The organism is Gammaproteobacteria bacterium (assembly GCA_041395725.1).
Classification (GTDB): Bacteria; Pseudomonadota; Gammaproteobacteria; order Pseudomonadales; family Pseudohongiellaceae; genus NORP240.
This window is the reverse complement of sequence record JAWKZW010000001.1, coordinates 1,785,829-2,016,514: the sequence shown is the minus strand read 5'-3', so window position 1 is coordinate 2,016,514 and position 230,686 is coordinate 1,785,829. Positions and strand designations below refer to the sequence as shown.

206 protein-coding genes, 4 tRNA genes, 4 pseudogenes and 1 other annotated feature (1 of these 215 cut by a window edge) are annotated in these 230,686 nt (G+C 54.9%); of the genes and pseudogenes, 76 read left to right on the top strand and 138 right to left on the bottom strand.

Annotated features, from left to right (window positions below):
- The first annotated feature begins 73 nt into the window (after window positions 1-73).
- Entirely contained in the window at window positions 74-325 is a 252-nt protein-coding gene (locus tag R3F50_08875) for a transposase (GenBank protein MEZ5490416.1), read from the top strand.
- A gap of 1,366 nt (window positions 326-1,691) precedes the next feature.
- Window positions 1,692-2,273: a fasciclin domain-containing protein gene (locus R3F50_08870; protein ID MEZ5490415.1), complete on the top strand. Its 582-nt coding sequence runs from the start codon at window positions 1,692-1,694 to the stop codon at window positions 2,271-2,273.
- Between the two features lie 419 nt (window positions 2,274-2,692).
- Here R3F50_08870 and R3F50_08865 read toward each other — a convergent pair whose 3' ends face one another.
- Both R3F50_08865 and R3F50_08860 read right to left on the bottom strand, forming a co-directional pair.
- Entirely contained in the window at window positions 2,693-2,875 is a 183-nt protein-coding gene (locus R3F50_08865) for a DUF885 family protein (GenBank protein MEZ5490414.1), read from the bottom strand.
- Window positions 2,802-3,167 (bottom strand): DUF885 family protein, encoded by a 366-nt coding sequence (locus R3F50_08860; GenBank protein MEZ5490413.1) that lies wholly within the window; start codon window positions 3,165-3,167, stop codon window positions 2,802-2,804. Before R3F50_08860 ends, R3F50_08865 begins: the two co-directional genes overlap by 74 nt.
- 105 nt (window positions 3,168-3,272) lie before the next feature.
- Here R3F50_08860 and R3F50_08855 point away from each other — a divergent pair, with 105 nt between their 5' ends.
- On the top strand, window positions 3,273-3,524 hold the full coding sequence (locus tag R3F50_08855; protein ID MEZ5490412.1) for a transposase: 252 nt from the start codon (window positions 3,273-3,275) through the stop codon (window positions 3,522-3,524).
- A gap of 777 nt (window positions 3,525-4,301) precedes the next feature.
- Here the strand turns inward: R3F50_08855 and R3F50_08850 are convergent.
- The 4 genes and pseudogenes from R3F50_08850 to R3F50_08835 form a co-directional block, all read right to left on the bottom strand.
- A pseudogene (locus R3F50_08850) lies at window positions 4,302-4,487 on the bottom strand (IS91 family transposase).
- Between the two features lie 189 nt (window positions 4,488-4,676).
- Window positions 4,677-7,244 carry a M1 family aminopeptidase gene (locus R3F50_08845; protein MEZ5490411.1) on the bottom strand — a complete coding sequence of 856 codons (2,568 nt, stop codon included), beginning with the start codon at window positions 7,242-7,244 and terminating at the stop codon, window positions 4,677-4,679.
- 636 nt (window positions 7,245-7,880) lie between these two features.
- Window positions 7,881-9,821, bottom strand: a complete 1,941-nt coding sequence (locus R3F50_08840) for a pyrroloquinoline quinone-dependent dehydrogenase (GenBank protein MEZ5490410.1) — start codon at window positions 9,819-9,821, stop codon at window positions 7,881-7,883.
- Window positions 9,822-10,126: 305 nt separating this feature from the next.
- Window positions 10,127-11,698 (bottom strand): amidase, encoded by a 1,572-nt coding sequence (locus R3F50_08835; GenBank protein MEZ5490409.1) that lies wholly within the window; start codon window positions 11,696-11,698, stop codon window positions 10,127-10,129.
- A gap of 268 nt (window positions 11,699-11,966) precedes the next feature.
- On the opposite strand from R3F50_08835, the gene R3F50_08830 reads away from it, so the two are divergent.
- On the top strand, window positions 11,967-12,329 hold the full coding sequence (locus tag R3F50_08830; GenBank protein MEZ5490408.1) for a hypothetical protein: 363 nt from the start codon (window positions 11,967-11,969) through the stop codon (window positions 12,327-12,329).
- Window positions 12,330-12,362: 33 nt separating this feature from the next.
- On the opposite strand, the gene R3F50_08825 is transcribed toward R3F50_08830, so the two are convergent.
- The 5 genes and pseudogenes from R3F50_08825 to R3F50_08805 form a co-directional block, all read right to left on the bottom strand.
- Entirely contained in the window at window positions 12,363-13,445 is a 1,083-nt protein-coding gene (locus R3F50_08825) for an AI-2E family transporter (protein MEZ5490407.1), read from the bottom strand.
- A gap of 64 nt (window positions 13,446-13,509) precedes the next feature.
- The gene (locus R3F50_08820; protein MEZ5490406.1) at window positions 13,510-14,838 is read right to left on the bottom strand and encodes a ribonuclease J; all 1,329 of its coding nucleotides are present in this window, start codon (window positions 14,836-14,838) and stop codon (window positions 13,510-13,512) included.
- A 256-nt stretch (window positions 14,839-15,094) separates the two neighbouring features.
- Window positions 15,095-18,241, bottom strand: coding sequence for an efflux RND transporter permease subunit (locus R3F50_08815; protein MEZ5490405.1), 3,147 nt, complete (start codon window positions 18,239-18,241; stop codon window positions 15,095-15,097).
- 4 nt (window positions 18,242-18,245) lie between these two features.
- Window positions 18,246-18,941: pseudogene (locus tag R3F50_08810) on the bottom strand (efflux RND transporter periplasmic adaptor subunit).
- A 15-nt stretch (window positions 18,942-18,956) separates the two neighbouring features.
- Window positions 18,957-19,388, bottom strand: coding sequence for a hypothetical protein (locus R3F50_08805; GenBank protein MEZ5490404.1), 432 nt, complete (start codon window positions 19,386-19,388; stop codon window positions 18,957-18,959).
- 281 nt (window positions 19,389-19,669) lie between these two features.
- Here R3F50_08805 and R3F50_08800 point away from each other — a divergent pair, with 281 nt between their 5' ends.
- Window positions 19,670-23,212 (top strand): mechanosensitive ion channel, encoded by a 3,543-nt coding sequence (locus R3F50_08800; protein MEZ5490403.1) that lies wholly within the window; start codon window positions 19,670-19,672, stop codon window positions 23,210-23,212.
- Between the two features lie 135 nt (window positions 23,213-23,347).
- Here the strand turns inward: R3F50_08800 and R3F50_08795 are convergent, their stop codons facing one another.
- The 5 genes from R3F50_08795 to R3F50_08775 all read right to left on the bottom strand — a co-directional run bounded on the left by R3F50_08795 (window position 23,348) and on the right by R3F50_08775 (window position 28,151).
- Entirely contained in the window at window positions 23,348-23,791 is a 444-nt protein-coding gene (locus R3F50_08795) for a hypothetical protein (protein MEZ5490402.1), read from the bottom strand.
- Between the two features lie 202 nt (window positions 23,792-23,993).
- Entirely contained in the window at window positions 23,994-24,560 is a 567-nt protein-coding gene (locus R3F50_08790; GenBank protein MEZ5490401.1) for a YkvA family protein, read from the bottom strand.
- A 41-nt stretch (window positions 24,561-24,601) separates the two neighbouring features.
- A complete protein-coding gene (locus tag R3F50_08785) occupies window positions 24,602-26,092 on the bottom strand; it encodes an amidase (protein MEZ5490400.1) in 1,491 nt (496 codons plus the stop codon).
- Window positions 26,093-26,199: 107 nt separating this feature from the next.
- Window positions 26,200-27,456: a dienelactone hydrolase gene (locus R3F50_08780; GenBank protein ID MEZ5490399.1), complete on the bottom strand. Its 1,257-nt coding sequence runs from the start codon at window positions 27,454-27,456 to the stop codon at window positions 26,200-26,202.
- A gap of 50 nt (window positions 27,457-27,506) precedes the next feature.
- The gene (locus R3F50_08775; protein ID MEZ5490398.1) at window positions 27,507-28,151 is read right to left on the bottom strand and encodes a hypothetical protein; all 645 of its coding nucleotides are present in this window, start codon (window positions 28,149-28,151) and stop codon (window positions 27,507-27,509) included.
- A gap of 250 nt (window positions 28,152-28,401) precedes the next feature.
- On the opposite strand from R3F50_08775, the gene R3F50_08770 reads away from it, so the two are divergent.
- The 3 genes from R3F50_08770 to R3F50_08760 all read left to right on the top strand — a co-directional run bounded on the left by R3F50_08770 (window position 28,402) and on the right by R3F50_08760 (window position 30,271).
- The gene (locus R3F50_08770) at window positions 28,402-28,830 is read left to right on the top strand and encodes a DUF6152 family protein (protein ID MEZ5490397.1); all 429 of its coding nucleotides are present in this window, start codon (window positions 28,402-28,404) and stop codon (window positions 28,828-28,830) included.
- 45 nt (window positions 28,831-28,875) lie between these two features.
- Window positions 28,876-29,625: a hypothetical protein gene (locus tag R3F50_08765; GenBank protein ID MEZ5490396.1), complete on the top strand. Its 750-nt coding sequence runs from the start codon at window positions 28,876-28,878 to the stop codon at window positions 29,623-29,625.
- A gap of 79 nt (window positions 29,626-29,704) precedes the next feature.
- The gene (locus R3F50_08760) at window positions 29,705-30,271 is read left to right on the top strand and encodes a cytochrome b/b6 domain-containing protein (protein MEZ5490395.1); all 567 of its coding nucleotides are present in this window, start codon (window positions 29,705-29,707) and stop codon (window positions 30,269-30,271) included.
- A 197-nt stretch (window positions 30,272-30,468) separates the two neighbouring features.
- Here the strand turns inward: R3F50_08760 and R3F50_08755 are convergent, their stop codons facing one another.
- The 7 genes from R3F50_08755 to R3F50_08725 form a co-directional block, all read right to left on the bottom strand.
- Window positions 30,469-30,957, bottom strand: coding sequence for a hypothetical protein (locus R3F50_08755; protein ID MEZ5490394.1), 489 nt, complete (start codon window positions 30,955-30,957; stop codon window positions 30,469-30,471).
- 12 nt (window positions 30,958-30,969) lie between these two features.
- Entirely contained in the window at window positions 30,970-31,440 is a 471-nt protein-coding gene (locus tag R3F50_08750) for a hypothetical protein (protein MEZ5490393.1), read from the bottom strand.
- Window positions 31,441-31,574: 134 nt separating this feature from the next.
- Window positions 31,575-32,252 carry a thioredoxin domain-containing protein gene (locus R3F50_08745; protein MEZ5490392.1) on the bottom strand — a complete coding sequence of 226 codons (678 nt, stop codon included), beginning with the start codon at window positions 32,250-32,252 and terminating at the stop codon, window positions 31,575-31,577.
- 14 nt (window positions 32,253-32,266) lie between these two features.
- The gene (locus R3F50_08740) at window positions 32,267-32,974 is read right to left on the bottom strand and encodes a hypothetical protein (GenBank protein ID MEZ5490391.1); all 708 of its coding nucleotides are present in this window, start codon (window positions 32,972-32,974) and stop codon (window positions 32,267-32,269) included.
- A gap of 27 nt (window positions 32,975-33,001) precedes the next feature.
- On the bottom strand, window positions 33,002-34,021 hold the full coding sequence (locus R3F50_08735) for a hypothetical protein (GenBank protein ID MEZ5490390.1): 1,020 nt from the start codon (window positions 34,019-34,021) through the stop codon (window positions 33,002-33,004).
- Window positions 34,022-34,051: 30 nt separating this feature from the next.
- Complete coding sequence (locus R3F50_08730) at window positions 34,052-34,834, bottom strand: hypothetical protein (GenBank protein ID MEZ5490389.1); 783 nt, start codon at window positions 34,832-34,834, stop codon at window positions 34,052-34,054.
- Window positions 34,835-35,153: 319 nt separating this feature from the next.
- On the bottom strand, window positions 35,154-35,909 hold the full coding sequence (locus R3F50_08725; protein MEZ5490388.1) for a peptidase: 756 nt from the start codon (window positions 35,907-35,909) through the stop codon (window positions 35,154-35,156).
- 364 nt (window positions 35,910-36,273) lie between these two features.
- Here R3F50_08725 and R3F50_08720 point away from each other — a divergent pair, with 364 nt between their 5' ends.
- Both R3F50_08720 and R3F50_08715 read left to right on the top strand, forming a co-directional pair.
- Window positions 36,274-38,052: an alpha/beta fold hydrolase gene (locus tag R3F50_08720; protein MEZ5490387.1), complete on the top strand. Its 1,779-nt coding sequence runs from the start codon at window positions 36,274-36,276 to the stop codon at window positions 38,050-38,052.
- Between the two features lie 68 nt (window positions 38,053-38,120).
- Entirely contained in the window at window positions 38,121-39,128 is a 1,008-nt protein-coding gene (locus R3F50_08715; GenBank protein ID MEZ5490386.1) for a cyclase family protein, read from the top strand.
- On the opposite strand, the gene R3F50_08710 is transcribed toward R3F50_08715, so the two are convergent.
- The 19 genes from R3F50_08710 to rlmE form a co-directional block, all read right to left on the bottom strand.
- Window positions 39,112-39,354, bottom strand: coding sequence for a hypothetical protein (locus tag R3F50_08710; GenBank protein ID MEZ5490385.1), 243 nt, complete (start codon window positions 39,352-39,354; stop codon window positions 39,112-39,114). The genes R3F50_08715 and R3F50_08710 overlap by 17 nt on opposite strands.
- Complete coding sequence (locus R3F50_08705; protein MEZ5490384.1) at window positions 39,344-40,762, bottom strand: putative sulfate exporter family transporter; 1,419 nt, start codon at window positions 40,760-40,762, stop codon at window positions 39,344-39,346. The genes R3F50_08710 and R3F50_08705 overlap by 11 nt, the downstream gene beginning before the upstream one ends.
- Window positions 40,763-40,858: 96 nt before the next feature.
- Window positions 40,859-41,893 (bottom strand): peptidyl-alpha-hydroxyglycine alpha-amidating lyase family protein, encoded by a 1,035-nt coding sequence (locus R3F50_08700; GenBank protein MEZ5490383.1) that lies wholly within the window; start codon window positions 41,891-41,893, stop codon window positions 40,859-40,861.
- 42 nt (window positions 41,894-41,935) lie between these two features.
- Window positions 41,936-44,053: a M13 family metallopeptidase gene (locus tag R3F50_08695; GenBank protein ID MEZ5490382.1), complete on the bottom strand. Its 2,118-nt coding sequence runs from the start codon at window positions 44,051-44,053 to the stop codon at window positions 41,936-41,938.
- Window positions 44,054-44,327: 274 nt separating this feature from the next.
- Window positions 44,328-46,451, bottom strand: a complete 2,124-nt coding sequence (pnp, locus tag R3F50_08690) for a polyribonucleotide nucleotidyltransferase (GenBank protein ID MEZ5490381.1) — start codon at window positions 46,449-46,451, stop codon at window positions 44,328-44,330.
- 69 nt (window positions 46,452-46,520) lie between these two features.
- The gene (gene rpsO, locus R3F50_08685; GenBank protein ID MEZ5490380.1) at window positions 46,521-46,790 is read right to left on the bottom strand and encodes a 30S ribosomal protein S15; all 270 of its coding nucleotides are present in this window, start codon (window positions 46,788-46,790) and stop codon (window positions 46,521-46,523) included.
- A 173-nt stretch (window positions 46,791-46,963) separates the two neighbouring features.
- On the bottom strand, window positions 46,964-47,917 hold the full coding sequence (gene truB / locus R3F50_08680) for a tRNA pseudouridine(55) synthase TruB (protein MEZ5490379.1): 954 nt from the start codon (window positions 47,915-47,917) through the stop codon (window positions 46,964-46,966).
- Window positions 47,918-47,972: 55 nt separating this feature from the next.
- On the bottom strand, window positions 47,973-48,395 hold the full coding sequence (gene rbfA, locus R3F50_08675) for a 30S ribosome-binding factor RbfA (protein MEZ5490378.1): 423 nt from the start codon (window positions 48,393-48,395) through the stop codon (window positions 47,973-47,975).
- Window positions 48,396-48,438: 43 nt separating this feature from the next.
- Entirely contained in the window at window positions 48,439-50,994 is a 2,556-nt protein-coding gene (gene infB, locus R3F50_08670; GenBank protein MEZ5490377.1) for a translation initiation factor IF-2, read from the bottom strand.
- Between the two features lie 40 nt (window positions 50,995-51,034).
- Window positions 51,035-52,519, bottom strand: a complete 1,485-nt coding sequence (nusA, locus tag R3F50_08665) for a transcription termination factor NusA (protein MEZ5490376.1) — start codon at window positions 52,517-52,519, stop codon at window positions 51,035-51,037.
- Window positions 52,520-52,584: 65 nt separating this feature from the next.
- Entirely contained in the window at window positions 52,585-53,034 is a 450-nt protein-coding gene (gene rimP, locus R3F50_08660) for a ribosome maturation factor RimP (protein MEZ5490375.1), read from the bottom strand.
- A 474-nt stretch (window positions 53,035-53,508) separates the two neighbouring features.
- A tRNA-Met gene (locus R3F50_08655) sits at window positions 53,509-53,585 on the bottom strand.
- A 189-nt stretch (window positions 53,586-53,774) separates the two neighbouring features.
- Window positions 53,775-53,860: transfer RNA gene (locus R3F50_08650), tRNA-Leu, on the bottom strand.
- A gap of 36 nt (window positions 53,861-53,896) precedes the next feature.
- Complete coding sequence (secG, locus tag R3F50_08645) at window positions 53,897-54,289, bottom strand: preprotein translocase subunit SecG (protein MEZ5490374.1); 393 nt, start codon at window positions 54,287-54,289, stop codon at window positions 53,897-53,899.
- A gap of 5 nt (window positions 54,290-54,294) precedes the next feature.
- Window positions 54,295-55,047, bottom strand: coding sequence for a triose-phosphate isomerase (gene tpiA / locus R3F50_08640; GenBank protein ID MEZ5490373.1), 753 nt, complete (start codon window positions 55,045-55,047; stop codon window positions 54,295-54,297).
- 208 nt (window positions 55,048-55,255) lie between these two features.
- The gene (gene glmM / locus R3F50_08635) at window positions 55,256-56,611 is read right to left on the bottom strand and encodes a phosphoglucosamine mutase (GenBank protein ID MEZ5490372.1); all 1,356 of its coding nucleotides are present in this window, start codon (window positions 56,609-56,611) and stop codon (window positions 55,256-55,258) included.
- Between the two features lie 15 nt (window positions 56,612-56,626).
- Window positions 56,627-57,490, bottom strand: coding sequence for a dihydropteroate synthase (gene folP / locus R3F50_08630; GenBank protein MEZ5490371.1), 864 nt, complete (start codon window positions 57,488-57,490; stop codon window positions 56,627-56,629).
- A gap of 16 nt (window positions 57,491-57,506) precedes the next feature.
- Entirely contained in the window at window positions 57,507-59,462 is a 1,956-nt protein-coding gene (gene ftsH / locus R3F50_08625) for an ATP-dependent zinc metalloprotease FtsH (protein ID MEZ5490370.1), read from the bottom strand.
- A gap of 133 nt (window positions 59,463-59,595) precedes the next feature.
- Entirely contained in the window at window positions 59,596-60,222 is a 627-nt protein-coding gene (gene rlmE, locus R3F50_08620; protein MEZ5490369.1) for a 23S rRNA (uridine(2552)-2'-O)-methyltransferase RlmE, read from the bottom strand.
- Between the two features lie 93 nt (window positions 60,223-60,315).
- Between rlmE and R3F50_08615 the strand changes: the two genes are divergently transcribed.
- Window positions 60,316-60,624 carry a YhbY family RNA-binding protein gene (locus R3F50_08615; protein MEZ5490368.1) on the top strand — a complete coding sequence of 103 codons (309 nt, stop codon included), beginning with the start codon at window positions 60,316-60,318 and terminating at the stop codon, window positions 60,622-60,624.
- An 89-nt stretch (window positions 60,625-60,713) separates the two neighbouring features.
- Here the strand turns inward: R3F50_08615 and greA are convergent, their stop codons facing one another.
- The 4 genes from greA to dapB form a co-directional block, all read right to left on the bottom strand.
- Window positions 60,714-61,190, bottom strand: a complete 477-nt coding sequence (greA, locus tag R3F50_08610) for a transcription elongation factor GreA (GenBank protein ID MEZ5490367.1) — start codon at window positions 61,188-61,190, stop codon at window positions 60,714-60,716.
- A gap of 274 nt (window positions 61,191-61,464) precedes the next feature.
- The gene (gene carB, locus R3F50_08605) at window positions 61,465-64,689 is read right to left on the bottom strand and encodes a carbamoyl-phosphate synthase large subunit (protein MEZ5490366.1); all 3,225 of its coding nucleotides are present in this window, start codon (window positions 64,687-64,689) and stop codon (window positions 61,465-61,467) included.
- A 74-nt stretch (window positions 64,690-64,763) separates the two neighbouring features.
- On the bottom strand, window positions 64,764-65,909 hold the full coding sequence (gene carA / locus R3F50_08600) for a glutamine-hydrolyzing carbamoyl-phosphate synthase small subunit (protein ID MEZ5490365.1): 1,146 nt from the start codon (window positions 65,907-65,909) through the stop codon (window positions 64,764-64,766).
- Between the two features lie 151 nt (window positions 65,910-66,060).
- Entirely contained in the window at window positions 66,061-66,873 is an 813-nt protein-coding gene (gene dapB, locus R3F50_08595; GenBank protein MEZ5490364.1) for a 4-hydroxy-tetrahydrodipicolinate reductase, read from the bottom strand.
- A gap of 276 nt (window positions 66,874-67,149) precedes the next feature.
- On the opposite strand from dapB, the gene R3F50_08590 reads away from it, so the two are divergent.
- Both R3F50_08590 and R3F50_08585 read left to right on the top strand, forming a co-directional pair.
- Window positions 67,150-67,707, top strand: coding sequence for a sigma-70 family RNA polymerase sigma factor (locus tag R3F50_08590; GenBank protein ID MEZ5490363.1), 558 nt, complete (start codon window positions 67,150-67,152; stop codon window positions 67,705-67,707).
- Window positions 67,700-68,476, top strand: a complete 777-nt coding sequence (locus R3F50_08585; protein MEZ5490362.1) for a DUF3379 family protein — start codon at window positions 67,700-67,702, stop codon at window positions 68,474-68,476. The genes R3F50_08590 and R3F50_08585 overlap by 8 nt, the downstream gene beginning before the upstream one ends.
- 37 nt (window positions 68,477-68,513) lie before the next feature.
- On the opposite strand, the gene R3F50_08580 is transcribed toward R3F50_08585, so the two are convergent.
- On the bottom strand, window positions 68,514-70,307 hold the full coding sequence (locus tag R3F50_08580; GenBank protein ID MEZ5490361.1) for an acyl-CoA dehydrogenase C-terminal domain-containing protein: 1,794 nt from the start codon (window positions 70,305-70,307) through the stop codon (window positions 68,514-68,516).
- A 327-nt stretch (window positions 70,308-70,634) separates the two neighbouring features.
- Between R3F50_08580 and R3F50_08575 the strand changes: the two genes are divergently transcribed.
- Window positions 70,635-71,234, top strand: coding sequence for a ComF family protein (locus R3F50_08575; protein ID MEZ5490360.1), 600 nt, complete (start codon window positions 70,635-70,637; stop codon window positions 71,232-71,234).
- Window positions 71,235-71,513: 279 nt separating this feature from the next.
- Here R3F50_08575 and R3F50_08570 read toward each other — a convergent pair whose 3' ends face one another.
- The 11 genes from R3F50_08570 to R3F50_08520 form a co-directional block, all read right to left on the bottom strand.
- Window positions 71,514-72,440 (bottom strand): hypothetical protein, encoded by a 927-nt coding sequence (locus R3F50_08570; GenBank protein ID MEZ5490359.1) that lies wholly within the window; start codon window positions 72,438-72,440, stop codon window positions 71,514-71,516.
- Window positions 72,441-72,632: 192 nt separating this feature from the next.
- Window positions 72,633-73,190, bottom strand: a complete 558-nt coding sequence (folK, locus tag R3F50_08565) for a 2-amino-4-hydroxy-6-hydroxymethyldihydropteridine diphosphokinase (GenBank protein ID MEZ5490358.1) — start codon at window positions 73,188-73,190, stop codon at window positions 72,633-72,635.
- The gene (gene hemE, locus R3F50_08560; protein ID MEZ5490357.1) at window positions 73,162-74,226 is read right to left on the bottom strand and encodes a uroporphyrinogen decarboxylase; all 1,065 of its coding nucleotides are present in this window, start codon (window positions 74,224-74,226) and stop codon (window positions 73,162-73,164) included. The genes folK and hemE overlap by 29 nt, the downstream gene beginning before the upstream one ends.
- A gap of 142 nt (window positions 74,227-74,368) precedes the next feature.
- Complete coding sequence (locus R3F50_08555; protein ID MEZ5490356.1) at window positions 74,369-75,886, bottom strand: AAA family ATPase; 1,518 nt, start codon at window positions 75,884-75,886, stop codon at window positions 74,369-74,371.
- 70 nt (window positions 75,887-75,956) lie between these two features.
- A complete protein-coding gene (gene aroB, locus R3F50_08550) occupies window positions 75,957-77,042 on the bottom strand; it encodes a 3-dehydroquinate synthase (protein ID MEZ5490355.1) in 1,086 nt (361 codons plus the stop codon).
- 2 nt (window positions 77,043-77,044) lie between these two features.
- Window positions 77,045-77,647 carry a shikimate kinase AroK gene (gene aroK, locus R3F50_08545; GenBank protein MEZ5490354.1) on the bottom strand — a complete coding sequence of 201 codons (603 nt, stop codon included), beginning with the start codon at window positions 77,645-77,647 and terminating at the stop codon, window positions 77,045-77,047.
- 170 nt (window positions 77,648-77,817) lie between these two features.
- Window positions 77,818-80,049, bottom strand: a complete 2,232-nt coding sequence (gene pilQ, locus R3F50_08540; protein MEZ5490353.1) for a type IV pilus secretin PilQ — start codon at window positions 80,047-80,049, stop codon at window positions 77,818-77,820.
- 117 nt (window positions 80,050-80,166) lie between these two features.
- Window positions 80,167-80,691, bottom strand: a complete 525-nt coding sequence (locus R3F50_08535) for a pilus assembly protein PilP (GenBank protein MEZ5490352.1) — start codon at window positions 80,689-80,691, stop codon at window positions 80,167-80,169.
- 13 nt (window positions 80,692-80,704) lie between these two features.
- Window positions 80,705-81,334, bottom strand: a complete 630-nt coding sequence (gene pilO, locus R3F50_08530; GenBank protein MEZ5490351.1) for a type 4a pilus biogenesis protein PilO — start codon at window positions 81,332-81,334, stop codon at window positions 80,705-80,707.
- A 10-nt stretch (window positions 81,335-81,344) separates the two neighbouring features.
- On the bottom strand, window positions 81,345-81,929 hold the full coding sequence (locus R3F50_08525) for a PilN domain-containing protein (GenBank protein MEZ5490350.1): 585 nt from the start codon (window positions 81,927-81,929) through the stop codon (window positions 81,345-81,347).
- Window positions 81,929-82,999 carry a pilus assembly protein PilM gene (locus tag R3F50_08520; protein MEZ5490349.1) on the bottom strand — a complete coding sequence of 357 codons (1,071 nt, stop codon included), beginning with the start codon at window positions 82,997-82,999 and terminating at the stop codon, window positions 81,929-81,931. Before R3F50_08520 ends, R3F50_08525 begins: the two co-directional genes overlap by 1 nt.
- A gap of 358 nt (window positions 83,000-83,357) precedes the next feature.
- On the opposite strand from R3F50_08520, the gene R3F50_08515 reads away from it, so the two are divergent.
- Complete coding sequence (locus R3F50_08515; protein ID MEZ5490348.1) at window positions 83,358-83,537, top strand: hypothetical protein; 180 nt, start codon at window positions 83,358-83,360, stop codon at window positions 83,535-83,537.
- A gap of 39 nt (window positions 83,538-83,576) precedes the next feature.
- Window positions 83,577-85,955 (top strand): transglycosylase domain-containing protein, encoded by a 2,379-nt coding sequence (locus R3F50_08510; GenBank protein ID MEZ5490347.1) that lies wholly within the window; start codon window positions 83,577-83,579, stop codon window positions 85,953-85,955.
- Between the two features lie 236 nt (window positions 85,956-86,191).
- Here R3F50_08510 and rpmE read toward each other — a convergent pair whose 3' ends face one another.
- Complete coding sequence (rpmE, locus tag R3F50_08505) at window positions 86,192-86,401, bottom strand: 50S ribosomal protein L31 (protein ID MEZ5490346.1); 210 nt, start codon at window positions 86,399-86,401, stop codon at window positions 86,192-86,194.
- A 215-nt stretch (window positions 86,402-86,616) separates the two neighbouring features.
- On the bottom strand, window positions 86,617-86,919 hold the full coding sequence (locus R3F50_08500; protein MEZ5490345.1) for a chorismate mutase: 303 nt from the start codon (window positions 86,917-86,919) through the stop codon (window positions 86,617-86,619).
- A gap of 272 nt (window positions 86,920-87,191) precedes the next feature.
- Here R3F50_08500 and R3F50_08495 point away from each other — a divergent pair, with 272 nt between their 5' ends.
- The 13 genes and pseudogenes from R3F50_08495 to tatC all read left to right on the top strand — a co-directional run bounded on the left by R3F50_08495 (window position 87,192) and on the right by tatC (window position 98,755).
- The gene (locus R3F50_08495; GenBank protein MEZ5490344.1) at window positions 87,192-89,450 is read left to right on the top strand and encodes a primosomal protein N'; all 2,259 of its coding nucleotides are present in this window, start codon (window positions 87,192-87,194) and stop codon (window positions 89,448-89,450) included.
- A gap of 314 nt (window positions 89,451-89,764) precedes the next feature.
- Window positions 89,765-90,406 carry an SPOR domain-containing protein gene (locus R3F50_08490; protein MEZ5490343.1) on the top strand — a complete coding sequence of 214 codons (642 nt, stop codon included), beginning with the start codon at window positions 89,765-89,767 and terminating at the stop codon, window positions 90,404-90,406.
- Window positions 90,407-90,553: 147 nt separating this feature from the next.
- A complete protein-coding gene (gene hslV, locus R3F50_08485) occupies window positions 90,554-91,096 on the top strand; it encodes an ATP-dependent protease subunit HslV (protein ID MEZ5490342.1) in 543 nt (180 codons plus the stop codon).
- A 31-nt stretch (window positions 91,097-91,127) separates the two neighbouring features.
- Window positions 91,128-92,462: an ATP-dependent protease ATPase subunit HslU gene (hslU, locus tag R3F50_08480; GenBank protein ID MEZ5490341.1), complete on the top strand. Its 1,335-nt coding sequence runs from the start codon at window positions 91,128-91,130 to the stop codon at window positions 92,460-92,462.
- A gap of 16 nt (window positions 92,463-92,478) precedes the next feature.
- Window positions 92,479-92,910: a DUF971 domain-containing protein gene (locus R3F50_08475; GenBank protein MEZ5490340.1), complete on the top strand. Its 432-nt coding sequence runs from the start codon at window positions 92,479-92,481 to the stop codon at window positions 92,908-92,910.
- 4 nt (window positions 92,911-92,914) lie between these two features.
- Window positions 92,915-93,700: a bifunctional demethylmenaquinone methyltransferase/2-methoxy-6-polyprenyl-1,4-benzoquinol methylase UbiE gene (ubiE, locus tag R3F50_08470; protein ID MEZ5490339.1), complete on the top strand. Its 786-nt coding sequence runs from the start codon at window positions 92,915-92,917 to the stop codon at window positions 93,698-93,700.
- Window positions 93,701-93,742: 42 nt separating this feature from the next.
- Complete coding sequence (locus R3F50_08465; protein ID MEZ5490338.1) at window positions 93,743-94,510, top strand: hypothetical protein; 768 nt, start codon at window positions 93,743-93,745, stop codon at window positions 94,508-94,510.
- 10 nt (window positions 94,511-94,520) lie between these two features.
- Complete coding sequence (gene ubiB, locus R3F50_08460; protein MEZ5490337.1) at window positions 94,521-96,158, top strand: ubiquinone biosynthesis regulatory protein kinase UbiB; 1,638 nt, start codon at window positions 94,521-94,523, stop codon at window positions 96,156-96,158.
- 110 nt (window positions 96,159-96,268) lie between these two features.
- The gene (hisI, locus tag R3F50_08455; protein MEZ5490336.1) at window positions 96,269-96,661 is read left to right on the top strand and encodes a phosphoribosyl-AMP cyclohydrolase; all 393 of its coding nucleotides are present in this window, start codon (window positions 96,269-96,271) and stop codon (window positions 96,659-96,661) included.
- 26 nt (window positions 96,662-96,687) lie between these two features.
- Window positions 96,688-97,029, top strand: a complete 342-nt coding sequence (locus R3F50_08450) for a phosphoribosyl-ATP diphosphatase (GenBank protein ID MEZ5490335.1) — start codon at window positions 96,688-96,690, stop codon at window positions 97,027-97,029.
- Window positions 97,030-97,103: 74 nt separating this feature from the next.
- The gene (gene tatA / locus R3F50_08445; protein ID MEZ5490334.1) at window positions 97,104-97,340 is read left to right on the top strand and encodes a Sec-independent protein translocase subunit TatA; all 237 of its coding nucleotides are present in this window, start codon (window positions 97,104-97,106) and stop codon (window positions 97,338-97,340) included.
- Between the two features lie 99 nt (window positions 97,341-97,439).
- Window positions 97,440-97,670 (top strand): annotated as a pseudogene (tatB, locus tag R3F50_08440) (Sec-independent protein translocase protein TatB).
- Window positions 97,671-97,981: 311 nt separating this feature from the next.
- Window positions 97,982-98,755, top strand: a complete 774-nt coding sequence (tatC, locus tag R3F50_08435) for a twin-arginine translocase subunit TatC (protein ID MEZ5490333.1) — start codon at window positions 97,982-97,984, stop codon at window positions 98,753-98,755.
- 69 nt (window positions 98,756-98,824) lie between these two features.
- Here tatC and dtd read toward each other — a convergent pair whose 3' ends face one another.
- The 5 genes from dtd to thiI all read right to left on the bottom strand — a co-directional run bounded on the left by dtd (window position 98,825) and on the right by thiI (window position 105,187).
- Window positions 98,825-99,256, bottom strand: a complete 432-nt coding sequence (gene dtd / locus R3F50_08430; protein MEZ5490332.1) for a D-aminoacyl-tRNA deacylase — start codon at window positions 99,254-99,256, stop codon at window positions 98,825-98,827.
- Window positions 99,257-99,282: 26 nt separating this feature from the next.
- On the bottom strand, window positions 99,283-100,239 hold the full coding sequence (gene pip / locus R3F50_08425) for a prolyl aminopeptidase (protein MEZ5490331.1): 957 nt from the start codon (window positions 100,237-100,239) through the stop codon (window positions 99,283-99,285).
- 168 nt (window positions 100,240-100,407) lie between these two features.
- A complete protein-coding gene (gene typA / locus R3F50_08420; protein MEZ5490330.1) occupies window positions 100,408-102,234 on the bottom strand; it encodes a translational GTPase TypA in 1,827 nt (608 codons plus the stop codon).
- A complete protein-coding gene (locus tag R3F50_08415; GenBank protein MEZ5490329.1) occupies window positions 102,231-102,620 on the bottom strand; it encodes a hypothetical protein in 390 nt (129 codons plus the stop codon). Before R3F50_08415 ends, typA begins: the two co-directional genes overlap by 4 nt.
- Before the next feature lie 1,094 nt (window positions 102,621-103,714).
- The gene (thiI, locus tag R3F50_08410) at window positions 103,715-105,187 is read right to left on the bottom strand and encodes a tRNA uracil 4-sulfurtransferase ThiI (GenBank protein ID MEZ5490328.1); all 1,473 of its coding nucleotides are present in this window, start codon (window positions 105,185-105,187) and stop codon (window positions 103,715-103,717) included.
- Between the two features lie 415 nt (window positions 105,188-105,602).
- Here thiI and glnA point away from each other — a divergent pair, with 415 nt between their 5' ends.
- From glnA to trmL, 4 genes are all read left to right on the top strand, one after another.
- Window positions 105,603-107,012: a type I glutamate--ammonia ligase gene (glnA, locus tag R3F50_08405; protein MEZ5490327.1), complete on the top strand. Its 1,410-nt coding sequence runs from the start codon at window positions 105,603-105,605 to the stop codon at window positions 107,010-107,012.
- A gap of 426 nt (window positions 107,013-107,438) precedes the next feature.
- Complete coding sequence (gene glnL, locus R3F50_08400) at window positions 107,439-108,518, top strand: nitrogen regulation protein NR(II) (protein ID MEZ5490326.1); 1,080 nt, start codon at window positions 107,439-107,441, stop codon at window positions 108,516-108,518.
- A gap of 22 nt (window positions 108,519-108,540) precedes the next feature.
- Window positions 108,541-109,956 carry a nitrogen regulation protein NR(I) gene (gene ntrC, locus R3F50_08395; protein ID MEZ5490325.1) on the top strand — a complete coding sequence of 472 codons (1,416 nt, stop codon included), beginning with the start codon at window positions 108,541-108,543 and terminating at the stop codon, window positions 109,954-109,956.
- Between the two features lie 76 nt (window positions 109,957-110,032).
- Window positions 110,033-110,497 carry a tRNA (uridine(34)/cytosine(34)/5-carboxymethylaminomethyluridine(34)-2'-O)-methyltransferase TrmL gene (trmL, locus tag R3F50_08390; protein MEZ5490324.1) on the top strand — a complete coding sequence of 155 codons (465 nt, stop codon included), beginning with the start codon at window positions 110,033-110,035 and terminating at the stop codon, window positions 110,495-110,497.
- A gap of 6 nt (window positions 110,498-110,503) precedes the next feature.
- Here trmL and secB read toward each other — a convergent pair whose 3' ends face one another.
- Window positions 110,504-111,043, bottom strand: a complete 540-nt coding sequence (gene secB, locus R3F50_08385; protein MEZ5490323.1) for a protein-export chaperone SecB — start codon at window positions 111,041-111,043, stop codon at window positions 110,504-110,506.
- A 59-nt stretch (window positions 111,044-111,102) separates the two neighbouring features.
- Window positions 111,103-111,525, bottom strand: coding sequence for a rhodanese-like domain-containing protein (locus R3F50_08380; protein ID MEZ5490322.1), 423 nt, complete (start codon window positions 111,523-111,525; stop codon window positions 111,103-111,105).
- A gap of 333 nt (window positions 111,526-111,858) precedes the next feature.
- Between R3F50_08380 and gpmI the strand changes: the two genes are divergently transcribed.
- The 3 genes from gpmI to R3F50_08365 all read left to right on the top strand — a co-directional run bounded on the left by gpmI (window position 111,859) and on the right by R3F50_08365 (window position 116,127).
- Window positions 111,859-113,436, top strand: a complete 1,578-nt coding sequence (gene gpmI / locus R3F50_08375; protein ID MEZ5490321.1) for a 2,3-bisphosphoglycerate-independent phosphoglycerate mutase — start codon at window positions 111,859-111,861, stop codon at window positions 113,434-113,436.
- A gap of 14 nt (window positions 113,437-113,450) precedes the next feature.
- Window positions 113,451-114,620 (top strand): peptidoglycan DD-metalloendopeptidase family protein, encoded by a 1,170-nt coding sequence (locus tag R3F50_08370; GenBank protein ID MEZ5490320.1) that lies wholly within the window; start codon window positions 113,451-113,453, stop codon window positions 114,618-114,620.
- A gap of 166 nt (window positions 114,621-114,786) precedes the next feature.
- Complete coding sequence (locus R3F50_08365; GenBank protein MEZ5490319.1) at window positions 114,787-116,127, top strand: S41 family peptidase; 1,341 nt, start codon at window positions 114,787-114,789, stop codon at window positions 116,125-116,127.
- 62 nt (window positions 116,128-116,189) lie between these two features.
- Here R3F50_08365 and R3F50_08360 read toward each other — a convergent pair whose 3' ends face one another.
- Together R3F50_08360 and R3F50_08355 are read right to left on the bottom strand one after the other, a co-directional pair.
- A complete protein-coding gene (locus R3F50_08360) occupies window positions 116,190-116,630 on the bottom strand; it encodes a hydrogenase (GenBank protein ID MEZ5490318.1) in 441 nt (146 codons plus the stop codon).
- Window positions 116,631-116,695: 65 nt separating this feature from the next.
- Window positions 116,696-117,901: a PQQ-dependent sugar dehydrogenase gene (locus R3F50_08355; protein ID MEZ5490317.1), complete on the bottom strand. Its 1,206-nt coding sequence runs from the start codon at window positions 117,899-117,901 to the stop codon at window positions 116,696-116,698.
- Window positions 117,902-118,431: 530 nt separating this feature from the next.
- On the opposite strand from R3F50_08355, the gene R3F50_08350 reads away from it, so the two are divergent.
- From R3F50_08350 to R3F50_08315, 8 genes are all read left to right on the top strand, one after another.
- Window positions 118,432-118,635: a hypothetical protein gene (locus tag R3F50_08350; GenBank protein MEZ5490316.1), complete on the top strand. Its 204-nt coding sequence runs from the start codon at window positions 118,432-118,434 to the stop codon at window positions 118,633-118,635.
- A gap of 85 nt (window positions 118,636-118,720) precedes the next feature.
- Complete coding sequence (gene ectA / locus R3F50_08345; protein ID MEZ5490315.1) at window positions 118,721-119,221, top strand: diaminobutyrate acetyltransferase; 501 nt, start codon at window positions 118,721-118,723, stop codon at window positions 119,219-119,221.
- Between the two features lie 84 nt (window positions 119,222-119,305).
- Complete coding sequence (gene ectB / locus R3F50_08340) at window positions 119,306-120,646, top strand: diaminobutyrate--2-oxoglutarate transaminase (protein ID MEZ5490314.1); 1,341 nt, start codon at window positions 119,306-119,308, stop codon at window positions 120,644-120,646.
- Between the two features lie 46 nt (window positions 120,647-120,692).
- Window positions 120,693-121,097, top strand: a complete 405-nt coding sequence (locus R3F50_08335) for an ectoine synthase (GenBank protein MEZ5490313.1) — start codon at window positions 120,693-120,695, stop codon at window positions 121,095-121,097.
- A gap of 19 nt (window positions 121,098-121,116) precedes the next feature.
- Window positions 121,117-122,049 carry an ectoine hydroxylase gene (gene thpD, locus R3F50_08330; protein MEZ5490312.1) on the top strand — a complete coding sequence of 311 codons (933 nt, stop codon included), beginning with the start codon at window positions 121,117-121,119 and terminating at the stop codon, window positions 122,047-122,049.
- Window positions 122,036-122,374, top strand: a complete 339-nt coding sequence (locus tag R3F50_08325; protein MEZ5490311.1) for a TraR/DksA family transcriptional regulator — start codon at window positions 122,036-122,038, stop codon at window positions 122,372-122,374. Before thpD ends, R3F50_08325 begins: the two co-directional genes overlap by 14 nt.
- Window positions 122,375-122,392: 18 nt before the next feature.
- Window positions 122,393-123,859, top strand: a complete 1,467-nt coding sequence (locus R3F50_08320; protein MEZ5490310.1) for an aspartate kinase — start codon at window positions 122,393-122,395, stop codon at window positions 123,857-123,859.
- A 167-nt stretch (window positions 123,860-124,026) separates the two neighbouring features.
- The gene (locus R3F50_08315) at window positions 124,027-125,397 is read left to right on the top strand and encodes a sodium/proline symporter (GenBank protein MEZ5490309.1); all 1,371 of its coding nucleotides are present in this window, start codon (window positions 124,027-124,029) and stop codon (window positions 125,395-125,397) included.
- Window positions 125,398-125,496: 99 nt separating this feature from the next.
- Here R3F50_08315 and R3F50_08310 read toward each other — a convergent pair whose 3' ends face one another.
- Window positions 125,497-127,731 carry a heavy metal translocating P-type ATPase gene (locus R3F50_08310; GenBank protein MEZ5490308.1) on the bottom strand — a complete coding sequence of 745 codons (2,235 nt, stop codon included), beginning with the start codon at window positions 127,729-127,731 and terminating at the stop codon, window positions 125,497-125,499.
- A gap of 1,285 nt (window positions 127,732-129,016) precedes the next feature.
- Between R3F50_08310 and R3F50_08305 the strand changes: the two genes are divergently transcribed.
- The gene (locus R3F50_08305) at window positions 129,017-129,349 is read left to right on the top strand and encodes an antibiotic biosynthesis monooxygenase (GenBank protein MEZ5490307.1); all 333 of its coding nucleotides are present in this window, start codon (window positions 129,017-129,019) and stop codon (window positions 129,347-129,349) included.
- A gap of 12 nt (window positions 129,350-129,361) precedes the next feature.
- On the opposite strand, the gene ppa is transcribed toward R3F50_08305, so the two are convergent.
- Window positions 129,362-129,898 (bottom strand): inorganic diphosphatase, encoded by a 537-nt coding sequence (gene ppa / locus R3F50_08300; protein MEZ5490306.1) that lies wholly within the window; start codon window positions 129,896-129,898, stop codon window positions 129,362-129,364.
- A gap of 292 nt (window positions 129,899-130,190) precedes the next feature.
- Here ppa and R3F50_08295 point away from each other — a divergent pair, with 292 nt between their 5' ends.
- Window positions 130,191-131,414 (top strand): FAD-dependent oxidoreductase, encoded by a 1,224-nt coding sequence (locus R3F50_08295; GenBank protein ID MEZ5490305.1) that lies wholly within the window; start codon window positions 130,191-130,193, stop codon window positions 131,412-131,414.
- Here R3F50_08295 and R3F50_08290 read toward each other — a convergent pair.
- On the bottom strand, window positions 131,411-132,364 hold the full coding sequence (locus tag R3F50_08290; protein ID MEZ5490304.1) for an MBL fold metallo-hydrolase: 954 nt from the start codon (window positions 132,362-132,364) through the stop codon (window positions 131,411-131,413). The two genes, R3F50_08295 and R3F50_08290, sit on opposite strands and share 4 nt — an antisense overlap.
- Window positions 132,365-132,482: 118 nt before the next feature.
- Window positions 132,483-133,646 carry a fumarylacetoacetate hydrolase family protein gene (locus R3F50_08285; GenBank protein MEZ5490303.1) on the bottom strand — a complete coding sequence of 388 codons (1,164 nt, stop codon included), beginning with the start codon at window positions 133,644-133,646 and terminating at the stop codon, window positions 132,483-132,485.
- 992 nt (window positions 133,647-134,638) lie between these two features.
- Between R3F50_08285 and R3F50_08280 the strand changes: the two genes are divergently transcribed.
- From R3F50_08280 to R3F50_08245, 8 genes are all read left to right on the top strand, one after another.
- Complete coding sequence (locus R3F50_08280; protein ID MEZ5490302.1) at window positions 134,639-135,964, top strand: GAF domain-containing SpoIIE family protein phosphatase; 1,326 nt, start codon at window positions 134,639-134,641, stop codon at window positions 135,962-135,964.
- 152 nt (window positions 135,965-136,116) lie between these two features.
- Window positions 136,117-136,539, top strand: coding sequence for an ATP-binding protein (locus R3F50_08275; GenBank protein ID MEZ5490301.1), 423 nt, complete (start codon window positions 136,117-136,119; stop codon window positions 136,537-136,539).
- Window positions 136,536-136,871 (top strand): STAS domain-containing protein, encoded by a 336-nt coding sequence (locus R3F50_08270; GenBank protein MEZ5490300.1) that lies wholly within the window; start codon window positions 136,536-136,538, stop codon window positions 136,869-136,871. The genes R3F50_08275 and R3F50_08270 overlap by 4 nt, the downstream gene beginning before the upstream one ends.
- 25 nt (window positions 136,872-136,896) lie before the next feature.
- Window positions 136,897-137,694: an ABC transporter ATP-binding protein gene (locus R3F50_08265; protein MEZ5490299.1), complete on the top strand. Its 798-nt coding sequence runs from the start codon at window positions 136,897-136,899 to the stop codon at window positions 137,692-137,694.
- Window positions 137,694-138,476, top strand: coding sequence for an MlaE family lipid ABC transporter permease subunit (locus R3F50_08260; GenBank protein ID MEZ5490298.1), 783 nt, complete (start codon window positions 137,694-137,696; stop codon window positions 138,474-138,476). Before R3F50_08265 ends, R3F50_08260 begins: the two co-directional genes overlap by 1 nt.
- Window positions 138,477-138,550: 74 nt before the next feature.
- Entirely contained in the window at window positions 138,551-139,000 is a 450-nt protein-coding gene (mlaD, locus tag R3F50_08255) for an outer membrane lipid asymmetry maintenance protein MlaD (GenBank protein MEZ5490297.1), read from the top strand.
- 16 nt (window positions 139,001-139,016) lie between these two features.
- Window positions 139,017-139,751, top strand: a complete 735-nt coding sequence (locus R3F50_08250) for a VacJ family lipoprotein (protein MEZ5490296.1) — start codon at window positions 139,017-139,019, stop codon at window positions 139,749-139,751.
- 142 nt (window positions 139,752-139,893) lie between these two features.
- The gene (locus R3F50_08245) at window positions 139,894-140,529 is read left to right on the top strand and encodes an ABC transporter substrate-binding protein (protein ID MEZ5490295.1); all 636 of its coding nucleotides are present in this window, start codon (window positions 139,894-139,896) and stop codon (window positions 140,527-140,529) included.
- A 138-nt stretch (window positions 140,530-140,667) separates the two neighbouring features.
- On the opposite strand, the gene R3F50_08240 is transcribed toward R3F50_08245, so the two are convergent.
- From R3F50_08240 to R3F50_08230, 3 genes are all read right to left on the bottom strand, one after another.
- Window positions 140,668-141,267 carry an SRPBCC family protein gene (locus R3F50_08240; protein MEZ5490294.1) on the bottom strand — a complete coding sequence of 200 codons (600 nt, stop codon included), beginning with the start codon at window positions 141,265-141,267 and terminating at the stop codon, window positions 140,668-140,670.
- 70 nt (window positions 141,268-141,337) lie between these two features.
- Complete coding sequence (locus R3F50_08235; protein ID MEZ5490293.1) at window positions 141,338-141,748, bottom strand: VTT domain-containing protein; 411 nt, start codon at window positions 141,746-141,748, stop codon at window positions 141,338-141,340.
- Between the two features lie 349 nt (window positions 141,749-142,097).
- Window positions 142,098-142,577 (bottom strand): hypothetical protein, encoded by a 480-nt coding sequence (locus tag R3F50_08230; protein MEZ5490292.1) that lies wholly within the window; start codon window positions 142,575-142,577, stop codon window positions 142,098-142,100.
- 226 nt (window positions 142,578-142,803) lie between these two features.
- On the opposite strand from R3F50_08230, the gene R3F50_08225 reads away from it, so the two are divergent.
- Entirely contained in the window at window positions 142,804-143,268 is a 465-nt protein-coding gene (locus tag R3F50_08225) for a hypothetical protein (GenBank protein MEZ5490291.1), read from the top strand.
- A gap of 390 nt (window positions 143,269-143,658) precedes the next feature.
- Here the strand turns inward: R3F50_08225 and R3F50_08220 are convergent, their stop codons facing one another.
- The 23 genes from R3F50_08220 to R3F50_08110 form a co-directional block, all read right to left on the bottom strand.
- The gene (locus R3F50_08220; GenBank protein ID MEZ5490290.1) at window positions 143,659-143,976 is read right to left on the bottom strand and encodes a UrcA family protein; all 318 of its coding nucleotides are present in this window, start codon (window positions 143,974-143,976) and stop codon (window positions 143,659-143,661) included.
- A 553-nt stretch (window positions 143,977-144,529) separates the two neighbouring features.
- A complete protein-coding gene (locus R3F50_08215; GenBank protein ID MEZ5490289.1) occupies window positions 144,530-145,021 on the bottom strand; it encodes a terminase small subunit in 492 nt (163 codons plus the stop codon).
- 273 nt (window positions 145,022-145,294) lie between these two features.
- Complete coding sequence (locus R3F50_08210; protein MEZ5490288.1) at window positions 145,295-145,756, bottom strand: hypothetical protein; 462 nt, start codon at window positions 145,754-145,756, stop codon at window positions 145,295-145,297.
- A 48-nt stretch (window positions 145,757-145,804) separates the two neighbouring features.
- Entirely contained in the window at window positions 145,805-146,224 is a 420-nt protein-coding gene (locus R3F50_08205; protein ID MEZ5490287.1) for a hypothetical protein, read from the bottom strand.
- Between the two features lie 84 nt (window positions 146,225-146,308).
- Window positions 146,309-147,520 (bottom strand): IS256 family transposase, encoded by a 1,212-nt coding sequence (locus tag R3F50_08200; GenBank protein ID MEZ5490286.1) that lies wholly within the window; start codon window positions 147,518-147,520, stop codon window positions 146,309-146,311.
- A 781-nt stretch (window positions 147,521-148,301) separates the two neighbouring features.
- Window positions 148,302-148,724, bottom strand: coding sequence for an HIT domain-containing protein (locus R3F50_08195; protein MEZ5490285.1), 423 nt, complete (start codon window positions 148,722-148,724; stop codon window positions 148,302-148,304).
- Between the two features lie 109 nt (window positions 148,725-148,833).
- Window positions 148,834-149,253 (bottom strand): NUDIX domain-containing protein, encoded by a 420-nt coding sequence (locus R3F50_08190; GenBank protein MEZ5490284.1) that lies wholly within the window; start codon window positions 149,251-149,253, stop codon window positions 148,834-148,836.
- A 104-nt stretch (window positions 149,254-149,357) separates the two neighbouring features.
- Entirely contained in the window at window positions 149,358-150,017 is a 660-nt protein-coding gene (locus R3F50_08185) for an HAD family hydrolase (protein MEZ5490283.1), read from the bottom strand.
- A gap of 281 nt (window positions 150,018-150,298) precedes the next feature.
- Window positions 150,299-151,057, bottom strand: coding sequence for an alpha/beta family hydrolase (locus R3F50_08180; protein ID MEZ5490282.1), 759 nt, complete (start codon window positions 151,055-151,057; stop codon window positions 150,299-150,301).
- Window positions 151,058-151,494: 437 nt separating this feature from the next.
- Window positions 151,495-152,049 (bottom strand): hypothetical protein, encoded by a 555-nt coding sequence (locus tag R3F50_08175; protein ID MEZ5490281.1) that lies wholly within the window; start codon window positions 152,047-152,049, stop codon window positions 151,495-151,497.
- A 154-nt stretch (window positions 152,050-152,203) separates the two neighbouring features.
- Window positions 152,204-154,348, bottom strand: a complete 2,145-nt coding sequence (locus R3F50_08170) for a M56 family metallopeptidase (GenBank protein MEZ5490280.1) — start codon at window positions 154,346-154,348, stop codon at window positions 152,204-152,206.
- Window positions 154,349-154,366: 18 nt separating this feature from the next.
- Window positions 154,367-154,741 (bottom strand): BlaI/MecI/CopY family transcriptional regulator, encoded by a 375-nt coding sequence (locus R3F50_08165; protein MEZ5490279.1) that lies wholly within the window; start codon window positions 154,739-154,741, stop codon window positions 154,367-154,369.
- A gap of 402 nt (window positions 154,742-155,143) precedes the next feature.
- On the bottom strand, window positions 155,144-155,527 hold the full coding sequence (locus tag R3F50_08160) for a hypothetical protein (protein MEZ5490278.1): 384 nt from the start codon (window positions 155,525-155,527) through the stop codon (window positions 155,144-155,146).
- Between the two features lie 689 nt (window positions 155,528-156,216).
- Entirely contained in the window at window positions 156,217-157,011 is a 795-nt protein-coding gene (locus R3F50_08155; protein ID MEZ5490277.1) for a VOC family protein, read from the bottom strand.
- 119 nt (window positions 157,012-157,130) lie between these two features.
- Entirely contained in the window at window positions 157,131-157,544 is a 414-nt protein-coding gene (locus tag R3F50_08150; GenBank protein MEZ5490276.1) for an SRPBCC family protein, read from the bottom strand.
- 116 nt (window positions 157,545-157,660) lie between these two features.
- On the bottom strand, window positions 157,661-158,146 hold the full coding sequence (locus tag R3F50_08145; GenBank protein MEZ5490275.1) for a hypothetical protein: 486 nt from the start codon (window positions 158,144-158,146) through the stop codon (window positions 157,661-157,663).
- Window positions 158,147-158,681: 535 nt separating this feature from the next.
- On the bottom strand, window positions 158,682-159,014 hold the full coding sequence (locus R3F50_08140; protein ID MEZ5490274.1) for a YegP family protein: 333 nt from the start codon (window positions 159,012-159,014) through the stop codon (window positions 158,682-158,684).
- 374 nt (window positions 159,015-159,388) lie between these two features.
- On the bottom strand, window positions 159,389-159,883 hold the full coding sequence (locus R3F50_08135) for a hypothetical protein (GenBank protein MEZ5490273.1): 495 nt from the start codon (window positions 159,881-159,883) through the stop codon (window positions 159,389-159,391).
- The gene (locus R3F50_08130) at window positions 159,873-160,331 is read right to left on the bottom strand and encodes a hypothetical protein (protein ID MEZ5490272.1); all 459 of its coding nucleotides are present in this window, start codon (window positions 160,329-160,331) and stop codon (window positions 159,873-159,875) included. Before R3F50_08130 ends, R3F50_08135 begins: the two co-directional genes overlap by 11 nt.
- A gap of 73 nt (window positions 160,332-160,404) precedes the next feature.
- A complete protein-coding gene (locus tag R3F50_08125; protein MEZ5490271.1) occupies window positions 160,405-160,704 on the bottom strand; it encodes a DUF2059 domain-containing protein in 300 nt (99 codons plus the stop codon).
- Window positions 160,705-160,929: 225 nt separating this feature from the next.
- Entirely contained in the window at window positions 160,930-161,100 is a 171-nt protein-coding gene (locus R3F50_08120; protein ID MEZ5490270.1) for a hypothetical protein, read from the bottom strand.
- A 261-nt stretch (window positions 161,101-161,361) separates the two neighbouring features.
- Window positions 161,362-161,736 carry a DUF2513 domain-containing protein gene (locus R3F50_08115; GenBank protein MEZ5490269.1) on the bottom strand — a complete coding sequence of 125 codons (375 nt, stop codon included), beginning with the start codon at window positions 161,734-161,736 and terminating at the stop codon, window positions 161,362-161,364.
- A gap of 82 nt (window positions 161,737-161,818) precedes the next feature.
- The gene (locus tag R3F50_08110) at window positions 161,819-162,301 is read right to left on the bottom strand and encodes a cupin domain-containing protein (protein MEZ5490268.1); all 483 of its coding nucleotides are present in this window, start codon (window positions 162,299-162,301) and stop codon (window positions 161,819-161,821) included.
- A gap of 1,538 nt (window positions 162,302-163,839) precedes the next feature.
- On the opposite strand from R3F50_08110, the gene R3F50_08105 reads away from it, so the two are divergent.
- A protein-coding gene (locus R3F50_08105) for an IS3 family transposase (GenBank protein ID MEZ5490267.1) occupies window positions 163,840-165,068 on the top strand; the annotation gives its coding sequence in 2 pieces (ribosomal slippage) (window positions 163,840-164,128 and window positions 164,128-165,068; 1,230 coding nt in all).
- Window positions 164,118-164,232 (top strand) — a sequence feature (AL1L pseudoknot). It overlaps the preceding gene by 115 nt.
- 268 nt (window positions 165,069-165,336) lie before the next feature.
- On the opposite strand, the gene R3F50_08100 is transcribed toward R3F50_08105, so the two are convergent.
- The 3 genes from R3F50_08100 to R3F50_08090 all read right to left on the bottom strand — a co-directional run bounded on the left by R3F50_08100 (window position 165,337) and on the right by R3F50_08090 (window position 166,599).
- The gene (locus R3F50_08100; protein ID MEZ5490266.1) at window positions 165,337-165,648 is read right to left on the bottom strand and encodes a YdeI/OmpD-associated family protein; all 312 of its coding nucleotides are present in this window, start codon (window positions 165,646-165,648) and stop codon (window positions 165,337-165,339) included.
- 82 nt (window positions 165,649-165,730) lie between these two features.
- Complete coding sequence (locus R3F50_08095) at window positions 165,731-166,246, bottom strand: GrpB family protein (GenBank protein MEZ5490265.1); 516 nt, start codon at window positions 166,244-166,246, stop codon at window positions 165,731-165,733.
- Window positions 166,247-166,374: 128 nt separating this feature from the next.
- A complete protein-coding gene (locus R3F50_08090; GenBank protein MEZ5490264.1) occupies window positions 166,375-166,599 on the bottom strand; it encodes a hypothetical protein in 225 nt (74 codons plus the stop codon).
- A gap of 375 nt (window positions 166,600-166,974) precedes the next feature.
- Here R3F50_08090 and R3F50_08085 point away from each other — a divergent pair, with 375 nt between their 5' ends.
- From R3F50_08085 to R3F50_08060, 6 genes and pseudogenes are all read left to right on the top strand, one after another.
- A complete protein-coding gene (locus R3F50_08085) occupies window positions 166,975-167,559 on the top strand; it encodes a hypothetical protein (GenBank protein MEZ5490263.1) in 585 nt (194 codons plus the stop codon).
- Between the two features lie 707 nt (window positions 167,560-168,266).
- On the top strand, window positions 168,267-168,566 hold the full coding sequence (locus R3F50_08080) for a hypothetical protein (protein ID MEZ5490262.1): 300 nt from the start codon (window positions 168,267-168,269) through the stop codon (window positions 168,564-168,566).
- 540 nt (window positions 168,567-169,106) lie between these two features.
- The gene (locus R3F50_08075) at window positions 169,107-169,844 is read left to right on the top strand and encodes an IS110 family transposase (protein ID MEZ5490261.1); all 738 of its coding nucleotides are present in this window, start codon (window positions 169,107-169,109) and stop codon (window positions 169,842-169,844) included.
- Window positions 169,845-169,859: 15 nt separating this feature from the next.
- A protein-coding gene (locus tag R3F50_08070; protein ID MEZ5490260.1) for an IS3 family transposase occupies window positions 169,860-171,016 on the top strand; the annotation gives its coding sequence in 2 pieces (ribosomal slippage) (window positions 169,860-170,100 and window positions 170,100-171,016; 1,158 coding nt in all).
- Window positions 171,017-171,020: 4 nt separating this feature from the next.
- A pseudogene (locus R3F50_08065) lies at window positions 171,021-171,353 on the top strand (transposase).
- Window positions 171,354-171,611: 258 nt separating this feature from the next.
- Window positions 171,612-172,376, top strand: a complete 765-nt coding sequence (locus tag R3F50_08060; GenBank protein ID MEZ5490259.1) for a hypothetical protein — start codon at window positions 171,612-171,614, stop codon at window positions 172,374-172,376.
- A gap of 304 nt (window positions 172,377-172,680) precedes the next feature.
- On the opposite strand, the gene R3F50_08055 is transcribed toward R3F50_08060, so the two are convergent.
- Window positions 172,681-172,872: a hypothetical protein gene (locus tag R3F50_08055; protein MEZ5490258.1), complete on the bottom strand. Its 192-nt coding sequence runs from the start codon at window positions 172,870-172,872 to the stop codon at window positions 172,681-172,683.
- A 470-nt stretch (window positions 172,873-173,342) separates the two neighbouring features.
- Between R3F50_08055 and R3F50_08050 the strand changes: the two genes are divergently transcribed.
- Window positions 173,343-173,582, top strand: coding sequence for a hypothetical protein (locus R3F50_08050; GenBank protein ID MEZ5490257.1), 240 nt, complete (start codon window positions 173,343-173,345; stop codon window positions 173,580-173,582).
- A gap of 73 nt (window positions 173,583-173,655) precedes the next feature.
- Window positions 173,656-174,198, top strand: coding sequence for a hypothetical protein (locus R3F50_08045; protein MEZ5490256.1), 543 nt, complete (start codon window positions 173,656-173,658; stop codon window positions 174,196-174,198).
- Window positions 174,199-174,894: 696 nt separating this feature from the next.
- Here R3F50_08045 and R3F50_08040 read toward each other — a convergent pair.
- The 12 genes from R3F50_08040 to hisB form a co-directional block, all read right to left on the bottom strand.
- Entirely contained in the window at window positions 174,895-177,135 is a 2,241-nt protein-coding gene (locus R3F50_08040) for a PriCT-2 domain-containing protein (protein MEZ5490255.1), read from the bottom strand.
- Complete coding sequence (locus R3F50_08035) at window positions 177,132-177,509, bottom strand: hypothetical protein (protein MEZ5490254.1); 378 nt, start codon at window positions 177,507-177,509, stop codon at window positions 177,132-177,134. The genes R3F50_08040 and R3F50_08035 overlap by 4 nt, the downstream gene beginning before the upstream one ends.
- Window positions 177,510-177,518: 9 nt before the next feature.
- Window positions 177,519-177,773 carry an AlpA family phage regulatory protein gene (locus R3F50_08030; protein ID MEZ5490253.1) on the bottom strand — a complete coding sequence of 85 codons (255 nt, stop codon included), beginning with the start codon at window positions 177,771-177,773 and terminating at the stop codon, window positions 177,519-177,521.
- A gap of 107 nt (window positions 177,774-177,880) precedes the next feature.
- Window positions 177,881-178,579 carry a hypothetical protein gene (locus R3F50_08025; protein MEZ5490252.1) on the bottom strand — a complete coding sequence of 233 codons (699 nt, stop codon included), beginning with the start codon at window positions 178,577-178,579 and terminating at the stop codon, window positions 177,881-177,883.
- 25 nt (window positions 178,580-178,604) lie between these two features.
- The gene (locus R3F50_08020; GenBank protein MEZ5490251.1) at window positions 178,605-179,846 is read right to left on the bottom strand and encodes an integrase domain-containing protein; all 1,242 of its coding nucleotides are present in this window, start codon (window positions 179,844-179,846) and stop codon (window positions 178,605-178,607) included.
- Between the two features lie 166 nt (window positions 179,847-180,012).
- Window positions 180,013-180,102, bottom strand: a tRNA-Ser gene (locus tag R3F50_08015).
- A gap of 47 nt (window positions 180,103-180,149) precedes the next feature.
- A complete protein-coding gene (locus R3F50_08010; protein ID MEZ5490250.1) occupies window positions 180,150-180,857 on the bottom strand; it encodes a hypothetical protein in 708 nt (235 codons plus the stop codon).
- 207 nt (window positions 180,858-181,064) lie between these two features.
- Window positions 181,065-181,484 (bottom strand): GNAT family N-acetyltransferase, encoded by a 420-nt coding sequence (locus R3F50_08005; protein ID MEZ5490249.1) that lies wholly within the window; start codon window positions 181,482-181,484, stop codon window positions 181,065-181,067.
- Between the two features lie 157 nt (window positions 181,485-181,641).
- Complete coding sequence (hisF, locus tag R3F50_08000) at window positions 181,642-182,415, bottom strand: imidazole glycerol phosphate synthase subunit HisF (GenBank protein MEZ5490248.1); 774 nt, start codon at window positions 182,413-182,415, stop codon at window positions 181,642-181,644.
- Window positions 182,416-182,661: 246 nt separating this feature from the next.
- Window positions 182,662-183,405 (bottom strand): 1-(5-phosphoribosyl)-5-[(5-phosphoribosylamino)methylideneamino]imidazole-4-carboxamide isomerase, encoded by a 744-nt coding sequence (hisA, locus tag R3F50_07995; GenBank protein MEZ5490247.1) that lies wholly within the window; start codon window positions 183,403-183,405, stop codon window positions 182,662-182,664.
- Window positions 183,402-184,061 carry an imidazole glycerol phosphate synthase subunit HisH gene (hisH, locus tag R3F50_07990; protein MEZ5490246.1) on the bottom strand — a complete coding sequence of 220 codons (660 nt, stop codon included), beginning with the start codon at window positions 184,059-184,061 and terminating at the stop codon, window positions 183,402-183,404. Before hisH ends, hisA begins: the two co-directional genes overlap by 4 nt.
- Window positions 184,062-184,135: 74 nt before the next feature.
- On the bottom strand, window positions 184,136-184,726 hold the full coding sequence (gene hisB / locus R3F50_07985) for an imidazoleglycerol-phosphate dehydratase HisB (protein MEZ5490245.1): 591 nt from the start codon (window positions 184,724-184,726) through the stop codon (window positions 184,136-184,138).
- Window positions 184,727-184,987: 261 nt separating this feature from the next.
- Between hisB and R3F50_07980 the strand changes: the two genes are divergently transcribed.
- The 8 genes from R3F50_07980 to R3F50_07945 all read left to right on the top strand — a co-directional run bounded on the left by R3F50_07980 (window position 184,988) and on the right by R3F50_07945 (window position 192,990).
- On the top strand, window positions 184,988-187,210 hold the full coding sequence (locus R3F50_07980) for an AsmA family protein (GenBank protein MEZ5490244.1): 2,223 nt from the start codon (window positions 184,988-184,990) through the stop codon (window positions 187,208-187,210).
- A 28-nt stretch (window positions 187,211-187,238) separates the two neighbouring features.
- Entirely contained in the window at window positions 187,239-188,324 is a 1,086-nt protein-coding gene (mutY, locus tag R3F50_07975) for an A/G-specific adenine glycosylase (GenBank protein MEZ5490243.1), read from the top strand.
- Entirely contained in the window at window positions 188,321-188,593 is a 273-nt protein-coding gene (locus R3F50_07970) for an oxidative damage protection protein (protein ID MEZ5490242.1), read from the top strand. Before mutY ends, R3F50_07970 begins: the two co-directional genes overlap by 4 nt.
- A 62-nt stretch (window positions 188,594-188,655) precedes the next feature.
- Window positions 188,656-188,731: transfer RNA gene (locus R3F50_07965), tRNA-Phe, on the top strand.
- Between the two features lie 523 nt (window positions 188,732-189,254).
- Window positions 189,255-189,878 carry a TetR/AcrR family transcriptional regulator gene (locus tag R3F50_07960; protein MEZ5490241.1) on the top strand — a complete coding sequence of 208 codons (624 nt, stop codon included), beginning with the start codon at window positions 189,255-189,257 and terminating at the stop codon, window positions 189,876-189,878.
- Window positions 189,879-189,940: 62 nt separating this feature from the next.
- On the top strand, window positions 189,941-190,699 hold the full coding sequence (locus tag R3F50_07955) for an SDR family NAD(P)-dependent oxidoreductase (GenBank protein ID MEZ5490240.1): 759 nt from the start codon (window positions 189,941-189,943) through the stop codon (window positions 190,697-190,699).
- Window positions 190,700-191,048: 349 nt separating this feature from the next.
- Window positions 191,049-192,086 carry an aldo/keto reductase gene (locus R3F50_07950; GenBank protein ID MEZ5490239.1) on the top strand — a complete coding sequence of 346 codons (1,038 nt, stop codon included), beginning with the start codon at window positions 191,049-191,051 and terminating at the stop codon, window positions 192,084-192,086.
- 16 nt (window positions 192,087-192,102) lie between these two features.
- Window positions 192,103-192,990, top strand: coding sequence for an SDR family NAD(P)-dependent oxidoreductase (locus R3F50_07945; protein MEZ5490238.1), 888 nt, complete (start codon window positions 192,103-192,105; stop codon window positions 192,988-192,990).
- A gap of 689 nt (window positions 192,991-193,679) precedes the next feature.
- On the opposite strand, the gene R3F50_07940 is transcribed toward R3F50_07945, so the two are convergent.
- The 3 genes from R3F50_07940 to R3F50_07930 form a co-directional block, all read right to left on the bottom strand.
- On the bottom strand, window positions 193,680-194,219 hold the full coding sequence (locus tag R3F50_07940) for a DsrE family protein (GenBank protein ID MEZ5490237.1): 540 nt from the start codon (window positions 194,217-194,219) through the stop codon (window positions 193,680-193,682).
- A 544-nt stretch (window positions 194,220-194,763) separates the two neighbouring features.
- The gene (gene ptsP / locus R3F50_07935; protein MEZ5490236.1) at window positions 194,764-196,998 is read right to left on the bottom strand and encodes a phosphoenolpyruvate--protein phosphotransferase; all 2,235 of its coding nucleotides are present in this window, start codon (window positions 196,996-196,998) and stop codon (window positions 194,764-194,766) included.
- Between the two features lie 677 nt (window positions 196,999-197,675).
- Window positions 197,676-199,133, bottom strand: a complete 1,458-nt coding sequence (locus tag R3F50_07930; GenBank protein ID MEZ5490235.1) for an MFS transporter — start codon at window positions 199,131-199,133, stop codon at window positions 197,676-197,678.
- Between the two features lie 742 nt (window positions 199,134-199,875).
- On the opposite strand from R3F50_07930, the gene R3F50_07925 reads away from it, so the two are divergent.
- A complete protein-coding gene (locus R3F50_07925) occupies window positions 199,876-201,222 on the top strand; it encodes a CoA transferase (GenBank protein MEZ5490234.1) in 1,347 nt (448 codons plus the stop codon).
- 232 nt (window positions 201,223-201,454) lie between these two features.
- Here the strand turns inward: R3F50_07925 and R3F50_07920 are convergent, their stop codons facing one another.
- From R3F50_07920 to R3F50_07855, 14 genes are all read right to left on the bottom strand, one after another.
- Window positions 201,455-202,513, bottom strand: coding sequence for an LD-carboxypeptidase (locus R3F50_07920; GenBank protein MEZ5490233.1), 1,059 nt, complete (start codon window positions 202,511-202,513; stop codon window positions 201,455-201,457).
- 201 nt (window positions 202,514-202,714) lie between these two features.
- Window positions 202,715-204,388, bottom strand: a complete 1,674-nt coding sequence (locus tag R3F50_07915) for a D-aminoacylase (protein ID MEZ5490232.1) — start codon at window positions 204,386-204,388, stop codon at window positions 202,715-202,717.
- Between the two features lie 235 nt (window positions 204,389-204,623).
- Window positions 204,624-205,190, bottom strand: coding sequence for a class I SAM-dependent methyltransferase (locus R3F50_07910; protein MEZ5490231.1), 567 nt, complete (start codon window positions 205,188-205,190; stop codon window positions 204,624-204,626).
- Between the two features lie 325 nt (window positions 205,191-205,515).
- Window positions 205,516-206,445: a hypothetical protein gene (locus tag R3F50_07905; protein ID MEZ5490230.1), complete on the bottom strand. Its 930-nt coding sequence runs from the start codon at window positions 206,443-206,445 to the stop codon at window positions 205,516-205,518.
- The gene (locus tag R3F50_07900; protein ID MEZ5490229.1) at window positions 206,442-207,758 is read right to left on the bottom strand and encodes a hypothetical protein; all 1,317 of its coding nucleotides are present in this window, start codon (window positions 207,756-207,758) and stop codon (window positions 206,442-206,444) included. The genes R3F50_07905 and R3F50_07900 overlap by 4 nt, the downstream gene beginning before the upstream one ends.
- A 365-nt stretch (window positions 207,759-208,123) precedes the next feature.
- A complete protein-coding gene (locus R3F50_07895) occupies window positions 208,124-208,609 on the bottom strand; it encodes a hypothetical protein (GenBank protein MEZ5490228.1) in 486 nt (161 codons plus the stop codon).
- 343 nt (window positions 208,610-208,952) lie between these two features.
- Complete coding sequence (locus R3F50_07890; protein MEZ5490227.1) at window positions 208,953-210,299, bottom strand: M20/M25/M40 family metallo-hydrolase; 1,347 nt, start codon at window positions 210,297-210,299, stop codon at window positions 208,953-208,955.
- 279 nt (window positions 210,300-210,578) lie between these two features.
- A complete protein-coding gene (locus R3F50_07885) occupies window positions 210,579-211,508 on the bottom strand; it encodes a hypothetical protein (protein ID MEZ5490226.1) in 930 nt (309 codons plus the stop codon).
- A 21-nt stretch (window positions 211,509-211,529) separates the two neighbouring features.
- Window positions 211,530-212,843: a hypothetical protein gene (locus R3F50_07880; GenBank protein MEZ5490225.1), complete on the bottom strand. Its 1,314-nt coding sequence runs from the start codon at window positions 212,841-212,843 to the stop codon at window positions 211,530-211,532.
- Window positions 212,844-213,127: 284 nt separating this feature from the next.
- Window positions 213,128-213,931, bottom strand: coding sequence for a formyl transferase (locus R3F50_07875; protein ID MEZ5490224.1), 804 nt, complete (start codon window positions 213,929-213,931; stop codon window positions 213,128-213,130).
- 112 nt (window positions 213,932-214,043) lie between these two features.
- Window positions 214,044-216,290, bottom strand: a complete 2,247-nt coding sequence (locus R3F50_07870; protein MEZ5490223.1) for a dynamin family protein — start codon at window positions 216,288-216,290, stop codon at window positions 214,044-214,046.
- A gap of 563 nt (window positions 216,291-216,853) precedes the next feature.
- Complete coding sequence (locus R3F50_07865) at window positions 216,854-217,618, bottom strand: molybdopterin-dependent oxidoreductase (protein MEZ5490222.1); 765 nt, start codon at window positions 217,616-217,618, stop codon at window positions 216,854-216,856.
- Window positions 217,619-218,455, bottom strand: a complete 837-nt coding sequence (locus R3F50_07860) for a cytochrome b/b6 domain-containing protein (GenBank protein MEZ5490221.1) — start codon at window positions 218,453-218,455, stop codon at window positions 217,619-217,621. It abuts the gene before it with no gap.
- Window positions 218,456-218,815: 360 nt separating this feature from the next.
- Window positions 218,816-221,245, bottom strand: coding sequence for a zinc-dependent metalloprotease (locus R3F50_07855; protein ID MEZ5490220.1), 2,430 nt, complete (start codon window positions 221,243-221,245; stop codon window positions 218,816-218,818).
- A 212-nt stretch (window positions 221,246-221,457) separates the two neighbouring features.
- Here R3F50_07855 and R3F50_07850 point away from each other — a divergent pair, with 212 nt between their 5' ends.
- The gene (locus tag R3F50_07850) at window positions 221,458-222,354 is read left to right on the top strand and encodes a DMT family transporter (GenBank protein ID MEZ5490219.1); all 897 of its coding nucleotides are present in this window, start codon (window positions 221,458-221,460) and stop codon (window positions 222,352-222,354) included.
- A gap of 96 nt (window positions 222,355-222,450) precedes the next feature.
- Here the strand turns inward: R3F50_07850 and R3F50_07845 are convergent, their stop codons facing one another.
- The 6 genes from R3F50_07845 to R3F50_07820 all read right to left on the bottom strand — a co-directional run bounded on the left by R3F50_07845 (window position 222,451) and on the right by R3F50_07820 (window position 226,287).
- Complete coding sequence (locus tag R3F50_07845) at window positions 222,451-222,879, bottom strand: cytochrome c (GenBank protein MEZ5490218.1); 429 nt, start codon at window positions 222,877-222,879, stop codon at window positions 222,451-222,453.
- A gap of 98 nt (window positions 222,880-222,977) precedes the next feature.
- Complete coding sequence (locus R3F50_07840; protein MEZ5490217.1) at window positions 222,978-223,427, bottom strand: hypothetical protein; 450 nt, start codon at window positions 223,425-223,427, stop codon at window positions 222,978-222,980.
- Complete coding sequence (locus tag R3F50_07835) at window positions 223,411-223,974, bottom strand: methylamine dehydrogenase light chain (protein ID MEZ5490216.1); 564 nt, start codon at window positions 223,972-223,974, stop codon at window positions 223,411-223,413. Before R3F50_07835 ends, R3F50_07840 begins: the two co-directional genes overlap by 17 nt.
- Entirely contained in the window at window positions 223,971-224,576 is a 606-nt protein-coding gene (gene mauD, locus R3F50_07830; protein ID MEZ5490215.1) for a methylamine dehydrogenase accessory protein MauD, read from the bottom strand. The genes R3F50_07835 and mauD overlap by 4 nt, the downstream gene beginning before the upstream one ends.
- Window positions 224,569-225,105, bottom strand: coding sequence for a MauE/DoxX family redox-associated membrane protein (locus R3F50_07825; protein ID MEZ5490214.1), 537 nt, complete (start codon window positions 225,103-225,105; stop codon window positions 224,569-224,571). Before R3F50_07825 ends, mauD begins: the two co-directional genes overlap by 8 nt.
- A 30-nt stretch (window positions 225,106-225,135) precedes the next feature.
- Window positions 225,136-226,287, bottom strand: a complete 1,152-nt coding sequence (locus R3F50_07820; GenBank protein MEZ5490213.1) for an amine dehydrogenase large subunit — start codon at window positions 226,285-226,287, stop codon at window positions 225,136-225,138.
- A gap of 1,067 nt (window positions 226,288-227,354) precedes the next feature.
- Here R3F50_07820 and R3F50_07815 point away from each other — a divergent pair.
- Window positions 227,355-230,405: a TonB-dependent receptor gene (locus R3F50_07815; protein ID MEZ5490212.1), complete on the top strand. Its 3,051-nt coding sequence runs from the start codon at window positions 227,355-227,357 to the stop codon at window positions 230,403-230,405.
- 35 nt (window positions 230,406-230,440) lie between these two features.
- A protein-coding gene (locus R3F50_07810; protein MEZ5490211.1) for a sulfotransferase crosses the window boundary here: on the top strand, window positions 230,441-230,686 show its beginning. The gene runs 1,590 nt beyond the window's last position; only the first 246 of its 1,836 coding nucleotides appear in the window; its start codon is at window positions 230,441-230,443; its stop codon lies off the right edge, out of view.

Sequence of the window (230,686 nt, the reverse complement as noted above, 5' to 3'; positions counted from 1 at the left end):
ACAACTTAACAACTTAATTCGCCAGGTTCTGGCGGTATGCCCGGCTATTGTCTACATTGTAGCCATGCCAGGGATGGGACGATTACATATCCCGGGTGGCTGCTACGATCTGATTGGGCGTGGCCTGGAGCGCCGCACTATTTTTGAGTATGACGCTGATAAGCTGGAATTCCACGAGAGGCTTGGCAGCAACCTGGTCAAAACACAATGTCAGTATCTGGCCTGGGCTCTTATGTCCAATCACTGTCACTTATTGGTACGAGCCGGGCATCTTCCATTATCCAAGCTCATGGCGCCAGTTCTGGGCGGTTATGGGGGCTACTAAAACCACCGCCACAAGCGTTCTGGCTATGCCTTTCAAAATCGATTTAAATCTATACTCTGCCAGGAAGACAGCTACCTGCTTGAACTGGTTCGCTACATTCATCTCAACCCTTTCCGCGCTGTAATGGTGCCGGATCTTCCCTCGCTGAATCGATATCTCTGGACGGGTCACGCCGGCATGCTGGGGAGAAGGAAGCGGGCGTGGCATGACACAGATTCTGCACTGAGTTTATTCGAAACAACCAGCAGCACCGCAAGAAAGACGTATCTGGGATTCATGAGAGCAGGGATTAAGGAACCCAATCCCGGCAATCTCTCTGTTAGGGGATTGTTAAGAAGCACTGGCAGCTGGGAAGCACTAAAGCAGGGGACAGGGGACAGGGGACACAAATAGTTTAATAGCTTAAGAAATTGGCCCGCCGAATTCGCCTCGAATCGTTGAGCCAATTTCAGTCAATCTCAAGAGCTGGTCGTTAAGCTATTAAACTATTAGTGTCCCCTAGCCTCCGCGCTTCGAACAACACAATCTGGAACTTAGGGACACTCACAACTTAACAACTTAATAGGGTAAGCCATGTTGCGAGTGTCCCAAAATTCCGCAAACAAGAGCAGTAACCACTCACATCTGAAGACACGTTTAGGCAGGTTGTAGAGTTTTAAGCTCTAAGATTCATCGTTAAGTTGTTAAGTTGTGAGTGTCCCCAACATTTCCGAAGTTGTGAGTGTCCCCAACATTTCCGGCGGATTCTGGAACATTTGCGGAAGAAGGAGTCGGGAGATTCCCAGGCGCAGCCACCGCCGGAAAGGGCACCGCCGCAGATCGGGTTATTTGACGAAGTCTGACTCACTCAACAACAAAGATAAAAAGGGAAATCTACAGTCTGCCTGGGAGGGTGGCCGGATCACCCTCGGCCGGCTGGTGGAGAAGGAGGTACTAACGCGCGAGCGTTGGCCTGATTGCTGATGGAAAGCGGCTGATTTCTCAGAGACTCTGACTGATTTTGCGCAAATTGGGTCTCTTGGTGAGCCACCTGCTCACCAAGCTGGACAGCAGCCTACTTTGGAGATTCCTTTTGTTTTACTTATAAGCTGGGAGAGGGAGGTTGTGGGTTCTGGAAAGAGTTCTGGCCCACTGGTCCGGGGTCATTTCGAGCTCTCGGAATGTCTTCGTTCAAAGCGCTTGCGACTACTTTCTAGTTAATCGGACAAGCCCCGTCTCGTTTCTTGATGTCATCAGACCAGTTGATACATCGGGATTACGGTAGTAACACCTCGTAAAAAACAGACTAACTCACCAAACCATGGAAATGTTCTCAGCGTTATCTTCCTCGAACCATTCATCAGACTACTGTAAGAGGAAATAGAACATGGGTGTGATACGTAACCTCCGGGGATTTTTATTGGGTTCGCTTTTTGCGATCAGCGCAACTGCAGCAATGGCCGACGATTCTATCGTTGAGCGACTGAGCGCTGTGGATGGCACGCAGGCGCTGATTGCCGCGGTTCTGGTCGTCGACGAGTCCGGCGTGCTGGATGTGAGTATTGCTGAGGCCCTGGACAGCATTGACGATATTGTTTTATTTGCACCGGTCAACTCAGCTTTCGAGACATTACTCCAGCTTGAGCCTGGCTTCCTGGACGGTCTTAGTGTTGACGACGTTAAGGCGGCTCTGCCATCCGTGCTTGGTGGTCTTGATCTGACTGTCAACGACGTTTTAAGTATCCTGCTGCTTCACGTCGGTGTGGTTGATGATGACGATGCCGAAATCGAGGACCTGCTTGAAGATAGAAGTGTCTCCGTCGCGGCTGGGATGCTGCCGGTGAGTCTCGGCAGTAAGGGCGTGCGCATCAACTATGAGGCAAATGTAATCAAAGCAGATGTTGACGCGGACAACGGCATTATTCACTACATCGACACCGTCATAGTCGGTGACCTGCTGGGTGAGTAGCAGCTGGTTATTGCGCGCTAAAAAAACCCGGCTCAGGCCGGGTTTTTTATGTCCTTTTCCTGGGCGCAAGCTCGGAGGGCTCTACGCCCATGGAATAATGGATCCCGGAATCGACATTTCAGAGACCGAGATTATGGTCAGAACTCTGATTGGCAATGGAATAGATGCGTCATTCGTTCGCATTCCGGATGAGGACCATGGACGGAGAAGATTGTCGAATCAGCTATTCTATTGTCGAAGACAGGCAGAGTTTCTGGAAGGGCAGCTGTAAATCACCGAACCGTGGCTGTTACGTGCTTTCATATATCCAGCCGTAACCGAGTGCTGCGTAGTGAATAAACCAGGCCTGCTAAGATCACACAGATTGCGGAAGCCGTTTCGGCTATAGCGGTCATGGTCACGATTGATTATCGTTGTAATCAAAGTAGGGAAAAACACTGCAGCAGCGATTCCGCAATATACTGAACGACACTCTGCTCAAGGATTGCCAGGGGAACGATGCCGACGCTGAGCACAAGATTGTGGAAGTCACGCAATGAAAAGCCTTCGCCGAGAGCCTCCCGAGCGCGCTCGCGAAGCTCGGTTGTCTTGAGCTGGCCGATCGTGTAGGAACATGCCTGGCTGGCCAGGCATGACGACATAGCGTTCGACTTCACTGGCTTCGATTCCGAAGTCGATAGCCTGTTGCCGGGTCCAGCCCTTGGCGTGGAGGCCAGTGTCGACGACAAGCCTGCGCGCACGAAAAAGTTCGCTGCTAAGCTGTCCCAGTCGGCCCACCGGATCATCCTGGTGCCAGCCATCCTCGGCTGCGAAACGCTCGGCGTAAAATACCCGGCCTTCGGTGCCGGCAGACAGACCTTCCAGCCCGCGGATCAGCCTGAAGTCTGACCCCATACTTGTTGAGTTAATGGAACTTAGGGACACTCACAACTTTACAACTTAATTCGCCATTTTCTGGCGGTATGCCTGGCTATTGTCTACATTGTAGCCATGCCAGGGATGGGACGATTACATATCCCGGGTGGCTGCTACGATCTGATTGGGCGTGGCCTGGAGCGCCGCACTATTTTTGAGTATGACGCTGATAAGCTGGAATTCCACGAGAGGCTTGGCAGCAACCTGGTCAAAACACAATGTCAGTATCTGGCCTGGGCTCTTATGTCCAATCACTGTCACTTATTGGTACGAGCCGGGCATCTTCCATTATCCAAGCTCATGGCGCCAGTTCTGGGCGGTTATGGGGGCTACTAAAACCACCGCCACAAGCGTTCTGGCTATGCCTTTCAAAATCGATTTAAATCTATACTCTGCCAGGAAGACAGCTACCTGCTTGAACTGGTTCGCTACATTCATCTCAACCCTTTCCGCGCTGTAATGGTGCCGGATCTTCCCTCGCTGAATCGATATCTCTGGACGGGTCACGCCGGCATGCTGGGGAGAAGGAAGCGGGCGTGGCATGACACAGATTCTGCACTGAGTTTATTCGAAACAACCAGCAGCACCGCAAGAAAGACGTATCTGGGATTCATGAGAGCAGGGATTAAGGAACCCAATCCCGGCAATCTCTCTGTTAGGGGATTGTTAAGAAGCACTGGCAGCTGGGAAGCACTAAAGCAGGGGACAGGGGACAGGGGACACAAATAGTTTAATAGCTTAAGAAATTGGCCCGCCGAATTCGCCTCGAATCGTTGAGCCAATTTCAGTCAATCTCAAGAGCTGGTCGTTAAGCTATTAAACTATTAGTGTCCCCTAGCCTCCGCGCTTCGAACAACACAATCTGGGAATCGACGCTTAACGATTAAGTTGTTAATTTGTGAGTGTCCCCTTTTTACAAATACCTCTTCAATACTGGCTAAATCGTGCGCAAGTCGTTTCCAGGCCGAGAGCAGTCCGACCACCGTTCCAGCCCCCAATCACAGATTGGGGTCGTTCGGTTGCGCAGAAAGCTGGCGCTTTCAAATACGCTGACCTCACCCCTTGGCAGGCTGTAATTCTCCCTTTTACTCTTATTTACGTCTTGATGTTGAGTCAGGCCTCATCAAACAACCCGATCTGCGGCGGGGCACGCTCAGGCGGCAGCTGCGCCTGGAAATCTTCGGCCCCCTTCTTCCGCATATGTTCCAGAATCTGGCGGATCACCGCCGGGTCTTCCACGCAGGCGATGATCTTCACCGGGCCCTGGCACTTTTCGCAGGTTTCGATGTCGATGGGGAAATTGGGCACACTCACAACTTAACAACAAAGCTAACCTAGTCGTACCCTACTTATTTCTGAACTTTCTGTAGACAATGGATTTTTGGGGAAAAATTTATAATCATCAAACTTAGATCATCTCGCGTCGAACAACACAATCTGGGAATCGACGCTAAACGATTAAGTTGTTAAGTTGTGAGTGTCCCCTTTTTACGTACCTCGCGCGGCACGAAACAGACCATCGGCCGCCTGCAGCAACTTACCCCGCAGTTTGGGTTCCATGTCCTGATGCTCGGTGATGAACCGCTGCACAATGGCTGCTGCCTCTTGAGAATTGTGGCCATCCAGTGTGGCGTGCAGCCAGCTCAGGGGAAAGAAAATGTCTCCGGTGTCACGGATTGATTCCAGTTGCTCCAGCGCCGGCCGGATCAGACTCACTGAGTCGTCCGCGCGCAAGGGGTGATGGATGGCACGCATGGCCGCCAGCACCCAGGACTCCTGGCGGCGGTTGGCCGGATCGCTGAAGGTGTCAAACAGTGACTCCCGCACGGCCGGATCGGCGCTGAAGGCGGGGCGCACGAAGCGGAAGCGGGCCTGGCGGTCCGGGTTGTCGATGTGCTGCTGTTGTTGCTCCAGAACCGACTCTGTATCGGGTATCCCGCGCAATGCCAGAGCCTCGGCCAGGTCGATGTACTGGGGCTCCTGCAGCGGCAGGCCAGCGAGCTCTTCTTCCTGGGCCCAGAGTCGCCGCAGGCGCCGGATGCCAGGCTCTGACAGGGTGACATTGACCAGGGTATTGAAATAGGCACGCTTGCGCCCTGCCCCTTCCACACGGTCCAGGGCCTGCCAGAGGACAGACTCCAGTTCGTCCGCCTGCGCGCGGCGTTCAGCGGGGGACAGGTAGCGCCACCAGACCCCCTGCAGCAGACCAAGAAGCTGCTGGGCGATCAGCTCGTCCTGCTCGCGGCTAACGCCATCGAGCAGTGCCTCGAACAGTGGCAGGGCTTCCAGCCGCTCTTCCAGCAGGTCTTCGTACAGGTGCTGCCAGGTCACTGCGCGGTGCAGCGGCGTAGCGAGATCATGAACGTTCGCGAGCAGCGTGCGGCGACTGTCCTGATCCAGCTCAAAGCGCCCATAGCCGACACCGGCGGCGCCGGTCAGGATGAAGTCCGGTTCGGTCATACCGGCCAGTGGCAGGTGGGTGCTTTCGCCGCGCAGGGTGACAATGTGTTCCGTGACCGCGCCATCGTGTCCCACCGCCAGCACCAGAATCTGCGGCCAGTGCAGGCCGCGCTGGGGCCGGTCATCTGCCTGGGTCACCGTAATGCCATCACCGGTCCAGCGGGCACTCACCCGGGGCCGGCCCGGTGATTCCACCCACGCCTGGTTCCAGGCCGACAGGTCCTCCGCGGTCAGACTGTCCAGTATCCCGATCAGTTCAGGCCAGCCGGCGTTACCGAACCGGTAGTCCGACAGGTATCGACGCAGCCCCTCCTGCAGGGTCTGCTCCCCGATCAATCGTTCCAGTTGACGCATCACCACCGGAGCCTTCTGATAGATGATGGCACCATACAGAGAACCGGCCTCGCGCTGGTTCTCCAACTGCTGTCGAATGGCGTTGGTACCGACGGTACGGTCCACGGCATAGGCAGCCGGGTGATGGGCCTGAAAAAACCGGAGTTCCAGATCCAGTTCCGGAAAGGCGGGGCCGGCGATCTTCGCGGCCATGAAGTTGGCAAACACCTCCTTCATCCACACATCGTTGAACCAGCGCATGGTGACCAGATCACCGAACCACATATGGGCGGTCTCGTGGGCGATCAGACTCGCGCGCCCCAGTTCCCGGGCGCGGGTCGCTCCCTCGTCCAGGAACAGGCTGTCGGCGCGGTACCAGATAGCACCCGGGTGCTCCATACCGCCGAACTGGAACGAGGGCACGGCAAAGAAATCGAAAGGGCCGAAGGGATAGTCGATGCCGGTGTAATCCTCAAGCCAGCCCAATGCCGTGGCATGCAGGTCAAAAATGGCTTCGCGGTTGCGCGCTACCCGCTCGGCATCGGTCTCACGATGAAAGAGGCGGTAGGTACGGCCATCGCGCTCGGCGCTCTCCACGGCAAATTCCCCGGCGGCGAAGGCAAACAGGTAGGAACTGATAGGCAGTGTTTCTGCGAAGAGCAGCCGATCCCGTCCGCCGTCGTCCAGGTCTGGAGTTCGGGACAGCTGTTCGCCATTGGACAGCGCCTGCCAGCGCGCGGGAATGGTCAGTTGCAGTGTATAGCGTGCCTTGATATCCGGCTGCTCGAACAGCGGAAAGGCAGTAGAGGCGCGATCCGGCACGAACAGTGAGTAGAAAAAGCCATCCCGGCGATTCAGCGCTGCATCCGTGCTGCGGAAGCGGACGCTCACCGACTGCTCGCCAGTCTTCAATGCCCCGGCCGGTATCACAATGTGGTCGGTCGGTACGCTGTAAGCAACCGGCTCCCCATCCACCATGACACCCTGGACATGGTCAGCGGGTGCACGAAAATCCAGCACCAGCGGACCGGCCGCCACGTTCCGCTGGAATTTGAGGGTGACCAGGCCCGTCACCGGCTCCTGCACATCCTCAGGGATGTTCAGGTCGATCGCGTAGCGCACATCCGTCAGCGTCGCGCTCCGCTCGGCAGCGACGGCGCGGGAGACGCCAGGCTCGGGCAGCTGGCGGTTGTCGACAGTTCCGGTACAGGACATTAAAAAGGTGGTCAAAAGAATGATTGTGATGCTGTGCGGTGTCACCATGACGGGTATTCTCGCACGAGTACTGCGAGCGCGAAACCTCGGGCCTGAGGGATCATTACTTCGTAATGGGTCCCCTGCGACAGGGTCATCGGAAAAACAGGCTGGCTGTATGGCACTGTCTCGCTGCGGCACTCTTGCTGTGGCACTGCGCTGACCGCCCACGTACAAAGCCGACTCCTGCCGGCGGCAATGGGCCTTGCCTGTGCGAGTCTCCGAAGGCCGGACCACGGCGGCACTGAATTACAGCTACCTCAGTTCACAATGACGTAAGCTGCCAATATGCACACCAGCAGCAGTGGACCGCCAAATTTTCTGACCGACCTAGAGATTGGATACTGAAAATCTTCGTTTTTCATGGCTGCCAGGTTAGCCCACCCACAGGCAGGAAAATATGGGATAGCTGAACCATGTACTTTTATACAGCAGCCAACTCGGCTGTGCCTGAGGTTGGGGTTGGGGTTGGGGTCGGGGTTGGGGTTGGGGCTGGGCGGCTCAACCTTCGTCTACCCGGCCGCCCCGCGCGGGTTTCGACCCCGGTGCTTGAACCGTGAACCAGAATAAATGAAAGATTTTACTGAACGCCCCGGGCCAGCAGCTGGCCCGGGGCGACAGTCACAGTGTTGCGTTAGCTATGGATCAGGGCAGTGCATAAGCCACCAGCTCGGCCGGCTTACCACCGCCACCGACGAACATGGCCAGGTACTGCTTGCCATCATGCTCATAGGTGAACGGCAGGCCGGTCTGCGTGTCCGGCAATTCCAGCTCGGCGATAATTTCACCGCTTTGCTTGTCGACGGCGCGGAAAATCGGGCTTGCGCCGGCACCGCCGGTACCTTCACCGACAAACAGCAAAGACTTGGTCAGCAGAATGCCCGCACGGGTGGGAATTCCGGTCCGCGGAATATCGACGCCTTCCAGCAGCGGGTGGTTGGCGATTCGCTCCGGCGTATCGGCGTTGGCTATCCACCACAGATGATCGCCGGAGTTCATGTCAATTGCCGTGACACGACCATACGGGGGCTTGACGATTTCCAGCCCCTGGATACGCGGTGTACGGACACCGAAACCCTGACTGAGATCAAGGTCTGAATCCGGGTTCTTGGACAGGGCCAGAACCTGCAGCACTGTTCTGGAAGGAACGTACAATATACCGGTCTCAGGATCGATGGCAGAGCCTTCCCAGTTTGCCCCGCCTGTGGAAGAAGGCAGACCCAGCCGGCCTCTTGTCCCATCGGGCGCGTCTGCCAGCGAGGGGGGCGTGAACAGGCTGGGGCTGAGCCGGAATCCTTCAACAGACTCCAGAGCCATCGCACGCAGCTCCGGCGTAAAATCGATCATGTCGTCTTCAGTAAAGCCCTGGCGATCAAAAGGTGCCGGACGGGTCGGATAAGGCTGGGTGGGTGCGTACCATTCCCCGGGCACATCACCCGCTGGAACCGGTCGCTCCACAATTGGCCAGATGGGCTCGCCATTCAGCCGATCAAACGCGTAGATGAACGCCTGCTTGGTAACTGACATGACGACTTTCCGGCCATTGGGCAGATCGGCCAGCACTGGCGCAGCAGGCACATCCCAATCCCAGATGTCGTGATGGATGAACTGAAAGTGCCAGCGGCGCTCGCCGGTTTTCACGTCCAGGGCCACCAGACCACTGGAGAACAGATTGGCGCCGGGCCTGTCGCCGCCATAGTAGTCACCGGTTGGATCCTCGACCGGCAGGTAGACAATGCCCAGTTCCGGGTCTCCTGAAATAGGAGCCCACACACCGGAATTACCGGTAAACTCAACACCTTCGTCCAGCCAGGTTTCGTAGCCGATTTCACCCCGTTCCGGAATGGTATGAAATGTCCACAGCAGCTCACCGGTACGCACATCGAAACCGCGTATATCCCCTTTGACATTGGCTTTGGAACGCGGTCGGCCGCCGGTGCGGTGGGCAGCGCCGACCACGATGACATCATTCATGACAAACGGAGGTGCGGAAATACCGATATCCGGATAGGGGAACCTGGGGTCGTCGGCGTTCCTGAGGCCAACAAACAGGTCTACGATGCCGTTATCACCAAAGTTGGGATCTGGTATGCCGGTCTTGGCATCCAATGAAACCAGCTGGTAGCCGGGCGTGACGTCTATCACCCTGGTCGTATCGCCATCCCGCCAGAAAGACACCCCGCGACCGGCACCCTTTCGTGGGGCCTCGTCGAAACGGTCACCTTCCTGGGCCCGCCACAGCCACAGCACCTGACCGCTGGTAGCATCCAGAGCCACCACGTTGCGGGTGCTGGCTATGTTGGCATAAAGGACACCGTCCACTTCAAGCGGGGTCGAAGGGTTGACGTAGTCGGTGGTAGGGCCGAAGTTTTCTGTCGAAAAGCGCCAGGCTATTTCCAGCGAACCGACATTTTCGGCATTTATCTGGTCCAGCGGCGAGTAGCGCTGAGCAAATTCGCCGCCATGATATACAGGCCAATCTCCCTGGTAGACGCTGGTTCCTGACTGCCCCACGGCAAGAGGGCTCAGGCACAGACTGCCGAGGGCCAGGATAAATGGTGTGACTGACTTTCTTTTTATTAGCATTTAAGACTCTCCTGATATCTTATTGTTATTCCTGACAGGCGCCCCGACCAGTAGTGGTAGCGGCTGATGGTATCAGCCATCAGCAAACTCTGGGGCCCCGCCGGGCAAGACCTCATCCACATGCCCGCATAAAGGTCCGAATGCCTGCCCTGACGACAGTTGCATGGTATTGTCAGAGGTGTCCGCAAGTATCGCCTATTTTAGGCTGGTAGAGAAAGACCCTGGCCCAAAGCCCTGTTCCGGCCAGGCAGGACATCCTAACCCGTGGTTACCCTGCCAGGCATTACCGACTCAGGCCCCGGGCCTCAATCAGCGCTGCCAAGCGGCCCGAAACCGGCAGGTGGCCTGCGGTGCCGGGTACGCTGCTCATAGACGTAGGCCATTTCGATGAGGATACCCTCCGCATAGGGGCGTCCCACAAACTGCAGGCCTGCCGGCAAACGATCCTGCCAGAACCCCATCGGCACAGTGACAGCAGGCAGCCCCGCGGCAGGTACCAGACGCTGGTTGTTATCGCCTTTGTACTCCTCCCGGGCCCGATCAATAGGCGCGGGGGGATTGGCCCAGGACGGGAATATCAGCGCATCGACGTCGGCCGCATCCATGGCTGCCACGGTACTGTCCAGCAGCTGATTGCGCTGGGGGTTGTTGGGCCAGGTCGGGCACGGTGGGTCCCATTCGTCCGGCGCCACGTCCAGGGGGAACTGGGCGTAGTAAGTAAACGAGGTGCGGGTCGCCTCGGCAATCTCACCGGTTTCCAGCACCTCGTTCACATCCAGCAACGGTGGGTTTGCAAGGGTTCTGAAATACTGCCCGACGTCGTAACGGAATCTGCCGCAGGACGGAATGGCATCACTTAATACCTGGAACTGGTCGATCTCGAAAGGGTCGACAATGATCGCCCCGGCAGCCTGCAGGTCGGCAACGGCAGCGAAAAACAGGGCCTTGATCCCGGGATCCGCCTCTTCGCGGTCCACCAGAGCCCGGAATACGCCGATTCTTTTTCCGGCCAACCCGTCTGGATCGAGAAACTCCCGGTAGTCGGGTTCCCGTCGATCGGGCACCGTAAGCGGATCATTGGGATCGTAGCCGGCGACGACATTGAAAAGCCGCACGCCGTCCTCAACGGTGCGCGCCATCGGCCCGGCTATGTCCCGATCGAAGGCAAGCGGAATAACCCCGTCACGGCTGGTCAGCCCCAGGGTCGAACGGATACCGAACAGGGCCAGGTGCGACGACGGCCCACGGATCGAATTGCCCGTGTCACTGCCCATGCCGGCCACGCCGAAGTTAGCTGCCACACCGGAGGCCGTGCCCCCTGAGGAGCCGGCCGGCACGTAGTTGAGGTCGTAGGCGTTAGCCGTGCGCCCGTAGGAAGACGACACTGTCTCCCGGGGGCTGAAGGCCCATTCCGCCATGTTGGTCTTGGCCAGCACGATGGCCCCGGCCTCCCGCAGGCGGCGGATCATAAAGGCATCGTCAGGAGGAATCGAGTCCCGCAGAGCGATGGAGCCACCGGTGGTGACCATATCGAAGGTGTCAAAGTTGTCCTTGATCAGCAGCGGTGCGCAGAACAGCTCGGGCAGTGGATCGCCGGCAGCCAGCTTACTATCGAGCTCGGCGGCTGTAGCCAGGGCATTGGGGTTGATCTGGGTAATGGCATTCAGGCTGCTGGCCTGGTCGTAGGTCTCGATGCGCCGGATGTAGCCTGCCACGATATCCTCACAACTGCTGACGCCAGAGACAATCGCGGCCTGAATATCGGCGATAGTCGCCTCCATGAAGTCAAAGTCCTGCGGCGGCGGCCCACTGCACCCCGAAAGCCCAACGAGCAGTGGCCAGGAGAAATAAGAAAAGCGCTTACTGAGCCATTGCATCACGGAAGTCCTCGTTAATACGGGTTACACCTGGGATTCAGATCCGGCCAAAGACTGGCAGGGCTGGCCAGAATAATGCGTGTGTGGACAGCAGTTGGCAAGCAGAGAGCGGCTGGGTCCGGTGATCCGTTTCCGCACAATCTGCGTTTTAGTAGGATCGCCAGACCAAATCTGACGATCCTTTTTATACAACACTGATTTATTCCTGAATCGCTGGGACGGAGTCTGTCAGCGATTCATCAATTCCAGATAACAGAGAGTAATCCCCATGAAAGCAAAATTAATTACCGCTCTTCTGACCCTGCTGGCCTCCTCAAGCCTGTGGGCCCAGTCACCGGCTCAGGGCACCTGGGCCTTCACCATGAGCAGCCCTTTCGGCGTAGTCAACGCCACCGTGATAATGGAAACCGACGGCGATGTTCTGAGCGGCGAATTCGACCTTGGCGAAGGTCGAAAACTGGCTATTGAGAATGGCAGCATAGAGGGTGACACGCTCACTTTCAGCATCACCCGCGAAGGCATGATGACCATGACCTACGAGATGCGCGCCACGGTAGACGGTGATTCCATCAAGGGTATCGCCACGGCAATGGGAAGTGATGCGCCCTGGTCCATGACCCGCAGCAGCTAGCGGGCCAGGAGACCTGAGGTTTTCGACAACCTGCTAAGACTCATCGATACCGGCGAATTCATCGATAGCCATCTCCCACACGGTAAGAAAAAATGCCGCGATGATGGGACCGATTATAACGCCGGCCAGTCCGAATGCGGTCAGGCCTCCCAGGGTCGACAGCAGTATCAGATAGTCCGGCAAACGGGTGTCGCGGCCGACCAGAATCGGCCGCAACAGGTTATCCACCAAGCTGATCACCACGGAACCGATCACCAGCAGAATCAGTGCGGCCACTATCTGCTCACTGAGCGCCAGGTATACCACGGCGGGCACCCACACCAGCGCCGGCCCGACCGCCGGGACGATACTCAGCAGGGCCATCATTACACCCCACAGCACTGGCGCGCCGATACCCAGCAGCGCAAAGGCCACACCACCGATGGCCCCCTGTACCAGGCCAATCACCAGCGAACCCTTGATGGTAGCGCGGGAAACTTCCACGAACCGCTTCAACAGTGTCCGCTCCCGATCATCCCCCAGCGGCAGGGCGTGTACCAGACCATCCAGGATCCTGTGCCCATCCAGCAGGAAGAAAAACAGCAGATAGAGCATCAGGAAGAAAAAGATGGCGATGCGCAGGGTATCCTGGCCAAATTCCAGCGCCCAGTTGGCCATAAAACCGGAGACGGTCGACGCGGCGGAAGAAAGTTGCTCTGTAACCCGCACTGGCTCGATATCGAAGCGCTGCAGCAGATTCTCTACCGGCGGCAGGTACTCGGCCAGATTGGTAAAGACCCCTGCGAGATTGAACTCTCCGCTGCGTAACTGCTGATACAGCAGGCTTGCTTCCCTGGTCACTGCGGCGACGATTCCAATCAGGGGCAGAACGACAACCAGCAGCACTGCCATGACACTGATACCTGCCGCCAGATTGGGACGGCCGGGCAGCCTGTCCTCAATCAAGCTGTGAGCCGGGTAGAAAACGATCGCCAGCGCAACCGCCCAGAAAATGGGTTGTATGAACCCCCTGATCAACCAGAAAAAGGCGATTGTTACGAAAAGCAGAACAAAGACAAAAAAGCTGCGCTGTATATTCTCATTGCTGATCATGGTTGCTACGCGGGCCCTGGTCATCGTGTAATTAAGCCAGCGTACTTGACCTTAACAAAATTTCCAAACAGCAATTACCCGAAAATTGTTATCTGGAGACCTCACATTGATTTACAGGTAAGCGGACCGGCTTCAGGCGACCGCTCCCCTCATCAACAAAGAGCCTGCCTACTGGCGCCACCGCCCGGTGTACACGGTGGCTGAGCAGATCAAAAATATCCCCGTTCTGGCCGCGCAACTGCACAGGGACCCCGGCTTCCCGGGCGATCGCAGCATTGTGGTCCATGTGCCGGCTTTCGCCATGCACTGGCACCGCCACCCGCGGCCTGACCCACTGGTACATCTGCCGCAATTCTTCTGCGCAGGGATGACCGGATGCATGGAGGGGACGCGGGTGCGTTTCCGCGTGGGTGACCCGGATCTGACGGGCTTCGAATGCCCGGATCAGCGCGGCAACCTCAGCCTCATTGCCAGGAATGGTTTTGGCACTGAAAACCACGTGATCCCCGGCTGCCAGATTGAGATCTGGATGGGAATCCATAGCCAGGCGCTGCAGGGCAGCGCCCACCTCACCCTGGCTGCCGGTTGCCAGGACCAGAGTCTCGGCCGGCAACAGGTAGCCCAGGTCGAGGGCATCAATGGGATTGAAGTTCTCCTGCAGGTAACCGGCCGCTCTGGCGCAACCGACCATTCGCTTCAGCGATCGCCCCAGCACACCAAGGAATCGTCCGGTGACAAAGGCCACATTGCCCAGGGTCTGGAGCCTGGCAATATTGCTGGCGAAGCAGGCCACGACCACCCTGCCCGGACTTCCCCGCACCAGTTCCAGCAGCCCCTCGAACAGCTCGGATTCAGACAGCGAGTGTCCCGCCTGGGTAGCGTTGGTGGAATCACAGACCACCGCATCGACTTTCTGCTGCCCCAGTTTCCGGTAGCGCGCCGGCTCTATAGCATTACCCGCGATCGGGGCAGAATCCAGCTTCCAGTCAGCGGTGTGCAACACCTTTCCCACATCGGTAGTGATCAGCAGGGCATTGGTTTCAGGTGTCGAATGAGTAATAGGCAACCATTCGATATAAAAGGGGCCCAACTGCAGAGAATCGCCTGGATTGACTGTGATTACTGGCGCCGCTATCCCATGCTGCCGGAACTTATGCAGAATTACATTGCGGGTAAACGGCGTCGTGTAGATGGGACAGCGGAACTGCTCCCACAGATACGGCAGCGCACCGATGTGGTCCTCGTGGGCGTGGGTGGCGATGATGCCCACCAGAGACTGGTTACGATTACCGATGAAGCTCGGATCGGCCATTTCAACCTGGTTGCCTGCTCCCGATCGCTGTTCCAGCTTCTCGAAGGTGACCCCGCAATCCACCATCAGCCATTGACCGGCATGACCGTATAGATTCAGGTTCATACCGATCTCACCGCAGCCGCCAAGAGGCAGAAACCAGAGGTCTTTATGGGTCGGTTGCATGACAGCGTGAAACAATTCCTGTTAGCGGGTGCATGGCCGGCCAGCCTATTCCGGCCCTGCCAAACTGACAAGGGACAAGATAAAAGAGAAAGGGTCACTGGCGCCCGATTGATCAATACGCCGACCGAGCGACAGGGTTCGATCCGATCAGGCCAGTCTTGACCTGATCGGATCCTGGTCAGAGCCCCCGTTCAGACTACTCAGCCGACCCGGGCATGGCCATCGAAGGCGTCAGCTGGACCTGGTTCTCCTGCTGCTGCAGGCTTGCCAACTGCCGGGCCACCTGCTCCGGGGACCCTGTCTTCCTGGCCAGCAGGCTGTAGACAACCGGTACTACAAACAGTGTCGTTATGGTCGTCATCAACACGCCGGAGAAAATCACGATACCCAACAACACCCGGCTTTCTGATCCGGCATCGGTAGCCAACAGCAACGGCACAGCTCCCATCAGGGTGGAGAGTGCGGTCATCAGAACCGGCCTGAAACGCTGGTCACAAGCCTCCAGCAGCGCCCTGCCGAACTCCATTCCTTCATCCCGTAACTGATTGGCAAACTCCACTATCAATATGCCGTTTTTGCTGGCGATTCCGACCAGGATGATGAGTCCGATGTTGGAGTAGATATTAAGGGAATTGTCAGTGAGAAACAGACCAATCAGCGCGCCGAAAATCGCCAGCGGTACCGTGGTCATGATAACCAGCGGATGGATAAAACTTTCGAACTGCGCTGCCAGCACCAGAAACACCACCAGCAGGGCCAGCAGAAACACAGAAGTCAGCCCTCCTTCGGAATTACGCAGGTCGAGCGACTCGCCTTTGTAATCCACCTGGGCGTAGTCAGGAAGTTCCTCCGCCACCACGTTTTCCAGGAACGTCAACGCCGTATCCAGATCGGCACCCGGTGCAAGCCCTCCGGAGATGGTAATGGAGCGAATACGATTATAGCGATTCAGCGAAGTCGGTCCGGCATCATTTGCCACCCGAATGACATTGGCGAGCGGTATCATCTGCCCGGAAGTGTCAGAGCGCACATAAAGATTGGACAGGTCATCGGGAGTTGCCCGCTGGGACTCTTCGGCCTGCATGATCACGTCGTATTCCTCGCCACCGTCAACAAAAGTCGTCACCCGACTCTCACTCATCATTGCCTGCAGGGTCTGACCGATGGACTGAATGGAGACGCCAAGATCCGCAGCCCGGATCTGGTCGACCGAAACCGCCAGGGCAGGCTTCGTTTCATTGAAGTCTGAATCGAGGCGGGTAAACAGGCCGGAATCCCTGGCGCGATTGATCAACAGGTCCCGCCATTCCACCAGCTCCTCATAACTGCGGCCACCAACCACGAACTGGACCGGCTGACCGCCACCGCCACGCCCCAGGCCGGAGCGCATGAACATGAAGGCCCGGACCCCGGGTACCTGGCTCCAGCTGGCGGTAAGTTCGCGCATCACGGTTGCCGTGTCTTTTTCACGCTCATCCCAGGGAGGCAGCGAGATAATGGTCATGCCGCTGTTAACACCACCACCGCCGCCCCAGCCAGGAGTCATGGTGACAACGTTATCAACCTGCCCGTTTTCTACGTAAGTGAGTACCTCGTTCTGAATGGCATCAACCTGGGCTTCCATGTAATTGATGTTGACGCCCTCCGGCCCGGAGAGGCTGGCGAAGATGACGCCCTGATCCTCACTGGGCGCGAATGCCGAAGGCAACTGCTGAAATAACCAGTAGATTGCCACGATGACAAGAAGCAGACCCGAGACAACCGCCCAGCTGTATCGCAGACAGACCACCAGAGAGTCGTGGTACCCCTGTTTGAACCAGTGAAACACCCGGTCGACTCTGGCAGTCAGCCAGCTCTCATGGGCATGGCTGGTGAGCAGTTTGGAGCACATCATGGGTGTCAGAGTCAGCGCCAGCACACTGGATATGATCACCGCACCACTGATGGTGACCGCCAGCTCGAAAAACAACACCCCCAGGTTGCCCTCCAGGAAAACTACCGGGACGAACACCGCCACCAGAACCGCCGTAGTGGCAATCACCGCAAAGGCAACCTGCCTGGCGCCATTGAATGAGGCCAGCAATGGCGGTTCGCCGCTCTCCACCCGGCGCTGGATATTTTCCAGCACCACGATCGAATCATCCACGATCAGACCCACGCACAAAACCAGCGCCAGCAGAGTAATAAGGTTAATCGACAGGTTGAATCCCGCCAGCACAATAAAAGCGGACAGCAGACAGACCGGAATAGTCACCACGGGAATCAGCATGAAGCGGAAAGACCCGAGGAACATATAGATAACCACGCTCACCAGCACCATGGTGAGAAAAATGGTGGAGTAAACCGACGAGATGGCTTTCTCAATAAATTCCGCGTCGCTCGAAGACGTGACCAGGTCCATGTGATCAGGCAGTGTCGGTCGGATCCGATCCGCCAGCGCTTCGGTACCGCGCAGGACCTCAAGACTGTTGGCATTGGATTGCTTGACGATACCGACACCTACCGCCTCGACCCCGTTACCTTTGTATATGGAACGTTCGTTCACAGAACCCAGCTCCACCCGTGCCACATCACCAAGACGGACCAGGGAATTATTCTCGCCGCGGGCAACCACCAGCCTTTCGAAATCAGCAACCGACTGGTAGATACGCTCTACCCGCACCGAAAACTCCATATTAGTGGAGTCGATCCGGCCGGCCGGCAGCTCCACGTTCTCCCGCCGCAGGGCATTCTGCACGTCGGTCACCGTCAGGCCGCGAGCCGCCAGTGCGACCCGATCCAGCCAGATTCGCATAGCGAAACCACCGTTGCCGCTGACTGTCACGTTGGCAACACCCTCCAGCACGGCGAACTGATCAACAATATAGCGATTGGCGTAATCGTTCAGCTCCAGGTAGTCCAGCTCGCTGCTGGTCAGGTTGAAGTACTGAATCGGCCGCGCCTCACTGTCCGCCTTGGAGATTTGCGGTGGCTCGGCATCTTCCGGAAGGGTCCGCAGAACCCGGGAAACCTTGTCGCGTATATCGTTGGCTGCGATTTCGATATCCGTACCCACTTCAAATTCGACGGAAATCCGGGAACTGCCATCGACACTGGAGGAATTGATCACCTCGATACCATCGATGCCATTGATCTGATCTTCGATGGTTTCAGTGATCTGGGTTTCCACAATCTCCGCCGAAGCACCGGGATAGCTGGTGCTGATGGAGACCACTGGCGGGCTGGTATCCGGGTATTCCCGCAGCGGCAGCTGGAAAAAAGACATGATGCCGAAGGCCACCAGCATCAGGCTGATGACTGTCGCAAATACCGGACGTTTTACAGAAACATCGGAAAGAATCATTGGCTCATTCTCCCCGGAAGCCGGCTACCGAGCCGGCACTGGCGGTAAAGGTTGCGCCCTGCCTGGGAACGGGTGTTTCCCCCTGGGGTTGTACCGTCAGGCCGGGTCTCATGCTGGCCACGCCTTCGCTGACGACCCGTTGCCCCGCTTCCAGGCCGGACAGCACTTCGACCATGCCGTCCCGCCGGCGCCCCAGTTGCACGGCCTGCTGACTGACCCGGTTCTCGCCATCGACCAGGAAGACAGTCTGACGGCCCCGGGAAGCCACCACCGCGCGTTCAGGCACGACCAGGACCGACTTTTCGTTCAGATCCAGGGATACGGTCAGCAGCATACCGGGCCGTAATAATAGATCAGGGTTCTGAATTTCGGCGCGCACTGACACTGCCCGGGTTACCGGATCGATACGGGAGCCAACAACATTGATAGTGCCGGAGAAAACCCGGTCCTTGTAGACAATGCTTTTGGCGTCGATGACCTGGCCCACGGCCACATCGGCCAGATAGACTTCTGGAATGGTGAAGTCCAGCTTGATAGTAGACACATCATCCAGGGTGGAAATTACGGTGCCCGGTGTCAACAGGCTGCCGGCGCTCACATTCCGAAAGCCGAGATAACCGGAAAACGGTGCCCGCACCAGGCGATCCTCCATTTCCACCAGTACGCCTTCCAACCGCGCTTCGGCAGTCTCCAGAGCAGTGCGCGCCTGATCAAATTAACTGACGGCCACCAGGTCACTGGCCGAAAGGGTTTCCAGCCGCAGCAACTGACGCCGGGCATCGTTGACCGTGGCCTGGGCCTCGGCCAGCCGACTGGCCTCGGCCGAGTTTGTCAGTTCAACCAGTACGGCACCCTGTTGCACAAACTCGCCGTCTTCGAAGTGTACCCTGCTGACCGTCTCCGAGACGGCGGCAGTGAGGTCCACCGACTCGTTAGCCACTGTTGTTCCGACGGACTCCACCGCGTCGGCCATGACCCGGCTCTCGACGTCGGCCAATCCGACCACCGGCGCACCGGCGCCGAATGCACCCGGGAAACCACCGCCTGCCGGTGCCTCCTGGGTCGCCTTGGCGAAAACCATGTAACCAAGCACGGCAGTGACAAGCACCGACAGGATTAGAATCGGATGGCGTAATAACGCTAACATTGTAGTTCCCCGCGAAACTGAAAAGATAACTGAAATGATTCTGTTGTTTGGTCGAGGGAAAAGGTGTGCCTTAAACCCTACGATTGTCATGGATACGCATTGGACAGTGGATTCGGTTTAGTCAGCAGCTGAGAAAGGCCAAAGCGTTCGCTTGGCACGACAGTCTGCGCCTGCTGCCTGATTATCGCCAAGTGGACAATGTCTGGCTGCGGTCTTATGCTCTTTACCCCATTCACGGTTGCGTTAAGCTTCGCGCCAGGACTTCCCCAAGAGACCTATCGATGGCCCGCCTTACAAACCTGCAAGTAATCCTCCTGACATTGATTATCGCTCTTTCTACTCTGCAGAAAGTCGCGGCGCAGGACACACTTTCCGGGCCACCAACTGCGGCCGAGGTCGCTGCCCGCGCTCAACAGGCTCCTCCGGTGACCCGGGACACACTGGAAAACCTCATCCTTCAGCTGGTCGCAGGTCAGGAAGAGATCCAGCCCTTAATTGACGCTATCGATATCAGTGTGTCGGAAAGCTGGCTCAACGAAAGCCCGCTGGAGCGGCTGCAGGAACTTGCCGCCCAGGATGGCCTGTCAGATGCCGAGCGCACCGTCTGGCAGCAGGCAGCCGAACAGGAACAGGCCGGGGCTGAGAGAATTCGAGGCGCTCTGAATCGGGCCGCCCTGGCAACCAGCGGGGTAACCCGTCTGCAGACCACACAGGCGCGGATTGAAGCATTGCTGGAACAGTCGGACCCTTCCAGCGATGACCCCGATCGCACACTCAGTCAGATTGAACAGGATATGTCCAGTCTGAATACGCGCCGGACCCAGGTCTCCATCGAGCTTTCCCAGCGCCGACAGACGCTGACGCAACTTGAAGAGCAGGTGCGTAATCAGGTCGCTACCTTGGAACAACTGAGCCGCGAGGAGGAAACGGAACTGGCGGCGCTGGAAGAGGCGGACACCAGCGGCAGCGAGGCCTCGGCCGAGGCTCTGGCCGCACTCATGGCTGCCCAGGTAAGGAGGATTCAGGCCCGGCTCATCGCCGCGCAGCTGGATGCCCAGGCTTCTCCAGTCCGACTTGCGCGACTGAGGATCGAAGTAACAGCCAATGAGATTGAAGAGCGCTGGCTTGGCCAGCGCCTGAGTGCGCTGCAGGCCGAATTTAATTTTCGCTCTACCGAGGAACTCAGGGCCCTTAATCGCGGCATCCAGGAGCTCACCGAACGGGAACCCGAGTTTACCGAGCAGAATTCCGGCCGTCTGGCCACGCTGCGAACACAGATAGACGACATGGAGCAGATGCAGGCCCGGATCCGGGAGCTTCAACAGAACAGAGAACAGTACCAGAGGCTGGAAACGGACCTGAGTCAGACCCTCGCCAATATCGAGGAGCGACTGGAAATCGGGGGGCTGACTGAAACTCTCGGCAGCCTCTTTCTGGAGGAGCAGCGGCGCCTGCAGTCATTGGACGACAGCCGCCTGATCCTGCAGCAGATCGAACGGGAACTGTCGACGGCGCGGTTACGAAATATCAACCTCAGAGAACAGCTGAACCTGATGGATGAGCCGTTCGAGTCAACCATGGATGAGTCGGCCAACGCCGAAATGCAACGGCTTGAATACGAGATCCTCTCTGCGCTGGTGGTCGCCAGCGAGTCACTTTCCGATCAACTGCGTCAATCAGAGGTGCAGTTGCGCTCGCTGCTCGCCGTGGTCGATGAGCTGGATCAGATCCTCACCGAGACACTGCTGTGGTGGCCAAGCCACGTCCCGGTGAGTGTGGAGTGGAGCAAGCGCATTCCCAACGCGATCGTAGCCGCGGTCTCGGTCAGCGCCTGGGCGGAGTTAAGACGGGCTTTCCTCGATATAACCTGGCGGGGCCCGGCAGGTTCACTCATTACCCTGCTGCTGGTTCTAGGCCTGTACCGCGTGGGACTTAACTACCGCCGCGAGATGGCCAAGCTGACGGAAAAAACCCAGCACCGTTTTACTGACAGCATCGTGCATACTTTCAAGGCCCTTGGCTGGACCCTGCTCAAGGTACTCCCGATTCCTGTTCTACTGGGGATTACCTCGTGGCGATTAAGGCAGGTCGGCGCAGGCAGCCCCAACATCGAGCTGCTTTCAGATGCCCTCATCAGCGCCGCCTTGTGGTGGACAGCCGGCCACTTCACGTTATTGTTCACCAGTAAAACAGGTGTTGGCCCGAACCACTTCGACTGGAAGCCGTTTTTTATCGGTCGGCTGCGGCGCAACCTGTCCTGGTACGCGCCAATTCAGTTTGTCCTGATAATCGCCATGGCGCTGATCCTGACTCACCCCAATGAGCTGGTCTTCGATGTTTTCGGACGCCTTGCTCTGGTGGCTGTAGGTTTACTGTCATTGTTTTTCTTCTGGCGGCTGCTGGGTATCAGTGCGGATACCACACTTCCGCCGGCTGTTGATCGACAGCGGCGGCTTATCCGTCTGCTTCTCCTGCTGCTCTCAGCCGGTGTCGTCGTGCTATCGCTGATGGGCTACCTGCTTACTGTCCGACAACTGTTGCTGCGAATTCTGGATACCATCTTCGTTCTCAGCGTGGTATGGCTGGGTTATAAGACCGCCTCACGTATGCTGGTGCTCAGCGAGGTACGACTGCGCGTGCGCCGGGCGCGGGAAGACAGAGCCAAAGCGGCGGCCATGGAAAACGCCGTTATGGGCGGTGAGGGCCTGGATATCCCCGAACCACATTTAAGCGTTGACGACATCAATCAGCAGACCCGTTCCCTGGTGAATGTTGCCACAGGCGGCATAGTGGTTCTGGCGCTTTTCTGGGTATGGGCAGACGTTCTGCCAGCTCTGACCTGGCTGGACAGCGTAACCCTGTGGACTCGCAGCATCGTCGAAGGTGACGCGGAAATTGTCAGCCTGGTAAGCCTGCAGGACATCCTGCTGGCCGGCTTCCTAACGGTCATTTTTTTACTGGCTTCCAGAAACCTGCCGGGCCTGGTGGAAATCCTGCTGAGCCGGGGAACCAATCTGGATGCAGCGGCACGCTATACCGCTACCACACTGATTCGCTACCTGTTGCTGGTCGTGCTTGTCATCAGCGTATTTTCCCTGCTGGGTCTGCGCTGGAGTGAATTACAGTGGATGGTTGCCGCCCTGACCCTGGGGCTTGGTTTTGGCATGCAGGAGGTAGTGGCCAACTTTGTCAGCGGCCTGATCGTGCTGTTTGAGCGGCCCATTCGGGTAGGGGACACGATTACCATTGCTGAATACAGCGGCACCGTCAGTCGTATTCGCACCAGGGCGACTACAATCGTGGATTGGGACAACAAGGAAATCGTGGTCCCCAATAAAAACTTCATCACCGAGAGACTCATCAACTGGACGCTCAGCGATACAATCACGCGCGTCATCGTCAAAGTAGGTGTCAGCTACGATTCCGACGTGGAGCTGGTTATGAAAACCCTCGAGGAAGTTGCCGTTGAAAACGAGCTGGTACTGAAAGACCCGCCGCCAATAGTGCTGTTCATGCTGTTTGGTGACAGCACGCTCAACTTTGAGCTGCGGATTTATGTCAATCAGTTAAGGGAACGCCTGTTGGTCGGCAGTCAGCTGCATTGCGAGATCATGCGACGCTTCCGCGAGCTCAATATTGAGATTGCATTCCCACAACTGGACCTGCATGTGCGTGACATGGCGCCTTTTGAAACCATGACCCAACAGAACGTTCCGGCACATCAGGCATCCGGACGAAAGCGGACCCGGGTTAAAGATAAAATAAAGAATGCTCGCGACGACGAGGGCGCCGGCGAAGTCCAGCCACCGGAATCAGATCGTTAGCGGAGTAGCGCCTGATCGTGTCATGCTGCGAGCTGATCCGGCAGCGGACCTTTTAAGGCTCGCCAGCCGTTTTTGGCCCGACCAATACAGGAACTTGCCATTAAAGGAAAAGTCCCCTTCCTCTGATAGAGAGACCTAAAAGCGCACTTCAAGATAAGTGACTGATCCTTCCACGGCACTGTACCAGTGAGGCGTTCCTTCAGGAATAAGGATGGCATCGCCGACAGCAACCCGCTGCGCCCTGCCGCCCTCGATGGTAGCGCGACCGCCGCCGGCGGGCCGCACAATGACTCCCCCGGTTACCAGTGTGCCGGCTCCGCCAGTGATGTAATGCAGCTCGGTTCCCACCTCATGGACAATAGCTCCTGCTGCCTCGGTGCGATGAATCATATTGATACGGTATTCATCGGTAGTGATGAATCGACCAACCGCCATGCCGGGACGGTCATCTCCCGACTGTTGAATCGCCGTGGCAATGGCCTCCGCACTCATATACTGCCCTGGCGGGAGCGGAGATTGCCCCTCCAGGCTGGAACTGATAAACAGGGTCAGAATTATCATTATTGATTTGTTTGGCATGTAGTGGGACTCCCCGCTTGTTGAACTGTCGTTCTGGTCTTGGTTTTTGGTCTTGGTCTTGGTCTTTCCGGCTTATTGCAATGTAGTACAACTCAGCGCCGAGTAAAGAATTCAGGGCACCGGGCATCTCGAACCATTGCGGCAAGCCCGGCAGGCTCACGCAGAGCGTCGTGGTAATTAATCAGAGGCTCCATAAGTTTTCCTAGAAAAAGCGGGTCCGCCAGTTCGGGCCTCCTCCGCCACCGGAGCGTCTCGCCCGCATCCTGGAATGCAGCACCGACCGCTTGTCAGCGAGCCAGTCCTCCCTGCCCACCCTTGGGTCCAGGCCGCGATTTCTGCGGCGGTTTTCCTCGGCTATCCGATACTGGCAGAACTCGTTGTACAGGCGCAGTTCACTATCGAGCTCCTGGATAACAATCTCCGTATAGATCGCGTCGTCCAGAAAGCCTACCCCGGGCACGTGATCGGGGATCAGATCCTCAGTCAGGGAAAAATAGGACAGCGCGGACAGGACCCGCTTGCGCTCCTGCGCCTCTAATTGCCATTCCTCATCCTGCACCATGTTAAGCAGCGTCTCCAGTTTAAGGAGTCGCTCACGGATAAAATCCGGCAGATCGCTGCCGGCTGCCTGATCGAGCAATTGCTGTGCGGCTTCTTCCACCTTGCGTGCGTTGTCCGGCTCCTCGACCAGTATTTTTGCCCTGGCGACGATTTCTTCGAAACGTTGCAGATCGGCGTTGCTGAGGGTGAAAGTGATATCAATAGACACTGCGGGCTCCTTGTGAAATTCCTTACCGGTGACTGACGTTGTTAACCGGCAGCAGCCACGAGACGAGGTCGGCGTTGAAGAAATTCGGTGAGCCGTTCATAGGCCAGACCAAACTCCAGAACCCGTTTGTCGTCACCATGCCTGCCCATAATCTGCATTCCCATAGGCCGCCCGCTACCATCAAAACCCACCGGCACGTTGATCACCGGCAACCCGGCGAGACTGCCTGGTATTACCACCTCCATCCACCGGTGATAGGTATCCATCCTGCGGCTACCGATATACTCAGGCCAGGCTATGTGCTTGGAATACGGAAATACCTGAGCCGTGGGAATGGCAAGAAAATCATGGTTTTCAAACAACCGTTCCAGTTCCGCAGACCAGTCTGTGCGTATCTGGTTGGCTCGTGCAACATCCTGCTCGGAAAGCAGCATGCCCTGCTCAACCTCCCAGATCACTTCGGGCTTGAGCATGGCCCTGGCCTGGGGATCGCCGTAGTAACGCCGGTAACTGTCCCGCCCCGCATGACGTAAAGTGGTCCAGCTTTCCCACGGATCGGTGAGGGAAAACCGGGGCAACACCGGGTCAATACCCGCGCCGGCGGTTGCAAGCCGCCGCAACGCCGCCTCGCACAGCTCCACAATACCGGCTTCCATCGCCAGGTAGTCATTCAGATTACCCAGCCACCCGATACGCAGCCCGCCCATATCGAGGGCATTGAACTCGCCTGGCAGGGGACGTGGCGCCATAGTCTGCAACAACTGTATCGTATCGGCGGTATTTCTACCCATGGGCCCGCTGGTAGACAGCGGCAGCATGGCAGGACGGGTATCACGCATCAGATCGGCACTTGGTCGAAATCCGATGACATTATTGTAAGCGGCGGGATTCCTCAGTGAACCCATCATATCGCTGCCATCGGCCACCGGCAGCATGTGCGTGCCGAGACCGGAACCGGCGCCACCACTGCTTCCACCTGCCGTCAGGTCCGGATTGAAGGCGCTGGCGGTCGGCCCGAATACCGGATTATAAGTCTGGGAACCAAAGCCGAATTCCGGCGAATTGGTCTTGCCGATAAACAGGGCGCCGGCACTGCGCAGTCGGGCGACAAAGCTCCCGTCACTGTCGGCGATGCGGTCGGCAAACAGTGGCGAACCACTGGTATGCAGCAGCCCTCTGACCGGAGTCAGATCCTTGACGGCGTGGGGCATACCATGCATCCAGCCACGGTATTCACCTCTGGCCAGGGCGTCGTCTGCGTCGCGAGCCTGCGCGATCAGCGCCTCTTCGTCGACCAGACCTACGATCGCATTGTAGACGGGATTGTAGCGGTGGATATGTTGGACATAGGCCTGCATCACCTCGACACAACTGATGTGTTTCTGCCTGATAGCCGCAGACAACTCGATGGCACTCAGGTCGACCGGGTTGGCTGACAGGCTGGCAGCAAACAGTCTGCTGTCGATCAGCGAAGGTAATGTGACGGTCGCTCCAAATACGGCTCCTGTCCTGAAAAACTGCCTTCTGTCCATACTGATTCCTCAACGGTACTTGATGATCCAGGGAGCCTCTGATTAAGCACCACAATGTTCTGGCGGCAGTTTCAGGCGCTCCCTGGCCTGATAAAGCGGCCCGTCAGTCACTCCTGAGGCGCCAGATGCTCCAGTTTTAAGCCTATCGTGGCTCTCGATTGAAAGCCGAACCAGCCTTCCTCAGAATTGACCGGCAGAGCCAGATACTGCCGCCTTTCCTCTACACCTTTCAACTGCAGGTCGAGAAATGCGGTGATGAAATGGTCCATGATGTTGTTCATTCGCAACGTGTCCCACACCGGATCGATGTAATGACTCACGCCAGTTGCCTCGCCGCTGTTAAGCAGTTCCACCGGCACCGGTATCGGTGCGCCGGCGCTGTGGCCGGCATTCTCAAAGGTGAGCAGATAGCGATCACTTTTGCGGGTATTCTCAAATACCGCCCGGGTACCGTTCTCATACCCGGCGGTAGAATCCACGCTTCCGGCCACATAAAAAACAGGCAGCCTGATACCAAGCAGATCAGCGGGGCGCCACATGGCATTGTTCATCCCCCAGGGTGCAATAGCCACCCCGGCCCTGATGCGGGGATCCAGGTTTTTCTGATAGTCCGGATTCAGTGTCGTGTGGTCTGCCAGTATGGCATTGGGCGGGGCCGTCGGCAGATTGACTGCCGCCGGATTGTAGCCGGCACCCAGGTTATTGAGCAGCCCGTAACCGCCCATCGAGAAACCGACAACAGCGGTTCTGTCCGCGTCCACCAGCCGGTAAAGGTAGCTGGCCGGGTCTGCTGCCTGCCGCGCGATCTGCTCCAGCACGAAGCGCTGATCCGGCGCCCGATTATACAAAGTACTGGCAAACGCCTGTTGGTCCTCGTAGAGGCTTTCGGGATGATCGATCGAGGCGACGACATAGCCCTTGGACGCCAGATTTTCTCCCAGGTGACTCAGCAGATACCGGTTCCCGGGATAGCCGTGAGAGATAATGACCAGTGGAAAAGACTGCCCCGCCGCCAGAGGATCCGCATCGCGAACGGCCGATCCGGTCAAGGTCGCCATGATGGCCGTGTTTCTGGTCGAGGTAAGGTACTGACCGCCCGGCTCCTGGCCCGGTGCCAGGCTGGCCGGGTACCAGATTTCGACTGTCAGGGTACGATCCGCGTACACTGTCTCCTCACCGTCGCCGGTATTGAGTACATCCACCCGATTGGAATCGGTGAACTGCTCGGTGCGGACACCAATTGTGTATTCGCCAAATGCGGCAAGCTTCGGCGCGTCGGCACGAATCAGATCGATACGGTTGGGCTGCGCCGGAAGACCGGATGACAGAGCAACCAACAACAGAAACACAACTACTCTACTCATCGACAGCCTCCCGGGCCTCACTCGTTAAACAATGATGGGATCAGCGCGCATCAGTCGCTCTCGGTCCTCATCTGAAAATCCGGACCCAGGGCAGGATTCATGTAGTCATCAGGCAACACACGATCCGGATCCGGGCGCACGCTCAGGTAATCGACGTGCACGGGAACTTCGAGCCAGCCATGGGGCGTTCCGGCGGGAATAATGATGATGTCGCCCTCTTTGACATGCTTGGCCACCCAGTCACCTACGATCATCCCGCTGCAGGATGGACCATTCAGCGTGGTAGTGACATTGCTGTCGGGGGCCGACTCGTCACCGTTCATGATCTCCCCGCCGGTTACCAGCGTGCCGGAACCCGAGGCGATGTAATAGGCCTCAGTCTGGTGATAATGCAGAATACCGCGCGCGCCGCTGTTGCGGCTGGTGCTGCCGACACCACAAGGCCGTGCGGGGTTCGGTGTGGCGCGGCCACTGCCCCGCTCTACGGCTCCACGGTGAATAATACCGACTGACAGATTCAGCTTGCCGATGTCACGGCTTATTATCTGTCGATCCACGCCGGGCAGTTCATTAACTGTCTGCCATTGCTCTTCGGTAATGTAAGTGGCATAGGTCTGGTCGCTGTCCTGGGCGCCCACCAGGGCCGGCAATGTCAGTATTGTTGTTGCCAGCAGGGCTTTTACAGGTGCTTTCATGGCATCCTCCTTTTTTATAGTTCTTATGGTTCTTATAGATCTTCTGGTTCTTATAGATCTGCTAGTTTTGTCTTGGGGACCCGGGTACTTTAAACCCAAATGGACAGCATTGCCAAAAAGGCTGCGGACAGCCCGGCTTATCGATGCCCCGGGCTACCACGGAATTCCGCGTTGACTCCCCCGCAGATACTGATTATTCTGCCGAAACGATAATAAATGCCGGTAGATATTCCGGCAACAGGAGAGAGTTATGGTCACCCACCGATTGACCGCTGCGATCACTGTCGGGATTTCCCTGGCATTCACCGTGATGATCGGCCCCGCCGTCGCACACCATGCCAGCACACCGTTTTACGATCCCGAGCGTCGTGTCGAAATCGAAGGCACGGTAACCCGGTTTGTGTTCCGCAACCCCCATGCCTTTCTGTATGTCGATGTACCCGACGCCAATGGCGCCAACACCGAATGGCAGGTGGAACTGGGCGCTCCCGTCAGCCTGAGAAGAACCGGGTGGACCCCCGACTCTTTAGCTGTCGGCACGGTCGTTAAGGTGGCCGGACAGGCTTCCCGTGCCGAAGGCTCATACGGAATTGGCGGACCAGTGCGGATGACACGCCCCGATGGCAGCCCAATTCTGCAGGGCGGACGCGTGCAGGAAGACACCCCGCCACCCCGCTAGCGTCCTGACCGAATTCCCCGACAAAAAAACAAGGCAGGAGAGTTTATGAAACCAGTAATCAGTGCTGGCAGGTCCACTTTTTCCAGATCCGCGTTACTGGCCATGCTCGGCCTGACAGCGGTGATTTCGTTCCCGCGACTAAGCGCCCAGGAGCCTGACGGAGACATACCTGACCTGGCCGGCGTCTGGGACGGCGGCTTCGGCGCCCGCCCGGTCAATGGCGTCAACATGCCCTGGACCGAGGAAAATTTCCCGGTACTGAACGAAAGGGCGTTGGCGTACCAGGAAGTCTTTGAAGAGATCATCTCACCGAAATACGACTGTCAGCCCGCCTCTTCGCCTGCGATTCAGTACGACCCCTACCATTTCGAAGTGACTCAGTGGCCGGACCGGGTCCTGTTCCGCTACGAGAAGGACGATCAGCTGCGTACCGTGTGGCTGGATGGTCGGCAGCCAACCTCTCTGGACTACAGCATTCAGGGATTTTCCACGGGCTACTACCAGGACGGTTCTCTGTACGTGACCACTACCCATTTCATCTTTGATATCACCGGGTTCGATGACTATAACGGCATTCCTTCCTCGGCACAGAAGAAGGTAACCGAGCGCTACTGGATGGAGGGAGATGATCTGCGGGCTACGGTAACCGTCGAGGACCCTATGTTCCTTCGCGAGCCGACTGGCTACACCACCCGCTGGGTACCTGCCCGCGAGGGTTACAGGCTGGCAGCCTATGATTGCGATCCGGAAGCGGCCCGGGCATCAGTGCGTTTCTTCCCCTCGAAGTACGACTAGGGCCTTTCCAGGGAGCCTCTGATTAATTACCACAATGCTCTGGCCTTAAGGGAGATCGTGTCCTTCCGGGAGTAGCGGGATGATCACACCTTCCGTCAAATGGTACGACCAGCCGGATTCTTTCGGCTGGATTTCCATCGCTCTGCACTGGCTGACCGCTGCGGTGATTATTGCCCTGTGGTTCCTGGGCAAGAGTATCGAGTTTCAGGCAGCAGATCAGTTGGCAGAACGGCGCAGCCTGCATGTGACTCTGGGCCTGGTGGCTTGGCTGTTACTGGCAGCACGAATCTTTTGGCGCCTACGCCATGCTCATCCACGCGCCAGGGGACAGGGCAAACGGATCCATCAGGTGGCGCGGTTCACCCATTACTGGATGCTGGCCCTGCTCAGCATCATGCTGCTGAGCGGTCCACTGCTGGCATGGACATTGTCTAACCTGCCAGACCTCGCCGGGCTTCTCCATCGCCTGCACGCGCTAAGTGCCAACCTGCTTGCCCTGTTGATTGTTATTCACATTGCAGGGGCTCTGAAGCACCTGATGTTCAATGACGATGAAACAGTCGCCCGCATCTTCATACCGAGGCGCCAGATAACTGACGCTCAACACGCCATCGAAACTTCAGATCAGCAAGAAACAGCTGATTGATTGCCCCAAAGCCCTGACTTTCAGACGCCCCCGGTGCCAGCGCGGAGTGCCGCCGCCGCAAAGCAATGCCAGCGGGCTCCGTGAAGGCCCATACGCTTGCTTATTTAAAAGCTTTGTTCAAAAAAAGCAGGCTGTTAATGTCTGTTTTGAGTCTGTCTTTTAAAAAGCAAAGGCATGCGCAATGGGTTTTTGACAGCCTAGCCGGTCCCCACATAGGGAATCAGGCGGCCGCAGATCAGCACCACAGACCAGACGGCCAATGAGGTGTAGGCCACAGCCCGGGCGATTGCGGGCGGGTCGGTATCGGCGCCCCAGCCTGCTACCAACGGTCGCACTTTGAAGTAGTACAACAAGGCATTAAGGCCGGCCACCAGTATCATGACCATCTTGATCTGAAAACCGATATTGATCGAATAGCGATTTGGATCGCCGAAAAAAAACAGCACACCGGTCAGTAGATTCAAGCCGAAACCAAGAAAAACCAGCGGCAACAGGTCATGGGTAGCGTGGGGGTCGAGTCTGCGAAAATGGCCCGCCAGGCGCAGATCGATAATTATCAGGCCTCCAAGCAGCAACGACAAACCGACAAAGTGGGTGATCTCAAGGATCGGCCAGAGCCAGTAAGTACCCTGAATCCATTGATGCAGTGAGCTGTCGAGTGCTATACGGGCAAGAAAATCCAGCATCTTAGGGCCTGTTTAAAAATACGCAATAAGGCGGCCGGCTATTATCGCCGTAATCCAGCATGCCAGAGACGCCATTGCGATGAATCGTATCGGGCCGGCCGGCTCCACCTGCGCTCCTGCCGAGGTGGACAACTCGGCTCGCAACCTTGACTGAATGATGCCGGCCAGCACCATGCCGGCAATAATCGCGGTAATCTTGATGAGAAAAGGCAGGTTACCGGCAAAAGTCACAGCCTGGGACGTAAAGAGCAGAATACCGGATAGCGCATTAAGAACGAAACCTGCCCAGGCAAGCCTGCTCAATGGGAGGAAGGCATCCAGACGCAACCCCGGAAACAGGCCCAGCAGGCGCAGATCCCGCATGGAGAACAGGCCAACTACTACAGCCAGACCGACAATGTGCACAGCCAGCAGCAAGGGATAGGCCCACAGTGACAGACTGACCCACAGGGCGACCGGTGTAGATTCAAGCCAAAGGAACATAAGTTGTAGTTTTTATCAGAAAACACAATTCTAGGGGAGTTTCCTTCGCCTTACCAGAACCGTGACATTCCTGTGCCGGGCACCGGCCCGACGCCTGCCGGAAATCGCAGGCTGACCGGACCGGTGCTCCGCAATCAGGGGTACTGGTAGCCGGCTATAACCCGCCGGAAATCCGCTATCGATTGTCGCCCTGCCAGAACTGTCACTTCGGTAACAACCTGGTTGTCCCCCAGCCTGCCAATGAAGAATGTCGGGGTCCCCCTGACACCCAGCCCAACAGCCAAGGACCTTTGCCGCTCTACATAGGTGCCCGCGACCCCTTTCTCCAGGCAGCGGCGAAAACCCCTGGTGTCCAGCCCCACGGTCTCCCCTGCTGCCACCAGTTCCGCCTCGCCGGGCAGACCCGGGTACCGGAACAACCAGTCATGATACGGCCAGAATAAGCCCTGCTCTCTGGCGCAGCCGGCAGCGACCGCGTTCAACCCGGAGGCATCCTGGCCCGGCAGGGGATAATCCTGTACGAAGTAGCTGACGGTGCCGGGTTCGATAAACTCCTGCGTCAGGAGCGGCAGGGTTTCCTGGTAATGAGCGCGACAGAACGGGCACTGGTAGTCGGTAACCTCGATAATCGCGATCCCGGCATCGGGTTTACCCATTACCGGTAAGTGGGCCACATCCAGCTGCCTGGCAAGCAGCGCTGCCGGTAAGGGACTCGGTGGTGGATTGGCGGCGCAACCCGCCAGCAGCACCACCATCGCGACAAAACCCAACCTTATCAACCTGCCTGCCCTGTCTTCTGTCTTCCCTGACATAATTTCTCCAATGCCTAGTTATTGACTCTTTCTTCCAGATAAACCATAAAACTTTGCTGCAGAGAGCCGAGCGCGAACAGTCTGTACAATTCATGAGAACTGGTGTGCAGACTGCCCGCCGTCAGCAGTTTCCCTCCCACCCGTCGCACCGGCATCACCGACGTGACAGGATCGCCCGATCGGGCGTCCCTGAACTGGGTGTAGAGAAGAGTGTAGACACCGTAGCGCAGGCTGCCCAGCAGACGAATGTCGTCGTACTGCAGATAAATTTCCCGGTCTGCGGCAAGGTCGATCCCGCCATTGATGACCGACTCTGAAAATCGCAGGAACGTCTCAGCGTCCAGCCACTCCCGGAACTGCTCAACCCGGTCAGCAGCCTGGAACAGCCGAAATTTTTCCCGCACGAACACTTCCTGTTCAGTCAGCTCACCGGGAGTCCTGCGGGCTTCGTCCGGCTCACCTTCCTGCGCCTGACTCATCAGCCAGTTGCCCGGAAACAGCGTCACTGCGGCAGACAGACTGATACTTACAGCAGGGTCCGAATCAACCTGTTGCAAAGCCAGATCAGGCGGCAGCACGGTAATCTCCAGAATCCCGGACTCGGCGAAGAGACCGGAAGCCGCCTCATCAGGCACAAATTCAAACCGATAGTCGGGCTCAGCGGGCTGTGCCACCAACGGTAGCGAAATACTCAGCAGGACAGTGCAGATAAAGTCACGCATTCCCTGTTTCCTCCTCCAGTAATAAGATCAAAAGCATAACGTGGTTCCCTCAGCCCATTCTCTTGGCACTATTTCTGTTCTGAATTCAGAGCCCAGGAACCTGACCCAGCCGGTAATTTCTGCCGGCCCGATACAACCGGCCACATCCAGATTTAACACATCGGGACCACTGGCTGAAATACTGAAACTGTCGCTCAGTCGAACCCCGGCACCGATCACCTGGGTACTCAATCCGCCGACACCGATTTCACCACCAAACCCACCTGAGATCGTGCCGCTCAAGGTAATACCATCAGCTTCAACATCACACATGCCGTTATCCATTCCCGAATAGGCGAAGCTCGCCGAGGCACCCGCCCCCAGCGAACCCTCCAGCACAATGCCATAGGCAGGGACAATGATCTGTTTCACCGAGCAACTGAGCGCAGGCACGGAAAACGTCGCCCTGCCAGTCGCCCTGGTAGCTGTGTCGTGTCGCTCTGCCGCCTCGCAGCACTGGCTGACACTCTCCAGTTTTAGATTGCCGGAGAAGGTCGGCGTGCCTGTCACACTGCACACCCCCAGGTTTTCCACCGCCTCAAACGCACCCTTGATACTCGATACCAGATACCCGTGAATATTGCTGGTCAGGCTTGAGGACCCGGTCACCTGCATATCAGTGGACTCGCAGTAGGGCGGCGGCGCAATGGTCATCGCGCCGTCGCACAAAGCAACATCCAGCAGACCCCAGAAGTAATCCAGATCATCCACCTCGGACAGAGAGTAGCCTGTCCAGTTGTAACTGCCCGGGGGCATGTAGATAAAAAAGTGCCAGGAATTCCAGGTGTTGTAGTGCAGGGAAGACAGACTTGGCGAAACCGGTCCGCTGACGTTGGTTTGCATCCAGGTTCGCACGAAGGGAAAGCCGCTTTCCACGGCAGTGAGGCTGGCCCGGTGATAAAAACCATCGGCTTCGGGCCCGGGCAGACAGCGACTGACCAGCGCCTGGGAACTGACACTGAACAACATTAATCCTGCCATCACGGCGCTAACAAGCAGTGTTTTCATTTCTCTCATCCTTGATTGAGTCGTACAGGTTTATTGCGGCTGAAACAATTGCACAGCACCCTGATTGAAATCATCAGTCAGCTGATTTCCCAGCGTGCGGCTTTCAGCCATACTCTGATCCAGCATCTGCTCACTGTTCTGGCAGGTGTCCTGCAGAAAGGCTACGACGAAGTCTGGCTGGTCAAAGCTCAGAGCCTGCAGGTCCATTTCTGCGTAGACCAGTGAGCCATCTGTCATCAGCCTCCCTACCTCGCGGGCAACCAGTTTTCTGCCGCTTTCCGACAGCTTTCTCAGCACCTGCCCGTAGTGACGGTCGAGCCTGGCATTGAGCGCCTTCTGGGCCCGCTGGTAAGCGCGGGCAGCCAGTTGCGCCGCAGCCGGATCGCTCGCTGACAACCGGTCTATCACCCGGCAGGCTGCCGCCACGACACCCTTGGTCCCGGCGGCAAACTGCTTGTCATTGTGGGCGGGCAGGGATTCGATCAGTTGCCGATCGGCGGGCAGCAGGCCGGCACCCAGGCCGGGGTTGAGCAGCATATCCAGAAAGACGGCCTGATAAACCTGATTGGGCGGTATGGCATCCAGGTTATCCCTGCTGGAGGCTCCGCGCAGGTTCTCCTGCAGGATTTGTCGCAGTGACTGACGTTCATCCGGGCTTAGGTGCTGAAGATAAGTGCGGGTGTGGGGATGAGGTTTTTCCGACGGGGGAGCTGCGGTTGCCGGCACTGCTGCGGTCAGCGTTAAGGCAACGCCGATGGTGGTGGCAGACCGGACTAACAGCCCAAAGGGGGGACGGATTGCTGGTTTTGACATAACGACTCCTTGTACTGCTTGTAATGACAAGTGATCTCCCGGCCATAACCGGGGTTGGCGATCACTTTCAAAAGTAGCCGGCAGGAGCGCCTGATGCCAAATTCAGCGAAAAATTAAATAGAGAAAAATTAACCCAATCATTGCATAAATTCTTGGCCCAGGACCGCTTCGCTGCTTCCATAGCAGCATTTCCAGCGCCGTACTCAATTTTTCTGGATATCACGTAGAGTGACTACGCTCAATCCACAAAAATCTCCGTGCGACGCTGGAAATACTACTCTGAAAGCTCCTGACCTCAACAATTTATGCAATGATTGGGTTAAATGATGCGGGACTTGTCGATTATCGGAGAATCGGTGGAATCTGCCCAGGTAAGTGAAGGCATAAGATGGAAGGCCGCCTTGAGGCGTTCGTCCCAGGCCCGGCCGATGTCACGCAGAAACTGGCTGTCGGCCTCAAGCTTCTGATAGCCGTTCAGTACCAGGCTGTCGCTCCGGTAGACCTGTAACTCCACCGGAGGGCCCACCATGAGATTGCTACGCATGGTGGAATCCATGGAGATCAGTGAGCAGAGCGCACAGGTATCAAGGCTGGTTTCCGGCGTGAGAATGCGGTCCAGAATCGGCTTTCCGTACTTGCTTTCACCGACCTGCAGAAACAGAGTATCGGAGGAAGTCGTAATGTGGTTGCCCTGCGGATAGACCAGCGCTAACTCATGCTCGCTGCCTGCAATCTGACCACCAATGATGAAGCTGGCATCCATACCCTTCTTCTCACCATGGCGAAGTTGTTCAGCGCGACTCAGCTCACCCAGGTAGTCAGCTGCCTGCTGCACGGTTGGTACATTCAGCAGGTTAGTCGGCGCAGCGTCGCGAATATCGAGTCTGACCCGGGTTATGGTGGCCTGAGCAGTGGCCAGGTTTCCGGCGGCCAGGATCACGAACTGGCGCTGCCCGTCGCGGCCGAAGCGGAACATCTTACTGTAAGTGCTGATCCGATCGACTCCCTGCATGGTACGGGAATCAGAACAGAACACCAGGCCCTCATTTACTGATATTGCCAGGCAATAGCTCATCCGCTGACCCAGGTTTGAAAAACAATTTCCGAGCATACCCCGAGAATTGCTCGCTGAATAGCCCTGCTGTCATCCTGGCGGCCTGATTCTGAACTGAGGCAGCTATCAGCAACTGCCTGCCGGCTACCGCGCCGGTAAAATGGCTTCGTTTTACAGATCAATAGTAGTAACCTCAGTAACGCCCTGCCTGTCTCGGAGCGCACAGGGAACAACCCCGAAACTCCGGCAACTGGGGCCATAACCCGGCTGCAGGGCAACCCGCTTGAGAGCGAAGAACCCACTGGGGCGATTGGTAGATCGAGTAGTCGGTAATCGGTAATCGGTAATCGGTAATCAACAGACAAAAACAACAAGAAACCATACCATGCGCTCTCACTTCAAACTGCAACCCTCCTCCACAGCACTGCTCGCCCTTTCCCTGTTTCTGGTGTTTGGCGGAGGCCTGCTTGCCTGGCTGGTACAGACTGACTTTGGCGCTGTGGAAGTGCTCGATATCCGCTTTCAGAGCGACAGCGGCGCTACGCTAAGCGCTTTGCTTTATGTGCCGGACGGCGTAACCGCTGCCAACCCGGCTCCAGGTGTACTGGCGGTCCATGGTTACATCAATTCCCGCGAGACCCAGTCACCCTACGCCATTGAACTGGCCCGGCGGGGTTACGTGGTGCTGAATATGGACCAGCGGGGACATGGCTACTCCGACCCGCCCGCCTTTGCCGACGGATTCGGCGGCCCGGCCGGACTGAACCACCTGCGCAGCCTGGACTTTGTGGATACCGATCAGGTCGCCCTGATCGGCCACTCCATGGGGGGCTGGACAGTACTCAGCGCGGCCGTGGCGATGCCTGATGCCTACCAATCGGTGATTGTTTCCGGCTCGTCCACCGGGACCTTCGGCGTACCCGCTGGCGATACCAGTTTCCCGCGTAATTTCGGCCTGGTGTTCGGCCGCTTCGACGAATTTTCTCCAACCATGTGGGGAGCCAGGGCGGGGTCGGAAGTTGGTGACACCCGACGCCTGCAGCAGCAGTTCGGGGTAACGGAAACGGTTCAGCCAGACCGGCTCTACGGCAGCCTCGCCAACGGCTCCGCCAGAATGCTTTACCAGCCGAATCAGACACATCCAGCCAATCACATTACGCGCAGCGGCGTGGCACCGGTTATCGACTGGGTTCAGACCACCACTGCCGCACCCAACTTTCTGGAACCATCCGACCAGACGTGGTTGTTGAAAGAAACGGGCACCCTGTTGTCCCTGGTGGGCGGACTCCTGTTTCTGTTCGCCGGCGGCGGTCTGCTTGCCCGCCTGCCGCTTTTCCAACCCCTGCTGAAGAGCCCGGCCAGCCCGACAGGGATCAGCGGTAACCGCTGGTGGCTGGCGGCCGGGGTGTTCATTGCCATTCCGGCGCTCACGTATTTCCCGTTCCAGGGTGCAGCTGCCGCCATCCCGACAAGTGCCTGGTTTGGCCAGAACCTGACCAATGGTTTCATGATCTGGGCTCTTGGCAACGGGGTAATCTCCGGCCTGCTGCTGCTCGGCTGGCATTTTGTTCTGGGCGGCAGGGAAGCCGGTAACAGTTTCACCAGCTTGGGCCTGACCTGGCCGGCCGGCCAACGCCTGCGTGTTGTCGCGTTGACACTGTTGCATGCCACCCTGACAGTCGGAGGCCTGTATCTGCTGCTGGCGACAATTCATTTTCTCTTTACTACGGATATGCGCTTCTGGGTGATTGCCCTGAAACTGATGAACTCGGTCCAGCTTCATGAATTTCTGGTATACCTGCTCCCTTTTACCGGATTCTTCGTAATCACAGGCAGCGTACTCCATGGGCAGATGCGAGGTGCAGATCAGTCTGCAGACATTGGCATTTCGTTGCTGCGCAACGCCGTTCTGATGGGGATGGGCATCGCGCTGCTGCTTGCTTATCAGTACCTGCCATTGTTTGTCAGCGGCGCGCTGGCCATTCCCTCACAGGCGTTGCTGACAATCATGGCTCTGCAGTTCGTTGTTCTGCTGCCCTTGACAGGATTGATTTCAACCTGGTTTTTCCAGCTTACCGGCCATGTCTATACCGGTGCGCTTATCAATGCGCTGCTGATAACCTGGCTGATTACCGCCGGCCAGGCTACCCACTACCCCTACTAGGGAACTTCTGCTCAACTTAAGCAGAAGTTCCCTGACACCCACCGCACTGCGGTAAGGAGACTTGCGAAATGTTCAGTAAATTCATGAAGCTGCAACTGCTGCTACCTTTGCTGGTCCTTGGTATTGCCGACCCTGCAGTGGCGCAGCGTAATCACAGCATTACCAGCACGGCAGACTTTGAGCGCGCCATGGAGGAGTTGTCCAATTGGGGACGCTGGGGAGATGAAGACGAGATGGGCGCATCGAACCTGATTACACAGGCAAAACGTGTCGCCGCCGCCTCGCTGGTTACCGAGGGGATTACCGTCTCCCTCGCCCACGATGTCAATCAGGAAAAGGCCGTCGATGCTTCCACGGTGCTTACCCGAGAAGTATTGCGGGTAAGCCCCACCGGCGCCTCTGACCGCTATCAGTATGACGGCAGCTATCACGGCACAATCCATAGCCACCTGGATTCACTGGACTGTCACATCATGTATGAAGGGTTTGGCTACAATGGTGTCAGCTATCAGGCCGTGGAGGCCGCAGGTGAGTGTCCCAGCGGCAGCATCCATGCCCAGCGCAACGGTATTTTCACCCGGGGTATCCTGTTTGACGCTACCCTGCTACCAGGCGAGGCCACCGCGGATGGCTGGCTGGAACCGGGGACCGCAATACACTACGAAGACCTCCTGGAGCTGGAGCGCATCCAGGGCGTCACCGTGCAGCCCGGCGATGTCATTCTGCTGTACACCGGTCGCTGGAAACGGCGGGAAGCGTCAGGCCCCTGGCCTACGTCCCAGGGCGTAGCCGGTTTTCACGCCGACGTAGCCTACTTCCTCAAGGAACGGGGAGTCTCATTTATCGGTCACGACATGTGGAATGACGTGTCACCCAGCGGTGTCCCCGGCATCGCTCTGCCACTGCACAACCTGGCGCTGGTGTCACTGGGGGTGGGCATTTTCGACAACCTGGACTTCGAGCAGCTGGCGTCTATCTCGGCGCAACTGGGCCGTTATGAGTTCCTGTTTACTGCAGCTCCCCTGCGGATCAAGGGGGGCATGGGATCGCCACTCAACCCTATCGCGACATTCTGAATCCGCCTCCGTTGACCTGCAGACTGGCCCGCTGAATGGCTTGCAGAGCAACCCGGCTGTCGGTGTAAAACAGCGCCGCCGGGTCTATATCCTGCTCCTGCATTACCTGTATCTGGCGTTCCAGAACAGGCAGCTGACCGGTCGCCACGATAATACCCTGGCGCAGCAGCACCAGGGTGATGACGAACAGCGGTATGGTAACCAGCGCCTTACGACTAGAGCGCATTGGTGATATCCGGGAAGACTTTGTAGAACATGATCCAGGCCATGAGCAGGGTCAGGCACAGGTTAAGGCTCTGACCGCACACGTAGAGGATCAGTGGCCTGCCTCCGGAAAACTGTCCGCGCAGCTCCTTGAAGTTGGTGGACAGCCCGATGCTGGCGAAAGCCAGGGCAAAAAACCAGCCTCGCAGATCGGAAGTGAACTCTATCACCGCACCTTCCATCAAAATGACTGCAACCGCCTCGCCCAGCACCTCGTAGAGCAGGGAAAACACCAGGCTCGCGCCGATAAAGCCCAGCACAAACTTGGGGAAACGAATCCAGATTTCGGCGGCGGTTACCTCCTTTCCCGCGCTCTTGTCGACTTTGGCTGTCCAGTAGACCGCGACGCCAAAGGCAAGCACGCCGATCAGAATGTTCTGAATCATCTTGATAGTCGCCGCTACGTTCAGCGCCGTGTCGCCCAGAAAGGCTCCCGCTGCAACGACGGCGCCGGTCGCGTCAATTGTGCCTCCTATCCAGGCGCCACCCAGAACTTCAGGCATGCCAACGGCCGTGATAAAGGCTGGCAGGGCGACCATCATGACCGAGGTGAACACCATCGACAGCCCAACGGCCGTGGTCAGTTCTTCTTTGCTCGCCTTGCAGGCCGCTGCGGTGGCGATCGCAGCCGATACACCACACACAGACATGTCGGCGCTGATGGTGATATTCAGTGTCTTGGAGCCGATCTTCAGAACTTTCTGGCCAAACCAGAAAGTGGAAATCAGCACAATCGGCGTGACGATCCAGGCAACGAAAATCCCCGGCAGACCGATCGCGAGAATCTTGCCGAACAATACTTCGGCGCCCAGCATAATGAGGCCGGTCTTGATATACAGTTCATGCTTCAATGCCGGCCTGAGAAAATCAGGGATCCCCACGGTGTTACTGATAACCAGCCCAAGAATAATCGCCCACAAAGCGTAGCCCAGGCCCAGGTCACGGAATTCCTGCTGGTTGGCAATAAAAAACGCCAGGGTAGCGACGCCAAACACGGCCAGGAAGCCCTTGAAAAAAGCACCGACGTTCTCTTTCAGCAGGGCGGCCCCGGCTCCGAACAAGGCACCAAAAACTATCAGCAGGCTGATACCGAAAATCAGGGTGTCGAATGAGAATGCAGCAAAGGGATTGACACTCCAGCGCCCCGGTCGCGACGCGTTGGCCAGCGAGTTCAGGAACTCGCCTCCGGCATTGATAAAGCTGTTCTCAGCCATCCAGCTTTCGGTGCTGAAACCCGCCGACTGGCTTGCCTGGGTAACCGAATCGCTGACACCACCGAGCGGCGCCAGCAGGAAAATCAACAGGGCGACTGCCAGAATCACAGCGCCTGACAGGATAGCAACCAGGTCTTCAGTCCAATTCTTATTCATCGTGTTGTCTCCGCGGGACCGGGGATTCAGGAAACCTTGGCGTTACAAATCCAGCGGCATCAAAAGGATCTTTACTGGTAAGGAATCTCTCACTGATCAGCGCCGTATAAACTTCCTGACATTGGACTCCGCCACCTCGGCGGCGTACAGATTTCCGTCATTGTCAGCGGTTACACCTTCGGCATGGCTGGTTGTGCCGGCAGGATCAGTCACTGGATCCGGAACGAACTCAGTGACGAATCCGTCGCTCACACTGCCAATATAAATACCGCGCCGCCAGCCTGGATTGCGAAGGTTTCCGGTGTTGGATTCAGAATCCGCCGCGTACAGAATATCGTCCGCATCGATATACACATCGCTGGGTCGACCGAACTGGGTCCAGGTCATCAGGTGATTGCCCTGCTGGTCAAAAATCTGCACCCGGCTGTTGCCACGGTCAGCCACGAACAGTCGGCCGCTGGAATCCATAGCCAGCGCATGGGGTACCCTGAACTCGCCCGCCTCTGCGCCGACCATTCCCCACTCCATCAGGTACTCACCGGCGCTGTTGAATTTGACGATTCTGTTGTCGGTGGAGGTGTTATGACCGTCGGCCACGAAGATATCTCCATTCGGGGCTACCAGGACATCATTGGGCGCATTGAAATAATAATGACCACTGCCCTGGACACCGGCAATACCCAGGCTCATCAGCAGCTCACCTGCGGGGCTGAATTTATGCACTTGGTTACCCTTCCGACCTTCCCGGGCGATTGCCGCGTCAGTCACCCAAAGGTTATCTTGCTGATCCACGAACATGCCATGGGGCCAGACAAACAGGCCCGCACCGAAGCTCCTGATAATATTGCCGGCGGAATCCATGAGAAATACCGGGTCTATATCCAGGCGGTCTTCGCAACTGCCTGGCCCACGGTTACCGCCGCACCGGTCAGCGACCCAGATACGATCGCCACCCGCATAGTGAATGGCGCTGGCGGCGCCCCAGGATCGACCGCCGGGCAGATTGCCCCAGGCGCCTTCGCCACGCTGATAAGGATTCGGCAGCCCGCTGCCGGCCGTCTGCGCAATCGAAAGCGGGGTCAATAGTAACAATCCAGCCAGTAAACAGGCTGACCTGCACAGGGTCTGCATGGGAATCTCCTTTTTCAGCTTCTCTTCAACTACCGTGATCGGTTACCAGATTCTTACCCGCTCATCCGGCGCCAGGTACAGTGAGTGATCCGGCTGCACATCAAAAGCCCGGTACCAGGCATCCTGGTTTCTCACTACACCGTTAACCCGATACACCGCCGGCGAATGAGGGTCTGACTTAAGTTGCGATACCAGTGCATCTTCTCTGATCTTTGATTGCCAGACCTGAGCCCAGGAAAGAAAAAAGCGCTGATCGCCAGTGAGGCCATCGATAACAGGTGGCTCTGCACCGTTCAGGGCGATACGGTAAGCGCGATAGGCCATCGACAGCCCACCCACGTCACCGATGTTTTCACCCAGAGTGAAGCTGCCATCGACGAAATTACCTGGCACCGGTTCGTACTGGTTGTACTGTTCCGCCAGCATGGCCGTACGTGAATCAAAGGCCTCGCGCGCCGCATCAGTCCACCAGTCCCGTTGAATACCCTGGTAATCGGACTTGGAACCCTGGTCGTCAAAGCCATGGCCCATTTCGTGGCCGATAACAGCACCGATGCCGCCGTAGTTAACAGCAAGGTCCGCGGCCGGGTCAAAAAACGGCGGCTGCAGTATGCCAGCCGGAAAGACGATCTCGTTGAACGAGGAATTGTAGTAGGCATTAACCGTATGGGGGGTCATTCCCCATTCCTCGCGATCAGTAGGCTCACCCAGTCGATTGACATTATCCCAGTAAAAGAATTCCCGCACATTGCGCGCATTCCCGAACAGGTCGTCACGGGTGATCTGAATTGCACTTAGATCTTTCCACTCGTCCGGGTAGGCGATCTTGGGGCGGAACGATTCGAGTTTAAGCAGTGCTTCCTGCCTCGTTTCATCGTCCATCCAGTCATTCTCGTTGATACTCTGCCCCAGGGCCGTGCGCAGGTTTTCGACCAATTGTTCCATCTGTTGCTTGGCGGATTCCGGAAAGTAGCGATCGACGTAAACACGCCCAAGGGCTTCACCAAGGCTGTTCAGTGCTCCGACCCGCGACACTGCCCGCTCCCATCTGTCCCGTTGTTCCGGGACCCCACGCAGCACCGTGGAATAGAAATGGAAATTCTCGTTGTCCAGCGTCTCGGACAGAATACCGGCGTTGTTGCTGATCAGGTGGTAGGTGAGATAGCTCTTCCAGTCTGCCACGGGCAGTTCATTGACCATGGCGATCACCGGAGCCATGGCGCTGGGGTACTGGACGTTGAGTTCGTCAATCTTCGACACATCAACACCGGCGGCGAGAAAAAACCGGTCCCAGTCGAAAGCGTCGTAGGTAGCCTTGAAATCCTCATAACTCATCGGGTTATAGGTAAGATCGCGATCACGACGTTGTGCCCGGGGCCACATGTGCTCGGCGAGCCGGGTCTCCAGGGCCAGCACGGTATCTGCCTGCGCGGCACCGTCCATCTGGCCGGCCAGCGTCAGTAATCGATCTACATGGCTGATAAATTCCTGACGGATTTCCTGGAATCGTTCCGTGTCCAGCAGGTAATAGTCGCGATCCGGTAGACTGATGCCGGTTACCACCAGGCGCAGCTGATTTATGTCGGGATCAACGCGATCTGGCCCCACACCGAACCCGATAGGACTGGAGCCACCCAGCAGACCGGCTCGCCCCAGTACAGCAATCAACTCTTCCCGGCTCTGGATGGCTGCCACTTCAGCGAGTGTGGGTCGCAGCGGCTGAACACCCAATGCGTTCAACCGCTCGGTATCCATGAAGCTGAGGTAGTAGTCCGCGACTTTCTGCTCCAGGGAACCGGCCATCGGCTCGCTGTTGACCAGATCCTCGACAATGGTTCGGATACGCTCATCAGAACGATCGCGCAGCGTATCGAAAGCACCGTAACGGCTTTTATCCGCAGGTATTTCAAAATTGTCTGCCCAGGCGCCGCTGGCATGGCGGAAAAAGTCATCGCCAGGGCTGGTCTGCAGATCCCTGCTGGCCAGTTCGATACCCCAATCACCCAGCACCGCGCCCGCCGCACTGCTTTCCGCGGCGCCTGACTCAGTGTCCGCCTGTTGGACCGCGGTGGTCTCGACATCGGATTCGCCTTCCTGTTGCGCTGGACCGCAGGCGCTCAGCAATGCGGCAGCACAACCAATCAGTAGGTGTTTACTCATTTCCATTTTTTACTCTCGCAGTTAGAGAATGGTGAAGATTTCGCCAGCACCGGTTGGCGACCCTGGGGCAGCCTCCTGCCAGTGCTATCTGTGACAGGATTTGTGAGCCGCTTCCGGATGTTATTGGATGTTGCTCGGGAAGGTCTCGAAAACCCGATAGACCGCAGGTATTTCTGGATTATTCCCCCAAGGCAGGGACAAAGTAAAATCCCGAATAGAAAAAACCCGGCCTCCTTGCGGAGACCGGGTTTACGATTACCTGCAAAGCGAGAGATTACTCAGCGGCTTCGGCAGCAAATTCCTGCTTTTCTTCCTCACTAATCTCCTTGATGCTGAGCTTGATGCGTCCACGCGCATCCAGGTCCAGCACTTTCACCAGCACTTCCTGGCCCTCGGTGAGATATTCGTTGATATTCTCGACCCGGTCCTGGGAAATCTGGGATATGTGTACCAGCCCGTCCTTGCCAGGCAGAATGGTGACGAAGGCACCAAAATCCACGATACGGGCGACTTTGCCCTGATAGATCCGGCCCACTTCGGCTTCCGCGGTGATCGCTCGAATAGCATCCAGCGCCGCATCGCGGGAGACGGAATCCTCACCGTAGATACGGATATTGCCGTCATCATCGATGTCGATGGAAGCGCCGGTATCCTCGGTAATCCCTCGGATCACAGCGCCACCTTTACCGATTACATCGCGGATCTTGTCCGAATCAATCTTCATGGTCGCCATGGAAGGTGCATTCTCGGAGACCGTATCGCGGGATACTGAAATGACCTTATTCATCTCACCCAGGATGTGCAGACGAGCCTCGTTGGCCTGTTGCAGGGCGATTTCCATGATCTGTTCGGTAATGCCCTGAATCTTGATATCCATTTGCAGTGCGGTAACACCCTGGCTGGTTCCCGCGACCTTGAAATCCATGTCGCCGAGGTGATCCTCGTCGCCAAGAATGTCGGTCAATACGGCGAATTCGTCCCCTTCCTTGATGAGACCCATTGCCACACCGGCAACCGGTGCACTGAGCGGAACGCCAGCATCCATCATGGACAGACTGGAACCACAGACCGACGCCATGGAGCTGGAACCGTTGGATTCCGTGATTTCCGAAACCACGCGAATGGCGTAGGGAAAATCGTCTTCCTTCGGCATAACCGCCATGACACCGCGCTTCGCCAACCGACCATGGCCGATTTCGCGACGCTTGGGGCCACTCATGAAACCGGTCTCACCCACCGAGTAGGGAGGGAAGTTGTAATGCAGCATGAAGCTGTCTTTCTTGGTGCCTTCCAGCCCTTCGATCATCTGGGCATCGCGAATAGCGCCCAGGGTTGTGACAACCAGTGCCTGTGTTTCTCCACGAGTAAACAAGGCCGACCCGTGAGCCTTGGGCAGAACACCGATCTCCACCTCGATGGCTCGCACAGTCCGGGTATCACGGCCATCGATCCGCGGCTGACCGGAAATAATCCGATTGCGAACGATTTTCTTCTCCAGAGCGCTGAACACGTCAGACACTTCGCTGCCTGAGACATCGGTATCAGCAGTGGCAAACTGCTCGATCGCTGCCGCCTTCAACTGACCGACCGCATCGTAACGCTGCATCTTGTCGGAGATCTGATAGGCCTCGGTCAGACGCCCGGAATAGGCCTCCGCCACGGCATCTTTGAGTACCTGGTTGGTTTCCGCCAGCTGCCAGTCCCAGGCCGGTTTACCAGCCTCTGCCTTCAGCTCATTGATCGCATTGATAACGACCTGCATTTCCTGGTGGCCAAACAGCACTCCACCCAGCATCTGGTCTTCGGTGAGCTGCTTGGCTTCCGACTCAACCATCAGCACGGCAGAGCCGGTGCCGGCAACCACCATATCCAGCAGTGATGTCTGGAGCTGCGTACTGCTGGGATTGAGAATGTAGCCTTTTTCCGGGTCAAACCCGACGCGGGCACCACCTATTGGCTCCAGGAAAGGCACTCCCGAGATTGCCAGTGCCGCCGAGGCGCCGATCATGCCGGCGATGTCCGGATCATGCTCCTTGCTGGCCGACATGACCGTTACAACCACCTGCACCTCGTTCATGAAACCTTTTGGAAACAAGGGCCGAATCGGTCGGTCAATCAATCTTGATGTCAGGGTTTCCTTCTCGGTTGGACGACCCTCGCGCTTGAAGAACCCGCCGGGAATCTTGCCCACGGCATAGGTCTTTTCCTGGTAGTTCACCGTCAGCGGGAAAAAATCAGCTCCCGGATTGACAGTTTTTCTTCCAACAACGGTTGCCAGCACCTGGGTATCTCCCATTGTGACAACAACTGCTCCAGTCGCCTGCCTAGCTATTTTACCCGTTTCCAGAGTGACGGTATGGTCTCCATACTGGAACGTTTTGCTTACTGGATTAAACATAATATTTTCCTAATTCTGCTCGAGCCATGCGTTTGCCTTCCAGCATGGCTACTCTGATTCATTTTTTATTTATCGACGCAGACCAAGACGTTTGATCAGGGAAGCGTAACGCTCCACATTTTTGCGCTTGAGATAATCGAGTAACTTTCTGCGGCTGTTCACCATTCGAATCAATCCTCTACGAGAATGGTGGTCGTGAGCGTGCTCCTTGAAATGCGCCTGCAGTTGGTTAATGTTTTCTGTCAGGAGTGCAACCTGGACCTCGGGTGAACCGGTGTCGCCCTCTTTGGTTGCATAGTCCTTGATAATCGCTTCTTTCTGTTCAGCTGATAAAGCCATTTGATTTACTCCAAATTAATATGCGATTAATAAAAAGCTGCTCTGGCAGTTTTCTGCCGGGACAGCAACCTCCCTGTCGAGCCAGAGTAACCACGCATATTAGTAGTCACCTGGTCGTCCAACTCGAGAAATTCAAAATGATCGCCTGATCACCCTGAACTTCCCGCGAAATTCTACTGATCTGTTTCTTCAGGCACCAGCAGCCGCTTTGGTGCCACGCGCCCGTCATCGAGGATACTCCCTATCCCGATGAACTGCTCTCCCTGGTAGAGCCTTACAAGCCCCTCGGCCGGCAGATGCCTGACCAGAACCGGCTGCCCCTGCTTGATCCAGCCAGCCGTAACTTCGGGCAGCGTCACCTCGGGCAGATCACTCACCGCTCTGTCCATAGGCACCAGAAAACTATCGATGCCACTGAAATCCTCCTCGTCTCTGCCCTGGAGAGATTCTTCCAGTTGTTCCAGCGTAACGCTGTCACACTCCCTGAAGGCTCCAGCCTGGGTACGCCTGAGGGCTTTCACATGTGCCCCACAACCCAGCAGGTTGCCGAGGTCATCAGCGAGGGTACGTATATAGGTACCTTTGCTGCAGTGCACATCGAGCTGTAATTCCCTGCCATCCAACCCTAACAGACCGATACTGTAAATCGTGATTTCCCGGCCGGCCCGTTCTACCTCTTTGCCCTCTCTCGCCAGTTTGTACAATGGTACGCCCTGTTGCTTGATGGCGGAGAACATCGGGGGCACCTGCTCGATGGTACCGATAAACTGTGTCAGGGCCTTTTGCACCTGCTCTTCAGTGACGGCAACCTGCGCTTCCGACTGAGTTATCTCGCCTTCCGCATCGCCAGTATTGGTCCTGACGCCCAGTTCAATCAGCACCTCGTAGCGTTTGTCGGAATCCAGTAAAAATTGCGACAGCTTGGTGGCCTCACCGAAACACAGGGGCAATACCCCCGTGGCCAACGGGTCGAGACTGCCTGTGTGCCCGGCTTTGCGGGCACGGTACAGCCATTTAACCCGCTGCAGCGCCTGATTCGAGCTCAACCCCCTGGGCTTGTCCAGCACCAGAATTCCGTTAACAGGTCTGCCCTTTTTCCTGCCTTGTCTTTGTCTTGCGCTGCCCAACAGCCCTATCCCTTCTCGTGCTTACCCGACCTGTCTTACCTGCCTGACCTTCAACTCAGGAGTGCAGATTCTTGTCGGCTTCCAGCGCATTGTCGATAAGCGAGGAAAGACGGTTACCCTGGCTGATAGTGGCGTCGTAGTGAAACTTCAGTTTGGGAGTAGTCCGCAATTTCAAACGCTTCGCAAGCAGGCTGCGAAGATAGCCCGCAGCCTTGTTAAGGGCCTTCAGGTTTTCCTCTACTTCCAGTTTGTCCAGTTCGCCCGCAGCGTTACTTCCCGCACTGTCCCCCTCGCCCCCTTTCGGAGAATTGAGAACAGAGACGTACACGTTGGCGTGACCAAGGTCCCGACTCACATCGACACCCGTCACCGACACCATGCCGATTCGCGGATCATTAATTTCCAGCTGAATAAGCACCGCCAGCTCTCGCTGAATAAGGTCAGCTACCCGTTGTATCCTGGGTGATTGTTCTGACATGTCTCGTTACTTGACCAGTCTGATTTCAATTTCAACCGCTGACTTACAGAGTTCGCGCGACTTCCCTGGTCTCGTAAACTTCTATCTTGTCACCAACGCGGACATCGTTGTAATTCTTGACACCGATACCGCATTCAATACCGCTGCGCACTTCATTTGCGTCGTCTTTAAACCGACGCAAAGACTCCAGTTCACCTTCGTAGATCACCACGTTATCCCGTAGCACCCGGATCGGCTTGTTTCGATATACCGTGCCCTCGATAACCATGCTGCCGGCAATCTGTCCAAACTTCGGCGAAGTAAATACGTCGCGCACTTCAGCAACGCCGACAATTTCTTCACGAAGTTCAGGCTTCAGCATGCCGCTCATCAGGGCCTTGGCGTCATCAATAACGTCATAGATGACATTGTAGTAGCGCATTTCCAACCCTTCGGTTTCCACTACGTCGCGCGCTGCTTTATCTGCCCGCACATTAAAGCCAATAATCATGGCCCTCGATGTGGCAGCCAGGTGAGCATCGGTTTCGGTGATACCACCGACGCCAGAAGAAACCACATTAACTTCTACTTCTTCAGTGCCCAGCTTCTGCAGTGAAGAGACTATGGCTTCCACAGATCCCCGCACGTCACCCTTGATGATGACATTCAGGGTGCCTTTCTCATCCTTGCCAATTCCGGCAAACAGGGAATCCATCTTGGCAGTATGCTGAAGTGCATGCTGGCTATCTTTGGTTCGAATCTGACGAAACTCAGCGACTTCACGCGCTTTCTTTTCGTCCTTCACAACAACGAATTCATCACCGGCTTCCGGCACCCCGTTTAGCCCCAGGATCTCGACCGGTATGGAAGGGCCCGCGGAATCGACGTTTTTGCCGTTCTCGTCAATCAGCGCCCGTACTTTTCCATATTCATGACCGACCAGTACGATATCACCCTGTTTCAGCTCACCGTTACGGACCAGCACCGAGGCCACTGGGCCCCGCCCTTTGTCCAGCCGCGACTCGATTACGATGCCGCTGCCCGGCACATCGGTATAAGCCCTCAGCTCCAGCAGTTCTGCCTGCAGCAGCACCGCTTCCAACAGGTCTTCAATTCCCTGCCCCGTGTGGGCGGATACTTCGACAAACTGAGTATCACCACCCCATGAATCGGGAATGACATCCAGTGCAGCAAGCTCGCTCTTCACCTTGTCCGTATCGGTGTTTTCCTTATCGATCTTGTTGATGGCGACCACGATGGGCACCTTGGCCGCCTTGGCATGATGGACGGCTTCTTCAGTCTGCGGCTTGACGCCATCGTCTGCGGCAACCACCAGGATCACCACGTCCGTGGCCTTTGCACCCCGTGAGCGCATAGCGCTGAATGCAGCGTGCCCCGGTGTATCCAGGAAACTGATCATGCCGTGGTCGGTGTTCACATGGTAAGCACCAATATGCTGGGTAATGCCCCCAGCCTCGTGGGAGGCGACAGTGGACTTGCGAATGTAGTCAAGCAGCGAAGTTTTACCGTGATCAACATGCCCCATGACAGTCACGACGGGCGCTCTTACCACTTCCACTTTGCCCTCGTGCTGCGCCAGATCCTCGTAGAGTTGTTCCTCGATAGCGTCTTCGGAAACAAATCTGGCCTGGTGACCCATTTCTTCGATCAGCAGCGTCGATGTGTCACGATCCAGTATCTGATTGATGGTAGCCATGACTCCCATCTTGAAGAGTACCTTGACCACTTCGGCAGCCTTGACAGACATTTTCTGCGCCAGCTCCGCTACGGTATTGGTTTCTCCGATGGTAACTTCGCGAGAAATAAATTCAGTAGGCTTCTCGAAGGCATGCTGCTTGCGGGCCATTCTTGACTTGGCCTTGCGACCGCCGCGCCGCATGTGGCCTTCCACTTCGGCATATTCGCCGTCTTCCAGCACGAAATCGTCGGCAGTGGGAGCTCTGGTCCTGGCCTGACGCCGGGGAGCCTTGTCTTTTGGTTTCTGGCCTTTCTTTTCTGTATCGCGCTCGACTTCGCCGGGTTCCCGCGGTTTGCGCTTCGGAACAGCTTTGCCGGCCTTCGTGGATTCGGGATCCACCGGCGCCACATCCGGTATCTCAGGAACAGCTCCAGCTTGCTCGGCAGCAGCGGTTTCCTCGGCGGGGCCCGTAACTGCCTCGCTCTCCGCTTCCGGAGTCGCAACTTCCGCCTCGGCAGCTTCAGTGGCCATGCTCTCTTCTACCAGCTGTTCCGCTTCAACTATTTCTTCTGCTTCGGTGACCGGGGCTTCCTGATCCTGTTCCGGCAAGGCACTGCGTTTCACATAGGTGCGCTTTTTACGCACCTCTACGTTCACAGTCTTGCCGCGGCCGTGCCCGGAAGACGATTTGAGTGTGGCAATGGTTTTTCGCTTGAGTGTTATCTTGCGGGGAGCCCCATCGGCAGCATCACGATTGCCATGGCCGCGCCGCAAGAACAACAGCAATGTGTTCTTGTCTTCATTAGTGATGGCCTCATCAGGGCTGGTATGAGGGAGACCCGCTTCTTTGATCTGAGCAAGAAGCTTCTCCTCTGTCACACCTACCACTCTGGCAAGCTCTTTAACTGTTACATCTGCCATTGACAATACCCCTTAAAATCTTTCCTCGCGGCTCAAACGATCATTCAAACCACGGGGCTCTCGCAGTCATGATCAGTTTGCCTGCTCGCTCTTCGTCCATGCCTTCAATTACCATCAGTTCATCAACCGATTGTTCAGCGAGATCCTCCATGGTGAGGATCTCCATCTCGGACAGAGCCAGCGCCAGTTGATCATCCATGCCTTCCATATTGAGCAGGTCATCGGCAATGTTGGCACTGGAAATATTCTCTTCCGAAGCAATAGCCTGGGTCAGAAGTGCATCCTTGGCCCGGTTTCTCAATTCGTTGGCAATCTCTTCATCAAACCCTTCAATTGCCAGAATTTCATCAAGTGGTACGTAAGCGATTTCTTCCAGAGAAGTAAACCCTTCCTGCACCAACACTTCGGCAACATCCTCGTCCACTTCCAGTTTGTCCTGGAACATCCCGATATAGTTGCTGGCTTCCAGCTGCAGCTTGGCCGCCGCATCTTCCTCACTCATGACGTTGATGGTCCAGCCGGTCAGCTCACTGGAAAGCCTTACGTTCTGGCCGTTCCTGCCAATGGCCTGGGCCAGATTATCTTCCGCCACGGCAACATCCATAGTGTGGCTGTCTTCATCGACGACAATGGAGGCCACTTCAGCCGGTGCCATGGAATTGATGACCAGCTGGGCCGGGTTGTCATCCCACAGGATTATATCGATTCGCTCGTTGGCCAGTTCGTTGGAGACTACCTGCACCCGCGAACCCCGCATGCCGACGCAGGCACCGACCGGGTCGATACGTCCGTCATTAGTACTCACTACAATCTTGGCGCGGGATCCCGGGTCTCTGGCGGCGGCGCGGATCTCTATGACTTCCTCAGAGATCTCTGGCACTTCGATCTTGAACAGCTCGATCAGCATGTTGGGCGATGTTCTGCTCAGGATCAGCTGCGGACCGCGCTGTTCCGACCGTACTTCCATCAGCAGCGCTCTTACCCGATCGCCGGTGCGGAAAGTTTCCCGCGGAATCATCTGATCACGCGGTAACAGGCCTTCCGCATTGTTTCCGAGATCGACGATGACGCTGTCTCTGGTCACCTTTTTTACCGATCCTGAAACCAGCTCGCCAACCCGGTCTTTGTACTCCGATATGACCAGCTCTCGCTCTGCTTCGCGCACCTTCTGCACAATCACCTGTTTGGCGGTCTGTGCGGCAATGCGGCCAAACTCCACATTTGCGATGGATTCCTCCCAGGCGCCACCAATTTCCAGGGCAGGATCCTTTTCAGTGGCCTGCTCCAGAGTCAACTGGGTGGCCGGGTCTTCGTATTCTTCGTCATCGACTACCGTCCAGACCCGGAAAGTTTCATATTCGCCAGTTTTCTTATCAACACAGACGCGACAATCGATTTCATCGTTGCCATGCAGCTTTTTCGTTGCCGTAGCCAAGGCGGATTCGATCGCTTCAAAGATAACGTCACGGGACACACCTTTCTCGTTCGAGACAGCGTCCGCAACCATTAAAATCTCTTTACTCATCATAACGGTTTCACCCTAACTTACTTCTCCATGCCCGCGCCCAATGCCAACGAACATGAAATGCATCAGAAGACCAGATTTGCCTTCTCGACTGCTTCAAACGGACACTGGTAGATAACACTATCGACTTCCAGGCAGACAGTATTCTCTGTCACCTCGGAAATACGCCCTTGTAACTTCCGTCTCCCCTCTATCGGGGTCCGTAATCTGACACTGACCTCGTTGCCGACGTACAGATTGAACTGTTCCAGCGAAAACAGTCTCCGGTCTGCACCTGGGGACGACACCTCCAGGTTGTATTCCCCGGCAATAGGATCCTCAACATCCAGAACAGCACTCACCTGCCGGCTTACCCGTTCGCAATCCTCTATGGAGATGCCATCCGGATTATCGATATAAATTCTCAGCACACTGTGGCGGCCCTGGGAAATATGCTCGACACCCCACAATTCCAGCCCCAGGGCAGTGATTGTCGGTTCCAGCAGGTCAGCTATTTGTCGTTCGCTTCTCTTCACCGGTTCTCAACTTTTCAGCCCGCGGAAACAAAAAATGGGCCAATGGCCCACTCCTTAAGAAACTTATGTCCACAGAAGCCTGTCATGCACTTCGGTCTCAGGAGTGACACAACATCAGCTTGACCACAGTCGCTCCTAATAAAAAGCCCCGATCCGGGGCTTTTTACCTCTGCGCCGGGCCACTCTGGTCGCAGAGTCACAAAACCAGACAGCAGGTACTTAAGTCGCGCCCGTCTACCGGGCATTCCCGCCACTTCTGGTTTCATTCAAATTGATAGCGGGGGCAGGATTTGAACCTGCGACCTTCAGCGGCTGCGCCCAACAACAGTTGAGCCCGACACTCGGGCCTACCAAAAAGACCCGTCTGTTAAATTGGTAGCGGGGGCAGGATTTGAACCTACGACCTTCAGCGGCTGCGCCCAACAACAGTTGAGCCCGACACTCGGGCCTACCAAAAAGACCCGTCTGTTAAATTGGTAGCGGGGGCAGGATTTGAACCTACGACCTTCGGGTTATGAGCCCGACGAGCTGCCAGACTGCTCCACCCCGCAACTAATCTTGTTTCCGGCCTTGACCGGAAAACTGTTCTGGCTTTGACACCCCTCCGAAGACCAGGAACCCTCAGCTACTTAACCAAGCGCCATTCTGTCTTCAGCGGGGTGCGAGATTATAAAGAAGTAGGAGCCCAATAGTCAAGCTTAATGGGCGTTAACAACCTGCCATGGCAGGTGATACATGGTTGGTGCCGAAGGCCGGACTTGAACCGGCACGACCGTAGGTCACTACCCCCTCAAGATAGCGTGTCTACCAATTCCACCACTTCGGCAATTTTTACCATTTCCAACTCTGTTTCAACCAACGCTCAATTGGCCGGCGGGACCGCAGGCACGTCGCCACCGGACTGTGGCTGCTCTACTGCGCCACCCACACTGTCAAGCTGAGACACATCAGAAGGCCCGGGAACAGCCTGCTCCAGTAACTCCTCATTGACAACCGGCAACCCGGCGGTGCTGCTCAACCCAGCATTCTCACGCGCAAAAATAGCCAGCGAGAGGCTGGTGATAAAAAACAATGTCGCCGCAATAGTGGTGGCCCTGGTCAGAAAATTCCCTGAACCCGACGCGCCAAACACAGTCTGGGAGGACCCGGAACCGAACGAGGCTCCGGCATCCGCACCTTTACCCTGTTGCAGCAGTACCAGCCCGATGATGGATACGGCAACTACGATATGAACTATGACTATTAGAGATTGCATCTTCTTTAACTCGCACTATTACAAATTGAGGCGAAATCAGCGGCTTTCAAGGACGCCCCGCCAACCAGACCGCCATCGATATCAGGTTGGGCAAACAGTTCCGCCGCGTTAGCAGCATTCACGCTGCCGCCGTAGACGATCCGACAGTCTGACGCCACTTCCTGGTCAAGGCCCGCCAGGTGCCGTCTGATACTGGCATGGACATCCTGGGCCTGTACGGGTGTGGCAGTCTTGCCGGTACCGATCGCCCAGATTGGCTCGTAGGCAATTACCGCACTGGTAAAAGCCTTGATGCCCGCCGCCTCAACCACCCTGTCAAGCTGGCTCAGTATCACTTCCTGCGTCACGCCCTGTTCACGCTGTTGCAGTGACTCGCCCAGACACAGGACAGGCACCATACCACCGGCCTGAACCGCTATAAATTTCTTTGCCACGGTCGCGTCAGTTTCCGCGAACAGCTGACGCCTTTCCGAATGACCGACGATCACAAGCTGCACCCCGAATTCCGCCAGCATGGGGACCGACACTTCGCCGGTGAACGCCCCCTCGCTCTCATAATGAACGTTCTGGGCACCCAGGCTGATATCACTGCCACTCAGCACTGACCCGGCCAAAGGCAGGTGAACCAGGGCCGGGCACAAAGCCTTGTCAACATTTCCCAGACCACTGGTTGCCTCGATAACGGCCTTCAGCGTGTTCTCGACAAAGCGCCTGGAACCGTGCATTTTCCAGTTCCCGGCTACCAGCTTCCGTCGCATGATAGTTAATCCCGCTGCTTGACTATCGGTGGCCCTGCAGGGTTTCTACAACCCGCAAAAAATGGGCGCCAATACTACCCAACCTGCCCGGTTAAAGCAACTTCCAACGAGCAGCCTGTAGAAGTGTAAGACGGATTTCCTGCCGGCACCATGATTCCGGGCAGGCTGGATCGGCCTGAAGGCGGACCCGGACACTCCCTTCCACAGATCAGACGACTACGGCGGCTACCAGTTCGGACAGTTCGCGGGCCAGTCTGTCCACTACGGCACTGTCCTCACCTTCAACCATCACCCTGATCACCGGTTCAGTGCCCGAGGGGCGCAGCAGAACCCTGCCGCTGCCACCCAGGGTGTTTTCCACTTCCGCCACCGCGGCAAGAACCACTTCGTTAGCGGAAATATCCTGCTTGCTGGGCAGGCGGACATTGATCATTGACTGGGGCATTTTGCGCATTTCACGCTTCACCTCGGCCAGGGGCTGCTCGCAGTGAACCAGTGCCTCCATGGCCTGTAGCGCCGAAACGATGCCGTCGCCGGTGGTATTGATATCCTGGCAGATGATATGCCCCGAAGATTCACCCCCAAGATCCCAATTGCGGGCCAGCATTTCAGCGAGCACATAGCGGTCTCCCACATCAGTGCGGGTAAATGGTATCTGCATTTCCCGCAGCACCAGCTCCAGCCCCAGGTTCGTCATCTTGGTACCCACCACACCGCCGAAATCGATGTTGCGCCGCTGCCTGTCACGGGCAATGACATAGAGAATTTCATCACCATCCACCAGCGCCCCGGTGTGATCCACCATGATCACCCGGTCCCCATCCCCATCGAACGCAATACCCACGTCAGCCTGCGTTTCAACAACGGTGCGCTGCAGATTTTCTGGCGCGGTGGATCCACACTGATGATTTATATTGAGGCCATCGGGTGACACTCCGATAGCCTTGACCTTGGCGCCAAGCTCCTCAAAGACTGCCGGGGCAATGTGGTACGTGGAACCATTGGAACAATCCAGCACAACCTTCAGGCCATTGAATTTAAGACTGGAACTGACCGTGCTTTTACAGAATTCTATATAACGTCCAGCGGCGTCATTCACCCTGGTTGCCTTACCCAGCAGACTCGACGCTACCGTTGTCACGTCCTTCGTCAGCTGTTCCTCAATGGCCCATTCGAACTCATCCTCCAGCTTGGTGCCACGGCCCGAGAAAAATTTTATGCCATTGTCTTCGAAAGGATTATGAGAGGCGCTGATCACGATACCGGCCTGAGCGCGCAAAGTGCGGGTCAAATAGGCTATAGCGGGTGTCGGCATGGGACCCAGCATGTAGATATCCACACCCGCTGCGGTAACGCCTGCTTCAAGCGCGGCTTCAAACATATAACCCGAAATGCGGGTATCCTTGCCGATCAATATCTTGTTGCGACCATTGCCCTTGCCGGCGAACACCTTGCCGGCCGCCCAGCCCAGCTTCAACATGAAATCCGGCGTAATGGGCGCCTGACCAACGGTACCTCGGATACCATCTGTTCCGAAATACCTTTTTTTCCTGCTCTCCCCCATAACCACTTCTCCAGCTTACCTTGTACCTGTAATTGCACAGTGTATTTTAATTATGTCCATTGTCTCGACAACGTCGTGGGTACGGATAATCTTCGCCCCTTTCGTCAGCGCCCAGCTTGTTGCCGCCAGCGTACCAGCCAGGCGCTGATCCGCCGGCTTGCCGGTGACATTACCAATCATGGACTTGCGTGAAATACCCACCAGTATCGGAAGTTCCAGTTCGCTGAAACGATGCAGTTCGCGCAGCAGGGTGAAGTTATGCGCCACGGTCTTGCCGAAACCAAAGCCTGGATCGATCACCAGCTTTTCTCTGGGAATACCTGCGCTTATCGTTTGCGTCACCCGATCCTTGAGAAATGCCAGGATTTCCTCCACCACGTCGGTGTAGTGAATAGCCTGCTGCATGGTGCCTGGTTCTCCTCGGCTGTGCATGAGACAGGCTGCCGCTGCGCTGGACAAAACCGCTGCCAGTGCCCCGTCCCGCTGCAGTGCACGTACATCATTGACCATATCGGCCCCAAGACGACAGGCTTCACGCATCACCACTGGCGAACTGGTATCAATAGAAATGGCAGTATCAAGGTTACTGCGAACAGCTTCAATGACAGGCATCACCCTTTGCAGTTCTTCTTCCGTGGAAACCGGAGCAGCACCTGGTCGTGTTGATTCGCCTCCCACATCAATGATTCTGGCACCGGCGCCAACCATGGCTTCGGCGCGGGCCAGAGCCCGATCCACGGCAACCTTGAAGCGGTCAGCCTCAGGGGTCCCAAGGGTGGCGCCATCGGAAAAGGAGTCGGGGGTCACGTTTATTACCCCCATAACAACAGGGGTAGACAAGTCCACTTGCCTACCCCCGAGATTTAATTGCTGACTCACGGCTGGTGCCGACCCATCAGTGTTCGCTGGCTGGACCACCGATCTTGGTGTCTTTTATGGTGTCTTGCGGGCCCTCGGCTTTCTTGTCTCCGTCCCTGCTCAACGTACCGGTGCCGGAATTATTCTGGTCCTGATCCGACCAGTCTGCCGGCGGCCTTGGCCTGCTGCCTTCCATGATGTCGTTGATCTGCTCGGCGTCGATAGTCTCGTATTCGAGCAACGCATCCTTCATCAATTCCAGCTTGTCCCGGTTGGATTCCAGTATTTCCTGGGCCCTGGTATAGCATTCATCGATAATTGTGCGTACTTCGTGATCGATTGCTTCGGCAGTATCGTCAGAGACGGACTTGGTCGGTGAAGCGGCGGATCGCCCCAGAAACACCTCGCCGTCGTTTTCTGTGTACATCAACGGACCCATCTTTTCAGATAGCCCCCACTTGGTAACCATGTTTCTGGCCAGTTCGGTGGCACGCTGAATATCATTGGACGCCCCGGTAGTGACACCTTCCTTACCAAGCGTCATCTCCTCGGCGATCCGTCCACCATAGAGGCTGCAGATCTGACTCAGAAGGTGGGTTTTACTGATGCTGTAGCGATCCTCTTCAGGCAGAAACATGGTGACACCCAGGGCCCTGCCGCGGGGAATGATACTGACCTTGTAAACAGGGTCATGTTCCGGGACCAGGCGACCGACGATGGCATGCCCGGCTTCGTGATAGGCAGTATTCAGTTTTTCCTTGTCAGACATGACCATGGACTTGCGCTCGGCGCCCATCATGATCTTGTCCTTGGCTTTCTCGAATTCCTCCATGGTTACCAGGCGTCTGCTGCCGCGGGCGGCAAACAGGGCTGCCTCGTTTACCAGGTTGGCCAGATCAGCGCCGGAAAAACCTGGCGTGCCGCGGGCTATCAGGCTGGCTTTCACATTGTCGTCGATGGGCACCTTGCGCATGTGAACCTTGAGGATCTGTTCACGACCACGGATGTCAGGCAAGCCAACTACCACCTGGCGGTCGAAGCGACCGGGACGCAAAAGAGCCGGATCCAGCACGTCGGGCCGGTTAGTGGCCGCGATCACGATGATGCCGTCATTGGCCTCGAAGCCGTCCATCTCCACCAGTAGCTGGTTCAGAGTTTGTTCGCGCTCATCATGGCCACCACCCAGCCCGGCACCACGATGTCTGCCTACGGCATCGATCTCATCGATGAAGATAATGCAGGGAGCCGCCTTCTTGGCCTGGTCGAACATATCGCGCACGCGGGATGCGCCTACGCCGACAAACATTTCCACAAAATCGGAGCCGGAGATTGAAAAGAACGGCACTTTTGCTTCACCGGCAATTGCCTTGGCCAGCAGCGTCTTGCCGGTACCGGGTTGGCCAACCATAAGTATGCCGCGGGGAATGCGCCCGCCGAGCCGTTGAAACTTGTCCGGTTCGCGCAGAAACTCCACCAGCTCCTGAACATCTTCCTTGGCCTCGTCGACGCCAGCCACATCGGCAAAGGTTACCTTGATCTGGTCTTCACCGAGCAGTTTGGCCTTGCTCTTGCCGAATGACATGGGACCACCCTTGCCTCCAGCCCCGCCACCCTGCATCTGCCGCATGAAGAAGAAGAACAGCGCGATTATGATCAGAATTGGGAAACTGGCCACTAGCAACTGGCTCCAGATGCTTTGCTGCTCTGGGGCACTGGCACGGATTTCGACTCCGTTTTCAAACAGATCATCCATGAGCTGGGGATCACCGATCATCGGCATGGTGGTTCGAAAGCGGCTGTTGTCGGTACGGATACCGGCAATCTCGATACCGGCTATGTCCACGGCGGCCACCTGACCGGAACGCACCTCCCTGATAAAGGTTGAGTAGTTCAGGGATTCGTCACGGGTTTCCTGATTTATGCTGTTGAAAACCATCAGCAGGACGCCGGCGATAATCATCCACAAAATCAAGTTCTTTGCCATGTCATTCAAAGGCTTATCTCCTAATCGGCGACCTTTCGGAGCGGCCCGGGGGGCCACCACATTCGCAACAACCGGGGAGTTCCCCGGCGCTTCAAATCGCTTGTTTCGTTACTATTCGATACGCGAATTATTACACTAAAGTTCATTCACCCGCTATAAAACCCTCGGCCAGCAGATACAGTTCAGCTGACCGGGCCCGGGAAGCTCGTGGTTTTCTTACCTTTACCGACCTGAAACGGGTTTTAAGCTGCTTCTGGTAAGTATCGAGTCCGGACCCCTGGAACACCTTGACGAGTAAGGCGCCGTTTTCCCTCAGCACCGTTGTGGCGAGGTCGAAGGCAAGCTCTCCGAGATACAGGACCCGTGGCTGATCGATTTCCTTCATACCACTCAGGTTTGGGGCCATGTCCGAAATTACAAGGTCGGCGCGCTGATCTTCCAGGGCAGCGAGAATCTTCTCGAACACGGCGTCCTCAGTGAAATCCCCCTGGATGAACTGCACATCGGCAATCGGGTCCATGGCGAGAATGTCACTGGCAATCACCTTACCACCGGCTCCCACCAGCGAGGCGGCTACCTGAGACCACCCGCCCGGCGCAGCCCCCAGATCCACCACCGTCATACCGGGTTTGAAAAGGTGATCCTTATCCTGAATTTCCAACAGCTTGAAACTGGCCCGCGACCGGTAACCCTGATCACGGGACTGCTTCACGTAGGCGTCGTCAAAGTGCTCTTTCAGCCAGCCTTTACTGCTTTTCGATCTTGCCAAAATTCATCACCGAAGTATGCGACCCAGATTCAAATATCGCCTTATGCGGCCTATCTGGGTACAATGCCCCGCCTTGGAGGATGACCCAGCACCATGCCCACTAACTCTCAGCAGAAAAAGCAGTTTCGCGCCATCGGCCACAAACTGAAGCCCATCGTCACGGTAGCTGATAAAGGGTTGACCGAAAACGTCAGGCTGGAGCTGGAGCGGGCATTGACCGACCACGAACTTATTAAAGTCAAGATCGCCGTCGGTGACCGGGTCGCCCGGGAGGCAATTAAAAACGAGCTGACCGACCTGCTGGGGGCCGAGTGTATTCAGCAGGTCGGTCATATCCTGCTGATATACCGGGCAACCCGAAAAGCTGATCCGCGGCTTTCCAACCTGCTCCGTAAAGTCTGAGCCGCCCGGCACCTTCGCTCCTGTTCCGCCTGCATTCGAGGACAGGGTGGATGGCCCTTTGAAACTTCCAGCGCGATGACTGCCCTTGCCTAGCGGTGCTCCACCTTCTCAATCTCGTACTCGATATCGCCAACTGGAGCCTTGACGACCACTTCGTCTCCTTCGTGCTTACCCATCAGCGCCCTGGCGATAGGTGAGCCCACGCTGATTTTGCCGGCAGCAACGTTAGCCTCATCTTCACCGACGATCTGATAGACCGACTGCTTTTCATTGTCCAGATTAAGCAGGGTCACAGTAGCGCCGAATATAACCCGACCGGTGGGTTCTATCTGAGTCACATCGATAATTTCACAGCCTGACAGCTTACCCTCGATCTCCGCGATCCGCCCTTCGCAGAAACTCTGCTGCTCCCGGGCCGCGTGATATTCGGCATTCTCTTTCAGGTCTCCATGCTCTCGGGCTTCTGCAATGGCAGCTATTATGCGCGGGCGGACCTGCGATTTAAGCTCCGCAAGCTCTTTACGCAGCTTTTCGGCACCTTCCTTTGTCATTGGTACTTTTTGCATATCACTCCCATACCAGCTCCCGGCGCCTGAATACCCGCAAGCTGTCTGAACTGAATTGATTTATTGACCGGCTATGGCGCAGCCCCGATCGATGACTGCGAACTGCAGGCAGGCGGTTACATGCTGCTACTGCCCCGAACTCAGGCTGTTAGCATAGCAGCACTTTACCCAATAGAAAACTTGGCTGGCGCGCGGCCTGGTAATCTGGCTGCTGCTCAATCACAAGCAGCCAAACCGGACTCCAGGCTGCGGCGCCACCAGGTTAATACAGGACTCAGGCCGCGCTCAGACGACTATGGAGTTCCTGCAGACTGAGTACCGACATCGCATCACCGAATTCTAACGCCTGGCATACGGCCAGCCCCGCGTCCAGGGTCGTGGTACAGAACACATCGTGCCGCAGCGCACTGCGACGAATATTGGATGAATCGATAATCGCCTGCTTGCCCTCGGTCGTATTGACGATCAGCTGAATTTCATCATTCTTGATCATATCAACAATGTGCGGGCGCCCCTCGGCGACCTTGTTGACAACCCGCACCGGCAGACCTGCTCCCTCGATAACCCTGGCAGTACCGCGGGTAGCAACCAGCGCGAAACCAAGCTTATTAAGCTTGCGTGCCACCTCCAGACAAGCGGTCTTGTCGGAGTCCTTCACGCTGATAAAGGCGGTTCCCCCGACAGAGATTTTTTCTCCAGCCGCCATCTGGGACTTGGCAAACGCTTCGGCGAATGTCTCACCGACTCCCATCACCTCCCCGGTTGACTTCATCTCCGGACCCAGAATGGGGTCCACTCCGGGAAACTTCACAAACGGGAAGACGGCTTCTTTCACAGCAAAGGTGGAAGGGATGATCTCCCTGGTAAAGTTCTGTTCCTCCAGGCTCATGCCAACCATGCAGCGCGCCGCAATCTTGGCCAGTGACTGGCCGATACACTTGGAAACAAAGGGCACCGTGCGCGAGGCTCTGGGGTTAACTTCGATAATGTAGATCTCACCGTCCTGGTAGGCCAGCTGGGTATTCATCAGCCCCACTACCCCGAGCTCCAGCGCCAGGCGCGTGACCTGCTCGCGAATCTGCTCCTGCACTGCAGCCGGCAGGCTGTAGGGTGGCAGCGAGCACGCCGAATCGCCAGAGTGCACACCGGCTTTCTCGATGTGCTGCATGATGGCCCCTACCACTACCTGTTTACCATCGCAGACGACATCGACATCGATCTCAATCGCCGAGCTGAGAAAGTAATCCAGCAGCACCGGGCTTTCGTTGGACACTTTAACTGCGTTATGCAGGTAGCGATTAAGCTCCTCTTCGTTGTACACGATCTCCATGGCTCGCCCGCCAAGAACGTATGAAGGACGCACTACAAGCGGATAAGACAGATCTCTCGCCCGCGCCAGGCTTTCTTCGACACTGCGCACCGTACAGTTGGGCGGCTGCTTCAGATCCAGTTTTTGAATCAATTGCTGAAAACGCTCCCTGTCCTCAGCCCGGTCAATGGCATCCGGCGACGTGCCAATCACCGGCACACCAGCATCTTCCAGGCGGGTAACGATGTTCAATGGGGTCTGCCCACCGAACTGCACGATTACACCGACTGGTTTTTCAAGATGAACGATCTCCAGTACATCCTCGAAAGTTACCGGCTCAAAAAACAGACGATCAGAGATATTGAAATCCGTAGAGACGGTTTCCGGATTACAATTCACCATGATGGTCTCGTAACCGTCTTCCCGCATTGCCAGTGCAGCGTGTACGCAGCAGTAATCAAACTCGATACCCTGCCCGATGCGGTTAGGCCCGCCTCCCAGAACCATGATCTTCTTCCGGTCGGACGGATTTGCCTCACAGACTTCTTCATAGGTGGAATACATGTACGCGGTGGTGGATTCAAATTCCGCCGCACAGGTATCCACCCGTTTGTATACCGGCCGGACACCCAGTTTATGCCTAGCGTTCTGCATTTCAGACTCGCTGACACCAGTCAGGGTGGCAAGGCGTCGATCAGAGAAACCCTTTCGTTTGAGTCGGTACAGGGTGTCCCGGTCCAGCTGCCCCAGGGACATTTTGGAGACATCTTTTTCCAGCTTGATCAACTCTTCGATCTGAATCAGGTACCAGGGGTCAACACCTGTCAACTCATGTACCTTGTCGACGCTCATGCCCAACCTGAAAGCATCGCCGATATACCAGATTCGCTGCGCACCAGGCTCCATGAGTTCGCGCTTCAGAGTATCGCTGGCATCGCTCAGCCTGGTATCCAGGATAGGGTCGAAACCACTGACGCCAACCTCCAGGCCGCGCAGTGCCTTCTGAATCGATTCCTGAAAAGTGCGGCCGATCGCCATCACCTCCCCTACGGATTTCATCTGGGTCGTCAGGCGATCATTGGCCTGATCAAATTTTTCAAAAGTGAAGCGGGGAATCTTGGTAACCACGTAATCGATAGCCGGCTCAAAAGAGGCCGGAGTGACACCGCCGGTGATTTCGTTCTTCAATTCATCCAGGGTGTAGCCGACCGCCAGCTTGGCCGCCACCCGGGCGATCGGAAAACCGGTTGCCTTGGAAGCCAGGGCCGAAGAGCGGGACACCCGCGGGTTCATCTCGATGACGACCAGCCTGCCGTCCGCGGGATTGATACCGAACTGGACGTTCGAACCGCCCGTTTCAACGCCGATCTCCCGCAGCACTGCGATCGAGGCATCTCGCAGAATCTGGTATTCCTTGTCCGTGAGAGTCTGGGCCGGAGCCACCGTAATGGAGTCGCCGGTGTGCACGCCCATGGCATCGAAATTTTCAATCGGACAGACAATGATACAGTTATCATTCTTGTCACGCACAACTTCAAGCTCGTATTCTTTCCAGCCGATTAATGATTCATCGATCAATAATTCATTGGTGGGTGAAAGTTTCATCCCGCGAGTACAGATCTCTTCAAACTCTTCCCTGTTGTAGGCAATTCCTCCACCGCTTCCACCCATGGTGAAGGAAGGGCGGATAATACAGGGAAAACCCACCTGCTCAAGAGTTTCGTAGGCCTGCTCCATACTTCGGGCAATACCATGCGCGGGAGTTTCCAGACCGATGGCCTTCATGGCGTTATCAAACAGTTCGCGGTCTTCGGCCTTGTCTATAGCTTCTTTTCTCGCGCCAATCAGCTCTACATTGTACTTTTCCAAAACCCCATGTTTATCCAGATCCAGAGCACAGTTAAGCCCGGTCTGGCCACCCATGGTCGGAAGAATTGCGTCTGGCCGCTCTTTCTCGATGATTTTTTCGACAACCTGCCAGTTCACCGGTTCGATGTAAGTGGCATCCGCCATGGAAGGGTCGGTCATGATAGTTGCTGGATTAGAGTTAACCAGAATGACCCGATAGCCCTCTTCCTGGAGAGCCTGACACGCCTGGGTGCCTGAATAATCAAACTCGCAAGCCTGACCTATTACGATGGGCCCTGCTCCAATGATCAAAATACTTTTAATGTCTGTTCGTTTTGGCATTACTCACCTGATTCTGTGTCTGCGAATTGGAATCTGTTTAAGTCCGTATGGGATAACTGGCCCTTACCGATGCTTCAACCAGCACTCCTGTGTTTTTCAATCAACTCTATAAAGTGATCGAACAGCGGAGCGACATCATGGGGCCCCGGACTCGCCTCAGGATGGCCCTGAAACCCGAAGGCCGGCTTGTCGGTACGCTCTATACCCTGCAAGGTGCCATCAAACAACGACCTGTGCGTAGCTCGCAGATTGGCAGGGAGAGTCTGTTCATCAACCGCAAAGCCATGATTCTGGCTGGTAATCATCACAGTCCTGTCATCCAGATTCTGTACCGGATGGTTGGCGCCGTGATGACCCAGTCGCATCTTGACTGTCCTGGCGTCACAGGCAAGGGCCAGCAGCTGGTGTCCAAGGCAGATGCCAAACAAAGGGATATTCTTTTCCAGAAACTGCCTGATCGCCGTTATGGCGTATTCGCAGGGCTCGGGGTCGCCGGGGCCGTTGGAGAGGAAAACACCGTCGGGACTCATGGCCAGCACCTCGTCGGCCGGGGTCTGGGCCGGCACCACGGTGACCTCACATTGGCGTTCGGTCAGCATCCGCAGAATGTTGCGCTTTACGCCAAAATCATAGGCCACCACTTTGTACTTGCCATTTTGGGGCTTCGAGTAGCCCGCGCCCAGCTGCCACTCGCCGGTTTCCCAGCGCAGCGATTCTCCGATGGAAACCACCCGGGCCAGGTCCATGCCTTTCAGGCCGGGAAATTCCCTGGCGGCCTTGAGCGCCGCTTCCTCGCCCTGTTTTTCCAGTGCCTCACCGGCCAGCAGACAACCATTCAGCGGCCCTTTGTCGCGAAGGATCCGAGTCAGATGCCGAGTATCTATCTCGGCGATGGCGACTACATTCTGGCGCACCAGAAATTCAGTAAGTGTCTCTTCGCTGCGCCAGTTGCTGGCTATAAGAGGCAGATCCCTGATGACCAGGCCTGATGCCCAGGCCCGATCCGATTCATTATCTTCCTGGTTGGTTCCGGTGTTGCCGATATGAGGATAGGTGAGTGTGACTATTTGCCTGGCATAAGAGGGGTCGGTGAGGATTTCCTGGTAGCCAGTCATTGAGGTGTTAAAAACCACTTCGCCAGCGGAAAGTCCATCTGCCCCGATACTTTCGCCTCTTAAAATGGTTCCGTCTTCAAGCGCCAATACTGCAGTAACTGCCAATGTATGCTCCTTTTTCCGATTTAACGTTCAACAAAAGCCGGGCAAAAAAAAGCGGAGTGAGGTGTAAACCCCGCTCCGCTTTGCTGTTTGTTTTCGAAATTTAGCCCGTAGCATCCTGAGCGCGCATTCTAGATAAACACATGCTGCTTGTCTACCGGTCTGTCCATCCCAGAACGTCATCCATCCCATAGAGCCCCGGTTGTTTATCCCCCAGCCAGGCCGCAGCCCGCACCGCACCAGCAGCAAAGGTCATGCGACTGCTGGCTCGGTGGGTGATTTCTAACCGCTCACCCTGACCGGCAAAAATGACTGTATGATCACCGACGATGTCGCCTGCTCTGACAGTCGCGAAGCCGATGGTCTTGCGATCCCGCTCACCGGTAATACCTTCGCGACCATAGACAGCCACTTCGCCCAGGTCCCGACCCAGCGTATTGGCTATCACCTCACCCATGCGTAAAGCCGTACCGGAGGGCGCGTCTTTCTTGTGGCGGTGATGAGCTTCGACTATTTCCACATCCACTTCATCGCCCAGGGCGCTGGCCGCCGCCTGCAGTAATTTCAGGCAAACGTTGACACCTACACTCATATTCGGGGCAAACACCACGGGAATCTGTTCCGCTGCGGCGGCGATCACCTGCTTCTGGGGATCCGAGAAGCCAGTAGTACCAATGACGATACCCTTACCGTGACGCTGACAAAGTGCCAGATGCTCTAGGCTGGCTTCCGGCGCAGTGAAATCAATGAGCACATCGAAATCGGCCACGCTGTTCTCCAGCGACTCGTCGGCCAGGATACCCAGGGGCGCCATACCGATAAGCGTGGCAAGGTCCATACCGTGCGCAGGATCACTTTTGAGTACAGTGGCCACCGTCAACTCAATATCGAGATTACTGCATAGGACCGCTTCGATAAGGGCGCGACCCATTCGCCCCGCTGCACCCGCTATGGCTATCCGGTTCATGGTTGCTCCTTCTGAATTCCCTGGGTGACTGAGGGAGCCAAGTATACAGACAGCCATAGTGATCCAAAACCATCGGCTGCCTGGAATGACACGGGCCTGAAGAATAGCCATTGCCGGACTGTAAAACTTGATGCCAACCGGTTAATTGGGCACACTTTCACCCCACCCTTGCCAAGCAATGTCTGTAACCCTTCGTTCGTTGCTTCCATAAGGTCCCTTTCCAGGTCCTTGTCCGGGATCAGGGAAAGGTCACATCCTCAACTGGCAGTGCAATAAATGACTGAGACACCGGTCTTAAACGGGAAAACCAAACAGCAGCGCTACGAAGCACTGGTCGATGCCCTTTACCAGGATGTATACCGCTATGCCTACTGGATCTGCAAAAGCAAGCCGCTGGCTGAAGATCTGGTGCAGGAAACGTTTCTGCGCGCCTGGCGCTCTCTGGACAGCCTGCAGAATGACAAGGCTGCCAAAGCCTGGCTTTTCACTATCCTGCGGCGGGAAAACGCGCGGATTTACGAGCGCTTTCAGCCGGACCTGGTGGATGTGGAGGATTACTCGCTGCCCGAAACGGGCATCGATGAACCGGATGACGCGATGGAGCGGGAGCTGTTGCATAACGCCATCAACCAGTTGGAAAGTGAATACCGGGAGCCCCTGCTGCTGCAGGTTGTGGGGGGCTTCAGTGGCAAGGAGATTGCCGATATTCTCGACCTGAACAGCAATACAGTAATGACTCGCCTGTTCCGGGCGAGAAGCAAGCTTAAAGACCATTTCGCCTCCAGGCAGAACGAGGCTATTGCCGAACTAGAAGAGCCAAACACAGATGGATAATTCGGAATTTGAAACGCGGGTATTCGCCAACCCTGAAGACAATGAGCAGGATTTTCTGGACGCCGTAATGGCCCTGCCGGAGCGACAGAAACTACTGAACGAAGTTCGTTCGTTCAATGACCGGCTGGGACGCCTGACCAACGGGGTAAGTGCACCCCCGGAGCTGTCCAGCAGACTCAAGAGCCTGGTCACCGGGACCGACGAAGAAGTCCGGCAGGAGTCACCTGCGCCTGACAATGTAGTCCGATTCCCCGGCCGTTTGCGGCCGACGCGGCGGCTGTCGATGGCCGCGGTGCTGGTACTTGCCGTTGGCGTGGCATATTCCTCCCTGTTTGGCGGTAACCAGCCCTCAGCGGCTGAAATAGCATTCGGACAACAGATTGTCAACCATATTTACATGGAGCTCGATGAAATCGGCGCCAGTTCCGGCGCCAGTCTGCAACAGGTCAATCAGGCGGTCAGCTCCATCGGGGGCGCTCTGACCAGTGCCGGGGCCATTAGTCAGCTGGGCATCAGCTTTGCCAAACCCTGCGCCATCCTGCCCCAGGGCAGCAGCGCCCACCTGGTTGTGAGTGGCAACAGAGGCGCGGTCAATATCATCATCACCGACAACAGTCCTGTGCGGCGTGAATTCAGTTTCACCGATGAAAGGTTCGAGGCGGTGATAATACCGCTGGAAAAGGGCAACCTGATCCTGGTAGGGGAAAAGAACGAGCGCCTGACTGACTTTCAGGAAATGCTGAACGAAACCCTCACCTGGTCTATCTGACCAGTCTTTCCGGCTCAAGCGGGCTGCCGGCCACCCATCAAAACTGGTCGGCATTCAACGACATCACAGGCCCGGCGCCGGCGGCGACCGTCTCGACCAGGGATTTATAGCCAGGCATGACACGCTCGAAATAGAAGCGCCCCACCTTGAGCAACCCATCCCGGTAGTTACTGCCGTAATTCCGCGGATCAGCTTCGTTCTGTGCGGCCGCCATAATTCGGAGCCACATATACCCGTAAAGAAACAGACCCATGGCTTCCATGTAGCCGTAGGATGCGGCACCGATCTCGTGAGGCTCGGAGCGGGACTTCCCGATGATCTGCCCGGTCAGCTGTTCCAACGCTGCACTCGCTTCCTGTAGCGCATCAACATAAGGCTGCAGAGGCGCGACCTGCTCCAGTGCGTCGACATAGGCATTAAGCTCTGCAACCAGTACCCGAAAATACTCGCCACCGCACTTCACGGTTTTTCTACCCATCAGATCCAGAGCCTGGATACCGTTTGTCCCTTCGTAAATCTGCGCGATGCGGGCATCCCTGACGGCCTGCTCCTGGCCCCACTCCTGAATATAACCGTGTCCACCAAGGACCTGTTGACCGGTAACGCAGTCCTGGAAGCCCCGATCGGTACAGTAAGCCTTTACTATCGGTGTCAGTAACTCCACCAGCTTTTCAGCATCCTGTTTTTCCTGCCCGTCAGCGGCAAATTTAACCGTATCCAATTTGGTGGCGGCGTACAGTGCCAGCGCCCTGCCGGCCATAATATTGGCTCGCATCGTAAGCAGCATGCGCCGTACATCCGGATGCACAATAATGGGATCCGCAGCTTTGTCAGGATTTACCGCGCCGCCCGGTGAGCGGCCCTGGATTCGTTCTCTGGCATAGTCCCTGGCAACCTGGTAGGAAAAATCCGCCAGACCAATCCCCTGCAGCCCCATGGACAAACGTTCGTAGTTCATCATGGTAAACATGCAGGCAAGGCCTTTATTCTCCTCGCCAACCAGGTATCCGGTGGCATCGTCGAAATTCATGACACAGGTGGCTGAGCCTTTCAGACCCATTTTATGTTCGATGGAACCACAGCTGACGCCGTTCGGGCCCGCCGGCTGTCCGGCCTCATCGATCTGCAGTTTGGGCACCAGGAACAGCGATATACCATGGGCGCCGGGCGGACTGTCGGGTAGCCTGGCAAGCACGAAGTGAATAATATTCTCGGTCAGGTCATGTTCACCGGCAGTGATGAATATCTTACTGCCTGTCAGTTTGTAAGTATTGTCCGGCTGCGGAACCGCCCGGGTTTTCATGATGCCCAGATCGGTGCCGGCATGGGACTCGGTCAGACACATGGTCCCGGACCAGCGCCCCTCATACAGTTTCTGCAGATACTGCTGTTTCAGCGCTTCGCTGCCATGCAGGCTAAGAGCCAGTGTGGCACCGTTGGTCAGTATCGGATAAAGGGCAAACGAAGAGTTTGCCGCAAACAGCATTTCCTCGAACAGCACCGCCAACATTTTCGGCATACCCTGACCGCCGTAATCAGGCGTTCCGGTGAGAGCACCCCAGCCACCTTCGGCAAAAGTCCTGTAGGCCCCCCGAAAGCCCGCCGGTGTCGTCACTTTGCCGTCACGAAGCTCACAGCCCTGCTGGTCGCCAGACTGATTGATGGGCGCCAGCAGGTCTTCGTTGATTCTTGCCGCCTCTTCGAGAATCGCATCAAGCAGTTCAGCAGACAATTCCTCCAGTCCATTCAGAGACGCCAGAAACGCTTCCGCCTTAAACACTTCATGTAGCAGAAACCGCATATCTGCAAGTGGTGCCTTGTACTGCTGCATCTGTCTCTCCAGTCGTTGCGCAAGTCTTACCGCTCGAATTATAGGGGAATCGGGCCAGGAACAATAAGAACGACCCTGCCTGTAATCCTGCCCCGCATCGCGCGGGCCTCTACTGTTACGCAAAATCTCTTCAGCGGGACTACAGTCAGGGTAACCGGACTTCGCACAGGGAATAATCTGATGAGCCTGATCGATCGTCTTCGCCTTTGCCTGCCTGGACTCTGCGTCCTGTGCGGGTGTCCGGTCTGCAACCAGATCAGCCTCTGCGGGGATTGCCGGGCCAGGCTTCCACTGGTGGCAAGGACCTGTCGGGTTTGCGGCATTGTAATGAAGAACAGCGACTCTGCTGACACCTGTGGTCGCTGCCAGTTGCTGCCACCAGCCTTCGATCGTTGTATCAGCGTGTTTCAGTATGAAAAACCGCTCAGCAACCTGATCACCGAATTCAAATACCATGGCAGCACTGCAAAAGGCCACGTCCTTGCCCAATTGCTGGCCCAAGCGTTCGTTAATCACTATCGGGGGGCGGCGACCGGCCAGCCGGTTGACTGCCCCCACGCCGCCACTGTGTGGCCCGGGCTGCTGATCCCGGTCCCCCTGCACCCGAACCGATTAAAAAGCCGCGGCTTTAACCAGGCTCTGCTCCTGGCCTGCTCCATCTCCCGGCTTACCGGCATCCCCGTGGCCAGCGGGCGCCTGAAGAGAACCCGGGACACGGACTCCCAGAGCCGGCTTCACGCCAGACAGCGGCGCAAAAACCTGCAGCGGGCATTCCAGGCAGTGAATACCGGCAACAATAAGGAGCTGGATTACGTGGCGGTGATTGACGACGTGGTCACGACCACCGCAACGGCAAACGCTGTCGCCAGGGTGCTTCGTGCTGAGGGAGCCTCGAGGATTGATGTCTGGGCACTGGCCAGGGCCTAGCGGGGAAACCGGGAGTAGCAGCGGAAACTGTGAAACAGTACACGGCAATTTTCAGGTTTCCAACTACTATAGGGAACTTCTAGAGAAGCCGACGCTGATACTTGTTGCGGATTTTCCTCCTTTAGCAATTCCTGCAAAGAATTGTGTAGCCCTTTGCCCCGTCTTGAACGGGGCTTTTTTTTTGGTCTTATTGGCCACAGGGCCTTGTTGGATCGGGAAGCCTCTGATTCAGTACCACAACGCTCTGCGGGAGCATTCTGTTACTGAGTAAGAGGCTACCTAGAACTGGTACTTGATAGAACCATAGGCAACGCGGCCATTCTGGTCCACTACCCGGCTGTTCTGATTGAGAATCTGGGTCGTCTTCTTGTCGAATATATTGCGAATGCCCAGGGAGAAAGAGATGACAGTGCGATCCTCTTTTCCGGCTTTCACATTGTAGCCGTACTGAAGGTCCACCGTGGTGATGTTTTCCACCAGCGCATTGATTTCGTCCACATTCAGCTCGCTGATATCTTTGAACGAATCAAAGTAATTGGTGACGGCACTGGCCGAATGATTACCAATATCCCAGGTCAGCGTGAGACTGCCCTGCAAATCCGGGCTGCCGGACAGGGTGACCTCATCGTTAAGGAAGGCTCCGGCGTCTACCACACCGTTGCGCTGTTCAAAATCGTGAATGTAGGTTGCGGTGGTTTGCAGGGTAAACGTGCCGGCCTTCCCGGCCTCCCACACGTAAGCCGCACCCAGATCGACCCCCTTGCTTTCCAGGCTGTTACCCAGAAATGACTGGTCCAGGCCAAATTCCTGCCCCCGCTCGCTCTCGAGGTAGGGCTGCGGTAATCTTGCCTGCCAGCTGGCGGCCTGATTGACTGCAGGCGCCGGGGTCGGCTGCTCCTGAATACTCCAGGCATCGGCCCGCAGGCTGAGACCGTCAAGCGGCGTGAATTCCAGCCCCAGATTGATATCCGTGCTCTGCTCCGCGAACAGACCCTGCAGATCCTGCTGCCGATTTTCTCGCTCGATCCGGATAATCGGCAGTAGCAGCTGGCCACCCGGGGTTCCTGCCGCGCCGTCCAGACCAATGGCCGTTCCGTTAACTCCGCTGCCCTGGGCGCTGACCTGCGTGGCCGGCAACAACGACACTGCAAGGCCCAGAGTGCCGGTTTGTAGCAGATAGCGGAGTGAGGCGGAAATCATAGTCACAACTGGATAAGTATCATTGTCATCATTGAATGATTAAACAGGCGCTGGCATTTTACCACCGAACGCAGCCATCGTGCATCCTGTTTGAGGGTTGTCGTGCTGCCCCGCTGATCAACCCCAGGGCTCCGATCGGCGGGGTTTACAGAGTGGAGGCCGGCGTCTCGGGCACATCCTCCATCAATCCGCCTGCGATCAGCTGTCGATTTTTACGACCAGTGGCCCGGAATCTGGCAGCGCCGCCACCAGTTCCGCGACCGTGCGTGACTGGCCGGCAAGCCGCAGGTCTGGCGCTATCTCCGCCAGTGGCAACAGGACAAAGCCGCGCCGATGGGCCTCCGGGTGCGGCAGCCTGAGCTTCACATCCGCCACTGTCCGCGCACCGAAGCTGATGAGATCCAGGTCCAGGCTGCGCGCTGCATTGACTGTGCCCGAACGGCGTCGACCGAACTGCTGCTCCAGCGCCAGCAATCTTTCCAGCAGGGAATGGGGGCTCTCATCAACGGCCGGAACCAGGCCCACCACGGCATTGATAAACTGCGGGGATCCGGGCGGGCAATCGATCGGATCAGTCTGCCACAGCGACGAACGATGCAGGGGTTGAGCAGACCAGGTGGCGATCCTTGTCATGGCGGCCTGCACCGTATCCCGGGGGGAACCGTAACGGGAATCCAGATTTGACCCCAGACCCACGAAGGCCATGACCGGGGCATTCACCGGTGAGTTACTGGTGGTATTGCTCGGACAGCTCATGCACGGACTCGACGAATGCCGCCACATGGTCCGGATCGACCCCCGGCGTGATTCCGTGCCCCAGGTTGAACACGTGCCCCTCACCAGGACCAAAATCAGCCAGAATTCTGCCGACCTCCTCCCGAATCCGCTGCGGCGAGGCATACAGGATGCTCGGGTCCATGTTCCCCTGTAACGCAACCTGGCTGCCTATGCGCTGACGGGCACCGCCAATTTCAAGCGTCCAGTCCAGGCCCACACACTGGCAGCCACTGGCGGCGATCTCTTCCAGCCACAGCCCCCCGTTTTTGGTGAAAAGAATCACCGGCACCTGACGGCCCTCGTTTTCACGGATCAGACCATCCACTATCCTGCGCATATAGGCAAGGGAGAACTCCCGGTATGCCGGCGTTGTCAGTATGCCTCCCCAGGTATCGAATATCTGCACCGCCTGGGCGCCGGCACGAATCTGCGCGTTGAGGTAGTCAGTGACCGCCGTCGCCAGCTTGGTCAGTAATCGATGCATCGCCTCCGGCTGATCGTAGAGAAATTGCTTGGCAATACGAAAGTCGCGGCTGCCACCACCCTCGATCATGTAGGTAGCCAGGGTCCAGGGACTGCCGGAAAAACCGATCAGTGGCACGGAGCCATTCAGCTCCCGGCGGATCAGGGCGACCGCGTCCGTCACGTAACCCAGGTCGCTGGCCACATCGATTTCCGGCAACGCCTCCACATCGGCGGCGTCGCGAATCACCTTGCGAAAGCGGGGCCCTTCACCCTCCTCAAAATACAGCCCCTGGCCCATGGCGTCAGGAATGGTGAGAATATCGGAGAATAATATGGCGGCATCGAAAGGGAAGCGCCGCAGCGGCTGCAGGGTGACTTCGCAGGCCAGCTCCGGAGACTGGCACAGGTTCATGAAATTGCCAGCCTGTTGTCGGGTTGCCCGGTACTCAGGCAGGTAACGCCCCGCCTGTCTCATCATCCACACCGGCGTGCGATCAACCGGTTGCCGTAATAAGGCCTTCAGAAATCGATCATTTTTCAGGTTACTCAATGCCTTGCCCTTATCGTCTGCGGACTGCTGCCGGAGAAACTGCCTGTTCATTGCCTTGCCGGCCAGGGCCGGCAAATCGGGCGCTAATTCTACATGTCAGACCTGCGTGGGACAACGCGCTACCGGCCCAGTAACCGGGAAATCATTGATTACGGCGAATGTCCGCCTGAATATCCGCCAGATTGCGGGCCCAGGGCTTCAGCTCCTGCAGGCCAGAAGGCAGCCGGTCGATGGCGTCCCGAGCCGCATCCTGAGTGGGGAAATTACCGTACACGACGACAAACCAGGGCTTGTCCTGGTAACGGGACGCAAAATAACGCATTGCCGCCGGGTCCGGCTGACTGGCAATAAAATTTTTCACATTGCTTTCGGAATGAGAACCAAGCAGTTGCAGTGTATAGCTGTCTGCGGGTTGTGCCAGCAGCGACTGCTGGCCCACCGTATTCGCTGGCGGACCACCCGCGGGTCCGGTATCACTGGGCGCTGACTGCACAACGCGGGCTGGTGTGGCAGCATCCTGTTTGCGCTCGGCGGGCGCAGTTCCCTCGCCGGCTTCACTTGCCGAGCGTCGCTGACTGCTGGATAGCGTATCGGTGGGGCGGTCACCGCGACCGGTGCCGGCAATAGAGCCGGAAACCCGGCCGTCGGTGGTGGCGGCAGCCCCGCCGCCCCGATTACTGATCGCCGCACTCGCGCTGGTGATCTGCAGCGGAATCTCCACCCGCACCTGGCCCGTGGGTTGTCCCTGGGAGCCCCCCTCTGCGGCAGCAACGGCCGCCATTTGCCCCGACCCGGATTGGTCCTCTCCACCGACAGTAAAAAACAGCAGCAGCACCAACGCTCCGAAAACGACACTGAACGGCACCAGGTGACGTTCGATAAATCCCAGCCTGGGCAGCGTCTGCCGGGGCGTCCAGCTGTCGGTCAGCTCATCCCGGATCAAGACGTTGATAGTTCCAGGCATTCCCCGCGCACGGGAATGAATCACTGCCAGGGCATCCTGGTCGATTGGCAGATCTCCGTCAAAGCCGGCACAATCGAGCTTGAACTCCACGTATCTGGTGGTTTCGACGAGATCCAGCGCTTTAAGCTCCAACAACTGGTGAGCGGAGGGGGCCAGCTTTTCCACACTACCCCGTAAGGTGGCCTCACCGAACAGCACCGCCTTAATACCGTCTTCTCCCAGGCTTGAGGAATCCGCCTGGCGCTCCAGCAGAGCGAGAACGCAGCGCAGGGCTTCTTCGCCCAGTTCATGGGCATCATCCACCAGCAACTGCAGGCAGCGGGACCTGGCGTGCAGGGTGTCGACATACTGACCGACCCGCTCCAGCAACTCGTCTGTACTGGCATCACTGGCCAGTTCCAGCCCCAGTTCCAGAGCGAGGGTCTCCAGAAACTGCTCGCCACTCATGAACAGGGAGGCACGAATTTGCACCGCAACGAACTCGGCATCCAGACTGAGAGCGAGCCAGCAGGCCAGTGTGGATTTACCGCTGCCCAGGGGGCCGGTCACGGCAATCAGGTCGGAACTGCAGACACATAACTCCAGCAGCTGGTCCAGCAACTCCTGGCGTTGCCCGCCAGGAAAGAAATGCCCGGTCTCACTGGCTAAGTCAAACGGATCGAAATCGAGATGCAACTGTTCGCTGTAGTCTGCCATGGCCATTCCATCCGGATGCTTTGCCGCACCCGACTAAATTGCGTATTTTGGACAGTACTGAACGATGCCGTCAGGGTTCGCAGAGGCTGGCCTGGGCCCGTAGAGTCTGGCTCAGCAAGGCGCTATCGACGCCACTGGTGACCACTGCCCTGCCAACACCCTGCAACAGCACAAAATTAATTTTGCCAGCCCGGGCTTTTTTGTCTGACAACATGATATCGAGGTACTGCTGTTCCTCTATATCGGCAGGCGGCGCTACCGGCATACCGTAATCCTGAAGAATTTTTTTGATGCGCGCAGCTTCTGCGGCCGGCAACCACCCCATGCGCAGGGAAAGGTCACTTGCCATGACCATGCCGGCGGCCACCGCTTCCCCGTGGAGCCATTTCCCGTAACCCATCGCGGTCTCAATGGCGTGACCAAAGGTATGACCCAGGTTCAGCCAGGCCCGAATTCCACCCTCGTGTTCATCCTTGGCGACTATCCCGGCTTTCTCAACACAGCTCACCCTGATCGCCTCGCTCAACAAAGTGGCGTCCCGGGCAAGGATCCTGGGCCGATTCAGCTCCAGCCAGTCCAGGAATTCCGGCCGATTGATGAGCGCATACTTGATCACCTCCGCCAGGCCTGCTTTCAGTTCCCGCTCCGGCAGACTTTGCAGGACATCGGTATCTGCAATGACACAGCGGGGCTGATAAAACGCCCCGATCATGTTTTTACCCAGCGGGTGGTTTACCCCGGTCTTACCGCCCACAGAGGAATCCACCTGTGCCAGCAGAGTGGTGGGGATCTGGATGAAATTAACCCCACGCAGGAAAGTCGCGGCGGCAAAACCGGTGATATCTCCGATCACACCCCCACCCAGGGCAACCAGGGTGGTGTTTCGATCGTACTTGTCTGCCAACAGCCTGTCATAAATACTGCTGACAGTCTGCAGAGTTTTGTGCTTTTCGCCGTCGGGCAGAATCATGGCGTCGCCGCCCCCGGTCAGCGCCCGGACCTGCTCCAGGTACAACGGTGCCAGTGCGTCGTTGGTGACCACCAGGACCCGGCCCTGGCCCAGAAAGGGGCTGATCAGCGCCTTGTTTTCCAGCAGCCCGGGGCCAATATAGATGGGATAACTGCGCGTACCCAGATCGACGGTGACTGTTTGCATGGTCAGTTTTCAGCTCCTGATGACTTGTCCTGGCTGGTCGCCCCCGGGGCCGGCTCATAGGGGCCGGTATCGGCTGCGGACTCCGATCTGAATTTTTCCAGTCGTCTGGCAATCTCAAGACACACCATGCGGGGACTGCGTCGGTTTGTGTCCACCACAATATCGGCGGTTTCCCGATACAGGGGCTCGCGAATTTTCATTAATTCTGCGATCTTGGCGGCCGGATCCGGCGTCTGCAGCAGTGGCCGGTTTCTGTCCCGGCTGGTCCTTTCCAGTTGCTGGGACAGAGACGCTCGAAGATAAACGACGAAACCCCGGGATTTCAGGTAGCTGCGATTGTCCGGCGCCAGCACCGACCCGCCGCCGGTAGCCAGCACAATGCCCTGCAGGGCGGTCAGCTCGGCAATCATTCTTGATTCCCGCTGCCGAAAGCCTGCCTCCCCTTCCACATCGAAAATCCAGGGGATATCGGCGCCGGTGGCCGCTTCGATCTCCCGATCCGAATCCAGGAACCGCAGCTCCAACTGCTCGGCCAGCACTCTGCCAATGGTCGTCTTGCCCACTCCCATGGGACCGATTAGAAATATATTGTCAGTGGATTTCATCTGCCTGGACTGTCACTTTCCTTCGAGAGGCGCCATTGTACTCTGATGAAAAGCCGAGGACAGCCACTACCGACCATGGAAGGCACAAAAAAGCCCGTGCTGCCGATCAGCACGGGCTATTTTAAGAAACCTCTACCTGATTACCGCGAGCATCTGCGGCCAGGGTAAACCTAGAGGACGTTGAGCTCTGAAATCACCTTCGGGGTAATAAAGATCAGCAACTCGGTGCGACGACTCTCGTTCTCGGTCCGCTTGAACAGCTTGCCGAGGTAAGGCACATCACCCAATACCGGGGTCTTGGTCTCCAGAGTCGTGGTTTCCTCTCTGAATACACCACCCAGCACGATCGTTTCGCCGTTATTGACCAGCACACTGGTTTCCACCGAGTTGGTGTTGATAGCCGGTACCTGACTGGAACCCGGAGCCACGGAGTCCTGGTTGATCAGAAGCTGCATGATGATGCGACCGTCGGGCGTAATCTGCGGCGTTACTTCCAGGGACAGTACGGCTTCCTGGAATTCTACGGTGGAACCTCCTGCCGTGCCGCCAGCCTGGGCCTGATAGGGGATAAGAACACCGGACCGGATTACTGCCGTTACCTTGTCCTGGGTGGTTACCTTGGGTCGGGCGATTACCTCGCCGTTGCCACTGCTTTCCAGGGCAGATAATTCCAGTTCGATCAGGCCACTGTTGCCACTGAAGCCGATCGAGAACGACGAAGCCTCCTCTTCCTGAGACCCCAGGTCAATGGCCAGGGCATCTGGAAAGGTGGTGGTGCCAATGGGTATTGGTATGGCGTTGATTGCCGCCTGAATCAGTGCCGGTATGAGACTCGGGTCGGTACCTGACTCCAGGGCGGTGAGCCTGGCCTGTTCGCCAGCCAGCATTGCTTCCTGCATGGCCAGTTCCCGGGCTACCCGATTGTTGTTCTGCTCGATAGTGGAATCCAGTGAACCGCCATAGCGAAAATTGTCATGGCTGCCAGTCTGCCCGGCACCACCCCAGCGCACGCCCAGATCGCGTCCAAAATCAGTGGACACGTTGACAATCCGGGCTTCAATCAACACCTGTCGGACCGGAACATCGAGCTGCGAAACCAGATTTCTGACCTCTTCCAGTTTTTCTTCCACGTCACGGACAATAATGATGTTGGTACGGGAGTCCACCGTGGCGGTGCCACGGGAGGACAGGATGCCGTTGCCGTTGGCGGTCAGTGTGGTGGCACCAGCCCCCTGGGAAACCGGATCCAGCGGCTGTGCCGCTGCGCCACCCTGGGCATTGCCAGTGCCGAGCAGCAGGCCAAGAATGTCATTGGCATTGGCATAATTGATCTGGACGAACTCGGTATACAGGGGCGCCAGAGCCTGGGCAGCCAGGCTGGCTTCCAGTTCAGCCTGTTCCTGGGCGGCGATATCTTCCGCAGGCGCCACATACAGCACGTTGCCTACCAGTCGCTTGTCGAGATTGCCGGCTCTCAGAACCAGATCCAGGGCCTGATCCCAGGGCACATTGTTTAACTGCAGGGTTACCGTGCCCTCGACGGCAGGTGCCACGAGATTGAAATCGTATTCATCCGCCAGGATCTGCAGTGCGGCATGTATTTCCACATCCTGCAGGCTGAGCGAGCTGATCTCGCCATTATAGGCGTCAGTGGGGTCGGACTCAGATGCAGTGACCGGTGGAGGCTGGACGCTGATGGTGTACTGGCTGCCGGTCTGGTACGCGACGTACTCGTAATTACCCTCGACATCCACGACCACAGTGGCGGTTCCATCCTCACCGAGAACATCAACGGTTGAAACCGGTGTAGCAAAATCGGTCACATCAAAACGCCTGTTAAGACGCTCTGGCACGGCGGTATTGCTGAACTGAACGAAAACCCGTGCACCAATCTGTTCGATACTGCCGACGATGCGGTCACTGGACAATTGAACAACCACCTGCCCTTCAGCACCTTCGCCACGGCGAAAGCTGACATCGGTGATGGACTGCCCGGCCGGTAGCGCCGCTCTGGCCGCCGGCTGGCCGGTACTGGCCGCAACCCCGCCGGCTCCCTGGCCGGAGTCGACTCCGACGGTAAGGACGATACTGTTGCCAACCGTACTGGACTCGTAATTCACTAATCGATTGAGATTTACAATTAACCGGGTGCGGGACCCGTCGTCAAGGACAATGACACTGTCAGCGTTATTGGACTCGATGTTGTAGCGCTGCTGCGAGAGTCCGCTGGCTACGCCGGGAAGATCGATGGAAATTCGCGCCGGGTTATCCAGTACAAATCCGTCGGGTTGCGGGGGGGCACCATCGAAGCCCAGCCGAATTTCAACGCTGTCTTCTGCCAGACTGGCAAACCCGATGCTTTCCAGGCGCACATTCTGCTGCGCGCTAACAACGCTTGACATCAGCAAGGCTGCCAGAAGAAAAGCGAAACGCTTAATACACATAGTCAATCCATCCCATGTTGCGTACTGTTTTGGCTTAATAATCACGGACATAGCATCCTGCCTCCCTGTCCTTTTTTACCTGACCAAGGTCAGAGATTGAGGTCTTTCCATCCAGCCCCCCGTACCGCTGGGCACTATCTCCACGAGATCCAGCTGCGAGGCAGAAATGGAAACCACCTTGCCGTGATTCCTGCCCAGGAAATTTCCCAACAGAACACGATGCACCTCACCCATGCCATTTTCCACCAGGGCGACATAGTGACCATTCCTTTCTACCATCCCTACCATAGCTAATTCGGCTATCGCGAAGCTTTCAAGAGGTTCTTTTAGTCGGTCGAGGTCAGGTTTCACATTCTTGGATGACGACATGCCCTCCTGCAACTGAATCCTGATCGGAATATCGAACGGACTTCGGAATCCTGCAGCGCCGTAGGTGAACGCTTCGTAGGCCTTGAATTCGGGTACCGGCTCGACATCGCCACCCGGCCTGGCGCGGACCTCGGTAGTAAACTGCTGCAGGTCGGAAAAATCATTAACCGGTGCGCAGGCTGCTATCAACAAGGCAAAAAAAGCGGTCGTTGCAAGTTTGATTGGTTTCATAGGTCTTACCATCTCACAGAGCACTCAGCTCTTGGTTGTCCTCTTTGTATCGGTAAGTCTTCGCCGTGATACTCATGTCCAGAAAGACGTTGTCCCTTCTCACTATCTGAAAATCATGCAGGGTCACGATGCGGGGCAGAGCTGCCACGCCGCTTACAAAAGTGGCGAAGTCATGGTAATTGCCGGTCACATCGATCTCGATCGGCAGTTCAATGTATATTTCCTGTGTCACTTCGTCTGAAAGCTCAATGTTGGCAAACTCCAGACCACTTCCAAGTCCGGTATCAGTCACGTCATCGACCAGACCCGGAACTTCCGTTTCACTGGGCAACTGCCGCAACAGATCAGAGAATGCCGCTTCCATCTCGACCGTCTGTTCCCGGTATTCAGCCAGGTTGGCGGCGAGGAAGGCTTTCTGTTCGAAACTTTGACGCAGGGAAACTTCTTCGGCCTGCTGGCGCATCAGCTGCTCACGCAGATTTTTGACGTGAAGGAAATAGCCGGCCGACAGGCACCCCCCGATCACGAGCAGCACGAGCACGAATTTAACGGGCGCCGGCCAGACCCCGACACTGTCGAAATCGGTCAGGTCGGCGAGGTCAAAACTGCGAAGTTCATCAATGGCTTTCTTGAACGCGGACATAATTTAAACCTTATTCTGAAAGTTCTTCCTCACCTGATTCACTGGGTGTAACCAGGGTCAGGTTGAGGTTAAAGCGATTGGCCGCGGTATCGTCGAAGGCGCCTTCGTCGTCGGCGGCGGAGATGATGCGCAGGTTTGGTGCCGTGAACCAGTCGGAGCCATCCAGCTTGCGCATCAGGGTGGTCAACTGGCTGTAGGACTCTGCAACGCCCACTATAGACATGCGATCGGCACTGCGCTCCAGGGTCTCAAAATAAACCCCGTCAGGGAGCGTTTTGACCAGCTCGTCAAATACTCTGACGATCACCGGCCGCGAGCCCTGCAGATTCTGAATCACTGACATACGATCCTGAATCTCACTCTTCTGCTGCTGCAGCTTGCTGATCTCGGCCACCTGCTCTTCCATCAGCCGTATTTCCGCCATCAGGTATTCGTTTCTTGCGGATTGATTAACCATGGCGCCGCGCACATAACGATCGGCCGCCAGCACTACCCCGCCGGACGCTATCAGCACCACGACCATCAGTGCCAGGTACTTGCGCTTGCGCTCTTCCCGCAGCGTTTCACGCCAGGGCAGTAAATTGATTTGAGCCATCAGTTCGCCCCTCGCATTGCCAGACCGAAGGCGATCAACAGTGCCGGAGCATCATTGCGCAACATGGTCTTGTTGACTTTGGAACCTATCTGCAATTCCTTGAATGGGTTGGCCACCAGTACCGGCGTGGAAAGATGCTCCTGCACCAGTTCGTCCAGGCCGGGTATCGCGGCCACGCCGCCGGCCAGCACGATATGATCCACTTCGTTGTAGTGGCTGGAGGAAAAAAAGAACTGCAGCGTCTGGCTTATCTGCTGTACCACGGAATCCTTGAAGGGCAGCAGCAATTCAACTTCAAATTCTTCCGGCAGCCCGCCGCGCTTGATAGCCAGCTCTGCTTCCATGGATGTGAGTCCAAAGCGTCGGATTACATCATCCACCAGCTGGTTGCCGCCGAACATCTGTTCGCGGGTATAAATCGTCTTGCCGTCCATCATGACGTTCAGGGTTGTCATGGTGGCACCAATATCGATGATGGCAGTGGTCTGGTCTTCTTCCGCCTCGATCTGCTCATTCAGCAGACCAAACGCTCTCTCTATGGCGTAGGCTTCGATATCCACGACTTTGGTTTCCAGTCCGCCCATTTCCAGGGCTGTCACCCGGGAGTCCACGTTTTCCTTGCGGCAGGCCGCCAGCAGCACTTCGACCAGGTCTTCGCTACGCTGTGACAATTCCTGCCGTTCAAAGTCGATTGCCACTTCATCGAGGGGATACGGAATATATTGATCCGCCTCCACGATAATCTGATTTTCCAGCTCGGAGTCACTCAGACTCGCGTTCATCTCAATAGTCTTGGTGATCACCGCCGAACCCGCCACCGCGACGGCGGCCTCTTTGATGGAGGGCTTCATGACACTCACCGCGCCAGCGATCGCTTCACCGACAGCGCCGATATCACTGATGTTTTTTTCGACAACCGACTTCGCCGGCAGAGGCCGGATCACGTAGTTATCAAGTTTGTACCGCCCGCCGTTGTTGCTCAGTTTCACGATTTTCACCGAAGAAGAACTGATGTCCACACCCAACAGTGAGGTAGATCTAAGCCCGAAATTTCTGAATTTATCTAGCACCTGGCAATTCCTGAAGTTGGCTGTTCTAAGATTCTGGTGTTGTGTCTAAACTGCTCTGGTCGTTATCCAGCTCCGGCGGTTGCTGCGCCGAGCGGGCCGGCCTGTCAGACTTCGCCCTGGGAAGAAGCCTGCCGACAATCCGGTCATTCAAAACCTAGGTCAGGGTTGGTAAAAATTCCATAATTCAACCCAAACTATCGGCGTGAAATGAATTTTTTATAGTTTTCAAGTAATTATATTGAAATCTAAAGCTCTGACCTGGATTGGAATCATCGCGTATGTACGTGGTCATTTCTATGAATCCCATCACGATTACAGGGCAGCTACAGGGGACATTCATCCACGGCGGTCACACTTTATGAAGACTCTGCGTTCGGGTGGCGAGTTGGTTGCCAGATGGTGGTGGCTGGACGACCACCAGCGCGGGATCCTGTCGGACAGGGAAATCCCGTTCCCAGGGTGTATACTTAGCTGCGGGAGCGACGAGTACCCGCCGCCCACCCACGGATTACCTGAGCTGGCAGGAGGAATTGGTTAGCCTGCAGAGCTCACGCCAGATTCCGGACTTCGAGAAATTGTGAACAAGCGACTGAAGAATTTAATCAAGTGGACTGCAATCTGGGCTACCGCGATGTTCTGCGGCGTCCTTATGGTCTGCGCCGCTGCTTATATGTACCTGGCGCCCCAGCTCCCCTCGGCGGAAAGCTACCGCAACGTGCAGCTGGAAACCCCTTTGCGCATCTACACCGCGGATTTTCGCCTGATCGATGAAATCGGCAACCGCCGCCAGCCGCTCAGTTTCGAGGAGATTCCAGAACTCATCCGCAATGCAGTTATCGCCAGCGAGGACCCTGGATTCTACTCCCACCCCGGCGTAGACATTCGCGGCCTTCTGCGCGGTTTCTGGGGGTTCGTGCGAGGTGTCAACCTGGGTGGTGGCAGCACCATTACGATGCAGCTGGCAAACAATATCTCGTTCGACAACGACAATGTCTATTTACGCAAATTCAAGGAGATCCCCTTTGCTCTGCAGATACAGCGGGAGCTGAGCAAGGAGGAAATCCTCGCACTCTACCTGAACCTGGTGTACTTCGGTGCCGGTGCCGACGGCATCGGCGCAGCTTCGTTTATTTACTACGGCAAGGACGCGAGCGAACTGACCCTGCCGGAAGCGGCCATGATGGTATCGCTACTGCCCTGCCCCTCGCCCTGCAATCCACTGGCCGATCCAGACCGGGCCATGGAACGCCGGAATCGAGTACTGGAGCGCATGTACGATCAGGGGATGATCGATCAGCAGCTGCTGACCGATGCCCAGGCTGCCCCGGTAACCGCCCGTCGGCACGGCCGTGCAATCGAAGTGCCAGCACCGTTTATTGCTGAAATGGTGCGGCAGCAACTCTACTCGGAGTATGGCGAGGACACCTATACCCAGGGGTTCGAAGTGGTCACCAGTATAGATGGGGACAGGCAGCTGGTCGCCAAGCAGGCTCTGGTTCACGGCCTGGAAGAATATTACGACAAGCGTCACGGCTTCCGCGGTGTCGATGCGCACTATGAATTCAACGACGTGGATCCAACCGCCCGGTGGCTGCAGGAGCTCACCGCTGTGCCGGTTTATGGCAACCAGCAGCCGGGTATCGTCGTTGCTACCGGAGAGCGTGAGCTGCGCGTGCTGCTGAAAGACGGCGAGATAATTTCGATCGGCTGGGAAGAGATGCGCTGGGCGCGGCCCTATATTTCCCAGAACAACGCCTGGCCTCCCCCTCAGGCTGCCAGTGACATTGCGGCTGTCGGCGACCTGATCCGCGTCAAGCAGATGGATGGGCAATGGCACCTCGGTCAGATTCCGGACGTGCAGGGTGCTCTGGTGTCGGTCTCGCCGACCACTGGCGAAATAATCGCCCTGGTCGGAGGTTATGACTTTGGCCGCAGCCAGGTGAATCGGGTTTTGACGCCTCGCCCCCCTGGCTCCAACTTCAAGCCCTTTGTCTATGGGGCAGCCCTGGAACAGGGCTACGGGGCAGCCTCAACTGTTAACGACGCGCCGATCACCCGCAGCGGCTACCGCCCGAATAACTACGACGATAAGTTTCTCGGCCCCATCACCCTGCGCTATGCATTGCAGGATTCACGCAATGTGCCGGCGGTGCGGCTGTTCGATCAACTGGGCTCGGATACAGTCATCGATTTTGCATCGCGACTGGGCATCGAGACCGACGGCTTCCCGCGCGGTGATCTCACTGTGGCGCTGGGCAGCCAGGATGTCCAGCCACTGGAGCTGATCTCAGCCTATGGGACGATTGCCAACGGTGGCTTCAAGGTGGACCCCTGGTTTATCAAAGAGATTCGCAATCTGCCCGAGGGGGTCATCTACACTGCCGAACCGTTGGTGGCCTGCGCGGAGGACTGTGACCTGTACGTCAGCCAGGATGCCGAGGTGCCGGTTCAAAAAGCCGAGCGGATTCTTGATGCACGGGTAGCGTTCATACTGAACAGCATGTTGCGCTCCGTGGTCGTGGAAGGCAGCGGGCGGGGCGTACAGCGGGCGATCAATCGCAGCGACCTGATGGGCAAGACCGGAACCACCAATGGCCCGCAGGAACTCTGGTTTTCCGGCTTCAATCGGGATATTGCGACGACTGTTTTCGTGGGTTTCGACCAGCCCAGACCCCTGGGAGAATCCGAACAGGGTGCAACTGTTGCCGTACCGATCTGGATCGATTACATGAAAGAGGCCTTGCAGGGCATGCCGGAGCGCACCATGAGAAGGCCCGACGGGCTGGTTGACCGCCTGGTGGAAAAAACCACCGGCCGACCGGCCAGACCTGGCGAAGCCAACACCATGTTCGAATATTTCCGGGTTGAGAACGAACCGGATGCACCGGTCAATGACACACCGGCCGTCACCGCTGACGGTGAGGACACCGAGGTATCAATCGAGACGCTGTTCTAGGGCTAGCTCACACTAATTCGGCTGGCGCTCTTTTAGCCGCATTCCGAAGGGTTAAGGCCATTTCCACCTTCAGCAACGAAAATCAGATCAGTGTGAAAAAGCCTTGGACAAAACCCGCGGACGCGGGTGTGTGCAGGGGAAAAATCAGTCCGTAAATTTGACCGGAATCCGCAGCGAGGCTCGCCTTAAGGCGTGCCCCGAGGTGCCCCCACAAGGGTTGGGGAGAAATTTCCGAGCTAGACCTTGCGGCTACCGAAGCGGCGCTTGAAGCGGTCGACACGACCACCGCTATCCAGGATCTTCTGCTTACCTGTGTAGAAGGGGTGGCAGTTGGAGCAGACATCGATAAGAATGTCCTTACCCAGGGTTGAGCTCGTCTCGATAACATTGCCGCAGCTGCAAGTGGCCTTGATCGCTGTGTATTGGGGATGTATTTCTGGTTTCATCGTGGTCTCCGGCGGCGTCGCTACACAAACCGTCATTTGGTCCGTGCACCACACCTGATTCTAATCTCAAGCGCTGGCACCCTACATCCAGCAAAATGGGCGAGCATTCTACCAGAGATGCCGGCGCACGCAAGGCTTGGCGCACAAACGCCGTCAATCCTTATAAGGAGCCTCTGATTAATGACCCCAATTTAATTACCACACCGCTCTGGCCTTTACCCCTGGCTGCCCTCGCGAATCTGCCGGTGATTGGCGACCACCTCAGCCATAATCCGCGTAAACAGCTCGGCCACCAGCTCAGGATTCAGAGCATGCTCACGACTCAGGTTGCGCAGATTCTCCAGCTTTTGCGCCTCACGGGCCGGGTCAACGGCTTCCAGTTTGCTGTCCGCCTTCAGATGACCCACTTTTCTGGTCAGGGCGAACCGCTGCGCCAGCAGCTGCACCAGCTCGCGATCCACCTGATCGATTTTCTCCCTGACTTCCAGTAATTGCTGTGGGATCGGCGCCTGGGCCATTCTGCCAACTCCTCGATTTGTTCTTCGGATATCTGCCTGGTTACAGGGTGGTTACGGATTCACCGACGGCGGGGCGCGGCGAAATACGGCCAAGTATAAACCAGGGAGCCCCTGATTAAATACCGCCATGCAAAGTTCAAGTGGAATGCTCGGGACACAGATGGCCGGTTCCGGTGACATCGGTTGAGTAACACATCCATTGGCCTTACCATGCCGCGTTCCCCAATCAACAGCATCGGCCACCCCAGTTCACAGCGGTACCTCCAACCGGCATGCCCAGTAACAGCTCAGAAAATTCGCCGCTAATCCTGAAACTGGCAGTGCCTTCGCCGCTGCGGCGCCTGTTCGACTATCTGCCCCCGGTGGCATTGGCACACCACGAGCCCGGGTTCTGGAAACCGGGCATGCGCCTGCAGGTACCGTTCGGACGCCGTCAGGCAGTGGCGATGCTGGTGGAAACCAGCACTTCCAGCGAAGTGCCAAAGGCGCAACTGAAACACGCGACCGGTCTGCTGGACGAGACGCCCCTGTTTCCCGGGCCTCTGCTACAGACCCTGAAATGGGCGGCCGCCTATTATCAGCACCCGCCCGGTGAAGCCTTCAGTGCCGCCCTGCCGGCGAAACTGCGGCAGGGGTCCAGCACCCGGCCGGAGCTGGAGTCCGTGTGGGAGGCCTGTGACACCGAGGCAGAGAACAGCGCCAGCCTGTTAGGCCGGGCACCACGGCAACGGGCCCTGCTGGAAAGGCTTCAGCAGTTCGGGCCACTGAGCCGCCAGGAGTGCCTGGCGGCCGGCTTCTCTGACGCCGCGCTAAAGGGTCTGGCGGCCCGGGGCCTGATCAGGTCACGCCCCAGGGCACCGGCGCTACCAGCCACGCAGGTCGACCGGGCAACCCTGGAACGCCAGCCGGGTCACGCTCCGAATCCGGAGCAGCAGGCAGCCATAAACACCATCAGCCGGTCGCTGGACCAGTTTCAATGCTACCTGCTGGACGGTATTACCGGCAGTGGCAAGACCGAGGTGTACATGCAGGTTATCGCCCGGGTCCTGGAACAGGGTCGCCAGGCCCTGGTCCTGGTGCCCGAAATTGGCCTGACTCCACAGTCCGTGGGTCTGTTTCGCGACCGCTTCCAATGCAACATCGTGGTCCTGCATTCAGGTCTTGGCGATGCTGAACGCCTGGCGGGCTGGCTGCAGGCCAGGGATGGAACCGCAGCCATAGTCATCGGTACCCGCAGCGCTGTCTTCACGCCGCTGGCGAAGCCTGGTCTGATTGTGATCGACGAAGAACACGATGGCTCGTTCAAACAGCAGGACGGGTTTCGCTATTCGGCCAGAGATCTGGCCATCTTCAGGGCCCGGGAAGAAAACATCAGCATCGTGCTCGGTTCTGCCACGCCGGCGCTGGAAAGCCTGCAGAACGCCAGAGAGGGTCGCTACCGCCATCTGACTCTGCCACACCGCGCCGGGACCGCCGATAAGGCCCCGATCAGTCTGCTGGATATCGCCAAAGCGGCAACCCGGGACGGTTTCTCAGACATCCTTCTAGGTCAGATCGAACACCATCTGGGTCAGGGTAACCAGGTGCTGGTGTTTATCAATCGCAGAGGCTTTGCGCCCAGCCTGGTTTGCCAGGACTGTGGTTACGTCTTCGAATGCCGGCGCTGCGATGCCCAGCTGACAGTGCACAAGTCGCCTCCGGGCCTGCGCTGCCACCACTGCGAATCCCGGCATGGCCTGCCGGGTGAGTGCAATTTCTGCGGCTCAACCCAGTTGCTGACGCGGGGGGTGGGAACCGAAAAAAGTGAGCAATTCCTGCAGGAGCGCTTCCCGCACATACCGGTTCTGCGCATCGACAGCGACTCCACCCGGCGCAAAAACGCGCTCAGCAGCCGCCTGGTCCAGGTGCAGTCAGGGGCCCCCTGCATCCTGGTAGGCACCCAGATGCTGGCCAAGGGGCACCACTTTCCAGGTGTCACCCTGGTAGCGGTTCTGGATGCGGACAGCGGCCTGTTCAGCGCCGATTTCCGGGGCCAGGAGCACATGCTGCAACTGCTGTTTCAGGTGGCGGGGCGGGCCGGGCGGGCGCAAAACCCCGGGCAGGTGACTATTCAGACCCGGCATGTTACCCACGCGTCACTGCAATCACTGGTGGCAAACGACTACCACAGTATCGCCGATCTGCTGCTGCAGGAGCGGCGCGAAACCAGCATGCCGCCATTCTGTCACCTGGCGCTGTTTCGAGCGGAAAGCACCGACCAGCGCCTGTCTCTTTCCCTGCTGGAGCAGACCCGCTCTCTCTGTACCCAGGCCTGCCAGAGCCTGAAGCTGGGGGACGTGGAGATTCACCACCCCCTGCCCGCACCGATGGAGAGACGAGCCGGTAAATTCCGCACCCAGATGCTGGTAAAAGCCTCCTCGAGGGGCGCTATGCAGACGCTCCTGGCGCGTGTCTGCCCCCAGGTAGAGACACTTAAGTCAGCCAGGAAGGTCCGATGGTCCATTGATGTGGACCCGGTTGATCTGACCTGAAAAATTCGCAGCCCCGCCCCTGGAGTGCTTTGAACACGCCCTGCCGCCATCATTTCCCGGCAGCAGCCCTTCTAATGGACAGCGAACTTTGACAGGCCCTTCCACCCCCGGATCCGGGTGACAAACAGATCTGAACGGCGCATCATTACACCTCATAAAGAGACTGCAGGCTCAACCGATAATGTTGGTTGTGTATTGAACGGGGAATTTTGGTCGGCCTTGTCGCAGAAGGAATCTGTGCCCTGTCTGACCCGCTGCTGATGGTTCACGATTTCGCAAAAATCAGGCCGGAACCGGTTCTGGAGAAACGCGCTATGGACGCGCCACCCGCATGGACGCTGCTGTTCACCGGGTTGATTACCGGCATTGCGGTCGGTGTTTTCGGCTGCTTTCTGCTCTACCTTTCCGGTAAGGTACCGCCGCTGCAAAGCCAGCAGACAACTCTTGCTGCCGGCGAGTCTGCGCCACGGCAGATTGCGCCCTCGCTGCAGGCTGAGGAAGTGCGTCCTGCGGAACAGACCCTGACCGTCGTTGCAGCAGACGGTGATCCCGGCGTCGACGAAGAGGCCGCTGAAGAGGTCGCTGAAGAAAGCCCCATAGGCCTGAGTTTCTATGACGAGTTACGGGACTATGAAGTACCGGTTAACACCACACCGGTACCCCTGGCAGTGGAAATCGCGGTAGAACCACGCCGCGCAGAATCAGCGCCGGCCCGCGGCGGCGACCGCCGCTTACTGCAGATCGGCGCGTTTCAGCAGGCAAGCAGTGCCGAACGCCAGGTAGGCATGCTGGATGACCTGGGCGTGGCTGCGTTCATCAAGCAGGAAACCGTACCCGGTGGCCGCGTCCTTCACCTCGTGCAGGCGGGGCCATTCGATACACCGGCGGAGCTTAACCGGATCAGGTCACTGCTGCAGGTGAACGATATCAACAGTTTTCCTCTGGATCCTCGCTGACCCCGCTTGAAATCCCCCGCTGCCGCCCCATTAAGAACCTTTTGTGTAGCTGTCAGGATTCTTATTACCACCATGCCACCCGTAATTCACGGAATGGTGGCGTCCCTTCCTGAACCTGACAATCTGTCAACTGATCTGGAGATCAACGTGGAACAATACCGAGGCACGACCATCGTTTCCGTCCGTCGCGACGACAAGGTGGTCATTGGAGGTGATGGTCAGGTGTCCCAGGGCAATACCGTTATGAAGGGTAATGCCCGCAAGGTAAGGCGTCTTTATAACGACAAGGTGATCGCGGGGTTCGCCGGCGGCACGGCCGATGCTTTTACCCTGTTTGAACGGTTCGAGGAGCAACTGGAGAAGCACCGAGGTAAACTGACCCGGGCGGCGGTTGAGTTGGCCAAACTCTGGCGTACCGAGAGAGCTCTGAGAAGACTCGAGGCATTACTGGTTGTCGCTGATAGTGAGGCCTCACTTATCATTTCCGGAAACGGCGATGTCATCGAGCCCGAAGACTCTATCATGGCAATCGGTTCCGGGGGGCCCTATGCGCTTTCGGCAGCACGGGCGCTGTTCCACAATACAGAAATGGATGCCCGCACCATCGTCGCACAGAGCCTGAAAATCGCCGGCGATATCTGCGTATTCACTAACCAGAATCACACCATTGAAGAACTGACCCTGTCCTGAATCCTGACGGGGCTGAATAGGTATTAGCTGTATGTCTACCATGACACCAAGAGAAATCACCTCGGAACTGGACAAACACATTGTCGGTCAGAAGGAAGCCAAACGAGCCGTAGCCATTGCACTGCGCAACCGCTGGCGACGTATGAACCTGGATGAAAGCGTCAGAAACGAGGTCACCCCGAAGAACATTCTCATGATCGGGCCCACCGGCGTCGGCAAGACCGAGATCGCCCGCCGCCTGGCAAAACTGGCCCATGCCCCCTTTATCAAGGTGGAAGCCACCAAATTCACTGAAGTAGGCTACGTTGGGCGCGACGTGGAGTCCATCATCAGGGATCTGGTCGATGTGTCCGTGAAGATGCTGCGCGAAGAGGAGATCAACAAGGTCCAGCACCGGGCCGAGGATCTTGCCGAAGAACGTGTCCTGGACGTGTTGCTGCCCCAGGCGCGGACTGGCGATTCGGAACCCGATCCGGGGCAGTCCGCGACGCGACAGATGTTCCGCAAGAAGCTGCGGGAAGGCGAACTCGACGACAAGGAGATTGAAGTCAAGCTGACAGAATCCTCGGTCGGCTTTGAAATCATGGCACCGCCGGGCATGGAGGACATGACCAGCCAGCTGCGCAACATGTTCTCGAACCTCAACTCCGGCAAGAAAAGTGCCCGCCGCATGACGGTCAAAGAGGCCCTCAAGGCGATCAAGGACGAGGAAGCCGCCAAGCTGGTCAACGAGGACGATATCAAGAATCGGGCGGTGGTGGCGGCCGAACAGACCGGCATCGTGTTTCTCGATGAAATTGACAAGGTGACGACCCGGCATGAACAGGGGTCCGCCAGCGTTTCGCGAGAAGGAGTGCAGCGGGACCTGTTGCCCCTGATCGAGGGTTCCACGGTAACCACCAAGTATGGCAGCGTGAAAACCGATCATATTCTGTTCATCGCTTCCGGCGCATTTCACCTGTCCAAGCCGTCCGACCTGATACCGGAGCTACAGGGCAGGCTGCCTATCCGTGTCGAGCTGGACCCGCTGACCAGCGAGGACTTTCAGCGCATCCTGGTGGAGCCTGACTTCTCCCTGACTGACCAATACCGGGCACTTCTGGCGACCGAGGAGTTGCAGCTCAGGTTCACCGAGGATGGCATTGCCAGAATCGCTGAAACTGCCTGGCAGGTTAACGAGCGCACGGAAAACATCGGCGCCAGGCGCCTGCACACGGTAATGGAAAGGCTGCTGGAAGAGGTTTCCTTCAGTGCCTCAGACCTGGCAGTCAGCGGCGACAGTGAACTGGTGGTAGACGCGGAATACGTTGACCGGCAGCTGGGCGAGCTGGCCAGGGACGAAGACCTGAGCCGCTTCATACTCTGACCTGCCGGCAACCGACATGGCCTCTGACAACGTACCGTCCGACATCAAGCTGCACAGGAAATCCGGCATCCTTGAGCTGTCTTATCGGGATGGCGAGCGTTTTGAGTTGACCGCTGAATTTCTGCGGGTCTATTCCCCGTCGGCTGAGGTCCGGGGCCACGGCAAGGGTCAGGAAGTCCTGCAGACCGGGAAGAAACAGGTACAGATCACCGGCCTGATACCTACCGGCAACTACGCAATCCGCCTGGTCTTCGATGATCGACACGACTCGGGGATCTACAGCTGGGATTACCTGCGCGAGCTGGGCGAACGCAAACAACACTACTGGTCTGAATACCTGGCAAAACTGCGTGCCGCCGGGGCCTCGCGGGAGCCATTGCCTCCCGGAACCCAGGTGGTTAGTATTGAACCTCTGAAATCTGAAGACCCGTCAGCCGGGCAGTCCTGAAGCTATGATCGAAACCCCTGACAGGCCGGATGAAAAAGAATCGACCACCCATTTCGGCTATCGGACCGTGCCGGTGGAGGAAAAAAAGAGCCTGGTGGCGGCAGTCTTCGACTCTGTAGCCGGCAAGTACGATGTCATGAACGACATCATGTCCCTGGGCACACACCGCCTGGTCAAGCGCTTCACCATAGAGTTAAGTGCCGTGCGGCCAGGCCAGACGGTACTTGATCTGGCTGGTGGTACGGGCGACCTGAGCCTGAAATTTTCCCGCCTGGTGGGACCCTCCGGCCGGGTGATTCTGGCCGATATCAATGCCTCCATGCTACAGGTGGGACGCGACCGGATCATCGATAGCGGCGCCACCAGCAATATTGTCTTCAGCCAGGTTAATGCCGAGGCGCTGCCCTTCGCGGACAACAGCTTCGACTGTATCTGTATCGCCTATGGCCTGCGGAACGTCACTGACAAGGATGCCGCCCTTCGATCCATGTACAGGACCCTCAAACCAGGCGGTCGGGTGCTGATTCTGGAATTTTCCAGGCCCACCAATCCGCTGGTCGGCAAAGCCTATGATGCCTATTCAGCCCTGTGGCCGGTGGCGGGCAAGCTGGTGACGGGAGACAGTGAGAGCTACCGCTACCTGGTGGAATCCATCCGCATGCATCCCGACCAGGACACACTGCGGCAGATGATGGCGGATGCCGGTTTCGTGGATACCCGCTATCACAACATTATGAGCGGTGTCTGCGCTATTCACCTTGGCTTCAAGCCAGTGGAAACCAGTAACTGAGTTATTCGCCAGCCTCTTAACATTCACGCAACGGAACAGATAATGTCGATGGCCCCCCGGTCCTCAAGCCTGCTGCTACCCTTTGAAACCCTGGTCAATCGCTGCATCGCCCAGGATATCAGGCTGGCCGAAGGCATTTCCCGGCATGCCGGCAGAATTCTGCTGATACAGGTCACCGTGCCGACGTTGTCCATTTACCTGCACTTCTACCCCGGCAGCGTTATTTTAAGTTTTGATCCACCGGCCCCCTTGCCTGACCGGGACGGACCGGCGGACTCTCCCGACCCGATGGGCGCGCAAACTGGAAGTGCTGACTTCACTGGTACAAGGGAATCTCCAGCCGCGGGCCCGCCATTTACGGCATCCCGTGGCGAGGACGCCTGCATCAGCGGTTCCGCCCTGGCCATGCTGCGACTGCTCACCGACAGGTCAGACACCCGCTCACTGGTGAACCCGGCTATCCAGATCAGCGGCGATGTGGAGTTTGTACAGTCGGTCTACCGGCTGTTCGCGGCCATGGAGATTGACTGGCAGGAGCCACTCTCGCAGGTCATTGGAGACGTACCTGTCCAGGGCCTGCAGCAGCTGTTCGATGGCCTCAGGAGTTTTACCCGCAAAACGGCTGACAGCGCCAGACGCAACCTGGACGAATACCTGCACGAAGAGAGCCGGCTGGTGCCCCCGCTGCATCAGGTGGAAGCCTTTGACCAGGGCCTGGATGATCTGCGCCTGCGTCTGGATCGGCTCCAGGCCAGAGTGCAGCGGCTGGCCAGCGGAATCGACCGGCGGCGCCAGAGGCCGGAAGGATAGCTGAATCACCGTGACTCAATTCCTGCGCCTGCTCAAGATACTGAATGTCGCTGCCAAATACCGGCTGGGTGACTACCTGCGTGGCCGTGGCACTTTTCTCATCAAGCTGTACCTGCGACTTCACGGCCTGCCCTGGACCCATCAGGACACCCTGCGGCTCAACCGCCATCAGCGCCTGCGTCTGGCGCTCGAGGAATTGGGGCCCATCTACATCAAGTTCGGCCAGTTGCTGTCTACACGGCGGGATTTCCTGGAGCCCAGCCTGGCCGATGCCCTGCAGGGGCTGCAGGACAATGTCCCGCCCTTCCATTCTCCCGGCATCGAAGCGCTCATCAGCCAGTCCCTGGACACGCACGCCAACGACATATTCAGCGAACTCAGCCTGGAACCGCTGGCCTCCGCATCTATTGCCCAGGTCCATGCAGCCCGGTTAAAGACCGGGGAGGAAGTGGTCGTCAAAGTTATCCGGCCTGGCATCGAAAAAACCATCCGCGCCGATATCACGCTATTGAAATGGCTGGCGATCCATATCGAGAACCGCATTCCCATCGGCAAGCGGCTGCGCCCGGTGGAGGTTATCGACGACTACGAGCGGATCATTTTCGACGAATTGAACCTGCTGTCCGAAGGCGCCAATACCACGCAATTGCGGCGCAACTTTGAAAACTCCGCCCAGTTATACGTGCCAAAGGTTTACTGGCAATACAGCCGCCGCAACCTGCTGGTGATGGAACGCATCTATGGCATTCCGGTGTCAGACATCAGGACTCTTCGGGAACGGCGTGTCAATCTGAAAAGGCTGGCCGAAATCGGCGTTGAAATTTTCTTTACCCAGGTGTTTGAACACCGATTCTTCCATGCCGATATGCACCCGGGAAATATCTTCGTTAATCCGGAGCGCCCTGACCAGCCTCAGTACATCGCCATTGATTGCGCCATTATCGGCTCGCTCAGCCCGGCGGACCAGCTTTACCTGGCCAGGAACCTGCTGGCCATCTTCAAACGGGACTACCGCAAGGTAGCCGAGCTGCACGTGGAATGCGGATGGGTTCCCAAGGAGACCCGGATTACCGAGTTCGAGGCCGCCATGCGCACGGTGTGCGAGCCGATTTTTGAAAAACCCCTCAAAGACATTTCCTTTGGCCAACTGCTGGTGCAACTGTTCCGCACGGCAGGGCGCTTCAATATGGAAGTGCAACCCTCCCTGGTGCTCCTGCAGAAAACCCTGCTGAACATCGAAGGGCTGGGACGACAGCTCTATCCGGAACTGGATTTGTGGGAAACAGCCCTGCCCTACCTTGAGAAGTGGAACGCCCGCCGCCTGAGCCCGGTTGCCCTGTTCTCGCGGCTTCGAGAGAACATACCGGACTGGATCGACCAACTGCCTGATCTTCCGCAACTTTCGATCGATGCCATTCGCGAGACCCGCCAGCTTGGCGAAATCAACACTACCCTGCGGAATGAGCGACTGCTGGAAAAGCAAAAGGAATCCGCGCGCCGCAGCCGTTCATTGCTGGCCGGCTCAGTGTTTCTCGCGGCGGCCCTGGCTTCGACTCACCCGACGGCACAGGCAGCTGTCGCCGACCTGCCGCTGGCCACACTACTGCTGGCCCTTGGCGGATTGTGGTTACTGGTGCGTAGAGATTGAGCAAAGAATGCCAGCCGACTCACCATGCTGTCACGGTTCCGTTATACTAGCGTGCTATTGTTCATCAAGGTTACGGGCGGCCGTTCAGAGGCTCCCCGGCGGATAACACAATGACTGACGATTATCTCGACCAGGTTAACTGGGATGCGCAAGGGCTGGTGCCGGTCATTACCCAGGACCATGTCAGTAAGCGCATCCTTACCCAGGCATGGCTTAACCGGGAGGCCTTACAGACCGCGGTGCAGGAAAAGCGGGCAGTCTACTGGTCCCGTTCCCGACAGTCCCTGTGGCGAAAAGGAGAGCAGTCGGGCAACATTCAGGAGCTTGTGGATATCTACCTCGATTGCGACAATGATTCGGTCTGCTACCTGGTCAGACAGGTGGGCGGGGTGGCATGCCATACCGGGCGGGAAAGCTGTTTTTATCAGAAACTGGTCAACTGCCAGTGGCAGAGTGTGGATCCGGTGATCAAAGATCCCAGTCAGATGTACGGCGGCAGCTGAACCGCCAGCCCCAGGCCGATCAAACTATGAGCGACATTCTTGAACAACTGACAGCCATTCTGGCACAGCGCAAACAGGCGGATGCTCCTGACTCCTACGTGGCAGACCTGCACCGCAAAGGCCTCAACAAGATTCTGGAGAAGGTGGGTGAAGAGGCCGTGGAAGCCGTGCTGGCGGCAAAAGATTGTGAACAGGACGCTTCGGACAGCAGGCGCCTGGAAGTGGTAAAGGAAACTGCTGACCTGTGGTTTCACAGCATGGTCATGCTGAGTCATCTGGATCTTGACGCCAGGCAAGTGTTGGAGGAACTGGAAAAACGCTTTACTATATCCGGCCTTGTCGAAAAAGCGTCGCGAACTAACCAATAGGGAACTCACAGGCTTCGGGAATCGGTTGCTGCCCGGCAACCAGTCTGCCCGAAAGCCTGTTTTGGAGGTAACACATGGGCTTAGGTGGTATTGGAATTTGGCAGCTGTTAATCGTCCTGCTTATTGTGGTGATGCTTTTTGGTACCAAGAAGTTACGTAACCTTGGTTCCGACCTTGGTGGTGCTCTGAAGGGCTTTAAGACCGCCATGAAGGACGATGAGGGTGATGACGACAAGGAGGAGAACGTCGAAAAGTCGGAAACAGCCGAAACGGATGATGACAAGACCTCCGACACTGCGGCGAAAAGCTGACCGCCGTCGTTCTTCCCCGATTCATCCATAAATTACACTCGCTGACTGGCCGGCAGGCCAGTTGGCCCTCACCCTTCCGGAAACCCTGGCGTCTGGTCTATGTTTGATATTGGTCCATCGGAACTACTTGTCATCTTCGTCGTCGCCCTGCTGGTCATCGGCCCCGAACGACTGCCCTCCGCTGTCCGGACCGCGAGCCTGTGGGTCGGGCGCTTTCGCCGAAGCTTTCACAAGATCAAAGCTGATGTGGAGCGGGAGCTGAACGCCGATGAAATCAGACGGCAGCTGCACAACGAGTCGATTCTCGCCGAAGTGGAGGATGCCAAGAAGCAGGCCAAGGAATTTGCCAGCGATATAGAAAAGGCGGCGACTTCAGACCCGGGCAAGCCCCGGCAGACCGACACCACCGGCGCTGTCAGCGGTTCTGAAAACGGTCCCGGGCCGACGGCCTCCCAGGCTGATAAGCAAAACGACGCCGAAGGCACTAACGACAAGCCCGAGGCAACCATCAAAAGCGAAATCCAGCAGGCAGTCAGCTATGTCAACGATATTTCCCGGGAAGTGAAAGCCAGCAAACAGGAGATTGAAGAAGAGTTCAGCAAGAGTGGGCAATCCAGATCCGGCAATGCGGGTGACAAGTCATGATATCTGCTGAAGAGGAAAAAGAACTGACTCTTATCGATCACCTGATTGAACTGCGTGATCGGATTCTTAAGGCCCTGGTGGCAGTTGTTGTCATCTTTCTGTGCCTTTTCCCTTTTGCCAATGAAATCTACGTCTTTATCGCCGACCCACTGATCGCTGCCCTGCCGGAAAACTCCAGCATGATCGCGATCGACCCCACTTCACCATTTTTTGCGCCGTTCAAGCTGACTTTTTACGCGGCGGCAGTGATCGCCGCACCTTACATCCTGTATCAGCTCTGGTCGTTCGTGGCACCGGGCCTGTACAAGAACGAAAAAGCAGTGGCCATGCCGCTTTTTATCTCCAGCGTCGCCCTCTTTTACCTGGGCATCGCCTTTGCTCGTTATGTACTTTTCGGTATAGTTTTTGGTTTTTTTATCTCCGTGGCGCCGGAAGGTATCGCGGTAGCACCTGATATAAGCAGCTTCCTGAGTTTTGCCCTGACTATCTTCTTCGCATTCGGACTGGCCTTTGAAGTGCCGATTGCGGTATTCCTGTTTATCTGGGCAGGCCTCGCAGAACCCGAGTCTCTGACCGCCAAACGGCCCTACGTGGTTGTTGGGTGTTTCGTCGTGGCGATGCTGTTGACACCACCGGATCCGTTCACCCAATCGATGCTTGCCCTGCCAATGTGGGCGCTGTTCGAAGTGGGTATTCTGGCCGGTAAGCTGGTGCGCAAGCGTCAGCGTAAGGAGGAGCAGAAAGAGGAAGCCGGCGGAGCCGCCAGCTGATTCCGTGCAGAAAAATCCGAGCCCGTTAAGTCGCAGGACTGGAAAGGCCTTGGGTTCAGTCTCAAGGGGCTAAAGAATAAAAGTCACTGGCCCGTCATTGACCAGTTCCACCTGCATGTCGGCACCAAAGCACCCACTTGCAACTTTGCCGTGACGGGAACGCGCAGCTGCAAGCAAATGATCGTAGAGTGCTTCGGCGGCAGCAGGCGGCATGGCTGATGAAAAACCGGGACGCAGCCCTTTCCGGGTGTCCGCTGCCAGGGTGAACTGAGAAACCAGAAGCAGGCCGCCGTCAATATCCCGCAGACTCCGGTTCATCCTGCCCTCATCATCGGCAAAAATCCTGTAGGCCAGGATTCGATCCAGGCCCTCTTCGGCTGTTTTTTCCGAGTCCTGCTTCTCCAGCCCGACAAAGGCAAGGATGCCCTGTCCGATAGCGCCGACTGTCTCGCCCGCCACGACGACACTGGCGCGCTTAACCCGCTGAATAAGAACAATCACTGGAATGCTCGCCGCACCGGTACCGCCTAGGCTTCCTTGAGCTCGTCGGCCAGTTCGCCGGTAGCGCGAACCAGCGCGTCGGTAATGCCCGGCTCCGAGGCGGAATGGCCGGCGTCCCGAATGATGTACAACTCCGAGGCTGGCCAGCGCTCGTGCAGCACCGCGGCATTGTCCAGGGGGCAGACCATATCGTAGCGCCCGTGAATAATTTTCGCCGGTATGTGCTCTATTTTAGACAGGTTATGCAAAATCTGATTTTCATCGATGAAACCATTATTGACAAAAAAATGGCTTTCGATCCGACTCATGGCCAGCGCATTGTGCTGCTTGGAAACCAGCTTCTGCACGTCGGCACCGGGCCGCAACCTGGAACAGTGAATTTCCCAGCTGACCCAGGACTTGGCCGCGGCCATGCGGGCCAGCTCATCACGCCCGGTTAGTCGACGGTAATACGCCTCTACTAGATTATGCCGTTCATTCTCGGGGATGAACTCAACAAACTCCCGCCAGTGATCCGGGAACACGCGGCTCGCACCCTGCACGTACAACCAGTCCAGGTCCGCTCTTCGACACAGGAATATGCCGCGCAGCACCATTGCCATGACATGGTCGGGATATTTCTGCGCATACAGCAGGGCCAGCGTTGAACCCCAGGACCCCCCGAACAGCACCCAACGGTCGATACCAAGAAAGCAGCGGATTGCCTCGATGTCACTGATCAGGCTTTCCGTGTCATTTTCCTGCAGTTCCGCATGGGGTGTAGAGCGCCCGCAACCCCTTTGATCGAAGGTGATAATCCGGTACAACTCGGGGTTATAGTAGCGACGTGAGGCAAAGTCGCAGGCGCTACCCGGACCGCCATGGATGAAAAGTACCGGAATGCCGTCAGGATTGCCTGCCTCGTCCAGGTAGAGCTCATGGATTTCGGACACGCGCAGCTGTTGGCGATTGTATGGTTTCAGTTCAGGATACAGGACCAGCACGATTTCCCTCTTGGTTACTTTGGTGTCACCGGGTTATCCCACTCAATGCATAAATTCCTGGGATAACAAGACGTCGAGGTTGCCAATATTACCCCAGAGAACCTCAGATCAAGAAACTCACCGTGTGCCCCGGGCCCTTGATCTGTATCCGCCATTCACTAAAAGGCTCTAACCCCTCGCCTGGCTGCCGCGGCTGTGGCGCTTGCGTTCGTTTTCTGTGAGGTACTTTTTGCGCAGGCGGATATGGTGAGGCGTAATCTCAACCAGCTCGTCATCCTCGATGAATTCCATGGCCTGTTCGAGGCTGTGAATCACCGGCGGAGTGAGTATGATATTTTCGTCGGTCCCTGAAGCCCTGACATTGGTGAGTTGTTTTGCCTTGGTGGGATTCACCACCAGATCGTTCTCCCGGTTGTGCAGGCCGACGATCATACCCTCATAGACTTCCACGTTGGGTCCCACGAACAGGCGCCCTCTTTCCTGCAGATTGAAAAGCGCATAGCCAAGGGTTTTACCGGTTACCATGGAAACCAGCACGCCGTTCTTGCGACCGGCAATCTCGCCTGTCTTCACAACTCCGTAATGATCAAAAATATGCGTCATGATACCGCTGCCGGAGGTCATGCTGAGAAACTGCGAGCGGAAGCCGATCAGCCCCCGCGTGGGAATGATAAAGGTCATGCGCACCCGGCCCTTGCCGTCGGGCATCATTTCCCGCATGTCAGCCCGCCTTTTACCCAGTTCCTCGATCACACTGCCCTGATTTACCTCATCACAGTCGATGACCAGTTCCTCAAAGGGTTCCTGCCTGACGCCGTCGATTTCATGTTCGATCACTTCGGGTCGGGACACGGCCAGTTCATAGCCTTCCCGGCGCATGGTTTCGATCAGCACCGATAGATGCAGTTCACCGCGCCCGGATACCCGGTACTTGTCCGGTGTTTCACCCTGTTCAACCCGCAGAGCAACGTTATATTGCAGCTCGCGCTCCAGCCGCTCCTTGATATTACGGGTAGTTATGTATTTTCCGTCCTGCCCGGCGAATGGCGAATCGTTAACCTGGAAAGTCATATTGATGGTGGGTTCATCAACTGTCAGCGGCGGCAGCGCCTCCACATGGTCCGGGTCGCACAGGGTGTCGGAGATTTGCAGTTTGTCGATACCACTGATACAGACTATTTCGCCGGCTTCCGCCTGCTGGACATCGATCTGCTCCAGGCCCAGATAGTTTTTGACCTGCAGGACTTTCCCCTTGCGCGTGTGCCCTTCCCGATCAATGATCGTCACGGACATATTGGGCCTTACGCGCCCGCGGGTAATCCGACCGACACCAATCACCCCGACATAGCTGCTGTAGTCCAGCGCGCTGATCTGCATCTGGAAGGGACCGGACCGATCCACCTCTGGGGGTGGCACATTCCTGACAATAGTTTCGAACAGCGGCTCCATATTATCGGCCAGCCGGTCGTCCTCGTAGCCGGCAATCCCCTGGACCGCCGATGCATAGATAACCGGGAAGTCCAGCTGGGTTTCATTGGCTCCAAGCCTGTCGAACAGGTCGAAAACCTCATTCAAAACCCAATCCGGCCGGGCACCATCACGATCCACCTTGTTGATGACCACAATGGGGTTGAGGCCCGCCGCGAAGGCCTTCTGGGTAACGAACCGGGTCTGGGGCATCGGCCCCTCGACTGCGTCAACCAGCAACAGCACGCTGTCGACCATCGACATCACCCGCTCCACCTCGCCACCAAAATCGGCGTGGCCGGGAGTATCGACAATATTGATTCGATATCCCTGCCAGGTGATCGAACAGTTCTTGGCCAGGATCGTGATGCCGCGTTCCCGCTCCTGATCATTGGAGTCCATCACCCGATCGATGGATTTACCCCGGGTCTCCAGGGTGCCTGACTGCTGTAAAAGTCGGTCGACCAGGGTGGTTTTGCCGTGATCAACATGGGCGATGATCGCTATATTTCTGATCTTCTCTATCACTGCTTGGAAGGCCCCTGCCAGGCGGGTACTTTGGCGGCCGTTGCGGCCCCCTCACAAAAGGCGGCGAGTATACACGATTCGCCCGAAAGAACCAGTGACGACTCGCTGATCGTTCCCTCATCAGGCTGGGGAGTGTCTAATTGAGTGCCCTGCCGGTAAGTGGTGTTGTTGGTCACGGTAATCGGCAAATTTCTGATCAGCAGGCAGATTGGGGCGCGGGTTGTGGCTTTGGGGGTATAGTTCAGGGCATGTGTGGTGGCTTCGGGGTATCGTTTAGGGCATGTGTGGTGGCTTCGAGCGGCGTGGCCGGCAGGGGCTTCTGTGTGCTGCGGACCGCGCCCGTCCCGGGTGCCTTCACTCTGAAAAATGCCCTGGAAAACGGTCATTTTTCGCCGTTCAGCGCTGGTCCTTGATTGCAGCCCACAGAAGCCCCTGCCGACCACACCTTGGCACTAAGTGACACTCGTTATTCAGCAACCTCGAAAGAGACGGAAGTGATTGCAAATCGATGTAAAGGCGAAGCTGCGAAGAAAGTGCTGTCGCACCCTCGCATTAATACTCAGTGATTGGAATCTCGCATCGAGCACCAGTCCGGGGGAAGCTGGCGACGGAGCGATCAAAACGCAGCACCGACTGACCGAAGGAGACCGCTTGCGGGCTCCTGACCGAGAGAGGGAATCCCGGAGGGATCCGCGTTGCTCCGACGGCAGGTTACCCCGGGCTGGTGCGGTCTCGAAAATGAACGCTGACTGATAAAGAACTCTTGCAGCAAGTGGCTCTCGTTATTCAGCGACCTCGAAAGAGACGGAAGTGATTGAAAATCGATGTGCAGACGAAGCTGCGAAGAAAGTGCTGTCGCACCCTCGCATCACTACTCAGTGATTGGAATCTCGCACCGAGCACCAGTCCGGGGGAAGCTGGCGATGGAGCGATCAAAACGCAGCACCGACTGACCGAAGGAGACCGCTTGCGGGCTCCTGACCGAGGGAGGGAATCCCGGAAGGATCCGCGTTGCTCCGACGGCAGCTTCCCCCGGGCTGGTGCGGTCTCGAAAATGAACGCTGACTGATAAAGAACTCTTGCAGCAAGTGGCTCTCGTTATTCAGCGACCTCGAAAGAGACGGAAGTGATTGCAAATCGATGTGCAGACGAAGCTGCGAAGAAAGTGCTGTCGCACCCTCGCATCACTACTCAGTGATTGGAATCTCGCACCGAGCACCAGTCCGGGGGAAGCTGGCGACGGAGCGATCAAAACGCAGCACCGACTGACCGAAGAAGACCGCTTGCGGGCTCCTGACCGAGGGAGGGAATCCCGGAGGGATGCGCGTTGCTCCGACGGCAGCTTCCTCCGAGGTGGTGCGGTCTAGAAAAAGAACTCTAAAAAGAACTTAAACAACAACCAGAACCAGAATACCCCGCCCTGACGCAAGTCAGAACAAACCCCGTGCGGGAGCACAAAGTCGGAATGAGGCACTGGCCCTCAGGCCGCAACAGGCTGATAGACACCGACATTTATGAAGCCCTGATCTGCCAGGTGCGCCCCATGCAGGCGACTCATCATGCCCCTGTCGCAGTAAAGCAGATAGTCGCCCTCAGGATCCTTGCCTTCCATATAAGATTGCAGCTGGTAAAACGGTACCTGCAGTACTTCCACGTCCGCGCCTTGCTGCAGGTACAGCGGAGCGCGCTCCTGTTCGTCCGGATGCCGTATATCGATAAGAATGGCACCTGGCTTTAACTCGGTTTCCACCCGGATTGCCTGCTGAGGATTCGCCAGGTCTTCGGCTACCTGGCTTATCAGTTGTACCTGGGCATTGTTTACCGCCTGGTCGAGCAGATCCATCCGGAAGCGCTCCTCTTCCCGGGCAATACGCTCGGGACGGGCCTTGGTCGTAGGCTTGTCGGAAATGACGCCACAATATTCCGGTATCTGACTGGAAAACTGCTCAGTGCCGATTTCCCGGGCCAGATCGATAATATCCTGCTTGCCTGACACGATGAGGGGACGCAGCACCAGCTTATCGGTGACACCATCAATAACCTTGAGATTCGGCAGTGTCTGACTGGAAACCTGCGCTACCGCTTCTCCGGTAACCAGTGCCTGGGCGTGGATCTCGTCCGCCAACCGCGAGGCAGCCCGCATCATCATACGTTTCAGTATCACTCCCATCTGGGAGTTTTCCACCCTGGCAAGAATTTCTGCCACCACCGGTTCGAATGGAACGGTAATAAAGAGTACCTGATGAGACGCGCTGAACTTCATCCACAGATACAGGGCCACCTCCTTGACTGCCAGCTCATGGGCCTTGCCTCCCAGGTTGAAAAAACAATAGTGGGTCAACAATCCACGGCGAATACACAGGTAACTGGATACGGCCGAGTCAAAACCTCCTGAGATAAGAGAGAGTACCGGTTCCACGGCGCCGAGAGGAAACCCGCCGATGCCGGGTTGTTGTTGCTCAACCACATGAACAAAATCCTGGCGAATCTCCAGTTGCACCGTTACATCGGGGTCTTTAAGACGAACGCCGGCTGCACCGGTCTGCTGCAATAATGCCGCACCCACATGGCGCTCCACATCCACCGAACTGAAAGGGTGCTTACCCTGACGTTTGCAGCGCACGGCAAAGGTACGGCCGGCCAGGCGGTCAGCGTAGACCGGCAGGCAGGCCTCCACTATGGCGTCCAGATCCTGCAGGGGATGGCGCCTTACTATCTGAAACTGCGCTATCCCCGGGGTGCACCGCAATCGCTCACACACCCGATTGAGCAGATTTTCGTCATCGGAAGAGGTTTCAATATCAATCGCATCCCAGCCACCGGCCACAGTTACTTCGGCGCCGATCTCCCTCAACAGGCGCCTGAGGTTTTTGCGCAGCATGCGCACCATCCGTTTGCGTACCGGGCGGCTCTTGATGGTAATTTCTGGATACAATTTGACTACAAACAACATAATGGGATTCTGACAGACGAAAACGGGAGAACAGGGGGTTCACAGACGTGGCTGCGAGGAATTTATGGGCTGCCGGCGCCCGGCCTTTTTTTCTATTGCATTACTAATTATCCGAGCTCTGCATTATAATAGTGCGACTCGGGATTCAATGCTCCATTGTTGTGCATTTTAAACGCGCCGGTCCCGATAAGCCCCTGAAATACGGGCCTTTTAAGTTACCACGTTATGGCATATATTTTGCTCCACTCTTGGGACTCAAGGCAAGCCAATCACTGAGCCTTACGATTCGCTTCTTGAATAGAGGTACTGGAGGACACCAGTCATTGCTCTACCCGCGGGGGGAGAGGCTGACGGGACTTCAATATTAAACCAATAGTAAACGAACCTATCAGATTGATCACACGGAGGATCAGGAATGTCTGAAAAGACGCTTAATTTAATCAAAGAGAACGATGTAAAGTGGGTTGACCTCCGTTTTACAGATACCAAGGGAAAGGAACAGCATGTAACGTTCCCGTCCAATCGAATCGATGCGGAGTTTTTTGAGGGCATGATGTTCGACGGCTCCTCTGTAGCCGGTTGGAAAGGTATCAACGAATCCGACATGATCCTGAAACCCGACGATTCCACCGCAGTACTGGACCCTTTTGCTGACGAGCCTCAGGTGAACGTCCGCTGCGACATCATCGAACCCAAGACCATGCAGGGCTACAACCGCGATCCTCGCTCGGTAGGCCGCCGCGCCGAAGAGTACCTGAAAACCACCGGTATCGGTGACACCGCCTATTTCGGCCCGGAACCGGAGTTCTTCGTCTTTGATGACGTACGCTGGACTGCCGATATGGAAGGTGCCAGTTACAAGCTGCATTCCGAGGAAGCGGCCTGGACTTCAGGTGCTGAATTCGAAGGCGGCAACATGGGCCACAGACCCCGGGTCAAAGGCGGCTACTTCCCGGTCCCCCCGGTAGACTCAGCCCACGACCTGCGCTGCGCTATGAGCGAAACCATGGCGGCAATGGGACTGGAAATCGACCTGCATCACCACGAGGTGGGCAATGCCTGTCAGAACGAGATCGGTACCAAGTTCAACAGCCTGGTTGCCAAGGCCGATGAAACCCAGATCCTGAAGTACTGTGTACACAACGTCGCCGCCGCTTTCGGCAAAACTGCGACATTTATGCCCAAACCGCTGGTTGGCGACAACGGCAGCGGGATGCACTGTCACCAGTCCATCTTCAAGGACGGCAAAAACGTATTTGCCGGAGAAGGCTACGCAGGCCTGTCTGATGAAGCCATTTACTACATTGGCGGTATCATCAAGCACGCCAAGGCTCTGAATGCCTTCGGCAACGCCTCCACCAACTCCTACAAGCGTCTGGTAAAGGGCTTTGAAGCGCCGACATTGCTGGCTTATTCGTCCAGAAACCGCTCTGCAGCTATTCGAATTCCCTACATCATGGGCGGCAACCCCAAGGCCATCCGTATCGAGGTACGGTTCGGCGATCCGACGGCCAACCCTTACCTGTTCTTTGCCGCCATGCTGATGGCTGGCCTTGACGGCATCCAGAACAAGATCCACCCTGGCGAACCCGCCAGCAAGGACCTGTATGATCTGCCTCCAGAAGAGGAAGCATTGATTCCTCAGGTTTGTGGCAGTCTGGAGGAAGCCCTGGACTCCCTGGATCAGGACCGGGAATTCCTGAAGGCCGGTGGCGTTTTCGACGATGACCTGATCGATGGATACATTGCTCTCAAGCGTGAGGATTGTGTGCGTCTGGCCATGACCACTCACCCTGTAGAGTTTGATATGTATTACAGCCTGTAATCCCTGATTGATCAGGCAGTGAAACCAGGAAAGCCCGGGCAGTGCCCGGGCTTTCTTTTGCCAGTCCGCCCGTCACAGGCACAATCCAGCGCCTGATTTAACCCCCAGCACCAAGTCGGCCCAGAGGCCTGCCTCTCTGCGTAACGCACCGTCGCAGCGGGCACCCGAATCAGTCACGGGACGGATCAATCACCCATCAATGCACTTGAAAAAAACATCATTAGCACCATTTTAGTGCATAATGCAGGGCGGACCGCCACTTCCTCCGCCAGCTGAGGTGAAACGTGTCCCGATAGTGGCCCGAAATGCACCGGAAATCAGGTAACTGTCTCTGATTGAAGCAGTATCAGAGATTTGGTTTGTTTATTGCATAGCCTCATTGATTAGGCATTTCGTCAGCCTCGCCCGCAGGAACAGGACTGGATTGTGACCCTGAGCAGTCAGAACAGACACTTGCTGGATCAGCTCAAAACCGGCGTGCTGCTGCTGGATGGGGACCTGCGCATCGGCTATCTGAACCTGGAGGCGGAGGCGCTGCTGGAAATCAGTGGCAAGCAGGCGACCAAGCTGACCCTGTCGGACGTGCTTCTGGGCGCAGATGAAGACATCAGGAGCATTGAAGAGGCGCAGGAAAAACGCTCCAGCTTCACCAAACATCGCGCGTCGTTCAGGTTGCTTTCGGGAAAAACCATAGTCGTTGATTACACCATCAATTCCATCGAGGACGATGACCAGGCGCAGCTCATGATGGAAATACACTCGCTACATTATTCACAGCGAATCCGCCGTGACGAATTCCTGCTGTCCACCCAGGCGACCACCCGCGAACTGGTTCGGGGCCTGGCTCACGAGATCAAGAATCCGCTTGGCGGAATTCGCGGCGCCGCGCAGCTGCTGGCCCAGGAATTACCGGACTCAGAGTTGCAGGACTATACCGACGTCATTATTCAGGAGGCGGACCGACTGCGTAATCTGGTGGACCGTCTCAGCGGTTCACGAAAGATGCTGGACATCCAGCCCCTCAACATCCACGAGGTACTGGAACGGGTCGCCAGCCTGGTAGGCGCAGAATTCACCGACCGGGCCATAGAGCTGGTGAAGGACTATGATCCCAGCATCCCGGCCGTGCGGGGTGACAAGGAGCAATTGATTCAGGCGGTCCTGAATATCGTGCGCAACGCGGTACAGGCCCTTGAAAGCCCCTCGGTCAAGCATGACCTGGGCATTATCACCCTGAGAACCCGGGTGCTGCGCAATATAACCATTGGCAGCGTCCTGCACCGCCTGGTGGCGAGCATAGAAATTTCAGACAACGGTCCCGGCATACCCGACAGTATTGCCGAGACTTTGTTTTATCCCATGATCAGTGGGCGGGCCGAGGGAACCGGCCTGGGTTTGTCAATCGCACAATCGATCATCAATCAACACGACGGCATTATCGAATGTGATAGCGAGCCGGGGTCAACGGTATTCACCATCACCATACCGTTACCTGACGACAATTAAGTTCAAGAGGTATGAAGAGCCAATGAGCGCTAACAATTCAGTCTGGATTCTGGACGATGACCGTTCGATACGCTGGGTGCTGGAAAAATCCCTGGAGAAAAAAGGCCTGGATACCGAGTCTTTTGAAACCGGAGACGAGCTTCTTCACAGACTGGAGCAGTCCCAGCCAGACGCCATAATCAGCGACATTCGAATGCCCGGCATCAATGGCCTGGAGTTACTCTCCAATATCCAGCAACAGTACCCCTCTCTGCCGGTCATCATCATGACTGCCCATTCTGACCTGGACAGCGCAGTCTCGTCCTACAGCCGGGGGGCTTTCGAGTACCTGCCCAAGCCGTTCGATATCGACGAAGCGGTGGCAATGACCCAGCGGGCCCTGGATCACACCCGCAAGAAAAGCATCAGCGAACAGCCGGAAAGCACCTACAAGGCCCAGGAGATTATCGGCGAAGCACCTGCCATGCAGGAGGTTTTTCGCGCCATCGGGCGCTTGTCGCAATCCAATATCTCAGTGCTTATCAATGGCGAATCCGGTACCGGCAAAGAGCTTGTGGCCCATGCCCTGCATCGCCACAGCCCGCGTCGGGAGAGACCTTTCATCCCACTCAACGTGGCCGCCATACCCAAAGAGCTGATCGAATCGGAGTTGTTCGGCCATGAGAAAGGGGCTTTCACCGGCGCTACCGCGCAGCGTGTGGGCCGTTTCGAACAGGCTGATGGCGGCACACTGTTTCTGGACGAAATCGGCGACATGCCGCCAGATACCCAGACCCGCCTGTTACGCGTGCTGTCAGACGGCGAATTCTACCGGGTCGGCGGTCACACTCCGCGCAAGGTGGATGTGCGGATTATCGCGGCTACGCACCAGGATCTGGAAAAGCTGGTGCGGGAACACCAATTTCGAGAAGACCTTTTTCACCGCCTGAATGTTATTCGCATTCACATCCCCCGACTGCGCGATCGCCGGGAGGATATCCCACAGCTGGCCCGCCACTTTCTGCGCCAGGCGGCCAAAGAGCTTAACGTGGAACCCAAAGTCCTGCGGCCGGAGACCGAGCAGTACCTGGCCAACCTGAACTGGCCCGGCAATGTCCGCCAGCTGGAGAATTTCTGCCGCTGGGTCACAGTCATGGCCTCCAGTCGTGAAGTGCATCTGAACGATCTGCCGCCGGAGTTTGCCGAGCAGGAAGTCCAGCGCGGCGACTCTGGCAGCTGGACCCAGGCACTGGAGGCCTGGGCTGACCAGGAACTGGCCCTGGGCAACTCCTCGATTCTGGATCAGGCGGTACCGATGTTCGAGCGAACCATGATCGACGTGGCACTGAAGCATACGGCCGGTCGGCGACGCGATGCCGCTGCGCTACTCGGCTGGGGAAGGAACACGCTGACCCGCAAAATCAAGGAACTTGAAGACGGCCAGAACGCAACGAACTGAGGCCGGGACGCGCTGGCCTGTCTGTCGCCGTCAGGGTAAGCTTACGGGCTTTCCTACCCAGGCGGTAACCTGACCTGTGCTTAACCTAGTTCTTTTCGAACCTGAGATTCCGCCCAACACGGGCAATATTATCCGCCTCGCGGCAAATTCCGGCGCCAGCCTGCATCTGATCAGACCCCTTGGTTTTGAATTGGATGACAAACGACTGCGGCGGGCCGGGCTCGACTACCACGAATTCAGCAGGGTACGGCAACACGCTAACTGGCAGAGTTTTCTGGCCTTTGCGGCCGGCGGGCGAATCTTCGGAATCAGTACGCGGGGCAGGCTGGCTTATCACCAGGTCAACTACCAGGCGGACGACTACCTGGTATTCGGTCCGGAAACCCGGGGCCTGCCTGCTGAAATCCGCGAACAACTGGGCGACCAGCACATTCTGCGCATCCCCATGTTACCGGAAAGCCGCAGCCTCAACCTGTCCAATTCGGCTGCGGTGGTAATCTATGAGGCCTGGCGGCAGCTGGGCTTTGAAGGGGGCGCCTGATCAGTTCTAGGCTTGCCCGCCTTCGGGTGCCGCGCCATTTCCGTTACCATTGCTGGCGGCAGCCTGCTGGGCTTCGTGCTGTTTGCTCTGGGCATAAAGCGCTTCAAAATTCACCGGCGCCAGCATCAGCGGAGGGAAACTGCCTTTGACGACCATCGCGTCTATGGTTTCACGGGCATAGGGAAACATGATATTGGGACAGACCGTCGCCAGCACCTGTTCCAGCTGCGGCTCTTCCAGCCCCCGGCAGGTGAAAATTGCACCCTGCTGAACTTCAACCAGAAAGGCCACTTTGTCTTCCTGCTTGGCCTCGACGGTCAGAATCAGGACCACCTCGTACAACTCGTCCTGCAGCTTGCTGTTGCGACTCTTTATATCGAAAGTGATCTGCGGTCGCCACTGGCCACCACGAAACGAATCAGGGCTGTTGGGCGACTCGAAAGAAGCGTCTTTCAGGTACAGCCGTTGCAGGGAAAAATTTGGCCCCTGCTGCTCTTCCTGCTGGGCGGCTGCAGCCTGTTCATTGGGTTGTTCGTTTTCTGCCATGGGTTATCCTGTTACTTGCGCTCGCGGTTGAACAAATTGGTGATATTAGGTTGATGGATTTACTTTTGTACCAGCGGAAGCGACTGTGCTTTCCATTCGGCAATGCCGCCGGACAGCCTGACAACCTGCTCAAACCCCGCCTGTTGCAGAGTCTTGCAGGCCTCGCCGGAGTGCTGCCCCATCTTGCACACGACCACCAGCGGCTTCTCCTTGTGCCTGTTCAATTCGGTGAGGCGCTGGCTTAGCTTGCTGGATGGAATATTGATGGCATCCACTATGTGGCCGGCATCGAATTCCTTCTTATCCCGCACATCCAACACCACTGCGTCCTCGCGATTGATCATCCTGACTGCCTGCTGCGGGCCGACCGCCTTGCTGGCCCGGGAGCGATGCTGGATAAATATTGCAACCACAAGCACCAGCCACAGACCGAACAACAGCGGGTGGTTGCCAATAAATTCTATGAACCGCTCAAAATCCACTTCAGTACGGACCTCAACAACACTGTGCGGGCCTCTGCAGCCGGTTGCTGTAGAGGCCACTCTCAAAAAGGGGAGCAGTATACACGTCCGGACAGCCTGAAAGAAGTTTCAAGTGGACTTCAAAGGAAGCTCCGAACAGGGGCCCCCAGGCATCGCAGTACTTATTCTAAGCTTCCCTGGAGTATAATCTGGCCCTACTCGGGGAAAGGCGGGGGTTCCGCGGAATACTGTGGAACTCAGACGCAAACGCCGTGCTTACCCGCATCGCACAACACGACCTGACAATCTGTTACTCATGCTTACTCTTTCGATGAAATCCGGGACAATCGCCCTATGACCGAACTTCAGAAACATCCTGCCCTGCTGCTGATCCTCGACGGCTGGGGTTACCGCGAGCAGACGGAACACAATGCCATTCATGCCGGCAATACTCCGGTCTGGGACCAGCTCTGGGAGAATGAACCTCATACGCTGGTGCGCACCTCCGGGCTGGCAGTGGGATTGCCGGAGGGCCAGATGGGCAACTCCGAAGTGGGACACATGAACCTCGGCGCCGGGCGCGTTGTCTACCAAAGCCTCACCAGAATCGACAAGGCTATCGAAGATGGCAATTTTTTTACCAACCCGACCCTGGGCCAGGCTGTCGACAAGGCCATCGCCGGCGATGGAGCAGTTCACATTTTCGGACTGCTCTCGCCAGGGGGCATCCACAGCCACGAAGAGCAGATTTTCGCCATGATCGAACTGGCCCACAAGCGTGGGGCCGGACGTATTTACCTGCACGCATTCCTGGACGGCCGGGATACCCCGCCGCGCAGCGCCCTGGAATCGCTGCGTAAGGCGCAAGCTCTCCTGCGCGGCAAGGGCGAAAGTCGCATCGCCTCCATCGCGGGAAGGTTCTATGCCATGGACCGCGATCAGCGCTGGGACCGGGTGCAGCTGGCTTACGACATGCTGACCCAGGGTCAGGCACCCTTTTGTTATGACAGCGCGGAAAGCGCCCTCGCCGCCGCTTACCAGCGGGATGAGGACGATGAATTTGTCCAGCCCACTCTGGTGGCCGGTGCTGACACGCCCGCAGCCACGGTATCGGATGGCGACTGCGTCATTTTCATGAACTTTCGCGCCGATCGCTCTCGACAGCTGACGCGGGCCTTCGTAGACCCCGGCTTTGACGGGTTTACGCGGCAGGAGTGCCCGGCATTGTCGGCCTTTGTCACCCTGACCGAATACGCGGCTGATATCGATGTACCCTGCGCTTTCCCGCCCGAGGAGTTGAAGAATGTGCTGGGGGAATACCTGGCAGAACAGGGCAGGACCCAGCTCCGTATTGCGGAAACAGAAAAATACGCCCACGTGACGTTCTTTTTCAATGGTGGACGCGAAGAGCCCTTTGCCAACGAAAAACGCATCCTGATTCCCTCACCGAAAGTGAAAACCTACGACTTGAAACCGGAGATGAGCGCCTTCGAGCTTACCGACAGGCTGGTGGAAGCCATTCGCTCCCGACAGTTTGACGCCATCATCTGTAATTACGCCAATGGCGACATGGTCGGTCATACCGGAGACTTTTCGGCAGCGATCAAGGCCGTGGAAGTGGTGGACCAGTGCCTGGGCAGAATTGTCGCGGCAATTCGGGAAGTGAACGGCGAACTGCTGGTGACGGCGGACCATGGCAACGTAGAACAGATGGTCGACAACGAAACGGGGCAGCCCTTGACCTCCCATACCAACGGTCCCGTTCCTCTGGTTTATATTGGCACCCGGAACAGGGTGTTTGACGGCGAGGGCGCTCTGTGTGACATCGCGCCGACATTGCTTGCCCTGATGGGGCTCTCGGCACCGGCCGAAATGACCGGTCACTGCCTGCTGGCGGATCCGGATGATCCCGCCCGGCACGCGGCGGGTTAACAGAGACCTGCCTGGTGGCAGCGCCGCTTCCCGACTGCCTGCTCCGGCTACTGGTCACCCTGCTGCTCGGAGCCGGCCTGCCGGGTGGCCTGACAGCAGCCGAGTCAGCACCTGCAGAGGAAGATCTCGCTCAGATAAATCAGGCAATCGGTCGGATCGAGGCCTGGCTGGAACAGACCAGGCAACAACGCCCTGCGGCCGAAGCCCGCCTGCAGGAAGCGGAACAGCGCCTTGCCCTGCTCGCCAGCCGCATCGCAGACACCCGGCAGCTCATTGCCGCAGGCAGAACCCGGTTGCAGACATTGCAACAGCAACAGCAGGCTCTCGTTACTCAGCAGGCCGGGCAGATGACACTGATCAGACAGCTGGTTCGCGCTGCTTACCGGGAAGGCTCGCAAAGTACCGTCAAGCTGGTGTTGAACCAGAACGACCCTGCGGAAGCGGCGCGAATGCTCTACTACTATCAGTTGATCAACCAGGACCGACTCGAGAAGGTACGTGAGTACCAACTCACCCTTACCAGCCTGTCCGCAACCGAACGGGAACTCGAGTCAGTCAATCGCGGCCTCAGCGCCGAGCAGCTGTCACTCGATGCCCAGCTTGCCCAACTGGAACAGGAACGGCTGGTCCGCCAGCAGGCGCTAGCCGAGCTGGACTCAGCCATCGACCTGCGCGGCCGGGAGCTGGAGGGATTGCTTGCCGACCGCGAGGCCCTGCAGACGCTGATCGACCAGGTGCAACAGGCCATGGAAACCGCCCCGGTGCCCGGCAGTGACGAGCCCTTCGCACAACGCAAAGGCCAGCTGCCGTTACCTGGCGAAGGCTCGCTGCTGGCCCGCTTCAACGAACCTTACGGCAACGGTGATCTGCAGCGCCAGGGCATTCTCATCGGCGGCACCGCAGGGAGTCCGGTCCGTGCCGTGCACGGTGGTCGCGTCGTGTTCGCCGACTGGTTGCGAGGCTCCGGTCTGTTGATCATCCTCGATCACGGGGATGGCTACCTGAGCCTTTACGGCCACAATGAAACGCTGACCCGTGAACGGGGCAGCCGGGTCGAAGCTGGCTCGGTGATCGCTACCACCGGCAACAGCGGTGGGCAACGGGAAACCGGCATCTACTTTGAAATACGCTACAATGGCAGGCCGCAGAATCCGGCGGAGTGGCTGGCACCGGGAAATTTTTAACTGGCGGCGCTGGTCGTTGTCCGAGGCCTGTATAATTTGCGACAACCGGCATTGCGCGCCAGGACGTAACCTGAAACGATAGACAGCATTGCCACCAGGCACCGGTACACGACCCGGTTACCAGCGGTTTTTGCTGAAGATTCTTTCCTATGAGCGGGCAGATAACATGATTGAAATGCAGTCTTTGAAACGCCAACTGACCACGCTGGGACTGGCAGCGGTGACTGCCTGTATGTCGCTGGCGGCGTCCGGGCAACGGCAGGCACAGGCAACACAGCTCCCTTTACCGCTGGAAGAGGTGCGGATGTTTACCCAGGCGCTGGACCGAATCCGCATGTCCTACGTGGAACCAGTGGACGACGAAGTGCTCCTGGAGAATGCCATCCGCGGCATGCTGGCGGGACTGGACCCACATTCTGCTTACCTGGCAGCAAGCGAATACGACAGCCTGCAGGAGACCACCACCGGTGAGTTTGGCGGCCTGGGGGTTGAAGTGGGCCAGGAAAACGGTTACATCCGGGTAATCAGCCCCATCGATGGGACTCCTGCCGATCGTGCCGGCATCCAGGCGGGCGACCTCATCATTCGTATCGATGGCCAGCCCCTGCAGGAGATACTACCCGAAGAGGCCGCAGGCATGATGCGCGGCGAACCGGGCACGGACGTGACCATTACGATCGTACGGGACGGTCAGCCAGCACCCTTTGACGTGACCATCACCCGGGAAGTGATTTCGGTAGCCAGCGTCAGGAACCGCAGCCTGGAGCCGGGCTACGGCTATATCCGCATCGCCCAGTTCCGCTCCAATACCGGCGACGAGGTGGTGGACGCCATCGAATCTCTGCGCGAGGACAATCAGGAGCTGAAGGGCCTGGTACTGGATCTGCGTAATAACCCGGGCGGCGTGCTGCCAGCCTCAGTTGCGGTAGTGGATGCATTCATTTCCGAAGGAACCATCGTCTCCACCAAGGGGCGCCTGTCGGAGAGTGACATGGCCTTTGAAGCCACCCGCAGTAACCCGGGTGGCGACACCCCGCTGGTGGTGCTGATCAATGAGGGCTCGGCCTCGGCGTCGGAAATCGTTGCCGGCGCTCTGCAGGATCATGGCCGGGCCATCATCATGGGCAATCGCAGTTTCGGCAAGGGTTCCGTGCAGACGGTCCTGCCTCTCAGTGACGACCGCGCCATCAAGCTGACGACGTCCCTTTATTACACGCCATCCGGGCGCTCTATCCAGGCTTTCGGTATTGAACCGGATATCACCGTGGAAGAAGCCCTGGTAACCAGGCTGGACCGCAGCACCGCTGCCTATTCCGAGGCTGATCTGCAAGGTCACCTGGAAAGCACCACAGAGAACCCGGATGTCCGCCCTGAGATAAGCGCGCAGCAGATCCTGGTCAATGATTATCCCCTGAACGAGGCACTGAACCTGTTGAAGGGCATCAATGCCTTCGGCATGAAGCGAAGCCCGCGCGGCTTTACCCAGACTGCCGAGCTGATCGACTGACATACCCGAGAGCGGCAGCGTAGCGCTGCCGCTGCTTCCCTGCCACGATTGCGCAGCCGGCTTTACGCCTTCCCGCCACGCAGCCCCCAAAGGGTTATCAGGCAGGCCACGATCATTCCGACCGACAGCGAAACCAGGGCGAACACTATTAACCCTTCCTGCAGGGCGGACCCGGCCATTTCGCCGCCGGCGATGGGCATCATTGTTGTGCCAGCGCCCCAGAACCCTGCCAGCTGAGTCGCCAGCCAGTTAGCATAAGTTCCGTAGACCACCACAGCAAACAACACCTTTTGTACGGCAGCTCCCAGGGACAGGCGCCCCCAGGCCAGGCCAAGCACCACCAGAAAGGTGCCGTTCATGACACCCTCCAGATGACTGCTGAGCCCCATGCGGGAGTTTTCCATCAGAGGCAGCATGAAGCCTCCCAGTAAACCCAGCAAAAACAGCAGGATGCCGGCCCGCAAAAGCCAGGTATCCAGTCCAGTATTTGACCCGTCTTGCACGGTATACCTCCCGGAAATTGTCAGGGCACCTTCGATTGGCACTGGACAGTCCGCCCAAAAGCCGCTCAATCAGCGGGAACCGCTTCCAGGCGCAGCAGGGCACCATTATCCTCATCGGTCAGCACGTACAGAAAGCCATCCGGGCCCTGCTGAACCTCACGGATCCGCGACCGCAGTTCCGTTAACAGATTCTCCCGGCGAATTTCCTGGCCACGGGAATTAAACACAATCCGCACCAGGTGGCCGGTCCCGGGGATGCGCCCGGTCATCATGGACCCCACAAACAGGTTACCCTGCCAGGCGGGAATACGGTCGCCGGTGTAGAACGTGATCTCCGAAGGTGCAATTGACGGCCAGAACAACACCTCTGGACTGCGAAAGCTGGCGTGGCCCGGCTCACCGGCAATCCAGTCGCCGCGGTAATGGCGACTGAAGGACACCAGCGGCCAGCCATAGTTCTGGCCCGGTTCGATAATATTGATCTCGTCACCGCCCTGGGGCCCGTTCTCGCTGGCCCACAGCGCCCCGGTCTGCGGGTGGAATGTCAGACCCATCTGGTTCCGATGACCGACGGAATAAACCTCCGGCAGGTATTCACCGCTGTCTACAAAGGGATTGTCTGCCGCTGCGCTGCCGTCATCATTAAGCCGTAACAGTTTGCCATAGTGCACAGCCGGATCCTGGGCCAGTTCACCAATGCCCTGATACGCATAGGCGCCCCCTACCGAGACAAACAAGGTATTGTCCGGCGCGAAATGCATGACCGAGCCAGCTATGCCTTCATCAATCTGTTTGGCAACGAATATATCCTGCACGTCGGTAAGCCGGTCTTCGACCAGGCGCCCGCGGGCCAGCGCCACCGTCTGGGTTGCTTCCTCACCGACAGTAATTGGCTTGGTGTAGGTCAGATAGACCAGGCTGTCGTCCTCGGGGTGCAAGACTACATCCATCAGGCCCGCCCGAAAGATGTCTCCATAAACCTGCGGTACTCCCAGGATAGGCTCCTGCACCAGCCGACCATCCCGAATCAGCCGTAACCTGCCGCTGTAACGCTCAGTGACCAGGATGTCGCCATTGTCGCGAAACGCCATGGCGTAAGGGTTGGCAAGACCGGTAACCAGCGGTACAACCCGGAGTTTCGGGACTTCCGCTGTGGTGAGGAGCAAAGGCTCATCGATGGGTAACGGATCAGGGCTGCTACGCTGCGCCAACACGCCGCCGGAAACGAGCAGGGCTGTGCTTGTCAGCAGAATCAACAGGCGGTTCTTCATGGCCTGGCCTCCGGTTTTTATTATTGATTTTTGATTGCCGTTTTACTCTCTTTGACTGCCTGGTCTCGACAGGACAACCAAGAATGGTAATTAATCAAAGCCTCCCTAACCCGCGAGAAACCTTTGCACAGATCTTACCTCAACAGTGCCCTCTCAGCTAACCCAATTTAGAGTGTCCACAGGGCAACTCCTTGCCAGTGAGCATCCCAGGCTCAATACCAAATCATTGCCTGGATGCATTGCGTCTCCCGCCAGGCAGGAGTTCGACTCGGCGGCAGAGAAGCGCCTGACTCCTTGCTCCTGGCAGTCAGATCAACAGAATTCAAACAATTCTCTTCTCTACACAGCAGCGCCAGCACTCGCTCACATTGACGGCTCCATTTATTGTTTGACATGACCCCTTTAATAGCCACTTACTCGCCGCATAAGACGGAATCAGGAATGACGCGACAAGATTCAGATGTCAATGGCGATACCTGTCATTGCGATGCAAACTCGCTCAATGTACAAAAGTGCGACAGTTATGTATAATGCTCCACCTCATTGACATTGATGCTGCAATTATTGTGCAGCAGCTTTTCTCAAACTCCGAGTTTGAGATAGGGTCATATTTAGCGGTATTTCCGCTGCCTGAATTACTTCAACCAATCAGCAATCAGCAATCAGCAATCAGCAATCAGCAATCAGCAATCAGCAATCAGCAATCAGCAATCAGCAATCAGCAATCAGCCTGATGATAAACAGCACAGCGAGTCAGGCAATCAAACGCCTGGCACATAAGCAGAATACTTTTCGGAGGATGAAAAAAAGATTTTTATTATGAACAAAGACCAAGAGAGCGTCTCTTTCAGGGCACCGATCAGTGCAGATGGCGCCCAGGTTCACAATCTCGTGGCAAACTGCCCGCCCCTTGACACCAATTCAATCTACTGCAATCTGTTGCAGTGCACGCACTTTGCCAGCACCTCTGTTGCTGCGGAAATCAATCAGGAACTGGCAGGCTTTGTCTCTGGCTACCTGAAGCCTGAGCAACCCGATACATTGTTCATCTGGCAGGTCGCTGTCGGCGAACCTGCCCGGGGCCGGGGTCTGGCTACCCGGATGCTTTCCCACATCCTCAACCGCACTGATTGTCAGAATGTACGCTGGCTCGAAACCACCATCACTGAATCCAACGCACCTTCCTGGGCGCTGTTTCAGTCCTTCGCAGCAAGCCTGGACGCTGACATTCAGTCATCGGTGCTTTTCGACAAACAAACCCATTTCAATGATAAACATGAATCGGAACGATTGGTCCGCATCGGGCCCATTGGTCTCTGACACTCGGGCGCCGGTCTGGACCGGCCTGACTCGGCAATAAACCGAGCAACCAGTTCTTTCACTGATAACCAAGGAGAGTGGTTAATGAAAATATTTGAAGAAATAGAATCGGAAGTACAGAGTTACGCACGGTCTTTCCCGCGCGTCTTTAACAAAGCCAAGGGCGAACACCTTTACGATGAGGAAGGTAATCAGTACCTGGACTTCCTGGCCGGCGCCGGCACTTTGAATTACGGCCACAATAATCCGATTTTCAAGGAAAAGTTACTCGACTATATAAACGCTGATGGGATCACGCACGGCCTGGACCTGCATACCCGTGCGAAGGGTGAATTCCTGCAGTCATTCAACGACAGGATACTTAAACCGCGTAGCATGGACTATGTTCTGCAATTCACCGGCCCCACTGGCACCAATGCAGTCGAGGCCGCGCTGAAACTGGCGCGGAACGTTACCGGGCGCGAGAATATTATCTCTTTCACCAACGGCTTTCATGGTGTGACTCTTGGCGCTCTCGCTGCAACAGGTAACTCCCATCATCGGGGTGCCTCGGGTGTATCTCTGACCGGTAGCAGCAGAATGCCCTACGACGGTTATCTCGGAGAAGGTATCGACACCATCGCTTACCTGGACAAGGTTCTGTCCGACTCCAGCAGCGGCATTGATCTGCCGGCGGCAGTTCTGGTTGAAACGGTTCAGGGCGAGGGAGGTATTCAGACTGCTTCGTTCGAGTGGCTTCGCAACCTGGACCGGATCTGCAAGAAACATGACATCCTGCTGATCATCGATGACATACAGGCCGGTTGTGGCCGAACCGGAACTTATTTCAGTTTCGAAAAGGCTGGCATCGATCCCGACATGATTACCCTCTCCAAATCGCTGAGTGGATACGGCCTGCCCTTCGCGGTAGTGCTTTTCAAGCCGAGCCTGGATCAGTGGAAGCCGGGTGAACACAACGGCACATTTCGAGGTAACAACCTGGCATTCGTAACAGCAAAGACTGCGATCGATCACTTCTGGAGTGATGACGGCTTCTCCAGGCAGATTCAACGAAAGGGTGATTATGTCTCCGGGCGGCTCAGTGCCATCGTGGAAAAATACGGCGAGGGTAATTTTACCACCCGCGGCCGTGGCATGTTTCAGGGCATCAACTGTGTAAACGGTGAGCTCGCGGGGGCTATAACCCGGAAAGCATTCAAGTTGGGTCTGATTATCGAAACCAGTGGCGCCGACGATCATGTTGTGAAGATCCTCTGCCCCTTGACCATCAGTGACGAGAACCTCGCCAGAGGTTTGGATATTCTTGAGCATGCTATTCGGGACATCTGCGCGGGGGAGGATTCCATCCCCGAACCCGTCGACTACCTGGACTCATGGATCGGTCGGCATGGGATAGCAGAAAAGATCGAAAAGAAAGTCGCCTGAACCAGAACAGACTACTGAACAGATACTTCCAGGAGAGCTAGAGACAATGATTGTACGAAACCTGCAGGACGCGGCGACGACCGACCGGAGGGTGATTTCCCCGGATGGCAACTGGGAAAGCACCCGGTTACTTCTGAAGGATGACTGTATGGGGTTTTCCTTCCATATAACCACCATCTACAAAGGCGCGGATTTTCAGATGCATTATAAGAATCATCTGGAATCGGTCTATTGCATAGCCGGTGAGGGGGAAATTGAAACCATCGACGACGGTCGAATCTATCCGATCAAGCCGGGCACTCTGTATAACCTGGACAAACACGACAGGCACATTCTGCGCGCGTTCTGCGAAATGAAGATGGCCTGCGTTTTCAATCCGCCACTGAACGGCAGGGAAGTCCACAATGCCGAGGGGGCCTATGAACTTGAGGCCGAAGCCGTAACTGCATAAGGAGCTTCAGATTTATTCTATGAGTTACCCACTCCCTAAAAAACGCAGCAGAGAGGATTTCTATCCATCCCGCAGCTGTCCGGGCGGCCGCTTTCTGGAACGCCTGGACCCGGTAATCTATCCGTCTTCTTTTGCCTGCCCTTTGAGCAGTGAACTGTTGCACCGTTACCGGGAAGACGGATTTCTGATACTAGATGATGTGTTCGATGCACAGGAAATGGATCGCTTCCAGGAGGAAGTTGACCGCCTGCAAACAAGAAACTCCGATGAGGTGATTCGCGAAACCACTGGTGGTGATGTTCGTTCGGTATTCCGGGTGCACGAGCAAAGTCCTCTCTTCAGCCAGCTTGCTGCTGACAGCCGGCTCATGGACCTGGCTCAATTTATCCTGGGCGACCAGGTCTACATGCATCAGTCCCGGGTGAATTACAAGCCAGGATTCCGAGGCCAGGAATTTTACTGGCATTCAGATTTCGAGACCTGGCACGTAGAAGATGGCATGCCGGCAATGCGAGCGGTCAGCATGTCTATAACACTGACCAGAAACTATGCAACCAACGGACCGCTGTTATTGATTCCCGGATCCCACAAGAAGTATGTGGCGTGCGAGGGGGAGACGCCGGCAGAGCACTTCCGTTCGTCTCTTATAAAACAGTCCATAGGCGTACCCGCGGATGAGCAAGTGCGTCAATTGGCCGACGAAGGCGGCATAGTGGCCGCAACCGGCAAGCCAGGCAGTGTCATCCTGTTCGATTGCAATGTCTTACATGGCTCGGGCAGCAATATCACGCCGTTTCCACGCTCAAATGTCTTCTTCGTCTACAACGCCCTGAGTAATCGGGTGGAAGAGCCGTTCTGCGACCTGCCTCCGCGTCCGGAGTATCTCTGCAGCAGAGACGGTATTACACCACTGACCGCGAGAACGTCGGAGCAGGCTGATGAGTCCTGCTGAACTGAGGGCCCTCAAGCGCCAGATTACCGAACGCATAAAAACACTGGAAATTCTGCTCGGTAACTCGCGGCAGGACGATCACGAGAGCGGCCCGCAGCCCGATGACGAATCGGCACGCATGGACCTGACTATCAGCTCCGCCGTGGAATCGCGCCTTACCCTGGCCGAGAAGCAGGAACTGGCAAGGCTCCAGGCCAACTTGCAATGGCTGGAAAGCAACGATGCCGGCAATTGTGAAGGCTGTGGTTATCCGATTCCCTTTCTTCGCCTCAAAGCAGTACCAGTAACGCGCCTGTGTATCCAGTGCGCAAAAAACCAATCCTGAATTTAATGAAAGGAAAGCATGAATACCCACAGTGTGGAAAAAATTGGCGGTACATCCATGAGCAACTACGCCGCTGTAAGGGACAATATCGTCAGAAGACCAATTCGCAAAGATACGATGTACCAGCGCATTTTTGTAGTCTCTGCCTACGGCGGAATAACGAATGATCTGTTGGAACACAAGAAAACCGGCAGGCCCGGTATCTACAGCCTTTTCGCCAGCGGCGAAGAAGACGCTGGCTGGCTGGAGGCTTTGCGTAAGCTGCGGAAAATATTTCACAACATCAATGCAGAACTGTTCAAGGAAGCTGTGCTGCTGAAGCAGGCCAATGCCTTTATCGATGAGCGCCTGAGCGCCGCCGAAGAATGCCTGGTGGATCTCCAACGCGTCTGCCGGCACGGACACTTCTCTCTGGAACAGCACCTGAACAGTGTGCGTGAAATGCTGGCCAGCATCGGTGAGGCACATAGCGCGTGGAATACTTCCCGACTGCTGCAGCGCGATGGCGTCAACGCCTGCTTTGTCGATCTGAGCGGCTGGAAATCCTCTAAACACGTGAATCTGGATGAGCGTATCCAGCTGGCTTTCAAAGACATTGATCTGTCGTCGCAACTCCCCATCGTGACTGGTTATGCGCATACCGAGGCTGGTCTTATGGCCAGCTTCAATCGCGGCTACAGTGAAATGACCTTCAGTCGAATCGCTGTCATCACTGCTGCTGCTGAAGCGGTAATCCATAAAGAATTCCACCTGAGCAGTGCCGACCCCCGACTGGTCGGTGAACGTCAGGCCGTGCCAATCGGCCGGACCAACTATGATGTCGCCGATCAGCTGGCCAACCTGGGTATGGAGGCTATCCACCCGAAGGCTGCCAAGGGTTTGCGTGAAAACAGCATACCGTTACGGGTGAAAAACACTTTCGAGCCAGAGCATGCCGGCACGACCATCACCGCGGACTACATCAGCAGTACACCCCGGGTAGAGATTATTGCCGGCTGCAAGGGAATCTATTCGCTCGAACTTTTCGATCAGAATATGGTTGGCCAGATCGATCAGTACGACCGGGAAATACTGGCTGTCATTCGCCGATTCCGGGCGCAGATCGTTTCCAAGGACATCAACGCCAATACCATTACCCATTACCTGGCCACCAACCTGAAAACCATGAAGCGCATCTGCAGGGTTCTGGAGCAAAGCTATCCGGATGCAGAAATCAATCATCGCAAGTCGGCTATCGTATCGGCCATTGGCAGTGACATGCAGGTACCCGGTATCCTGGCCCGGGCTGTCGCGGCGCTGGCGGATCGACAGATCAATGTGCAGGCGATCCATCAGTCCATGCGCCAGGTGGACATGCAGTTCATAGTCAATGAGCGGGACTACGATGCGGCGGTGAAAAGCCTGCATCAATGTCTGATAGAGATCCACAACCACGGCAGTGCAATCTGTAGTGCACTGCCACTGACGTCGGTGGCCTGTCAGTAGACATCCCAGGGACAACTGTCGCCGCAGTGGAATTGAACGCCACAACGGCGACTGCTCCCACTCCCGCGCCTTGAATTTCCACCAGGATCAATCACTTGATTTTTTCACCAACCACCGTAGCCTTCATCAGCTTTCTGCTCGGCTTTACTCTGATCGGCCTCGCGTCGATGAAACAGAGCCGCGGAACCCGGCACGACTATTACCTGGCCGACAGTTCCATCAAGCCCTGGCTGGTTGGATTGTCAGCCGTCGCGACCAACAACAGCGGTTATATGTTCATCGGTGTAATTGGCTACACCCATGCAACCGGACTGGCCGCGGTGTGGCTTATGGTTGGCTGGATACTGGGTGATTTCCTATCGTCCCTGTTCGTCCACCGGCGCCTGCGAATGGCTTCGGAATCGACAGACGAGGTCAGCTATGCCGGTGTGCTGGCAAACTGGTATGGCGATCGTAACCTGAGACTGCAGCGAGTGATCGGTCTGATTTCTCTGCTGTTTTTACTCACTTATGCGGGCGCTCAACTGGTTGCCGGCAGCAAGGCACTTGAAGTGCTGTTTGGCTGGCCGGGCTGGACAGGCGCGGTAATGGGGGCTGTCATGGTGGTGCTCTATTGTTTCGCCGGTGGAATCCGCGCCTCGATCTGGACCGACGCCGCTCAGTCCCTGGTGATGATCACCGCCATGGCCCTGTTGCTTTGTGTGGCGGTAGCGGCCCTGGGCGGCCTGAACGGCGCGCTGGCCCAGCTCCAGTCCATCGATGGCTATCTCACCTGGTTCCCCGATGACCTGGTCGTGTCCGGTCCTTTGGGTGGTGCGCTTTTTGCACTTGGCTGGCTGTTTGCCGGACTGTCTGTCATCGGGCAGCCACATATCATGGTCCGGTTCATGGCACTGGAAGACGCCGGCGAAATGTCCCGGGCCAGAATGTGGTATTACCTGTGGTACGTGTTGTTCTATTGCCTGGCTACTGGTGTCGGGCTGCTGTCACGGGTCTACCTGGCTGACAGTGGCAGCTTCGATGCGGAACTGGCACTGCCCATGATGGCCCGGCAGTTGCTGCCACCGGTCCTCGTCGGGCTGGTGCTGGCCGGAATATTTGCCGCCACCATGTCGACAGCCGACTCCCTGATACTCAGCTGCTCGGCCGCCATCACCCATGATATGCTGCCGGAATCAATTGAAAAAACCTGGCTTATCAAGTCTGCCACCATTCTGATTACCGCCTGTGCACTCGGGCTGGCGTTACTCAACAATGACAGTGTATTCAGTCTGGTGGTGATGGCGTGGTCCGGATTGGCCAGCGCTTTTGCGCCACTGCTGATTGTTTCCTGCCTGGGCTGGAAGCAAAGCCAGTCTGAGAACATTATCGCCATTCTAGCCGGACTGGCTGTGGCACTGGGCTGGCGCTACCTGGGCCTGCACAATGCGGTTTACGAGGGCTTTCCCGGCATTCTTGCCGGGCTGCTGATTCTATTCCTGCTCCGATATCTGACACTGTGGAAGCCCGGCAGGCTGAGCGATCGGGTCAGCGGATAATTTAAGGCGGTGATGCGTGCCGGACAGCCCTCTGGCGCTTCCGGACCAAGTCGCATTCAGTCAACATTACCGGCCCGGGCAGCGCCTCCATGCCGCCACCTATTTTCCACGCAGCCTCAGGGCATTGGTGACGACAGAGACTGAACTCATGCTCATGGCCACGGCCGCGATCATCGGCGATAACAGAATCCCGAACACGGGGAACAGCACGCCGGCTGCAACTGGCACACCAATGCTGTTGTAAAGCAGGGCGAACAACAGGTTCTGTCGCATGTTGGCAACCGTTTGTTCTGAAATAATTCGAGCCTGGGCTATACCCCGCAGATCACCTTTGACCAGAGTCACCTGAGCGCTGCTCATCGCCACATCGGTACCGGTGCCCATGGCGATCCCCACGTCAGCCTTGGCCAGGGCCGGTGCGTCGTTAATCCCGTCGCCCGCCATGGCAACCAGAGTGTTGTTTTTCTGCAGCGTCTCGATCAGACGCAGTTTGTCTTCGGGTGTCACTTCGCTGTGTACTTCATCGATACCCAGCACCTGGGCCACAGCGCGGGCCGTTATCTCCCCGTCCCCGGTTGCCATGACAATTTTCAGGCCACGCTCATGAAGTGCCGCAATGGCCTCGCGGGTACTTTCCTTTACCGGGTCGGCCACCGACAGCAGGCCGGCGACCTGGCCATCCGAGGCCAGGTAAATAACACTGGCCCCGCTTTCCCGCAGCGACGCCGCGTCACTTTCAACGGTACTGGTTGCAACGCCGCTGTTGCGCATAAACGTGGTGTTACCCAGCAACAGCTCCCGGCTATCTACCCGGCCGGATACGCCGATGCCCGTCGAAGAGTCGAAGTCCACCACTTCCAGCAGCGTGATCTCTTTCTCCCTGGCAGCGGCGACAATCGCCCGGGCCAGCGGGTGCTCGCTGCCCTGATCCAGGCTGGCAGCCAGTTGCAGCAATTGCTCGTCACTGAAGCCGGCGACAGGCCGGACACTCTGGAATACCGGCTTACCCTCGGTGAGAGTACCCGTCTTGTCCACCACCACCGTCTGTATGCGCCCGAATGCCTCTATTGCCGCCGCATCCTTGAACAGAATTCCCTGGCTGGCGGCCTTGCCGGTGGCCACCATGATAGACATCGGCGTTGCCAGCCCCAGGGCACAGGGACAGGCGATGATCAGCACGGCTACCGAATTGATCAGCCCGTACACCCAGGCGGGGTCGGGGCCCAAAAAGCCCCAGGTGAAGAAGGTGACCACGGCGATGCTCACCACAATCAATACAAAGTAGCCTGCCACCACGTCAGCAAGCCGCTGCATCGGTGCCCTGGACCGCTGCGCCTGGGCGACCAGGCTGACTATCTGGGCCAGGGTGGTCTCGGCACCCACGTGCTCCGAGCGAATGATCAGGCTGCCGCCGGTATTCAGCGTCGCACCGATCACCTGGTCACCCTTTTTCTTGCTCACCGGAATGGGCTCGCCGGTCAACATGGATTCGTCCACGGAACTGCGCCCTTCCTCGACCACACCGTCCACGGGGATTTTTTCACCCGGCGTTACCCGGAGCCGATCGCCAACTGCAATGTCCTCGACAGCGATCTCAACCTCACTGCCGTTGTCATTGATGCGCCGGGCGGTTTTCGGAGCCAGATCCAGCAATGCGCGGATTGCCGCCGAGGTTTGAGCCCGCGCTCTCAGCTCCATCAACTGGCCAAGCAGAGTCAGGGAGATAATCACAGCGGATGCTTCGAAATACACGCTTACCCGCCCGTCCATCACGAAGGAATCGGGAAACACACCCGGAGCCAGGGTGGCGACCAGGCTGTACAGGTAGGCCAGCGAGGTGCCCAGGCCAATCAAGGTCCACATATTGGGGCTGCGATTGACTACTGACTGTACGGCGCGGATGAAAAATGGCTGACCGGCCCAAAGAACCACCGGCGAAGCCAACGCCAGCTCAATCCAGTTCTGCCAGCCCAGGGGCACCCAACCCCTGCCGTGGCCGAACATCGCCAGACCAAACACAACTGTGGTGAAAGGTAGAGCTCCCCAAAAGCGGCGCCGGAAATCGATCAGCTCAGGATTCTCTTCTTCCTCCAGGCTGGGTGTTTCCGGCTCCAGTGCCATGCCACATTTAGGGCAGGTTCCCGGTCCGCGCTGACGCACTTCCGGGTCCATGGGGCAGATATACCAAGCATTCTGATCCTGCGGTTCCTCTTCCCGGGGAGAAAGGTACTTTTCCGGATCGGCGCTGAATTTCTGCTGGCAACCACTGCAACAGAAGAAATACTCTGTACCCTGATAGGCAGCCTGATGCTTCGATGCCGTGGAGACGGTCATGCCACAGACGGGGTCCTTCAGCTCGCCTTCCGATTCATGGCAGGCTTGTTTGCCTGATTGCGAATGGCTTTGATGGTGGGAGGAATTCATGACTGTCCCGCTCCTGTGATTGTGGTGTTGTGGGGCTTCAATCTGTGCAGCATAAACCTTAACCTGCCTCTAAGGTCAAGGGCTCGAAGATTCGGGGGGTTCTTCGGTCTGAGTTTTTCCAACTCAGGGGTTTAGTTCTGGACTGCGTCAAGGTGGGGAATCTGGTTCTTTTTGTGGTTTGTGTTGAGTTCTCGTCGTAGTTCTCTTTGTGGATCTCGTTGTGGATCTCTTTGTGGTTCTCGTTGTGGTTCTCGTTGTGGTTCTTTTTGTTGTGGTTCTTTCTGAAGACCGCACCAGCCCGGGGGAACCTGCCGTCAGAGCGATCAAAACGCAGCACCGACTGACCGAAGGAGACCGCTTGCGGGCTCCTGACCGAGGGAGGGAATCCCGGAGGGATGCGCGTTGCTCCGACGGCAGGTTCCCCCGGGCTGGTGCTCGGTGCGAGATTTTAATCCCGGTGTATTGATTCAAGGATGCAATAGTTTTTCCTTACCGCCATTGCCGTTCAGCGATCTACAATCACTTCCAATTTTTTGACACCACTTTGCATTCTGCGATTTCTAATCACTCCACTATCCTTCGAAGTCACTGGAGAATGAGTGCCACTTGGTGCCAAGGCGTGGTCGGCAGGGGGTTCTGTGGGCTGCAATCAGGGACCAGCGCTGAACGGCGAAAAATGACCGTTTTCCAGGGCATTTAAGGAGCCTCTGATGAATTACCACAACGCTCTGCGGGAGTCTGTCGGGCGCTACTGCTAGGCGTCGTGCGCAGGGAATGGTCACTCCCTTGCCAAGCGCGACAACAACGCAGTGGCGCCCGACAGGCCCCGCCCGGAGGGGCCTTCAGACAAGCCCGCTGGCTTCGTTGCACTGCCTTGACAGGCCGACGCATGCCGGCGGCAATGCGCCTTGCCAGCGAGCTTGTCTGAAGGCCAGAGCATTGTGGTAATTCATCAGAGGCTCCTTAGAGTGAAGGCACCCGGGACGGGCGCGGTCCGCAGCACACAGAACCCCCTGCCGACCGCGCCGCTCGAAGCCACCTCACGTACCTCTCCCCGAACCTGCGCCCCCTAAGGTACTTACTTAACAAAGAGCATCAGCTCAAAGTGGTCAATCTCAGCCAACAACGGAAAACGGTTTTTTGTCCGGCCCTGGCAGGCTTACAATGCGCAGGTAACTCAACGGGGGAAAAAATCATGATACTGGAAGTCGCTGTTCTCGACGTAAGGCCAGGGCTGGAAGTGGATTTCGAGGCAGCGTTCAGGGAAGCCCAGCAGATAATTTCCAGTATGCCGGGCTATCTTACGCATCAGCTGCAACGCTGCATGGAATACCCAGGCCGTTACCTGTTGCTGGTTAACTGGGCAAAGCTGGAGGACCATACGGTGGGCTTCCGCCAGTCCGATGAGTATCAGGAATGGCGCAGGCTATTGCACCATTTTTACAATCCTTTCCCGTCAGTCGAACACTATAAGGAGGTGATCCTCACGTCCCCTGAAGGAGATTGCAAGGCCGGAGCATCGCGGTAGTTGACAGGCCGCTTAATCCGCGGCTCTGGCGTTTCTCTCGATTGCTTCGACAATCATCTGCCTGGCGATGTCGGCACCCTTCCAGCCACCTATCTTGACCCACTTGCCCGATTCCAGGTCCTTGTAGTGCTCGAAGAAATGTTCTATCTGATTCAGGGTGATCTCAGGCAGATCAGTAAAGTCATGAACGTTCTCGTAGCGACGGGTCAGATGCGCGGACGGCACACTGATTATCTTCTCGTCCTTGCCGGCGTCATCTTCCATGATCAATACTCCGATTGGCCGGACATTGATCACGCAGCCGGAAATCAGCGGACGGGTGTTACAGACCATGACATCGATAGGGTCACCATCCTCGGACAGGGTGTGCGGAACAAAACCGTAGTTGCCCGGGTAGGTCATCGGGGTATAGAGGAACCTGTCCACGATCAACGTACCTGACTCCTTGTCCAGCTCATACTTGATAGGGTGCCCGCCGATGGGTACTTCTATTAAGACATTCACGTCGTGCGGGGGGTTGTTGCCCACCGAAATTGCTTCAATTCTCACGGCTCATACCATCCAGAATATTATTAGGGGGCCTCTGATTAATTGCCAGAGTATTGTGGGAATAAATCAGAGGCTTCTTAGAATTAACAAACGCATTTCTTGCCGCGAATGATATCGACAAGTCGCCGCGAGTAACACCGCTATATTGAGAGGGAATACACGGATTGCGCAAGCCTGTGTGCCGTTACTACAATGGGGCAGCTGTCTGGACTGTCGTATGGCATAAATAATGCAGCCACTAAGTGTTCCAGGCTACCAACTGACAAATAGATTCAGATCGCGGGTGATTACCATGCAGCGCAGACATTTTTTACACACCTCCCTCTCCGTTCTTGCCTCCTCGAGCCTGACAGCCCTCCAACCTTCGCTGGCAAGGGCCGCCCAGCCGCAGGACCCGGCGGTTATTCCGCCGGCCCGCCTGCAGGTCGGCGGTCGCGTGCTGGCGCCGATTCTTGCCAGCCCGGAGCGCATAATCGAAATGAACGTCTGCACCCGGCCTTTTCGGCCCCAGGGTCCTCGCATCGAAATCGAGACCTTGGGTCGCAAGTCCATTGTGCACAACTATGGTCACGGTGGCAGCGGCTGGTCACTGTCCTGGGGCAGCGGCTCTCTGGCGGTGGGTCTCGCCCAGAATCTGGGCAATCAGCAGATTGCCGTGATCGGTTGTGGCGCCATCGGTATGACGACTGCGCTGGTTGCTCAGCGGGCCGGGTTGTCAGTCACCATCTATGCGCGCGAACTGCCTCCCTATGTCCGCTCAAACTTCGCAACCGGCGCCTGGACTCCGGATTCCCGTATCTGCTCTGCCGAGTATGCCGGTTCGTTCGCCAACCGCTGGGAAAGCATGGCCCGTTATTCCTTTCGTCATTTTCAGTCCCTCCTTGGCCTGCCCGGTGACCCGATCGAGTGGCGCGACATGTACAGCCTGCAGGATGCGCCCTTTGGCGTCTCTGGCGGAAACGACCACGAGTCCATGGAACCGGAATACCCGGACTTCAGCCGGGATCTGATCGCTGATATTACGCCAGCAGCGGTGGATATTGCCTCTACCGATCACCCGTTTCCCGCCGCCCATGTCCGCCGCCGTCCCGCAATGCTTTTTAACATCAGCAGCTACTCACGACTGCTGCTTTCTGACTTTCTGCAGAGCGGTGGCAGGCTCGTGACGCGTGAACTCAAGAATCACGAGGACTTTGCCAATCTTGACGAGGACACCATTATCAACTGTACCGGCTATGGCGCCCGCGACCTTTTGGACGACGATTCCATTATTCCGGTGCGCGGCCAGACGGCAAAACTGATCCCCCAGCCGGAGGTGGACTGGGGATTAAACTATGGCGACCGCCGGGTCTCGGTTTATCCACGCCGTGACGGCCTGCTGGTGCAGGCCCAGGCGGACACCGATTTCAATAACGACGCCGAAAATCTTGACCCCCAGGAGTCGATCTCCGCGGTCAACCGCCTGGCCGAAATTGTCGCCGGCATGGGCAATCCGACCAGTGTTGCGAATCGCTAGCGATCCTGCAGTCGTCCGGCCCCGCCCAGCTCGTAATACACTACCGGCACAAAATCGGTGGCAGTCCAGCCGGCCTCCTGCCCCCATCGTGCGTCATACTCGGCAGTGGGCCGGGCCGCCATCACTTCGGCAAGGTGTTTGCCATCCCGGATCATGGTGTAGACCTTGTTCTGTACGTCCAGAATCATATCCCTAAACTCGATCATCGCGTCCCTGCCGACCACTTCCAGACCGTGCCCCGGGATCACCCGGGTAGCCGGGCCGGCCAGATCGATGGCCAGATCCAGTGCTGCAATGGTGCCCCGTAAACTGCCGCCGTTGTACTTGTCGATGATCGGGTAGCTGGTGGTTCTGAACACATCCCCCAGATGCAGCACGTCTGATGCAGTGAAATACACAAAGACATCCCCGTCCGTGTGCGCAGGCGGAACCAGGAATACCCGGACCTGCTCGCCGTTCAAGTGAAAACTCATTTCATCGTTGAAAGTTATAACCGGCCGGCCGGCAACGGGAGGCTGGGGAGCAAAGCTGCCGCCCTGGCGTGGAAAGTGGCTCTTCTCTTCAAGAAATCGCAGACGGGTGTTGTCATGGGCAAATATCAGCACGCCCAGTTCGGCGAGATTTTCATTGCCGCCTACATGGTCCGGGTGAATATGGGTGTTGACCAGGAAACGTATTTCACCGTCGGTGACTTCCCGAACTGCAGCTACCAACCGGTCGGACAACGGCGCGAAGAGAGAGTCGACCAGCAATACGCCGTCCGGGCCCGTGAACGCACCGATATTTCCGCCGCCGCCCGGGCGCTTCACCATATAAACGTTGCCTGCCACCGGCTCGATCGAGAGCTCGACGCCCTGGAACTGGTTACCCTGCGCCACCGCCTGTCCTGACTGACCGACACCGGCCACCAGGGCCAGTATCAGATGCAGAATGGGTTGGAATCTGTTCATGGTATTTTCCCTCTGGGGTATTTTCGATATTGACAGAAAGTTTTTCCAGGCACGAAAAAGGGCGCCCACCGGCATCAGCCGATGGGCGCCCTTTATTCGATCAATACTGCCTCAGCGACTAGTTGCGGTAGCTGCTGGTCGGCGGCAATTGCGAGCCGGACAGATCGGCCGGGACACTGCGCTCTCTCATGAGAGGATGAGTCAGGGTACCGATTCCTTCGATGGTGGCACTGATTGTTTCACCGTCTACCAGGTAGCCGGAACCGGAGGCCCGCTCAACGCGACCGGCGCCGGTGCCGCCTGAAGTTCCACTCTGCAGAACATCACCAGGGAATACGGTGATGAGCGACGACGCATACTCGATCAGCTCAGGGATGTTATGGATCATATCTCCAGCCTGGGCTTCCTGAACTGTCACACCGTCCACAACCGTGATCTGGTGCAGGCGCTGCATTGGATCACCGTAGAACTCTTTGGGAACAATCCAGGGACCATGTGGTGCGAAAGTGTCGTGCCCTTTGCCGACAAACCAGTCGGAACGTGAGCCGTAGCCACCGGGCGGACGTCCACCGCGGTCGGAAATGTCCATGGCGACCATGTAGCCGAACACGTGATCATAGGCTCGGTCGGCAGCGATGTACTTGCCAGGCTTGCCGAACACGATGGCCATTTCGACTTCGTATTCAATCTGATCACGGCCGTAAGGCATGATGATAGTATCGCCATCACCGATAACTGCGCCACGGGTAGGCTTCAGGAACAGGTAGGGAACACCACGATTCTCCTGCCGCTCGCGGGTACGGGCGCGCAGTTCCTCGTCTGTACAGCCTTCACAGGCGTGGGTGTAGAAGTTAACAGCTGCGTTCATGATCTTGCTGGGGTACTGAATCGGCGCCATGATATCTACTCCGTCCACCGGGTGTACCCAGTCAGGACGGTTCATGCCGCTCAGCTTGTTTTCTTCAACCAGCCAGTTGACTACTTCGTAGATCCGATACTTCAGACCGTACTCGTACTGCTCGATGAGGCCCAGCATATCGTCTGGCATGTCCATCTTGCTGTAGCTGGGTACCAGTTGCATGGCGCGGTTAGCGGCTTCCAGCTCGACGATCAGCTGATCATTGCGCATCACCAGGCCGACAGTAGGTACATCATCTATCGCAAACGTTCCAACCTTGAACGGCTCAGCCGATTCCATGGCTTGTGCGGAGACCTCGCCCGGGCTGGTGAAAACTGCCAGCGCGGTAACAAGCGTCAAGGTGAATAGGGATATTCTTATCATATTTCTCTCCCGTGCAAGGCACTTAATGAGATTGATAGAACCATTTCTGTTAATGGTTTTTTTAGGGTTATTGGCTTGTTAAAGCTATATCGCCATTAAAGCGGACAGACAAGATATATCGCTGACTGCTAATTGTCCAGATACGCGAGACCGGGAAAGGACCTGTTGTCCGGCAGGCAGGCTGGACGTGGCCCTGAGCGGAAGCCGGCAAATTACCGGGCAACGTACTCCCGAATTAGCCGGAAAATATTTTATTTCTTTTTAATCAATATGTTACGTATCCACAAGACCCAGAGCGCGGTGCTGTAATCGGTACAACGATGTCGAAATCGGCTACCAACAGGCCTGGTGAGGGGTTCGACCCACTTTCGCTCAGTTGCGTCGTCTGACCTGCTCTGTCGCCAGATTCCCGCCCTGCTTCCTGGTCAGCTTACGGCGAGCGCTTGTTCGCTCCTTGATTTTGCACAGCAGATCCAGCGCCGCTGATGTCGAAGTTGCACGGCCTGTGTCGTCGCCTCCGAGGCCCGGCAGTTCCGCTTGCCGAGTGCCGCCAGGGAACCCGGTAATCCTTGCTGCTTTAACAGCAAGCGGTCCGGTTTTCCTACAAGACAGTTTTCTGTTCCGACTGATTGCACTTTTTGCACTTTCTGCAATTTTCGGACTTTTCAGCGCTTTTAAATCTTTTAAGAGTTCAAAATAAAACCGCAAAAGCTTTTAGAACTTTTGGTACACCTGTACCGCCGACAGGCGTGTGACGGCGAGACTGATCCCGCAAGGCTGCGACTGGCGGTTGATTGACCAGGCCTCTCTCTAAACACTTCTCTCTAAACGCCTCTCGACTGCAGCAGGCATGCGCCAACCAGGATAGCTCTTCCCCTGTCCTTGATAGCTTCAATACATCAAGAGTATGATTCCCCTCGCATTCCCCGTTATTAGACCCCGCAACGGAGAGGCTGTCAGACTTGCCTGCGCCTGCACTGATGCCTGTCCCGATGACCGAACCTATGCCTGAGACCATGCCTGAAGAAGCTTACATACCCGATGACCTGCTTGGTAATTCAAAGATACTTGCCAATCTGGAGGACCTGATCCAGGCATTTGCCTGCTCGCTGGACCTCGAGGATGCACTTAGAGTGTCACTGGAGAAAATTCTGAGCTACTCTGGAGCGGAAGCCGCATCCGTTTTTCTGCTCAATGGCAAAGATGAACTGATCTGCCAGGGCTGCGCGGGACAGGTGGATATTCAGGATCCGATGCTGAAAGTAGGCATGAAGGTACTGCACAAGGCTGTCAATCAGTCCCGGACCGTGCTTATCAGGGATACCCGGGACGAGGACGATTTACCGGTGGAGGCAGCGGAGTATTCAAAGTTCGGCACGCGGTCAATACTCTGCGCACCACTGATCATTCAGAATGAGACCATTGGCGCTATTGAGCTGATCAACAAGATCCCGACCGCCGGGAACCCTGATGGCCTTTTCGACCAGTCAGATTCCCACCTGCTAAGCCTTCTGTGCGCGTCTGCGGCTATGGCGATTCACAATGCCACCATGGTGGAAGAAGTACTCCGGTCTGAAAAAGTCCAGCAGGAATTGACTCTGGCCCGGACAATTCAGGAAAGTTTCCTGCCAGACTTTGATGAGCGCCACCACATTGCCGGCCTGAACATTCCAGCCAAGAACATGTCGGGAGACTTTTTCGATTACCAGTTGCTGCCCAGCGGCAAATACATGTTCAATATCGGCGATGTATCTGGCAAGGGCGTAGACGCGGCACTCCTGATGGCAAAGGGCAGCAGCCTGTTCCATTGCCTGGCCAAAACGATAGATTCGCCGGCCGAAATACTGGGTGTCATCTCAAGAGAGCTTTACGAAATGACGACCAGGGGCCTGTTCATCACCATGATCGGGGGCACCTATGACCCTGAGACCGGGTTAGTGACCATAGCCAATGCGGGCCACCCGCCCGCAATTCATCACAGAGTGGACGGCCAGTTCACCCTGTATGAGTCCCTGAGCCCGCCAGTAGGGATTCTATCGGACCAGCAGTTTGCGGAAGAAAGTTTTAATCTGGCTAACGGAAGTCTGTATTTGTATACTGACGGCCTGTCCGAAGGATTGACCCGCGGCTCAGAGGAACAAGATGAAATCATAGCTCTGCAATCCCTGATCAGGCGCTGGAGCAGTTTGCCGCGGCAACCCCGCCTGGAGAAATTTGTCGAGGAAGTTTCAAACACAGGTTCGCGATTCGACGATTTAACCGTACTCATCATTGAGGACAACAATCGGGATAAAGCCAGCCAGAAACCTGAAAAATAGAAACAAGAAAAAGACAAAGAAAAAAGAAGCAGCAAGTAATTTCTCTGTGTGAGTAAACGAGTGCAAGTCGGGTAGTTAAGGGTATTCAGCTTCTAAGATAATACAGCCCTGAACCGGCCCGTTGACTAAAAATCAGCTCGCGGGGTTTCATTGTGGCGACACAACAGATTCTGGAATTTGCGTTTCCTGCCAAGCCGGAGCATCTTTGCACGGTAAGGGCCAGATTGCGTGAGGCACTGGTTAAAGCCAAGTATTCCAAAGAAACTATTGAGTGCGTAACGCTCGCCATCGGTGAAGCCTGCATGAACATTATTCAGCATGCCTACTGCGATGGCGATTGTGGAGATATTGTGCTGGAGATAATCAGGCAGGATTCCAGCCTGGTATTCAGATTGACAGATTTTGCCCGCAACAAATCCAGAGCCGATGAAATGAAGTCCCGGCCTCTGGATCAGATCCGCCCCGGCGGGCTGGGATGTCACATCATCAATGAGATCATGGATGAAGTGAAGCTGATCGATTGCGGCAAACGACAAGGCAATATTTTACAGATGAAGAAGGAAGTGATCAGTTGAAACACGTATTAAGAAACGAGTCTGATTTCGACGTGCTTGAATTAAGTGGCGAAATCGATCTCCATCACTCACCTACTCTCAGAGAGAAAATCCTGGCAACGTTGAAGGATGGCAGATCGCTCCTGATTGATATGCAGGAAGTCAGTTACATCGACAGCTCCGGTATCGCCAGCCTGGTAGAAGGCTTTCAGACCGCGAAAAAGGCGAACCTGCAATACGGACTATTGAGCATCAGCACATCGACAATGCAGGTTCTGACTATTACGCGGCTGGACCAGATTTTCTCACTCTATGACAGCGAAGACAGCTTCATAGAGATTCTTCAAGAGTGACCGAGCGCCCCCGATGACTTCTACAATGGCAATTGAAATTCGTGATCTGGTCGTGGAATACGGCAAGCGACGAATTCTTGATTCCATTGATCTCGATATACCTCTCGGACAGATTTTTGTCATCATGGGCGGCAGTGGCGCGGGCAAGAGTACACTGCTGCGCAGTATGCTGGGCTTGAAGAAACCCACTTCCGGCAAGATCAGAATCCTGGGGACCGACATCTGCAGCGCCAGTTCCACACAGCTGCGTGATATGCGCAAACAGATGGGCGTGGCTTTTCAAGGAGGCGCCCTTTTCTCGTCCATGTCGGTGGCGGAAAACATTCAACTTCCCCTCCACCAGCACACCGATCTCGACGAAACAACCATACAGATCATGACCCGCATCAAACTGGACATGGTCAACATGCTGCCACATGAAAATCTGATGCCCGCTGAATTGTCCGGTGGCATGACCAAGCGTGCGGCACTGGCGCGGGCAATCATCATGGATCCCAAACTGCTGTTCTTCGACGAGCCTTCCGCGGGTCTGGACCCCATCACCTCGGCAGAACTCGACGAATTGATCATCAAACTGAAACAGACGATGAACATGACCATCGTCGTGGTTACCCACGAATTGGAAAGTGTTTTTAAAATCGCCGACAGAATCGCCATCCTGGGTGACGGAAAGCTGCTGCTGGCGGGAACGCCAGAAGAAATACGCGCCAGTGACGACCCCAGGATTACAGGCCTGTTGAATCGAACCCCTCGCCAGGTGAACGTCGACGTGGATCAGCATCTGAGACGACTTGCGGGACTGGAAGAGGCATCACAAGACTGATGAAAACCGTGGAATCAATGGGCAGTGCCGTTCTGAATTCCCTGGAGCAGACCGGGCGTACTTTTTTATTACTGCTGATAATCGCCATTCGCATCGTGCAACCCCCCTACCAGTTCTATCCGATCGTCAGGCAGATCTATTTTATCGGTGCAAGGTCTCTCAGCGTCATCGTCATCTCCGGGTTAACTATCGGGATGGTACTGGGCCTGCAGTTCTACAATACCCTGGAGCGCTTCGGATCGGTGGATCTGCTGGGTTCTGCCGTGGCATTGAGTGTGTTGCGGGAACTGGGACCGGTAATGACCGCGCTGATGGTTGTAGGGCGCGCCGGGTCGGCCATCTGCGCCGAGCTGGGCATAATGAGAATTTCAGAGCAGGTGGATGCACTGGAGTGCATGGCCATCAGCCCTGATAAGTTTCTGGTGGCACCAAAACTGGTGGCAGGCATTATTTCCGTACCACTGTTGACCTGCGTGTTCAGCTTGGTGGCAATCTTTGGGGGCTACTTCGTCGGCGTCGTTCTGTTCGGCGTCGGCGAGGGGTCTTACATCAATGGCATGATCGACGCCGTGGTCTGGGGTGATGTACGGCTGGGCCTGGTCAAGTCCCTGATTTTTGGCCTGCTGGTAACCCTTATCTGTTGCTCCAAGGGCTTTTATATTCACCTGACCAGATCCGGCTCCCTGGGCGCCGAGGGTGTCAGTTATGTAACAACCGACGCGGTGGTAATCTCATCGATCGCCGTGTTATTCAGCGATTTCCTGATCGGCGCAATCCTTTAACGGAGTGATACTGCTATCTGTAGCGGACAGCAATCAGTGGCAGCCCGGCCTTTTTTCCGGAGAGTGGGAAAATTATGAACAAATTGAATATACAACTGATTACAGGAATTTTTGTCGTAATTGGTATTCTCAGCTTCAGCTACCTTGCCGTTACAGTTGCGGGTGCGTCCTTTATTGAGCAACCAGGGTACAACCTGACGGCCCGATTCACCTCAGCGTCCGGATTACGACCGGGAGCGATCATAGAAGGTGCCGGGGTGCGGATCGGGACGGTTTCCAGTATCGAATTTGATCCGGAGTCATTCGAAGCAATCGTCGAGATGCGCATCAACGACGGCGTTATAGTCCAGGAAGATGCTATCGCCGCCATCCGTACCCAGGGAATCATTGGTGAAAAATACATAAAAATCGTCCCAGGCGGCTTTGATGAACTGCTGACCGACGGTATGGAGTTTTACGAAACGGAATCCGCGATCAGCCTCGAGGAGCTCGTAAGTCGTTACATCTTCCAGACCGAAGGATGACCGGAGAATCCTTAAGATGCCAGTTAAAAAACTAACAAAAGCAAGCCAGACTGTTTTCAGATTGTTCGCCTTGCTCGGGTTGCAGCTTTGCCTGATTGGACCTGTCTACGCGCAGGACGATGATGACGACTTTTTTGAGTTCGACGAAGGGCCGCAGATTGCCGACCCACTCGAGTCGCTCAACCGGGCAACCTTCGCGCTGAACGACAGCCTGTATCGAGGCGTACTCAAACCGGTAGCCGTGGCTTTTCGGGTTGTCCCGGAACCCGCCAGGATTTCACTGTCCAATTTTTTCTCCAATCTCGGCACGCCGATCTCCGCCATCAACGCGCTATTGCAGCTCGACCTGCCCAATGCCGGGACCGAGGCGTCTCGCTTTGTAATCAATTCAACCCTGGGCATTCTGGGGCTGTTTGACCCTGCCGGCAGCATGGGTATCGAGCAGGACAACGAAGATCTGGGTCAAACACTTGGCCGTTATGGTGTCGGGCACGGATTTTACGTGGTGATTCCGTTCCTGGGCTTCAGCAGCTTACGGGATGGCCTGGGCAGTCTGGGCAACACGGCCATCAATCCGGTACTGGACCCGCTGTCTACCGGCGAAATCATCGCTCTGAATCTGGCCCAGGCCGAAACCACTCTTTCCCTGGATCCCGATACCTACGAAGCCCTTTACCAGAGCGCCATTGACCCCTATATTTTCTTCCGTACCTCCTACATACAGAATCGAGCCGGCCGTGTAGAAGAGTAACCCTCTGGCCCTGTTCGCGCTGCCTGCCCTGCCCCATGTTGAGTCCCGCTGACTTGGGCGTATAATCGGACAACCAGCCGGTGCAGCCGGCTTCACTGAAGATATCAGCAAGTCCGGGCCAGACCCGGAAGAGAGCTAACCAATGTCCATACTACTGAACAGAAAGAGAAGAACAACCGTGCCGGCAGGCAACTCCTTTCTGGCGCTGTTGCTTTGCGCGCTACTGCCCGGCTTTGCGCTTGCTCAGGCCAGCCCTACCGAACGGGTTGAAAGTGTCGTCGAGGAGGTACTGACTATTCTGCGCACCCAGTCTCTTACCGCGGATGCGCGCCGGGAGCAGTTGAAAACCGAGCTTGGCAAAGTGTTTGACAGCCGGGCCATGGCACAGAGCGCGCTGTCCACCAACTGGCGTAATGCCAGTACGGAACAGCAGAATGAATTCCAGGAACTGTTCCGCCAGACCCTGGAGAATACCTACATTGGCCGGATTGAAGCCTATACCAATGAATCCGTGGAATATCGGGACGAAGAAATCAATGACAACCGCGCCACGGTAGAAACCACGATCGTCACCAGCGCCAACGAAATTCCGGTTAATTACCGGCTGAGGCTGCGCAGCGATGGCTGGTACGTCTATGATGTCGAGGTGGAAAACGTCAGCATGATCAGTTCCTACCGGGAAACCTACCGCAGTGTCGTGAGGCGTTCCGGTATTGACGAGCTGCTCGCCGAAATGCGCCAGAATGTTGCGGAGTCCGAAGCCGTCAGCGGCCTTTGATCGCGCCATATATGCTATTGCCGGAGTGTGTCTCCCACAGGGCTGCCCGCGCGGCCACCTCCGTTCAACGACTCTGACGGCACCACCGATTGCCGAAAGGCACTCCTGGCGCCAGCGCATTCGCCGTCTGGCGGGACACTACTGATCCGATCCCGTCGCGGCCCAGGCCGCCGCGATGGCCTCGGCAGCCCTCTCAAAATCGTCTTGTATTGCTGAATTAAACGCCCGTTTTACCAGGAATGCCAGCCAGCGCGAACTTGGTTCATAGGCCAATGCCACTTGCAGTGTTGTACCCCCGTCCTCCCGGGCGAACAACTCGTAACGGGTAATCGAATAATTTAACGGTGCGGAAAATGTCGACCGCTGCATGTCAGTCAGATAGGCATAAGTGGTTGGTGCATCAAAAAGCAAAAATCGCTGCACAAGGGTTTCACCGTCTTCCATGGTGATCATTCGATCCGACCCGCTTCCCAGCAGGCCGGCAATTTCCGCATCAGAATGATCGAAAGCGACGCTGACCGCATTCTCAGTGTAGTCATGTGGTCGCCGTGAGAGAAAGTCAAAAACAAACTCAACAGGCGCTGCAATCGAGACAGTCGTCTGACTGTCCGGCGCGATTGCGGTGCGCTGCAGCTCCGCGACAATCAGGTTTTTATCAGGCCATTTCTCAGCCGCGACGACGTTGGCGCAAAGCAACAGGCCACACACCAGAACAGCGTAGGAAGGTGTTTTTGTCATATCCGGCGCCTCAGAAACCGTCAGGAATTTCGCCATGGGGAACGTAAATACAAGTCTTCTAGCAGGCAGGCTAGGTGCCTGATGAAAAGCCAAAATCCAGCCCCAGCACGATCGCACCCAGGGCGGTGGACCAGAGCGCACAGGCCAGCGCATCCAGCAACAGGTAACGACGCCCGTCGAAACCACTGATACCCATGGTCGCCGGTATCAGGCTGCGAATGGCCGGCACGAACCGACCGATAAAAACGGCCATGGCCCCATGCCTGCGAATAAGTGCTTCCGATTTATCTACACTGTTGCGATAGCGTTTCGCCAGCCGGCTGTGATGGAACCTCGTACCAACCCAGCGGCCGATATGAAAGCCCACCTGATCACCAGTCAAGGCACCCAGAAAGGCCAGTACCATAATCGTTTCAATAGGCGCCAGCTGATTCCCGTAGACCGCCGTCGCGACCAGCAACAGAAAGGCGCCGGAAACCACCAGCCCGATGCCAAGACAGGCCTCGGCAAAGGCCAGCAGAGGAACGGCGAAAATCGCGTACCGGCTGTTTACGTTGAACCAGTCAAGCGCTGCCTGTTCGATAGGACACTCCCATGAAGACCCTCAGAGTCGGGTGTCACCGGTCTGTTTTTAACTGTAATCGCCTCTGTCAGGAATACCCTCCAGCACGACAGGCAGTGATACCGATTTCATAGAGACGCTTACGTTGCTGGCCGGCGATTGGATGTCTCTGCTGGCGGGCCGCCAGACCAGGGAACCGCTTATCAATCCAGGAACCGCCGATTAACAATCACCACAACTCTCTGTGGTGGTAATTAATCAGGGTTCTCTAGAGTGCCATCAGGCGTTCCAGATACGGCAGAATGACCGCAGCCATAATGATGGCCTGAGTCCAGATGACTAGCTTGTGGTTGGAGTCTACCTTGGCTTCCAATTCGGCGAAGCGAGTATCGATACGGGCGTCCTGCTCTGCGAAGCGAGCATCAATTCGGGCATTCTGCTCCGCGAAGCGAGTATCAATTCGGGCATCCTGCTCCGCGAAGCGAGTATCAATTCGGGCATCCTGCTCCGCGAAGCGAGCATCAATTCGGGCATCCTGCTCCGCGAAGCGAGTATCGATACGGGCATTCTGCTCCGCGAAGCGAGCGATCAGTCGGGTATCGAGGAAATCCTGGGAAACAAGTGATTCAAGATTCACCGTAAATGCCTCGGTCAGTAAATCCGCCTGCACTTCGGCCAGCTCCGTTGGCATGCCCGCCTGCTCCAGGCGGCGAACAAATTTATGGGTATCAAATGCAGTAATCGCCATTACACATTCCTTGTCTCAGGCGTTTCTTGTGACAGTATAGCCACGGGGATAGCAGATTGCCAAACCATTTGTAATTCCTTCAGGGTATCTGAATCAATCGCTCCTGACGGTGAAGGCTGGCGAATTCCACTCGGGAGGATTCTGAAATTGAGCCTGAATCGATAATCTGCAATTTACGCAACGGGTCGACTCCGGGTCTTGGCCGAATTCGGTATAAGAAATAAGAATGAAATCTGAAAAATTCAATAACTTGATTTCTCTAACGGCTAATTTTAGAGCAATTGCCGGTATAGTGTTCTTGGCAATAGAAGTTGAACAAAATACACATATGATGAATGCACAAACTCGAGACTCGGTAACTAAAAGTATTCTAGCGATCCAAGAGTGGAACAATGATTTAGCTACTATCGAGTTAATGGATCGTGGAGTAGCCGGACAGCTTGCGACAAACACGCTTGAATGGGCCACTTTTAGAAGTAGAGTAGAAATGCAGCTTCGCGTTTCGGAAAACGAGCTGTATCAATATGAGCAGGGCTTATTTGAGGAAAACGAATTCTTACCCCGCACAACTGTTTGGCAAGGTGCTATGAATACCCTTGGATTCAGACAAGCATGGGAATCTGTCAGGAATACATATTCAGTTAGTTTTCAAGACAAGATTGAGGAAGTTCTTCGGAACAACGAAGAATAGCAGCGAACGCGGCCTGCAAAACATCTATTATTTCGGCTTCTGGTTGAGTTCCGACTTTCATTATTCGTATCACAGCAGATCAGTAACTTATAGAATACTCCTAAATAAATCTTGGCTGCGCTTGATAAGCGAATTGGTCGTCATAGTGCCCGGAATACTTTTCGCACTTGCTGCTGACTCATATTTGGAAAATTGCATCCACCGTCCCCGGCCATTTCTTCCTTGAGCACCCCCTTAGCTATTCGGCTTCGGCAGGTTTAAGTGCATCCTCATATTCCTGTAAAGACACCTGTCCCCGTCTGGGGCAATAACAAACTCAACGCGTTGCTACCTTGCCGGGACGGGCCGTTGTGGCCCGCCCCGGAGGTGTGCTGGAAAGTTCCTTAAAGTTCAGTCCGTAATTGCGATTCCGGATGGTTTAATCGTATTCATCGCATCAGCCACCGCCTTTCGGTAACAGTTCCGGTTCGCGCTCATCCGACTGAATGATCCCGCACGGCGAAGATCTTGCGGGCCGCAGACTTTGGCAGCCGCCTGGCGTATCTTACGTTCCAGAGTTTCTCGGCCCTCCGCCGTGGACACCATCTCCGGACTGTAAGTGATTCTGACCTGTCCCTGTTCAGCATCAACATCTGGCTCACTGACACCAGCCACGGCTGTTGCAGAAAACGCGCCCACTACTACCATAGTAAAAATAGCTTTCTTCATCTTCCCATCTCCCAAAAAGTAACAAAATGGTTAAGGTGCGCATCCTTGTCTATTTAGACGCGGGGTGATGTAAAAAAGTTACCACTACTTTTTAAGAAGACATTCCCAGGGCGAAAGAGAGTTGTGCCCCACGAGACACTGGACTTGACCAGCCTTGATCTAACTTCTTTTTATATTTTAATGGAACTAACACGCAGTACACTGCTGAGTCGCTGAAGCTCTGACTGTATACGAAACGGGCAATCTGGTAGTTGAGATAAAACTGAGATCTGGAGGAAATTGACAGGAAAAGTTTCAATAAGCGAGTGCCACTCGCGGGCGTTACACGCTTTATCTATCTGGCTGGATTTTGCGGTAATTCTTGAGGGGTTAGAGATATTTTGTAAAAAGACCCATGTCTGATTGGCGGAGAGGGGGGATTTGAAAGCTTAATCTATCTATTTGTTTTTATTTAATTTAACCATCTTCTTGAGCAGCTGGTGTTACTTCCGTTGTTACTAATATTTGTTTTCAACGTTTAATCCCAAGACTAATTTTAACAGCTCTGATTATATTAAACTTCAGGAAAGACTGCCTCAACGTCAATAGATCCAGTCGCGAGTTCTTCGAGTGCTCCGTAGAGTTCATCCGTTATTACCTGGCGGCAGAACCGCCTATCAGTTGACCCGGCCACTACATGGTCGATCCGGGCCGGGATAGATAGGAGCCTGGCTTTAGCCGCCAGCACCTCTGCCGTGCGGATCTTCACGGCATCCTCGATGTAGATCACCTCCCCGCGTTTCTTTGCTGCCTCGACTTCGGCAACAGTTGTATCAGCGGCCAGCTTTCGTTTCTTCAGCTCTTCCATGTCGGCTTGCGCAACGTCACCGACAGCGTTCGCTACCGCCTGGTTCTTTGCCCACTGGACGCAATCAGGAATATTCAGAACCCACTGCTTGCCCTGGGTGCCTTTCTGTTCATAAGGCATACCATCCAGGACATACTTGCGCATGGTGGTCAGGCTCACGCCCAGTATCACCGCTGCTTCCTGTAGGTTCCCTTTCATAAAGTGTTACCTTCCGTAACAATAACAACCCGAATACGGGCCGGCACGCACACTGCTTTTTTCGGGCTACCTGTCACCCGTACCCGCCCCCCCCAGGGAGGACCCGCTACTTGATCCGGAGGGACATGACAATGCAAATAAATCTCAGCTGTATTATCGGATCTCACTTGGTAGTTCGTGACAGACAACAAAAGCAAAGCAGAAGTTCGAGTTCCCCTGTCCTACTTCCGCTACCGGCTTCTGAGCGGACGTTGCAATTAAGGGAAACTGTGTTCAAAGGATTGGTAATCTACTGCATTGATAATCCGAATCAACTTCGACTTCTATATATTCAGAGAGCCATGAAAGAGCCTCTTTCGTTGCATCACAAGACAAGAAATGTCCAGTAGGGTACCAAACCACTTTTTTGGAATCAGAGCTAACCGTGTTTTGGTAAAGCAGGGCAGCTCCTTTTGGAATAACGCGATCATCCTCACCGTTTTGTAGAAGTATAGGAACATTCCCTATGTGAAGAACATAGTGGATCGGGTCAATATCAAACATTGGATCTGATTGTCGAAGAGAATTTCTTCCACCGGTTCCAGACGCCAAGACAAGTGCTTTTAAGCGGGGCTCCACTGCTGCGAGGATGCCTCCTACCGCAGCTCCGTAAGAATAACCGTAATAAGCAACCTGCTCTGTATCCACAAATTTTAAATCACCTAACAGTGAAATTATTGATCGTAAATCTTTGATTAGCTGTACTCGTTCATTCCTTTCTTGGTCACCTGAGTAACGAAGTACTCAAGGACCTATTCCATTAGCTCGATCTGATCTATGAAGTGGTGGGTCTAATGCCACGTATACGACTCTCGTCTGGCTCACCAAATTGATCCCGGGACCACGTGAGTATTCTGGAATGTGAGATAAGCCATACATTGTTAGAATCACTGGAAACATGCCATTTTCAAGTGGTCGGATAATTGTTCCAGCGGCTTCCCCGTTGTCCAGGCTTTTGAATCTGAATCGGCTAATCAGAACTTCACCTTCTGTTTCCCAGTTTTCAAAGGTTAACTGTGAGTCTATTCGTGTTGGAATTTTGAACAGATATTTGTTCTCTTCGAAAATTTGCGAGTTTGGTTGGACTGGTTCAGCATTCACAGAACCTGTGGCAATAAGTGCACTCGCAAAAACACAAGCCTTCAAAATATTCGTAATATTCATGTCAAAATATGTTTCTGCGAAGCGGGATCGGGTAGTGTCAAAAATGTTTCGCACTTTTTCTTCAGGGGCAGTCCCGGTTTTTGGTTAGGCTGCTGAGTGTATTGCTTCCTGATCCATCTCCCTCAGCAACTCCATGTTCATGTACTTGCGGGTTCCCCAAGACGTGGCAGAAACATGCCGAAGCCTAGCAGCCACCAGCATCAATGCAGAGTGACCATCCGGGAAAGCACCGACTACCTTGGTCCTGCGCCTAGCTTCCTTGAGCAGCCGTTCCATCGGATTGTTGGTCTTCAGCTTCAGCCAATGCTGCGGTGGATAAGCATAGTAGGTCAGAGTTTCATGAATTGAGTTCTCTACCAGCTCTGCTGCCACTTTGAGCTTCATCGCTTTTAATTTCTCAACGACATCCCTGGCCTTATTCTCAGCGGCCTCACGACTCTCCTGGGCGTGAATGGCCTTCAGCATGGCCGCTACCTCTCTGACCCTGCCACTAGGCACATGGGAGAATACATTGCGATAAAAATGAACAGCACAGCGTTGCCAGTCCGCGTCCGGATAGACCTCTGCAAGTGACTCGATCAGGCCCAGACAGGCATCTGAGATAAACAGCCTGACGCCTTTCAATCCGCGTTTCTTCAGCTCCTTGAGGAAGCCCAGCCAACCGGACTTGTCTTCCTTATGCCCCTCAGAGACGCCCAGAATGCGCCTGAAGCCGTCACTGTCTACACCAATGGCCGCCAGCACCGAGACATTCTTCACCTCGCCGCCCCAGCTGCGCTTGAGCACGATCCCGTCCAGATATACGTAGGCGAAATCCCCCTCAAGGGGCTGGCTACGCCAGCGTTCAATATGCTTATAGACCTTCTTGTTGAGATTGGAGACCGTGCCTGACGAAACCCGGGTGCCCCACAGCGCCTCAGTAATATCTTCCACGCGACGAACTGAAACCCCAGCCAGGTACATCTGCACAATGGCTTCCTCGATGGATATATCCCGGCGTCGATAGCGTTCAATTATTGCTGTCTCAAAGGTCTGCTTCCGCAATTTCGGCACCTTGATCTCGACTTCTCCGGCTTTCGTGTGGAGTTTCCGTTTGTAGCTACCGGCCCTGGAATCAATGCGGTCCGGGGAGTGCTCGTAACGCTGGGCATTGCAGAGATCATCAGCCTCAGCGTCAAGCATGGCATTCAATGTCTCTTCAACGGTTCCCCTAACCATCTCATCCAGATGGCCGCGGATCTCGCTCTCGTCGATACGTATCACCTTGCTCAAAGGTTTTGTGTTATCGTTTTTCATGGGTGGCTTCCTTATGGTCTGTACTGTGGTTTGGCGATTACAGTTTTAACAGACCGGGGCCACCCCCTTCAAAAAAATGTGCGAAAAATATTTTACGTTATCCGGGATCGCACCAGGGCTCTAGTCGTAAATTGCTCTTCAAATAGAGGTGTATATTCAATCTCTTTTTCTAATTCACCACGATTTGGGGATCACTGCAGTATCCCACCAATATCGCTGGAAATCCATCGAATGAAAGTACTAGGAAGAATTTAATGAACTGGAAGTCCCTTTGTCCGCTTCGGGTATATTAGGCGATCTAGCTCTAATCCTCGGGAGCGGCCTCTGTCTGGCCTTAAAGGAGACAGTGGAAGCCAATATCTTCTAGGCGGTGGTCTAGGAAATCAATATGAACGATAAGGAGGGGTAGCTAGCGAAAGGTAGTTCGCTATTTAGTTGCATTCCAGCTTGGCAACTTGATATAGCGCGCCCAAGCTGCAAATTCAGCGATCGCTCCCAATATCAAGAATCCTATTGCAGGCTTGTCAAGACCCACTGAATAGAAGTATATGGCCGCTACCAAGAGCAGAATTGTGACCATGAGTTTTTTCATAATGTTCAGAATACGCCTATTCTGGGGAAATGCCAATAATCGAAATGTCGGGATTGGGGTTAAAAGGCGACCAGGCTAGTTCGAATCTGGACGTCCGCTTTGCAGGCGCAAGTAAATTCAACAACTTACGTTGATAGCAGACGTTTCAGTCGCTGCTCTGGTCGGCTCCTTGCGGCTTCTAAGCCGACATTAATTCGCTTGTAATGTGTTTGTTCTCAACAATTTTTCAAGACCGTCTATATCTCCTTCCCACGGGTCTAACCCAGGCCATGTATTAATGCCATCATCGATAAATCTTGGCATCAAGTGGAAGTGGAAATGGAAAACGGACTGTTGTGCTGCAGCCCCGCTTGCATTCATTAAATTGACTCCTTCGCAGCCCAAAATCTTTCGATACTTTTCGCTTAGCTTTTTTGAAGTTTTCATCAATGAGGATGCTATCTCACCAGGCATATCAAAAATGTCTGAATAATGTTCCTTCGGCAGAATTAACGTATGTCCTTTCGAGTAGAGTGTTCTTGGGAAAAATGCGATTGATCTTGCGTCCTCGTAAATTACTCGTGCTTGCTCGGAGCCACTGATAATCCTACAAAAAATGCAATCGGTTTGCATGGTCAATTAAGCTCGAAGCAAATTGTTATCGCGGAAAACCACATATTTCGGCACATGAGCAAGCTCACATATACTGGAGTATTTTGTGATTGTGGCCAATAGCTGCTACTCAATTTAAATTTCCAAACTGAAATACTGCTTCCTTATTGAGCAAATTATTTAAAGGCAAAAATAGTGGTTGGGGAAGATTATTGAAATCAAACCATTTCCATTGCTTACAATAACCCGGCTCTCTATTTTCTGCCTCCCCCTTATGGCATAAAGCTGTCACATAAAGGGTTACACAGTGCATCCTTTCATCTTCAAAAATGTCATTAGTAAATCCATACTTTTTTATCGATGTCAGTTCAAGTCCGGTTTCCTCAAAGACTTCGCGCCGCGCACAATTTTCTACGCTTTCCCCTATCTCCAATTTCCCTCCGGGGAGCGCCCATGTTCCGGCACCATGTGCCCCAATTCTCTCTCCTAACAGAACTCTATCATTCCTGATAATGAATACGCCGACACCGACTTGCACTACATTGCTCATTTCAATTTTATCTATATGCTCAGTGAAGGTTTATTAATCAAAAGTTTATCAACTGAGGAAGCCCAATTATTCTAAAGGCGGCTTTCGGCTTCAAAGCGGCCATTCTATACCTTCGGTAATCGCCTCAATTCCAAATTATCGATCAGTAGGGGTAATTCCATCATATTATCGAATGTTATGGCCCCTGCCGCTCGGAGTTCTTCTTCGGAAGTAAGATCGACAAAACCTAACACTTGCATACCTGCCGCGATAGCACCTTCAATCCCAGCTGGGGAATCCTCGACTACTACGCATTCCTCAGGAGCCACACCCATTTTTGAGGCAGCATGAAGAAATAAGTCAGGAGCGGGCTTGCCTTGGGAAACATCCGAAGAACTGTAAATACCCTCGGTAAAGTACGATGTAAGCCCTGAAAGCTCTAAGCCTAAACGGATATGCTCGTGAGAGCTACTAGACGCAACACAGCGGCGAGTAGCGAGCTTTTCAAGAGTTTCTTTTATTCCTGGGATAGGGCGAATTTCCTCATAAAATCGCTTCATCCCAATTTCTTTGTATTTGTCGTTGAGCTGTCGCTCAGGTACTGGACGACCAAGCAATTGCTCAGTAATAATTATGCAGTCCTTTGTAGATCGGCCTTTAAATCTCTTAATTACCTCGTCTAACGACAAGTCGAGTCCGATCTCTTTCAGACACTCACGATATACGTCATTGAGTATTCGCTCAGAATCAATCAGAACTCCATCGCAATCAAAAATTAATAGCATTCGCTTAGCCTAGCAGATCTGCGAACGGCAGCAATGGGTTTATTTGCAGCCGGTCTTCGGGCCACGCTTCAACGTCGGCTTTCATGACAACGGAAGTAGCCTTTTACTGCCTCTGTTACCGAAACTGGCTTCACAGCGGACATAAAGGATCTCCAGTAACCTCTCCCATTGTTTGTTAGAGGGGATTGAATTTCCATTGTTGACCTTGATCGGTATTCGGTGAAACTAACAATTTTGAAACTAATCCCCAAAAGCCAATTTGCTTCCTTGAAATTGATTTATTAATCCGTTACCGACCAATCTGCGATCGCTAACGCGACAAAGTCCCCAATTAACCTCAGATTTTTCTCAAACGCCTCGTTGCCAGATAGAGGTAAGTTCTCGAAGCTATGGTCGCCACCGACTACAGCCAGTCTGCTTGGTCCTGTTAGCTCTGAGATCAATCTGTAAAGTATAGAAGGAGAGCATAAAGGATCTGAATCTCCCACCACAAAGACTAATGGGCGAGTCTCTTCGTCGATGCTTGGATAGTAGTAGTCGTGAATAGGCGTTGGCTCTTGATTTCCACTCTCTGCCTGGCTGCATACTGGCGTTAGTAAAGCCCCACCTTTTAACGAAGAGTCACCTTTCAAAACATGCCAAGCTACAGAGGAGCCAAGTGACTTACCTGCAGCCCAAATCCGTTCCGAATCTACGCGAGTATCAGACTTTGCCAGAGCAACCACTGCATTCATATCCTCTATTTCCAGCACAAACTCGTTAGAGAGATTGCCTTGAGGTGTGCTTGTGTAATAGGCCCAGTTAAAACGAAAGACAGCAAAGCCGGCAGCAAGCAACCTTTGCGCTGTTTTCTCTAAAGCGGGTAATTGCATGTGATAGCCCTGACCGGGAGCCAGTACTACAGTTGTAAAAGGGCCGGTGCCTTCTGGTAATTGTGCAATGACATCAATTTTAGCCCCTCTAGGCGTCGTGAGTGTCAGCGACTCTCCGCTCGATGTTCCTGCTAAAAGCAAAAGGATTCCCGCCAATAGATATTTCATATGCGCATACTCCCCGAATAACCAAATTCTGCCTAGATTTTTGAAGCTTACCTTTTTCTGATCTATTCCTGCTAGGGAATAGACAAAGGATTTTCGAGTTATTGCCAGTAACAAATATGCCGGAAATAGAAGACCAATGTTACGAAATTGGTCGCAGCCGTTGCGCCGAACAACTTCCGCTTCGGGTTTATTTGCAGCCGGTCACTAGGCCACCCTTGAACGTCGGCTTTTATAATAGCGGAAGTAGCCCAAGGCTGCCTCTAGTGCTGAAATCGGCTTCAAAGCGGACATCCTAACTCATCGAAAGGTGGGAAATTTGAAGCGGATCGTATTACTCCCCCGCTAATACAAGGACCTTAGGGCATGGCATCTTCATTGACCTGCATCTGCTATTTGGAAACGTTTGCTTCAATAGCTTCACTATATTGGAATCGAGCTTAGTTTCCAGAATAACTTTCAAGTCGATTTTTTAGCTGTGCCATTACATTCGCAATTTCACCCAATTGCTTGTCAGCCAAGGTTAGCTCTTCGATTTTCTGAACCAGAGCATCGTAATTTCGCTTTCGATTGTTCTGTCGTACGACTTCCGATTCATTTTGAACACTTCCAATTGCGTCAGCTATACCCCATTCAACACCACCAGTGGAAAATGAAAAGGCGAGATTGGCACCATCAGCCGCGCGTTGCCGTATCATAAAAAGCGGTTCACAAGCGCGCTTTCTGATATGAGACATTGTTGGAGTGTATTCATAACAATACATATCGTACATGTCGTCGGTATTCAGCTCGTTAAACCTAGCGAAATAATCTTCTTCCACTTTTTGAATGAGTTCCCGGTAGTATGCTTTCGACGGTTGACCGGTGATGACGACTTCATAGGGTGTCTCTGATTCCTGTTGCGAATTGGAATCACCAGCTTCCGTCTGGGCTACGGCGAGATTGGAAACGAACAGGGCAAGCAGAATGTTGGCAATCGACAACTTCAGTATCATGATATTTCTCCTCAATTTGTGGTCAGTGACCAATTGCACAATTTCTAAAAAAGGCAATCGACCTCTCGCTTGTTTTATTGGCTTCAAGTCAAGTGTCCGCTCTCGGTTCATGTCTTGCTAATGCTGTGAACTACAGAGTAAGCTTCTCCGCTGTTCATTGTATTTTCTCTAACCGTGCTCTCATGGCCCTCAACGTAGCATTTAGGCCACGAAAGTATTCATTGCGAGCCAGCAGTGCATTCATCTCTTCTGTGAGTCTCTGAAAATTTTCTCGATTGTTATTCACAATAGTGTTTGTAGTTACTTGCGAAAAATCCCTGTGAATAAATTTCGATTGCATGTTTTCACTACGGGAATCGATTAGGAATTTAGGTTCGCAGTAGCTGTGCGAGATATGCGAATTTGTTGGACGATACTTCCCGCAAATTATCGTTAAGCTTTTCTCTATAGAATTGCTATTGAACACCCTATAGAACTCCTCTTCTGTGCTCTCTATTTGTCTGAGCAATTCGTTTTTTGATATCTCATCTAAAAGGGCGATTTGACTATTTCCCTCGTTGACAGCTTGGGTCGTCGTTGTCTTTCTGTTTAGGTTTGGATTGCCCTCGATAGGTTGCCAAACATCCGTAAGTTCGAGATCGACGACAGTTTCCGGTACTTCCGCATTGGCGAAAAAGCCATCGCTAGGTTTTGATCGCGCTGGTCGCAGCGTACTGATTTCAATCTGGCGATGCGCGCTTGGTTCCTGGAAAGGAGTTACGGAAGCAATTGGCGCAGGCGGGGTGCTATCCAATTCCCTACGACCAACCTCTTCGTACTCCGCAGTTCCGCTGTCTACGTCTGTTATTCCATCAGGTGTAGTGAAGCTGGTTGATTGCGGCTCGGGAACAGGTTTGCTGTCCGAAGTTATCGCCGTTGAATTAGAATCAATTGATGGTTCCTGCGAACGGCCATCAGCCATGGATTGGATAGCGCCTTCATTGCCACCACCCAGAAGTTGATCAGCAGTCTCTACATTGATAATAGCATCATTGAGTTCAGTGCTTGTTCCTTGTTCTGTTTGTAGTGTTTCGTATTGTTGGCTCCTTGTTTCCAGGATAACGAGCTGGGTATTCGAGAAAGTCGAAATGGCGGCATTGCTTACAGGAATCGCAGGCCAAATCAATACCGATATTAGGAGAAATACAAGAATTACTGCCAAAAAAATGTTGTATTGTCTACTTTGAATTCTATTCGAATGATTGGCTTGTCTATCGAGCAAAATGGCAAGCCTAGCCCCCAGTCCCCATGAGGATTGAACACATCCTACCGACAACGAGTGTTTCTCGGCGCCCTGCGGCATTGCGGTGGCAATAGCCAGCAGATTGGTTGCAAACGACTTTATTTCCTTGCTTTTATTCGGGCTTGAACTAGCGATTACCCAATCATCACATGCTAGCTCACGTTCAAATCGGATCTGACGGTTCACATAGTTGATTCCCGGGTGCCAGAACGTAAAGATTGAAATGAAGGACTGAAACAACGCAACAAATGGGTCGTAGCGCTTTATATGCGCAAGCTCATGAATAAGCGCCTGATTCACGAATTCCGGATCAACACTTTCACAATCAACCCAGGCTTTGGGTAGGACAATCCAGGGCTTGAATAGTCCACATGACAAAGGCGAAGTGATCGCTTCATGAGTTCTCAAGCTCGGACATTTTGTCAGTCCTACAAACCTCATCAAGCGTTGTGTTTTCTCCTTCCAGCACTGGTTTGCGGCTTCAGAAGTTCTGAATAGACTTTGCAACTTGATGTAGGCAATCGCGAAAACCATTAGTTTCACAAAGGCGCCAACGACTATCGAACACAACAACAGTCCCAGAATCCAATTTACCAAGGCAAATTTTCCCAGAGTAGAGCTGAGCACATCAAAAATGCGACTCTCTATTGTGCGAACTGAGGCAAGCATGTCAGAGAATGAGCGCTTTAAGCCAGCAGTGCTGGTTGATTCAAAAGCGTTTTCGCTCTGTGGCGATAGGGCATTGCGGAAATCGGTTTTTACAACCGTGTCGAGGTGACTGCTCTGTGTTTTGACTGCATCCGGGTTGTTTTCTGGAATTTCTACTCTATTAAACGGGTTTAGGGTTGAAGCCGGCATTAGGATCAATACGAGTAAAACGCTGAGCCAGGTACTGTGTCGAGTCGCTGCATTTATTCTGGACTTCGCTATATATTGAGAAGCCAACAAAACTAGCAAGCTTCCCAATATGAGGTGGAAGACTATTACTGACGTGATGAGTTGAATGATCTCTGTCATTGAGAAAATCTCAGTTGTTCACGATCTTTCTATCAATTCTTTCAGCCTACGTATTTCTGCTTCGTCTAACTCTTCATCTTCCAGAAGATTGGCCACAAGCGAATGTGGCGAATCATTAAAAAAACTATTCAGCACTTTTTTAAGTGCTTCCTTGCTTGCTTTATCTTTTTCTACAATTGGTTGAAAAATAAATGTTCTGCCGGATATCGTGTGGGATACATAACCCTTTCGTTCGAGGATTCGCAGCGTTGTCTGTACGGTACTGTATGCAATCCGAGATTGTTGTTGGAGCACGCTGGTTACTTCTTTTACCGACGCACTTTTGAGTGACCACAAGACATCCATAACGCGTAACTCGCCGTCTGTCAGGGTTTTTGAAACTTTACGCGCCATTTCATGCAACCACTATTAATTAATTAATACTTACAATAGCCATCAGGAGCCAGCCTGTCAACTAATTAATTAAGAGATGGATGGAGACAGATTATTTGCATGACAAAGTATTGGACAAATTTGAGACTACTTGTTGGTGCATCTAACGTCTGCATCGGGTCTAAAAGGCGACTAGGTTAGTTCGAATCCGGACGTCCGCTTTGCAGGCGCAAGTAAATTCAACGACTTACGTTGATAGCAGACGTTCCAGTCGCTGCTCTGGTCGGCTCCTTGCGGCTTCATAGCAGTCGCTGCAATGACAAATGTAGTTGCAGTAGTTCAGACGCGCAAGTTTGTTGGCGTGGACTTTGCGTCTTTTTCAAAAGTCATTGCGACATATTTTTATCAGTCGAGAACGGCATGCTATTCGATTCCGCCGAAAAGTACTTGGTATAAGAAAAAAATTGCCCAAATACTGTGAGCTACCCACCCTGATATTCTCACGGTATCTGGATTTTCCATTTCAAACGATTGTACCGTTGGGTCTATCATTACGTCGGCATACCAAATCGATGCTAGTGAAAGAAAGCCAATTGTCAGACCCCGTCTATTCATATCTTCGGAACCGAAAATCACATACAGTGCTAGCACAAAAGCTAGAATAAGTCCTGCTGCAATCTTTCCTCTGTCCCAGAACGGCTCACTTACAAATCCCGGAGTTGGCCGCGACCAGCCGAAATAATATATTCCAAAAAGAACGCCGTAGACGGCACAAGGGATCGTTAGATAGGCGAGCCTTTCGATCATGGGCTACAAGCATCTCCCACCATCCGTGGGGAATCGCAAATTTTCATAGTAAGAATCCTCGGCCTTGTAACACATTTATACAGAGCCATTTAAAAAAGTTCCGGTAACGAACATATCGGAACTAGAAGGATAATATCGCGAATGCGGGCATAATCACTGCACAAAAACCACTTCCGCTTCGGGTTCAGTAGCTGCCGGTCTCCGGGCCACGCTTCAACGTCGGCTTTCATGATAGCGGAAGTAGCCTTATGCTGCCTCTATTACCGAAACCGGCTTAATTGCGGAAGTTAAGACTTCACAAATCAAATTCTCTTGCCATGACCAGTTGATAAATGGGAAGCAGCTTGTTGTTGAAAAGGCAGCTTGCTACGCTGCTACGACAAAGTCGCTTGGTAATTAGTCCGCCAGTTTCCCTTGGTAATGACACTACTACAGTTAAAGAGGGTCGAGGGTTACCTTTAAGATGGCGCTCTAACTGCCTTGCGAATCATAGTTGCAAATGCAACGCGATCGATATCTTCGATTTTCTCTACTCGGTTATGTCGCACATACTTTCCCTTCCCCCGGAGCATTTCTATTGGATCGGTAAAGGTAGCTCCTGCGAAAATCCAAACTGAACGTGATCGGACTGGGTGTGAATAAAAATTATTGGAATATCGCCTTTTAGCCACACCCCATTAGTCTATTTGTCAGCCTTCGTTTTTGCGTGGTCCCACCAGCGCGAACGACGCGCCCTGCGGGTCTATGCCGTTAACTTGAAACTCACCGCCAGGGATTTCGGTCGGCTCAAGAGTTATCTGACCACCATTCGCCTTGGTCGTCGTCACCGCCTCGTCTATGTTTGGCACTCGAAAATAGTACGTCCATGTGGATACAGGCATTTCATCGGGCTTTGTCATCACAGCTCCGATCATGCCTGGGCCGTGTTGAAAGAATTGATAAGTCCCCATCGGGCCCATATCTATATCGCCCTCCTGCTTCCAGCCGAACTGATTGGTGTAAAAGTCAACCGCGCCTGCCTGGTCGCTGGTCGCGAGTTCATTCCAGGCGCAATGGCCAATCATGGGCTCAATAGCCGCAAAGGCGGTGCTTGTTAAGTCGGGATTTTCTGCAGGCGGGGTGGGCTTCATGATGTAAAACATTACACCTTGAGGATCAGTCACAAACGAGATCCTTCCGGCACCAGGTATATCTTGCGGCTGCATGTGGATGGTTCCGCCGGCGGTCTTGATTGACCTTGCCGAAACATCAACATCATCAACAAGAATGTAACCCATCCAACAAGATGGGCCCGGCGCGCCATCGGGTATTTTCATCAACCCGCCAATCCCTTTGTCGTTCATAGAAACGATGCGATAGTCACGATCCTTCTGTCCGCTATCGCTAAAGTTCCAGCCGAGCAGCGGCCCATAAAACTCCTGAGCAGCGTCAGGGTCGCTGGTCATCAATTCATACCAAATAAAATCGCCGTGTTTGTTAGACATAGCCTTGCTCCTTGGTGCCCTTAATGGATCGATATATGACTTAGCCAAACGATTCTCGGCAGTCTGCGATCGAGATTTTCACAAACTCACTTTGGGTACGATAGCATTCATTATTGTTGTCATTTTAATTCAACATATTTAGCAAAATTGTTAAGAATACTCTGCCAGCCCTGGCGTTGTTGTTCCGCCGAATGTTCATCTTCTGCGTCGAAAGATTCGATGACTCTAACCTGGCCATCCTCAGACACAAAACGGATAGAAACTGTCCTTTCATCATCCATATCAAATTCAATTAGTTGCTTCTCGATTATCGTCGTATATGTACCCTCGAAATCGAAACCCATGCTGCCATCTTTAGCTTCCATTCGATAAGAGAAACGACCACCAACTCGCAGATCATTTGTACTACTTGGGTTGTGCCAATCGTTTGTAGCTGCGTTCCATTGATTAATGTCGTCTGGAGTAATCCATGCTGACCAGACATCGTCCAAGCTAGCATTGACTGTGGTTTCAATGGTTATTTTTATGCTCATAGGTTTAACCGTGCTAGTTTCGCGCTACTGTCAAACGTCCGCAGTTTAAAAGCGGTAGTAAGATTGTTTTGATTCTACTTCCGCTCACGGCTTCGTAGCCGACATTGATTCGCTTATTAGCCGTCTAGGACAGCCCTAATATCTCTGACTCGGGGATCGCTGAGAATAGCCCCCCGAAGATGCAATATGTGAGCGTTCGTGTGCGCTCTATATGAGGCATAATCTCCTATCACCTCATGTGGCATTATGACGGCATCCAGAATATTGTAATTCTCATCAAATATAACTGCTGCTAGTTGGTCAAAGTCTTGAGATTCAAGATTTCGAATCGCGCTAAGTTGCCTCGAATTATTGTCCGGTGTGATTCTCCGCCCCTTAATCTGGATTTTTACCCCATCCCTATCTATTCCATCGAACCCTGCAACAGAATTATTCGCCAGCTCTAGACCTAAACCCCGGGCCACCAGCCATTCTGTGTAGTCTCCAACAGGGTTGTTTTTTGTGCGAACCACACCTCGTCGTTTTAGCTCTTCGATTATAGAAGAATGCAACTGAAGCAAATCGAGGTTGGAAAGAGTTTCAATGTCCACGATATCTCGCATAGCAAACATCAGTAGTGGAGGGGGGCTTATTATTGTTAGTCAGTATCCCACTGAAAATGGGCGAAATCCACAGTAGCCGTGCGGAAAAGAGCGGCTAACCCTCCGAGTCTCTTAGGTCGCCTTGGAGTTGACTCCTGTCCTTGTGCGAATACAACGGCGTATGCCGGGTTTATTAAGTAAAGCTGCCATCGTGTTCAATCAAGTCGGCTTTCTGCCCGGTGTCCTTGGCCCACGTAACATCCCCAGCTTGACCGTGAATCGCTTAACTGCGTCTTGCATTACCTCATCAACCCACGTGCTTTCAGGTCCCGTTCCATAGCCCTGAGCTCAGCCATCTTCTGTCGGCGATACTCCTTCGCCGCCTTCGTCTCGAAGCCATGACGGTACTGTGGGTGATCCTTGCCGTGGCACTGATGCGCAGTGGCCGGCTCATTATTCGTCAGCAGAAATGTGGGGGCGGGTGTTTTCTGATTGGCTTTAGGCCAAAGGTGACGGAGAAGGGAGGCAATATATTTACCTCCCACGCCCATTAGAATTATTCAACCTCAACGGTGCTAGCGCCGTCTGCAGCTCGCTTTACGGCCTGAGTTCCGTCTTTTGCTGCACTCTCTGACGAGTACGATTGAGAAGTAAGGATAATCTCACCATTCCCAGCTTTCAGTCTGAAGTAGAACTTTTCATTCTTGCCCTCATAGACCTCGAACCGCTTATCATCCTGAGAGTTCTTCTTGACGGACTCAATTCCATTGCTGGCACCTGCTTTGGCTTTATAGCCCTCAGAGGATCCGACAGTTTCACCGTTTCCAGCTTTGAGTCTAAACCTGAATTCACCTGCTTTATCTTTATAAAGCTCAAATTTTCCTGCCATACGTTAGTTCCTTTATAAAATTTGATTGAATTTAACTAACTGTCTGATGGTCCACGTAAAGTAGACGCCTGGAGCTGACAATGTTATTGCAGCTCGGCCTTCATCAGCTATCAATCACACCTGACATTCGCTGCGGAGTCAAGCCAAGTGGCCAGCATAGTCATATGGGCCATACACACTATTCTGGGCCTTTTTTAGGAGCGATACGGCGAGATGGTACTATGGGGTCACCTGAAAGGCCAAAACGCACCGGAGGGGCTGGAATTTGCCCTCTGTCGGGCCTCAGTTGACGCCCCCAGGGGCTGCAAGTCCATTACTTTAGCGAAGGCTTGCTTATAGTGACGATTTTTTCCCGACATAGATATTAAATCGCTTTACACCGGATTCGATTTTCTTAGATCGGCCAGTCTTGAGCGTAACTGCCTGATTGAATCCTTGTGGTCTAATAGTTCAGCGATGGTGAATAACCGGCTCTTTTGTAATGGAGAAGTAGGTAAGCCCACGACGTTCGCTGCGCTTTGCCGTTGCAAGTCAAATCCCCAGCGGCCATGGAAAAGCTCATTTCTCAGTTCCCGTATGCCGTGAGCATCGTTAATCCATTCGTCATACTTCTTAACGATGTTTAGTGCCCCAGAAAACTTTTCCTGCACCTTAACTTTTAAGAGGTTGATTCGGAGGTTGAAGTTCATGTCGTTAACTTTCTTCGTCAGTTCCTCCACGCCAACACTATGATCTGACCAGCAGAGGTACAATCCGAGCTCCATATCCAGCTGAGTAAATTCAAAAAGAATATAGCCAATAGCGGTTGCGGCTTCACGTTCTACCCTGTCGTAGTCTTTTTGGATTGCTGGAGCGTTCTTAGTCTTCATTGTCTTCTCTTCGGTATGAGTAAGTCGAAGGCTCAAGCTTAAACAGTACTTCTGATAACTGAACTTCGAGAGAAAGACTATCTCTTCCCATACTTTTACGCATAGCCCTCACCAGTTTTGTGAAAGCGATAATTTCTTGTTCTTTTTCAAGTGTGCCGCCTTGAAGCCAAAAGCTCTCTAGAGCCACCACAACAGGTGCATCAGAACATACACAGATCCTGGCCTTTGCATCGTTGAGCAATGCAAGCTCAGTGATCTCATCTTGCGTTCGGCCTGATCTTCTAGCGGAGACTAATAGAGAGATGGATTTCAGAAAATCAGTATAAGAATCCAAGCGCATTTTAGCCAGTTCGTCATTGCGGCTCTTTTTCTCAGACAGCACATGACCGAAGACTGCTCCTATGAGTGCTGTAATAAGCGAGAGTATTGCCGCTAGAGTAATTGTCATAAAGTCTTCTAGTTAACGCCCGTAATGGCAGTGGTAGCCCACTGCTTCCTTGTTGATGTGTTATGTGTCGTCATCACTTAACCTCGCCAGAAACTATCCGTGTTCCAGCTGCTAACTCATCAGAAACTTTTTTCTGGCTCTCTAATATAGATTGGCCAATTTCTGTGTTGTAAAAGTCGAGTAGTGCTAGTAACTGTTCAGGTTCGAAGTGTTTGATATACAGCTCAGTTTGTTCCTGGCGCATTCTTGACCTCAATTTCTCGGTCATATCAGCGTCGGGAACTCCATTTAAGTTCGCAAATGACCTCACGCGACTCATTACCGTGAGATCGACTACTTTTTCAGCAAGTTCTCTTTTTCTATCCGTATCCACGTTACTCACCCGAGACACATAGCCCGTAATAATAGGCGCAGTTTGCGGAGCGCAAGCTTGTAAAAATGGCTGTAGGCAATTCACAAGCTGTGAGTGTAGCAAACTGTTTTATATTTGATTTATTTGTATGGCCCAATTTCACCTGGGCAGCTGGTAGCGTATTACTAAACTCGCACCTTTACCTTTTTCTGGCTGGTTTACGATCTCGTCACCAGCCTTCATTTCCTAGCGCATGGCATCACAGCAAATTGGCATTCGATGATCTTTATCAGGATAACCGCCAATCCTCCGATGGAGGTTCCCCGACTTTACATCGACAGCGACAACTCCAAGGTTTTCAGCGACCTTTAAAGTTTCTTTTAGTGCGGCTCGAAAACCTTCTATATTGGTGCTCATATTCTGCTGTTCCTCGAAGCCAAAGATAAATGACTCCATTGAATAATGGGCAGGGTGTCAGCCCCCGTCTGCTTTTTAATATGTTGGTTCTGCGCAAACAATGCTAGTAAATAGATTGTCTTTAGTTCTAACTAGACTCATAGAGTGATGCGTATACCCTAGCAGGGTATCATCAAATACTTCTATCGCTAGTAAAAGCAAATTTCGGGCTGCGGTTTTGACGTCCGAAGCCTTGACTTTTTATGCGTTGCCCTGCCATAGCTACAAACCCAATGCCTCGGAGACGACTTTAACCGCCACAGCTTTTACGATTTCAAGACTGGCACTACCACCTACAACACCGAGCCTTTCCTTGGTTCTGGCCCAAATACCGGAATCCCTCACAGCATCCAAATAATCGTGGCCAGCCCACTCTAGCCGGTTAATGAAAAACTGCCGGGGACCATTAGGTGACAACTCTTTGGACACAGTAGCGTTTAGATACCCAGCGCGATCAAGAAGTTGAACGTGCTCTGATACTTCTTCGAGACTATCTGCATGACGCTCCTCAAAGTCCTTCAGGCTAATACGCTGTTCTGGTTTCGCGCCCTCGGCTACAAACAAAATCTGTCGGATTAGATCAAAGTCTCTACGCATTAGATGTGCTCCAAAGACGCATAACGCCGCAATAAAGGGCGCGCGTTAGCGCGTCCAGCCGAAGGCGTCTTTGATTGCCTTGCTATGACTTTTTACCTGCGACTGGTTCATGTATATTTTCAATATCTACTAAGTTCCACGGCATATCTTTTTGCCTATAGATGCGTTTTCCTAAATTTGGATAGTCCCCGACATCATGAGCTAAACGCTGGCCTACAACAATACACTTGAGAGGAATGCTACCATTGTTGTAAAGTTCGTGGGGCTTACCACCGGCACGATAACCAATGAAGTCTCCTGGGAATACTTTGTATTTTTCATCGCCGATTGTTGCCTCTGCCTCCCCCTCAAGAATATAGACACACTCATCCTCGTGGTAGTGCATATGAAACTCTGTGGAATAGTGGCCGGGGCTTACTTCAATAATATGAAAGCCAAAACCAGACAGGCCAGTTAAATCTCCTAATGATTTATTTGTTCTCTGAGCATTATTGTTTAGAAAATGCGTCTTCTTTATGCCTTCGTGCTCATCGATTTCATTCCTTGTAACGATGTATCTTTCCATTTCACTCTCCATAGTTATAACATCTGTTGACAGGATTTATTTCCTATTGACGCTTTTCGAAAACACACCAGAAAAAGAAATAACTCTGCTATTCAGGCAGATACCCTGGGGTAAGTTTGTTAATGAAAAGCGCAAAGGCCGAATTTCTTCCCTGTTTTTGGTTTTTTTGGGGATAACATATACCGCTTTAATACCTAATTCAATCAGTTGCAGATGAGCAATCTATCGGGCTAAACCAGGATTTCTACATCAAGCTCGCAACGAACTCAGGCGTCGCCACTGTGCAGCTCTGTACTGGAATCATGACAGCAGCTAACCAGGCTTCATGGAAGGAGGCTGGTGGCCCGTTAGCCGTTTCAAGACCAGGCAGATAAGACACTCCCTCAAACCAGGAAGATAAGATTAAGCTAGTAGCAATAAGAACTCCCAGCATATGGACTACGTGTGCGGAGGGTGGCTCTCTGGCCTCTTGTGGGAAGCTTACAGGTTCGCCGGTCGGCGAGCAGCACAGAGGAGGTGTGCGTAGCGCAGCGACGATGTGTGCTGGTCCACGGGCAGTGACCACTTCAGTGCAAGACTATTAATAATAATTAGAAAAGCTGCTGGCTCTTGACTTGGAGATTTTATTTACTGGTTTGAGTGGCTTAATTCCGAAGCCAGTAAGTAAAGTAAGTGTGAGGGTATTTGTTTTTTATAGGGAGTGCGCCATAGCCTGCGCCCCAGACTGCGTCTGAGGCTTGTCTACGGACACTCCTCAAGGAAGAGGGGAGTGAGCAGGGTAAGAGAAGTTGGCACTCCTAAGGAGCTGCATCGGCGTCAGCAGGGGATGGGACGACAGGGTGGGATGAAGTGCCCGGGGGGCAATTTTTATTTGTAGTAGCTCAGGCTTGACCAAACAGGTAGTGTCGGATCTTCCCCTGAAAGCAGCCGTGAGGAATGATGTGATCCGACTTGGCGTTTTGTCTCAGGTCCGCTAAAAGCGGAAGTAGCATTGAGTCTGCCAAAGGTCAGCTTCCGGCCTAAAAGCAGTCATCCAAGGCTACTACAAATTTGCTCAGAATCCACTTCACTAATTTGACAATAATTCCGTAAACTCAACAGGACTTGGCGATGATAGAAACTGTGGTAACTCATCATTTATTTGAAACCAAGTACATTTTGATTCTGTATTAACATGTGCTAATGGACGTAATTCTTCATCGGTAGTTAAAGTAGCAATAACTATGCTGGCCCTTCCCAAAGACGGCAGAGAATTGTATAACCGCGTGCCACACTCGGAGCAAAAACACCTATCTGCGTTCAGGTGTTCGACATGGTAGCTACTTAGGAATTCCTTACCTTCGGTAATTGTAAGATTAGCAAGCGGTATAAATAGAAGAGTTGTGAAAGCCGCGCCGTGTGCCTTACTACAGAATCTACAGTGACAGTTCACGACAGCTTTGAGATCACTTTCTATTTCATATTTTATTGATCCGCAGAGGCAACTTGAATCGCCCCGGGTTTACCGGAGGGTCTAATTCTTGAGAGGATAGACCCTTATGAAGAAAGGAACAAGATATTCACCAGAGTATCGAGAGCGCGCTGTCAGGATGCTGTTTGAACAGCAGGATCAACACAGCTCGCAATGGGCAGCGATTAATTCAATAGCCGCAAAGGTTGGTTGTACGCCTGAGACGTTACGTAAGTGGGTCAAGCAGGCAGAGATCGATCAAGGCAAGCGAGACGGCTTAACTAGCGCAGATCGAGATCGGCTTAAGGAGTTGGAACGGGAAAACCGAGAGCTTAAGCAAGCCAACGAGATTTTGCGCAAGGCATCAGCTTTTTTCGCCCAGGCGGAGCTCGACCGCCGACCAAAGAAATGATTGCCTTTGTCGATGCTCACAAAGAACAGTACGGAATCGAGCCAATGTGTAAGCAGTTGCCGATAGCTGTCTCAACTTACTATGAGCATAAAGACCGGGAATCTGATCCAGACAAAGAATCCAACCGATCAATACGTGACCGTCACCTTAAGCCTGAGATCCAGCGTGTGTGGGACGAGAACCAGCAAGTGTATGGTGTCAGAAAGGTCTGGCGGCAAATGAAGCGCGAGGGTTTTGTCATTGCTCGCTGCACGGTAGATCGGCTGATGAAACAGCTTGGCATCCAGGGTGTAAGTCGAGGTGGTGCCAAGTGCTGGACGACTATCAGCGATGACAGCCAGGACCGGCCCTCTGACCTGGTAAACCGTCAGTTCGTTGCTGAGCGGCCTAACCAGCTTTGGGTAGCGGACATTACGTTCGTAGCCACCTGGTCAGGGTTTGTCTATGTGGCGTTCGTGGTAGATGTCTATGCACGCGCTATCGTCGGCTGGAAGGTAAGCCGATCACTTAAAACAGAACTGGTACTGGATGCCCTGGAACAAGCGATCTGGGCCAGGAAGGAGATCGACAACCTGATCCACCACAGCGACCGGGGCAGCCAGTACCTGTCGATCCGTTACAGCGACCGCTTGGCCGAAGCCGGCATCGAATCTTCCGTAGGCTCTGTGGGCGATTCCTATGATAACGCTCTGGCCGAAACGATCAACGGCCTCTACAAGACCGAGGTCATTCGCAATCCAAAGCGTGGGCCCTGGAAGACAATTGACGATGTTGAATACGCTACCCTGGAATGGGTGGAGTGGTTTAACAACAGGCGGCTGCTGGAACCGATAGGAAATATTCCACCGGCTGAATATGAAAAGCAGTATTATGACAAAATTGAAGAGTCTGCGATGGCGGCATGACTCAAACTAACGACCCTCCGATTTTCCCGGGGCGATTCAACTTCCTTGATACATGTGATACTCCAAGATAAATACAATATTGGGCTACTGAAAACCCTTGTTATCCTAACTCTCTAATTCGCCGTGGTTTTTACCCCGTTTCCATGTCGTTATTCTATCTAGGCCCCAGAATACCGCTTTTAGTGTTTCTGCTTTCGGCGTCGAAGTGGCCTGTCGCTGAAGATAAATCGCAATGCGAGAACGCGGCACAGCTATTCGACGATGCAGGCTACTTCGGCCTAGGTTTCTTTTCAATTAGGACAGCTTGCTGCCATTTGCTAGGCTTCTTGTCGGTGCGGTGAATGCAGCCTGCCCAGCAGCATGGACGCTTTTGGCCTTCAGCAAGTTCTTCGACTGTACGCCGAATTCGCCGTGCCCGTGTTTTGTCTTGCTTTGCGTCTTCAACCCAACAAATAAACTCATTGCGCCCGATCGGTGTCAGGCTTTCCCAGAGACTCGTGGTCTCTTTCGTCTCGATGAGCGCGTCGAGCAAGTCATCAGGCATGTCGTGCACCAGCCCGCCGGAAAGTCTTTTTGCCATAAGTTCAGCTCTAATCGAGCGGCCGCAAAGGGTTTAAAAGCCGCCCCTCAATTCCTTAGTTTCTACGTCGGCTCCCGGCTTCCTAGCGGACATTTAGGATTCGATTGACGAACTCGGATTTCGCATCTGTGTATGCAATTCGGTCGTCACGATACTGTACCGCTAATTTGCGTTTCAAAGCACTATACTCCTCACGCAGTGTCGCATTCGCACGCAAGTTGTCTCTAAAGATAAGGTATCTGTCCCATTCAGGAGCGCCTTTGAAGTAAACGTGAATGTGGTGTGTGCGAAATTCTGTCGCGGATTCCCGAACGAACATTCTCCCGCCTACAGCCCCTTTATCACCTCTGTAAATCAAATTGATAGAGGACAACGCAGCAACCAACTCATTAAACTGTAATTCATCGGGAAGTAAAATTCCGACATCAATAACTGGCTTTGCCACCAAATTGGGAACTGACGTGCTTCCAATGTGTTCAAGCTCCAGCTCGATTCCGTTGGTTGCTCTTCGAATCTGAGTGGCGATAACTTCGTACTCAGAAGCCCATTCTGGATTAGGCTCGGAGTCGTCAACTATGTAGCGATTCAGGCCGAGCATATAACTTATTGTAGAACATGCTTATGGGTTTATTAAGCGACTTAGCCCCTACACGCGGGAATGACCGCTGCCGGCTTCAAGGCAGACATTTAATTGTTTATGTGCCGATTCCACTAAATTGCACTGCCTCAAATGGCAACCCACGATTTTTTCTTCTTAAGTCTAACTAGTGATTCATTAGATGCGAAATATCTAATAAAGCCGCAATCCATGCAGACTACTGGGATAATGGTTCCAGGAGCATCCAAGATGCCTCCTTCTGGGAGCATCATTGGTCCACCAACACCATATGATGGAATTGCTTTTTTGTATTTAGAAATATTCTCCGATTTGCACTCTGGGCATGGTTTCATTTCGCTTTCCTCGTAGTCGAGGTCATGAATATCGATGTCAAATGCTGAAGCAGTCAGTTTCCCTACTGTTAAGTTCTACCCTTAAAGTCCAGCTGACAAGCTACGGCGGGTCTGGTATAAAAGCACACTTAACTGGTTAGATTGCTGTGTTGTCAGCTCCTGGCCGATCTGGACCACTACTCAGCGATGTGTTTCATTTGCAGCGAATGTCGGCTTTCCAGGGTGATCAAGTCGCTGCCTGCACGGTTAAGTTTGGTCTACTTCACCCTATGGCTCCGTTTAACATGAAAGTGCATCGCAATTCAAAATACGAACTCACTAAGAGCTTGTTTATATTGCTTTTTATTAAAAACTTGTTAACAAATTAATTACTACATGATGTTTGATACCATTCTGACATCAACTATAGTCACATCAGCTCTTGCTGCCGTATTTGCACTGCTTGGCAAAATTTGGGTGAATCGAGTTCAAGAACGTGATCGTGAACGGGCCGAATCTGATCTGAAGAAACTTAGTCACCGAATTGAGCTTTCTCTCCACACAAACAAATCTATTTTTGAAAAAGAATTTGCATCCGCAGTAGCTTCTTGGAACTCGGTGCTCAAGCTAGTTACTGAGGTCCAATTTCTTCTCCGTGATGCACGTTCTGGGGTAGTACCAAATGATCAAATAAGAAAGTGTTATGAGCAACATCTTGAAACGCATGATGTACTTTATATGCATGCTCCATTCTATCCGGAAATTATACGAGATGCGGCTTTCGATACAGTAGGAGCAGCGCAAGTAATGTATCAAGAGGCAGAAAATGTAAAAGATGAAACAGGCGCGGAAAATTTGATTGAATCGATGTGTGAGCAACAATTTAACGTTGTGCAAAGGAAGGTAGAAGAGTTTGAATCGAGAATTAGAGAAAGATATGTTTCCGAGAATGCTTTAGCACAGGTGACCGTACCCCCATAAATCGAGCCACCCTGAATGTGGGATTTCCTTATAATCAGCCCCTAAGGAGTGTTGATTTGCAACTAATTGTGATCCATTAATCGCGCGTATTTGCATTGAATTTTGACCCATAGACCATGCTTGCAGACCGCGAATTATCTATTCTTAGCAGGGGCAGTTAATTCTGCAAATCTCTGGTTAACTATAAATGCATCTCAACAATTCGAGAAAGGCTAGTTTTTGAACAGGTCTACCCAGCCTGAGATAGCGTCTTCTGATGCTTCAATTTCTATTAGCCGCTTATATATTAATGAAGGAATCATAGTTAAACCTATTAGTTGAGGCATGGAGACTGTAAATTCTTCTGTGTAAATGACGGTTAGTCATAGCGATGCTCTGTCGCCAAACAGAATCATAAACTGGCTCATGGCCTGTTTCCAATCCCTTATCGGCATCGTGCGTGTTCCGGCCCATCGTGAACACTGATTCCGATTACTTATGAACACTTTTCGGCTTGGCTAAGGAATCGGTGATACCTAGCCTGGAATCGAGCCATTTCAGCCTTGCTAGAGCTCTTTAAGCATTCTGACAACTCAGGCCTACCCCTCCACCTTATAGGCTCTGAGATGAGCCCTAATTGGCACCATATGAGGCTGTAAACCAAATAGAAACTTGATCCTACCAGACCCCAAGATCATGCTAGCAAACAACAAAGGGAGATTGCCATTATGATTAAACCCGAATTCCAAGCAGCCATGACAGAAGATGAATTACTAGAAGGTGAAGAGCGCCACCAGACGATAGAGCAATCTAGGACGCTAGCCATGGCAGCGGGTCTGATCAAGAGCAGCGATGAGCTGAGAGAAACCTGGGCGGCCGATCCAGAAGCATACAAAACGCTATTAAACGGCGCGGTCGCCGCCTATGAACACAATGAATTAGTTGAGGAGTTGCTGAGAGGTGCGATTGCAAGGCTTGTGAGCGTGGTTGATCAGGAAAACATTCCGGAAGGATTAATTGAGCTGTAAATACCTGAACTTGGCCTGGCAGCCGATGCCCGCTTTCATCAGGAGCAGACAGGAACTGGTAACCAGAAATAATGACGGCTCCCGGCCGGAGGCAGTCTTCCAACGAAGCCATGTCAATGTCGGCTTTCGCCTATCCTGCGACATTTGGCTAAGATGGTCTCTGCGTCCGCAACCCCAAGCGGAAGATTAAATTTACGCATTGCTACTTGATATTGGTGATTTGGCTCGCTTTCCATCGAATACTTGGGCAAAAGACGATACATATCAGGGAGGTACATATTATCCTCCAGTAAATACAGAGAAACCCTCTATTAAATATAAAGAGGGTCTCAATATTTTGGATACTCGTGACCCGCGTTATTCAAACTGACTCAGCAACGGTTAATCTAAATTATCGTTGTGATGAAGGAGTTGGCGGGTATAACTTAGGCTCAAGCGGAGCTAAATACCGCATTGACTGCACATACAAATAATGAGATGGACGCCCACTGGTCTTAGTCTAGTAGTCTTAACCGACTCAAACTAACCGGAGGGTAAAAGATGAAAACAGTAGCAGTAATCGGAATCGATTTAGCTAAGAATGTGTTTCAAGTACACGGTGCAGATCGGAATGAACAATGCATCTTCCGAAAGAAGTTATCTCGGAACAAGGTCTTGGGATTTTTCTCAAATATGCCTGGGTGCATTATAGGATTAGAAGCTTGTAGCAGTGCTCACTATTGGGCACGCGAGCTTGAAAAGCTAGGGCACGAAGTACGATTGATGCCGCCCCAATACGTAAAGCCCTACGTAAAAACAAATAAGAATGACGTGGCAGATGCTGAGGCCATATGCGAAGCAGTCATTAGGCCAAATATGCGATTTGTTGGGATAAAGACCGAGGAACAACAAGCGCTGTTGTTGGTTCATCGAGACCGAGAAGGCGCAGTAAAAGAAAGAACCTCTCTGATTAACCGGATACGGGCTACATTAGGGGAGTTTGGAGTTTCAATACCAGTTGGCCCACAGCGGATGAAACACTGGTTTAACGAAAGTTATGGCGAAGTAGAAGCGCGATTACCACAGTTATTGACACGCCATGTATATCGAATGAGAACAAGGCTTTCATATTTGGAGGCGCATATTGCAGAGCTGGACAAAGAGATAAACCAGATAAGCTCAGAGAATGAAGATTGTATTCGTTTAGAGGAAGTGCCTGGCATTGGTCGGTTAACGGCGTCAGCGCTGGTGGGGGTTCTACCCCGATTTTACGGACACTTCAAAGAAGCCTCAGAATAGGCGAAAGGAGTGTTTATGTCGAAGAGAAGAAAGTACAGTCCCGAGTTTAAGCAAGGTGCCGTTGAGCAGGCCCGTCAGCCAGGTGTCAGTTGTGCTCAGGTAGCACGTGAACTGGGCCTCAACTCTAATCAGCTGTCCCGCTGGAAACGCGAAGCTGACGCTCGTGGCCATCAAGCCTTTGGTGGTACCGGCAAGCCCAGAGATGAGGAGATGGCCCAGCTAAAACGAGAGTTGGCCCGCGTTAAGAAGGAACGAGATTTTTTGCGCGAAGCGGCAACGTTCTTTGCCAAGGAATCGTCCTGAGGTACCAGGCGATTCAACGTTGTTGCAATGAGTTTCCAGTACGCATGATGTGCAGGTGCCTTAAGGTTTCACCCAGCGGGTATTATAGTTGGGAGACTCGACTACCGAGTGCCAGACAACTCGACAATGATCGATTGCTGGGACGTATACGTGAGATTCATGATGACAGCCAGGGCTGTATCGGTGCCCCACGCATGCATGAGGACCTGGTACATGAAGGAGAATCCGCCAGCAAGAACCGTGTTGCTCGCCTGATGGCTACAGAGGGTCTGCAGGGCTGGCCACGAAAGAAGAAACAGGGTCAACGCGGCCGACCCGGCCTGCCGCCTCCTGGCGTTCGGAACTTGCTGGAACGAGATTTCACCGCACTTGAACCCGAAAGCAAGTGGGTAACCGATATTACGGAGATAAAGACTGGCGAAGGTAAGTTGTATCTGTGCGTTGTCCTTGATCTTTTCAGCAATCTGGTTGTCGGCTGGTCAATGCATCATCGGGAGGATCGACAGATGGTGATCCGAGCCGTGGAGATGGCAGTTTGGCAACGTCAGGGAGACTGGTCCGTGATTCTGCATTCAGATCGTGGTGGTCAGTTTCGCAGCGGTGACTATCAGCGCTTCCTGAAGCAGAACACCCTGATCTGCTCAATGAGTGCTGTAGGTCATTGCGGAGACAACGCAGCCTGCGAAGGTTTCTTCGGGGTGCTCAAAAGAGACAGGACAAACCGCAAGCGCTATCGAACAATGAACATAGCAAAAGCGGATATTTTTGATTACATTGAGCGATTCCACAATCCGCGAATGCGACGAAGAGTCGCCAAGCGTGATCAGGAGTTTACGATCGTTTTAGAACCGTCCGTAGAAACGGGGTAGAACCCTGGCAACTGTAGGTAATGGAAGAACTTTTAAATCGGGGCGCCAGTTTGCTGCGTGGCTAGGGTTAGTGCCTCGACAGTACTCTAGCGGAGGCAAACAGAACTTACAGGGAATTAGCAAGAGAGGAAATTCCTATTTACGAAGAATGCTGATACACGGGGCGAGAGCCGTGATAAAGCATATGAACCCAAAGCGTAAGATAACACCGTGGCTAACTGAGTTATCTAGCAGGGCTCACAAAAACGTTGTGATAGTAGCATTAGCAAACAAGTTGGCGAGGATGGCGTGGGCTTTACTTAGCAAGGGAAGCAGGTATCAAGAGGCCTATATTTAATAAGCAATAGAACAGACGTATCGTGGGTTGCGCAGGTAATAGGATCGAAGACGAAACAGGTAGAACCGTGGATTGGAAAAGCTGTACCTAACATCGTGCCTAGAGCACGAACAAATGATTAGCTCCAATTCAGCGAAACTCATCAGGGATCGGGCGTTGACCCAACTAGAGAATCCGGATAGATGACTGCAATACCAACTTCGTTAAGATTGTATTACTTGATAATCCGTGGGCGTCCATAGATGTTAGGTACACGCAATGGCGACTGCTGAAGAACTGTTCTCAAATACATTTGGTAGTGTGACGACTCGGTTCACAGGAATTTTATCTCTCAGAAAAATTGCTGGACTTGGCATACTCGCAGTAACTCCCGCCCTCTATGAGGAATGGATGGGATTCGCTGTAGATTTATTCCACGGCCCGGAGAGTGACAAGTTTTTCCATGACAAAGATGCTGGGCTAAAAGTGCTGGGCGGAGTGGATAATCTAGGGCAGCAACTAGTAGAGAACGAAATTAGAACTTTCACGGCGGCGATTGATGCAGCTTCGTTAGTATTTGCCCATTCAATTGTAGATGGAGCAGTTCTTGATTACCTCAGGGTGACATACGCTCACTCCAAGGAATCTTGGTTGCCTTTTGTTGCAAATAAAAACATCAAAATATCAGATATGACTCAAAAGGACAATGACACTCTAATTGCTGAAAAAATCGAGGCACTGTTGGACGAACTAGACAGGCAACCTTTATTAGTAAAATCTGATAGGTTGTTTCAAATATGTAAGCCTGAAGCAGATTTCAACCCCATAGTAAATTTCAGATTCGACAAAGACCGATTAGAACAACTTGGCGAGCTTCGACACAAAGTAGTTCATGGGTCTGGAGTTGTAGGAACTTTGCCAAACGGAGATGACGACATCAGCTTTCTATGGAGTACAGCAAACTACTACATGTCTCTCGTGAACATGCGCTTTGATACAAAAATTGATCCGAGGGCAGCATTCGCCAAGGGTGCTGCAGGTTAAGTGTATTTTTTCTGGTGCCTAACAAAAAAATAAAAAAGGACGCACGCTATTGAAGCCGGAAGCGGAACTAAAAGAGGGAAATTGATACGTCCGCTTTTGCAGTCTGACACGAACTGCCAACTCAGATCCGAACTAATACAGCTTAGATTTATTTACGCGACCTTCTCCCCTGAATCAAGTAGCGGGTCCTCCCTGGGGTATCCAGGTACGGGTGACAGGTAGCCCGAAAAACGCAGTGTGGGAGCCCCTCAGATCCGGGTTGGTGTTGGCTATACTGGAACACTCGTTACCTAACCAGTGAAGTTTATACTTCAACTAACCCGGACAAAAATACTGCCCCTAAAGTTCCCATAACGCCGAGTATAATGAGCGCTGGAATAGCAGCCAAAACCCACTTAACCATGAATGTCACCATCGACATAAATGGCATATGAATATCAGTGATTATGACGTGGTTATCGAAGTCGATTGGATCGCTTTTATTATCCTCTTTCATAACTGATCCTGTTGGCAGGGGTTGATTCGATTTAGGGGGCGCTGACTCGAGATAACACTTTGACCTTTTCCCTTAATAGGAACCAGCTTCTCAGTAAGTTTTTCCAGCAACTGAGATGCCCAAGATTTTAGTGGGGTTGCCAAGCAGGCCATCTTGGCCCCTGTCGAAACTGTTAAACATGAAGGTGGACCAAGCGTTAGCGCCGACACCATAAAACGAAATTCAATTGAACATCCGTAGTGTGCCGGCAGATCGTATAATATCGGGCGGAAGAATTTAGCCACAAAACGCCAGAAACCAAGAGTGGGAGAGCAATTTTTGTGGGCTGGAGCCGATAATGCTTATGACTCGCTTGTATTCGGAGGGCCGGAAATGTACACTGCGCGCGACTGATAATAAAAAAATTAGATATTGGCACGTAGTGTGCATGCATAATTATATCGGTAATACTGCAGATAGGACATTATCCCATGGCAACAGAGCAAGAGTTTAAGGTTCAAGAACTTGATGACCGACTAATATTCGGAAATTTGAGAAATGCAGGAAGCGTGCTAGAAGAAACGAAGCACAATGTCTCTGCTTCGAAGCCTTCTACAGCCGTCCAACGAGGCAATGCCAAGGGAGATTTGCGAGAAATAAAGGATTTCCAGGAAGCTGCGGACCTTGGCACAGAAGCGGCTGAAGAATTTAAAGCAATCCTGAAGCTGTAATAAAAATTTCGCACAGTTATAATTAGGGGCTCGGGGCAGAAATGTGCCGAGCTTTTTGTTTGGGGAAGAAAAAATGTCCAAAGCGCTGTATAACGAGCCAGAAATCTACGATTCCATCAACGTCCTAGCCTTCATAAATGATTTTGCTTTGGGGATTGGTGTTAAAGACTTGGAGATTGACGAAAGGGCGCTCGATGGCGTGATTGTTGGCATGAGAGCCGATTTCCCTCATTGTGACGGAGCGGAGGAGGCGAGCCCGTTTAAGAAAGCAGCAAACTTCCTATGCTACTTCGTTGCAGAAAGGCCTATTGTGAATGGGTTTCCTGAAGGTTCGATTGGCGAGAGTCTCCGGCGTATTCATAACCATCAAAACGCGCTCATAGGCTTTTTGTTCGTCTGCAAGATGCTTCACAAAGCCACCATCCACAGGACAAACGGGGAAACGCTAACCATAGAAAATCCGATCAGATTTTCAAAACATACACTGGAAGATGTCGTCGAGGCGTTCTCAGTGATAACTCCCCAAAATCACTTTAAAGTGATTGCGGTACTTCTGGAGCAGTTGGCATACAAAACAAACCCTGATTGCCAATACCCTGTGCTGGGTAATTCCTGACAGCTGAAAAGCTGCCTTCACCAATTCAATACCTGGCTCCGTTGTTCGATTTCTTGCAACCGTAATTAACGCAGTAGTTTAGGATGGCTAAGGAGGATCAATAGTGAACGGTCACTCAACCACTGCCACCATTCATTGAATCACCTTTGATTGTGCAGGAATCACCGATTTAGTTGCACTCTAACTTAGAGCTTTCCAGCGTTTCATGTTTGACTAGGGGCTCTCAGGGAGTGAGCTCATTCAAGGAGTCATGCAGCCCTTCTGCGTTATATTCTCTGATCCAGCTTCCCGTTCTTCCCAACCTATCAGGTTCTTGAAAGCAGCCAACCGCAAAGGCTGGCAGGAGAATTGCTCCCCCTTTGATCTGTCAACACACAAATGAGGGAGGAGCAGGGTATTTCTAAATAGGAATTTTTATCTATCCTGCTATTTTTTTAAGTGATTGTATTTTATAGATTTATTAGATATATATATACCTAAATAGGTAAATAGCTGAGTAGTATAGACACAATAAAAACAGCCCAGAAATAAATCTATCTCTGAACTATTTAGCTATTCTGCTATCGAGCAATAAATATGGCGGGATTTCAAAAACTTAGGGCCGATTCTGGGTAGTTAAAGCGTTACTATCGAGCCACTACCCTGATTTAAAACTCCTTTTATTACATACACTTAGGTCAATATACAGCGTTTCCACTATTTTGCAAATACCTTGATGTATTTTTTCTTGTTGCCTTTATGTATTACCTCGACCAGCCGGATCATCCCCTGGGCAACCATTTTATCGATAACCTCTTTGAGCTGTTTTTCGGAGATATTGCGCAGCCCTGCTTTGTTCTTGAGCACACCCAAGGTTTCGCCGTGTTCCTTATTAACTACAGACAGCACACGAGCCGCGATCCCGTTCGCCTCGTCCTTGTGGATGTTGCCGTAAACCAGCTTTATTTTGCGCTCCACGTCTGCCTTAGCCAGCTCAAAAGCCCACTGCACATGCTCAACCGTGCGCACGCCTCCAGGCATCGCCAGCAGCAGAGAAACCTTGGCGGCCAACTCATACCCGCGCCGGGGGATAGGCTCCAGGCCGGTGTGTTCTTTTTGCTTTTCACCCTCTTCCCAGAAATGGTCCTTGATTTGCCTCAAAAGGTCGGCCGCTTCCGGTTCGGTAGGAATCCCGGTCTTGTCACCCACGAACTCGATCCGAGGGGCACTATCCATATCAGCCCGCCCTGGTGCGTGCAGGTTCCTGATGGCGCTCGCCAGATCCTCACCCATCGGCCGCTCCGTGAATCCCCTCTTATCCTTCGGGTTTGTTTCGCTGTCCTCGAATATCATCGCCCTGGCTACAAAGCCGTTCGTGGCCTGCTGGTAGCCAATCAAGTCGTTAAATGTTACCGGGGTGGTGTAACCTAAAATAGTTAGGTAGGGCCTCACCAGCCCCTTGTCGATGCTGGCAAGCGCCGCACGCGCCTGGTCGGCCTTGGCTTTTAATGGTGGGGTTTCGCCTTTTTCGTCAATCTGCCTTTCGGCCTTGGAGAGTTCGCAGATCAGGCCGTCGCGCACCTCTTCCTTGAGGTCGCCAGTGATCGGTAGGTAAGCGTTGGCCTTGGAATAAATCGACATGATTAAACCGACCAACCCCTCAAGGTACGACGCCCCTCCGCGCTTGGTGGCGTTTTCCAGCTTTTGCAGCACCGTACCCAACTCGTCCACGCAGTAGAGCGCCGCCTGGTGCCGGACAAGGTTGCGCATTAACTCCTGCTCGCTCTTGAATCCACCGTGAACAGCCGCGCTAATATCCGCCGCCTCCATAATCTGGAGATACGCCTGAATAACCGCTTCCTTGCCGGTCCCTGAGCCGGCCACACAGAACGCAATCAGGTTGGCGGACATCTGGTCCGCCTCATCGTGGAAACGCATCCCAGCAAGCCCAGAGACGGCACATAAGGCCGCCGCAACTGCCAGGTTCTCCCGTGGGTACATACATTGATCGTTAATCCACTGGGTAAGCTCACCGACAAACCCGGGCGGGCGCTTGAGGTCCACCACCGGGGCGCCGTCTGATTCTGGCGTGGTGTACTCGAACGTGACCGGCTCGCAGTAGCCACCCTCGCGGGCGTGGTAGATCAACGTCCCATACCCTGCCGGGTTGGCCGACTTACCGAAGGAATGCCACTTTTTGTCCATCATGCCAGGGTCATGCTTTGGCCCGGTGGCTGACCAATCAAGCCACAGATCGAACCCGCCACCGTTTAAGCAATGGTGGATCGCCATGCCGATCTTTATCCATTGCTCATAGTCTACCGCCGCGCTGTTTTTGATATAGCCCAGCAACTCCTGAATATCCGCCTCGGTAACGTCAACGTCCCCGGCGTCTGACTTCACCCGGTAGGCGTCCGGCTTTTTCAGCAGCTCCAGCAGCGCATCCGGGGGCGGGCCTACGTCCTGCGGAAAGCCCCGCTCCACCTCGTACAACATTCCGCTGGCGTGCATGGAACCCGCGCCCACCACATACCCGGACGTTTTAAAGTCAATGCCGGGATAGTCTGGCAGGTTTTGCACTAACGATAATGGCTCGGTCAGTTTAAAATAATGGTGTTGTGAACCATTTCCGCTGCCTGTATTTACGACAAAACGCGCATCCAATGGCACCACCTCGCACAACTTGGCGAAGGATTCCACGCCACCATTGCGGGCGTCAACGTCTACCACAAGATAACCCGAACACAACACCCCGAACCCGGTTTTAAACTGCCCGGTAAGCTCGAACGTTTCCATCTGCTCGTCTGACCAGTACGGGACGATCTGCCAATTCGACATAATCGGGTGCTTGTATAGGGCTTTACAGGATTGATTCCCGCACCCACAAACGCCTTTATTGTCTACCCCGTATAACCCGAAAACCTTAAAACCCGCCTCTCTGTAATCGTACAAGCTCACGGGTTGGCCTCCTTGAGTTCCAGCTGGTATTTGGCGGCCTCGATACAAGCGGTAATCTTTGCGTTCTTCTGCCGATCAAGCTTAAGCCGTCCATCGGCTCGCCATGTGTACCTGATCCCGGTGCGCCAGCTCCCATAGGCACCAGCCGGGCAGCCGTCCAGGTGCAGTACATACCAACAGGCTTGGTTTCCTGGCCTGCCTTCGGGACAGTCGAAACGCTTTATCTCACCATCGGGTATGGGGTCGATTATGGCGCCTATATCCCTTGCGATTGCTTCCGCAAAGTCGCGTATCACGTCGCCGCTTGTGCTAAAATCGGAAAATTCATCAAACTTACTGGCGCCCTGTGCCGGGGCGCTGGTTCTTTTTTTCATGCTCCCCTCCTACACCCCTTCGTGGCGGATTGCTACCAGTGATTTGACAAGTTTTCTTATGTCTTCATCGGACTTTCCCGCCGCCATAGCGTTAATCCAGGCGGTTACTTCATGATCCAACCAACCAGTAGCTCTGCCCCCAAGACTAATTGGAGCCGGGAAAGTGCCTTCTTGGATTTTTCGATATAGGGTGGAACGGGAAATGCCAATTCTTGCCCTTACTTCTGGGTTCTTTTCAATCCGAGGCGGGGTGACTTGACTCATTTCTATGATCTCCTGTGGGATGTCTGGAATACCACAAAGAGATTAATGGTTACGGTTCTGTGTCGGCTAGACACAAAACCTCAGGTAGCTGGAGGGGGTTTTGAAATCTATCTGCTCAAATCTTTTATTTCTAGCGCATTCTTGATGTGCCTTGTTGGATCTATTGTTGATTCTTCTAGCAAGTACTGGAAAATGTATTCGATTAGTTTAAAGAACTTGCTGGATTTGGAGGCGCTCGGTTTGATATTGGGGAAGTTCGATTTGAAGAATCTCTCCAAAGACTTTATGAGGTCGAGGTGCCGAAGAGCCTTGGGTGCGCCGCCTTCTCCTTTGATACTCAGACTATTTCTATACCCTGAGATACCAGCTTGCATTCTAATCAATATTTCTTCAGCGCCTGAGTTAGTATGATTGAAATTCGCCTCGTCATCTTCAATATCTTCCGTATTTAGCCCTATAGAGTTCCTAAGATTCCAGAGAGTCGAATCATTGCCGTTCGCAAGATAATAGTGGTCATCAATCTGCCTGATTGATCCCCCCCGCCTATTTAGTCTGCTAAGTTTTTCCCTTATTTCAGTCAAACTCTCGGTCATAGTCTGCAACTCATCCCGGAGTTCCGCTCCTGTTATAGGGTCGGCGGAATAGTAGTAAGTCTTTTCCTTCAAAACTTGGTTTATCACCTCGAATAGACTAGCGAGCACCCGCTTGTCCACATCGGGGAATATGTGTTTGCGTATCTCCTCCTCGTGCTCTCTGGTTACCAGGGACTTAATTTTATAGCGGCCCCTTTCTGGTGGCTTCTTCATATGTTCTTCCAATCTTCCATCTTATCTACGTGGTAAGCCGTAGGTGCTTGAAACTAGAAAGACTGAAACTACCCTGGCTGGCGTTTTCTATATACTCAGACCACCAGCGCATCATTGCCCGCCTTCGGTCCAGGTACTCTGCCCGGTTGTAAGCTGCCCGAACCTCGTTCTTGTCAGTGTGTGCCAGCGCCGATTCGATCACATCTGGATCGAAGCCCTGCTCATTCAGGGTCGTACTGGCCAGGGCCCTCAAGCCGTGAGCCACCAACTTTTTGCCGTACCCCATTCGCTTCAGTGCCATATTGGCAGTCTGGACGTTGATATGGTCTCTGGGATCTCGATCTGATGGAAATATGAACTCCCGGTGAGCACTGATTGGCTTCATGACTTCGAGCAAGGCCAGTGCCTGGGGTGTCAAAGGCACAACATGCGGGCGTTTCTTCTTCATCCGATCTGCCGGGATCTTCCAAATCTCATTCCGGAAGTCGATCTCATCCCAGCGGGCCCCGGCTGCTTCCTTTGGCCGGACCATGGTATGAAGCTGCCATTCAATGAGGCAGCGAGTTGTACGCTTGATGCTGGCTGAATTGAGGGTAGCCATCAGCTCCGGGAGCTGGGAGGGCTCCAGAGTCGGCATATTCACCCGCCTGGGCATGTCGAACGCCTTCTGGATTCCTGATAGCTGATTAAATTCAACAATGCCGGTATTCGCGGCAAAAACCATGATTTCATTCAATCGCTGGCACAATCTACGGACAGTCTCCAGGGCTCCCCTGGCGGCGAGTGGCTCTAAGACCTCAATAGCGCCTTTGGCTGTGATCTTGTGGACCGGAACCCTGCCAAGCCGGGGCAGGACATGCCTCCTGACAGCGTTTTCAACATCCCTCGCGTAGCCTGCCGAAACCTGGCTTTTCTTTCGAGCCAGCCATTTCTCGAAAACCCGCTCGAAGGTATTCCCGTGCGCGTCCTTGGCCTGCCGGCGCTGGTCGTCTCTGTGGTTCTTGGGGTCGATGTCCTGGGCGAGCAGTTCCCTGAATTCCTGCCGGCGCTCTCTTGCCCTTGCCAGGGAGAGATCAGGGAAGGTACCAAGGCTGATATTGGCGCGCTGCTTGGTGTAGGGACGTGAGTAGTTGAAGATCCAGATTTTTGAGCCGTTCGGCTTTACCCTCAGGAGTAAGCCCTGCCCATCTGCTAGGTTATATTCTTTGTTCTTCGGTTTGGCCTGCTGAACCTCGGTATTAGTCAGCGGGCGGGTGGTTCTTGCCATAATTGTAACACCGATAGGGAGCTGAAACGGCCAGTGTTACAAAGAGTGTTACATTTTCTGTGGGATGTTGCAATACCTTATGGAATGCCTTGGAACATTAACTGACTATTCTATATAACATTTCTTAGAGACTTGGATCAGTATGGAATGTCTTGAAACTACCGGTTGGCGGAGAGGGGGGGATTTGAACCCCCGGCACGGTTGCCCGTGCTCCTGATTTCGAATCAGGTCCATTCGGCCGCTCTGGCACCTCTCCGGAGCGGCCATTATAGACCAAGCGGCTGGCGAAGCAGAGCCCCAGGCTCACTGCCGCCGACCACCACCTTGCCTATCGCGATCACCATCCCGTCTGCCATTTCGGTCATTCTGATCGTCACGGGTGCGGTTGCGGTCTCGATCATTGCGGCGGTCGTCACGGCGGTCCTGGACGCGATCCTCGCGACGCTCCTGGCGCAGGTCCTGGCGCAAGTCCTGAATACGATCCTGCTGCCACTCTATGCGGTCCCGCTGCCGTTCGACCACGTTTCTGCGGTTATCCCGTCGACCGCCGTTTCTGTCATTGCGGTAACCGCGGTGGGAATACCAGTCGTTTCGACCGCGATCGTTCCGGAACACGGGCGGGCGTATGTTGCCGCGACCGTTGAATCCGCGGCCATTGGCGTAACCTACCTGTCGCCAGCCGCCGCCGGTCCAGTGATACCGCTCGCCCTGAGAGTTGATTACCCAGGGGTTTCTTGGATTACCACCCAACTGGACGCCTCGGCCTGGCATTCTGCGCCAGCCACCACGGGTCCAGCGCCAGATCTCATAACCGCCCTGACGATAGGCACCGCCGAGACGCCAGCCTTCAACCGTTACAGCGCCGTAGAAATTGCGGCCCCGATCATTACGAAAATCATCTGCGAAAGCCCTGGTAAGAGGCAGGGCGAGCAGAATCACCACAACGGTAAAACTTGTTGTCCTGAATGCCTGCTGCGCGAATCTGCCTAAGCTGGATTGATTACTCTTCATGGTTGCTCCCTCCTTTCTCTACTGTGTAGTTCCAGTTTAAGGAGACAAGCTGTATGTAAGATTAACGAAATCGGGGGTTTTTCTATTCAGCTGCCTGGACAGGCCCAATAACGCACACCTTGGATCAAAACCGCGCTTGCGGGTGACCAAAAGGTATTTTCAGGCCGTCAACCGGAATAGCAAACTGAATGAGCTTTCAGCAGCCTGTCAGTCCAACTCACAGGTGAAATGGTGGGAAGAAATATGAAAACCTTCGCGGAGATAAAAGCGGTGGGCACCGAAACGCTGTACACCGGAATCCAGCTCGATGGCGACACAGCCCTGAGTTCTGGCCAGTTCCTTTAACGCATCGATAAGCTGTTTTCCGTAACCTTCGGAGCGATGCTTGTCATCGGTTACCAGGTCATAGACATACAGGGATCTGCCGTGCACTGACAGTTTGTGGCATATATAATAGCCGGCTACCGCCGCGACAGAATCGCCGCTGGTCAGATACGCAAGCGCATAGCCCTCCGATCCCATATCCCGCACAGTAGCCAACCAGGTCTCTTTCTCCAACCGCGGCCGAAGCTGTTTCATGACATCGAAACAGGCCATTATCTCATCATCGGTTTGAGCTATCTTCATCTTGACCCCCATCTGATTCGGCTGCGTGAAGCTCACAATAATTGTGCCGCTGGATATGGAATATTATTTCTTTAACTTATCTGTTTATTTTGCGGGATACAGATTTAAACGCCATCACCGACCCCGATAAATGATTCCGAAATCAGTCCACTGCCCCTCAATCACGCACGGTGATACCGTGCTCCGCCATGTGCCGCTTGGCGTCCTGAATACTGTATTCGCCGAAGTGAAATATACTGGCCGCCAGGACGGCATCGGCATGGCCCTGCTGCACACCATCAACAAGGTGCTGCAGATTGCCGACCCCACCGGAAGCGATAACGGGCACTGGAACCGCATCGCTGACAGCCCGGTTCAGCGCCAGATCAAAACCTGCCTTGGTGCCGTCCCTGTCCATGCTGGTAAGCAGGATCTCGCCGGCGCCGTACGCCACCATTTTACGCGCCCATTCAACGGCATCGAGACCGGTGGGATTGCGCCCGCCATGGGTAAAAATTTCCCAGCGATCGGGCTCGCCTTCCTTGCTTACTTTCTTGGCGTCGATAGCGACTACAATGCACTGTGATCCGAAACGCTGCGCCGCCTGCCTGACGAACTCAGGGTTATTCACCGCGGCCGTGTTGATGGAAACCTTGTCGGCTCCCGCGTTAAGCATGGTGCGGATATCTTCCAGAGTGCGAATCCCGCCGCCCACGGTAAGTGGTATGAAAACCTGCCCGGCAATTGCCTTGACAGTTTCCACGGTGGTATCCCGCCCTTCGTTGCTGGCAGTGATATCCAGAAAGGTTATTTCGTCTGCGCCCGCCTCACAGTAGCGGCGTGATACTTCAACCGGATCGCCGGCATCGCGTATGTCGACAAACTTCACCCCTTTCACCACGCGCCCCTTGTCACAGTCGAGACAGGGAATGATGCGTTTTGCCAGTGCCATGGATTTGCCTCCGCGAAAAAAATGCCTGGCCACCAATAGACCGACCAGCCAAGTAATTTACCAATAATTCAATATTTTTTTATTACCCTAAAATATCGACCGGGACAGCATGCAGCCGCCCTGCTTTGCTCGGGCGTTCCGGCGCGTGGAATACCTGCTCCCTGTGTTCTTCAAAGTGCGGTGGTCGCGGAGTTTTCACCTCTGGTTGTGAATCATGTTCCCTCTGGATAAGGAAGCCAGGCAAGCTTAACCTTTATCGAGAAGCCGCTGGGCGTCACCCAGGTCGAGGGTGCCTTCGTAGATCGCCCGACCCGTGATTGCGCCGAGGATACCTCCACCGGTAGTGGTCTTGCAGACAGCCTGTAATGCGGCGATGTCGTCAATCGTGGTGATACCGCCTGAGGCGATGACAGGTATGGAAGACTGCTCCGCCAGCTTCACGGTGGCTTCAACGTTGACGCCCTGCATCATCCCGTCCCGGGCGATGTCCGTATAAACGATCGCGCTTACGCCAAAATCAGAAAAAGCCCGGGCCAGTTCAATCGCCGTCAGCTTGGATACATTGGCCCAGCCGTCGGTCGCCACCAGTCCATCCCTGGCATCCAGGCCGACGATAACCTGCCCGGGAAACTCCTGGCAGGCAAGCCGGACAAAATCCGGGTCCTCCACGGCTCTGGTGCCGATAATCACATAACTCACACCGGCATCCAGGTAGCTCTGGATCGTGGCCAGCTCCCGGATTCCACCGCCTATCTGAAGTGGCAGATCCGGCAGTTCAGTGGCGATTCGTTTGACGATTTCACCATTGACCGGCTCGCCTGCAAAGGCTCCGTTGAGATCCACCAGGTGCAGTCGACGTGCGCCCTGCTCCTGCCAGTGTCTGGCCATCTGAACCGGATCGTCGGAGAACACTGTGCTGTCTTCCATGCGACCCTGCTTGAGGCGCACACACTGGCCGTCTTTCAGATCAATTGCAGGAATGACGATCACGACTGTACTCCTTCCCAGTAAAGAAAATTTCTCAACAGGCGTAACCCGACATCCTGGCTCTTCTCCGGATGAAACTGCACGGCGAATATATTGCCTTTGCTCAACGCGGCGGCAAAATCGAGACCATAATGTGTGATACCCGCCACCTGCTCCGACGGATCGGCGTCTATGTAATAACTGTGCACGAAGTAGAATCGGCTGTTGTCCGCGATCCCTTCCCATAGCGGATGGTCCAGGGTCTGCTTCACGCAGTTCCAGCCCATGTGTGGCACCTTGAGACGTTCGCCGTCCTGCTCGGCCAGAGAGTCACCGAAATACCTGACCCTGCCACGGGCGATGCCCAGACACGCCACGCCGTTGTTTTCTTCGCTGTATTCCATCAATGCCTGAAACCCTACACAGATGGCCAGTACAGGTTTGGTCTGAGAGATTTCGGCAACCAGCCCGTCGATACCGTGCCGTCGAATTTCGGCCATACAGTCGCGGATCGCACCGACCCCGGGGAAAATCACCCGATCGGCCTGCCTGATCAGGTCGGGGTTATCGGTAACATCCACCTGCACGGTGAGCCCCGCTTCCCTGGCAACAAACTCGACGGCCTTGGAAACCGAGTGGAGATTTCCCATACCGTAATCGATAACCGCAACTTTATTCATTGAATGACTGCTGGCCTGTTAGGGCAGATGAGCGCCGGGTATTACGGGAATTCATGGACTTGATCAGAACTTCTTTAGAGTGACCCTTTGGTGGAAGGGATGACACCGCTGGCCCGTGGGTCGATTTCCATAGCCATGCGCAGTGCCCGACCAAATGCCTTGAAGATGGTCTCGATCTGGTGATGGGCGTTACGACCACGGATATTGTCGATATGCAGCGTAACAAGCGCGTGATTCACAAACCCCTGAAAGAACTCGTAGAACAGGTCCACATCGAAGTCACCGACCGTACCCCGGGCGAACTGCACCTTGTACTCCAGCCCGGGCCGCCCGGAGAAATCGATCACCACCCGGGACAGCGCCTCGTCCAGTGGCACATAGGAATGGCCATAACGGCGGATACCGGTTCTGTCCAGCGCCTTGTTAAAGGCCTGACCCAACGTGATACCGAGATCCTCCACCGTGTGGTGGGCATCGATCTCCAGGTCGCCGGTTGCCTTGATGTCCATATCGATCAGGCCGTGACGGGCTATCTGATCGAGCATGTGTTCCAGGAAGGGCAGGCCGGTGTCGGCCGACAGCTTCCCGCTGCCGTCCAGGTTTACGCTGACTGCGATCTGGGTTTCTTTGGTGTTACGTTCTACGCTGGCGGATCTTTCTGACATGAGGTCAGGTTACGGTTCCGGGACGGACCACCGCTCCTTGGAAGTAAAGACGCGCATTATAAAGCGCCCCTTGTCGCAATAAAAGCCGCAATAAAAGCCGTGATATAAACTGGGGTGAAAGCCGGGATGAAAGTAACGCGACCATCCGGTACACTAGCGCCTTCCCGTCCCACCCGCTGAAATCCCCCATCATGCCCTGGGAGCGGGTGATATCCGGGCCGTGAATCCCTTTAGACGATACCAGCGAGACTAAACATAGCGATGTCCAGACTGCTACGCATAACACTGATCATCCTCGGCACCCTCGTGGCCGTGATTGTTTCGGCGGTGGTCGCTCTGGTTGTGATTATCGACCCCGACCAGTATCGCCAGGCTATCGAAGAAGCGGCTTACGAAGCCACCGGGCTGGAACTCAACATCGCCGGCGATGTGGCCGTATCCTGGCAGCCCTACGTTGGCGTAACCCTGAATGATGTGCGCCTGCGCAATCCACAGCGCCCCCAGGAGCTGGCCTCCTCGTCGCAGGTAAGCCTGCGGGTAAATCCCCGTGAGCTGTTGAGTGGGCGCCTGCTGGTGGAAGAGCTGCGGGCCGACAACTTCCATTTCAACTGGTACGTGGACGCGGATGGCAATTCACTGTGGGCCACCGAGCGCCTGCGCCGCTTGCAGGGGGCCGCTTCTGGTCAGAACAGTGACGCGGAGCCGGCACTGACGACCCGCTTCAACTTTATTTCCATTGCCAATGCCAGCGTGGATATCCAGAACCTGCAGCAGGGCTACTATTACAGCATTCGCGGCCTGGAGGTAAACAGTCAGGACAGCAACGCCAGTGGCCGGCCGTTTCCTGTGCAGGCCAGCTTTGAACTGGTTTTCCCGGCCGCGCCCCGGCCCTGGCCCATCACCCTCAGCACCACCGGAAGCATGAACCTGGAAGACGGGGAGGTATCCCTCGCCGACATCCAGCTGGCCGTGACCCCGGCCCGGCTGGAAGGCGAATTCCGGCTGCAGAACCTGTTCGGTCAGCCCGACTGGCAGGCGCAGCTGACAACCAGCGAGTTCGCCCTGGACGACCTGATGAAAAACCTGTTCGGCGAAACAGAGCCGGCAGCACAGCCGAGACTGCCAGGATTCAGTGAGAATGCCATCTGGCGTACCCGTCTGCAGGCCAGCATCAGCGGTGACAGGACTGGCATAGAACTGCCTGAATTGGTCGCCACCCTGGGTGAGATGCGAATGGATCTGGACGCCAACGTGCGTTTTGCCAACGGCTTGTTACCCACCAATGCCCGCTTTAATGTGCAGACCAGTGCGCTGGATCTGTCACCCTACCTGTCTGCCGATAACAATCAGCCTGAACCGATACCGGGGATCGACGATCAGGGTGTTCAAAGTGTTGTGTCTGACGACCAGGAACCCGGGTTTCTCGCCAGGCTGACGGTTCCCGACAGCCTGCGGTCAGGGGTCAATGTGCAGGGCTCCGTGGGGATAGGCTCCCTGTTTACCGGCAACCTTCAGTTTGGCAATCTCACCCTTTTTACCAACCTGGAAAGCGGAATCCTCGACATTGAGTTGCAGCCATCCAGCCTGCTGGACGGTTCCGTCGAAGGTAACCTGCGCCTCAACAGCGCAGTAGCGCTGCCGCAGGTTACGCTGGATCTGTTTGCCACCGATATTAATGTCGCCGACCTGCCACTTCCGTTAGTCGTACCCGGCACGCTGGCCGGGCGCCTGAGCCAGGAATCACACTATACGGGCACCGGTACTAGCCTGGCCGACTGGATGACAAGCCTCTCCGGCGCAACCAGCTTTGCCATGGCCAACAGTTCCGTAGACATCGGCATCGTCAAACAGGTATTCAACGCCATATCGGTGCTCAGTCCCGCGGGGGAAGCCTTCCAGAGCTGGCCCGATGCCATCCGCTTCAATGAACTCAGGGGCTACGCGATTACCACCAACGGCATGGAAGCAGATCAACAGATCAAGGTGCGCCTGGACAACTTTGACATCACCGGCACCGGCGGCATCAACCTGGACCAGCAGCGTTTCAACTATGACCTTGTCTTCACCCTTCTGAGTGAGCCCTTTACCCAGACCATTCCTCTCAATCCACGCTATCACAACGTATCCTGGCCAGTGCAATGCAGTGCCGGTTTCGATGAGCCGGTCAATCGCTTCTGCCGCCCCGACCTGGCTCAGGTGAGAGACATCTTTAACCAGCTGGACAGCGAAACCCTGGTGATTCAGCCGGATGAGGTGATACTGGACCAGGTACCGGAAGCGCTGCAGACTTTCACCAGTGGGTTGCTGGTTAACCTGCTGCCAGCACCAGCGCTGCCGCTGGAACAAACCCTGCCTTCGGGTCAGGATCTGACGCCTGGCCAGGACCCGCTGTCTGACCAGACTCCTCCACCTGATCAAGTGCTGCAACCAGCTCAGCGCCTGCGGGCAGAACCCGGCACTTTTCCAGGCACGGGAAACTTCTGACTGTTCTCGTGACTGCCCGGGTGAGTTGATGGCTGTATTTGCCGACAAGCTGCTTCACTGGTTTAAACGCCATGGCCGGACAGATCTCCCCTGGCAGCAGAACCCGACCCCCTACCGGGTGTGGGTATCGGAAATCATGCTGCAGCAGACCCAGGTAGGCACCGTAATACCCTACTTCCAACGCTTTACCGAAGTATTTCCCACCGTCAAAGCGCTGGCCGAAGCCGACTTGGACCAGGTGTTGCACCTGTGGACCGGGCTGGGTTACTACGCCCGGGCACGGAATCTGCACAGGGCAGCCGGAATTCTGCAACAGGATTATGAAGGGGCGTTTCCCCAGCGGGTGGACCTGCTCTGCGAACTGCCGGGGATCGGCCGCTCAACAGCCGGTGCCATCGTTGCGCTCGCCCATGGCAAGCGCGCAACCATCCTGGACGGGAATGTCAAACGGGTGCTGACCCGCTGCTTTGCCGTCGCCGGCTGGCCGGAACAAAGTGCCGTCAAACGGGAGCTGTGGGAACTGGCGGAGCGGCTGACCCCGACCAGGCAGGTGGGCGCGTACACCCAGGCCATCATGGACCTGGGCGCAACCGTGTGCACCCGGACCAGGCCGGCCTGTGAGACCTGCCCGCTTGCCGATCAGTGCCAGGCACGGCAGGCCGACGCAATTGACAGCTACCCCGGTCGCAAGCCTGCCCGGACACTGCCCGTAAAAGCCACTGTCATGCACATGCTGCACAACGAGTACAACAACCAGGTGCTACTGGAAAAACGCCCGCCCAGCGGTATCTGGGGAGGATTGTGGAGCTTCCCGGAAACTGCCAGTCCGGAGCAGGTACCGGAAATCACCACCCTGACCCACAGCAGTTCGGAACCAGACGACTGGCCTCTGGTACGCCATACATTCAGTCACTACCACCTGGATATCACCCCCATCCACCGGAAAATCCACACCGCATCAGACGTGGTCATGGAATCCGAGCGCTGGCTGTGGTATCCATTAGACCAACCCGCTGAAGTGGGGCTGGCCGCACCAGTCAAGAAACTGCTCCAGCAGCTGCAACTCCGCAGCGCGAAGACCCATAGCGCCGACAACCGACGAGGAAATTCATGACCCGCACCGTACATTGCCGAAAATACAAGAAAGACCTGCCAGGACTGCCGGTCCCTCCCTATCCGGGCGCCAAGGGCCAGGAAATCTATGCATCCGTCTCACAGCAGGCCTGGACAGAATGGCTGTCGCAACAGACCATGCTGATCAATGAAAAGCACCTGAGCATGGCCGATCCAGAGCACCGCAAGTACCTGCAGGAGGAAATGGAGAAATTCCTCAGCAACGAGGATTTCGACCAGGCCGAGGGCTATGTGCCCGAAGATAACTAGCGCCTCCCGGCCCCTTGACTAATAAAAGCCGTGAGGGTTTAATACGCGGCTCGCAACATAACGCCCAGGTAGCTCAGTCGGTAGAGCAGAGGACTGAAAATCCTCGTGTCGGTGGTTCGATTCCGCCCCTGGGCACCATATACAAAAAGGCCCCGCAATGCGGGGCTTTTTTTATATGGCGTTCAGGGGCTGAACGAGAATCGCTGATGTGGTTCGAAAGCTGCGGCAGCAGCGCAGACGGCGGAACGCCGCTCGGAGGGTGAGAATTTGGCTCTACCCCATTAACGGGGGATGGGCATTCATACTCACTCGATTGATTATCCCATCCCACCCACAGTGGGTCAGAATTTTGATTTAATCAAAATTCGAATCACCAATTGCGCCAGCAATTTGCAACGAGCGCGCCAGCGCGAAGACCGCGGGGGACAAATAGCCCTCAGGCCATTTGGATTCTTCCACCCCGATGAAGACAACACTAATCCGGCGAAAATCAAACTAATCTGACCCCTTTGCTGTCAACTCGGAAATACCGCTAAGTTATTAAGTGAACGGCATCAGCAGCTATCTTTTTACCGCGCCCCACCAGATCATCAAGCACTTGCATTCTATCAGGCATGCTGATTTAATTGACCGGCCGTCCAGTTAATTAAATAAGACCCTTATGAAAGATAAAGCCCCCACTCCACAAAAGAGAGATCGCGATAAAACCTCCGGCGTAATACTCAGCACCGCCACAACACTGTTTCTGGAGCGTGGGTATGCCGCTGTCTCACTAAGCCTGATCGCAAAACAAGCTGGCGTTACCAAGAGCCTGCTCCACCATTATTTTGGCGATAAGCAGGGGCTTTGGAAGGCAGTAAAAGATGCCTCTGTCGCATCCTATGCTGAACAACAACGAGCACTGTTCTCTGAGGTCCAGAGCAATCCGGAGGAAGGCATTACCTCCTCGATTACTGCTTACTTTTCGTTTTTGAAGAAGCACCCAGAAATTGCACGTATGTTCGCGCTAGAGAGCTTCGAAGGCGAATACAAGCCTAGTGCAACCGAACAGGAATTGCAGAAGAAAGGCATCAATTTCATACACGACCTGCAAAAAATGAACTTACTCAGAAAAGACATGGATGCCGACATGATTCTTGCTCTATTCAGCGCCTTAACCGAGCACTGGTTCATCAGCAGAGATCGAGTAGCCAAACTCAATAACACAAAAGTTAGCGACGCCCTCGACGCTCGCTACTTCGAGGCAGTCACTAAGGTTTTTAGGGATGGATTCCAGATTCAGTGAATTTGGCATACTTGTTTGAGAAAGATTTAGAGTCTACACATATTGGTATCTAAGGAAGAATTATGGCGAATGTAATGGTTACAGGTGCGAGCAGTGGATTAGGCGCTGCGATCGCAAAACAATTTGCCCGTCGTGGTAACCGGGTAGTTGTCGTCGCAAGACGCGAATCTTTACTGGAATCCTTGCAAGCAGCGCTTATTACCGCAGGCGCAGCAAGCGCGGAATACAGAGTGGTTGATCTCGCGGATGCAGAGCAGGTACAAAGTCTTGCCACTGAACTGCCCAAACTTGGCATCGATGTTCTGATCAACAACGCAGCCCTGGGTCACTGGGATTACACATGGGACACGACGCCAGAAACCATGCGCTCGATGATTGCAGTGAACGTGAGCGCCGTGGCGGTGTTAACAGCCGCGTTCAGCCAGCTAAAACATACACAAGCAGCTCGACTCATGAATGTCGCATCCGGGGCGGGTTATGCACTCTTCGAGAGTTCAATACCCTACTCTGCAACTAAGTTTTTTGTTACTGCGCTAACTGAAGGACTTGCACATGAACTCGCCAGCCAAAAACTGGCGATGCGCGCACAACTACTCGCGCCTGGACCAATAGCCACTGAGTTCATGCTGAATGCATTGGATGGCTCAAAAATAGTTCCCACTGAGCAGGATACCAAAGGCATTAAATACCATACAGCAGAAGAAGTCGCCGAGTTTGCCATGCAGCTCTACGATAGCGAAGCAATGGTTGGCGCTGTACAACCGGACATGAGTTTTGTGCTGAGCAAGGGCTTGCATGCAGTTGGAAAATTGACAGGCTGAGTCTGGAAAAATCTGCTGATGACGGACTACTGTCAGAACCGCGCAATAACATTAGAGAACCTCTGATTAATTAGGGAATCGCTCTGGCTTTCAGGCGAGGTCACGGTCGAGGCGCCTTGCCGCCGGCATGCGTCGGCCTTTCAAGGCGAGACAACGAAGGCAGTGAGCTCGCCTGAAAACCCCTTGGAGCGGGGCCTGTCGGGCGCCACTGCAGCGTTGTCGCGCGTGGCAAGGGCTGGGCCATTCCCCGCGCACGACGCCTTGCAGTGACGCCCGACAGACTCCCGCAGAGCGTTTCCATAATTAGTCAGAGGTTCCTTAGAAATAGAAAGAGAAAGAGGAAGCAGAAATGGAGTACTTACCACTAGGGAACACGGGACTCTACGTCTCCCGGCTATGCTTGGGAACAATGAATTTTGGGCAGGGCCCCATGAGTGCGCGCATCGGTGAATTGGGAGAAAAAGAGGTTAAGGAGTTAGTTGACCGAGCGTTTGATGTCGGTATCAACTTCTTCGACACGGCGAACCTGTACACCATGGGTGAGTCAGAAAAGCTGCTCGGCAAAGCAATCGGCAAACGACGCGAGAACTCAGTAATCGCAACCAAAGTCTATAACCCCTTCTCAGCTGACATGAACTCACTTGGTACGAGCCGGAAGGCAATAATGCGCGAAGTGGAAGCAAGCCTGAAAAGGTTAGGAACAGATTATATCGACCTTTACCAGGTACACTCCTGGGATCCTACAACTCCGCTCGAAGAAACTCTTTCAACACTCGACAACTTGGTAAGAAGCGGCAAGGTTCGTTACATTGGGCTCTCAAATTTTACTGGCTGGCAGATCGCAAAAGCTCACGGCATCTCTGAAGCCCGAGGCTTCCATAAGTTTGTTTCGGCCCAGTCCTATTATTCACTGGTAGGAAGGGAACTTGAGTACGAGGTGCTTCCCGCTGTCCGCGACCTGCAAATGGGCGTCATGGTCTGGAGTCCACTTGCCAGCGGTTTCCTTAGCGGGAAATACACGGGAAAAGACGGGGCATCAGGTAGGCGAGCAACCGCCTCATTTCCTCCTGTAGACCAACAGAAAGGTGATGCAGTTGTCGAGGTGCTGAGAGAGATAGCCTCAGCTCATGAAGCAACTCCCGCACAAATTGCGCTCGCATGGCTGCTGCATCAACCGGAAGTCACGAGCATTATAGTCGGGGCTCGTCGCATGGAGCAATTTGAAGACAATATTCAATCGGTGAAGATCAGCCTATCCGATGACGAAATTGCCATATTGAATAATGTAAGCCAGCCGGCAACACCGTTTACCTACATGGATTTCAGTCTTCAACGAGGCCAAACACTTGAGGAAAGGTTAGCGCAAGTGGCAAATTCAGCCAAGTGATGCAGAGGGTAATCGTATGTGGAACGAAAAAAACATCGGAGATCTGAGCGGAAAGCTCTACATCGTAACCGGAGGCAACACCGGCCTCGGCTTCACCACTACTCAGTATTTGCTTCGCGCTGGCGCTCGCGTCCTCTTCACCGCGCGAGATCCTGATCGAGGGCAGCACGCGCTCGCCATTCTACAGGATGAAGCTGGCGCGCGTGCACAGCTGCGTGAGTTGGATCTGGGCTCACTTGAGAGCGTGACACGGCTTACTCAGCGAGTGCTGGCGGAGGAGTCGCATGTCGATGCTCTGGTGCTGAATGCCGGCGTGGCACTGCTGCCTCATAGCAAGACTATAGATGGAGTAGAGACGCACTTCGCAGTTAATCACCTTGGCCATTTCGCCCTGACCTTGCCGCTGGTTCAGATCACCAGGCGCGTAGTAGTCACGACCTCTGGGGCAGCAAACCAGGCGAAGGAACCTCTGCCCTTCGATAAGTTGGCAGTACGTGACGAGGGTAAAAACTACGATGCAATGCAGGTCTACGCAGAGTCGAAGCTCGCCAACGTGCTTTTCGCGAGGGGCCTGAAAAGCCGATGTCCTAGTCTCGAAGTAGTTGTTACACACCCCGGCTTTACGGCAACGGATCTACAGCGCCACTCCCTCAGGTTTAAAATTCTCGGGCGATTGCTTGCCCAGTCCGTTGAGCGCGGAGCTCTAAACAATGTTCGCGCAGCCGTGGATCCGGGCTTAGGCAATCTCGGGCCGTCGGAGTGGATCTGCCCAAGCGGACAGAACGAGATGAAGGGAGATCCTGATGTTAGCGCTACTGTCCGCGCGTACGCAAATGATGAAGCGGCGCAGAACCGGCTCTGGCAACTGTCGGAATCCCTAGCGGGAGTGGCGCTGCCCAACTAATTTCGCACAGAGCCTAAGCAAGAAAGTTTTTGCGATGTAAGCGATCAGCATTTTAGTTTGGAAATAAAAATAAATGTCCGGTATCGGTATTGGCCCAGGCTGTGTAAAAACTCGGAGCAAAAGAAAATATATTACCTTAATGAGTGTGCTCTAGTTTCCCTTTTACTCGTGATTTTGACCTGGAATTGAGCTCTCATGTACGTCTTTTGAAGATTTCGGTTCGCCAAAATAGTTTTCCCACAGCCTGGGCCGGAAGCTGCCGTCAGAGAGTTGGATAGTAAGTGAGAAAGCAAACAGCTAATAGAAATTACAGCTAAAATCGCCGCCCATTCACCCTATTTTCAGCACACTTCTTAGCACACTCTGATCTAGAAGCTTTAACTTATAGAATTAATTTCGGAATCGGTCGCTCAGTCTACTGAAAATCCTCGTGTCGGTAGTTCGGTTCCGCCCCTGGCCCCTATACAAAAAGGCCCCGCAATGTGGGGCCTTTTTGTATAGGGGGATTAGTGGCCGGCTACGGGCCACAACCGGTTTAAAAAATGCCAAAGCAGCTTTCAACGAGCGCGCCAGCGCCAGGCCCCCAGGGTAAAAAAACCACGAGGCTATTCAGGTTCTTCCGCCTCTGAGCTCCACCGCCTTTACATTCTGACAACGACCGTGTTCCTTAAAGAGTTACAACTCAACTCCTAACCGCCGATCTTCACATACCCCTGTCGGCCAAGCTCTATAAGAGTAGTCAGGGCCCAGTAGTCCACCTGGATTTCTTCCAGCAGATCCTCTTCCTTTACATTGCGTGATAGCACACCCTGCCCGCAGAGATGGAAAGTTACGCCCGCAGCATGAAGCTGTTTGATGAGATCAATGTTGGGATTGTCCTTCCCGTCGTGGCGAGCTTTGAATTCTTCGTTCTTCAAGCCGATCAGCCCGGAACCCTGATGCATTACAACAGCGATCTTGCGATTTTCTTCAGGCACACCCAGATTAGCTAATGTATTCACATAGCGCGCAATCAGCGGCAGCATGGGATAAGGATCATCCAGATTGTCATCGGTGACTACCAGGTCGAATAATACCTTGTATTCGGTATTCGGATCAGGGGTCAGGTGTGCACCTGGATAGTCCCGGCTTGCGTTGTATCCGGAAATGGGAAGCCCATCGGCGGCGAAAGCTGGATTGAGCAGAATAATTGCGGGCAGTGATAAAAGTATTACTTTCAGTAGCTTCATTTTGTATATCTCCTTTGGAAAAGCTAGAGACTGACTTGCTGAGTGATTAAACCCAGGAGGCTTAACCCATTGATCCAGCAACTTATCAGTCGAGATCGATCATGTTCGAGCTGTCTTCAGAATAACTGGGCCAGAATTAATACGGCCTTAGCGGGCTATGCCGAACTATCATCGCAGAGTCTAGCAAATATCGGGTTATGCTAAACATCATATTTTTCCTGATTTGACGAAGAAGTTTAACCGCTCCTCGCAGAGTCGACCTGGCGTTCTGACAAACCTGATGCAGCCTGATCTCCGGTTCTATCCAGAACTGACGAATATTCGGGCTCTGTTTGAAAATCCAGGCATCGGGGTTGTGTACATTGCCGAACTACGGCATACCAACGTGTATTGGGAAGGTCAGACACGGCTGGCAGAGTAAAGAGCGGAACTCCGCACCGGGTTGCTTTCCTCCTGTACCACTTTCACGCTACAAAGACAGGGCTGTCCGGTATCGAAGGAATCAAAACCGGTTCTTATTATTCCTCCTGCCTCCTATATTTTTTCAGTCAAGAAAGCCAATACTTTGCAATTCCTTTTCCACTGCCTGCCGGATTTCCTGCGCTTTCCCCATCTTAAGTGCACGCTCTGCCAGCGAACTGGCGCTGGACTGCTTCAACATCCTGATCATGTTCTTGATCTCCGGAAGCATAGCCGCACTCATGCTGATCTGTCTTACACCCATGCCGATAAGCAGAACCGCTGCTATCGGGTCTGCACCCATTTCGCCACAGATGGAAACCGGCAACCTGCATTTGTCGGCGGCCTTCACAATCCGATTGATCTCGCTCAGTACCGCCGGATGGACATTGTCATATCGATTGGCAACCCTGGCATTGTTACGGTCGATAGCTAACAAAAACTGGCTGAGGTCGTTGGTTCCAATGGAAATAAAGTCGATAAGTGGGCTGAAATTTTCAATCTGCGAAATCACGGCAGGAACTTCAATCATGATACCCACAGCGGGGCGAATGAATTGATGTCCCTCGTCTGTTAGCTGGCCGCAGACATCAGTCAGCATTTCGTTGAATGTCAGGATTTCGTCCAGGGAAGTAACCATTGGCAGTATTATGTGCAGATTATTATCAGTTCCCGCCGCTCGAATCATGGCGCGCACCTGTGTCACAAGAAGCTGAATAACATCGAGCGTAAGCCTTATTCCACGCCAGCCAAGCGCGGGATTCTCCTCATCGTGTATCGGAAAATAAGGAAGTTGCTTGTCGGCTCCAATATCCAGCGTGCGCATATAGACAGGCTTACCTTTATAGGCGTTCAGCACTTCACTGTAGAACTCTATCTGCTCCTCTTCTGCCGGGAAACAGTCGCGAATCATGAAGGGAATCTCGGTGCGATACAGGCCTATACCTTCGGCACCGCTGTTCAACCCGGGCGTTATGTCCGCCAGCAAACCCGTGTTGACCAGCAGCGTAATGCGTACCCCATCTTTGGTAATGGCCTCCTTGTCGCGCAGGGCGTCAAGGAGTTTCCGGTGCCGCTGTTCTTCGCCCAGGATCTGCAGATATTCATTTATAATTGCCTCACTGGCATGGACGATAAGTTGCCCACTGTAGCCATCGACGATTAATCTGTCTCCAGACTTCAGCTCCTTTATTTCCCGAACCCCCATCACCGCGGGAATACCAAGCGCGTGAGCCAGCACAGCCGCGTGGGACAGGCTGGACCCTTCAGAACACACTACAGCTCCTATCAGTTTACTGGGAACCCGGGCAATATCTGACACACTGACCTGTGTACCCACGAGGATTATTGACTCCTGATCGGCGTGCAGTTCTACCTGCTCCATTTTCTGCCCGGACCACACCGCCAGCAGTTTATCTCCCAGATTTTCCATGTCTTCAGAGCGCGCCCGTAAGTAGGGGTCGGTCATGGCGTTAAAGAGCTGGGTATAGTGCTGGATTGCGACGCGTAAAGCCCCAGGCAACCAGTTGCCTGCCTGAATCTCGGATTCGATGCGTTGAACCAGCACCTTGTCCGATAGCAGCTGAGAGTATGTGTCAAAAATGCGTGCGACATTCTCTGGTATGTCTTTGCCGACGAGTTGCTTCTCGACTTCTATCTCTGCCTGGACGGCCTTCAATAATTCATAGAGGCAACTTATTTCTGCATCAGCATCATCACATTTCGCATCCGGCACTTCCGCCAATCTGGCGCCGAGACTCAGTTGAATCCTGCCAACGGCAATACCCGGCGCGCCAACCATTCCGGACAGCACTCGGTTCTGAGCTGAGCTTTCCAGCACAGTAGATGGAATGCCCGCTACAATCATCGCCAGTTGTGAGGCGAGTGTGACCAGGAAGGCTTCCAATTCCATGTTAAGTTTAACGGCCCGCTTACTCTGAACGACCAGGACTCCAATGACCTTGCCGGACCGTACCAGCGGGACACCACAGAAACTCTTGAACGTATGTTCGTTGGAATGTTGTAGATTGTAGTAATGAGGGTGCGCGGCGGCGTCAGCGAGATTAACCGAATGTTTACTCTTGACCACCAGACCAACCAACCCCTTACCTGGAGGCAGGCTCACATAGTCTTCCGCTATCAGCCCTTTAGATGCCAGCAACTGTGCCTTTGCTTCCTGGTCTATGCGATAAAGGCTGCATACGTCCTGTTGCAAGGTTTTACTGATCGAATCAACAATCGTTTTTACCTGCTCCTGTGGATCGTTAAGCAGAGCAACAGCCTGCACGATTCGGGTCAATTCAATGAGGATATTATCCATTGGCTGGTTTACCGCGATTTCGATGACATAAGTTTTCCGGGCCCTTTAAGACTGACCTCGCACGAACAGTAGCATGCAGACCTAGCCAGCCTTTCTTCGTGCTTTCCGGCTCCAATCTTTCCTCTTCCAACCCTCGCTATCCCCTGTTTTCTTGGCCAAAGGATGAGCTGTATGCTATTGAACGGCCTGCCAACACACCGTTAGGTTAGTAACAGACAATTGCGTAGCAGTAATAGTGACTGACGCATTCAATACCTGCGTCGGCTTACATCTGATCTATCGTTCCATATCTTTCCATATCGTTCAATTTCGCATACCTGAACCTATCGCGGGATCCGGCACCAACCCGGTTCTGCAAAAGTAACGGAGCCCTGGTTTCCTGCCGCCTCAGGGGAGGCAAGGAGCACAGGCTTTGCCGCTGGCAATCCAGTCGATCTGCTTTCCTTGGCGGCAACTCCCAGAGCAGCATTTGCTGCTTTATAGCCAATTCGCCGGAAAAGAAAACCCAACTGCTATGCGACAGGTAGCATATTCCTAATCCTGAAAAGCGCAATACTCGCCCGAAACATTTTCAGTCAGAAGGAACTGCGAAAAATGGGGGCTTAGTGTTTCCCAGCGGACAACTGCCAACGTGCCGGCTGTACGGTGACAGATGTTTTCATTGCACCGCTTCCGTGTCACTCCCGATCTTCCGGCTCATCCGTAGAAACATCCTTGCGTGTAACACTCATCCAGTCCAGCGCAACGCCGGAAATTGCGTTGATTCGTGCAACGCGCAAGATCACATCGAGAAGCCTGGGCCGCTTGCGGATCTCCGGCTCCTTTAAGATCGGCACAAAGCAGGCGACTACCAGCGCCCTTATTACCGAAGTTGAAACGAATACGACAAATAACGCACTGCCCGGTTGCCAGAACTCCGCCAGAGATTCTGAAATGTCGGTGGCATGCCGAGCCAGATAACCGCCAAATACTCCACCAATGGCCACCATCAAAGCACTGGTGCCCGATTGCACAGCCGCGTAAAGGGCAAAGTTAGTCTGGTGTGGGCGAATATCATACAAGTAATTCGCCGTGCTCAGAGTAAACCCGCTCCAGAAGATTCCCGACACGATTTGAACGCAGATCAGGTACAGGGGCTCTGGTGAGACCAGCCAGAGCAGCGGAATCAACGGAATTGAACAACTGCAGATCACCATCATCAGATGATTACCGAAACGATCACCGAAGCGGCCCCAGAAGCGCAGCATCATGAACTGAGTCGCGATGGACGCGATACTGTTCAGGCTGAACTGCAGGTAGGTGAACTGTAAATCGCGCAACATATAGACTGCAAAGAACGGTGCCGAAATAGCAACCGCCCCCTGCAGAGCGGCAACAAAAAAGCTGTAATGGCGGAATGTCGGGTCTTTCAGTGATTCGGCGATATGCAGCCAGCTGTCACGCAACCGCATGGCGCTCTTCGATGCCTCCGGCTCCGGGTCGTGCATCTGCCAAAGTAACAGCGCCGAGACCAGACGCCCGGTTGCTGCCACGCCAAACAACAGAGCAAACCCCAGCCAGACCCGATCAGCCCTATCAGTCCAAGAGAGCAGAATGCCACCGCCGATGAAAATCATCAGTGAAGCGGCCATGGTCAGTCTGGAACGGGCCGCAAAGAAAACACCCCGCCGCGATCGCGGCACCAGGCTGCCCATCCAGGCACGCCAGTGCGGTTGGATTATATTGATGCAGGTGAAATAGCCCACTGCCAACGCGATCAGCAGATACACCCGGCTGCTTTGCAGTGCTCCCAGGCCAAAGGCTGTCGATAGTAATGCCATCAGACCGACCAGCCCACTCTGCAGTATTGCCACAGTCACCACCAGCGGTTTCCGGGTAAAGTGATTACCCAGCCAGACGGAAATAATCTGCCAGATGGCACCCGACAGTTGAGGCAATGCGGTCAACCAGCCCATCTGCATAGCGGTAGCCTGCAGGGAAATCGCAAAGGCATTGAGAAAATTATCGTTGGTCCCGGTCATTGTCGCGGACGCGACAGCTTCCTGCTGAGAGCAGCGCAAAGACTTGCGGAGGGTTACCCTGTGCCTATGGTTTTTGCGTTCCGCTGGCTGCACCGTCTCATTCACTATTGTCATGTACCTTGGGTCTCGATTGGGAACTTTGCACGGTAGCGTTACGGTGGCGCGAAACTGTTAAACAAAGACTGCTTGAAGGATTCCTTAAGGAACCTATAGTGAATTGCCGGTCGGCGAGTGCAGCCCTGTGTTGGTATTTTACAATAGGACATCAGAGGAGAACTAAAAGAAACCGCCTAATTTTTCTTATCCCTTATTTCCCGACTGATGCCTGAGTCAATTCGAATCAAAGGGACTGGATACACGCGGGGCAGAGCGTATGGATCTGCAAATATTGAACAACCCAATGTCCCCTGGTACACGCAGCACTGATTCCCCCAACCTCCTGTTTCAACTAAGGATCCTCTGATTTGCAGTACCGCTGCCTGGATGGTTATGGTTAAATTCCAGCAATCAATGCTTCCTGGACTACAAAAACCAGGCGGCATCAGAAGTGGATTTCCCAATAGTACAGATTCATTAACAGATCTATGGAACTAATGTAACAGCCTTGCTCCAGCTCTCGAATGTATCCTGTTTCAAACAGCAAAGGCCTTACCTGATCCTCATTGTCTACTACGTACTGTTTTCACTTACTTTTACCATCCTGATAGGAAATACATGGACAAAGGGACGGTGAAGGATCGCAGTGCCAGTCAGATGCCGCTTTCCGTTTTTCAGATGGCATAGAGAGCAAAGCCAACCGAAGGAAACAACAGGCGTCTGACTCGCGATTGACACTTGATAGAAAAGATTCGAACCCATGAATGAAATTTACACCGCACTGAATCTCAAGGAAACCGCGACCACAGTCGGTGAGCAGCGATTGCCCTCCTGTTTCGCCGTATCTGAACTGGCAGCCTCATCTATCGCGGCGGTTGGCTGCGCGATCGCAAACCTGCAGGACGCACTGAATCTTGTGAATACTCAACCCGCAATCCAGGTTGATAGACGACTCGCCTCGCTCTGGTTCGCTCAGTCCGTGCATCCTATCGATTGGCAGTTGCCGCCGGTCTGGGATGCAATCGCTGGTGACTACGAAACCAGCAATGGGTGGATCAGAATTCATACCAATCTGCCACATCATCGAGTCGCCGCCCTGCAGGTGTTAGAGACTGACTACCGGCGCGAAAAAGTTAAGCAGGCCATGCTGACCTGGCAGGCGGGTGCGTTGGAAACGGAGATAGTAAATAATGGCGGCGTAGCTGCAGCCATGCGGTCCCGCGACGACTGGATGGCCCATCCTCAGGGTAAGGCCGTCGCGTCAGAATCGTTGATCGACTGGGGCGAAACCCGCCAGGGTAAAATTCGACCCTGGCAACCCAGGCGCAGCCGACCACTGAATGGATTGCGAATACTGGATCTCACTCGCGTTCTCGCCGGCCCGGTGGCGAGTAGAACGCTGGCAGGGTTTGGCGCTGAAGTTTTGCGCATCGACCCACCTGCCTGGGATGAACCTGGTGTAGTGCCAGATATTTCCCTGGGTAAGCGGTGTTGCTCACTTGACCTGAACCAGCGCAACGATCGACATGTTTTTGAGGAGTTGCTGGCCCGCGCAGATCTACTGATCCACGGCTACCGACCGGACGCACTCAGCAGACTGGGTTATGACCCGGACACGCGCCTTCGAATCGCCCCTGCCCTGATTGAAGTCTCTCTTAACGCCTATGGCTGGACCGGGCCCTGGTCCAGGCGGCGTGGTTTCGACAGCCTGGTGCAAATGAGCTGCGGCATCGCCAACTCCGGCATGGAATGGGCAAGGCAGGACCGGCCGACTCCCCTGCCCGTGCAGGCCCTGGATCATGCCACAGGGTATCTGATGGCAGCGGCTGCGATCAGGGCGATCTCGATGGCTATCAGCGCTGATGAACGGCGCAGCGCACATCTTTCGCTTGCCCGGACCGCTGAATTGTTGTGTGCGTATCCGCAAGACGAAGACAGAACGCTGACGAAAGAGCCTCTGCCCAGGGATTTTTCAAACGCAATAGAAGCAACTTCCTGGGGAAAGGCCCATCGGCTTAAACCTGCTCTCTCGATTGCTGGCACGCCGATGGAATGGGGCCTGCCCGCCTGTGAGCTGGGAAGCTCGCCCGCTGCATGGCTATCCTGAGCTGACCCCGGGAGCTGTGGGACAAACACACACCCAGCGAGCCTGGAAAATAATTCCTGATAACAGCGGGCTGAGGAGAAACGTCAGGCACGCAGCAAGGAAGACGTTAGAACTGGCGAAATGTCGCTGTTAAACTGGTGTAGATGAAATGGCGGCTGAGACTCAAATAGACGAAACGACAGCTTACCATCCGAGTTGGAAATCACAGAAAGTCCGGCAGTTTCAGATTCAGTCAGCTGACCGCAGTCTCCAACAAAGTCAAAGCACCGGAATCCGCGTCAAGCCGGGCCCGAATGCCAAGGGGTACTACGGTTTTATCCTCGATGTGTCCGATCATCGTGCCACGCAATGCGGGAATGCCCAGAGGCTCGAGGCGATCGCGAAACACCTGCTCCATACTGAACGTATTACTGTCGTAGTCATCGTCGGTAAACTTGCCCAGTACGATGCCCGCAACCTGCTCCAGCTTGCCGGCCATCCACAGATGCGTGAGCATACGATCGACACTGTAGGGCGGTTCGGAGACATCTTCGAGAAACAGGATAGCACCCTCAAAGCGTGGTTCGAATGGTGTGCCCAGCAGCGTCACCATCAAGGATAGATTACCGCCAAGCAAGTGGCCTTCTGCCACACCGGGCACAATAGTCGTCAGCCGATTCTCCCAGTCGATGACTCCGGGGCGGGTTTCGAATTCAGGCGGCTCACCAATGCGCGTAGTTGGCCCCGGCTCCACCAGAACCTTTAAATACTGCTGGTAGGTGTAATCGGAAAAATTACCGCCCGCTATGGGCCCGTGGAAGGTGACCAATCCGGTTCGCAGAGTGATCGCATTCAAGATGGCCGTAATGTCGCTATAACCCATTAATGTTTTTGGATTGGCTGCGATGCTGTCGTAATCAAGATAGCGCAGCAACCTGCCCGAGCCGTATCCGCCTCTGACACAGAAAACCGCGTCGACTTCCGGGTCCGCGAACATGGCATTGAGATCATCGGCCCGCTGCCGGTCGGAACCGGCCAGGTATTGGGTACGGCGGAAAAGATTGGCGGCCGGTTTTGCGGAAAACCCCAGAGAGCGCACGAGGTCCATTGCCGCATAAAGCTCCTCATCTTCCGGCACGTTGCTGGCGGGTGTCACCAGCCCCACCGTCATACCTGGCTGCAGTGCTTTAGGCTTCAACTTTTTGTGGTTGACCCCCGGGCTGACTGCGGCGCTCGCGAGCTTCGAAAATCCCGCTACGCCAATAGTCAGCGGTCCACAGGCAGCCATCAGTTGCCGACGAGTAAGTGTCATAGTTTCAGCCTTCAGTCAGATAGCGGATGCGATCAAGACTAGCGAGAGCGCCTGATTTTGTAAATATCGCACAAGCCCGGATTCCTCATACCTCTGAGTTTTCGGAGGCAATGCGCCGAAAGATATCGCGCCTCTCAGTAGCCTCACACCGGGCTCTTATTTATCTCTCACTTGATAGCGAATAACTTCAGGTACAAACGCTCAGGGCTCGTAAGCGGGTCCCCGCAGGACCCTGCCGGGCATGGCGCCGGTGTGAATTCCCTGATCGATTACCAGCTCCCCGTTTACCAGCACGAAAGGCACACCATAGGCATAGGATTTTGGATATTCAAAGCTGTTGGTGTCACTCACCGTATCCGGGTCGAACAACACGACATCCGCTGCAAAGCCGGGTTTCAGAATTCCGCGGTCGTCAAGACCGAGAATCTGCGCCGGCAGGGAAGTCATTTTACGAATCGCGTCTTCCAGGCTGAGTACCGCTTCCTCGCGAACGTACCTGCCAAGCACCCGCACATTCGTGCCGTAATTGCGGGGGTGAGGAACCCCGGACGCATTCAGGTCAATCGCGGAGCCATCACTGGCGATAGATACCCAGGGCTGGCGCATGACCAGGCGCACATTGTCTTCGGACTGATTATGAAAAACGCCGGAAATATTACCCTCTTCGGCCGCCATCAGGGTGATCATGGTATCTGCCGGGTCGGCGTCTCCGCGCCTGGCCGCAATATCCACCAGACGCATACCTTCATAGACCTTTACTTCCGGTGTACTGGCCCTGGCCATGGCGATGCCTTCCCACCAGCCATGCTCCTGTGACCAGGCGATAAACTCGGGATCGGACTTGATACGCTCTCTGAGGGAACGATCCCGCAGCATTTCGGTAAATCGCTCCGGTCCTTCCTCCCGCATCCATAAGGGAAAATTGGCGCTCCAGCCATGGCTCATGGCCGTATAAGGATACTGATTCGCCGTGATGTCCAGGCCACGGTTGCGGGCAGCATTGATCTGCTGCACGTAATTGGGCATTTCATCCCAGATCTGTTGCCCACGCACCTTCAGGTGCAGAATGTGGACTGGAATACCTGTTTCCTCGGCCACCCGGAACGCAAAATCAAACTCATCCTGCTGCTCATAGCCCTCGGAACCCACGTGGGAAAAATAGACGCTGCCGTAGGACCTGGTCAGCGCTGCCAGGGACAGCACCTCTTCGGGATGCGGCGTCCCGCCGCTTTCAAAGCGTGTGACCAGACCCCAGGCACCTTCCTTCAGTGAGCGCTCCAGCAGCGCGCGCATCCGCGCCAACTGTGCCGCGCTGGCAGGCCCCGGGTCATAGCCCATCACCACCAGGCGCAATTGCCCCTCTGAAACATGGGAGATGATATTCATGGCGATACCCTGCTCTTCCAGCAGGTCAAAGTACTCGCTGAAAGTTGTCCAGGACGGGCGGCCGGCTTCCTGCGGCAACCCGTCCCGTGGCGCCACGCTGTCTCTTTCGCCCATAATATCGAGGGTTACGCCCTGGCGAATCTTGCTCTCGGCCCGGCCGTTTCCAAGCAGATCGGTATGGGTATGGAGATCGATAAACCCGGGCGCAACGACCAGGCCCTGGGCGTCGATTGTCCGGGACGCAGTGGCACCCTCCAGCCGCCCCACGGCGACGATACTGTCGCCGCTGATACCCACGTCACCATAGAAATAGGGATTACCGGTGCCGTCCACAATACGACCACCAGTAATCAGCACATCGAAGTCCTGGGCATTCACGGGCAAGCAGATCAGCCCGGTTACCAACCAGGCGGCCAGCGCCCGCACCAGAACTACCGGCTGAAAAAGGCCAGGGGAAAAGCAACAAAACGGTGCAGTTTTTGAATTCATCTTGTGCATCCTCAAGTCAGATAACTGTCAACGGTCAGGCGTGAATCCCTGACACAGCAGGAAAAAGTGTGTCGCTGTCTGTCAGCGGGTTTTTATCCACTTTCTGACGCAGGATACATGCCAAAAGCCGGGTTCTCACGAGAATACCAGACTTCTGACGAGTGACCACCTGGTCAGGACCTTCATCGGGCGTTCCTGCACCGCGACGAGACATGGGCAATCAAAGCCCCGGCACTCACTCCGGCTCCGTCAGTTCTCTGTCCTCAGTACCGTTCAATATCCAGATATAAATACCGTCGATTGGCGTTTCTATCTCGGCATGAAGATGTAATCCGGCCAGCCTGGCCAGATTGGGCATTCCACCAGCACTCCGATAATGCGCAAACCTGCGATAATGACCGGAGATCAATTCGTCCAGCTCTATTGATGCTTTGCCCCATTGGGTTTTAGGAGCACCGTAATCCGCGATAATCAATTTCGATGCAACACGGGTGAGTAACTTCAAGGTGGTGATGGCATCCTGCTCCCGCATCTCATGCAGGCACAGCGTACTCGTGGCAACATCAAAATTCTGTCCCAACGAATCGGTCAAGGCAGTAATGTCCTGATTTTCAAACCTGAGATTCGGGTGCTTTTCTTTCTGCATTCTCGCAGCAGCAAACGCAATCATGCGATGGTCGAGGTCGACTCCGAAACCATATTCAATTCTGTGGGATGCCCGGAATAATAAATCGCCCGTACCACAACCAACTTCCAGAATTCTGACCTGCTCGTCCAGCTGAGCGACTATCAGATCACGCACTGGCGACAGGACTCTATCGGCTGTAATACTCTTAAAATAGGCTTTGAAAGGAACTCTGATCATCTCATTTCGTTACATTTGTTGCTTCAGTAGCATGGTAAGACTGAAGGATTGCCTCAGCGCAGCTTTTCGAAGCCACAGAGGAAGAGACGGGAAACTAACGGCCCCAGTTGCCTGCTCTAGTCACCCTGTGACTCGACGCCCCATTCGAGCGTAGATTAAAGCGCAAAAAAAACCCCGGACAGCAACTGCCCGGGGCATTTTACATTGGAGAAGAAAGGCTCTTTAAATCCATAAAAAGAGCCGATCCGATCTTCCTTCAGACTTACTCGGTTACAGTAACCGGCACATACCCATTCGACCAGCAGCACACATTGTCGAACTTGCTGTCCGGCGCAGTGAAGTTGTCCACCCGCAGTCGAACGACGTATTCACCCGGCTCAGAGAAGGTAGCCTGGGTGGTCACTTCGTCCCAGCCGTTGCTGCTGCTCTGGGCGCTTTCGCCACCCTCGGCGGCCCGTTCCCGACCGGAAACTCTCGCCTGGTCAAACTCGGGCACTGCCGGTCCCTGGTGCAGAAGCCACTCGGTACCCAGTGGGTAGAGGAGCATTTCGTTTTCAGGGTAGTCCGTCCGGTTGCCGCGATCCTGCACATAGGCAGTCAGGGTCACAGGCTCACCAACTTTGGTAGTTATCCTGGACGCATAGATGCCTTGTACATCACCCGCTTCCGGCCCATTGGGATTAAACCGGATAACCGGCTTAAGGGAACCCAACGCTCGTTCGCCGTGACTCATTTCATAGGCGGTCGACGTGGCGCGACCAGGGACAGAATAGGTCTTGCCGCCGGAGGTCAGAGTCCACACCACCTCGGTGCCGGCCATTTCCGCCGGTACCGTGATGGCAAAGGCGCCACGCTCCTGGATGCCGACAAAACCACCTCGCCGGTAGACCGGAAAGTGGGTAGGCTGCCCGCCGTCAAACTGGGCTGGCTCCAGGTAGTTGTCCGGTCCTAACGGAACGTCTATTTCGTTATCACGGTTCAGGTTTGCAAACCCGAAGATCATCTGCACGGAGCCGTCTTCGTTGGCAATCCAGCCGTTGAACATGGGTGCTACCGATTCACCGCTGCCACCCCGGGTGGCCAGCGGATAATCGCGCAGGTGTTCCGGTAACTGGGCGTACAGAGGTGCTGCAGTCAGGGCCAGGAGCGCTCCAGCGAGCGCTCCCTTAGCGAGTTGCTTGGCTTTTATCATTCGCCACTCTCTCCTGTCATGGCGGCACGATCCCTTTCATCACGCTCTTCCAGCATCTTTTCATAACCCGCTTCGTCCAGATGGGTCACGGCAATCCAGGCATGAGACATTTCGTCAGTAGTCCTTTGGCCTGCGCCAACCCACTGGTCCGGATCCGGGTTACGCGGATTGTTGGCGGTATTGTCGTACCAGGCAGTCAGGATGAGTGTGGCACCTGCTGGAATCAGCGGCTGGTAGCCTTCTTCATAAGTATGACTGTGGTTCCAGCCCGCGTTCCAGTTGGAGACCTGGCTGATCATTTCGCGACGTCCACTGTTGGGATCAAACATCTCTATGGACATGGCGACACCGCGGAGATGCAGGTGCGGCTGCCAGCTGTCGATGCGTACTGGATGATCGAAGGAATGGAAACCCTGAGTCATCAGCGTACCGTGAGGAGGAATCAGGTAGTCACCACCGCCGCTCAGGTTGTAAGAACGCAGATCCTGCCGGTAAGAGTCTCCCTCATTAAAGTTGTCTTCTTCGTCGTAATACCAGATGCCTACCGTGACCTGATCGTTGGGCACAGCCTTGCCATCGGGGTAGTAGTGAATGCTCCAGCCTACTTTGGAGTTGGCCGGAACCCTGCGGCAGGCGCCTTCAGGCACTTTCTCACCCAGTTTGCCGAAGGCAAATTCGGACAGGCGGTCACCTCTTACCCAGTTACCTTCTTCATCCAGTACCAGGAAATGGGAGTTGGCATGGTGTGTTGAACCATGAGCGGCAGCCGATGGCAGAGTTTCAACCGCCTTGATGCAGCGGCTCTCGGTCAGACCGGAGTCTACTTCCGGCTCCCACCACAGGTCCTGGCCATTGGCCGGAACATCCCAGGGGGAGGACTTGATGGTGTGGTCAGGCTGGCCCAGTTCGGCCGCCAGTCGCCATTCGCCAACAGCCGGATACTGCCTGGCGGGTGGCAGATCTTCCGGGTTACCCAGCGGTGCACCGGCATCTACCCAGGCAGCGATGGTATCGATGTCTTCCTGCGCCAACCGCCAGTCATCTTTCAGGTGTTGAACACCGGTGTCGGAATCATACTGGTAAGGAGGCATTTCCCGCTGCTCCACACGCATCTTGATAAGCGGGGCCCAGGGGCGGATTTCTTCGTAACTGGTAAACGACATGGGACCTATCTGTCCCGGCTGGTGACAGCCCTGGCAGTTTTCCTGCATGATCCGGGAAACTTCGCGTGCGTAGGTAGGCGCTTCCTGTGCTCCGGCAAGCGCAGGCAAAGCCATCGCAGAGACCAGCCCTAATAATCTAGTTGTTTTCATAATCAACTCCTCTCCAATGTATAAATGGCACTGTAACCGTGCCATCAATAAGATCGCCAACCGGCTCTCTTTTTCATTTTCAGTTTTACAGCCTTACAACTGTCTGTATCCAGGTTTGTGCATCCTTTCGAAGCACTCGAAACAATCTCTTCGAGCTTCAGAACACCGGCCTCCTTTCGTACTGCTTTCTGAGTCAGACTGCCAGTGCGCCTGGCGCTTCGGGAACGCCTTAGTAAGCATTTTGCGCGGAGGGGGCCAGGTTTTACTGATCTATGTCAATTTTTAACGCCCCAAAGTGTTACAAATTGTGTAACAGTTGACGCCCCGGCCGGGTTTTCCGGCCCGAAGCGTTGTCCTGCAGCGTCCTAGCGCCGTCGGTTGAAGACCAGTATCTGGTTCTCCTGATCCGAATCCGGGTACTGGATCGAAATTGTAAGCTGCTGATAATTAGGGGAAATAAACTTTGCCCCGATCTGGGACACCTCCCCACCCACACGCACGGTGTATTCCACGGTGGTTTCATTGATCTTGCGGTAGGAAATCATGGCGGGTGCCGGCAGCTCATCAAAGCTTACGATGGGATATTCTTCCCCACTGTAGGTGTAAATCGCTGACGTGAGACTCAAAGTCCCATCCAGTGCCACCCTGGCCACCTGGTACGCGTAGCTGCCGTTACCAAGATCCGTGTACGAGCGTGACATGTTCAGGGGGGGTGTAGCGCTGCCAAAATCGGACGCCGACAGGTCGATATCCCAGGAACCAATGAATGGGTTCTCGCCCTGAGCCAGCACCGTGGAAGCCCCCAGCAGCAAAGTCAGGGCAACCAGCGTTGTTGCTATTCTGTTACTCATCAATTTCAACTCCTATCAAAGGCACAAATCACGGCCATGCGAAATGCTGCGCCGTGTCTTTAACACTACTCTGAATAGGAGTCAGCTCGTTGAGCAAGATCAACTTTAACCGGCGCACCGGGTCACTGAATATCATTGAAACGCGCTTTCAGCGCACTGCACTGCAGCCCTTGCCGCTGAACGGCTTTAGGGAATCTCTGCTTAATTATGGAATCGCTCTGGCTTTCAGACGAGCCCACTGCCTTCGTTGCCTCGCCTTGACAGGCCGACGCATGCCGGCGGCAAGGCGCCTCGTCAGTGGGCTCGCCTGTCAGAGGTTCCTTAGATACCGTTTCGCAGGCCGCTAGTCAGCGGTCTCAACACCACGCTCTTCGAGAAGCGGCGCGCTGACACCCTCGATTCCTGCCATGGCCAGGGTAATGAGCAGGGCAACCTGGGGACCGACATGGGAACTGTCACCTGGCGCAAACCATTCGTCCGGCGAGTGTGCACCACCTCCTTCACCACCTCCGGCAATGGTAATGGCGGGTATGCCCAGAGACATGGGCAGATTGGAGTCGGTGCTGGAAGTTCTCAGCCCCTCCAGCTCGATACCGGCGGTGTCGAAAGCCAGGGCCGCCGCCTGCACCAGTGGAGTCTGAGTGGAAGTCCGCCCTACCGGGCGATCCCCGATCAGCCGGAACTCCACCTGAATTTCGCCGTTATTCCAACGGGCATTCTCTTCCGCTACTGCCTCCAGGGCAGCGTGCCGGGCCTGTTGCTCCAGCCGCGCCAGCTCGTCCCGGTCATTGGAACGCATATCCAGGGCCAGCACGGCATCCGCGGCGATAGAGTTGACAGATGTACCACCGCCAACAGTGCCGACGGTAAAGGTGGTCTTGGGGTCTTCGGGGGTGCGAAGCTCGGCGATCTTGGCGATCGCTCTGCCCATGGCATGAATGGCGCTGGCCATACCAAAAGCGCCGAAGGAATGCCCGCCAGGACCAGTAAAGACAAACTCGAAGCGGCGACTGCCGGTTCCTCCCACGGTGATCCGCTGCAGACTGACGCCGTCTATGGAAACGAAGCCGTCAAGCTCGGGGAAATCACGGAATATAGCCTTGATACCCCGCAGGTCGCCGCGTCCCTCCTCGCCCACGTTGCCAGCGAAAATGACGTCACCAACCGTATCGATGCCGCTGGCGTTCAGGCTGTCGAGTACCGCCAGCAGCGCTGCCAGACCCCGGGTGTCATCCCCGATACCGGGTGCGTAGTAGCGGCCATCGCGGAATTCCACGGTAGTGTCGACCTCGGGAGGAAACACAGTATCGAGGTGGGCGGCAATCAGGAAGGTGGGGCCATTGCCACTGCCGCGACGGATACCGATGGCGTTGCCCTCGGCGTCGAGGTAGGCATCACCGATGCCCCGGGCTTGAAGTTGCTGCAGAAAATACCTGGCCCGTTCCTCTTCCATGAAAGGCGGTGCAGGAATTTCTGTCATGCGCAGTTGTTCTTCGATGGTAGCCGGCTCATTGCGACGAATCTGCTCCAGGGCGTCCACCACCCGCGCATCCTGGGTCAGACTTTCAAAAGTTCCGGCAAGGCCTGGATCAATGGGCACAATTTCCTGCGGGATCTGGGCGCCTGCCAGCGCTGAGTGGAGAATCAGGCCCAGCAGGACCTTCCTGGACTTTTTTAATGCCGGTTTCACGTTTGCTGCCACCTTGTCTGAACCATCGGGTTGACTGACACAGCGCTCTGGGGCATTTGACGCGGGATGGTCGTGCTGCCGGCCCGGGGCTGCAGAGAAGGACAAAAGGTAGCTCCGATACCGGACATTGTCCAGCCGAACAATGGTCTGCGGGTGCCAGAAACAGGGACTGACAGGCAAGCTGGAACTGCTGCAGGCAGGCTTTTCAATCCCGAAACTGAAAACGCCCCGAACCATTGCCGGTTCGGGGCGTTACCTGCTCGCTGGTGAAGGTGGGACCTATTCGGTGACCGTCACCGGCACGTACGCGTTTGACCAGCAGCACACATTGTCGAACTGGCTGTCCGGCGCAGTGAAGTTGTCCACCCGTAGTCGAACGACGTATTCTCCCGGCTCGGGGAAGGTAGCCCGGGTTGTGACTTCCATCCAGCCATTGCTGCCAGCCTGGGCGCTTTCGCCACCCTCGGCGGCCCGCTCCCGACCAGTAATCAAGGCCTGGTCAAACTCAGGCAGTGCCGGCCCCTGATGCAGAAGCCACTCGGTGCCAAGCGGGTAGAGCAGCATTTCGTTTTCCGGGTAGGCCGCCCGGTTGCCACGGTCCTGCACATAAGCGGTCAAGGTTACCGGAGCACCCACTTTGGTAGTGATCTGCGAAGCATAGATACCCTCTACACCGAAAGACTCAGGCCCATTGGGATTGAATCGAATAGCCGGCTTCAGGGACCCAAGTGCTCTCTCGCCATCACTCATCTCGTAGGCGGTCGATGTGGCCCGGCCCGGGACGGAGTAAGTCTTCCCGCCGGCGGTCAGAGTCCACACCACCTCGGTACCGGCCATATCCGCCGGCACCGTGACAGCAAAAGCACCACGCTCCTGAATGCCCACAAAGCCACCCCGGCTGTAGACCGGAAAGTGGGTAGGCTGGCCGCCATCGAACTGGGCCGGCTCGATGAAGTTGTTCGGTCCCAGGGGGACGTCCACAGCGGCTTCCCTGTTCAGGTTCGCGAATCCGAACAGCATCGTGACCGAGCCATCCTCGCGGCCTATCCAGCCGTTGAACATCGGCGCTACCGCTTCTCCGGTGGCGCCTCGGACGGCCAGGGGGTAGTCACGCAGGTGCTCGGGCAGCTGGGCGTACAGCGGCGCTGCGGTCAGGGCCAGGAGCGCTCCAGCGAGAGCTCCTTTAGCAAGTTTCTGATAATTATTCATGTTGCTCTCTCCTTTTGCTTGTTAGCGCGTAGCCATAGTCCGCTGATCTTGCTTTTCCCGCTCTGTGAGCATTTTTTCGTAGCCCTCTTCATCCAGATGGGTAACAGCAATCCAGGCGTGGGACATTTCATCGGTTGTCCGTTGGCCTGCGCCCACCCACTGGTCAGGGTCAGGGTTACGAGGATTATTGGCGGTATTGTCATACCAGGCCTTCAGGATGATCACCGCACCGGCGGGGATCAGCGGCTGATAGCCTTCTTCGTAGGTGTGGCTGTGGTTCCAGCCCGCATTCCAGTTGGAAACCTGGCTGATCATTTCTTTGCGGCCGGTTTCCGGGTAGAAAACTTCCATGGACATGGCGACCCCACGCAGGTGCAGGTGTGGCTGCCAGCTGTCGATACGGACCGGATGATCGAATGAATGGAAGCCCTCGGTCACCAGAGTGCCATGAGGCGGAATCATGTAGTCTCCACCACCGTCGAGGAAATAAAGAGTCAGGTCCTGAGGATAGGCAGCCTCTTCATCGAAATCCTCGTCCTGGTACCAGATGCCCACCGAAACCTGATCGTCGGCAACAGCCTTGCCATCAGGGTAGTAATGGATGCTCCAGCCTACCTTGGAGTTCGCCGGGGCCTTGCGGCAGGCGCCCTCTGGAACGTATTCGCCAAGCTTGCCATAGGCATACTCGGACAGACGACCAGCCGGCACCCAGTTCCCGTACTCATCCTGGGTCAGGAAGTGTGAGTTGGCGTGGTGCGTGGAACCATGTGCCGCCGCTGAAGGCAGTGTTTCGATGGCCTTGATGCAGCGTTCTTCGGTGATACCGGAGTCCACTTCCGGCTCCCACCAGAGGTCCTGGCCATTGGCGGGCACATCCCAGGCAGAGGATTTGATCACATGGTCAGGTGGGCCGAGCTCTCCCGCCAGACGCCATTCACCAACCGCCGGGTACTCACGCGGTGGCGGCAGATCTTCCGGATTACCCATTGGCGCGCCGGCATTTACCCAGGCAACGATTGTATCGATGTCTTCTTTTTCCAGTCGCCAGTCACCTTTCAGGTGCTGTACGCCAATATCTGAGTCGTACTGGTAGGGCGGCATCTCGCGTTCTTCAACCTTCAGCCCGATAAGCGGTGCCCAGGGGCGCACTTCTTCGTAGCTGGTAAACGACATGGGGCCGATCTGACCGGGTTGGTGGCAGATCTGGCAGTTGTCCTGGATGATCCTCGACACTTCCTTCGCGTAGGTGGGATGCTCAGCAGTCGACTGAGCATCAGCCAGGGCCGGCGTCAGAGCCAGCGCCGAGAACAATCCGATTAATCTGGTCTTCTTCATATTCCACTCCTGTTTTAGCCTTACCGAATCGTTGCGCTGTCGTTATCAGGCCGCCTTTGATCCGGTTTTTCATTCGGTGAGAATGTGCATTATCACGGGAGCAGTTTAGTGCTCTGGTAACCAATTTTATTGATGTAAATCAGAGGTCAGAGCAGCGAACGGATTTTCCTTGTTACAAAGTTTGTCGTTATGTAACAGGAGAATTCCGGGCCGATTGCGAGACAGGATGATGGATGATTCCAGGGTCTTTGGGCCCACTCCCCGGCGTTCTCGACACGAGCTGCTTATCCCGCCAGAAAGCGTCGGGCTAAATCCAGGACATCGTCCGGGTCGTAAAGCCGCCACCCCCGGGCGGTGAATGCCTCCAGGTCAGCCTCGGTGGGGAAACTGTAATAGTTGCCGGGCGCCGCCTGGGTGCAGGCCGGCAATTGACTCCGTGCCTCGACGGTCTGTACCGCCTGCACCATTTGCCGACATCCGTCGCGATACAACGCCAGAACATGGCCAAGATAGGACTTACCCCGGTCAACGGGCAAAGTGGTGGACGCTATGATCCGCCCTGCGTCAATGCTGCTGTCGTCTATATAGTGCAACGTGGTACCGATTTCTGATTCACCATTCAGCAATGCCCAGAAGGTTGCCATGACGCCTTTATAGTCTGGCAGGTGTCCGGAATGCAGATTCAGTACGCCGTGTCCTGGCACCGCCAGGGCGGGCTCGCGCAGGATCAGACCGAAACGAACCGACAGCACCAGGTCCGGCTCAGTAGCGGCAAATTTTTCCAGCCCCGCCCCGGTGTTAATGACATCCAGTTCCTGTACACCGCCAGCGAAACGACCCTGCAGTTGATCGAACCCCAGCAGCTCCGCTCCTGCAGCATGCTTACTTTCTGGCAACAGGGGGAACAGCAGTTTGTTGAACAGGTCCTGTTCAACAAACTTCAGATGCTGAAGTGGCGCAGCGAGAGGTTTACTGCCCACCCGCGCCGACAGGAACAGTGAAAGCTGATGACCCTGCAGACCCTGCAGCAGGTAATTGACTGCCAGGCAACTGGCAATGTCTCTGTTGGCAAGTAAGGTGATGTTCATCGGCGGACGCCGCGAGATTTGGTAATGCCTGATAAGGCGGCTGCGAATACCGATGTCACAGCCGCCCTATCTGATCTGTTCTGTTACGACCTGGCCTGAATCAGCGCCGCGCTCAATACGTGGCCAGGTTTCCACTCAGGATCGGAAAATCCTCGGTGTCGGAGTCGTAAGCGCCTGACTTGCTGGCTGCCGGTTCGTCAACCCTCGGCTCCAGCGTGTTTATCACGGCCTCGTCCGACTCCTGCCGAGCTTCCTCTCCGCCGTCCAGTGCAGCAGCATTGCTGGCAATCCGGATATCAAACTCGGACTGAATCTGGCCCAGCGACGCGGTGAGCTTCTGGGCCGAGGCTTTTGTACCTTCCAGAATACCCACCGCCTGCATCCGCGCCTTCAATTGCTCCCGACAATCGCTGATCTCCTGTTTTACACTCACCCGCAGTTCGGCGGCCCGTCGCTGCATGGCCTCGGTGAATGCAGCACGATAGCTCTCCAGAATCTGTTCGATGTAGTCTCTTTGCAGTGCGGGCAACTGCTCATTGATTACCCTTTGAAGCTGCTCTTTCAGGTACTCTTCGCCACCACCGCCCAGACGTTTGCGCTTCTTCCTGGCTGGAATAGACTGATCGCCGTCCCTGCCAAAGAATTTTTCCAGCACCTTGGGCCTCTTTCTGAACAGCACCAGGTCAACCAGGGAACGCTTGAGCGGAACCTCCTCAACATCCAGATCCAGCCGTGGCATGCCTGCCTGTACCTTATCACCCAGGCTGCGCAGCAACTGAGGCACGCTTTCCTCGATGCGCAGGCCGGCCTGATGCAGGCGCCCCATCTGGAACATATTGAGCCGGGCGCCGCCTGAATAGCCGGCCAGCAAGGGCCGGAAGTGATCGACAATGTTGCTGGCGTCACGACGGACTTCCTGCTCCAGCGTGTTCTTGAGGTGCCAGTTCACCAGATCCTGCCAGGAGTCATCAGTATCCAGCCATTCTGACAGGCCATTTTCCAACGCTCCGACCAGGCGGGAATAGTCCTGGCTCAGGGTGTCCAGCAACTGGTCCTTTTCCGCATCCAGATGCCCAAAGCTAGCCGACCAGTCAAGGTCCTCTACTTTTTCGATCGCCTCGGCCTGCTTCTGCTTCTTATCAATAGTCGCCCGCAACCCGACACAGGATTCCAGCAGTTCGTTGGCAGCCTTGCTGGTGGCCAGCTCGACTGTGCCCATTCCCAGCTCGCCGGCCATCCTGAGGCTGTCCGCCATGAAGTCGCGGATATATTCGTTACTGTTGAGGTAGTCGGTAAGATCCTGCAGGAAAGGGTCGAAGCCATCAGCCTCGGTGCCCGCCTGGAACTCGTCGTAAACTTCTATAGGATCAAGTTCGGGATCAAGATCCTGCGCAGTTGTCTCGTTACTATCCTGTCCTGCTGCCGACAGGCGCCTGGCTGCCGCTTTCTGCAGATCAATGGGGTACAGGCTAAGACGTCCATCCTCGATAGCCTGCCTGAGGGTAGCATTCATACTCAGAGACCGGAACGCTTCCAGCACCTGCTCGGGATTGGAGCTTTCAAGACTGGCTGTCAGACTGCCATCCGGCTGCAGATCCTGTTTCGAGCTGTCGATATTGGTGATGAGAAAAATGCGCCCATAGCTGTTCAACAGCTCTTCGAACTCATCAAAAACCTTTTCGAAGAAAAGGTTGTCGCTTCTGACCACGAAAATCCCGCAAGCCGCGGTGTTACGCAGCTCCCGGGTCATCTGGTCGTAGCCAAACTTCATGTGCGTGTAAAGCCCCGGGGTGTCGATAAGTACAGTGCCGGAATCAGCCAGGGGCTGAGCAGGCAGTTCCACGTTCACTCTTCGGATTGCTTCCGGCAGGTGCCGGGAGGGCTCGAATTCCTGACCCGCGGACTCAGCCAGCCGGATTGTGCTGGCCAGCCGCTCGTGCTCCAGCTTGATCGCGCTGCAGAGCTGCCGGCTGCCGGTAAAATCACGGGTTTCACCTGTGTAATCGGTGGCCTGAAAGCGGGGCTGCGCTGCGTTCTTCACATAGACCAGGGTGGGATAGGAAGGCAGGCTGGAGACTTCGCTGACGTAAGTGCCGCTGATGGCATTCATCAGTGTGGATTTACCACTCTTGAGTGGCCCGAAAATCAACAGGTATGCCTGCTGGTTATCGACTTTTTCCTGGAGGTTTCCATAGCGGTGCTGAATGTCCCGCAGATTGGCTCTGATTTCGTTCAGGCAGTCCAGATCAATCTGGCCCAGCTGCCCTGAAAGAGCGCTGACAGCCCTGTCCAGCCGATACCCGAACGGCCCAAGCTGCCGGGAAAATTGCTCGCAAAAACTCTGTACTTCAGTCTTCATCAGAAATGAACTCCCTGTGAGTCAACCCGGAAGGGGAATTTCAGTCGCGTAATGAATCGACCCAGTCGTGCAGTGCCTCTGAATTACTGTGTTTCAGAGCGTGACCGCCGAACCCGGCCGACCAGAATAACCGCTGCTGCTGAACCCTCCACCCTCCTTCTGTCAGGACTTTAACGTCAGGACATTAAAAGGCAGGGTCTTAAATTTAGGAACTTAACTATGTATCGACAGTTATTTGAGAACTTCCATAGTTTTGAAAAATAGTTGTGCCCACCTTCCGATAGGGCGAAGCGCCTGCGATTTAAATGGCGTTAAGAGTTATTGTGAGGACGAGCCAACACCGGTCGAATACCCGATAACCGACAGTGCCGACCTTCTGCTATCAGAGGCGTCCCGAAGAGCCTCCGAGCCGATATCGCACTGGTGCCCCTATGGTTGGACCAGCGTCAAGGTACGTGACTCCCAGCCTGCTCTGCACTGTCCGGGCAATGCACCGCCGCCTGGCTGGAGGTAAAAATGACCTCCAGCAGTGATAATCAGAGGTTCCTTGGTGTGAACATGCCCTAGAGGCCGGCGTACCAGACGGCACCATTCCAGTCTTCCCACCAGCCGCCGCGCCCGGCACCGATCGACTCCAGGCTGTTTACTACCTCGACCCGTTCAACAAACTTGGCGTGCTTGTAGCCAATCTGAGTCTCGATGCGCAATCGTAGCGGCGCACCGTTTTTTTCGGGCAGGGCCTCGCCGTTCAGGCCATAGGCGAGAATGGTCTGCGGGTGAGTCGCGGCCAACAGGTCGATACTCTCGTAGTAAGGGAGCTGGTTGTACTGGGTATCCATGCAGTGAAAGACCACATATCTGGCGCCCTCCCTGATGCCTGCCATGGCGAGCAGGCTGGCGAGAGGCACGCCGGTCCAGGCGCCGATTGCACTCCACCCTTCGTCACAAGTGTGCAGGGTTATCTGCGTCTGGGCCGGCAATGCCTTCAAGTCCGCGAGACTCAGGTTGAGGGGATTGTCCACCAGGCCGTCCAGAGTGAATGACCAATCGGCAAAGCCATTCTCCTTGACCCGGTGGTAGCGGTCGTCTCCCGGCGAGGTCACACCGCTGGTCGGAAAATCCAGCGCCACGTCGGCCCGACTGAATTCACGAACCCTGGGCTGCCCTCTGAGGAGCAGATCGTGGACTCCGTAGTTCATGGCATCGGCGATATCATAGACATTGCGGATAGAGCCGGGATACCGGTAGGTTGCCAGAGCAACCCCGCCAGCCGCACCACCAATGAGAGCACTTCGTATCACCGCGCGACGCTTGATCTTTACTGGCATCTAAAAGTCCTCCGGGGTGATGCGAAAGCGCCCGGTGATCATGGCCCGGACAGAATTGAAGAAGCCTGCTACAAAAAGCTGCACAACATGCACAAGGACAAACAGCACCATTGAGAAAGCGAACACGAAATGCAGAGTCCGGGCCGACTGCCGGCCTCCGAACAGGTCGAACAGAAATGGCCAGGCTGCTGTTACGCTGTTGGACATGGTCAACCCGGACAGAAACAATAAAGGCAGCAGAATAAACATCACGCCCAGGTAGCTGAACTTTTGCAGCGTGTTGTAGCGGCGCGCCGCATCGCCCCTGGCACGTCGCAGTCTCAGGTGATCGACTATATCCCGACCCAGATGGCGGGGAGACAACTCATGCTTCCCGGGCAACCAGCTGCTCCTGAGCCTGCCGCTGGCAACCAGGTGATAGACATAGGCCAACCAGCTGAGTACCAGCACCCAGGCGGCGGTAAAATGCAGGGCACGGGTGCCACCAAACTGGAATCCGCTGGGAAAATTAAACAAGCGTACAAAGGGCTGACGATTCACCCGGCCCAGAATACCGGTTACATCCAGGGATTGGGAGCCGATCCGGATCGCCATCTTTGCGGGTTCGCTGGAGGTATCGGCCACCAGCTCGGCGACTGCCGGTGTACCAAAGTATCCCGTCTCTCCCCAGTAAAGGCGGGGGTGGATGTTGAATATCCAGAATCCGCTCCATACCAGTATGAAGATTGCCAGCGCTGACACCCAGTGTAACAACCGGGTCGAGAGAGGAAAACGCAGGTAAGCAAAAGAGCCGGGTTGCCCTGAATCCAGCTTGTCCTGTTGCGAGTGATTCTCCACAGCCTTGTGCTCCCTGTTACCTGCAGTTGTGTAAGCATCTGGCCCGGTGAAAAGCGACCCCGGGAAGGAAACCTTTCTGAGCCAGAAGCCCCGTGATTTAACAATTCAAGGTTCGACCGACATCTGTTGAGATGGCGACGCAGCGACGTATACCGGGAAGGTGTATCACAGCTCTCCTACTGTCCTATTTTCCTTGTATCCCTTGTATCCCTTGTTTCCCCTGCTCTCTCTGTTCGCGCTTCCTGTTCTCCCTTCATTGCTCTCCTGCCGCCCCTTCTACAATACACTGTGTGCTTTCACTTTCACATGCCATGAACAAAGCGGCGCATGCAGCGGGCCGGCCCCGTCAGACCGGGCGTTTCAGATCGGGGCGCCGGGGGGCATCGGTAATGGCTTGGTCAACAAACTCTCGCGTGAGCCCCGGTCAAACCAGCTGTCTATTTCATCCAGTGCCAGCTGGTGACTGGCCAGCCACAGAATACCGCCCCCCTCCCGCCGAGCATTGATCCGGTCGCGCAGGTCACGCAGTGCCAGGGCAACCTGAGACTTTACCTGATTATCCAGTGCATCGTGCCGCACCAGCTCCATAAGCCGGTACAGGATTACGTGGTTAAGAGCCCGTTGCACGGTGGCCTGCTGGTCATCCGCTGCCGAGAACCGGTAGGCGTTGTCCAGCAAGCGGGTTACCACGGCGTAGACAGTTGGAAGTGATCGGTCATTGCCGTGTAGATTACTGACCCGGGTAAGGCGCTGGGGGTGCAGCACGCCGCTGACGATATGGTCGGCGAGAGATTCGGCCATTGCCACATAATCAAGGTTCTGGAATGTACGACCCGAAAAACTTTCCCTGCCCCGGGCATAACCGATTGGCTTGGGAGGAATAAGCTCCAGAATGGCAGCAGGCAGAGTCAGCTCGACCGTATCCAGCGTCGCGATCAACGCATCCAGAGCTCGCAGCTGCTCATCAGCAGGAACCGGGACGATAACCGGGTCGGTGGCCTCGGCAACGCCGTCATAAACTGCGTAGTCATAGTAGGTTCCACCTATCAGCCGATGGGTGGCTTCTATCTGATAGCGGTGCAACAGGTAGAGTGGAACCAGCACCTCTTCCAGCTCTGCATAGGGCTGCCCGGCGCGAATATTCCGTCGGCCAAACTGGCTCATAGCCTCGCGGCGAACTTCCAGCAGGTGCTCCAGCTCCTCGGTGGGATAAGCGCCGTTATCCCACATATGTGCCAGCGGATGAGAGCTGCCAGGTGGCCTGCTGTCCTGGTCGGAGATAAACAGCAGCCCTGCATCCGCGCTTTCCTGCAGGGTGTTAGCCAGACCGACAGCCTCTTGCTGGGGACTGCTGTATTCGCTATATCCGTATTTGATTACCTGGTAATCCCACTGTCCAAGACCGATGTCGTAGGCGTTCAAGGCATTCAGAACCCCCTGGTCGTCAATGTCGATCAGAGGATGGGGATAGTCCATTACCGAGGCCCGTTGATTTATGCTGGCGGCGAAATTATGGGCAATACCCAGGGTGTGACCCACCTCGTGGGCAGACAACTGCCTGATACGGGACAGGGCCAGCTGCTGTATGGACTCATCGGCCCCTTCCATCGCCAGGCCGATCAATGACTGTGCTATGCGATAATCCTGCCTGACCCGCAACGAACCGAGAGTTACCTTGCCTTTGATGATTTCACCGGTACGCGGATCTATGACACTTGACCCGTAAGACCAGCCTCGCGTGGAACGATGCACCCATTGAATAACGTTATAGCGGATATCCATGGGGTCGGCATCTTCAGGCAGCAGTTCCACCTGAAATCCATTACGAAAGCCTACTGCCTCGAAGGCGTCAGCCCACCAGCGGGCGCCGTCAAGCAAGGCTGAACGCACGGGTTCGGGCACCCCCGGATCCAGATAGTAGACTATAGGTTCCACAGCCTCGCTGACAGCGGCATCCGGGTCACGCTTCTGCAATCGGTGCCGACCGATGAAGCGTTGTGTCATATCTTCGTTGATAGGGGCTGCATAGTCCTCGAAGCCCCTGGACCAGAAACCGGACTTCGGATGAAAGCGTCGTGGCTGATAGCCTGGCTCGGGCAACTGGACCAGCGAATGGTGCAGTCGTACCGAAATACTTTGAGGGTCCGGTACCACAGTGCGAACCAGGTTCCCTCCCCGCGCAGCGCTGGTGTAAGTAAGCAGTGCCTCGAATTCCGAATTTTGAGGGAAATTTCGGGTCCGGGGCATGTAGATTGCCGAGCGTGATACATCGACGGCGTAATTACCCTGCTCTCCTGCGGCCAGGCTGTTGGTTACACCGTGCGCATCCCGCAGCAGGAACCCGGTAGCGTCCACCAGTACCCGTGCTGCGGATTCGGCTATGATTTCAAAGCCCCACAACACCGATTCGGCAAAGGCTTCTTCAACGGCCAGGCGTTCCAGTTCATTGTCTGACTGAGCCCGGTAATCCAGGTTGATCTGTTTGAGGAATATCTTGTTGCCAAAGCGTTCGAACTCCACTACCCGGGTATCCCCGATCTGGCCACGATCCAACCCGATGTCATTGGACCCGACTCCTGTAGCCAGAGAGTTCACGTACAGGAATTCTTCGTCGAAGCGCTCTATCTCCAGTAGCAGACGGCCGCTGCCGGCCTCGTAATAAAAGTTGAAGTAACCCGGATGGGGGTCGGCCCCGGCTACAGCCTGTTCTATGGTCGGCATCTCTTCAGCAGCGAACACGCCACCGGAAACAGCCAGCGCAACAACCAGAAAAACGACGAATCTGTACATGGGAAAAACCTGAATTGAAAGAGACTGGGGGTGAGTAGAAGACTAATGGCTTGGCGCGAGAATGGCAACGGGCGGAAACATTGCGACCGCACCTGGCAGCCGCGCAGCAGTCCCGGACTAAGAATTCAGGCAGTGATCGGGTTAGAATCCACGCCCCGGCAGTCCCGTTGTCTTGCTGTCATGTCAACCACCCCAAAGGGAACTCCCCTGGAATGCACAATCCTCAATCTGGTTACACCGTCGCGCTAGCCGTCGCCAGCGCCGGAATTGCCTTGTTTTCGGTCATGGATGTGGTAATGAAGGGACTGTCGCTGGGCCTCGGCGCTTACAACGCGATGCTCTGGCGCAGCCTGATCGGCGTTGTGGTTGCTGGCATTCTGTTTCTACGGAGCCGACCCACCCTGCCCGAGCCTGCGGTGATACGTTTACACGTCCTGCGTGGCCTGATTCTTGCCATAATGGCGTTTCTATTCTTCTGGGGCCTGAAATTCCTGCCCGTTGCGGAAGCTGTAGGACTAACCTTCATTGCACCGCTGTTCGCTCTCTACCTGGCCAGAGTGCTGCTCAAAGAGACCATCAGTCGTCGGGCTGTCATTGCCTCTCTGATCGGTCTGCTGGGTGCCGGTGTCATTATCACCGGGCGGTTCAGCGGCCAGTATGACGAAGAGACCAGCAAGGGAATTATCGCCGTTCTTGCCTCGGCGCTGCTGTATGCCTACAACCTGATCCTGCAACGCCAACAGGCGCTCGTGGCCCGGCCGGTCGAAATCGCATTCTTTCAGAACTGCGTGCTGCTGGCGCTATTCGGCAGTCTGGCGCCTTTTTTTGGTGAGATTCCGGCGCCTGTTTTTCTCAGCCCGCTGGTGGCAGCCGCGGTGCTGAGCATTGCGTCGTTGCAGATGATGTCCTGGGCCTATGCCAGAGCCCCCGCAAATATCCTTTTGCCAGTCGAGTACACGGCTTTCGTCTGGGCTGCCATCCTGGGCTGGATAGTGTTTGATGAAACGGTGACACCCACAACCATCCTGGGCACCATCCTGATCGTCGCAGCCTGTCTTGTTTCAGCCAGGAACTGGTCTTCTCACGAGGACGATAGCGCAGTCGCCTGACAAAGGGGGGTAACTTTACTGCCTGGCAGCTGTTTGAGGGAATTTGTTGCAGGAACCTGAGCTATCCCAGGTTCTGCTTGCTGATCGTGACAGGACTTAATCCACGGCTCCCTTGGGTTGCTCGGCGGTGCCAGTCAGTTCAATGAGCAACTCGTTGCGGTAACGCACTGGATCCGACAGACGATTCTCCCGGCCCGCAATGACCTCGGCAGCGGTAAACGGCTCAAAACCCTCCTTTTCCGGGTATAGCCGGTTAACCAGCCAGGTCATTAAGGCAGCCATCTGCTCATCGGATACCTGTGCATCCGTGACACCGGGAACACGGAGTGCGTAGTGCCGACCTTCGGGTACCGTCAGCAACAGACCGAGTTCCTCCCGCAGATCGGGAATGTCAGGAGGATCTCCCGCGCCGTTCTCAAGATGGCAGCCGGCACAGTGCAACAGGTAGGCAAAGGAAGGTGAATCTCCCGACTCTGCATTCGCTGCCGTGCCGATCGACAAGGCCAGAATCATGACGGCGAACATTGCTGCAACACGCCTCACAGAATTCGCACTAACCCGTGCCTCGGCCAGGTTACTGACACAGTGGGAAGGACAACCCTTTAAGTGAGTATAAAAAGTGTTCATGGACTCAGCTGCTGATAAAGATTGGGGAAATGCTCGGCCCGGTATTTAAGAGGATCGTAAAGCGGGTTGGCACGACCCGCTTCAATTTCCGGAACAGTAAAGGGTTTAAATCCGGACCGTTCCGGATAATAGGTGGTAATTATCCAATTCATCAGGTCAGCCACCTCGTCCACGGCTATCGGAACGCCAACGACACCCGGCACTCGCAGGATGAAATCTCTGCCTTTGGGTGTATCGAGCAGGTTACCGAGATCGATTCGCAGGTTCGGCACTTCGGGTGGCACGCCGCTGCCATCCACCAGATGACACCCGGCACAAAACTGCAAAAAATGAAACTGTTCCCGCCCCGTCTGTGCCATCGCGGCACTTGCCACCAGAGAAGTGGTAGCAAGCGCCAGCATGGTGACAGACCGCAGCATCCGCTTCAGATCAGGGATCGACGACATTGCTGGCACCAACACCGATGATTCGCGCCAGGGTGCAATGATAGGCATGGCTGGTAGACCCGAAACACCAGAGAATGCTGTTAGCTTTACTCGGGAAATAAACCGGTCGATCGCCTTCCGAACGGTGACACCCACAGCGACCGCAACCACCCTTGCCACAGCAGTCGTTATAGGAAATCAGGTAGTCCTGGCCGTCGGCAGGATTCTGACAGGTTCCAATCCAGGCCACCGTGGCGGTTTCCGCCCCAGGAGGACACTGAGTAACGGTACCACCACAGCATGAGCAAAGACTGCCGCTCATGGCGCAGTAACGCCAGTATTCGCAGGCTTCGGGATCACCCATATCGGGAATGTCGTCGGAGCTCTGCGCATTGGCCTCACGAATAACAGGCAGTATCGGAATTGTCCCCATACCAACCAGGAGAACCCCTAACCTGCCGAAAAACGAGCGGCGGGAAGTTCTGGCTGCGAAGAAGCGGATCGCTCCGGTCGTGGCCGCGTCCAGATCTTTGAGTAATTGTTCCAGGAGCTGTTCTCGGTTGTTCATGCCTGTTCTCCAATAAGTTCTTCTTTGACCAGGTAGTCCTGAATCGACTCATAGCCACTGCGCATCGAATCTACCAGGCTTTCCAGATGTTCACGGCTGTTTACCAGCCCTTTGGACCTCAACACGCCCTGCTCGTCGATCAGGACTGCATAGGGCAGTTTGCCCACTTCAAATTTCATTCCAAGTTCCAGTGAAACGATGTAAGGATAAGATTCGAGTTTCATCTTGCTTACGTAATCACTGTGCTTCTTGACCTGGCCTCCATCACTACCAAACACCAGGGAAAGTTTTTCACTCTTCGCCATGGATTTGGCCGTAGGTACCAGCTCCTTGCAGATGGGGCAGGTCGGAGACACGAACAGAACCAATTGTGGAATCTTACGAACCCCGCCTATGGTTATCGAATCACCTTTGAGATCCGGAACCGAGAGTATCGGTGCCGGTTGCCCCACTTTAGGCCCAGCTGTAGTCATCAGGGCGCCAGCAGGAGCAAGGCGGGTGTGGAGAACGCCGATCTGACGTGCCAGCGCGAACATCGCCAGAACCAGTATCAGCACTACTGCGGACAGCAGCAAAACTATTTCAAAAATGTAACTATCCATTGCTGGAACTCCTGTGGGTCATAACGGATTGATTTCTTACCAGTTGCTCCACCAACAGATAGACCATGGCAAGCACCGCTGTCATTAAAATTAGAAAAGGCATATCGCTCCATGCGACGGATCGCTGAGCGCCCGGGGTCAGCAGCAGGCTGCTGCCCAGAACCAGCACAACGTTGCGCACCACCAACCACACTGACAGTACCTGTGGCTGACCACCGCAACCGCAATCGATGTCCTTGCGCCCGCGCAGTATGTTGACAGCCATGGCCAGGGCATACGTAGAGAGCAGCAGCACGGCAAGGAATGCGGCGAAAGAGCGTGTCATCGGTATCAGAATGAGGAAGACCACCGCCATTTCGACAATCGGCAGCAGACGCGCCGCAGTCGGCACCAATGCTGCAGGCAGAATCTCGTAGGCGGCCAGCTGACCTTCAAACTCGGCCAGCGAACTCATCTTGTGCCTGGCGGCCATAAAGAACAGCAACGCCAGGGACACCGAGATGACAAGTGTTATTAAAGGATCAATCATGTGAGCATTAACTCCTGTCGTCCACAGCGCTTAGTCAAACCAGAGATTCTGGATCAGGCCACCGCGGATATCTTCGACTACGCGGATAAGCCCACCGGTCCGCGGATTACGGATTTCAAGATTGCCACCGACAGACATCATCATCAGCGGTTCCTCGTCCTGAGTCAGCTGAACGCTGCTCACCTCATGACCATCATCAACGGCCAGTCGGTATCCACGACGCTGAGTGGGCACATTGAATCCCCAGACTTCGGTGCCGGCATCCTCGAAAGTTTCCTGTCCACCACCCTGATGCATCACCGTAACCAGTATTCCGGTGTCGGCATTGTAAGCGAACGGCTGCCTGCCACCGATCCGCCAGTTATCATCAGGCGTCACGACAAAGCCGTTGCGGTCAGGCGTTTCCGAGTCCGGCGGGTTAATGGACCAGCCGTCTGTTACCAGCACTTCGCCACCTTCAACGGTGACTTCATAGACCATGCCTTCCAGCGACATGAAAATCCAGCCTTCAGCTGACGCCACTGCGTAATCGTAGACCGGGTCCTCTTCCAGGTCGAAGAAAACCTCACTGCGTCGTCGGCCAATCTCCGCGCCGCTTTCATCAAGCTCTATAAGCTGAACTCTGCCGTCAGCACAGGCCATGATAAAGCCGCCATCCACCGGGTAGACGCCCGCGCAGTTGGGTGTTGAAACCTCACCGACGAATTCATTGGTTTCGGTATTAACGATTGACACTGACACGCCGGGAGAAATATTCCAGACACCGATGAATTTATCATCAATCAGACCGATCATTCCGCTGTGACCTATGCCTGCCGCCCTGGCGGGAATCTCCACTTCAACTACGGGCAGCGTTGTCGTTGCATCGAAACCGATAACGACATCGGTGCGGTCACCGTAGACGTTCCGTGTGTAGAAAGATCCGTACGCATAGATCATACCCTTGTCCATGTGTGGCCGGATTGCCGGGGAAAACTGCGACAGCTGCAACGTTCCTTTGACCCGACCTGAATCACCGTCAATCAGGTAGGCAATTTGACCACCCCGGACGGAAAACCAGTGGGGGCCGATATCCTCAATATCAAGGACCAGCGAATCTCCAGCCACGGTGTCCCAAGGCTGAGCATTAGCAGTGACCGCGGCCGCTGCCATCATCACAAAATAAACCAGACGCTTAAACATTCATTACTCCCAGGAAAATATCCATTCGGTGCTTGAAAATCACAAAGATCTTATCACGAGGATATGCTACCGAATAGCTAGAGTCTTTATTCGTGTTACCGGTTTATATTCCCGGCCGTTTTACTACTACATTTCTATGCCTGTCCCTGCCTCCTATAAACAGCGGGGTAGGCACGTTATGAATTAGCAATCTCTATGCCATATTAGATAAAGCACTGTATCTCAATGATTTGGTTCATTATTCATGCACTCGCCAGGAATGGGCGCCCGAAAAACGGCACTCAATAAGCGCATTGGCGGTTCCGTACCATGTGATATCGCACCAAAAGGTGACAACCGTCACCTGTATAATCGAAACTTCTGCGCACGAAAGATAAATGAAACGCACAGCCTGTTCCCTTTTATCAGCTCTCATACTTTATTTTTACCGCACTCAGAAAAGCCAGACCAGGGGTCTAAGATTCAGCCCGCGCCCTGATAACCGTATATTTTGAATGGCTTTACATTCCTTCCCGTTAGTAAAGCGGTTTTCAGCGGCACGCGCCTGGTTAAAGCCCTGCCCGGCGCGCGCAGCCCGGGCGCCTACCGTGCGCGCAGAAAGTGCGCCAACAGCACCAGTAAAGTGCACTTTGCTCGCACCAGTCTCGCCGCATTGCTGCGTTAGATACGGATAATAATATTTATCTATATTGATCGATAGGTTATTAAAACAGCATTGAATATTACCTCGAAGAGACCTGGCAAGCCTTCACCAGGAAGCATATTACCTATATATATCATTATGTTACGTGCCTCCCCGGCCTGACAGCTGATTGTCAGCTCAATTCTTTTAAAAACTTTCTCAGCATCACAGAGAGCCCCGAAGTTTAACTTTGGCACAAATACTGCTGAAGAATATTGCGAAAGCTAGTGCAGCTTCAGGCACAAAGAACATCGTTGGCGGTCCAAATCACCTTCAGAGAAGAATAAAGGGCGCCATGTGTATTAATACTATCTAAATGTTTCAACCATACCTGCGAGGCATCACAATGCGCACCGACTGCAAAACAAGCCCGACCCGATATAGAATGAACGTACTGTCAGCGGCGATCTCCGCCGCACTGATTCCCCTGGCATCTCCCGTCCAGGCACAAGACGAAGTGGAAGAGGTGGTTGTCACCGGATCGCGTATCACTCGTTTTGAAGGTGACTACGTCGCCCCGGTTTTATCTCTGGGAGCAGAGCGAATCCAGCAATCAGGAAACGTCAATATAGAAGATTTCGTCAGTGAAGTTGGGGCGCTGGTTGGGTCATCCGGTTCATTTAATACACAGCGGGACGACGGTGGCGCCCAGGCCGGGGTTAACGCGCTGAATATGCGCAACCTCGGTAACAACCGTACGCTGACCCTGGTCAACGGCCGGCGCCACGTAAGCGCCATTGCCACCGGCGAGCCCCTGGTCGACACCAATACCATCCCGATCGCCCTGATCGAGCGGGTCGACGTCCTCACCGGCGGCGCCTCGGCGGTCTATGGTGCTGACGCGGTATCAGGGGCCGTGAACTTCGTATTGAAGGACGACTTTGAGGGTTTTGCCGTCCGCACCCAGGGCGGCATGTCCGACCAGGGTGACGCGGAAGATTTTTTCGCCTCCTTTACCGCGGGTACCAATTTTGCAGACGGCAAAGGTAACGTGACCGCCAGCTACGAGTACCGCAATCAGGAAAGGCTGGAGATTTTCGAACGGGATTACGCCCTCAAGAAGAGGCAGTACCTGCAGAACAACCCGGCAGAGTTCCGTCAGACAGACGATCCCAATGTTCCAGATCGGATTCTGACCCCTCCGGGAAGCCGCACCTTTACTTATACGGCCCCGGATGGTCGCTATGATATTCTCGGCTTCGACCCTGTCAGCGGGGAAGAGCTGACCTATCCGTCACCCATCGCATTGAACGCCGAAGGGACACAGTTTGACGAAGGCACACCGATCTCCGGCTTCGCCCAGCTGTATGGCGACGGCACTCCGACTGCGTATTTCTCATCCTCGCTGATCCCGGAACTGGAGACCCATTCTTTCAACGTACTTGGACGCTATGACCTGAACGACTACGCCACCGCTTTCGGTGAGTTTAAATTTGTCCGCTCTGATGCGGTAAACCCGCAAAGCTCTTCCTACACCACGGTGCTGGAGCTTAGCCTGGACAACCCGTTCATTCCGAGTTCCTTCAACAGCGTACTGGCCAGCATTCAGGACCCCTCAATCAACCTGGCGCGGGACGACCTGGAGATGCGCTCACTGAACGACAATACCCGGGACACTACCCGCTTCGTGGTCGGACTGCGTGGCGACCTGACTGATTGGCTGAGCTACGAAGCATCGGCCAACTACGGAGTCACCGACGTAACAGCAAGGCTCAACAACCAGCGCCTTGAGGACCGCTACTTTGCATCCCTGGATGCGGTGATTGATCCTGCCACGGGTCAGGCCACCTGCCGTTCTAACCTGGACCCCTCTGCAGTTCCGCCAAACGACTCTGTTGTATCCCCCTGGAATCCTGATGTGTGGGGCGACCCGGCTAATATGACCTTCACACCGGGGCCCAACAGTGGCTGTGTCCCCTTTAACCCTTTTGTGAGTGGTGAGCAGTACTTTTTAACCCCTGGCAGAATCAACCCGAACGATCCCAACGGAGCAGCCCAGGCGTTTATCACCAACGCTGGCGTTCCTCTGAAGAGCGAAGGTCAGGCAGAGCAGACTGTGTTTAACGCCTTCGTGGCCGGCAACAGCTCCGGCCTTGGTTTCGAGCTGCCTGCCGGAGCCATCGATTTTGTTCTGGGCGGAGAATACCGCGAGGAGAAAGTCGAGGACACGCCCGATCGGCTGCGCAGCAACCCCAACGGTCTGACCCCGTTCGATTTCGTCCGACCCAGCGGCTCATCCTATGACGTTTCCGAGCTGTTCACCGAAGTTTCGGTGCCAGTCTTCGAGGATCTTGGCCCTCTGATGCAGGGTCTGCGACTGGATGGCGCCTACCGTTATTCGGACTGGTCGACAATCGGTCAGACCACTGCCTACAGCCTCGGCGTCAACTGGACACTGAACGACAGTCTTATCGTTCGGGGATCGTTGGGTGAGTCAGTGCGAGCACCTAACCTGGTTGAATTGTTCGAGCCAGAGAATCAGGCCTCTTTCCGCCCGGACGATCCCTGTGAGGCAGCCAACCTGGGATTCCAGACCGCCAACACGGTTGCCAACTGTCAGGCTGAACTATCGGCACTGGGAATTGATCCGAACGGTTTCGTATCCGCTTCACCGGTGGGCCGTCCGGGCGTACGGGGTGGAAACCCCAACCTTGAGGAGGAAACCAGCGAAACTCAGACTCTTGGACTTGTCTACACACCACAATGGGCGCCCGGTCTGGTTGCCGCCATCGACTGGTGGGAGATCGACATGTCCCAGGGCGTACTCTACCCCAGTGACGACGAAATCGTCGAGCGATGCTACGATCAACCAACCACCAACAACTCTTTCTGTGATCTTTTCTCACGCCAGACAGAGGGCGCATTGGTCGGTATTATCGTCGATCTGGAGCAACGCCCAGTCAACGTCAGTACCCTGTACACTTCCGGTGTTGATTTCAGCCTGAACTACCCAATCGATCTCAACGATTACGGTACGCTTTCACTGGCTCTGAACGGCACCTACCTGGAGTCGCTGAAGACGCAGCCTACTACTGACCCAAGACTGATCGATGAAGCGGGCCTGGACGATACCCTGCTGGGTGAACAGGCGCCGGAATGGGTCGCAAACCTCAATGCCAACTGGCTGCGCGGGCCACTGTCTGTGACTTACCGGTTCCGTTATCAGAGCCCGCTGGCTCTCTACCGGGATGATGAGATTGCCCGCGAGCCGGACATCTCCGCTTTTCTGGAAACCGATGCTTTGATGGTTCATGACATTCAGGCCAGTTATACCTTCAACAACGGACTGGAAACCTATTTTGGGGTGAACAATCTGACAGAACAGGAGCCGGATCCTTCGTACCTGAATATTCCGGTTGGACCCAGAGGCCGGGTTGTTTACCTGGGGCTGTCGGCAGACTTTGAAAGCCTGTCCAACCTCAATCCTTTCCGATAGGAATAACCGAGCCGGCGAGTGTAAAATGGTCAGCAATGCAACGACCAGAAACGCTACCCGCATCGGAAGTCATTAGACTGCTGCGTGACAAGGTCGCCCGGAATCCGGGCGACCTTGACGCGAGTCTGATGCTTGGTTCCGCCCTTTACCAGGCAGGCAACTACACCGAATCCATCTCCGCGTTCCAAGCCCTTCTCAATCGATACCCCGACCATCCCCAGGCACTACTACTTTTGGCCAGAACCCTGGGCCGGTGTGGCAGGAATCCTGAGGCACTCAAG

Excerpts from the sequence above, each read along its gene's own strand:
- R3F50_08875 (MEZ5490416.1), top strand. The coding sequence starts at position 74 with ATGGGACGATTACATATCCCGGGTGGCTGCTACGATCTGATTGGGCGT.
- R3F50_08870 (MEZ5490415.1), top strand. The coding sequence starts at position 1,692 with ATGGGTGTGATACGTAACCTCCGGGGATTTTTATTGGGTTCGCTTTTT.
- R3F50_08860 (MEZ5490413.1), bottom strand. The coding sequence starts at position 3,167 with ATGGGGTCAGACTTCAGGCTGATCCGCGGGCTGGAAGGTCTGTCTGCC.
- R3F50_08855 (MEZ5490412.1), top strand. The coding sequence starts at position 3,273 with ATGGGACGATTACATATCCCGGGTGGCTGCTACGATCTGATTGGGCGT.
- R3F50_08845 (MEZ5490411.1), bottom strand. The coding sequence starts at position 7,244 with ATGGTGACACCGCACAGCATCACAATCATTCTTTTGACCACCTTTTTA.
- R3F50_08840 (MEZ5490410.1), bottom strand. The coding sequence starts at position 9,821 with ATGCTAATAAAAAGAAAGTCAGTCACACCATTTATCCTGGCCCTCGGC.
- R3F50_08835 (MEZ5490409.1), bottom strand. The coding sequence starts at position 11,698 with ATGCAATGGCTCAGTAAGCGCTTTTCTTATTTCTCCTGGCCACTGCTC.
- R3F50_08830 (MEZ5490408.1), top strand. The coding sequence starts at position 11,967 with ATGAAAGCAAAATTAATTACCGCTCTTCTGACCCTGCTGGCCTCCTCA.
- R3F50_08825 (MEZ5490407.1), bottom strand. The coding sequence starts at position 13,445 with ATGACCAGGGCCCGCGTAGCAACCATGATCAGCAATGAGAATATACAG.
- R3F50_08820 (MEZ5490406.1), bottom strand. The coding sequence starts at position 14,838 with ATGAACCTGAATCTATACGGTCATGCCGGTCAATGGCTGATGGTGGAT.
- R3F50_08815 (MEZ5490405.1), bottom strand. The coding sequence starts at position 18,241 with ATGATTCTTTCCGATGTTTCTGTAAAACGTCCGGTATTTGCGACAGTC.
- R3F50_08805 (MEZ5490404.1), bottom strand. The coding sequence starts at position 19,388 with ATGTTAGCGTTATTACGCCATCCGATTCTAATCCTGTCGGTGCTTGTC.
- R3F50_08800 (MEZ5490403.1), top strand. The coding sequence starts at position 19,670 with ATGGCCCGCCTTACAAACCTGCAAGTAATCCTCCTGACATTGATTATC.
- R3F50_08795 (MEZ5490402.1), bottom strand. The coding sequence starts at position 23,791 with ATGCCAAACAAATCAATAATGATAATTCTGACCCTGTTTATCAGTTCC.
- R3F50_08785 (MEZ5490400.1), bottom strand. The coding sequence starts at position 26,092 with ATGGACAGAAGGCAGTTTTTCAGGACAGGAGCCGTATTTGGAGCGACC.
- R3F50_08780 (MEZ5490399.1), bottom strand. The coding sequence starts at position 27,456 with ATGAGTAGAGTAGTTGTGTTTCTGTTGTTGGTTGCTCTGTCATCCGGT.
- R3F50_08775 (MEZ5490398.1), bottom strand. The coding sequence starts at position 28,151 with ATGAAAGCACCTGTAAAAGCCCTGCTGGCAACAACAATACTGACATTG.
- R3F50_08770 (MEZ5490397.1), top strand. The coding sequence starts at position 28,402 with ATGGTCACCCACCGATTGACCGCTGCGATCACTGTCGGGATTTCCCTG.
- R3F50_08765 (MEZ5490396.1), top strand. The coding sequence starts at position 28,876 with ATGAAACCAGTAATCAGTGCTGGCAGGTCCACTTTTTCCAGATCCGCG.
- R3F50_08760 (MEZ5490395.1), top strand. The coding sequence starts at position 29,705 with ATGATCACACCTTCCGTCAAATGGTACGACCAGCCGGATTCTTTCGGC.
- R3F50_08755 (MEZ5490394.1), bottom strand. The coding sequence starts at position 30,957 with ATGCTGGATTTTCTTGCCCGTATAGCACTCGACAGCTCACTGCATCAA.
- R3F50_08750 (MEZ5490393.1), bottom strand. The coding sequence starts at position 31,440 with ATGTTCCTTTGGCTTGAATCTACACCGGTCGCCCTGTGGGTCAGTCTG.
- R3F50_08745 (MEZ5490392.1), bottom strand. The coding sequence starts at position 32,252 with ATGTCAGGGAAGACAGAAGACAGGGCAGGCAGGTTGATAAGGTTGGGT.
- R3F50_08740 (MEZ5490391.1), bottom strand. The coding sequence starts at position 32,974 with ATGCGTGACTTTATCTGCACTGTCCTGCTGAGTATTTCGCTACCGTTG.
- R3F50_08735 (MEZ5490390.1), bottom strand. The coding sequence starts at position 34,021 with ATGAAAACACTGCTTGTTAGCGCCGTGATGGCAGGATTAATGTTGTTC.
- R3F50_08730 (MEZ5490389.1), bottom strand. The coding sequence starts at position 34,834 with ATGTCAAAACCAGCAATCCGTCCCCCCTTTGGGCTGTTAGTCCGGTCT.
- R3F50_08725 (MEZ5490388.1), bottom strand. The coding sequence starts at position 35,909 with ATGAGCTATTGCCTGGCAATATCAGTAAATGAGGGCCTGGTGTTCTGT.
- R3F50_08720 (MEZ5490387.1), top strand. The coding sequence starts at position 36,274 with ATGCGCTCTCACTTCAAACTGCAACCCTCCTCCACAGCACTGCTCGCC.
- R3F50_08715 (MEZ5490386.1), top strand. The coding sequence starts at position 38,121 with ATGTTCAGTAAATTCATGAAGCTGCAACTGCTGCTACCTTTGCTGGTC.
- R3F50_08710 (MEZ5490385.1), bottom strand. The coding sequence starts at position 39,354 with ATGCGCTCTAGTCGTAAGGCGCTGGTTACCATACCGCTGTTCGTCATC.
- R3F50_08705 (MEZ5490384.1), bottom strand. The coding sequence starts at position 40,762 with ATGAATAAGAATTGGACTGAAGACCTGGTTGCTATCCTGTCAGGCGCT.
- R3F50_08700 (MEZ5490383.1), bottom strand. The coding sequence starts at position 41,893 with ATGCAGACCCTGTGCAGGTCAGCCTGTTTACTGGCTGGATTGTTACTA.
- R3F50_08695 (MEZ5490382.1), bottom strand. The coding sequence starts at position 44,053 with ATGAGTAAACACCTACTGATTGGTTGTGCTGCCGCATTGCTGAGCGCC.
- pnp (MEZ5490381.1), bottom strand. The coding sequence starts at position 46,451 with ATGTTTAATCCAGTAAGCAAAACGTTCCAGTATGGAGACCATACCGTC.
- rpsO (MEZ5490380.1), bottom strand. The coding sequence starts at position 46,790 with ATGGCTTTATCAGCTGAACAGAAAGAAGCGATTATCAAGGACTATGCA.
- rbfA (MEZ5490378.1), bottom strand. The coding sequence starts at position 48,395 with ATGTCAGAACAATCACCCAGGATACAACGGGTAGCTGACCTTATTCAG.
- infB (MEZ5490377.1), bottom strand. The coding sequence starts at position 50,994 with ATGGCAGATGTAACAGTTAAAGAGCTTGCCAGAGTGGTAGGTGTGACA.
- nusA (MEZ5490376.1), bottom strand. The coding sequence starts at position 52,519 with ATGAGTAAAGAGATTTTAATGGTTGCGGACGCTGTCTCGAACGAGAAA.
- secG (MEZ5490374.1), bottom strand. The coding sequence starts at position 54,289 with ATGCAATCTCTAATAGTCATAGTTCATATCGTAGTTGCCGTATCCATC.
- tpiA (MEZ5490373.1), bottom strand. The coding sequence starts at position 55,047 with ATGCGACGGAAGCTGGTAGCCGGGAACTGGAAAATGCACGGTTCCAGG.
- glmM (MEZ5490372.1), bottom strand. The coding sequence starts at position 56,611 with ATGGGGGAGAGCAGGAAAAAAAGGTATTTCGGAACAGATGGTATCCGA.
- R3F50_08615 (MEZ5490368.1), top strand. The coding sequence starts at position 60,316 with ATGCCCACTAACTCTCAGCAGAAAAAGCAGTTTCGCGCCATCGGCCAC.
- greA (MEZ5490367.1), bottom strand. The coding sequence starts at position 61,190 with ATGCAAAAAGTACCAATGACAAAGGAAGGTGCCGAAAAGCTGCGTAAA.
- carB (MEZ5490366.1), bottom strand. The coding sequence starts at position 64,689 with ATGCCAAAACGAACAGACATTAAAAGTATTTTGATCATTGGAGCAGGG.
- dapB (MEZ5490364.1), bottom strand. The coding sequence starts at position 66,873 with ATGAACCGGATAGCCATAGCGGGTGCAGCGGGGCGAATGGGTCGCGCC.
- R3F50_08590 (MEZ5490363.1), top strand. The coding sequence starts at position 67,150 with ATGACTGAGACACCGGTCTTAAACGGGAAAACCAAACAGCAGCGCTAC.
- R3F50_08585 (MEZ5490362.1), top strand. The coding sequence starts at position 67,700 with ATGGATAATTCGGAATTTGAAACGCGGGTATTCGCCAACCCTGAAGAC.
- R3F50_08580 (MEZ5490361.1), bottom strand. The coding sequence starts at position 70,307 with ATGCAGCAGTACAAGGCACCACTTGCAGATATGCGGTTTCTGCTACAT.
- R3F50_08575 (MEZ5490360.1), top strand. The coding sequence starts at position 70,635 with ATGAAGAACAGCGACTCTGCTGACACCTGTGGTCGCTGCCAGTTGCTG.
- folK (MEZ5490358.1), bottom strand. The coding sequence starts at position 73,190 with ATGAGCTGTCCGAGCAATACCACCAGTAACTCACCGGTGAATGCCCCG.
- R3F50_08555 (MEZ5490356.1), bottom strand. The coding sequence starts at position 75,886 with ATGGCAGACTACAGCGAACAGTTGCATCTCGATTTCGATCCGTTTGAC.
- aroB (MEZ5490355.1), bottom strand. The coding sequence starts at position 77,042 with ATGCAAACAGTCACCGTCGATCTGGGTACGCGCAGTTATCCCATCTAT.
- aroK (MEZ5490354.1), bottom strand. The coding sequence starts at position 77,647 with ATGAAATCCACTGACAATATATTTCTAATCGGTCCCATGGGAGTGGGC.
- pilQ (MEZ5490353.1), bottom strand. The coding sequence starts at position 80,049 with ATGTCAAGCGTTGTTAGCGCGCAGCAGAATGTGCGCCTGGAAAGCATC.
- R3F50_08535 (MEZ5490352.1), bottom strand. The coding sequence starts at position 80,691 with ATGAAACCAATCAAACTTGCAACGACCGCTTTTTTTGCCTTGTTGATA.
- pilO (MEZ5490351.1), bottom strand. The coding sequence starts at position 81,334 with ATGTCCGCGTTCAAGAAAGCCATTGATGAACTTCGCAGTTTTGACCTC.
- R3F50_08525 (MEZ5490350.1), bottom strand. The coding sequence starts at position 81,929 with ATGGCTCAAATCAATTTACTGCCCTGGCGTGAAACGCTGCGGGAAGAG.
- R3F50_08515 (MEZ5490348.1), top strand. The coding sequence starts at position 83,358 with ATGAAGACTCTGCGTTCGGGTGGCGAGTTGGTTGCCAGATGGTGGTGG.
- rpmE (MEZ5490346.1), bottom strand. The coding sequence starts at position 86,401 with ATGAAACCAGAAATACATCCCCAATACACAGCGATCAAGGCCACTTGC.
- R3F50_08500 (MEZ5490345.1), bottom strand. The coding sequence starts at position 86,919 with ATGGCCCAGGCGCCGATCCCACAGCAATTACTGGAAGTCAGGGAGAAA.
- R3F50_08495 (MEZ5490344.1), top strand. The coding sequence starts at position 87,192 with ATGCCCAGTAACAGCTCAGAAAATTCGCCGCTAATCCTGAAACTGGCA.
- R3F50_08490 (MEZ5490343.1), top strand. The coding sequence starts at position 89,765 with ATGGACGCGCCACCCGCATGGACGCTGCTGTTCACCGGGTTGATTACC.
- hslU (MEZ5490341.1), top strand. The coding sequence starts at position 91,128 with ATGTCTACCATGACACCAAGAGAAATCACCTCGGAACTGGACAAACAC.
- R3F50_08475 (MEZ5490340.1), top strand. The coding sequence starts at position 92,479 with ATGGCCTCTGACAACGTACCGTCCGACATCAAGCTGCACAGGAAATCC.
- ubiE (MEZ5490339.1), top strand. The coding sequence starts at position 92,915 with ATGATCGAAACCCCTGACAGGCCGGATGAAAAAGAATCGACCACCCAT.
- R3F50_08465 (MEZ5490338.1), top strand. The coding sequence starts at position 93,743 with ATGTCGATGGCCCCCCGGTCCTCAAGCCTGCTGCTACCCTTTGAAACC.
- hisI (MEZ5490336.1), top strand. The coding sequence starts at position 96,269 with ATGACTGACGATTATCTCGACCAGGTTAACTGGGATGCGCAAGGGCTG.
- R3F50_08450 (MEZ5490335.1), top strand. The coding sequence starts at position 96,688 with ATGAGCGACATTCTTGAACAACTGACAGCCATTCTGGCACAGCGCAAA.
- tatA (MEZ5490334.1), top strand. The coding sequence starts at position 97,104 with ATGGGCTTAGGTGGTATTGGAATTTGGCAGCTGTTAATCGTCCTGCTT.
- tatC (MEZ5490333.1), top strand. The coding sequence starts at position 97,982 with ATGATATCTGCTGAAGAGGAAAAAGAACTGACTCTTATCGATCACCTG.
- R3F50_08415 (MEZ5490329.1), bottom strand. The coding sequence starts at position 102,620 with ATGACCGTTTTCCAGGGCATTTTTCAGAGTGAAGGCACCCGGGACGGG.
- thiI (MEZ5490328.1), bottom strand. The coding sequence starts at position 105,187 with ATGTTGTTTGTAGTCAAATTGTATCCAGAAATTACCATCAAGAGCCGC.
- glnA (MEZ5490327.1), top strand. The coding sequence starts at position 105,603 with ATGTCTGAAAAGACGCTTAATTTAATCAAAGAGAACGATGTAAAGTGG.
- ntrC (MEZ5490325.1), top strand. The coding sequence starts at position 108,541 with ATGAGCGCTAACAATTCAGTCTGGATTCTGGACGATGACCGTTCGATA.
- secB (MEZ5490323.1), bottom strand. The coding sequence starts at position 111,043 with ATGGCAGAAAACGAACAACCCAATGAACAGGCTGCAGCCGCCCAGCAG.
- gpmI (MEZ5490321.1), top strand. The coding sequence starts at position 111,859 with ATGACCGAACTTCAGAAACATCCTGCCCTGCTGCTGATCCTCGACGGC.
- R3F50_08365 (MEZ5490319.1), top strand. The coding sequence starts at position 114,787 with ATGATTGAAATGCAGTCTTTGAAACGCCAACTGACCACGCTGGGACTG.
- R3F50_08355 (MEZ5490317.1), bottom strand. The coding sequence starts at position 117,901 with ATGAAGAACCGCCTGTTGATTCTGCTGACAAGCACAGCCCTGCTCGTT.
- R3F50_08350 (MEZ5490316.1), top strand. The coding sequence starts at position 118,432 with ATGCTCCACCTCATTGACATTGATGCTGCAATTATTGTGCAGCAGCTT.
- ectA (MEZ5490315.1), top strand. The coding sequence starts at position 118,721 with ATGAACAAAGACCAAGAGAGCGTCTCTTTCAGGGCACCGATCAGTGCA.
- ectB (MEZ5490314.1), top strand. The coding sequence starts at position 119,306 with ATGAAAATATTTGAAGAAATAGAATCGGAAGTACAGAGTTACGCACGG.
- R3F50_08335 (MEZ5490313.1), top strand. The coding sequence starts at position 120,693 with ATGATTGTACGAAACCTGCAGGACGCGGCGACGACCGACCGGAGGGTG.
- thpD (MEZ5490312.1), top strand. The coding sequence starts at position 121,117 with ATGAGTTACCCACTCCCTAAAAAACGCAGCAGAGAGGATTTCTATCCA.
- R3F50_08325 (MEZ5490311.1), top strand. The coding sequence starts at position 122,036 with ATGAGTCCTGCTGAACTGAGGGCCCTCAAGCGCCAGATTACCGAACGC.
- R3F50_08320 (MEZ5490310.1), top strand. The coding sequence starts at position 122,393 with ATGAATACCCACAGTGTGGAAAAAATTGGCGGTACATCCATGAGCAAC.
- R3F50_08315 (MEZ5490309.1), top strand. The coding sequence starts at position 124,027 with ATGAAACAGAGCCGCGGAACCCGGCACGACTATTACCTGGCCGACAGT.
- R3F50_08310 (MEZ5490308.1), bottom strand. The coding sequence starts at position 127,731 with ATGACCGTCTCCACGGCATCGAAGCATCAGGCTGCCTATCAGGGTACA.
- R3F50_08305 (MEZ5490307.1), top strand. The coding sequence starts at position 129,017 with ATGATACTGGAAGTCGCTGTTCTCGACGTAAGGCCAGGGCTGGAAGTG.
- R3F50_08295 (MEZ5490305.1), top strand. The coding sequence starts at position 130,191 with ATGCAGCGCAGACATTTTTTACACACCTCCCTCTCCGTTCTTGCCTCC.
- R3F50_08290 (MEZ5490304.1), bottom strand. The coding sequence starts at position 132,364 with ATGAACAGATTCCAACCCATTCTGCATCTGATACTGGCCCTGGTGGCC.
- R3F50_08285 (MEZ5490303.1), bottom strand. The coding sequence starts at position 133,646 with ATGATAAGAATATCCCTATTCACCTTGACGCTTGTTACCGCGCTGGCA.
- R3F50_08280 (MEZ5490302.1), top strand. The coding sequence starts at position 134,639 with ATGACCGAACCTATGCCTGAGACCATGCCTGAAGAAGCTTACATACCC.
- R3F50_08265 (MEZ5490299.1), top strand. The coding sequence starts at position 136,897 with ATGGCAATTGAAATTCGTGATCTGGTCGTGGAATACGGCAAGCGACGA.
- R3F50_08260 (MEZ5490298.1), top strand. The coding sequence starts at position 137,694 with ATGAAAACCGTGGAATCAATGGGCAGTGCCGTTCTGAATTCCCTGGAG.
- mlaD (MEZ5490297.1), top strand. The coding sequence starts at position 138,551 with ATGAACAAATTGAATATACAACTGATTACAGGAATTTTTGTCGTAATT.
- R3F50_08250 (MEZ5490296.1), top strand. The coding sequence starts at position 139,017 with ATGCCAGTTAAAAAACTAACAAAAGCAAGCCAGACTGTTTTCAGATTG.
- R3F50_08245 (MEZ5490295.1), top strand. The coding sequence starts at position 139,894 with ATGTCCATACTACTGAACAGAAAGAGAAGAACAACCGTGCCGGCAGGC.
- R3F50_08240 (MEZ5490294.1), bottom strand. The coding sequence starts at position 141,267 with ATGACAAAAACACCTTCCTACGCTGTTCTGGTGTGTGGCCTGTTGCTT.
- R3F50_08230 (MEZ5490292.1), bottom strand. The coding sequence starts at position 142,577 with ATGGCGATTACTGCATTTGATACCCATAAATTTGTTCGCCGCCTGGAG.
- R3F50_08225 (MEZ5490291.1), top strand. The coding sequence starts at position 142,804 with ATGAAATCTGAAAAATTCAATAACTTGATTTCTCTAACGGCTAATTTT.
- R3F50_08220 (MEZ5490290.1), bottom strand. The coding sequence starts at position 143,976 with ATGAAGAAAGCTATTTTTACTATGGTAGTAGTGGGCGCGTTTTCTGCA.
- R3F50_08215 (MEZ5490289.1), bottom strand. The coding sequence starts at position 145,021 with ATGAAAGGGAACCTACAGGAAGCAGCGGTGATACTGGGCGTGAGCCTG.
- R3F50_08205 (MEZ5490287.1), bottom strand. The coding sequence starts at position 146,224 with ATGAATATTACGAATATTTTGAAGGCTTGTGTTTTTGCGAGTGCACTT.
- R3F50_08200 (MEZ5490286.1), bottom strand. The coding sequence starts at position 147,520 with ATGAAAAACGATAACACAAAACCTTTGAGCAAGGTGATACGTATCGAC.
- R3F50_08195 (MEZ5490285.1), bottom strand. The coding sequence starts at position 148,724 with ATGCAAACCGATTGCATTTTTTGTAGGATTATCAGTGGCTCCGAGCAA.
- R3F50_08190 (MEZ5490284.1), bottom strand. The coding sequence starts at position 149,253 with ATGAGCAATGTAGTGCAAGTCGGTGTCGGCGTATTCATTATCAGGAAT.
- R3F50_08185 (MEZ5490283.1), bottom strand. The coding sequence starts at position 150,017 with ATGCTATTAATTTTTGATTGCGATGGAGTTCTGATTGATTCTGAGCGA.
- R3F50_08180 (MEZ5490282.1), bottom strand. The coding sequence starts at position 151,057 with ATGAAATATCTATTGGCGGGAATCCTTTTGCTTTTAGCAGGAACATCG.
- R3F50_08175 (MEZ5490281.1), bottom strand. The coding sequence starts at position 152,049 with ATGATACTGAAGTTGTCGATTGCCAACATTCTGCTTGCCCTGTTCGTT.
- R3F50_08170 (MEZ5490280.1), bottom strand. The coding sequence starts at position 154,348 with ATGACAGAGATCATTCAACTCATCACGTCAGTAATAGTCTTCCACCTC.
- R3F50_08165 (MEZ5490279.1), bottom strand. The coding sequence starts at position 154,741 with ATGGCGCGTAAAGTTTCAAAAACCCTGACAGACGGCGAGTTACGCGTT.
- R3F50_08160 (MEZ5490278.1), bottom strand. The coding sequence starts at position 155,527 with ATGATCGAAAGGCTCGCCTATCTAACGATCCCTTGTGCCGTCTACGGC.
- R3F50_08155 (MEZ5490277.1), bottom strand. The coding sequence starts at position 157,011 with ATGTCTAACAAACACGGCGATTTTATTTGGTATGAATTGATGACCAGC.
- R3F50_08150 (MEZ5490276.1), bottom strand. The coding sequence starts at position 157,544 with ATGAGCATAAAAATAACCATTGAAACCACAGTCAATGCTAGCTTGGAC.
- R3F50_08145 (MEZ5490275.1), bottom strand. The coding sequence starts at position 158,146 with ATGCGAGATATCGTGGACATTGAAACTCTTTCCAACCTCGATTTGCTT.
- R3F50_08140 (MEZ5490274.1), bottom strand. The coding sequence starts at position 159,014 with ATGGCAGGAAAATTTGAGCTTTATAAAGATAAAGCAGGTGAATTCAGG.
- R3F50_08135 (MEZ5490273.1), bottom strand. The coding sequence starts at position 159,883 with ATGAAGACTAAGAACGCTCCAGCAATCCAAAAAGACTACGACAGGGTA.
- R3F50_08130 (MEZ5490272.1), bottom strand. The coding sequence starts at position 160,331 with ATGACAATTACTCTAGCGGCAATACTCTCGCTTATTACAGCACTCATA.
- R3F50_08120 (MEZ5490270.1), bottom strand. The coding sequence starts at position 161,100 with ATGAGCACCAATATAGAAGGTTTTCGAGCCGCACTAAAAGAAACTTTA.
- R3F50_08115 (MEZ5490269.1), bottom strand. The coding sequence starts at position 161,736 with ATGCGTAGAGACTTTGATCTAATCCGACAGATTTTGTTTGTAGCCGAG.
- R3F50_08110 (MEZ5490268.1), bottom strand. The coding sequence starts at position 162,301 with ATGGAAAGATACATCGTTACAAGGAATGAAATCGATGAGCACGAAGGC.
- R3F50_08100 (MEZ5490266.1), bottom strand. The coding sequence starts at position 165,648 with ATGGCAAAAAGACTTTCCGGCGGGCTGGTGCACGACATGCCTGATGAC.
- R3F50_08095 (MEZ5490265.1), bottom strand. The coding sequence starts at position 166,246 with ATGCTCGGCCTGAATCGCTACATAGTTGACGACTCCGAGCCTAATCCA.
- R3F50_08090 (MEZ5490264.1), bottom strand. The coding sequence starts at position 166,599 with ATGAAACCATGCCCAGAGTGCAAATCGGAGAATATTTCTAAATACAAA.
- R3F50_08085 (MEZ5490263.1), top strand. The coding sequence starts at position 166,975 with ATGATGTTTGATACCATTCTGACATCAACTATAGTCACATCAGCTCTT.
- R3F50_08080 (MEZ5490262.1), top strand. The coding sequence starts at position 168,267 with ATGATTAAACCCGAATTCCAAGCAGCCATGACAGAAGATGAATTACTA.
- R3F50_08075 (MEZ5490261.1), top strand. The coding sequence starts at position 169,107 with ATGAAAACAGTAGCAGTAATCGGAATCGATTTAGCTAAGAATGTGTTT.
- R3F50_08060 (MEZ5490259.1), top strand. The coding sequence starts at position 171,612 with ATGGCGACTGCTGAAGAACTGTTCTCAAATACATTTGGTAGTGTGACG.
- R3F50_08055 (MEZ5490258.1), bottom strand. The coding sequence starts at position 172,872 with ATGAAAGAGGATAATAAAAGCGATCCAATCGACTTCGATAACCACGTC.
- R3F50_08050 (MEZ5490257.1), top strand. The coding sequence starts at position 173,343 with ATGGCAACAGAGCAAGAGTTTAAGGTTCAAGAACTTGATGACCGACTA.
- R3F50_08045 (MEZ5490256.1), top strand. The coding sequence starts at position 173,656 with ATGTCCAAAGCGCTGTATAACGAGCCAGAAATCTACGATTCCATCAAC.
- R3F50_08035 (MEZ5490254.1), bottom strand. The coding sequence starts at position 177,509 with ATGAAAAAAAGAACCAGCGCCCCGGCACAGGGCGCCAGTAAGTTTGAT.
- R3F50_08030 (MEZ5490253.1), bottom strand. The coding sequence starts at position 177,773 with ATGAGTCAAGTCACCCCGCCTCGGATTGAAAAGAACCCAGAAGTAAGG.
- R3F50_08025 (MEZ5490252.1), bottom strand. The coding sequence starts at position 178,579 with ATGAAGAAGCCACCAGAAAGGGGCCGCTATAAAATTAAGTCCCTGGTA.
- R3F50_08020 (MEZ5490251.1), bottom strand. The coding sequence starts at position 179,846 with ATGGCAAGAACCACCCGCCCGCTGACTAATACCGAGGTTCAGCAGGCC.
- R3F50_08010 (MEZ5490250.1), bottom strand. The coding sequence starts at position 180,857 with ATGAAGAGTAATCAATCCAGCTTAGGCAGATTCGCGCAGCAGGCATTC.
- R3F50_08005 (MEZ5490249.1), bottom strand. The coding sequence starts at position 181,484 with ATGAAGATAGCTCAAACCGATGATGAGATAATGGCCTGTTTCGATGTC.
- hisF (MEZ5490248.1), bottom strand. The coding sequence starts at position 182,415 with ATGGCACTGGCAAAACGCATCATTCCCTGTCTCGACTGTGACAAGGGG.
- hisH (MEZ5490246.1), bottom strand. The coding sequence starts at position 184,061 with ATGAATAAAGTTGCGGTTATCGATTACGGTATGGGAAATCTCCACTCG.
- hisB (MEZ5490245.1), bottom strand. The coding sequence starts at position 184,726 with ATGTCAGAAAGATCCGCCAGCGTAGAACGTAACACCAAAGAAACCCAG.
- R3F50_07980 (MEZ5490244.1), top strand. The coding sequence starts at position 184,988 with ATGTCCAGACTGCTACGCATAACACTGATCATCCTCGGCACCCTCGTG.
- mutY (MEZ5490243.1), top strand. The coding sequence starts at position 187,239 with ATGGCTGTATTTGCCGACAAGCTGCTTCACTGGTTTAAACGCCATGGC.
- R3F50_07970 (MEZ5490242.1), top strand. The coding sequence starts at position 188,321 with ATGACCCGCACCGTACATTGCCGAAAATACAAGAAAGACCTGCCAGGA.
- R3F50_07960 (MEZ5490241.1), top strand. The coding sequence starts at position 189,255 with ATGAAAGATAAAGCCCCCACTCCACAAAAGAGAGATCGCGATAAAACC.
- R3F50_07955 (MEZ5490240.1), top strand. The coding sequence starts at position 189,941 with ATGGCGAATGTAATGGTTACAGGTGCGAGCAGTGGATTAGGCGCTGCG.
- R3F50_07950 (MEZ5490239.1), top strand. The coding sequence starts at position 191,049 with ATGGAGTACTTACCACTAGGGAACACGGGACTCTACGTCTCCCGGCTA.
- R3F50_07945 (MEZ5490238.1), top strand. The coding sequence starts at position 192,103 with ATGTGGAACGAAAAAAACATCGGAGATCTGAGCGGAAAGCTCTACATC.
- R3F50_07940 (MEZ5490237.1), bottom strand. The coding sequence starts at position 194,219 with ATGAAGCTACTGAAAGTAATACTTTTATCACTGCCCGCAATTATTCTG.
- ptsP (MEZ5490236.1), bottom strand. The coding sequence starts at position 196,998 with ATGGATAATATCCTCATTGAATTGACCCGAATCGTGCAGGCTGTTGCT.
- R3F50_07930 (MEZ5490235.1), bottom strand. The coding sequence starts at position 199,133 with ATGACAATAGTGAATGAGACGGTGCAGCCAGCGGAACGCAAAAACCAT.
- R3F50_07925 (MEZ5490234.1), top strand. The coding sequence starts at position 199,876 with ATGAATGAAATTTACACCGCACTGAATCTCAAGGAAACCGCGACCACA.
- R3F50_07920 (MEZ5490233.1), bottom strand. The coding sequence starts at position 202,513 with ATGACACTTACTCGTCGGCAACTGATGGCTGCCTGTGGACCGCTGACT.
- R3F50_07915 (MEZ5490232.1), bottom strand. The coding sequence starts at position 204,388 with ATGAATTCAAAAACTGCACCGTTTTGTTGCTTTTCCCCTGGCCTTTTT.
- R3F50_07905 (MEZ5490230.1), bottom strand. The coding sequence starts at position 206,445 with ATGATAAAAGCCAAGCAACTCGCTAAGGGAGCGCTCGCTGGAGCGCTC.
- R3F50_07900 (MEZ5490229.1), bottom strand. The coding sequence starts at position 207,758 with ATGAAAACAACTAGATTATTAGGGCTGGTCTCTGCGATGGCTTTGCCT.
- R3F50_07895 (MEZ5490228.1), bottom strand. The coding sequence starts at position 208,609 with ATGAGTAACAGAATAGCAACAACGCTGGTTGCCCTGACTTTGCTGCTG.
- R3F50_07885 (MEZ5490226.1), bottom strand. The coding sequence starts at position 211,508 with ATGAATAATTATCAGAAACTTGCTAAAGGAGCTCTCGCTGGAGCGCTC.
- R3F50_07880 (MEZ5490225.1), bottom strand. The coding sequence starts at position 212,843 with ATGAAGAAGACCAGATTAATCGGATTGTTCTCGGCGCTGGCTCTGACG.
- R3F50_07875 (MEZ5490224.1), bottom strand. The coding sequence starts at position 213,931 with ATGAACATCACCTTACTTGCCAACAGAGACATTGCCAGTTGCCTGGCA.
- R3F50_07870 (MEZ5490223.1), bottom strand. The coding sequence starts at position 216,290 with ATGAAGACTGAAGTACAGAGTTTTTGCGAGCAATTTTCCCGGCAGCTT.
- R3F50_07865 (MEZ5490222.1), bottom strand. The coding sequence starts at position 217,618 with ATGCCAGTAAAGATCAAGCGTCGCGCGGTGATACGAAGTGCTCTCATT.
- R3F50_07855 (MEZ5490220.1), bottom strand. The coding sequence starts at position 221,245 with ATGTACAGATTCGTCGTTTTTCTGGTTGTTGCGCTGGCTGTTTCCGGT.
- R3F50_07850 (MEZ5490219.1), top strand. The coding sequence starts at position 221,458 with ATGCACAATCCTCAATCTGGTTACACCGTCGCGCTAGCCGTCGCCAGC.
- R3F50_07845 (MEZ5490218.1), bottom strand. The coding sequence starts at position 222,879 with ATGTTCGCCGTCATGATTCTGGCCTTGTCGATCGGCACGGCAGCGAAT.
- R3F50_07840 (MEZ5490217.1), bottom strand. The coding sequence starts at position 223,427 with ATGTCGTCGATCCCTGATCTGAAGCGGATGCTGCGGTCTGTCACCATG.
- R3F50_07835 (MEZ5490216.1), bottom strand. The coding sequence starts at position 223,974 with ATGAACAACCGAGAACAGCTCCTGGAACAATTACTCAAAGATCTGGAC.
- mauD (MEZ5490215.1), bottom strand. The coding sequence starts at position 224,576 with ATGGATAGTTACATTTTTGAAATAGTTTTGCTGCTGTCCGCAGTAGTG.
- R3F50_07825 (MEZ5490214.1), bottom strand. The coding sequence starts at position 225,105 with ATGATTGATCCTTTAATAACACTTGTCATCTCGGTGTCCCTGGCGTTG.
- R3F50_07820 (MEZ5490213.1), bottom strand. The coding sequence starts at position 226,287 with ATGTTTAAGCGTCTGGTTTATTTTGTGATGATGGCAGCGGCCGCGGTC.
- R3F50_07815 (MEZ5490212.1), top strand. The coding sequence starts at position 227,355 with ATGAACGTACTGTCAGCGGCGATCTCCGCCGCACTGATTCCCCTGGCA.